Origin of the sequence: Chryseobacterium sp. JK1 (assembly GCF_050632815.1) — a bacterium.
Classification (GTDB): Bacteria; Bacteroidota; Bacteroidia; order Flavobacteriales; family Weeksellaceae; genus Chryseobacterium.
This window is the reverse complement of the sequence record NZ_JBODRU010000005.1, coordinates 1-230,686: the sequence shown is the minus strand read 5'-3', so window position 1 is coordinate 230,686 and position 230,686 is coordinate 1. Positions and strand designations below refer to the sequence as shown.

The 230,686-nt window shown below is 35.0% G+C and carries 195 protein-coding genes and 24 tRNA genes; 143 read left to right on the top strand and 76 right to left on the bottom strand.

Translation table 11 applies throughout. The annotated features are described in order from the left end of the window. Positions 1 to 8 precede the first annotated feature (8 nt). Positions 9 to 893, bottom strand: coding sequence for a Zn-dependent protease (locus ACQ76T_RS21635; protein WP_431345276.1), 885 nt, complete (start codon positions 891 to 893; stop codon positions 9 to 11). Continuing rightward, the gene (locus ACQ76T_RS21630) at positions 874 to 1,350 is read right to left on the bottom strand and encodes a SixA phosphatase family protein (RefSeq protein ID WP_422694968.1); all 477 of its coding nucleotides are present in this window, start codon (positions 1,348 to 1,350) and stop codon (positions 874 to 876) included. The genes ACQ76T_RS21635 and ACQ76T_RS21630 overlap by 20 nt, the downstream gene beginning before the upstream one ends. Positions 1,351 to 1,465: 115 nt before the next feature. On the opposite strand from ACQ76T_RS21630, the gene ruvX reads away from it, so the two are divergent. The 6 genes from ruvX to ACQ76T_RS21600 all read left to right on the top strand — a co-directional run bounded on the left by ruvX (position 1,466) and on the right by ACQ76T_RS21600 (position 5,769). Next, positions 1,466 to 1,882, top strand: coding sequence for a Holliday junction resolvase RuvX (ruvX, locus tag ACQ76T_RS21625; RefSeq protein WP_431345275.1), 417 nt, complete (start codon positions 1,466 to 1,468; stop codon positions 1,880 to 1,882). Then, complete coding sequence (gene def, locus ACQ76T_RS21620; protein WP_431345274.1) at positions 1,879 to 2,451, top strand: peptide deformylase; 573 nt, start codon at positions 1,879 to 1,881, stop codon at positions 2,449 to 2,451. Before ruvX ends, def begins: the two co-directional genes overlap by 4 nt. A 75-nt stretch (positions 2,452 to 2,526) precedes the next feature. Then, a complete protein-coding gene (locus tag ACQ76T_RS21615; RefSeq protein ID WP_431345273.1) occupies positions 2,527 to 3,090 on the top strand; it encodes a DUF5606 family protein in 564 nt (187 codons plus the stop codon). 129 nt (positions 3,091 to 3,219) lie between these two features. After that, positions 3,220 to 3,987: a nucleoside triphosphate pyrophosphohydrolase gene (gene mazG / locus ACQ76T_RS21610; RefSeq protein ID WP_431345272.1), complete on the top strand. Its 768-nt coding sequence runs from the start codon at positions 3,220 to 3,222 to the stop codon at positions 3,985 to 3,987. Positions 3,988 to 4,040: 53 nt separating this feature from the next. Then, a complete protein-coding gene (locus ACQ76T_RS21605) occupies positions 4,041 to 4,913 on the top strand; it encodes a hypothetical protein (protein ID WP_431345271.1) in 873 nt (290 codons plus the stop codon). 37 nt (positions 4,914 to 4,950) lie between these two features. Beyond that, positions 4,951 to 5,769, top strand: a complete 819-nt coding sequence (locus tag ACQ76T_RS21600; protein ID WP_431345270.1) for a hypothetical protein — start codon at positions 4,951 to 4,953, stop codon at positions 5,767 to 5,769. 88 nt (positions 5,770 to 5,857) lie between these two features. Here the strand turns inward: ACQ76T_RS21600 and ACQ76T_RS21595 are convergent, their stop codons facing one another. Then, a complete protein-coding gene (locus ACQ76T_RS21595) occupies positions 5,858 to 6,577 on the bottom strand; it encodes a hypothetical protein (RefSeq protein ID WP_431345269.1) in 720 nt (239 codons plus the stop codon). Positions 6,578 to 6,892: 315 nt separating this feature from the next. Then, positions 6,893 to 10,609, bottom strand: coding sequence for a metallophosphoesterase (locus ACQ76T_RS21590; RefSeq protein WP_431345268.1), 3,717 nt, complete (start codon positions 10,607 to 10,609; stop codon positions 6,893 to 6,895). A 26-nt stretch (positions 10,610 to 10,635) separates the two neighbouring features. On the opposite strand from ACQ76T_RS21590, the gene ACQ76T_RS21585 reads away from it, so the two are divergent. Beyond that, positions 10,636 to 11,805 carry a Pycsar system effector family protein gene (locus ACQ76T_RS21585; RefSeq protein WP_431345267.1) on the top strand — a complete coding sequence of 390 codons (1,170 nt, stop codon included), beginning with the start codon at positions 10,636 to 10,638 and terminating at the stop codon, positions 11,803 to 11,805. Positions 11,806 to 11,817: 12 nt separating this feature from the next. Here the strand turns inward: ACQ76T_RS21585 and ACQ76T_RS21580 are convergent, their stop codons facing one another. The 19 genes from ACQ76T_RS21580 to ACQ76T_RS21490 all read right to left on the bottom strand — a co-directional run bounded on the left by ACQ76T_RS21580 (position 11,818) and on the right by ACQ76T_RS21490 (position 32,480). Then, positions 11,818 to 14,136 carry a GAF domain-containing protein gene (locus ACQ76T_RS21580; RefSeq protein WP_431345266.1) on the bottom strand — a complete coding sequence of 773 codons (2,319 nt, stop codon included), beginning with the start codon at positions 14,134 to 14,136 and terminating at the stop codon, positions 11,818 to 11,820. Between the two features lie 150 nt (positions 14,137 to 14,286). Further along, positions 14,287 to 16,353 carry a S41 family peptidase gene (locus ACQ76T_RS21575; protein ID WP_431345265.1) on the bottom strand — a complete coding sequence of 689 codons (2,067 nt, stop codon included), beginning with the start codon at positions 16,351 to 16,353 and terminating at the stop codon, positions 14,287 to 14,289. Between the two features lie 187 nt (positions 16,354 to 16,540). Further along, a complete protein-coding gene (locus tag ACQ76T_RS21570) occupies positions 16,541 to 17,920 on the bottom strand; it encodes an NADH-quinone oxidoreductase subunit N (protein ID WP_431345264.1) in 1,380 nt (459 codons plus the stop codon). 16 nt (positions 17,921 to 17,936) lie between these two features. Next, complete coding sequence (locus ACQ76T_RS21565; protein ID WP_431345263.1) at positions 17,937 to 19,430, bottom strand: complex I subunit 4 family protein; 1,494 nt, start codon at positions 19,428 to 19,430, stop codon at positions 17,937 to 17,939. Positions 19,431 to 19,432: 2 nt separating this feature from the next. Beyond that, positions 19,433 to 21,346 (bottom strand): NADH-quinone oxidoreductase subunit L, encoded by a 1,914-nt coding sequence (gene nuoL / locus ACQ76T_RS21560; RefSeq protein ID WP_431345262.1) that lies wholly within the window; start codon positions 21,344 to 21,346, stop codon positions 19,433 to 19,435. A gap of 2 nt (positions 21,347 to 21,348) precedes the next feature. After that, positions 21,349 to 21,678, bottom strand: coding sequence for an NADH-quinone oxidoreductase subunit NuoK (gene nuoK, locus ACQ76T_RS21555; RefSeq protein ID WP_414847310.1), 330 nt, complete (start codon positions 21,676 to 21,678; stop codon positions 21,349 to 21,351). 4 nt (positions 21,679 to 21,682) lie between these two features. Further along, the gene (locus tag ACQ76T_RS21550; RefSeq protein WP_422694954.1) at positions 21,683 to 22,180 is read right to left on the bottom strand and encodes an NADH-quinone oxidoreductase subunit J family protein; all 498 of its coding nucleotides are present in this window, start codon (positions 22,178 to 22,180) and stop codon (positions 21,683 to 21,685) included. Further along, complete coding sequence (locus tag ACQ76T_RS21545) at positions 22,180 to 22,737, bottom strand: NuoI/complex I 23 kDa subunit family protein (protein ID WP_236857402.1); 558 nt, start codon at positions 22,735 to 22,737, stop codon at positions 22,180 to 22,182. The genes ACQ76T_RS21550 and ACQ76T_RS21545 overlap by 1 nt, the downstream gene beginning before the upstream one ends. A gap of 124 nt (positions 22,738 to 22,861) precedes the next feature. Continuing rightward, complete coding sequence (nuoH, locus tag ACQ76T_RS21540; RefSeq protein ID WP_431345261.1) at positions 22,862 to 23,926, bottom strand: NADH-quinone oxidoreductase subunit NuoH; 1,065 nt, start codon at positions 23,924 to 23,926, stop codon at positions 22,862 to 22,864. A gap of 90 nt (positions 23,927 to 24,016) precedes the next feature. Continuing rightward, positions 24,017 to 25,015: a 2Fe-2S iron-sulfur cluster-binding protein gene (locus ACQ76T_RS21535; protein ID WP_431345260.1), complete on the bottom strand. Its 999-nt coding sequence runs from the start codon at positions 25,013 to 25,015 to the stop codon at positions 24,017 to 24,019. Between the two features lie 41 nt (positions 25,016 to 25,056). After that, positions 25,057 to 25,932 carry a hypothetical protein gene (locus ACQ76T_RS21530; protein ID WP_431345259.1) on the bottom strand — a complete coding sequence of 292 codons (876 nt, stop codon included), beginning with the start codon at positions 25,930 to 25,932 and terminating at the stop codon, positions 25,057 to 25,059. Between the two features lie 5 nt (positions 25,933 to 25,937). Further along, positions 25,938 to 27,296: an NADH-quinone oxidoreductase subunit NuoF gene (gene nuoF / locus ACQ76T_RS21525; protein WP_315032890.1), complete on the bottom strand. Its 1,359-nt coding sequence runs from the start codon at positions 27,294 to 27,296 to the stop codon at positions 25,938 to 25,940. Between the two features lie 111 nt (positions 27,297 to 27,407). Next, positions 27,408 to 27,917 carry an NADH-quinone oxidoreductase subunit NuoE gene (gene nuoE / locus ACQ76T_RS21520; protein WP_422694950.1) on the bottom strand — a complete coding sequence of 170 codons (510 nt, stop codon included), beginning with the start codon at positions 27,915 to 27,917 and terminating at the stop codon, positions 27,408 to 27,410. A 104-nt stretch (positions 27,918 to 28,021) separates the two neighbouring features. Then, on the bottom strand, positions 28,022 to 29,245 hold the full coding sequence (locus ACQ76T_RS21515) for an NADH-quinone oxidoreductase subunit D (RefSeq protein WP_431345258.1): 1,224 nt from the start codon (positions 29,243 to 29,245) through the stop codon (positions 28,022 to 28,024). Between the two features lie 60 nt (positions 29,246 to 29,305). Next, positions 29,306 to 29,800: an NADH-quinone oxidoreductase subunit C gene (locus ACQ76T_RS21510; RefSeq protein WP_431345257.1), complete on the bottom strand. Its 495-nt coding sequence runs from the start codon at positions 29,798 to 29,800 to the stop codon at positions 29,306 to 29,308. A gap of 6 nt (positions 29,801 to 29,806) precedes the next feature. Then, positions 29,807 to 30,367 (bottom strand): NADH-quinone oxidoreductase subunit B, encoded by a 561-nt coding sequence (locus ACQ76T_RS21505; RefSeq protein WP_002983540.1) that lies wholly within the window; start codon positions 30,365 to 30,367, stop codon positions 29,807 to 29,809. A gap of 101 nt (positions 30,368 to 30,468) precedes the next feature. Then, positions 30,469 to 30,840 (bottom strand): NADH-quinone oxidoreductase subunit A, encoded by a 372-nt coding sequence (locus ACQ76T_RS21500; protein ID WP_034693436.1) that lies wholly within the window; start codon positions 30,838 to 30,840, stop codon positions 30,469 to 30,471. 269 nt (positions 30,841 to 31,109) lie between these two features. Beyond that, a complete protein-coding gene (locus ACQ76T_RS21495) occupies positions 31,110 to 31,286 on the bottom strand; it encodes a hypothetical protein (protein ID WP_431345256.1) in 177 nt (58 codons plus the stop codon). 60 nt (positions 31,287 to 31,346) lie between these two features. After that, on the bottom strand, positions 31,347 to 32,480 hold the full coding sequence (locus tag ACQ76T_RS21490) for a GNAT family N-acetyltransferase (RefSeq protein WP_431345255.1): 1,134 nt from the start codon (positions 32,478 to 32,480) through the stop codon (positions 31,347 to 31,349). 105 nt (positions 32,481 to 32,585) lie between these two features. Here ACQ76T_RS21490 and ACQ76T_RS21485 point away from each other — a divergent pair, with 105 nt between their 5' ends. Then, positions 32,586 to 33,296 (top strand): zinc metallopeptidase, encoded by a 711-nt coding sequence (locus ACQ76T_RS21485; RefSeq protein WP_431345254.1) that lies wholly within the window; start codon positions 32,586 to 32,588, stop codon positions 33,294 to 33,296. Here ACQ76T_RS21485 and ACQ76T_RS21480 read toward each other — a convergent pair. The 8 genes from ACQ76T_RS21480 to rbfA form a co-directional block, all read right to left on the bottom strand. Further along, positions 33,293 to 33,898 (bottom strand): IMPACT family protein, encoded by a 606-nt coding sequence (locus tag ACQ76T_RS21480; RefSeq protein ID WP_431345253.1) that lies wholly within the window; start codon positions 33,896 to 33,898, stop codon positions 33,293 to 33,295. The two genes, ACQ76T_RS21485 and ACQ76T_RS21480, sit on opposite strands and share 4 nt — an antisense overlap. A 124-nt stretch (positions 33,899 to 34,022) precedes the next feature. Continuing rightward, entirely contained in the window at positions 34,023 to 34,199 is a 177-nt protein-coding gene (locus ACQ76T_RS21475) for a bacteriocin-like protein (protein WP_431345252.1), read from the bottom strand. Positions 34,200 to 34,265: 66 nt separating this feature from the next. Then, on the bottom strand, positions 34,266 to 35,291 hold the full coding sequence (gene ribD / locus ACQ76T_RS21470; protein ID WP_431345251.1) for a bifunctional diaminohydroxyphosphoribosylaminopyrimidine deaminase/5-amino-6-(5-phosphoribosylamino)uracil reductase RibD: 1,026 nt from the start codon (positions 35,289 to 35,291) through the stop codon (positions 34,266 to 34,268). A 63-nt stretch (positions 35,292 to 35,354) separates the two neighbouring features. Next, positions 35,355 to 37,157, bottom strand: a complete 1,803-nt coding sequence (locus tag ACQ76T_RS21465) for a DUF349 domain-containing protein (protein ID WP_431345250.1) — start codon at positions 37,155 to 37,157, stop codon at positions 35,355 to 35,357. Positions 37,158 to 37,231: 74 nt separating this feature from the next. After that, on the bottom strand, positions 37,232 to 37,969 hold the full coding sequence (locus ACQ76T_RS21460) for a shikimate dehydrogenase family protein (RefSeq protein ID WP_431345249.1): 738 nt from the start codon (positions 37,967 to 37,969) through the stop codon (positions 37,232 to 37,234). A 63-nt stretch (positions 37,970 to 38,032) separates the two neighbouring features. Further along, a complete protein-coding gene (locus ACQ76T_RS21455) occupies positions 38,033 to 39,145 on the bottom strand; it encodes an endonuclease (protein WP_431345248.1) in 1,113 nt (370 codons plus the stop codon). A gap of 80 nt (positions 39,146 to 39,225) precedes the next feature. Then, a complete protein-coding gene (locus tag ACQ76T_RS21450) occupies positions 39,226 to 40,431 on the bottom strand; it encodes an ABC transporter permease (RefSeq protein WP_431345247.1) in 1,206 nt (401 codons plus the stop codon). A 3-nt stretch (positions 40,432 to 40,434) separates the two neighbouring features. Further along, positions 40,435 to 40,794, bottom strand: coding sequence for a 30S ribosome-binding factor RbfA (gene rbfA, locus ACQ76T_RS21445; RefSeq protein ID WP_431345246.1), 360 nt, complete (start codon positions 40,792 to 40,794; stop codon positions 40,435 to 40,437). A gap of 92 nt (positions 40,795 to 40,886) precedes the next feature. Here rbfA and mce point away from each other — a divergent pair, with 92 nt between their 5' ends. The 8 genes from mce (at position 40,887) to ACQ76T_RS21405 (ending at position 52,016) form a co-directional block, all read left to right on the top strand. Further along, positions 40,887 to 41,285, top strand: a complete 399-nt coding sequence (gene mce, locus ACQ76T_RS21440; RefSeq protein ID WP_431345245.1) for a methylmalonyl-CoA epimerase — start codon at positions 40,887 to 40,889, stop codon at positions 41,283 to 41,285. Between the two features lie 62 nt (positions 41,286 to 41,347). After that, positions 41,348 to 41,421: transfer RNA gene (locus tag ACQ76T_RS21435), tRNA-Ile, on the top strand. 246 nt (positions 41,422 to 41,667) lie between these two features. Next, positions 41,668 to 44,568, top strand: coding sequence for an N-6 DNA methylase (locus tag ACQ76T_RS21430; RefSeq protein WP_431345244.1), 2,901 nt, complete (start codon positions 41,668 to 41,670; stop codon positions 44,566 to 44,568). A gap of 1 nt (position 44,569) precedes the next feature. Next, on the top strand, positions 44,570 to 45,775 hold the full coding sequence (locus tag ACQ76T_RS21425; protein WP_431345243.1) for a restriction endonuclease subunit S: 1,206 nt from the start codon (positions 44,570 to 44,572) through the stop codon (positions 45,773 to 45,775). 24 nt (positions 45,776 to 45,799) lie between these two features. Further along, complete coding sequence (locus ACQ76T_RS21420) at positions 45,800 to 48,997, top strand: type I restriction endonuclease subunit R (protein WP_431345242.1); 3,198 nt, start codon at positions 45,800 to 45,802, stop codon at positions 48,995 to 48,997. After that, the gene (locus ACQ76T_RS21415; protein WP_431345241.1) at positions 48,997 to 49,671 is read left to right on the top strand and encodes a M48 family metallopeptidase; all 675 of its coding nucleotides are present in this window, start codon (positions 48,997 to 48,999) and stop codon (positions 49,669 to 49,671) included. The genes ACQ76T_RS21420 and ACQ76T_RS21415 overlap by 1 nt, the downstream gene beginning before the upstream one ends. 190 nt (positions 49,672 to 49,861) lie before the next feature. Continuing rightward, positions 49,862 to 51,139 (top strand): protein NO VEIN domain-containing protein, encoded by a 1,278-nt coding sequence (locus ACQ76T_RS21410; RefSeq protein WP_431345240.1) that lies wholly within the window; start codon positions 49,862 to 49,864, stop codon positions 51,137 to 51,139. Between the two features lie 118 nt (positions 51,140 to 51,257). Continuing rightward, positions 51,258 to 52,016: a DUF6011 domain-containing protein gene (locus ACQ76T_RS21405; RefSeq protein WP_431345239.1), complete on the top strand. Its 759-nt coding sequence runs from the start codon at positions 51,258 to 51,260 to the stop codon at positions 52,014 to 52,016. A 20-nt stretch (positions 52,017 to 52,036) separates the two neighbouring features. Here ACQ76T_RS21405 and ACQ76T_RS21400 read toward each other — a convergent pair whose 3' ends face one another. The 6 genes from ACQ76T_RS21400 to ACQ76T_RS21375 all read right to left on the bottom strand — a co-directional run bounded on the left by ACQ76T_RS21400 (position 52,037) and on the right by ACQ76T_RS21375 (position 55,926). Further along, positions 52,037 to 53,260, bottom strand: a complete 1,224-nt coding sequence (locus ACQ76T_RS21400) for a tyrosine-type recombinase/integrase (protein ID WP_431345238.1) — start codon at positions 53,258 to 53,260, stop codon at positions 52,037 to 52,039. Positions 53,261 to 53,267: 7 nt separating this feature from the next. Further along, positions 53,268 to 53,480, bottom strand: coding sequence for a helix-turn-helix transcriptional regulator (locus tag ACQ76T_RS21395; RefSeq protein WP_431345237.1), 213 nt, complete (start codon positions 53,478 to 53,480; stop codon positions 53,268 to 53,270). An 89-nt stretch (positions 53,481 to 53,569) separates the two neighbouring features. Then, positions 53,570 to 53,971, bottom strand: a complete 402-nt coding sequence (locus ACQ76T_RS21390) for a hypothetical protein (protein WP_431345236.1) — start codon at positions 53,969 to 53,971, stop codon at positions 53,570 to 53,572. Between the two features lie 217 nt (positions 53,972 to 54,188). After that, complete coding sequence (locus ACQ76T_RS21385) at positions 54,189 to 54,620, bottom strand: hypothetical protein (protein WP_431345235.1); 432 nt, start codon at positions 54,618 to 54,620, stop codon at positions 54,189 to 54,191. Positions 54,621 to 54,702: 82 nt separating this feature from the next. Continuing rightward, positions 54,703 to 55,206: a hypothetical protein gene (locus ACQ76T_RS21380; RefSeq protein WP_431345234.1), complete on the bottom strand. Its 504-nt coding sequence runs from the start codon at positions 55,204 to 55,206 to the stop codon at positions 54,703 to 54,705. A gap of 75 nt (positions 55,207 to 55,281) precedes the next feature. After that, positions 55,282 to 55,926: a hypothetical protein gene (locus ACQ76T_RS21375; protein WP_431345233.1), complete on the bottom strand. Its 645-nt coding sequence runs from the start codon at positions 55,924 to 55,926 to the stop codon at positions 55,282 to 55,284. A 209-nt stretch (positions 55,927 to 56,135) separates the two neighbouring features. Here ACQ76T_RS21375 and ACQ76T_RS21370 point away from each other — a divergent pair, with 209 nt between their 5' ends. Together ACQ76T_RS21370 and ACQ76T_RS21365 are read left to right on the top strand one after the other, a co-directional pair. Continuing rightward, the gene (locus tag ACQ76T_RS21370; RefSeq protein WP_431345232.1) at positions 56,136 to 58,493 is read left to right on the top strand and encodes a hypothetical protein; all 2,358 of its coding nucleotides are present in this window, start codon (positions 56,136 to 56,138) and stop codon (positions 58,491 to 58,493) included. Positions 58,494 to 58,919: 426 nt separating this feature from the next. Further along, complete coding sequence (locus ACQ76T_RS21365) at positions 58,920 to 59,531, top strand: recombinase family protein (RefSeq protein WP_431345231.1); 612 nt, start codon at positions 58,920 to 58,922, stop codon at positions 59,529 to 59,531. A gap of 311 nt (positions 59,532 to 59,842) precedes the next feature. Here ACQ76T_RS21365 and ACQ76T_RS21360 read toward each other — a convergent pair whose 3' ends face one another. Then, entirely contained in the window at positions 59,843 to 60,154 is a 312-nt protein-coding gene (locus ACQ76T_RS21360) for a hypothetical protein (protein WP_286487283.1), read from the bottom strand. Positions 60,155 to 60,225: 71 nt separating this feature from the next. On the opposite strand from ACQ76T_RS21360, the gene ACQ76T_RS21355 reads away from it, so the two are divergent. From ACQ76T_RS21355 to ACQ76T_RS21345, 3 genes are read left to right on the top strand one after another with little or no spacing between them, the layout of a single operon-like run. Then, positions 60,226 to 60,432 carry a hypothetical protein gene (locus ACQ76T_RS21355; RefSeq protein ID WP_047096491.1) on the top strand — a complete coding sequence of 69 codons (207 nt, stop codon included), beginning with the start codon at positions 60,226 to 60,228 and terminating at the stop codon, positions 60,430 to 60,432. 2 nt (positions 60,433 to 60,434) lie between these two features. Further along, the gene (locus tag ACQ76T_RS21350; protein ID WP_286487282.1) at positions 60,435 to 60,893 is read left to right on the top strand and encodes a hypothetical protein; all 459 of its coding nucleotides are present in this window, start codon (positions 60,435 to 60,437) and stop codon (positions 60,891 to 60,893) included. Between the two features lie 29 nt (positions 60,894 to 60,922). Next, entirely contained in the window at positions 60,923 to 61,717 is a 795-nt protein-coding gene (locus ACQ76T_RS21345) for a hypothetical protein (RefSeq protein WP_431345230.1), read from the top strand. A gap of 104 nt (positions 61,718 to 61,821) precedes the next feature. Here the strand turns inward: ACQ76T_RS21345 and ACQ76T_RS21340 are convergent, their stop codons facing one another. Further along, entirely contained in the window at positions 61,822 to 62,580 is a 759-nt protein-coding gene (locus ACQ76T_RS21340; RefSeq protein WP_431345229.1) for an HNH endonuclease, read from the bottom strand. A gap of 54 nt (positions 62,581 to 62,634) precedes the next feature. On the opposite strand from ACQ76T_RS21340, the gene ACQ76T_RS21335 reads away from it, so the two are divergent. Next, a complete protein-coding gene (locus ACQ76T_RS21335; protein ID WP_431345228.1) occupies positions 62,635 to 63,813 on the top strand; it encodes a hypothetical protein in 1,179 nt (392 codons plus the stop codon). Beyond that, a complete protein-coding gene (locus ACQ76T_RS21330) occupies positions 63,803 to 65,890 on the top strand; it encodes a hypothetical protein (protein ID WP_286487277.1) in 2,088 nt (695 codons plus the stop codon). The genes ACQ76T_RS21335 and ACQ76T_RS21330 overlap by 11 nt, the downstream gene beginning before the upstream one ends. A gap of 259 nt (positions 65,891 to 66,149) precedes the next feature. Here ACQ76T_RS21330 and ACQ76T_RS21325 read toward each other — a convergent pair whose 3' ends face one another. Together ACQ76T_RS21325 and ACQ76T_RS21320 are read right to left on the bottom strand one after the other, a co-directional pair. Next, positions 66,150 to 66,938: a GLPGLI family protein gene (locus ACQ76T_RS21325; protein ID WP_431345227.1), complete on the bottom strand. Its 789-nt coding sequence runs from the start codon at positions 66,936 to 66,938 to the stop codon at positions 66,150 to 66,152. Positions 66,939 to 66,999: 61 nt separating this feature from the next. Continuing rightward, positions 67,000 to 67,194, bottom strand: coding sequence for a hypothetical protein (locus tag ACQ76T_RS21320; RefSeq protein WP_431345226.1), 195 nt, complete (start codon positions 67,192 to 67,194; stop codon positions 67,000 to 67,002). 426 nt (positions 67,195 to 67,620) lie between these two features. Between ACQ76T_RS21320 and ACQ76T_RS21315 the strand changes: the two genes are divergently transcribed. Together ACQ76T_RS21315 and ACQ76T_RS21310 are read left to right on the top strand one after the other, a co-directional pair. Then, positions 67,621 to 69,201 carry a Na+/H+ antiporter gene (locus tag ACQ76T_RS21315; protein WP_431345225.1) on the top strand — a complete coding sequence of 527 codons (1,581 nt, stop codon included), beginning with the start codon at positions 67,621 to 67,623 and terminating at the stop codon, positions 69,199 to 69,201. A gap of 12 nt (positions 69,202 to 69,213) precedes the next feature. Beyond that, positions 69,214 to 70,260 carry an MBL fold metallo-hydrolase gene (locus ACQ76T_RS21310; RefSeq protein ID WP_431345224.1) on the top strand — a complete coding sequence of 349 codons (1,047 nt, stop codon included), beginning with the start codon at positions 69,214 to 69,216 and terminating at the stop codon, positions 70,258 to 70,260. 127 nt (positions 70,261 to 70,387) lie between these two features. Here the strand turns inward: ACQ76T_RS21310 and ACQ76T_RS21305 are convergent, their stop codons facing one another. Beyond that, entirely contained in the window at positions 70,388 to 71,224 is an 837-nt protein-coding gene (locus ACQ76T_RS21305; RefSeq protein ID WP_431345223.1) for a DUF4822 domain-containing protein, read from the bottom strand. Positions 71,225 to 71,439: 215 nt separating this feature from the next. Between ACQ76T_RS21305 and ACQ76T_RS21300 the strand changes: the two genes are divergently transcribed. The 12 genes from ACQ76T_RS21300 to ACQ76T_RS21245 all read left to right on the top strand — a co-directional run bounded on the left by ACQ76T_RS21300 (position 71,440) and on the right by ACQ76T_RS21245 (position 78,842). Next, positions 71,440 to 72,153, top strand: a complete 714-nt coding sequence (locus ACQ76T_RS21300) for a DUF434 domain-containing protein (protein WP_431345222.1) — start codon at positions 71,440 to 71,442, stop codon at positions 72,151 to 72,153. 3 nt (positions 72,154 to 72,156) lie between these two features. Then, entirely contained in the window at positions 72,157 to 72,807 is a 651-nt protein-coding gene (locus ACQ76T_RS21295; RefSeq protein WP_431345221.1) for a hypothetical protein, read from the top strand. Between the two features lie 159 nt (positions 72,808 to 72,966). Beyond that, complete coding sequence (locus ACQ76T_RS21290; protein WP_431345220.1) at positions 72,967 to 74,331, top strand: SDR family NAD(P)-dependent oxidoreductase; 1,365 nt, start codon at positions 72,967 to 72,969, stop codon at positions 74,329 to 74,331. 10 nt (positions 74,332 to 74,341) lie between these two features. Continuing rightward, positions 74,342 to 74,418 (top strand) — tRNA-OTHER (locus ACQ76T_RS21285). A 4-nt stretch (positions 74,419 to 74,422) separates the two neighbouring features. After that, positions 74,423 to 74,497: transfer RNA gene (locus ACQ76T_RS21280), tRNA-Gly, on the top strand. 1 nt (position 74,498) lies between these two features. Next, a tRNA-Asp gene (locus ACQ76T_RS21275) sits at positions 74,499 to 74,572 on the top strand. A 13-nt stretch (positions 74,573 to 74,585) separates the two neighbouring features. After that, a tRNA-Ser gene (locus ACQ76T_RS21270) sits at positions 74,586 to 74,659 on the top strand. 102 nt (positions 74,660 to 74,761) lie between these two features. Next, positions 74,762 to 75,223 (top strand): hypothetical protein, encoded by a 462-nt coding sequence (locus ACQ76T_RS21265; RefSeq protein ID WP_431345219.1) that lies wholly within the window; start codon positions 74,762 to 74,764, stop codon positions 75,221 to 75,223. Next, positions 75,210 to 77,126, top strand: a complete 1,917-nt coding sequence (locus tag ACQ76T_RS21260; protein ID WP_431345218.1) for a hypothetical protein — start codon at positions 75,210 to 75,212, stop codon at positions 77,124 to 77,126. Before ACQ76T_RS21265 ends, ACQ76T_RS21260 begins: the two co-directional genes overlap by 14 nt. Positions 77,127 to 77,137: 11 nt before the next feature. Then, positions 77,138 to 77,208 (top strand) — tRNA-OTHER (locus ACQ76T_RS21255). Positions 77,209 to 77,228: 20 nt separating this feature from the next. After that, positions 77,229 to 78,053 carry an SIR2 family NAD-dependent protein deacylase gene (locus ACQ76T_RS21250; protein WP_431345217.1) on the top strand — a complete coding sequence of 275 codons (825 nt, stop codon included), beginning with the start codon at positions 77,229 to 77,231 and terminating at the stop codon, positions 78,051 to 78,053. Between the two features lie 3 nt (positions 78,054 to 78,056). Next, positions 78,057 to 78,842, top strand: coding sequence for a TatD family hydrolase (locus tag ACQ76T_RS21245; protein ID WP_431345216.1), 786 nt, complete (start codon positions 78,057 to 78,059; stop codon positions 78,840 to 78,842). Between the two features lie 94 nt (positions 78,843 to 78,936). Here ACQ76T_RS21245 and deoD read toward each other — a convergent pair whose 3' ends face one another. Both deoD and ACQ76T_RS21235 read right to left on the bottom strand, forming a co-directional pair. Next, positions 78,937 to 79,647 carry a purine-nucleoside phosphorylase gene (deoD, locus tag ACQ76T_RS21240; protein WP_431345215.1) on the bottom strand — a complete coding sequence of 237 codons (711 nt, stop codon included), beginning with the start codon at positions 79,645 to 79,647 and terminating at the stop codon, positions 78,937 to 78,939. Positions 79,648 to 79,801: 154 nt separating this feature from the next. After that, positions 79,802 to 80,653 carry an AraC family transcriptional regulator gene (locus ACQ76T_RS21235; RefSeq protein WP_431345214.1) on the bottom strand — a complete coding sequence of 284 codons (852 nt, stop codon included), beginning with the start codon at positions 80,651 to 80,653 and terminating at the stop codon, positions 79,802 to 79,804. A 101-nt stretch (positions 80,654 to 80,754) separates the two neighbouring features. Between ACQ76T_RS21235 and ACQ76T_RS21230 the strand changes: the two genes are divergently transcribed. The 36 genes from ACQ76T_RS21230 to ACQ76T_RS21055 all read left to right on the top strand — a co-directional run bounded on the left by ACQ76T_RS21230 (position 80,755) and on the right by ACQ76T_RS21055 (position 101,277). Beyond that, positions 80,755 to 81,897 carry an acyltransferase family protein gene (locus ACQ76T_RS21230; protein WP_431345213.1) on the top strand — a complete coding sequence of 381 codons (1,143 nt, stop codon included), beginning with the start codon at positions 80,755 to 80,757 and terminating at the stop codon, positions 81,895 to 81,897. Positions 81,898 to 82,152: 255 nt separating this feature from the next. Continuing rightward, positions 82,153 to 82,776, top strand: a complete 624-nt coding sequence (locus tag ACQ76T_RS21225; RefSeq protein WP_431345212.1) for a hypothetical protein — start codon at positions 82,153 to 82,155, stop codon at positions 82,774 to 82,776. 5 nt (positions 82,777 to 82,781) lie between these two features. Further along, positions 82,782 to 83,915 carry an AAA family ATPase gene (locus ACQ76T_RS21220; protein ID WP_431345211.1) on the top strand — a complete coding sequence of 378 codons (1,134 nt, stop codon included), beginning with the start codon at positions 82,782 to 82,784 and terminating at the stop codon, positions 83,913 to 83,915. Then, positions 83,888 to 84,631 (top strand): hypothetical protein, encoded by a 744-nt coding sequence (locus tag ACQ76T_RS21215; protein WP_431345210.1) that lies wholly within the window; start codon positions 83,888 to 83,890, stop codon positions 84,629 to 84,631. Before ACQ76T_RS21220 ends, ACQ76T_RS21215 begins: the two co-directional genes overlap by 28 nt. Continuing rightward, the gene (locus ACQ76T_RS21210) at positions 84,622 to 86,997 is read left to right on the top strand and encodes a hypothetical protein (RefSeq protein WP_431345209.1); all 2,376 of its coding nucleotides are present in this window, start codon (positions 84,622 to 84,624) and stop codon (positions 86,995 to 86,997) included. Before ACQ76T_RS21215 ends, ACQ76T_RS21210 begins: the two co-directional genes overlap by 10 nt. Further along, a complete protein-coding gene (locus ACQ76T_RS21205) occupies positions 86,987 to 88,702 on the top strand; it encodes an APC family permease (RefSeq protein WP_431345208.1) in 1,716 nt (571 codons plus the stop codon). The genes ACQ76T_RS21210 and ACQ76T_RS21205 overlap by 11 nt, the downstream gene beginning before the upstream one ends. Then, positions 88,695 to 89,717: a hypothetical protein gene (locus tag ACQ76T_RS21200; protein ID WP_431345207.1), complete on the top strand. Its 1,023-nt coding sequence runs from the start codon at positions 88,695 to 88,697 to the stop codon at positions 89,715 to 89,717. Before ACQ76T_RS21205 ends, ACQ76T_RS21200 begins: the two co-directional genes overlap by 8 nt. 42 nt (positions 89,718 to 89,759) lie before the next feature. After that, complete coding sequence (locus ACQ76T_RS21195) at positions 89,760 to 90,020, top strand: hypothetical protein (RefSeq protein ID WP_431345206.1); 261 nt, start codon at positions 89,760 to 89,762, stop codon at positions 90,018 to 90,020. Between the two features lie 124 nt (positions 90,021 to 90,144). Continuing rightward, positions 90,145 to 90,273 carry a penicillin-binding protein gene (locus tag ACQ76T_RS21190; RefSeq protein WP_422694904.1) on the top strand — a complete coding sequence of 43 codons (129 nt, stop codon included), beginning with the start codon at positions 90,145 to 90,147 and terminating at the stop codon, positions 90,271 to 90,273. A gap of 570 nt (positions 90,274 to 90,843) precedes the next feature. Beyond that, positions 90,844 to 90,917, top strand: a tRNA-His gene (locus tag ACQ76T_RS21185). Positions 90,918 to 90,925: 8 nt separating this feature from the next. Continuing rightward, a tRNA-Ile gene (locus tag ACQ76T_RS21180) sits at positions 90,926 to 90,999 on the top strand. Positions 91,000 to 91,004: 5 nt separating this feature from the next. Then, positions 91,005 to 91,078, top strand: a tRNA-Arg gene (locus ACQ76T_RS21175). An 8-nt stretch (positions 91,079 to 91,086) separates the two neighbouring features. After that, positions 91,087 to 91,158, top strand: a tRNA-Asp gene (locus tag ACQ76T_RS21170). A gap of 67 nt (positions 91,159 to 91,225) precedes the next feature. Further along, positions 91,226 to 91,297 (top strand) — tRNA-Pro (locus tag ACQ76T_RS21165). Positions 91,298 to 91,303: 6 nt separating this feature from the next. After that, positions 91,304 to 91,375, top strand: a tRNA-Glu gene (locus ACQ76T_RS21160). A 5-nt stretch (positions 91,376 to 91,380) separates the two neighbouring features. Next, positions 91,381 to 91,454, top strand: a tRNA-Met gene (locus ACQ76T_RS21155). Between the two features lie 5 nt (positions 91,455 to 91,459). After that, positions 91,460 to 91,531, top strand: a tRNA-Asn gene (locus tag ACQ76T_RS21150). 298 nt (positions 91,532 to 91,829) lie between these two features. Beyond that, a tRNA-Cys gene (locus ACQ76T_RS21145) sits at positions 91,830 to 91,911 on the top strand. A gap of 138 nt (positions 91,912 to 92,049) precedes the next feature. After that, positions 92,050 to 92,136: transfer RNA gene (locus tag ACQ76T_RS21140), tRNA-Tyr, on the top strand. Positions 92,137 to 92,218: 82 nt separating this feature from the next. After that, positions 92,219 to 92,290: transfer RNA gene (locus tag ACQ76T_RS21135), tRNA-Glu, on the top strand. Positions 92,291 to 92,625: 335 nt separating this feature from the next. Further along, a tRNA-Leu gene (locus ACQ76T_RS21130) sits at positions 92,626 to 92,698 on the top strand. An 89-nt stretch (positions 92,699 to 92,787) separates the two neighbouring features. Then, positions 92,788 to 92,861 (top strand) — tRNA-Phe (locus ACQ76T_RS21125). A gap of 98 nt (positions 92,862 to 92,959) precedes the next feature. Beyond that, positions 92,960 to 93,030, top strand: a tRNA-Gln gene (locus ACQ76T_RS21120). An 8-nt stretch (positions 93,031 to 93,038) separates the two neighbouring features. Next, positions 93,039 to 93,109, top strand: a tRNA-Trp gene (locus ACQ76T_RS21115). Positions 93,110 to 93,199: 90 nt separating this feature from the next. After that, positions 93,200 to 93,685, top strand: coding sequence for a ribonuclease H-like YkuK family protein (locus ACQ76T_RS21110; protein ID WP_422694903.1), 486 nt, complete (start codon positions 93,200 to 93,202; stop codon positions 93,683 to 93,685). Between the two features lie 65 nt (positions 93,686 to 93,750). Continuing rightward, on the top strand, positions 93,751 to 94,563 hold the full coding sequence (locus ACQ76T_RS21105; RefSeq protein WP_431345205.1) for an ATP-grasp domain-containing protein: 813 nt from the start codon (positions 93,751 to 93,753) through the stop codon (positions 94,561 to 94,563). Between the two features lie 20 nt (positions 94,564 to 94,583). Beyond that, a complete protein-coding gene (locus tag ACQ76T_RS21100) occupies positions 94,584 to 95,360 on the top strand; it encodes an ATP-grasp domain-containing protein (RefSeq protein WP_431345204.1) in 777 nt (258 codons plus the stop codon). 13 nt (positions 95,361 to 95,373) lie between these two features. Next, positions 95,374 to 96,168: a hypothetical protein gene (locus ACQ76T_RS21095; protein WP_431345203.1), complete on the top strand. Its 795-nt coding sequence runs from the start codon at positions 95,374 to 95,376 to the stop codon at positions 96,166 to 96,168. Positions 96,169 to 96,251: 83 nt separating this feature from the next. Beyond that, complete coding sequence (locus ACQ76T_RS21090) at positions 96,252 to 96,620, top strand: cyclic-phosphate processing receiver domain-containing protein (protein WP_431345202.1); 369 nt, start codon at positions 96,252 to 96,254, stop codon at positions 96,618 to 96,620. Between the two features lie 10 nt (positions 96,621 to 96,630). Then, on the top strand, positions 96,631 to 97,653 hold the full coding sequence (locus ACQ76T_RS21085) for an RNA ligase, Rnl2 family (protein WP_431345201.1): 1,023 nt from the start codon (positions 96,631 to 96,633) through the stop codon (positions 97,651 to 97,653). 44 nt (positions 97,654 to 97,697) lie between these two features. Beyond that, positions 97,698 to 98,288: a DUF5565 family protein gene (locus tag ACQ76T_RS21080; RefSeq protein WP_431345200.1), complete on the top strand. Its 591-nt coding sequence runs from the start codon at positions 97,698 to 97,700 to the stop codon at positions 98,286 to 98,288. A 235-nt stretch (positions 98,289 to 98,523) separates the two neighbouring features. Next, positions 98,524 to 99,468 carry a peptidase gene (locus ACQ76T_RS21075; protein WP_431345199.1) on the top strand — a complete coding sequence of 315 codons (945 nt, stop codon included), beginning with the start codon at positions 98,524 to 98,526 and terminating at the stop codon, positions 99,466 to 99,468. 10 nt (positions 99,469 to 99,478) lie between these two features. Further along, entirely contained in the window at positions 99,479 to 99,919 is a 441-nt protein-coding gene (locus ACQ76T_RS21070) for a metallophosphoesterase (protein ID WP_431345198.1), read from the top strand. Next, positions 99,909 to 100,043: a hypothetical protein gene (locus tag ACQ76T_RS21065; RefSeq protein WP_431345197.1), complete on the top strand. Its 135-nt coding sequence runs from the start codon at positions 99,909 to 99,911 to the stop codon at positions 100,041 to 100,043. The genes ACQ76T_RS21070 and ACQ76T_RS21065 overlap by 11 nt, the downstream gene beginning before the upstream one ends. A 101-nt stretch (positions 100,044 to 100,144) precedes the next feature. After that, positions 100,145 to 100,690, top strand: a complete 546-nt coding sequence (locus tag ACQ76T_RS21060) for an exonuclease domain-containing protein (RefSeq protein WP_431345196.1) — start codon at positions 100,145 to 100,147, stop codon at positions 100,688 to 100,690. Positions 100,691 to 100,725: 35 nt separating this feature from the next. Beyond that, complete coding sequence (locus tag ACQ76T_RS21055; RefSeq protein WP_431345195.1) at positions 100,726 to 101,277, top strand: exonuclease domain-containing protein; 552 nt, start codon at positions 100,726 to 100,728, stop codon at positions 101,275 to 101,277. Between the two features lie 137 nt (positions 101,278 to 101,414). On the opposite strand, the gene ACQ76T_RS21050 is transcribed toward ACQ76T_RS21055, so the two are convergent. The 4 genes from ACQ76T_RS21050 to ACQ76T_RS21035 are packed head-to-tail and all read right to left on the bottom strand — an operon-like array spanning position 101,415 to position 103,514. Next, on the bottom strand, positions 101,415 to 102,299 hold the full coding sequence (locus ACQ76T_RS21050) for an alpha/beta fold hydrolase (protein WP_431345194.1): 885 nt from the start codon (positions 102,297 to 102,299) through the stop codon (positions 101,415 to 101,417). Between the two features lie 6 nt (positions 102,300 to 102,305). Continuing rightward, positions 102,306 to 102,737: a DUF1330 domain-containing protein gene (locus ACQ76T_RS21045; RefSeq protein ID WP_431345193.1), complete on the bottom strand. Its 432-nt coding sequence runs from the start codon at positions 102,735 to 102,737 to the stop codon at positions 102,306 to 102,308. A 5-nt stretch (positions 102,738 to 102,742) separates the two neighbouring features. Beyond that, positions 102,743 to 103,081, bottom strand: coding sequence for a GIY-YIG nuclease family protein (locus tag ACQ76T_RS21040; protein WP_431345192.1), 339 nt, complete (start codon positions 103,079 to 103,081; stop codon positions 102,743 to 102,745). Between the two features lie 7 nt (positions 103,082 to 103,088). Further along, complete coding sequence (locus ACQ76T_RS21035; RefSeq protein WP_431345191.1) at positions 103,089 to 103,514, bottom strand: MarR family winged helix-turn-helix transcriptional regulator; 426 nt, start codon at positions 103,512 to 103,514, stop codon at positions 103,089 to 103,091. 159 nt (positions 103,515 to 103,673) lie between these two features. Between ACQ76T_RS21035 and ACQ76T_RS21030 the strand changes: the two genes are divergently transcribed. The 4 genes from ACQ76T_RS21030 to ACQ76T_RS21015 all read left to right on the top strand — a co-directional run bounded on the left by ACQ76T_RS21030 (position 103,674) and on the right by ACQ76T_RS21015 (position 112,573). Then, positions 103,674 to 105,917 carry a hypothetical protein gene (locus ACQ76T_RS21030; protein ID WP_431345190.1) on the top strand — a complete coding sequence of 748 codons (2,244 nt, stop codon included), beginning with the start codon at positions 103,674 to 103,676 and terminating at the stop codon, positions 105,915 to 105,917. 84 nt (positions 105,918 to 106,001) lie between these two features. Next, positions 106,002 to 108,533, top strand: coding sequence for a DUF6493 family protein (locus ACQ76T_RS21025; RefSeq protein ID WP_431345189.1), 2,532 nt, complete (start codon positions 106,002 to 106,004; stop codon positions 108,531 to 108,533). Further along, entirely contained in the window at positions 108,530 to 111,223 is a 2,694-nt protein-coding gene (locus ACQ76T_RS21020; protein ID WP_431345188.1) for a DUF6493 family protein, read from the top strand. The genes ACQ76T_RS21025 and ACQ76T_RS21020 overlap by 4 nt, the downstream gene beginning before the upstream one ends. 3 nt (positions 111,224 to 111,226) lie before the next feature. After that, a complete protein-coding gene (locus tag ACQ76T_RS21015) occupies positions 111,227 to 112,573 on the top strand; it encodes an SWIM zinc finger family protein (protein WP_431345187.1) in 1,347 nt (448 codons plus the stop codon). Positions 112,574 to 112,682: 109 nt separating this feature from the next. Here the strand turns inward: ACQ76T_RS21015 and ACQ76T_RS21010 are convergent, their stop codons facing one another. Continuing rightward, positions 112,683 to 113,135, bottom strand: a complete 453-nt coding sequence (locus ACQ76T_RS21010; RefSeq protein ID WP_431345186.1) for a VOC family protein — start codon at positions 113,133 to 113,135, stop codon at positions 112,683 to 112,685. Positions 113,136 to 113,364: 229 nt separating this feature from the next. Here ACQ76T_RS21010 and ACQ76T_RS21005 point away from each other — a divergent pair, with 229 nt between their 5' ends. From ACQ76T_RS21005 to ACQ76T_RS20980, 6 genes are all read left to right on the top strand, one after another. Beyond that, positions 113,365 to 114,885 carry a TROVE domain-containing protein gene (locus ACQ76T_RS21005; RefSeq protein WP_431345185.1) on the top strand — a complete coding sequence of 507 codons (1,521 nt, stop codon included), beginning with the start codon at positions 113,365 to 113,367 and terminating at the stop codon, positions 114,883 to 114,885. A 160-nt stretch (positions 114,886 to 115,045) separates the two neighbouring features. Then, positions 115,046 to 115,255, top strand: coding sequence for a hypothetical protein (locus tag ACQ76T_RS21000; protein ID WP_431345184.1), 210 nt, complete (start codon positions 115,046 to 115,048; stop codon positions 115,253 to 115,255). Between the two features lie 23 nt (positions 115,256 to 115,278). Continuing rightward, positions 115,279 to 115,707: a hypothetical protein gene (locus ACQ76T_RS20995; protein WP_431345183.1), complete on the top strand. Its 429-nt coding sequence runs from the start codon at positions 115,279 to 115,281 to the stop codon at positions 115,705 to 115,707. A 229-nt stretch (positions 115,708 to 115,936) separates the two neighbouring features. Further along, positions 115,937 to 116,143 (top strand): DUF6584 family protein, encoded by a 207-nt coding sequence (locus tag ACQ76T_RS20990; protein ID WP_431345182.1) that lies wholly within the window; start codon positions 115,937 to 115,939, stop codon positions 116,141 to 116,143. Positions 116,144 to 116,793: 650 nt separating this feature from the next. Next, positions 116,794 to 117,015 carry a phosphate ABC transporter substrate-binding protein gene (locus ACQ76T_RS20985; RefSeq protein ID WP_431345181.1) on the top strand — a complete coding sequence of 74 codons (222 nt, stop codon included), beginning with the start codon at positions 116,794 to 116,796 and terminating at the stop codon, positions 117,013 to 117,015. Between the two features lie 850 nt (positions 117,016 to 117,865). Continuing rightward, positions 117,866 to 118,708 carry a hypothetical protein gene (locus tag ACQ76T_RS20980; protein WP_431345180.1) on the top strand — a complete coding sequence of 281 codons (843 nt, stop codon included), beginning with the start codon at positions 117,866 to 117,868 and terminating at the stop codon, positions 118,706 to 118,708. A gap of 343 nt (positions 118,709 to 119,051) precedes the next feature. Here ACQ76T_RS20980 and ACQ76T_RS20975 read toward each other — a convergent pair whose 3' ends face one another. Both ACQ76T_RS20975 and ACQ76T_RS20970 read right to left on the bottom strand, forming a co-directional pair. Continuing rightward, positions 119,052 to 119,390, bottom strand: coding sequence for a helix-turn-helix domain-containing protein (locus ACQ76T_RS20975; protein ID WP_431345179.1), 339 nt, complete (start codon positions 119,388 to 119,390; stop codon positions 119,052 to 119,054). Positions 119,391 to 119,401: 11 nt separating this feature from the next. Beyond that, positions 119,402 to 119,830 carry a transposase gene (locus tag ACQ76T_RS20970; RefSeq protein ID WP_431345178.1) on the bottom strand — a complete coding sequence of 143 codons (429 nt, stop codon included), beginning with the start codon at positions 119,828 to 119,830 and terminating at the stop codon, positions 119,402 to 119,404. 625 nt (positions 119,831 to 120,455) lie between these two features. Here ACQ76T_RS20970 and ACQ76T_RS20965 point away from each other — a divergent pair. Continuing rightward, positions 120,456 to 121,991, top strand: coding sequence for a SulP family inorganic anion transporter (locus ACQ76T_RS20965; RefSeq protein WP_431345177.1), 1,536 nt, complete (start codon positions 120,456 to 120,458; stop codon positions 121,989 to 121,991). A gap of 155 nt (positions 121,992 to 122,146) precedes the next feature. On the opposite strand, the gene fusA is transcribed toward ACQ76T_RS20965, so the two are convergent. After that, positions 122,147 to 124,213 (bottom strand): elongation factor G, encoded by a 2,067-nt coding sequence (gene fusA / locus ACQ76T_RS20960; RefSeq protein ID WP_431345176.1) that lies wholly within the window; start codon positions 124,211 to 124,213, stop codon positions 122,147 to 122,149. A 625-nt stretch (positions 124,214 to 124,838) separates the two neighbouring features. On the opposite strand from fusA, the gene ACQ76T_RS20955 reads away from it, so the two are divergent. The 12 genes from ACQ76T_RS20955 (at position 124,839) to ACQ76T_RS20900 (ending at position 135,959) form a co-directional block, all read left to right on the top strand. Next, a complete protein-coding gene (locus tag ACQ76T_RS20955; RefSeq protein ID WP_431345175.1) occupies positions 124,839 to 125,507 on the top strand; it encodes an HAD family hydrolase in 669 nt (222 codons plus the stop codon). 6 nt (positions 125,508 to 125,513) lie between these two features. After that, positions 125,514 to 126,341 (top strand): phosphoribosyltransferase family protein, encoded by an 828-nt coding sequence (locus ACQ76T_RS20950; protein ID WP_431345174.1) that lies wholly within the window; start codon positions 125,514 to 125,516, stop codon positions 126,339 to 126,341. Next, on the top strand, positions 126,331 to 126,888 hold the full coding sequence (locus tag ACQ76T_RS20945) for a TerD family protein (RefSeq protein ID WP_431345173.1): 558 nt from the start codon (positions 126,331 to 126,333) through the stop codon (positions 126,886 to 126,888). Before ACQ76T_RS20950 ends, ACQ76T_RS20945 begins: the two co-directional genes overlap by 11 nt. Before the next feature lie 2 nt (positions 126,889 to 126,890). Continuing rightward, positions 126,891 to 128,066: a toxic anion resistance protein gene (locus ACQ76T_RS20940; RefSeq protein ID WP_431345172.1), complete on the top strand. Its 1,176-nt coding sequence runs from the start codon at positions 126,891 to 126,893 to the stop codon at positions 128,064 to 128,066. Positions 128,067 to 128,082: 16 nt separating this feature from the next. Beyond that, complete coding sequence (locus ACQ76T_RS20935; RefSeq protein WP_431345171.1) at positions 128,083 to 129,030, top strand: hypothetical protein; 948 nt, start codon at positions 128,083 to 128,085, stop codon at positions 129,028 to 129,030. Positions 129,031 to 129,110: 80 nt separating this feature from the next. Next, on the top strand, positions 129,111 to 129,719 hold the full coding sequence (locus tag ACQ76T_RS20930; protein ID WP_431345170.1) for a TerD family protein: 609 nt from the start codon (positions 129,111 to 129,113) through the stop codon (positions 129,717 to 129,719). 85 nt (positions 129,720 to 129,804) lie between these two features. Further along, positions 129,805 to 130,848 carry a TerC/Alx family metal homeostasis membrane protein gene (locus tag ACQ76T_RS20925; protein WP_431345169.1) on the top strand — a complete coding sequence of 348 codons (1,044 nt, stop codon included), beginning with the start codon at positions 129,805 to 129,807 and terminating at the stop codon, positions 130,846 to 130,848. A 284-nt stretch (positions 130,849 to 131,132) separates the two neighbouring features. Beyond that, the gene (locus ACQ76T_RS20920; protein ID WP_431345168.1) at positions 131,133 to 133,868 is read left to right on the top strand and encodes a hypothetical protein; all 2,736 of its coding nucleotides are present in this window, start codon (positions 131,133 to 131,135) and stop codon (positions 133,866 to 133,868) included. A gap of 15 nt (positions 133,869 to 133,883) precedes the next feature. Further along, positions 133,884 to 134,270 carry a hypothetical protein gene (locus tag ACQ76T_RS20915; RefSeq protein ID WP_431345167.1) on the top strand — a complete coding sequence of 129 codons (387 nt, stop codon included), beginning with the start codon at positions 133,884 to 133,886 and terminating at the stop codon, positions 134,268 to 134,270. A gap of 158 nt (positions 134,271 to 134,428) precedes the next feature. Further along, complete coding sequence (locus tag ACQ76T_RS20910) at positions 134,429 to 134,956, top strand: TetR/AcrR family transcriptional regulator (protein WP_431345166.1); 528 nt, start codon at positions 134,429 to 134,431, stop codon at positions 134,954 to 134,956. Between the two features lie 3 nt (positions 134,957 to 134,959). Next, positions 134,960 to 135,373: a DUF1348 family protein gene (locus ACQ76T_RS20905; protein WP_431345165.1), complete on the top strand. Its 414-nt coding sequence runs from the start codon at positions 134,960 to 134,962 to the stop codon at positions 135,371 to 135,373. A gap of 52 nt (positions 135,374 to 135,425) precedes the next feature. Further along, the gene (locus tag ACQ76T_RS20900) at positions 135,426 to 135,959 is read left to right on the top strand and encodes a hypothetical protein (protein ID WP_431345164.1); all 534 of its coding nucleotides are present in this window, start codon (positions 135,426 to 135,428) and stop codon (positions 135,957 to 135,959) included. Here the strand turns inward: ACQ76T_RS20900 and ACQ76T_RS20895 are convergent. After that, positions 135,956 to 136,963: a catalase gene (locus ACQ76T_RS20895; RefSeq protein ID WP_431345163.1), complete on the bottom strand. Its 1,008-nt coding sequence runs from the start codon at positions 136,961 to 136,963 to the stop codon at positions 135,956 to 135,958. The two genes, ACQ76T_RS20900 and ACQ76T_RS20895, sit on opposite strands and share 4 nt — an antisense overlap. Before the next feature lie 295 nt (positions 136,964 to 137,258). On the opposite strand from ACQ76T_RS20895, the gene ACQ76T_RS20890 reads away from it, so the two are divergent. From ACQ76T_RS20890 to ACQ76T_RS20870, 5 genes are all read left to right on the top strand, one after another. Further along, on the top strand, positions 137,259 to 137,693 hold the full coding sequence (locus ACQ76T_RS20890; RefSeq protein WP_073300468.1) for an FKBP-type peptidyl-prolyl cis-trans isomerase: 435 nt from the start codon (positions 137,259 to 137,261) through the stop codon (positions 137,691 to 137,693). A 157-nt stretch (positions 137,694 to 137,850) separates the two neighbouring features. Further along, complete coding sequence (locus ACQ76T_RS20885) at positions 137,851 to 138,801, top strand: hypothetical protein (protein ID WP_431345162.1); 951 nt, start codon at positions 137,851 to 137,853, stop codon at positions 138,799 to 138,801. A 66-nt stretch (positions 138,802 to 138,867) separates the two neighbouring features. After that, a complete protein-coding gene (locus ACQ76T_RS20880; protein WP_431345161.1) occupies positions 138,868 to 139,278 on the top strand; it encodes an Rrf2 family transcriptional regulator in 411 nt (136 codons plus the stop codon). Positions 139,279 to 139,338: 60 nt separating this feature from the next. Continuing rightward, positions 139,339 to 139,992, top strand: a complete 654-nt coding sequence (locus tag ACQ76T_RS20875) for an NAD(P)-dependent oxidoreductase (protein ID WP_431345160.1) — start codon at positions 139,339 to 139,341, stop codon at positions 139,990 to 139,992. 15 nt (positions 139,993 to 140,007) lie between these two features. Further along, positions 140,008 to 141,183 carry a MoaF-related domain-containing protein gene (locus ACQ76T_RS20870; RefSeq protein ID WP_431345159.1) on the top strand — a complete coding sequence of 392 codons (1,176 nt, stop codon included), beginning with the start codon at positions 140,008 to 140,010 and terminating at the stop codon, positions 141,181 to 141,183. Positions 141,184 to 141,232: 49 nt separating this feature from the next. Here ACQ76T_RS20870 and ACQ76T_RS20865 read toward each other — a convergent pair whose 3' ends face one another. Continuing rightward, positions 141,233 to 142,264, bottom strand: coding sequence for a M23 family metallopeptidase (locus tag ACQ76T_RS20865; protein WP_431345158.1), 1,032 nt, complete (start codon positions 142,262 to 142,264; stop codon positions 141,233 to 141,235). Positions 142,265 to 142,966: 702 nt separating this feature from the next. Here ACQ76T_RS20865 and ACQ76T_RS20860 point away from each other — a divergent pair. After that, positions 142,967 to 144,520, top strand: a complete 1,554-nt coding sequence (locus tag ACQ76T_RS20860) for a T9SS type A sorting domain-containing protein (protein ID WP_431345157.1) — start codon at positions 142,967 to 142,969, stop codon at positions 144,518 to 144,520. A 296-nt stretch (positions 144,521 to 144,816) separates the two neighbouring features. Beyond that, the gene (locus tag ACQ76T_RS20855) at positions 144,817 to 145,857 is read left to right on the top strand and encodes an NAD(P)H-dependent glycerol-3-phosphate dehydrogenase (protein ID WP_431345156.1); all 1,041 of its coding nucleotides are present in this window, start codon (positions 144,817 to 144,819) and stop codon (positions 145,855 to 145,857) included. A gap of 97 nt (positions 145,858 to 145,954) precedes the next feature. On the opposite strand, the gene ACQ76T_RS20850 is transcribed toward ACQ76T_RS20855, so the two are convergent. The 3 genes from ACQ76T_RS20850 to ACQ76T_RS20840 are packed head-to-tail and all read right to left on the bottom strand — an operon-like array spanning position 145,955 to position 148,683. Beyond that, entirely contained in the window at positions 145,955 to 146,731 is a 777-nt protein-coding gene (locus ACQ76T_RS20850; RefSeq protein ID WP_431345155.1) for a hypothetical protein, read from the bottom strand. A gap of 11 nt (positions 146,732 to 146,742) precedes the next feature. Beyond that, positions 146,743 to 147,564, bottom strand: coding sequence for a hypothetical protein (locus ACQ76T_RS20845; protein WP_431345154.1), 822 nt, complete (start codon positions 147,562 to 147,564; stop codon positions 146,743 to 146,745). 12 nt (positions 147,565 to 147,576) lie between these two features. Continuing rightward, positions 147,577 to 148,683, bottom strand: a complete 1,107-nt coding sequence (locus tag ACQ76T_RS20840) for a hypothetical protein (RefSeq protein WP_431345153.1) — start codon at positions 148,681 to 148,683, stop codon at positions 147,577 to 147,579. 521 nt (positions 148,684 to 149,204) lie between these two features. Between ACQ76T_RS20840 and mqo the strand changes: the two genes are divergently transcribed. From mqo to ACQ76T_RS20825, 3 genes are all read left to right on the top strand, one after another. Beyond that, on the top strand, positions 149,205 to 150,710 hold the full coding sequence (mqo, locus tag ACQ76T_RS20835) for a malate dehydrogenase (quinone) (protein ID WP_431345152.1): 1,506 nt from the start codon (positions 149,205 to 149,207) through the stop codon (positions 150,708 to 150,710). A gap of 72 nt (positions 150,711 to 150,782) precedes the next feature. Then, the gene (locus ACQ76T_RS20830; protein WP_422694856.1) at positions 150,783 to 151,184 is read left to right on the top strand and encodes a hypothetical protein; all 402 of its coding nucleotides are present in this window, start codon (positions 150,783 to 150,785) and stop codon (positions 151,182 to 151,184) included. A 4-nt stretch (positions 151,185 to 151,188) separates the two neighbouring features. After that, a complete protein-coding gene (locus ACQ76T_RS20825; RefSeq protein ID WP_431345151.1) occupies positions 151,189 to 152,058 on the top strand; it encodes an AadS family aminoglycoside 6-adenylyltransferase in 870 nt (289 codons plus the stop codon). On the opposite strand, the gene ACQ76T_RS20820 is transcribed toward ACQ76T_RS20825, so the two are convergent. Further along, on the bottom strand, positions 152,055 to 153,635 hold the full coding sequence (locus tag ACQ76T_RS20820) for a GMC family oxidoreductase N-terminal domain-containing protein (RefSeq protein WP_431345150.1): 1,581 nt from the start codon (positions 153,633 to 153,635) through the stop codon (positions 152,055 to 152,057). The genes ACQ76T_RS20825 and ACQ76T_RS20820 overlap by 4 nt on opposite strands. 132 nt (positions 153,636 to 153,767) lie before the next feature. Between ACQ76T_RS20820 and ACQ76T_RS20815 the strand changes: the two genes are divergently transcribed. From ACQ76T_RS20815 to ACQ76T_RS20800, 4 genes are all read left to right on the top strand, one after another. Continuing rightward, positions 153,768 to 154,385 carry a DUF1684 domain-containing protein gene (locus tag ACQ76T_RS20815; protein ID WP_431345149.1) on the top strand — a complete coding sequence of 206 codons (618 nt, stop codon included), beginning with the start codon at positions 153,768 to 153,770 and terminating at the stop codon, positions 154,383 to 154,385. A 2-nt stretch (positions 154,386 to 154,387) separates the two neighbouring features. Further along, the gene (locus ACQ76T_RS20810) at positions 154,388 to 154,861 is read left to right on the top strand and encodes a GNAT family N-acetyltransferase (RefSeq protein ID WP_431345148.1); all 474 of its coding nucleotides are present in this window, start codon (positions 154,388 to 154,390) and stop codon (positions 154,859 to 154,861) included. 71 nt (positions 154,862 to 154,932) lie between these two features. Beyond that, complete coding sequence (locus ACQ76T_RS20805; RefSeq protein ID WP_431345147.1) at positions 154,933 to 155,742, top strand: glucose 1-dehydrogenase; 810 nt, start codon at positions 154,933 to 154,935, stop codon at positions 155,740 to 155,742. A 101-nt stretch (positions 155,743 to 155,843) separates the two neighbouring features. After that, positions 155,844 to 158,522 carry an MGH1-like glycoside hydrolase domain-containing protein gene (locus ACQ76T_RS20800; protein ID WP_431345146.1) on the top strand — a complete coding sequence of 893 codons (2,679 nt, stop codon included), beginning with the start codon at positions 155,844 to 155,846 and terminating at the stop codon, positions 158,520 to 158,522. A 17-nt stretch (positions 158,523 to 158,539) separates the two neighbouring features. Here the strand turns inward: ACQ76T_RS20800 and recO are convergent, their stop codons facing one another. The 4 genes from recO to ACQ76T_RS20780 are packed head-to-tail and all read right to left on the bottom strand — an operon-like array spanning position 158,540 to position 163,185. Further along, complete coding sequence (recO, locus tag ACQ76T_RS20795) at positions 158,540 to 159,226, bottom strand: DNA repair protein RecO (protein WP_431345145.1); 687 nt, start codon at positions 159,224 to 159,226, stop codon at positions 158,540 to 158,542. Continuing rightward, on the bottom strand, positions 159,226 to 161,475 hold the full coding sequence (locus ACQ76T_RS20790; RefSeq protein ID WP_431345144.1) for a T9SS type A sorting domain-containing protein: 2,250 nt from the start codon (positions 161,473 to 161,475) through the stop codon (positions 159,226 to 159,228). The genes recO and ACQ76T_RS20790 overlap by 1 nt, the downstream gene beginning before the upstream one ends. Before the next feature lies 1 nt (position 161,476). Further along, positions 161,477 to 162,427 carry a bifunctional metallophosphatase/5'-nucleotidase gene (locus ACQ76T_RS20785; RefSeq protein ID WP_431345143.1) on the bottom strand — a complete coding sequence of 317 codons (951 nt, stop codon included), beginning with the start codon at positions 162,425 to 162,427 and terminating at the stop codon, positions 161,477 to 161,479. Beyond that, positions 162,427 to 163,185, bottom strand: a complete 759-nt coding sequence (locus tag ACQ76T_RS20780) for a 5'-nucleotidase C-terminal domain-containing protein (protein ID WP_431345142.1) — start codon at positions 163,183 to 163,185, stop codon at positions 162,427 to 162,429. The genes ACQ76T_RS20785 and ACQ76T_RS20780 overlap by 1 nt, the downstream gene beginning before the upstream one ends. 107 nt (positions 163,186 to 163,292) lie before the next feature. Between ACQ76T_RS20780 and dapA the strand changes: the two genes are divergently transcribed. The 4 genes from dapA (at position 163,293) to ACQ76T_RS20760 (ending at position 166,083) form a co-directional block, all read left to right on the top strand. Continuing rightward, the gene (gene dapA, locus ACQ76T_RS20775; protein WP_431345141.1) at positions 163,293 to 164,165 is read left to right on the top strand and encodes a 4-hydroxy-tetrahydrodipicolinate synthase; all 873 of its coding nucleotides are present in this window, start codon (positions 163,293 to 163,295) and stop codon (positions 164,163 to 164,165) included. A gap of 100 nt (positions 164,166 to 164,265) precedes the next feature. After that, positions 164,266 to 164,769: a GNAT family N-acetyltransferase gene (locus ACQ76T_RS20770; RefSeq protein WP_431345140.1), complete on the top strand. Its 504-nt coding sequence runs from the start codon at positions 164,266 to 164,268 to the stop codon at positions 164,767 to 164,769. A 293-nt stretch (positions 164,770 to 165,062) separates the two neighbouring features. Continuing rightward, the gene (locus ACQ76T_RS20765) at positions 165,063 to 165,644 is read left to right on the top strand and encodes a helix-turn-helix domain-containing protein (RefSeq protein WP_431345139.1); all 582 of its coding nucleotides are present in this window, start codon (positions 165,063 to 165,065) and stop codon (positions 165,642 to 165,644) included. Beyond that, positions 165,637 to 166,083 (top strand): response regulator, encoded by a 447-nt coding sequence (locus ACQ76T_RS20760; protein WP_431345138.1) that lies wholly within the window; start codon positions 165,637 to 165,639, stop codon positions 166,081 to 166,083. The genes ACQ76T_RS20765 and ACQ76T_RS20760 overlap by 8 nt, the downstream gene beginning before the upstream one ends. Before the next feature lie 602 nt (positions 166,084 to 166,685). On the opposite strand, the gene recG is transcribed toward ACQ76T_RS20760, so the two are convergent. From recG to ACQ76T_RS20725, 7 genes are all read right to left on the bottom strand, one after another. Beyond that, complete coding sequence (recG, locus tag ACQ76T_RS20755) at positions 166,686 to 168,785, bottom strand: ATP-dependent DNA helicase RecG (RefSeq protein WP_431345332.1); 2,100 nt, start codon at positions 168,783 to 168,785, stop codon at positions 166,686 to 166,688. Between the two features lie 144 nt (positions 168,786 to 168,929). Further along, positions 168,930 to 169,466 carry a thioredoxin family protein gene (locus ACQ76T_RS20750; protein WP_431345137.1) on the bottom strand — a complete coding sequence of 179 codons (537 nt, stop codon included), beginning with the start codon at positions 169,464 to 169,466 and terminating at the stop codon, positions 168,930 to 168,932. Between the two features lie 41 nt (positions 169,467 to 169,507). Next, complete coding sequence (locus ACQ76T_RS20745; RefSeq protein WP_431345136.1) at positions 169,508 to 171,019, bottom strand: peptide MFS transporter; 1,512 nt, start codon at positions 171,017 to 171,019, stop codon at positions 169,508 to 169,510. A 23-nt stretch (positions 171,020 to 171,042) separates the two neighbouring features. Beyond that, positions 171,043 to 172,032 (bottom strand): PDDEXK nuclease domain-containing protein, encoded by a 990-nt coding sequence (locus tag ACQ76T_RS20740; RefSeq protein ID WP_431345135.1) that lies wholly within the window; start codon positions 172,030 to 172,032, stop codon positions 171,043 to 171,045. Between the two features lie 61 nt (positions 172,033 to 172,093). Continuing rightward, positions 172,094 to 173,806, bottom strand: a complete 1,713-nt coding sequence (locus tag ACQ76T_RS20735; RefSeq protein ID WP_431345134.1) for a peptide MFS transporter — start codon at positions 173,804 to 173,806, stop codon at positions 172,094 to 172,096. Positions 173,807 to 173,937: 131 nt separating this feature from the next. Further along, a complete protein-coding gene (locus ACQ76T_RS20730; RefSeq protein ID WP_431345133.1) occupies positions 173,938 to 175,605 on the bottom strand; it encodes a peptide MFS transporter in 1,668 nt (555 codons plus the stop codon). A gap of 146 nt (positions 175,606 to 175,751) precedes the next feature. Continuing rightward, positions 175,752 to 177,881 carry a S9 family peptidase gene (locus ACQ76T_RS20725; RefSeq protein ID WP_431345132.1) on the bottom strand — a complete coding sequence of 710 codons (2,130 nt, stop codon included), beginning with the start codon at positions 177,879 to 177,881 and terminating at the stop codon, positions 175,752 to 175,754. Positions 177,882 to 178,002: 121 nt separating this feature from the next. Here ACQ76T_RS20725 and ACQ76T_RS20720 point away from each other — a divergent pair, with 121 nt between their 5' ends. Together ACQ76T_RS20720 and ACQ76T_RS20715 are read left to right on the top strand one after the other, a co-directional pair. Next, entirely contained in the window at positions 178,003 to 178,476 is a 474-nt protein-coding gene (locus ACQ76T_RS20720; protein WP_431345131.1) for a hypothetical protein, read from the top strand. Between the two features lie 12 nt (positions 178,477 to 178,488). Beyond that, on the top strand, positions 178,489 to 178,677 hold the full coding sequence (locus ACQ76T_RS20715; RefSeq protein ID WP_431345130.1) for a DUF6496 domain-containing protein: 189 nt from the start codon (positions 178,489 to 178,491) through the stop codon (positions 178,675 to 178,677). Positions 178,678 to 178,790: 113 nt separating this feature from the next. On the opposite strand, the gene glgP is transcribed toward ACQ76T_RS20715, so the two are convergent. Next, positions 178,791 to 180,455, bottom strand: coding sequence for an alpha-glucan family phosphorylase (gene glgP, locus ACQ76T_RS20710; RefSeq protein ID WP_431345129.1), 1,665 nt, complete (start codon positions 180,453 to 180,455; stop codon positions 178,791 to 178,793). A 204-nt stretch (positions 180,456 to 180,659) separates the two neighbouring features. Between glgP and ACQ76T_RS20705 the strand changes: the two genes are divergently transcribed. From ACQ76T_RS20705 to ACQ76T_RS20685, 5 genes are all read left to right on the top strand, one after another. Continuing rightward, positions 180,660 to 181,457: a hypothetical protein gene (locus ACQ76T_RS20705; protein ID WP_431345128.1), complete on the top strand. Its 798-nt coding sequence runs from the start codon at positions 180,660 to 180,662 to the stop codon at positions 181,455 to 181,457. 158 nt (positions 181,458 to 181,615) lie between these two features. Next, positions 181,616 to 183,724, top strand: a complete 2,109-nt coding sequence (locus ACQ76T_RS20700) for a T9SS type B sorting domain-containing protein (RefSeq protein ID WP_431345127.1) — start codon at positions 181,616 to 181,618, stop codon at positions 183,722 to 183,724. Positions 183,725 to 183,813: 89 nt separating this feature from the next. Next, a complete protein-coding gene (locus ACQ76T_RS20695) occupies positions 183,814 to 184,407 on the top strand; it encodes a DUF1572 family protein (RefSeq protein ID WP_431345126.1) in 594 nt (197 codons plus the stop codon). Positions 184,408 to 184,474: 67 nt separating this feature from the next. Continuing rightward, the gene (mtaB, locus tag ACQ76T_RS20690; protein WP_431345125.1) at positions 184,475 to 185,821 is read left to right on the top strand and encodes a tRNA (N(6)-L-threonylcarbamoyladenosine(37)-C(2))-methylthiotransferase MtaB; all 1,347 of its coding nucleotides are present in this window, start codon (positions 184,475 to 184,477) and stop codon (positions 185,819 to 185,821) included. Between the two features lie 54 nt (positions 185,822 to 185,875). Continuing rightward, positions 185,876 to 187,393 (top strand): FMN-binding glutamate synthase family protein, encoded by a 1,518-nt coding sequence (locus tag ACQ76T_RS20685; RefSeq protein WP_431345124.1) that lies wholly within the window; start codon positions 185,876 to 185,878, stop codon positions 187,391 to 187,393. A gap of 67 nt (positions 187,394 to 187,460) precedes the next feature. Here ACQ76T_RS20685 and ACQ76T_RS20680 read toward each other — a convergent pair whose 3' ends face one another. Next, positions 187,461 to 188,210: a hypothetical protein gene (locus ACQ76T_RS20680; RefSeq protein WP_431345123.1), complete on the bottom strand. Its 750-nt coding sequence runs from the start codon at positions 188,208 to 188,210 to the stop codon at positions 187,461 to 187,463. Between the two features lie 55 nt (positions 188,211 to 188,265). On the opposite strand from ACQ76T_RS20680, the gene ACQ76T_RS20675 reads away from it, so the two are divergent. Next, a complete protein-coding gene (locus ACQ76T_RS20675) occupies positions 188,266 to 188,703 on the top strand; it encodes an RNA-binding S4 domain-containing protein (RefSeq protein ID WP_422694826.1) in 438 nt (145 codons plus the stop codon). A gap of 18 nt (positions 188,704 to 188,721) precedes the next feature. Here the strand turns inward: ACQ76T_RS20675 and ACQ76T_RS20670 are convergent, their stop codons facing one another. Beyond that, a complete protein-coding gene (locus ACQ76T_RS20670; RefSeq protein WP_431345122.1) occupies positions 188,722 to 189,237 on the bottom strand; it encodes a shikimate kinase in 516 nt (171 codons plus the stop codon). Between the two features lie 115 nt (positions 189,238 to 189,352). On the opposite strand from ACQ76T_RS20670, the gene ACQ76T_RS20665 reads away from it, so the two are divergent. The 3 genes from ACQ76T_RS20665 (at position 189,353) to ACQ76T_RS20655 (ending at position 189,671) form a co-directional block, all read left to right on the top strand. Further along, a tRNA-Lys gene (locus ACQ76T_RS20665) sits at positions 189,353 to 189,425 on the top strand. A gap of 34 nt (positions 189,426 to 189,459) precedes the next feature. Next, a tRNA-Leu gene (locus ACQ76T_RS20660) sits at positions 189,460 to 189,542 on the top strand. Positions 189,543 to 189,598: 56 nt separating this feature from the next. After that, positions 189,599 to 189,671, top strand: a tRNA-Lys gene (locus ACQ76T_RS20655). 235 nt (positions 189,672 to 189,906) lie between these two features. Here the strand turns inward: ACQ76T_RS20655 and ACQ76T_RS20650 are convergent. Together ACQ76T_RS20650 and panC are read right to left on the bottom strand one after the other, a co-directional pair. Next, positions 189,907 to 190,089 carry a transposase gene (locus ACQ76T_RS20650; protein WP_431345121.1) on the bottom strand — a complete coding sequence of 61 codons (183 nt, stop codon included), beginning with the start codon at positions 190,087 to 190,089 and terminating at the stop codon, positions 189,907 to 189,909. A 291-nt stretch (positions 190,090 to 190,380) separates the two neighbouring features. Beyond that, the gene (panC, locus tag ACQ76T_RS20645) at positions 190,381 to 191,229 is read right to left on the bottom strand and encodes a pantoate--beta-alanine ligase (RefSeq protein WP_431345120.1); all 849 of its coding nucleotides are present in this window, start codon (positions 191,227 to 191,229) and stop codon (positions 190,381 to 190,383) included. Positions 191,230 to 191,400: 171 nt separating this feature from the next. On the opposite strand from panC, the gene ACQ76T_RS20640 reads away from it, so the two are divergent. The 9 genes from ACQ76T_RS20640 to ACQ76T_RS20600 all read left to right on the top strand — a co-directional run bounded on the left by ACQ76T_RS20640 (position 191,401) and on the right by ACQ76T_RS20600 (position 201,982). Next, positions 191,401 to 192,171, top strand: a complete 771-nt coding sequence (locus ACQ76T_RS20640) for a glycogen/starch synthase (protein ID WP_431345119.1) — start codon at positions 191,401 to 191,403, stop codon at positions 192,169 to 192,171. Between the two features lie 13 nt (positions 192,172 to 192,184). Beyond that, on the top strand, positions 192,185 to 193,828 hold the full coding sequence (locus ACQ76T_RS20635) for a DUF4270 family protein (RefSeq protein WP_431345118.1): 1,644 nt from the start codon (positions 192,185 to 192,187) through the stop codon (positions 193,826 to 193,828). 29 nt (positions 193,829 to 193,857) lie between these two features. Beyond that, a complete protein-coding gene (glmS, locus tag ACQ76T_RS20630; RefSeq protein WP_431345117.1) occupies positions 193,858 to 195,711 on the top strand; it encodes a glutamine--fructose-6-phosphate transaminase (isomerizing) in 1,854 nt (617 codons plus the stop codon). Positions 195,712 to 195,819: 108 nt separating this feature from the next. Continuing rightward, on the top strand, positions 195,820 to 197,241 hold the full coding sequence (gldK, locus tag ACQ76T_RS20625; RefSeq protein WP_431345116.1) for a gliding motility lipoprotein GldK: 1,422 nt from the start codon (positions 195,820 to 195,822) through the stop codon (positions 197,239 to 197,241). A gap of 57 nt (positions 197,242 to 197,298) precedes the next feature. Further along, positions 197,299 to 197,991, top strand: a complete 693-nt coding sequence (gene gldL, locus ACQ76T_RS20620; protein WP_422694819.1) for a gliding motility protein GldL — start codon at positions 197,299 to 197,301, stop codon at positions 197,989 to 197,991. A 52-nt stretch (positions 197,992 to 198,043) separates the two neighbouring features. After that, positions 198,044 to 199,633, top strand: a complete 1,590-nt coding sequence (locus tag ACQ76T_RS20615) for a GldM family protein (RefSeq protein ID WP_431345115.1) — start codon at positions 198,044 to 198,046, stop codon at positions 199,631 to 199,633. A 21-nt stretch (positions 199,634 to 199,654) separates the two neighbouring features. Further along, positions 199,655 to 200,593 (top strand): gliding motility protein GldN, encoded by a 939-nt coding sequence (gene gldN, locus ACQ76T_RS20610; protein WP_431345114.1) that lies wholly within the window; start codon positions 199,655 to 199,657, stop codon positions 200,591 to 200,593. Positions 200,594 to 200,649: 56 nt separating this feature from the next. Beyond that, entirely contained in the window at positions 200,650 to 201,684 is a 1,035-nt protein-coding gene (locus ACQ76T_RS20605) for an NAD(P)/FAD-dependent oxidoreductase (protein WP_431345113.1), read from the top strand. A 40-nt stretch (positions 201,685 to 201,724) separates the two neighbouring features. Further along, on the top strand, positions 201,725 to 201,982 hold the full coding sequence (locus ACQ76T_RS20600) for a SemiSWEET transporter (protein WP_431345112.1): 258 nt from the start codon (positions 201,725 to 201,727) through the stop codon (positions 201,980 to 201,982). 66 nt (positions 201,983 to 202,048) lie between these two features. On the opposite strand, the gene ACQ76T_RS20595 is transcribed toward ACQ76T_RS20600, so the two are convergent. Then, positions 202,049 to 202,492, bottom strand: a complete 444-nt coding sequence (locus tag ACQ76T_RS20595) for an META domain-containing protein (RefSeq protein ID WP_431345111.1) — start codon at positions 202,490 to 202,492, stop codon at positions 202,049 to 202,051. Positions 202,493 to 202,531: 39 nt separating this feature from the next. After that, positions 202,532 to 202,924, bottom strand: a complete 393-nt coding sequence (locus ACQ76T_RS20590; protein WP_422694813.1) for a hypothetical protein — start codon at positions 202,922 to 202,924, stop codon at positions 202,532 to 202,534. A gap of 660 nt (positions 202,925 to 203,584) precedes the next feature. Here ACQ76T_RS20590 and ACQ76T_RS20585 point away from each other — a divergent pair. From ACQ76T_RS20585 to ACQ76T_RS20545, 9 genes are all read left to right on the top strand, one after another. Next, the gene (locus ACQ76T_RS20585; protein ID WP_431345110.1) at positions 203,585 to 203,971 is read left to right on the top strand and encodes a hypothetical protein; all 387 of its coding nucleotides are present in this window, start codon (positions 203,585 to 203,587) and stop codon (positions 203,969 to 203,971) included. 151 nt (positions 203,972 to 204,122) lie between these two features. Beyond that, on the top strand, positions 204,123 to 205,205 hold the full coding sequence (locus ACQ76T_RS20580) for an efflux RND transporter periplasmic adaptor subunit (protein WP_431345331.1): 1,083 nt from the start codon (positions 204,123 to 204,125) through the stop codon (positions 205,203 to 205,205). Between the two features lie 21 nt (positions 205,206 to 205,226). Next, on the top strand, positions 205,227 to 208,418 hold the full coding sequence (locus ACQ76T_RS20575; RefSeq protein WP_431345109.1) for an efflux RND transporter permease subunit: 3,192 nt from the start codon (positions 205,227 to 205,229) through the stop codon (positions 208,416 to 208,418). Further along, on the top strand, positions 208,390 to 209,850 hold the full coding sequence (locus tag ACQ76T_RS20570) for a TolC family protein (protein WP_431345108.1): 1,461 nt from the start codon (positions 208,390 to 208,392) through the stop codon (positions 209,848 to 209,850). Before ACQ76T_RS20575 ends, ACQ76T_RS20570 begins: the two co-directional genes overlap by 29 nt. Positions 209,851 to 210,552: 702 nt before the next feature. Beyond that, complete coding sequence (locus tag ACQ76T_RS20565; protein ID WP_431345107.1) at positions 210,553 to 214,032, top strand: hypothetical protein; 3,480 nt, start codon at positions 210,553 to 210,555, stop codon at positions 214,030 to 214,032. A 742-nt stretch (positions 214,033 to 214,774) separates the two neighbouring features. Continuing rightward, a complete protein-coding gene (locus tag ACQ76T_RS20560) occupies positions 214,775 to 221,599 on the top strand; it encodes a hypothetical protein (RefSeq protein ID WP_431345106.1) in 6,825 nt (2,274 codons plus the stop codon). Positions 221,600 to 221,604: 5 nt separating this feature from the next. Beyond that, the gene (locus ACQ76T_RS20555) at positions 221,605 to 226,227 is read left to right on the top strand and encodes a hypothetical protein (RefSeq protein WP_431345105.1); all 4,623 of its coding nucleotides are present in this window, start codon (positions 221,605 to 221,607) and stop codon (positions 226,225 to 226,227) included. A gap of 317 nt (positions 226,228 to 226,544) precedes the next feature. After that, positions 226,545 to 228,140: a T9SS type A sorting domain-containing protein gene (locus ACQ76T_RS20550; RefSeq protein ID WP_431345104.1), complete on the top strand. Its 1,596-nt coding sequence runs from the start codon at positions 226,545 to 226,547 to the stop codon at positions 228,138 to 228,140. Between the two features lie 5 nt (positions 228,141 to 228,145). Then, positions 228,146 to 230,686, top strand: a 2,541-nt coding sequence (locus ACQ76T_RS20545; protein WP_431345103.1) for a hypothetical protein, incomplete at its 3' end; no start/stop codon positions are given.

Sequence of the window (230,686 nt, the reverse complement as noted above, 5' to 3'; positions counted from 1 at the left end):
ATGTCGGTTTACTGTATAAGATTCAGATCCTGATTTGCTGCAGTAAGCTCTGTATTGAGGTGCTGTTTTTCAAAGAAGTTTTTTAGTTCAAGAAGTCTTTTTTTATCATTATAATGAATGCTTGAACTCAGTTTTCTCTGGCAAAGTGAGCAGGCTCTTGCGAGATGATAATCCGTTTCCGAAAGAGAATTGGTGCCGTTCATTACACAATTGGCATTCAGACAATGGCTGATTCCGAACATATGCCCGATTTCATGCGAACCTATTTTTATTAACCGGAGAAGACTTTCATTAAAATTGGATGCTGTTAAACCACCATTTGCAAATCTATATATAGATGTCACACCTACACCATCTTCATACGAAGCCAGTCCGAAAACATAATTCCACTCAGGTAGGGGAAAAAGATCTTTTTCTGTAATTCCCATCAGAACTACGGCGTCCTTGGGTTTTCTCTTGATTAAAATACTATCCAGTACATATCCAGCCAATATCTGTTCATGTCCCTCTTTAGAAATTCTTCTCACTGTTTTAGGAAAGACTGTATTGGGTAAAACGGGAAGTATTTTGGTTTCCAGCTGAAAATAAATTCTCAAATATTCTTGTGTGAGAGCCATTTCCTTTTTTTGAAGAGCATCAAAATTTCCTATAGGCTGAAGATAAATTGTATTTTTCCCCGGCTTAGGTATAATTTTCCTTCCTTTTTGAAAATCTTCAAAAGTCTGAAATTTTTCCTCATGATGGTATCTCCAGCTTCCGGGTTTAGGCTTAGGAAGTGGAATATCATCAATTGCTATTGTTTCAAAATACGTTTTTTCCTTTTTCTGACAGGAGAAAGGAAGAATGAATAATAGCAGATAAAAAAAGGTAAAACTATATTTTCCCAGGTTCATAAAAGAATAAAAGTTTCTTTTTGGCACCGTCAAATTCCGACCACGAGTTGCAGTCTACTTCAAAACCAGCTACTCCGCACGTTGGAAAGTGGAAAATATCCTCAGAAATAGAATTGGCAAAATTAGAAATCCCATTGTTATGAGAGAAAAGGGCAACTGAACTAAGATTATCATCCAGATCGTAGATTACAGATTCGAAACTTGTTTCCGAAGGATTATATAATTTCTGATCAGTAGAGCAGTTCAACTGATAAGCCTGATTGAAAATTTTGCACGTATTCAGCGCACGTACTGCCGGGCTGGAAACAAAATGATCAATCGTGATATTATTGTTTTTTAAGAACCGGGACATGTTCATGGCATCCTCCAAACCCTTGTCTGCCAAAGGTCTGTCAAAGTCCTCCGTTTCTTCAGGCCAGTCACTTTTTGCATGTCTTACGAGGATGAGTCTCTTCATATATATGTTTTTTGGAAGATTAAAATTATAAAAAAAATAATGGAATAAAACATGATTTATATAAAAAAACTGCGTTATGAATAAAATCAGTAAATTTTACTAAATTTGCAGACTTATGGGACAAATCCTTGCGATAGACTACGGAAAAGCCCGTTGTGGCCTTGCTGTAACGGATGATATGCAGATTATAGCCAGTGGACTGGAGACTGTAGAGAACCGATTTTTGATGGAGTTTTTGAAAAAATATTTCAGCGAAAATAAGGTAGATGAGGTAGTCATTGGACTTCCCATAGATTTGAAAGGAAATATTTCTGAGGTGGAAACCGATATCTTAAAGTTCATTGAAGAATTTAAAAAAGAATTTTCGGATATGGCTGTTCACCGCTTTGATGAAAGATTTACTTCCAAAATGGCTTCGTTTTTTATTTCACAAAGTGGAAAAAGCAAAAAAAAGAGGCAGGAAAAAGGATTAATAGATAAAGTAAGTGCAACCATCATATTGCAGAATTTTTTAGAACAAAGATTAAGATGATACTACCGATAAGAGCTTTTGGGGACCCTGTTTTGAGAAAAGTAGGAAAAGATATAGAAAAAGATTACCCCGGATTACAGGAACTGATAGATAATATGTTCGAAACCATGTACAGCGCCAACGGAATAGGTCTTGCGGCACCTCAGATTGGTTTGGATGTGCGTCTGTTTGTTATAGATGTGACGCCTCTTGCAGAAGATGAGGATTATGAGGATATTAAAGATGAGTTGGCAGCGTTTAAAAAAGTATTTATCAATGCCAGAATTCTTGAAGAATCCGGTGAAGAATGGAAGTTCAACGAAGGCTGCCTTTCTATTCCTGATGTAAGAGAAGACGTAAAAAGAAAGGGTACAATCGTTATTGAATATTATGACGAAAATTTTGTGAAACATACAGAAACTTTTTCCGATATTAGAGCCCGCGTAATTCAACATGAATATGACCACATTGAAGGGATTCTGTTTACCGACCACCTGAGTGCTTTGAAGAAAAAACTGGTGAAGGGAAAACTGTCTAAAATCTCCCAGGGTGACGTAAGCATCGGTTACAAAATGAGATTCCCAAAATAATTTAAACAAGGATAAAAAGAAATAATAAAAAGCAAAAAGCTAGTGCTGATTGCAGAATATACAAAAAATAAAATTATGCTGTTAGAAAAAATAATTTCAATTTCTGGAAAACCAGGACTTTACAAATTAGTTTCTCAATTAAGAAACGGATTCATCATTGAAGATGTTACCAACAAGAAAAAAGTTAGCATTGGAAATTCAAGCCAGGTAAGTTTATTGGATAATATTGCAATGTTTACATTTGATAAAGAAGTTCCTTTGTTCGAAGTTTTTGAAAATGTTGCAAAAAATAATGACTACAAGGAAACAATCTCTCACAAATCTTCTGATGCAGAATTGAAAGAGTTTATGTTAAGCTCTCTTCCAAACTATGATACTGAAAGAGTATATGCTTCTGATATCAAAAAATTGGCTCAGTGGTACAACATTCTTCACAAAGCGGGATACATTACTCTGGAAAGCTTTGTAAAAGCAGAACCGGAAACTTTAGAAGGTGAACCTGCTACAGAAGAAGTAAGCGTAGAAAAAGAAGCTCCTAAAAAAGCGGCTCCAAAAGCTGAAAAACCTGCTGCTCCAAAAGTAAAAGCTACTTCAGCTGCGAAATCAGCTCCAAAGAGTACACACAGAAAACAAGGATAATTCTTTTTTGAATTGAAAATACAAAATCCTGTTGAGAACTTTCTCGACAGGATTTTTTGTTGAAATGAAGTAGATGTATTTTCACAAAATAACCCTTACATTTGTATAAGATTGAATTTCCCTTTACTTATGAATACGAAACAGGAAAAGCTAGACGCTTTTGGAAGATTACTTGATATCATGGACGATCTGCGTGAGAAATGCCCATGGGATCAGAAGCAGACTTTACAATCCCTTCGCCATCTTACCCTTGAAGAAACGTATGAGCTCTCTGATGCTATTTTACAGGAAGATTTACAGGAAATAAAGAAAGAACTGGGCGATGTACTGCTTCATCTCGTTTTTTATTCTAAAATAGGCTCTGAAAAAGAAAGTTTTGATATTGCTGATGTCATCAATTCACTCAATGAAAAGCTGATCTTCCGCCATCCTCACATTTATGGAGATACAGAAGTGAAAGATGAAGAAGAAGTAAAACAGAACTGGGAAAAATTAAAATTAAAAGAAGGCAACAAATCTATTTTGGGCGGAGTTCCGAAAAGCCTTCCAAGCCTTGTAAAAGCGTACAGAATTCAAGATAAGGTAAAAGGGGTCGGATTTGAATTTCATGATGCAGAAGATGCCTGGAAAAAGGTAGACGAAGAAATTCAGGAATTTCATGCAGAAACGGATTTGGATAAAAAGGAACAGGAACTGGGTGATGTATTTTTCTCATTGATCAATTATGCCCGAATTTCAGGAATCAATCCGGATTCAGCATTGGAACGCACCAACATTAAATTTATTTCAAGATTTCAGAAAATGGAAGTTCTTGCAGAAGATCAGGGTTTACAACTTGCAGATATGTCTCTGGAAGAGATGGATGTTCTCTGGGAAAGGGCGAAACAGCTTTCATAAATCTTACTTGGAATGATTAATGCTTCTTATTTTCAGTTTAAAAAAATAAAAATATGCTACGTTTTCTTATTTTACCTGCTTTGTTTTTATTGAGCTGTAATCCAAAAGCTCAGAATTCACCTGCTAAAAGTGATGAACTAAAAGTACAGTTCGCCTTACCTAAAAAATTGAAGGAAGTATCAGGAATTACCCTTTCAAAAGACAAAAAGACGATTTGGGTAATTGAAGATAGTGGGAATAAGAATGCCATATACGGGATGAATGATAAAGGAGATCTGGTAGCCAAAGTTCCCGTTGAAAATTCTGAAAATACAGACTGGGAAGATATTATTTCAGATTCCCAAGGTAATATTTACATAGGAGATTTCGGTAATAATGATAATGACAGACAGGACCTTGTTATTTTAAAAACGGATCTGAAAGATATTACACAAACCACAACAAAAGTTGTTCAGACTACAAAATTTCATTATCAAGGACAGACAGAATTTCCACCAAAGAAATCAAAATTACTTTATGATTGCGAAGCTTTTGTTGAAATGAATGGCAGTTTCTATCTTTTTACTAAAAACAGAAGCAAAGGGTTTGATGGAACTTTTCTTGTCTTCAAAGTACCCAATAAAGAAGGAAATTTCGAAGCCAGGCTTATAGGAACTTTAAAACTTGAAGGAGGTTACAATGATGCTGCTGTTACCTCTGCCACCATCAACAATACAAAAGATAAAATTGTCTTGCTAAGTCATAAAAATATCCATGTTCTTACAGGGTTTACTGCAGACAATTTCAATACATCTAAGATTCAGAAGATCCCTTTGCATCACAATTCTCAGAAAGAAGCCATTGTTTTCTATGATAATAAAACCTTAATGATTGCCGATGAAAAGGGTAAAAATGAAGGTGGGTATGTCTATACATTTCCTTTTTAGGAAGGATATTGTTATTTTTGTGGTCGATTAAATGACTATGAAAAAAATATTTTACATTTTACTTGGCCTAAGCTTATTTTCCTGCAGTACTGATGATGATGTTATCAATGAAACTCCATCAGAAGATTTACAACCCGACAAAGCATATGTTTTTTTAATGGATTATCCGAACAGTATGGCTATTTATGACAGATATTATAAGCTTACTTATGAAAATGGACGTTTAAAGAATATAATGGGGAAATTTTATCCTTTCTCAAGTCCCATTAGTTACTTCAATCCTAATGTCCTTACACAGTTCACATACAGTAATAATAAAGTTCTGGTGAACTACTTTGAGGCACCACAAGAAACTGTAGGATATAAATCAGTATCCTACACCCTGGAAAACGGCAGACCAGCTAAGGCTGAGCATTACTATAATTATAATAATAATGCATACCCTGCCGAATTAGAATTTACTAATATCTATACGTACAGTGAGAATACAATAAAAGTATATATGAAATCTGGCGCCTGGGAATATTTTACCACCTATTATTTTGATGCAAAAAATAATCTTACCAAAAAAGAATTCCTAGAAAGGGCTGGTAATATTGATCATAAAATAACTACCACTACTTATTCTGATTTTGATAACGCAAAAAATGCATTTAAAAAGTTTTATCTCGTTAATGATGAACTTTTTGAGAAAAGCTTATCTGCTAATAATTTCAGGGGCAAAGAAACGGTTAGTCAATATTTTCCAACTGAAGCCAACGGTGGGATTGTAGGAACTCCGGGATATTCGAACAGCCACTGGACTTATAACTATGATAGCAACGGGCAGGTATTATTATATTTTCCTCTTCAATAAATACAATAAGACAAAATCCACAGAAAATTTTCTGTGGATTTTGTTTGGAAAGTATATATAATTGAAGTGATTGAATGGTAAAGATGATCTAAGGCGTCAAGTATGAAATATGAATATTACCACTTGAAAGTCTAAAGTTTTGAGTATAACGGCAACGTATTCTAAAGGTTTCCCCGGTAGAAAAAAAATTGATACTCGATAGATTATGATTCAGGCCTAAAGTACGTTCTCCATGCCCTGTAGAGATTCCGGAGAGCGTTGTAAGAGTGGGAGACACTTTCTGAATATAGGAATTGGCTGTCCCCGCAGTTTGTCCATTACCATTTAAGCTGAGGTCATAAGTAATATAGGGTACAATATTGTAAAAACCAGGTTTAACTACCGTGAATAATCCTGTGCTGGTACTGTAAGTGATATAGGTATTATCAATTTTATTGCTTACATTGAAAATATAGGTTTGTGAATAGCTTTCATGCGTGTTTACCGGAGTATTGTGCGTTCCTGTATAACTTCCACTACTGGGATTGATGTTTGTTTTGTTTCCTACAAAAACTACTTTCAGAAAGTTTTCCGATTCTATTGTTTTCCATATGGGTGCATTGCCAGTTCCGTTTGACATTAAAAATTCTCCTCTGTTACCGGAATTTCCTTTTGTCTCAGCATTGCCGCCCACATTAAGATCTTTTACGACCTGAAGAGAACCATTGACATGCAAAGAATGTTGAGGAGTGGCGGTGTGTATTCCTACTTGTGCATTTATGATTTCGGACATGACAAATAATGCCATATACAATAGCTTTTTTTTCATCTTAAAGTTGTTTTTTATCGAATAATTTTAAGCAAATATAATTTTTTTCAGATACCTTATTTTTTTGACAGATATTAAAAATATTAATCTATGGATGCTTATAGACGATAATCTTTCAACTATGACTTTTGTATAAAAGTCATATTCATCTTATGGATGAAAATATTCAAATTTCAAATGGGATTGTTAAATTTTATTTAAATTGATTTTTTTTAGTAACTGAATATAATGTTTTGTTATTGAGCCTGTTTTGATGGCTTCCCTGATACCTGAATTGTGAAATAAATGTAAGTTATGTTGAGTGATCGCAACAATTTAGAAATTCATTCCCACTCCTGCAGAAATCCTTCCTCCATCTGAACCATAGAAATAATTAAGCCTTGCAGACATCATCTCAACAATGCTCAGCCATAGCCCGGCCCCTACAGATTGATGCCATTTTCTGGAATATTCACCATCATTCCATACACGTCCCACATCATACCCAACAAGAATTCCCAGGTTAGCCGGTGCAATATTGTTTCTTATTCTTCCAAAGTCCCAACGGATCTCCGAATTATTGACAAAGTAAGACCTTCCTGAGAACCTTTCATTTCTGAATGCTCTCATTCCGTTATTTCCTCCTATAGAAGCCGCCTGATAGAACTCAAAATTGTTATTATTGATCCACATGGCATTACTGGAATTGGCGAATACAAAAATTCCTTTTTTATCAATTCTATGATCAATCGCCAGCTTACCTTTTAACGTCACAAAATTATTGTTGAAGTCAGATACGGTAGCTTTCCAGGCTGCATTCAGCATGAATTCCAAGCCAAGGGTAGGGAAGGCTGTATTATCTGCATTTTTATATCCGAATGTATAATTAGCTCCTACAAACTGCTGGCTGTTGAATACCTCAGGTTTCACATCCGGAGACTGATTGATAAAACGCCCTTCTTTATGCTGTACTTTATTATCTTCAAAGCTAAGTTGAAACTGGTGGCTCAGGTTCATCCAACTTGTTTTGGTAATAGAAGGAGAAAAATTAAACATAGAAATTCTGGCCCTGTTATATTCTCTTTCCGTATCCTCCTTATCATAAGGGCTTTCATTAGAAAGACCGAAGAAGTTTTGTGAAAATCTTGGAGTGGTATAAAAAGCATCCAGATTTAGATCCCATCCGGCAATTGCTTTTTTGAATATCCCTTTATACGTAAGACTGAATCCTGCCGTTGCCGTATAAAAATTGGCTTTTAAACTATGTTTCTGAGTAAAAGGATCACGAATGAAATTATTGACCGTATAATTAGCCAAAACCCCTACAATAACACCATCATCCGGGTTATAGTCCAGGTTCGGATAACCCGCTACTGAATTATATTTTGGATGCTTATAATTATAACTGTTAATGTCGTAATCATTGGTGATATTCTTGGTAGCATTATGAGAATTATAGGTGTTCTTTTGAGATGCAAAATCATAAATTTTTACCTTTCTTCCGTCTGCTACATTGTATACATCATGATTGTATCCTCCAATCAGCCTGATATTCATTTTAGGTCTTCCTTTGCCTACAACCTCATAAATGTCATCGTCTTCCAGGCCATAGATCCACAATTCTTTTGTTTTCGAATCATGGTAGGTTTTTTCAAAAACCAGTTCATTCTTGTCTTTATTTTTGCCTAATTTGTATTGCTGTACCAGTACTGAATGTCCATTTTTTGTAATGACAAACTTATCAGGATTTACGGTTCCTGCCAAAGGAACTTTTACCTGAAGAACATCATAATACTGAGAAGCATACGTCTGAAGTTTCGTTTTTCGTATTTTCAGTTTTCTCTGAATATCGGCAATGGTTTCGTCCTGTACCTCTTTTGGCAGATTATGAAAGGCATCATCAATATCTGCATCCGTCAGATGTTCCTGAATATATTTAGCCTGAGCTTCCCATTCTTCTGGAGTAGAGGATTTTAAAAAGACAAGATCCATCGGATAAGGTTCCATTGCGAGCCATTTTACACTGCTGATATCTTCCGTAAAGGTTTTCATATGGCGGATAGCAGGGACATTCATGATTAGTTTGAATGCAGCTCCGTCATATTTACTGAAAGCCTGATCTCTGTCTTTTGGAATTGGTTTGTAAACGACTTTATCACCCACTTCATATTCTGCCCATTTCCACTGATCAGAATGTCTGTCCCAGTCACCAATCAGCATATCAAACAAACGCGCTCTGATATAAGATTCCCGGTCAACAGAATATTTATAACTCTTCGTAAGGTTTTTTAAAACATCATCCGTAGAGACAATATCTTTAGCGTTGTCAAGATAAGCCAGTGTTTTCGGATCCGAAGAAAAACGCTCTTCAATCATATACATTTCATCCCCATAGTTTTCATTATATCTTCCCAAAGCCTGTTGTTTGGGTATGTAATAAAGTTTGGGATTACTATGCAGAATATTCAGTTTTTCTGACATGTTGCCAATCGTAAACGGAGTGAACGGGTGATTGGTCGTGTAGAAATCCAATAAGAATTTCTCAGGAAATGTATCGGCAAGTTCCTCCCCCAATGTACTTTTCTGGAAAGCCATATTATTAAGGAAACGGATCGCACTTTTTTTCACCCCACGCATTACAAATTCCTGGCCGTTCTGTGCCTTCAGTCTTAAACTGTTGGACTGGTTTCCTCCACCTTCTCTGAAAGGTTTATATCCTCCATTCAGTTCTGATAAATTAGCCGTAGGAGCTTCAATAGGAATCCCATAATATTTTCTGTAATGATCTCCCCAAAGCCATCGGTAGAATTTCCTTTTTTCTGTAAGAGCTACCGGATAAATGGTTGAAGAAATAGTTGGCGGAAAACTATTAGGAAAATTATTCACAAACACATCCGGTTTTGACATAACGGAAATATGAGTGAGCTTTTTGGTCTGATTATCTTTTGTGGAAAAGTATTCCACATCCGTACTTTGGTCTTTTCTTATATTCAATACTGCAAAGCCGCTTCCTCCATAAGAGAAATCAGTATGCTCTACAATAGTGGATGGATCTACTTTTGAACCGGCACCACTAATGATCTGTCTTAAATTTTCATCTTCATGGTACTGAAGATTATGATCATGTCCGGAAACGAATATAATATTTTCTTTATCCTGAACAATACTTTTTATCCTGTTAGCAAGATCTGCATAATGCTGATTGTTGAGATCGGCAGGACTCGCTCCTGAAGAGCTTCTCAAAATATTCACCGCACTTGCAATAACCGGTAAAGGGACTTTACTGTTGAACGGATAAAGATGTGATTTTGCAGCAGTGAACCCTGCATGAGTACCGCTGCTGATAATCGGGTGATGCAATGCTACAATAATTCGTTTCCCCTGATTCTTAATAATGAGATCTTTAAACTCAGTAAAAAAATCTTCACGGGTTTTGATATTACAGTTTTTGTTGATTCCAGGATGATTATCCCAGTTGGTAATGACCCATTCCGAATCTATAGCGATTAATTTAATATCCTTGGAAATAGTAATATCATCAATAGGACAGCCATTTTTGGGTAGAAAAGCCTTTTTATCATCAATATATTTTTTTACAAGACTTTCCTGGCTATTAAGACCTTCCAGTCCGTTATACCAATCATGATTTCCGGGAATAACTAGCGTTTTTCCTTTGAAATTTTTGGTAATGGCGAGCTGATTTTCCAGCTTTTGCTTTGCGGAAGCATAATCTTTGTCAGTTTTTTCCGGTATTCCACTAGGGTAGACATTATCGCCCAGAAAGATCAGCATAGAATTGCTGTCTGCCGAATCCAGCTTACTTTTCAGTAAATTTAGCGTTTTTTGAGCCTGAGGTTCATCTGCATTTCCGGCATCTCCAATCAGAAAAAGTTTAAAATCATTTTCAGATTTTATGTCAGAATCTTTTACTTCGTATAAGTTTTTGCCCTTTTGTACGTTATATGTAGCGCAGGAATAAAGCACTCCGGCAGACATTACTGTTCTCAGAACAATAGAAGTATTTTTTAGATGAGTTTTAAAGGATAAATTCATAAATTTACATTAACAAAAATTCAGGAATGAGCATTCTACACAAAGCTAAAAATTATGTTGAAATCTTATTCAAAGATAAGTTATCTTCAGTATATTTTTATCATAATTTTATTCATACTGCCTACACTGTCAATAAGGCAGAGGAAATCATGAAGAATACTCCTGTTTCGGAAGAGGATCAGGAGAAGGTACTGGTGGCCTTATGGTTCCATGATACCGGTTATATAGAGTGTGCGCAGAACCACGAGGAGAAAGGGGTAGAAGTAATGAGGGAATTTTTGCAAAAAGAGAATTATCCTGAAAGTTATATCCAGGATGTTGAAAAGCTTATTCTTGCGACTAAAATTACGTATGTTCCTCAGACTTTACTGGAGAAAATTGTAAAAGATGCAGATTTCAGTCATTTTGCGGGTCACGATTATAATGATATTTCTGATGCTCTGAGAAAAGAGTGGGAACTTACCAATTTCAGATGTTTTTCCAATGATGAGTGGAATGCCGGTAATCTTGATATGCTGAAAAATAAGCACACTTTTTATACCGATTACGCTAAAGAAAACTGGGAACCTCTGAAAAAGAAAAATATCAAAAAGATAGAAAAAAAGCTGAGCAAAGAAAAAGAAGAGGATAAAAAAGACAATTCTGAAGGGAAGAAAGATAAAGAAAAGTCAGACAGAAGTGTAGATACCTTATTCAGAGTTACGCTTAACAACCATACCCGATTGAGTGATATCGCAGACAGTAAAGCCAATATTCTGCTTTCTGTAAACGCAATCATTATTTCGGTTTGTCTTTCTGTGTTGGTTCCGAAGTTGGATGCACCGAAAAACTCCCATTTGATTCTTCCAAGTTTTATATTGTTGCTGTCAAGTGTTCTGACAATTATTTTTGCTATCCTTTCCACAAAACCGAATGTCACCAAAACGACTTTTACAGCACAGGATATTGCTAACAGAAAAGTAAACCTACTGTTCTTCGGGAACTTTCAACAGATGATATTTGATGATTATCATAATGCAATGAAAGATTTGATCAAAGACAGGGATTATATCTACGATTCGATGGTGAAAGACCTTTACTATCTGGGAAAAGTTCTTGAAAGAAAGTATAAGCTTTTATCTATTACCTATAAGATCTTTATGGCCGGAATTATTATTTCCGTGTTGTCTTTTGGAGTAGCTTTTCTGAGTCTTTAAACGGATAAAAAATTAACTTACAGATTCATTCTGGCAGATTGAAACTCTCAACGCTAGCAATCCTGTAATCCCTTGAAGGTCTTCTACTTTTAGGAATTCGACGTCATGCTGCAGAATTTTTTTCTTTTGCAGCTTGGAGATATAATCCAGGTATTCTTTCTGGTTTTCCATTCCAAAATAAACGATGGTAATTTTTCCCGGGGCTGTTATTCTTTCCTGAGAGTCTTTAATATGGGCTTTATCCAGACGTTTTTTGATGATCTCATAATAGGAATTGTAAGCTCCGTCTACATCAAACCTTTTTTCGTCCATTCTGAAGCGGATATCAATTTTTTCGTTATAAACGAAGATCAGTGAGGCAATATCAAGCTGAATAGGAAGATTCATTTTAAAAGACTGAAATTCTACCTCCATTTTGCAGATGGTTTTCAGCTGCCAGTATCGGAGTTTATGAACTACTTTCGCGGTGTAATGCAAATCCGGGGCAATTGACTGACCAATGTAGAGATTGTGTTCCACACCGTCAGATTTGAATCTTTCATAATAATGTGGAAAAATTTCCTGAGCTTTAATCTGGCTTTCATCCAACATATCAGCAAATTTTCTATTGAGAAGCGTGATAGAGTCATCCAGATTTTTTCTATGGCTATAAAACAAATCTGTTTGAGGCAGAAGCTGTGAGAAATATTCTTTTATCTTCGTTTTAGTTTCTCTAGAGGTTCTTACCTCCAGTTTTCCCTGCAGAAAAGGATGAATTTCTTCCCGTAAGAGTCTTTGAAAACGCTGCTCGGTATCGGCTTTAATCTCATTGTTCAGCTCGTTTTCAAAAACATCCAGAGCCAGCTGAAACTTCTCGGAATCTGAGTTGGTAAGTGTTAAAATGCTGTTCAGTGCTTCAATCTGCTGATTAAGATCTTTAAGCATCAGATTGAAACGTTTCTCTGAAGAAGAACGGATGTCTGATACCCCAAAGAGCGGAGTAAGGTTCTTAAAGGTGATTTGCTTTAAAGTGTGTATTTTTCTTCCAAGCGATGCGGTAAAATATTTTTCAGCTTCATTTCTGAACTTCCACACCACACTGTCGTGAATAGTGGTATATTCACGTTGTATAATCGCTTCAATCTGATAATTTTTTTCAAAATAAAATCTGCTGAGCGAGAAAAGAATCATGTCGGTAAAAAACTCCATTTTTTTGAGCTTTAAGCCATTGAAACTGCCTGCAATAGGAGATGTGAATTCCATAATAGCAAGAAGCTCATTATCTTTCATGATAGGAATTACCATGAAGCTGTTTACATTATTATCTTTTAAAATACTGAAAGAAGGAAGCTTTTTTACATTCTCATCAAGATTGTTCACATTGGAAACCACAATGGATTTTGAATTGTGACTCAAATTGTTGAACGTTGTCTTCCTGGTTTCCTCATCAAATGTATTGATCCAGAAATCGAGAATATGATTCGTAAGAAGACTTTCGTAAATAGGGAGCTTATCCAGTTTCTGCTCTTTTTTGTTGAACGTCATCAATCCGAAATTGAGTTCAGGAACATCAAAATAAGACTTGAAGATTTCTGTCAGATTTTCGTTCGGATTAAGATTCTCAGGATCAATCTCTATCATGCTTGATTTGAGATCAGACAGAGCGACCTCAGAAGTACAGTCTACCAGTGAAATAATGGTAAACCCTTTTAATATCCATGACTCAGAAGGGAAATATTTTTTCCACAGTTTAAAGTCATCCAGGTTTTCCAACAGCATATCCAGAACATCATTCTCCGGAATTTTGGCTTCCTCTGTAGGGAAAATTTCAGTGAAATCTGAGTTTACCGTAATTTTATAATGCTTCATGATCCCCTGTTTGTTCGGGATGTCATAATAAAGCGGAATGGTACTTTTGATATCTTTTTTAAAATAACTCTGAAGAATGATACAACAGCAGAAAACATAAAATTCGTTATCACTGATATTTCTTAATTCTATTTCAAAGTCTTTTCCGGCATCTTTCAGAATATCTTTAAACCTTTCGGTATAGTTGAACGTGAGATTGGAAAGAGGAATACTGGCTGCCTTTATTTCGTTCTTTGTAAGCCCTATTGGGAAAAGATCAGCAAGAAGAAGCCTGATGAGGTCTTCATTTTTTTCTAAAAGACTGGTATCCTGAAACCCTTCTTTAAACTCTTTGAAATTTCGGGTACTCTCTATCAAAGACTCAGCATAGCTAACTCTGTACTCCAGGCGGTCGTTGTACCGAATATGCTCCAGCACATCCAAATATTTATTGAATGATATAAAAACCTGAAAAGGAGAGTCTTTTTTATAAAGATTGGCCAAAAGCTGAAATTTAAAGTAAAGTTATGAAAAATGCAGAATATTGATATTGTAGAAATTTTATTTTATTGTATAAAATTTACAGATATTCTGAAATATTTTACAGCGTATTTTACGATTTGTTGCAGTCTTTTACCGTGAATTATTTTTGTGTTACCGATTAATAAATTCCACGGCTTTTTGAACAAGTGGATCTTCTCCTTTACGTAGTGATTCTAAAGTGGGTTGAGCCTGAATATCAATGGAAACTCCTGCTCTCTGGGAATGTTTTCCATTCGGATAACTGATCCCTAATCCACTTATAGAAGTACTCATAGAACCTGGAAGATCTATTGAGGAAACATCTCCATCGGTACCAGCAGTTTGAGAGCCAATAACGGCAGATTGGGGAGCCGTTTGTAAGGCCATCGCAAGAAATTCTGATGCACTTTGTGTATATTCATCAACTAAAATAGCGACTTTCCCCTGGTAATAATGGGTGTTCTTTTTTCCTATTCTGGCCTGTTCTGTGATTTTGAATGTCCCTGGATATTGTAATGATGTGGCCTTTATTTGTGCAAATTCTTTTGCTTCAGGGAAGAAATATTCTGAAATGACAGAAGTTGTAAATGCTTTAGGGTAGCATCGGAGATCAATGATAATTCCTTTCTTGTTCTTGAATTTTTTCATGACAGTCTGCATCTCATTTTCTGTGATGACAGCAGGATAGATATAGCCAATGTTCTGATCTATTTCTTTATAAACAGGAATTGTATTTTCTTCGAGAAAAGTCTCATTAGGAACCGTATTTATAGAAATCGTTGCGGTTGTTCCGTTAGCCTTTTTTAGAGAAAATGTAGTAAAGTCGTTGTTGGTTTTCAGGATATAATCATTTACATACCGAAGAAGTGATGAGTTGTTGGACGCTGGGATATATTTTGCTTTCTCTTTCAGAAGATCACTGATTTTTTTGTGGTCTATTTCTGTGATGATGTCTCCAATAGAAAGATTGGCTGAGGTTTTCTTGGTATCGATGTAAGTAATGGCCAGCTGCCCATCAATTAATCTTGTTGCTATAGGGGCGGTATTAAATCCATAAAATTCATCAACAATATCTCCAAATGTATAAATTCCTGCATGGGAATCATTAATCTCTTTTGTTAATTCCAATACGGCAAGTTTATAAGTGAGTTCATCATTGGTATGAATGAGCTTAGGGATATATTCTTTCAAAACATTATCCCAGTTTTTTCCGATAAGATCTTTATAAGGGAAGAAATAATTAATACAGTTCCAGTAACGGAATAAAGAAAGAAGTTTCATTCCGCCGTCATCCCACTTCATTCGTGGATATGATTCTTCATTTTTAAAAACGGGGTTCCCTTCACCAGGAACAAAATCGATATAATGATTTTCTTTATTAAACGTCTTTAGGCCGCTTCCGAAAGATGTACTCCAGCTGTACAGTAAGCAGTTAAAATTGTTTGAATTGATATTGGGAAGGAAACGGAATAGTTCATAATCCCAGTTAATTTCCCCTTTTGAAATGAATGGACTGTGATATTTTATATATCCCCATGTTTTTCCTAGTTGATACAAATTGGTGATTTGTCTATTGTTGAGACTATCGATTCTAAACTGAGAATCTACAAAGAATTCATCGGGCGATTGAGAAAGATCATTGGGAAATATTTCTTCCACATTTTTGCCATCGATATAAACCTTAAAATTGTCGAACCATACTTTTCCTTTTCCCTTAAGAAAACCTCCGATCACGATTTTTCCTGAATTGCTGTTAAATGGAAGACTGACCATATATTTTTTCCAGTCTGATGTTCCTTGCAGGGTTTGTGTTTTTACATCTTTTGACTGAAGAATATTTTCCTCACTTTCTCCGAAGGTAATAAATAAACCGGTATGATCTGTCTTCTCTGTTTTAATATAACCTTCAAGGGTTATTTCTTTTCCTTTGTATTTGTTAAAGAGTACGTAAGCGATTCCTCCTTGGGTATTCATCTCTTCCGACTGAACCAGAACTGATTTTTTTCCAGACTGAAATATTTCTGAAGATGATTGACTGGTATTGTTTCCCCAGGAAAACCAGCCATCTGATAATTTGCTGTTATGAATATTAGATTCGAAGCCGAAATTGTAATCGATATTATTTTGAGATTTGCAGTTCAAAAAGAGTAAAGCGAAAAGAAAGAAGAGAGAAATTTTTTTGAGAAGTGGAGAGGTCATTAGTTTTTTAGTTTGAAATAAGATCGGATAAGTGAAAGTTTTATTGTATTTAAATATATCAAAATTTTCTTTTGGAATTTCTTTTATTCTGCTTTTATAATCAAAGACATTGAAAAAAGGTACTTATTCATCACAAAAAAACCTTTCAGACTATCTGAAAGGTTTTAAATATCGTGTGGATCACTTTTTACAATCCGAACATTCCTGCGAATGTGTCCGGGAAAATTCCCAGGATGATAATAGCTGCAATCACAACTACACCAACAATGTTGTAAGTAAGTGTTACCTTTTCTGAAGATTTGAATGTTGATTCTTTAAAGAAGAACATCGCAATGATCAATCTTAAATAGTATGCGATAGATAGGGCAGAACCTAAAACTGCTACCAATACCAAGAAAGCCGCTCCGTTCATTGCCTGAGAGAACAAAGCAAATTTCCCCATGAACCCAGCTGTTAAAGGAACTCCTGCCATTGAAAGCATAGAGATCGCTGCTGTAGTTGCTAATAAAGGTTCTGTTTTTGCCAATCCTTTGAAGGCTCCGAAAGATGTTTCTCTCTTTAATTTCTCTACCCAGATCAGGCACATAAAAACACCTACTGTAGATAAAGAATAAGCGAATAAATAAAACGCCAGGTTATACGTTGAAAGGTTTGTCATTCCGAAGAATACCAATCCGATGTATCCTGCGTGAGATACTGAAGAGTATGCTAGCATTCTTTTTGCGTTTGTCTGAGCAAGACCCATAACGTTCGCCAAAAGTAATGTAATAATTAAGAATACTCCTAAAACATTAATCCATTCGTGAGTAACTCCAGCGAAACCGATTGTCATTAATCTGAACAATGCAAAAAATCCTGAAATTTTTACTACACTTGCCATGAAAGCAGTGATTAATGAAGGAGAACCTGCATATACATCAGGGCTCCACATATGGAAAGGTGCTAATGCTACTTTAAATGCCAATGCACAAAGGATTAATAATACTCCTAAGATGAACATTACATTCGAAGCGTTTGCCACTCCAAAATCATGGATTTTATAAAGATCGAAACTTCCTGTACTTCCATAGATGAACGCAATACCAAACAGTAAGAAACCTGTTGCGAATGCACCCATTAGAAAATATTTGATTGAAGCTTCGTTTGATCTCAAATCAGTTTTGTTAGCTCCTGCCATTACATATAAAGGAATAGAAAGGATCTCAACACCTAAGAACATGGTTACTAAGTTTTGGTATCCGAAAAGGATGATCCCTCCACATAATGCAAATAGCATCAATGCATATAATTCTGACTGGTGGCTTCTATGGTTGCTGAAAGCAAAACCTCCCAGGAAGAATAACAATAAAGTTGTTACGATTGATATTTTAGTGAATAATGCAGTATTTGCACTGTATTCGTACATATGCTTGTAATGGTCGAAGAACGCACATTCTGGCATAAAACTTACATACAATGCGATGATTAATCCCAAAATCCCAATGTATCTTGCGAATTTTCCTTGTTCAAAAACTCCCGAAAATAACGCAATAACTGCCGTTAGGAAAACAATAATTAAAACACTCATTTTTTAAAATATCAAATTAACTTACCATTGATTGGTAGATAAACTTCACTGAACTACTCACCATATCGATCACCGGTTGTGGGAAAATACCTAGTAAGATCACAAAAACCGCTAAACTTGCCAATACAGAAAATTCTACACCAGATAAATCTTTTGCTGTACTTAGAACGGCTTCATCACCTTCTCCAAACATTGCTTTTCCGTAGAATCTCAATAAATATACTGCACAAAGAATTACCGTAAGACCAGCAATTACAGCTGCTGTTCCGTTGAAGTCATATACCGATTTCAACAAAATAAATTCCCCGATGAATCCATTAGTTAATGGAACTCCCATTGAACCTAATATAATGATCAGGAACAATACAGCAAACTTAGGAGCTACTTTAGCTAAACCACCCATTTGTCTGATGTCTCTTGATTTGAATCTCTTATATAGAATATCACAACAGTAGAATAATCCTACTACGTTGATACCGTGAGCAAAAGTCTGTATCAAAGCTCCTTCAGCACCTTCTACATTGAAAGTTCCTCTTAAAGTAACTACCGCAGAAGCGAAAATACCTGCTACCATCAATCCTACGTGAGAGAAAGATGAATATGCGATAATTCTCTTCATATCTGTCTGGATGATCGCGATCAATGCACCGTGAACAATTCCTACGATAGCAAGAATGATGACGATCTGCCCGGAAATTCCTGCAATCGGAAGCGGAGTAATTGGAAGTAAATAACGCATTACACCATATACTGCCATCTTCAGCATGATCCCTGATAATAACATGGATCCCTGAGTAGGAGAGTAGGTATACGTATCAGGCTGCCATGTATGGAAAGGGAATACCGGTAATTTCACTGCAAAAGCAAAGAAAATAAACCAGAATACCACAGTCTGCTGTACTTCATTCAGCTGAGCATTATATAAATCTGTTAAAGCGAATGATGCAGAGTGGTTGTACACATAGATCAATCCGGCTAACATAAATAAAGATCCCACGAATGTATATACGAAGAATTTCGTAGTGAATTCAAACCTTTTATTCTCTTGGCCCCAAAGTCCGGCAATAAACCAAATTGGAATCAATGTTACTTCCCAGAAAATATAGAACAACAATCCGTCTAGAGAAGTAAATACTCCTACAAGACCAAACTGCATCAACAGAATTAGCCCATAGAAGGTATTTCTGTAGTTTACATTTTCGTTGAAAGAAGATAAAATGATGATTGGTGCCAGAATGTTGGTCAATATCAAAAGAAGCATACTCATTCCGTCAACGCCGAAATGAAGTGAACTTTTAATAAATTGAGACCAAGGGTAAGTGATTTCGTACTGCAGCTTACTGTCTACCGTCGGTCCAAAATTGAAATCCGAAAGCATGTAGAAGGTAAGAAGCATTTGTACCAATGCAATCCCAAGCGCCAAATATTTGCTGGAACTATTCTTCCAGGCAAAAACTAATCCCGAACCTACTAGAGGTAAAAGTAATAATGTTAATAACAAACAAGACATTATTATTGTAATAAAAAGTTAACAATTAATATAATTCCCACAGCTAAAGACATGATAAGAATATACGTCTCTACATTTCCGTTCTGTACACGCTTCATAGCTTTTCCGCTGTCTTCAGCACCATCACCTACAAAGTTTACAAAACGGTCTAAGATACCCTTATCAAACATCTTTCCTCCGCGTCCTAATCCTTCAACAGTTTTTACAATCAATGCGTTGTAAAGTTCGTCTACATATAATTTTTTAGCAGAAAGCTTTTCCCATCCGGTATAGTTTTCTTCTGCAACCGCCATTTTTTTCTTTTTCACGTAGGTATTTCTTACGATAAACCAAACAGAGAAGAACATTAAGATGGTTGCTGCTAATAAGATCATTTCAGTATTGAAAGGTACTCCTGAAAGAGTAGCTTCCATTTGGCTGAAGCTTTGTTCTGTAAGAACTGGCTTTAACCATTCCATCAGTTTAGCATAATGCCCGTGACCGATGAAGTGTGGCAGGTTGATAAGACCCCCAAGTACAGAAAGAATAGCTAATACGATTAATGGTAATGTCATATTAGACGGGCTTTCATGTAAGTGGTGTTTTTGCTCTTCAGTACCTCTGAATTCTCCGTGGAAAGTCAGATAATACAGTCTGAACATATACGTGGCAGTCATTGCCGCTAAAACAAATAAGATTACCCAATAGATTGGATTTTTAGCGAAAGCTGCTACTAAAATTTCGTCTTTAGAGATCATCCCTGAAAGTAAAGGGAAACCTGAGATTGCTAATGTTCCGATAAGGAATGTAGCGTGCGTAAGAGGAATATATTTTTTAAGACCTCCCATGAAACGCATATCCTGTTCGTTGCTCATTGCGTGGATTACAGAACCTGCTCCTAAGAATAGTAAAGCTTTGAAGAAAGCATGCGTCATTACGTGGAACATTGCTGTTGTATAAGCACCAAGACCTAAAGCGATGAACATAAATCCAAGCTGTGAAACGGTAGAGTATGCCAATACTTTTTTGATGTCGTTCTGACGTAATGCATAGAATCCTGCTAAAGCTGCCGTTAAGAATCCGATGAATAAAATTCCTCCCTGTACGGTTGGAGCTAAAGTAAATAGGAAGTTGGATCTTACTACCAAATAGATTCCCGCTGTTACCATCGTTGCCGCGTGGATTAACGCTGACACAGGAGTTGGTCCTGCCATTGCATCCGGTAACCATGTATATAAAGGAACCTGAGCAGATTTACCGGTAGCACCGATGAATAAACTCGCTGTGATAAAGATGATCACTGTTCCGTCTAATTCAAATTTTGAAGCGTTCTCTGCTACCGAAAGGTAATCTACAGCATTGGTTTGAGAAGCAATCATAAAGATACCAATCAATAATGCAAGGTCACCAATTCTGTTCATGATGAAAGCTTTTCTTGCTGCTTTACCATATTCTTCGTTGGTATACCAGAATCCGATCAATAGATAAGAACAAAGACCTACACCTTCCCATCCGATGAACAGGATCAGGTAGTTGCTTCCCATTACTAAAAGTAACATGGAGAAGATGAAAAGATTCAGGTAAGTAAAGAACTTGTAGAATCCTTTGTCATGACTCATATATCCGATAGAGTATAAGTGGATCAGTGAACCGATACCCGTGATGATCATCACCATCATTAATGAAAGCTGATCAATCTGGAATCCAAAATTAATTTGTACTCCATTTACTCTAAACCATTCAAAAGCTTTTACGATTACAGGCTGACTTTCAGAATTGAAATTCATGAAAATACTTACAGCGATACAGAATGATCCGAAAACCATTGCCGTTGCTAAAGAACCTACCAAAATTTTTGGAAGATTTTTCCCGAATAAACCGTTAATAAGAAACCCTAAAAGTGGTAAAAGTACTATTGTATATACTAAATTCTCCATTCTTATCCTCTTAATTTATTAAATATACTCACATCTACAGAACGGGTGTTTCTATATAGCATAGCAATAATTGCCAAACCTACCGCTACTTCAGCAGCAGCTACCACCATAATGAAGAAAACTAAAAGCTGTCCGTCGCCGTTGCCTTTGTACGCTGAAAAAGCTGCCAATAAAAGGTTTACAGAATTCAGCATAAGCTCTACACAGCCCAGAATCACAATAGCGTTTTTTCTAAGCAATACTCCCATTACTCCCAAGCAGAACAATACTGATGAAAGGATAACGAAGTATTCCAAAGGGACGCTTTGTATAAATGTATTTACTTCTCCCATAATTTTATAAATCTTTTTTACCGATTAATACCGCGCCTACAATACCTGCCAAAATTAGGATGGAAGCAAGCTCAAACGGTAAAACATATTCATTAAACAATAGTTTACCCAGATTTTTCGTAAGACCGATACTTCTGTCTACATTTTCAACAACAATGTGATTGTCTTGGACTCCTCTGAAAACCCCTAATACTCCTACCAAAAGAAGACCTGCTGTAAAAACTCCAATAAATTTTAAAGTATTGTTCTTCTTACTTTCGTCTCCTTTATTAAGGTTAAGCATCATTAAGATATAAAGGAAAAGTACCATGATAGCACCTGCGTACACTATAATCTGGATAATTGCAAGGAACTGTGCATTCAGAAGGATGTACATTCCGGCAATTGAAAACATCGTAACAATTAATGACAAAATAGCATATAAAGGATTTCTTGCAAATACGAAGTAAACCGCACTTGCCACTGCTAAAAACGCCACCAAGAAAAATAAAAACTGATCCATTATTTTACCGCATTTTTTTGTTTCTCGGATTGTCTTGTCGTGATATCAATCCTTTCATTTATTTTTTCAACTAGTTTATCTTTTCCGTAAATGAAAGAACCTCTGTTGGTTTCCACGTCTACCAATCTGTCGGTAAGATAGATGGCAGATTTAGGACAAGCTTCTTCACACATTCCGCAGAAAATACATCTCAGCATATTGATTTCATATACTGAAGCATACTTTTCTTCCCTGTAAAGACCTTTTTCTTCTTTAGTTCTTTCAGCAGCAGTCATCGTGATGGCTTCTGCAGGACAAGCTACCGCACAAAGTCCACAAGCGGTACATCTTTCTCTGCCTTCTTCGTCTCTTTTCAAAACGTGCTGGCCTCTCCAGATGGTAGCTCTTGGTTTCTGTACTTCCGGATACGAATATACTGCGGGAGCACCCTTTATCACGGTTCTTACAGCATGCTTAAATGTAATCCCCATCCCTGTAAAGATCGCAGGAAGGTAGATTTTTTCAGCAAGGGTCATTTCTTTGTTGGAAACAACTTTTGATCTGTTTGTAAGTTTCATTTAATTATAGATATTAGATGTTAGACACCAGATTTTAGACTAATCTTGTCTGTTATCTTAATTTTTAATGTTCAATATTCACACAAACCTAACAGGTTTTTAAAACCTGTTAGGTTTAGATAATTTAATTTCCAAACGCTAAAATTACAGCTCCTGTAATTAATAGGTTTACTAATGCCATTGGGATTAATGTTTTCCATCCTAAGTGCATTAACTGATCATATCTGAATCTTGGAAGCGTCCATCTGATCCACATGAAGATCAAAATTCCGATTACTGTTTTTGTAAGGAATGCTACAATACTTAAGATTCCTGCAGTGTTTTCACCCCAGTTCTGAGTTACCCATTCAATACCAGGATAGTTGTACCCACCAAAGAAAAGAACAACCATAAAAGCATTGGAGATAAACATGTTCACATATTCTCCGAACATATACAACCCTAACTTCATGGAAGAGTATTCTGTAGAATATCCTGTTACCAATTCAGATTCACACTCGGGTAAATCGAACGGGTGTCTGTTGGTTTCCGCCAAAGCAGCCACAAAGAAAACAAGGAATGCAATCGGCTGGTAGAAAATGTTCCAGTTCAATCCTGAAACCCAAGGAATAACTCCCCATAATTTTCCGGTAGTCTGACTTTCTGTAATTTCTTTTAGGTCTAAGCTTCCTGTCATCATAATGATAGAAAGAAGTGCTAATCCCATTGCCAATTCATAAGAAATCATCTGAGAAGAAGCACGGATAGCACCTAGTAATGAATATTTGTTGTTGGAAGCCCAACCTCCGATCATAATTCCGTATACACCAATGGAAGCCATTCCGATGATGAAAAGTACTCCAACATCAATATTGGCAACCTGAAGATCATAAGAAGTACCTGCAATATTTAAACTTTTACCCCAAGGAATAACTGCCCCTGTGATTAATGAAATAAACATTACTAATGCCGGTCCCAATACGAAAAGGAATTTTTCAGCATTGGCAGGTGTAAAGTCTTCTTTGAAGAAGAATTTTCCACCATCAGCAAGAGGCTGCAGTAGTCCGAAAGGTCCTGCTCTGTTAGGACCAATTCTGTCCTGCATGATAGAGGCAACTTTTCTTTCTGCCCAAGTAGAGTAGGCTGCAATCGTTAATGATAGCAGGAAAAGTGCTAATACAAGTATAAGTTTAAATGTAAGTAAATCCATTTTTTATTGTAAAGATTTTTAGATGTGAGATGTCAGATACGAGATTAAGTCTGATGTCTTGTGTCTGAAATCTAATTGTCTTTATTAAAATTATTTTTCGTCTTTTTCACTGATTTCCTTCGCCATCGGATTGTCTAATACTCTTAGCTCATCTTTAGGTTTCTCGTAGTGGTTCAATGAAATTACAGAGTGTCTGTCGATATGTCTAGGACCTTCGATGTTCCAGTCTGATAATGATTTTCTTTCGAAACGGCAGGTATCGCAGATAAATTCTTCTACTTCACCCCACTGATCTTTTCTTGCAGTTACTCTTACAATTTCGTCCCCTTTCATCCAAACAACAGCTTTTCCTGAACACTTATCACATTTGCAGGTAGCGTTCATTGGTTTTGTAAACCAAACTCTGCTTGCAAAACGAGCCGTTCTGTCTGTTAATGCTCCTACCGGACAAACGTCGATAACGTTTCCGATGAAGTCATTGTCTAAAGCTTTATTTAAATAGGTTGAAATTTCAGCGTGATCTCCTCTGAAAAGAATACCGTGTTCTCTTGTTTCTGTAAGCTGATTTGCAGTTAATACGCATCTTGCACAAAGAATACAACGGTTCATGTTCAATTTGATGTTCGGTCCAAGATCATCAGCTTCGTAAGTATTTCTTTCGAATTCTGTTCTTGTATTCTCCACACCATGTTCATAACCTAAGTCCTGAAGATGACATTCTCCTGCCTGGTCACAGATAGGGCAGTCTAGCGGGTGATTTACCAATAAAAATTCGGTAACCGCTTTTCTTCCTTCCTGAGCTTTGTCGGAAGTAAGGTTTTTTACTTCCATCCCGTCCATTACATTGGTTCTGCAGCTTGCTACCAATTTCGGCATAGGACGTGGATCTGCTTCGGACCCTTTAGAAACTTCTACCAGACAAGTTCTACATCTTCCTCCACTGGTTTCCAATTTGCTGTAGTAGCACATTGCAGGAGGTACAGATTTCCCACCGATTTGTCTTGCAGCTTCCAGAATAGAAGTACCAGGCAAAACTTCCGTAGTCTGTCCGTCTATAGTTATTTTGAATTTTTTAACTTCTTCGCTCATATTGTATGCTTTAAGCTTTATGCATTAAGCAATAGGCTTTGTTATTTATATTTTTTCGTATTAAATGTATATCCAATTCCTGCAAGGATCTGTCCGAAAACGAAATCCTGTTGGGCTTTGTCGGGCTTGTTATTCAATGTCGTTTTGATATCCCACATATTGATATAACCTGCTTTTCCTTCCAATCTTACCATAACATGGTCCCAAAGAACTAAGTTAAGACTGGTTCTTACATCGGTTCCCATACCTGCCACGTGGAAACGGTCGCTTCTTTCATTTCCAAAAAGTTTTACATTACTTTTCGGGAACATAAATCCAAGACCGGCTCCGTAAGACCATACCAGATCAACATTTTTTTTGTTGATGAGGCTTTGATATCTTTCAAGACCTAAGTTTTCATAGTTAAGTCCATCTGTATGTTCAAAAGTAAGGAACTTCTCATCTGCAAGGTTTACCTGTCCGTTTTGTACCATTCCGGCATATTCGGGATCTGAAATATGACCTTTGAAATTAACCGTTTGGTTTTGATCCATCACATATTTCATGTGGTCTATTCCTAAAACCAAAGCTAAATTATCTTTAATAAAATAACCTGCTCTGAAGTTGTACTGAACCACTGTAAACCATCCCGGATTGATATAAACAATACCAAATTTAGTAGGTCTGTCCTGCGCAGATACGTTATTCAGCTGAAAATCATAGCCATTTCCTGTGAAACGGATATCTGAGTTGCTGAACGCTGCTCTGTTCCATCCAAAGAAAACGAACATCTGACCTTTTTTGCTTAAAGGTTCTGGCTTTTGTTTTTTGGTAAGAACTTCTGCTTCTGTACTTCTATCTATTAAAGTATCTTTTTCTTTTTTTTGTCCGAAAACAAAACTCGACATCATTAAGCCGACAACCAACAATTTTTTCATGTTACCTATGCATTCTTTTCAACAGCTGGAATAGGATCTGCATAATGTGCCAATCCATAATTTTGGGTCTGAGATAACTCAGGGTTTTTTACGTGCCACTCAAATTCATCTCTGAAGTGACGGATTGCTGCTGCAACAGGCCAAGCTGCTGCATCTCCCAATGGACAGATCGTGTTTCCTTCGATTTTTCTCTGGATATCCCAAAGAAGATCGATATCTTCCATTTTTCCTTCTCCTTTCTCAATTTTCTTTAAGATCTTATGCATCCATCCTGTACCTTCACGGCAAGGAGTACATTGTCCACAACTTTCGTGGTGATAAAACCTCGCCAACGTCATAGTGTGATCTACAATACACTGGTCTTCATCCAAAACGATGAAACCACCTGAACCCATCATGGTTCCGGTAGCAAAACCACCATCAGCTAATGATTCATAGTTCATATATCTTGGCTCACCGTTCACCGTTCTCAACAATAGATTTGCAGGAACAATTGGAACAGAACTTCCTCCAGGAATACAAGCCTTTAATCTTTTTCCGTCTTTAATACCACCGCAGTATTCATCAGAATAAATGAATTCTTCTACAGTGATCGTCATATCGATTTCGTATACGCCTGGTTTGTTTATGTTTCCACATGCAGAAATCAATTTCGTACCGGTAGATCTTCCAACTCCTATTTTAGCATATTCAGCACCTGTAATGTCAATGATTGGAACGATTGCCGCGATAGATTCAACGTTGTTTACTACGGTTGGTCTTTCCCAAAGCCCTTTTACGGCCGGGAATGGTGGTTTTAATCTTGGGTTACCTCTTTTTCCTTCAAGGGATTCCAGCAATGCAGTTTCTTCACCGCAGATGTATGCTCCACCACCTCTCTGTACATAGATTTCAAGATCGAAACCAGTTCCTAAAATATTTTTACCTAAAAATCCTGCTGCTTTGGCTTCTTCAATTGCTTCTTCCAAAATATCCGGAATCCAAGAATATTCTCCACGGATGTAGATATAAGAAACATTTGAACCTAAACAGTAAGAAGAAATTAGCATTCCTTCAATCAATAAATGAGGAAGGAATTCCATCAGATATCTGTCCTTGAATGTTCCAGGTTCAGATTCATCCGCATTCACAACAAGGTGTCTTGGAACGCCTTCCGGTTTTGCCAAAAAGCTCCATTTCATTCCTGTTGGGAATCCAGCTCCACCACGACCTCTAAGTCCTGAAGCTTTTACTTCTTCAAGAATTTCGTCAGGAGTCATCTTCAAGGCTTTTTCAGCTGCCGTGTAACCTCCCTGCTTGCGGTAAGTTTCGAAGTAGCGAATACCTTCTATATGTGCGTCTTTAAGTAAAAGTTTTTTACTCATTGTTTATTATGCTTTTCGCTATAGGCTTTTGGCTTCTAGCTTTTTATAATTATTAAAAAAATTAACGAACTCTAAATCCAAAATGTACGATTCCGGATTCAAAATTTTTTATTAGTCTAAAGCAACCTGTCCTTCTCTGCAAAGATCAAGGATTTCGTCTACTTTTTCTATTGTTAAATTTTCATGGAAGAATTTTCCTAACTGCATCATAGGTGCATATCCGCAAGCTCCAAGGCATTCAGCTGGCTTTAGCGTGAACATACCGTCTTCAGTAGTTTCTCCATCTTTAATGTTCAGTTTTGTTCTGATGTGGTTAAGGATTTTTTCGCTTCCACAAACCATACAAGGTCCGGTTCTGCAAACTTCCAAAACATATTTACCTACCGGCTTCATATTGAACATCGTATAGAAAGTAGCCACTTCGTATACTTCGATCGGTTGGATACTTAAGAGTTCGGCAACATAATCCATCACAGGAACATCTAACCATCCTCCGAATTCTTTCTGTGCCAAGTGAAGTACAGGAAGAAGGGCAGACTTTTGTCTTCCTTCAGGATATCTTGCGATAATTTTGTGTACCTGTGCTAAACTTTCCGGTTTAAAAGCTATTGTTTCGCTCATTTTTTATCTAAGATTTCAGATGCCAGATTTCAGACATCAGATTTTAAATTTATATGTAAAGCGAAGAGTTTAACATCTGAAATCTGATGTTTCGCCTCTTCTTTTTATGCGTCTAATTCTCCCGCAATGATATTCATACTACACATCGTAACAATGGCATCTGAAATTACAGAACCTGTAATCATTTCAGGGTATGCCTGATAGTAGATGAAGCATGGTCTTCTAAAGTGAAGTCTGTAAGGGCTTCTTCCTCCGTCGCTCACAAGATAGAAACCTAATTCACCGTTTCCACCTTCTACAGCGTGGTATACTTCTCCTTTCGGTACATCTGTTTCTCCCATTACAATTTTGAAATGGTAGATCAACGCTTCCATTTTCTGATAAACATCTGCCTTTTCAGGAAGATAGAAATCAGGAACATCTGCGTGGAATGGTCCTTCCGGAAGATTGTCGTATGCTTGGTTGATAATTTTAAGTGATTCCCAGATTTCCTGTTGACGAACCATGAAACGGTCGTAAGTATCTCCTGAAGTTCCTACAGGAATAATGAAGTCGAAATCTTCGTATGATGAATAAGGCTGTGCAACTCTTACATCGTAATCTACACCTGCTGCACGTAAGTTGGGACCTGTAAAACCGTAGCTTAATGCTCTTTCTGCTGAAATTGCTCCTGCTCCAATGGTTCTGTCCATGAAAATTCTGTTTCTTTCTAGCAGTGTACAGAATTCTTTGAATCTTGGTGGAAAGGTTTTTAAGAAGTCCTTCAATAATTCATGGAACTTAGGAGTGAAATCTCTTTCAAATCCTCCAATTCTTCCCATATTGGTTGTCATTCTGGCTCCACAGATCTGCTCATACATGTCATAAATACGTTCTCTTTCGATGAACATATAGGTAAGACCTGTAATTGCTCCCGAGTCCATTCCGGTTACCCCGTTACAGATCAGGTGGTCACCGATTCTTGCCAGTTCCATCAGGATAACACGCATATAATCTACACGTTTTGGAACTTCAACGCCAATCAGCTTTTCTACTGTCATGTGCCAACCTAAGTTATTAATTGGAGCAGAACAGTAATTCATACGGTCAGTAAGAGTCGTGATTTGAGAATAGTTTCTTCTTTCAGAAATTTTCTCAAATGCTCTGTGGATGTATCCTACGGTTTGCTCCGCATGAAGGATTCTTTCTCCGTCCATCGTTAAGATATTCTGGAAAATCCCGTGGGTAGCAGGGTGGGTAGGTCCTAGATTGAGGGTATATAGCTGTCCGTCAATCTGTTCCTTACTTTCGTACTGGTTTAGTATATTAGATAATGAGTTATCTTTCATAATTTAAATGCTTTAGGCTATAGGCTATAAGCTTTAAGCTTACTGCTTATTGCATTATTTTTATCTTCCAAACATATTATCGTTCTTGTCGGTTCTTGTACCGTCTTCAAGGCGATATTCCTTCAACATTGGGTGGTATCCCAGATCTTCCATATTCAGGATAGGTCTCAGATCAGGGTGCCCTTTAAATTTAATCCCATAAAAGTCATACGTTTCTCTCTCCATCCAGTTAGCACCGGCATATAAGTCTGTAAGAGAATCTACTTCAATATTTTCTCTGGACATGAAGATTTTCAGACGCAATCTGAAATTGGCCATCATATTATGCAGGTGGTAAACAACTCCTATTTCTTTTTCTGGAAATTCAGGGTAATGGATTCCACAAACATCAGTAAGGAAATTAAATTCCAATGATGAATCTTTCAGATAGTGAATGATTTTCTTAATGTCGTCTTTCTTTACTTCAACGGTCAGCATTCCATAAGGTTCTGAGCTTGAAATAACAGATTCCGGAAATTCTCTTGTGATTGCTTCTAATACAAATTCGTTTGTCATTTCCGTTTAGTTGCTTATGTTGTAAGAATCTAATAATTTCTGGTATTCCGGCATATCTCTTCTTCTGATGCTTTCACTTTCAGCAAGAGCCTGTACCTGCATTACTCCTTCAATAATCTGCTCAGGTCTTGGAGGGCATCCCGGAACATATACGTCTACCGGAATAATTTTATCAATTCCCTGAAGTACAGAATAGGTATCAAAAATACCACCGCTGGAAGCACAAGCTCCTACGGCTACTACCCATTTCGGCTCAGCCATCTGCGTGTACACTTCCTTAAGGACTGGTCCTAATTTCTTTGATATAGTTCCGCAAACCATCAGCATATCTGCTTGTCTTGGAGAGAAAGAGTTTCTTTCCATTCCAAATCTTGAAGCATCATAAGTAGGGTTTAGGGTAGCCATAAACTCAATACCGCAACAAGAGGTTGCAAATGGTAACGGCCAAAGTGAAAACTTTCTTGCCATCCCGATTACACTGCTCAGTTTTGTTGCGAAAAACCCTTCTCCTTCATATCCTTCGGGAGCAGGTGCATCTGTTCTTATTACTGGTTTTTTATCTGACATTTTTAGTAAATATTTAAAGATCAAAAGAGTTGAATAGGTAAAAAACAGGACTTGCCGGTTTTAAAACGATTTCCCCAGATCTAATCTTTTAATGTTAAAATTTATTTGTCCCAATCTAGTGCACCACGTTTCCAAACATAGAAAAACGCTACGAAGAATATCGCAACGAATGTAAGCACAGCCAGGAATCCTTCCATACCGAATTCTCTGAAGTTTACCGCATACGGATAAAAGAATACGATTTCAATATCGAATAGTACGAACAATACCGCCGTCAGGAAATACTTGATAGAAAACGGTGTTCTCGCATTTCCTTCTACAGGAACCCCACATTCCCAGCTTTGGTTTTTTACAGAATTTCCTTTTTTCTGTTGAGGACCTAAGAAATGTGCCCCAAGCAATGAAACAGCGACAAATCCTACTGCTACACCTGCCTGGATAAGGATTGGAATATAACTTTCAGGTAAATTCATTTTTGCATTATTATCTCAATTTGCAAATTTAACGAATAAACAATAAAGCATGAAATTAATCAGGTTAAAAGTGGGGCGAAAATGCGAAGAATCGGTAATTTAGAATCAATAAAAATTAGCGATTTATGATTGTTTTTATGGTGTGTTTTTCCTCCTTTTTTTGTAGTCACTCCCCAAAAATAAACTCCATCCTATATTCTTAAAATAGTTTTAATTTTCTTTTTTTAGAAGTATTGAGATGGATGAAAGGGGTATTGCAGGCCTGGGCGCTATTTCTTCATTTTCTTAAGAAGAGAATAGGCCATAAATGAAATATATCCGAAAAGAATACTGGCTAATGCAATATTGATTATCGTATTCATTCTGTCATCTGGAGACTGAAAAAAAAGATTATAAGCAATAAAGCCGGCAATCAAGACCGCGAAGATGATCAATTGTGGTTTCATATGGTTGGAAAGTAGGTTGAAGGGATTAGTTTGTGAATATGAGCCATGAAATATTGTTCATTACTCACTGCTTATGATCATAGAATATGTTCTTCTTCGTTTATGATTAACAGGGTTGTAATCCTGCCAAAGTACCTGTACGCTTTTATTTTCTTCCAATTCAGGATTGGTTTCAGCGAAATCAATTCCCATGCTGGTAAACCGTACAAAAATTTCTTTGAAAATAATAGCCGTTACACCACGTCTCTGGTATTCGGGATGAATTCCGATAAGATAGAAATTGGCACGATCATTCTTTTTTCCGGCTTGTAAAAAGTGCCACCATCCCAATGGAAATAATTTCCCTTTTGATTTCTGAAGAGCCTTAGAATAAGAAGGCATTGTGATAGCAAAAGAAACCAACTGCTCATTTTCATCCACCACACAGATTACATAATTTTTATTGATAAAAGGAAAGTATTTTTCCCTGTACGTTTTGATCTGTTCTTCTGAAATGGGAGTGTACGTAGAAAGATGTTTATAAGTTTCATCCAAAAGCTTAAACATAGGTTCTACATAAGGAAGAATTTCTTCTTTTGATTTGAATTTGAGAACTTTAAGTTTATATTTCTGAGCAATCAGGCCACTGAATTTCTCCACTTTTTCTGGAAGTACTTTCGGGAAATTCATTTCATATTCTACCCATTCTTTTTCTTTGGTTAATCCAAGGTTTTCAAGGTGTTTGGGGTAATAGGCGTGATTGTAGATTCCAATCATCGTTGCCAGTTTATCAAATCCCATCGTCAGCATGCCTGCTTTGTCAAGATTGGTGAAACCCATAGGGCCTTCAATCATTTCAATATTGTGCTCATTGGCATAATCTATAGCGGTTTGAATTAAAGCCTTGGAAACTTCAGTATCATCAATGAAATCTATCCAGCCAAAACGTACTTTTTTGTTCCCTAATTCTTTCTCTTCTTTACGATTAATGATTACAGCAATTCTTCCCACTACTTTACCGTCTTTAGTCGCCAGAAACTGCTTAGATTCTGAATACTGTAAGGCCGGATTTTCCTTTGCATCCCAGATTTTCATTTCGTCTTTTATAAAAGATGGGACATAGTATGGGTTGTTTTTGTACAAATCCATCGGAAACTTTACGAATTGCTTGAGCTGATCAGCTGTTTTTACTTCAATAATTGAAACTGTTGACATGATTTTCGAGGGTAATTTGAGAACAAATATAAATAATAATATCTTATACTTTGGCACAGTTTTTATATGATTATGGATAAAAATTGAACACAAAATCTATATAAAATGGCGGGTTATTATATCATTATTGGTATTTCAATGCTGGTGAGCTGGTGGGTTTCATCCAGATTGAAATCAAAATTTGAATATTATTCCAACGTACATCTTCGAAATGGACTTTCGGGGAAAGAAGTAGCGGAAAAAATGTTGAGAGATAACGGGATTAATGATGTTCAGGTAATATCAGTTCCCGGACAGTTGACGGACCACTATAATCCGGCCGACAAAACAGTAAACCTTTCTGAAGGGGTTTATATGCAGAGAAATGCAGCGGCAGCGGCAGTTGCGGCTCACGAATGCGGACATGCAGTACAGCATGCAGTAGGATATTCAATGTTGAATTTACGTTCAAAGCTGGTTCCTATTGTTAACATAAGTTCCAATCTGATGCAGTTTGTTCTTATCGCGGGTATCGCGGTAATGGCTGCATCAAGAACTATTGACAATCCCAACGGGAATACTACAGTTCTGGCAATTGGTGTGGCAATGTTTGCCGTAACAACACTTTTTGCCTTTGTAACATTACCTGTAGAATATGATGCAAGTAACAGAGCAATGAAATGGCTTAAGGATACAGGAACGGTAACGGCTGAAGAGTTTGTAGGAGTTCAGGATAGTTTAAGATGGGCGGCAAGAACGTATGTGGTAGCGGCTTTAGGATCTCTGGCTCAGCTTCTGTATTGGGGATCTTTGCTTCTTGGAGGAAGAAGAGATTAATCTAAAAATTCAAACGAAACATATTGCATCTCGGAAAGTTTTTCTGAGATGTTTTCTTTTTGAACCAATTTTAAAGAAGCTGTAAGGATGCAATTTTCATTGGCGTCAAAACTCAGAACTTTAGCATCAAATTTTGATAACAAGGTGAAAATAATATTTTGCTGGTTGAAGTTGAATTGAATCTCAATTTCCGTTTCCAATTCTTTTGTTATAATGTTGGCTTCTTCCAGTGTAATTTTTGCAGATTCCTTGTAAGCTTTTACCAGTCCCGAAACGCCAAGCTTTGTTCCCCCGTAGTAACGGACCGAAATCACTAAGACATTGGTGACCTCATTAGCAAGTAATTGGTTGTAGATAGGAAGTCCGGCACTTCCTGAAGGTTCTCCATCATCATTGGCACGATAATTTTCTCCGTTCAGTCCCATTCTGAAAGCGTAGCAGTGGTGGGTTGCTTTTGGATGTTCTTCTCTTACTTTTTCCAGAGCATTTTTCAGTTCGGTTTCATTATTTACCGGATAGGCAAATCCCAGGAATTTGCTTCCTTTTTCTTTTAAAAGTGTATTTTCTATCGGTTTCTCTATGGTTTTATATTCGAACGTCATCTGTATTCCGGCTTTATTTATGCAAAAGTATTAAATGCTTTGCTAATCTGCATTATGATGATAAAAGTAAGCCGTCAAATTTTGACGGCTTACGGTATTTGATTTTCTTGATCAACTATAAATCTTACGATCCGCAGAAATCCAGAGGAAGTAAGCACATGTAGTTTGTAGGTCCACAGAAATCCTGAGGGCATTTATCTCTACATCTTGTTACTTCTCCAGTGGGCAATGTGCAATTTACAAAAGCGCCTCCCTGAATTGTTCTTAAACCGGATCTTGATACTTTTTTTAAATTTTTCATAGTAATTTTATTTTTTGATTACTCTAAAATAAAACTATTATTTCATTTGATGGTGATAAAATGCTTTTATTTTAATTCAAAATAAGAAATTGTATTATCTCTATACATTTCTGTTTTTGTGGCTGTATGGTCAAATTTAGGGGCTTTTGTACCATTTGCTAACAATAAATTTTCGTTCTTAATAACAATGGCTTCATCCCAGAGTCCGGCATCAATGAATTTTTGTAAAGTGAAACTTCCTCCTTCAATAATGACGGATTGGATTTGTTCTTTGTATAAAGCTTCCGTGAGCTTAGGAAGAAAATTCTCTTTGTTGATTTTAATAAACTGAATATTTTCCTCTGTTCCTTCTTTAACGGAATTTAAAACCAAGGTTTTTGCTTCTTTATTATAAATATTGAAGTTGTCAGGAACTTTCAGATCAAAGTCAATTAAAATTCTGACAGGGTTTGTTCCTTCTACATTTCTCACCGTTAAACTCGGATTGTCATTGAATGCAGTGTGAGTTCCTACTAAAATTGCATGTTCATCTGCTCTTAACTGATGGACCAACTGATTGACCATAGCATTGGAAATTGCAGTAGGTCTGAAATCTTTGTCTAAAAATCCGTCACCAGATTCTGCCCATTTCAAAATAATATAAGGCCTTTTCTTTTCGTGATAGGTGAAAAATCGTTTATTGAGTTGGATACATTCATTTTCAAGAATTCCTGAGATGGCTTCAATACCTGCATCCTGAATGATCTTTTTTCCCTTCCCATTTACTTTATCATGGGAATCCATAGCGCCTATTACTACTTTTTTGAATCCCAATTCTTTTATTTTTAAAGCACATGGAGGTGTTTTTCCATAGTGAGCGCAAGGCTCCAATGAAACATAGATAGTAGATTCAGGGATCAGTTCTTTGTTTTCAACCGAATTGATCGCATTGATTTCCGCATGGTTTTCTCCTGCTTTATGGTGATATCCTTCGCCAATGATTTTTCCATTATGGACAATCACACTTCCTACAAGCGGGTTAGGATAAGTATTACCTAATGCTTTTTGAGCCAGTTCAATACATCTTTTGATATATAATTCGTCGTTATTCATATTTTATAAAAGAAAAAGCGAAGACAAATTACTTTGCTCCGCCTTTATTTATTTTGTTAAGATTTATTCTCCTGCGATAATGTTGTGGAGATTTTGCTTTAAAGTTTCCAGATGAGCCTTCTTTTCATCAATTGTGTTATAAGTATCTCTTAACAGAGGATTTTCTCTTGATGGTTTGTTGAAGAAAGAAAGATTGTTTTCCAGTTTTACAATTTCTGCTTCAAGATCTGAAATCTGATTTTTGATCTTTCTTGCTTTGTCCGTAAGTTGATTTTCGGATAGACCTTCTTCTTTAAGCTCCAGCTCATTGATCTTATTGATCTTCAATTTCTCTCTTAAAGTCTTATTAAACTCTGTATTGATAGAAATTTTATCTCTCGGAACTTTACCAATATTGTTCCAGGATGTTTTGATCTGCTCGATTTTCTCAATGCTTCCTTCTTCGTTGGAAACCATTTTAAGTTCATCAAGAAGAGCTTTTTTGTTTTTATAGTTTTCTTTCCAGTTATCGGTAGAAGTGTTGCTTTTTTCTCTATAATTGTTGAAGAAAGCATTACATGCATCACGGAATTCATCCCATATTTTGTTGGTCATGCTTTTCGGAACATGGCCAATTTTTTTCCAGTCTTCCTGAAGTTTTTTGAATAGCGGAACGGAGATGTCCCATTCTTCATTATTTTGATTGTCCTGAGCCGTTTGAATAAGTTTCAGCTTTTCTTCCAGATTTGCCTGTTGAGAACCTTTTAGAGATTTGTAATAGTTATTTTTTGTAGTGTTGAACCCTCTGAGTGTCGTCTTGAAATCATTCCAGTTTTGGTTAGATAGTTTTCTTGGTACACTTCCGGTTTTTAAAAATTCAGAACGAAGGTCTTCCACCTTTTTAATCGCATTTTGCCAATAGTTATGGTTAGGTGTTTCAGATGGTTCTGAAAGTTTTTTGATTTCAGCGATAATCTGATTTTTCTTTTCAAGGCTTAGATTCTGCTCTTTTTCAATGGATGCTGAAAGTTCAGATTTTCTTTCATGAATTTTGTTGGAAATTTCTTTGAATTCTTCCCAAGTTTTTTCACGGAATTCTTCTGCTACAGGCTCAGCTTCCTCTTTCCAAAGTTTATGAAGATATTGAAGTTCGTTTAATGCTTTTTGAATGACAGGTTCATTTTCCAGTTCCTGAGCACGAGCGATGATATGTTGTCTCTTTTCCAGATTGTGGCTGTATTCCTGCTCCAGGAATTCTTTATTCAGATCCAACATCTGATAAAACTGATTCAGGTGGTGGAAATAATTGTTATTAAGAATTTTGAATTCAGATTTTGCAACCTGACCGGCTTTTGACCATTCTTCTTTAATTTCACGAATAGATTTGAAAAGATTGATTCCGGGCTCTGAACTGGTGTAAAGATTTTTAAGTCTTTCTATAATGCTTTGACGTTGCTCCAGATTTTTTTTCTGTTCTTCTTCCTGTCCTTTTTGGAAGTCATCATGCTTTTCTCTGAAAATATTAACCAAAGCTGAATATTTGGCTTGTGAAGGGTGCTCGTAGCTGAAATTTTCAGCAGGATTTCCAGCTTCTGCATATTCATGCTTTTTATCTTCCACTTCATCATGGATATAATGACTTGCTTTCTCCTTCAGTTGGTTGAATCTTTTGAAATTCTCTCCGGCATTGGGAGTGTTGATTATTTTTTCCATTTCCTTTAACGCATCAGCCAGGGAAATTTCAACCTCCTCATGCTCTTCCAGATGCTCTGTGTCATCTTCATGTGGGACTGCATCATGAGAAACTGCGTTTTCTGATGTTTCCTGAGATACTTCGTTAGGAATTTTATTTTCTTCGTTTTCAGAAAGATTGTTTTCTGTAGTCATAGCAAATCTTTTATGTGAGTGGCGTTAATATCCTTTCTATATAGCTGCAAGGCCAATTAAAGTACTAATTTATGTTATTTTTTTTGAAAATTCCAAATTTCCCAAGCTTTTTCTGCTTGCTGTTCAAGCATATAATATCCGTTGACGGTTTTGGCTCCTTTTTCAGAAGCATTGATGATAAACTGTGTGTAATTGGGGTTGTAAATCAAATCTATGACCAAATGTTCCGCAGATAAGGCATCAAAAGGAAAATTCAGACATTCTTTTACATTTGGGAAAGTACCTACCGGAGTACACTGAATAATAATCTTATGCTCTTTAACGATTTCTTCGGTAAGGGTATCGAAATTAATTTCTGTACTTCTTGAAATAGTCTGGGAAGAAATATTGTGTTTGTCCAAAATATATTTTACCGCTTTTGCAGCACCTCCATTTCCTAGAATTAAGGCTTTATCCTGTGAGGGTTTTTTATGTAAAAAAAGCGTTTTCTCAAAACCAAAGGCATCGGTATTGTATCCTGTTTTTTTTCCATTGTGAATCAGTACGCAGTTTACAGCGCCTATTTTTTCTGCTTCATCACTCAGCTCATCAAGATAATCAATGATTTTTTCTTTATAAGGAATCGTTACATTGAATCCTAAAAGTTCCGGTGAAGAAAACAGGTTTTCTACTTCATTAATTTCACTCAAATCAAAAATATCGTAGGAAAAGTCCTTTAGCATTAGCTTTTGGAATTTGTTTTCGAAGAATTTTTTAGAAAAAGAGTAGGAAATATTTCGTCCTATTAATCCTAATTTTTTATTGGAATCCATATGATCAAAAATAAAAAAAAGACCGGAGAAATCCGGTCTTTGATTTAAATTATTTTTTAATAATTAATCTACGATAAATTTAGTAGAGAAATTATCTGTTTTAAGAATATAAGTTCCTTTCACTAAACCTTTAAGGTTAATTTTGTTTGAGTTTTTGAAAGGGTTAGCAATCGTTTCAATCAGCTTTCCTGAAAGATCATAGATGTCAGCTCTTGAAATTTTGTCAAGTTTTTCTCCTTTTACAAAAAGTTCGTTGTTTTTTACCGGGTTAGGGTAGATGGTGAATTCAGGATTATTTATTGTATTGTTTTCTTTAGTAGAAAGAGTAGAACTCCAGATCATATTGATCCATTCAGGGTGATCAATGAAAGGGTTTCTATTTCCTTGTCTCAGATAAATGGCATTATTTCTGTCTATTTCTCTTTGAGAAACTGGGTCTTGAGCTGCCCATTTCAACATAAGATTAAGATACCATTGTTGCAATCCTCTATTTACAGTGCCATCTAAAGGGCTTGATGCATTCTGAAACTGTGTGAAAGAAGCAAGTTTATGCTCATACATCGTTACGAAATATAACTGCATTCTGGCAATGTCTCCTTTGAACTCATCAATAGGTTCAAAAATAACTCCGCTGTATCCTGGAAAGTTGCATGTTCCTACTTTGGATCCGTTGGTAAAGGTCAGCGTAGGTGTTGAAGTTTCTCCATAAGGGAAACTTTCTCTTTTGCTGTTTACATAATAATCTGAAGGGATTACGAAGTGAGCATCATTAGCCATTGGGGTAGCGTTTTGTCCTCCAAAATAGGTCTTAGGTAAAGAGTGCTCTCTGTTGTAGCAGAAGCCTTCATGATTCTGATTTTGGCTTCCACACTGGTTTCCTCCTGAAGTTGATGGGCCAATAACGTACTCATATGCATCTGGACCAGCTGGTTTTTCAGAATACATGTCAAGAAGAGTTCCATTATTTTCGTAATATTTGTCTACGTCTGATGTTGCATAGGTAGTCCATAATCCACTGTATCCTAAATCTGTAGCATTTTTAATGATCTGATTAAGTTTTGTTTTTAAAGCATATCCAGTCAAACCTGCTGTACCATTATAATAGTTAGCGGGTGCCTGTGCTAATGTGGTCATAAATGTGACACCTAGTAGAAAAAAAGATAAAATTCGTTTCATTTTTTTAAAATTGGGGCTCAAAGGTACAAAAAAATGAAACCGTAAAAGATTATTTTGATAAAATATGCAGTCTTAATATATTAATTTTTAGTAATATACTCTTTGCTTATTTTTGAAAAGAACCATGAAATAGTGATTCCGAATAGGGCAGCGGTAAGTGCTACGATGAAATAATTTTTCCCTACAATTTTCACTGGAAAAGGAAGTACTTCATTAGCTCTAAAGAATTCTGTGTACAGTTGGAAATAGCAAAGTGCTGTCCCAAAGAGTAATCCGGTGATAATCCCGGAAATTATGATGAGCAATCCAGTATAAAAATACGTCATTCTTAAATGGCTTAAAGGGAATCCCAGCGAAATAAGAGATTTGGCCTGTTCTTTTTTATCAAGCTGTAAAATAATGATTGCTCCTGCAAGATTAAAGGTAGTAATAAAAATAACCAACGCAAAAATCAGATAAATAAACAGCTTTTCTGTATTAATCATTTTCCAGAAAGCAGCATTTTCTTCCTCTTTGGTTTTGATTTCAATAGTTTTTCCGAGAGAAGAAAGAAGATTTTGCTTTACATTATCCGCGTTCTCCGGATTTTTTAATTTAATAACGATTTGATAAGCTGACTTTTTAGGCAAACTCAATAATTCTTCTGTCAGTTCAATGGGAGAAATGATATAATTATCTAGTTGATCTTTACCTGGAAAAACTCCTGTTACCAGAATATCTCTTTTATTATAGATATCTTCTTCCTTACTAATGATCCCGGTGCCTGGTTTAGGCATAAAGACTGTTGCATAGTGGTTGGAAGAGTCTACCGGAATAGAAAGTCTGTTATCAAGACTGTTTTCCATTAATACTTCATTGGAGTATCTGAAGCTAGGGTAGGTTCCGTAGAACACGTCTCTATTGATAGGGTTTACCTTGGTATAAGCAGAGTCTACTCCTCTTAAGTATGCAATATCTCCTTTTCCATTGAAACTGATGTATACTTTTTCTTCAATAATACGGGAGTAACTGCTGATATCTTTATTGTCTTTTAAAATTTTATTAACTGCATCAAGGTTTTTAATGGTTTTTCCCGAGGCACTTTTTAAAGTTAAATCAGCATGTAGATTAGAAATGAGATCCTTATTAAGATTCTCAAGTCCTGAAAAAACAGATATTATAACGAACATTGCAGCCACAGCAACCGTCATGGCTCCCACGGCCAGCCACGTAATAAACGTAACGGCAGTACTGCCTTTCTTAGCCAAAAGGTATCTGGATGCTATGTAAAATGCAATATTCTTCAAGATCTATAAAACAGGATTGTCGCCTTCACCTCTGAGTTCTCTGTCTAGTTTTTCAACATCATCAAGAGCAGTATCAAGATAAAAATTAAGCTGTGGTATAATACGTACCTGTTTTGCCATTTTCTGGCCGATAAAGTTTCTGTACTGAGGCTTGTTTTCTTCGATTTCCTTCATGACAGCCGTACGGAATTCCTGAGGGAAAATGCTTAAATAAATTTTAGCAATACCCAAATCTGCCGTTACTTTTACATCTGAAACGGATACCAATATACTTTGCTTGCTGTCAGCAGCCTGTCTGCGGAAAAGCTCTGCGAAATCTTCCTGAATGATCTGTGCTACTTTTCTTTGTCTGTTACTTTCCATAATTTATGCAAATTTAGTACTTTTGTTTGAATTGATACTTTGAAATTCTGCTGCAGTATCAAATTTAAGAATTAATTATATTTATTAGTATTATGAAGCTAGAACATATTGGTATTGCTGTAAAGTCTTTAGGCGTTTCTGATGATCTTTTTTCCAAATTATTGGGGAAAGAATCTTATAAAAAAGAAACTGTTGAAAGAGAAGGGGTAGTGACTTCCTTTTATGAAACAGGAGACAGTAAAATTGAACTTTTAGAAGCAAGTAATCCGGAAAGTCCGATCTCAAAATTTATCGATAAAAAGGGAGAAGGCATCCATCATCTGGCATTTGGCGTTGAAAATATCCTTGAAGAAGTAAAAAGATTAAAAAAAGAAGGATTTCAATTTATCTCCGAAGAACCTAAAGAAGGTGCTGATAATAAATTAGTTGTATTCCTTCATCCTAAGTCTACAAACGGAGTGTTGGTAGAACTTTGCCAAGAAAAGCAATAAAAAGTTTTGTAGTGAAAGAAATTTTACTATTTTTGCAAACACAAAATTTAACCAAGTTTTGAGGTCCTATAGCTCAGTTGGTTAGAGCACCTGACTCATAATCAGGTGGTCCCTGGTTCGAGCCCAGGTGGGACCACAATAAATCAGACACTTACAACATGTGAGTGTCTTTTTTTTATGTTGTTGCAAGAAATTTGCAAGTTTTTTAATTAAGAAAATTATTTACAACTAATTTTAACATAATTTTAAATAAATTCGATATTATAAAGTAAAGAAGTTTTTCTAAGATTGTGCAAACTAATTTATAAGTTAGATATCATTTGACATCTAACTTTAATTATGATTATTAGAAGTAGAATAGAAATTGTTGGATTCAAAAGTAATGAACAATAAAAACAAAATTAAACTAACTCAATTAGAGAAGTTTTTGATGGATTGTGCAGATATTTTACGTGGTAAAATGGATGCTTCCGAATACAAAGAATTAATCTTTGGTATGCTTTTCTTAAAGCGTATGTCTGATGTTTTCGATCAAAAGAGAAATAAAATTCGCAAAGAGTTTAGTCATTTACCTGATGAAATGTTAGAACAGCAAACTGAAGAACCAACGTCTTATGGTACTACATTTTTTGTGCCGAAACGTGCGAGATGGAATGAAGGGTTTGTTGATGAGAATAATGTTGAACAACCAGCTGTCAAACACCTAAAGATAAATATTGGAGCAATGCTGAACAAAGCATTAGATGCTTTAGAAGAAGCTAATTCAGGAACTTTGACAGGGATCTTTAAAGGTAGAATTAATTTCAATAAAGAGCTTGATGGCAAACAAATCGTAAAAAATGAAGATTTACGTAAATTATTGGAGAAGTTCAATGAATTCCCAGAGTTGCTCAATGAAAACTTTGAGTTTCCAGATTTATTAGGTGCAGCTTATGAATATCTTTTAAAGCATTTTGCCGATGAAGGAGGTAAAAAAGGTGGTCAATTCTACACACCTCATACGGTTGTACGATTATTAGTTCAATTATTAGATCCACAAGAGGGGATGTCTATTTACGACCCTACCTGTGGATCTTCTGGTATGTTAATCCAATCTTATCAATATGTAGAAGAGAAAGGCCAAAATGCTGATGATCTAGAGTTGTTTGGACAAGAATCTGATCCATCAGTTGTAGCAATCAGCAAAATGAATATTATTCTCCATAATATCTCAAAATATACGGTTGAGTATGGTGATACATTGGAAGAACCATTAAATCTTGAAAATGGTTTGTTAAAGAAGTTTGATAGAGTTATTGCTAATCCACCGTTTTCTCAAAATTACAATTTAGTCAATGTTAAGAAAAATGAATATAATCGTTTCCCTTATGGATATACGCCAGAAGGTGGGAAAAAAGCGGATTTTATGTTTATTCAACATATGTTAGCTTCTTGTAAGGCGGATGGTAAAGTTGTTGTCGTTATGCCTCATGGAGTATTATTTAGAAGCGGAGAAGAGCTTAAAATTCGTAAAAAGTTGTTAGATCCTACGATTGATGTTTTAGAGGGTGTGATTGGTTTACCACCTCAATTATTTTATGGTACAGGTATTCCTGCGTGTATTATGATCTTCAATAAAAATAAACCTGAAAATCTTAAAGGAAAAGTTTTTTTCATCAATGCCGATAAAGAATATTTGGAGGGCAAAAAACAAAACCATTTAAGACCTGAGGATGTCGAAAAAATACATCACGTTTTTTCAAATAAAATTGAAGAAGGGAAGTATTCAAAATTGGTTTCAATAGATGATATTGAGAACAATGAATACACACTTAATATCCGTAGATATGTGGATAATACAGCCTTACCAGAGCCTCATGATGTTAAAGCTCATTTAATTGGCGGTGTGCCATTGGTAGAGATTAATAATGTACATAGCCAATTTGCAACAAAATTTAATTTCAATTCACTTCAATTCTTTCAAGAACATATTAGTGAAGACTACACATTATTCTCAATAACGGATAATGCAGAAATAAAATCAATTATTGACAATGATGAGAATGTAAGTTCTAAAAGATTAGAATTAGGGATGTTATTAGCAGAATGGTGGGATAAAGCAAAAGATGAGTTCTCTACTCTTGCTCCTAAAATAGAGGCTTCGTCTACTACAATATCTGAGTCTGCAACTGCACACTTATTTTTATCAAACAAAAAGTTTCCAATAGTTCGTAAAGTTCTTCTAACATCAATGGTTGAAAAATTTACTGCAGTTGGTGTATTAGATAAATTCCAAACAGCGGGTGTATTTGTTAACTGGTGGGATAATATTAAATATGATCTTAAGACTATTATGCAAAACGGTTGGGATGCAACTCTTATTCCAGACGAATATCTTATTGATGTCTATTTTCAAGATATAGATAATCTTTTAGATGATAAAGATATGATGGTTGCAGATTTAGAAAATCAGTTGATTGAGAAAGTTGAAAGTATTTTGGAGAACCTAGAATACGAACCAGAGGAAGAAGAAGGAGAAGTAAAGCTAACACCTAAATTAGCAAAAGATCAACTCAAAGCGGAATTAGATTATTTGTTACAAGAGAGCACTGACAGAGAGCGAATAGCTGAACTTAAAAAGGATGAAGAAGAGCTAAAAAAGATAGAATCAGATATTAGAACCATCAAAGCTGAAATTAAAGATTTAAAAGCTGAATTGGAGGTAAAATTAATCATAAAAAGATTTGGTGTAGAGGATTTGAAAAAAGAAAAACAGTTTTTATTAGATGAAGTGCTTAAGACAGAAGCAGATTTAAATGTTTCCGTAAGTGAAATGATACAATTTGTCAAACAGGATTTAAAAAACACTTCTGATTTTGAAGTAATTAAGAAATCGGTGACTGATCTAGAAAAAAGGGTAAAAAAAGATAATCCATCAAGCTTAGAATTAAAAGCAGTAACGAAAGCGAAAGACGATTTAAAGAAAATTACCAAAGAGTACAATGCGAATATGAACGATAAAGAATTGCTTCAAATTTTTTTAGGTAAATTGGATATACAATTAGAAGAGGTTGGAGGAGTTATTACAGAACAAGAATCAAAGGATATTATTCTTAAAAAACATTTCGATTTAATCAATACCCAACTAAATCGTTATGTAGATAACGAACAACGTGCTTTAGTATTTGCTATTGAAAATTTATACAGTAAATATGCTGTATCGGCTAAAGAATTAGAAGATAGTCGTGATGTTGTTATGGAAGAACTAAACCAATTTTTAATGGATTTGAAATATTTGAATTAGTATGAGCGAAATTATAGTTGATTGGGATCAGTTAGAATTTAAAGAATGTATTTTAGAAAATAAAAAATCTTCTCTGAAAGTTTCTTTTGCTACCAATTTTGGAGATTACAATTTCTATACAAGTGGTGAATCTATATTAAAACATCATCAATCTATAATTAATGGGGCTAATATCTATTTGGCGACTGGTGGTAATGCAAATGTAAAATTTGAAGATGGTGCGGCTGCATATTCTACAGATACCTATTCTTTAAAAACTAAAGACAATGTAGATACAAAGTATTTATATTATTATTTATTAAGCAATCTCCAATATATAAATGATAATTTTTTTCAAGGTAGTGGCTTAAAACATTTGCAAAAAAAAGATTTAAAGCAATTTTTAGTTAAAATTCCCAAAGATATTAGAGAACAAAAAAAGATTGCTGAGATTCTGTCGAAAGTAGATGGAGCGATTGATAACACTGAAAAATTAATCCAAAAGTATGAACAGGTAAAAGTAGGATTAATGCAAGATTTATTAACTAAAGGAATTGATGAAAACGGAAATATTCGTTCAGAGGAAACACATCAATTTAAAGATTCTTCTTTGGATATTATTCCTATGGAATGGGATTACTCTAATTTTAAATTACTTTGCAAGTTTGATATTACATATGGAATTGTTCAAGCTGGTCCTAATATCGAAAATGGAGTTGCTTATATAAAGACAGGTGATTTGACTGGAGATAATTTTAAAATTAATAATCTTCAAAGAACTTCTGTAGAAATTGCTAAAAGATTTAAGAGATCTACAATGGAATTAGGTGAAATTGTTTTTGCTTTGAGAGGTGATATTGGTAATTCGAAAATTATAACAGAAGAATTTGTTGGTGCAAATCTAACGCAAGGTACTGCACGCATCTCTTTCGATGAAAATAAGGTTTTAAATAAATTTGCAATTTATATGTTTCAAATGCCTCTAATAAAAAAACAAATTGAGGAGGCGCAAAAAGGAACTACATTCCAAGAAATTTCACTTTCATCATTGAGGAGTTTTGAATTGTTTTATCCAAATAATATACGTGAACAAAAGGTTATAGTTAAACACCTAGATAAAATAACAGACAAAATAATAGGAGAAATTAAAATACTTAATAAATTAAAACTCCAAAAACAAGGCTTGATGCAGGACTTACTTTTGGGAAAAGTCAGAGTAAACTACTAATACCATTAACACTAAAACCAAAATATGATAATTTCTAATGATAATAAATACAGAGGGAAACAAGGCCAGGTTCTTAAATTAGACGAATACAGCAATGTTGAACTACCTTTTATTGATCAACTTAAACAATTAGGATGGAATGCTGATAATAATGAGGTTATTCAATTACAATTACAACAAAAACCCGAAGATAGTTACCGTATGTCTTTTACTCAGGTTCTTTTAGTCCCTAAGTTATCAGAAGCATTAGAAAAAATCAATCCTTTTCTTACATCACCTCAGATAGATGAAGTAATTCGTAAAATTTCGTCTTTTACTTCTTCTAATCTAATAGAAAATAACGAACGTATTTTAAATCTTTTATTAGAAAATACAACCATAGGGCATAACGAGCAAACGGGTGAATTAAGTCCTACAGTAAAGTACATCGATTTTGATAATCCACAAAACAATACATTTACTGCGATTAGTCAATTCAAGATAAATATTACAGGAACAGAAAAGCACATTTTGCCAGACATTGTGTTATTTATCAACGGGATTCCTGTAGTTGTTGCTGAGGCAAAATCTTCTAAAGTAAAAGAACCTATAGATGAAGCTATTGATCAACTACTGAGATATTCTGAACAACGTAATGCAGCAAATGAAGGATGTAAAGAGTTATTTTATTATAATCAATTCGTTATTACAACCTGTCGTACTGAAGCTCGTTTTGGTACAATTACAACACATAACAAAAAACACTTTTATCGTTGGACTGACCCTTATCCATTAACCTTAAATGATTTGGAACATGGACAATCTTCGCCAAACGATCAACAACGTTTAGTAGCAGGGATGTTAACCCCTCAAAATTTATTAGATATTATCAGAATCTTTACGGTTTTTCAAGTAAATGATAAAGGATATAAAATAAAAGTAGTAGGTCGTTATCAGCAGTTTCGTGCAGTAAAAATAGCTACAAAAAGACTGCTAGGAGGAATAAACAATAAAGAGCGTGGTGGTATTATTTGGCACACACAAGGTTCTGGTAAGTCATTAACAATGATGTTTATGGTTCGGCAGATGAAGCTAATTACAAAATTAGCCTCTTGGAAAATTGTATTTGTTACAGACCGGACACAATTAGAAAATCAATTATCAAGTACAGGTAAAAGTATTGGTTTTAATATTAAAACCGCTGAATATATTAATCCAAAAACAAATCCTAATGGGAAGAGTTTAAAAGAATTATTATCAAGCGATAATTCTGATATGATTATGGCTATGATACACAAGTTTCAAGAAAATGGTGATTTAGAAGGCTTGGGTATTTTTCCTGTACTTAATCAGAGTAGTGATATTTTGATAATGACAGATGAGGCACACCGTTCTCAATTCTCTATGTTAGCAGCTAATTTAGACCGTGCGCTACCTAACGCTACATCCATTGGTTTTACAGGTACACCAACCGATAAAACAGAACAAAAGTATAAAGATTATATAGATAAATATACTATGCGTGAAGCCATAGACGATGGAGTTACGTTGGAAATTGTATATGAAGGAATAACGCATAATGCAGAGGTAGAAGATAAAGAAGGCATGGATGCAAAATTTGAAGATGTTTTTTCAGATTACAATCTTACCGAACGTTTACAGATATTAGGTTTTGGTACAAAGGATGCTTATATGGAAAGTGAAGTAACCATTAGTGATAAAGCAAATCATATGGTAAATCATTTCTTAGAAAATATCTTTACAAATGGATTTAAGGCGCAAATAGTAACAAATTCTCGTGAAGCTGCAGTCAGCTATAAAGTTTTTATTGATAAAGCGATTCAAGAAATGATATCTGCCTTAGAGCATAATAATCCGATGTTAATAGACATTGAAATGCTAAAAAAAGTTGAGACCGCGGTAGTTATTTCTGGTAATCATAACGATAAGCCTTATATCAAAGCTTTTACGAATAATTCCTATCATGATAGGGCAATTAAACGATTTAGACTTCCCTTTGGATCAACTGACGAAGATGATAAATCAATAGATGGCAATGTTGGATTTATTATAGTAAACAATATGTTACTAACAGGTTTTGATGCTCCTATCGAGCAAGTAATGTATTTAGATAGGGTAATCGTTGAACACAATTTATTACAAACAATTGCACGCGTAAATCGTGTAGGACCTAAAGGTAAAGATGTCGGATTTATAGTAGATTATGTTGGTGTAGGTCATCACCTAAAAAGAGCATTGGATAATTATGCAGAAAAAGAGCAACAAGAAATTATTGATTGTCTTAAAGATGATAAAGAATTATTTGATGCCCTTCAATTAGTGTATGATGATATTATGGATTTTCTAAAGAAATACAGTTTAGAAGATTTACAAGATTCAGATGCATTCTTTGATACATTTTATGATGAAGATGTTCGTTATGAATACATAAAATTATTTAACAAATTGACTATTGCATTTAATAACGTATTACCAGATAAAAAAGCATTAGATTATTTCAGAGATTATAAATCATTTGCTGAAATTAATAATTTGGCACAACGTCATTTTATGGACGAACGTTTTAGTATGAAAGGGATCCCTCCAAAATTACGAAAGTTAGTGGATGAATTTTTAGTTTCGAAAGGAATAGAACAAACAATTGAACCCATATCTATTATTTCGGAAGATTTTGGAAAAGATGTAAAACCGTATAACTCACAAAAGTCTCAGGCAGCACAGGTTGAGCACGCCATAAGACACTATATAGACATCAATTTAGATGATGATCCAGAACTATTTGCATCATTTTCTAAGCAATTAGAAGATATATTAGAAGAATTCAAAGGAAATTGGAAGAAGATTTATGAAGAGCTTTTAAAGCTTAGAGAAAAAATTAAAGACAGAGAAAAAGAAGTTACCTATGGCTTAGACCGTAAGAAGCAAATGCCTTTCTTTCGCATTTTCAAAAAAGAATTATTTGATAATAGATATTTATCTGAGGATGAAATCACTCAGATGGTATCTTTAACGCAAGAGATATCAAATACTATTACAACAGAAATCAGATTGAAGGGATTTTGGAATAGTGTACCAGCACAAAATAAACTAAAAGAAGAATTAAAAAAAATCTTAATTTCTAAAGAGTATTTTCAAATACCAAATATGCTTGGTAAGCATATTGAACTTATATCAAGACTGTTAGAACATTCTAAGAAAAATCATTTTACAATCGTTGGTTAATGGAGTTTAATTACACAATTATATATTCAAAAAGAAAAACAGCTACTATTTCTGTAGAAAGGGATAGAGAGATAATTGTGCGTGTACCGGAAGGATTGTCAAAGAAAAAGATTAATGAAATAGTTTTAAGTAAAGAAAAATGGTTAATAGAAAAGTTAAATCATAATCAAAAGTATAATCCACATCCAAGCAATAAGGAATTTGTATCTGGCGAAACATTGATTTATTTAGGGCGTAATTATCAATTACAAGTTGTACAGAAACCTATCCAAAATGTAGTATTTGATAGAAGATTTATTATATCAAAAGACAATCAAGTAAATGCTAATAGATTATTTAAAGATTGGTATAAAAGTAGGGCGAGCGAGAAAATAACACCAATAACTAAGAAATACGCTAAACATCTTGGTGTAAAATATAAAGAAATTAAAATTTCTGAAATGAAATACAGATGGGGTTCATGTACACCGGAAGGTAATCTACTATTCAATTGGCGTATCATAAAAGCACCTACGTATGTAGTTGAATATGTTGTTGTACACGAATTAGCTCATTTAATTGAACATAATCATTCAGAAGACTTTTGGAATATTGTATCAATACAACTTCCAAATTTTGATAAAGCTAAAGAATGGTTAAAACAAAACGGAGAGATATTAGAGATTGATTTTTAGTGACGTTACAGGTAAGGAAAAACCTAGAATTAAGGATGCTATTTAAATGTATGTTTCTTTCTTAAACAGATCACTTCAATTGGTTTATCTATAACTATGACAAGTCACTTGTTGAAAGAAATTAATATTAATAAAAATTTCAATTAAAGATTGACTCCTATTGGATTTTATAAGAAATAAATTATAGAATATGGATATTCACGCAAGAATTTTAATCGATTATTCCGGTAGTATGGGATATATGAAAGGGAGTCAAGAATTTGAAAACAAATATTTACTATCAGACGGAACACCTCGCATAGAATTGGTTAAAAAAATTCTTATACAGGATTTGATTCCGACAATTAATCATTTCAAATTTATTAATATTATCAGATTTTCCAGTAGTGTCTATAATCATCAAAATCTAACTTCAAAGTATATATATTCGGGCGAACCCAATGATGAAGCTTTAAAAAGAATTGGAGAATTACCAGTTCCGCCTATTGGAGGGACTCCAATTTATTCAGCTTTTATGAAATATTTTGATTTTGTCAAGAGTAATACTCTCTCAAAAAAAATAATTTTTATAGTAACAGATGGAGATAGTAACGATGTGAAAGATTTTGACGAGAAGATATTAGATTTTATGCAGTCCTCTGGGTACAAGTGTCCTATTTACATTGTAGGAATTGATCAAAACTTGAGTGCGGAAACCAAAAGTAAAAATCTATGTAATAAGAGTGGTGGTAAATATGTTAATCTTAAAGCAATGGATTATGATAGGACATATATCGAATCAATGTTATTTGAATTAAAATCAAATATTTTGAACTCTTCATTAAATATTGTCACAGAGTCTCCAGAAATTAAACAGATTCAGATTATAAATAATCTTGATTTGAAAAAGGAAAATCAACAAGAAATCAATGAAAGCTTTTCTAATGATTACATCATTAAACTAGAGAAGACAATAGAGGAAAATACAAGTGCAATTACTCTTATAGGAAAACAACTCGAATTAATAGTCAATCAAATTTCAGCTTTAAAAAATATTGATTTAAATGAAGAATTAGAAATCGTAGAAGATTCTGAATTTAATTTAAAAATTGGTCGTCACGCAGAATCTGTTTTAAATTCTTATTTAAAAGGTGTTTTGAAACTAAAAAATTGTAAGTGGAATAATGAAATTCAAGAAAATTATAAACCTTACGATTTTAAAATTGAGGATGGTGTAAATTTAAAATATATTGAATGTAAAAGTTCAGTAGGACTTGAGAAGAATTTTTATCTCAGCAAGAATGAGTGGAATTTTTTTTTAGATCATAAAGATAATTATGAACTTATTTTTGTTTCGGAAGTTTTTAAAAAGGATCAAATACTCAATATGGGAAACTTATTTCAAGCAATCATTGATAAAAAAATAGTACCGTATTCGATTAAAAATAGGAAGATTAAATCTGACTTAGCTTATTTTCGAATTGTTTAGTTACTATTACACCATATTTAGAAAATAGTGATAACTTGAGTGGTAGAAGTTAATTGATTAACAAATCTATCTTTATAGTTTGAGAACTATTAATGATAATTAAAAATCAAGTAATACCATGAAACACAATTCGAAAAAATTAAGTTCATTTAATGATTTAAAGAAAATAAAAAATCAACTTAAACTAAATCCATCTATAGGAAAGAGAAAAAACTATTTCACAAATAATTATTTTAAGAAAGTAAAGTTGGAAGATGGTGACTCTGAATTTAAATCCTACTTTTTAGATAGTCACGTAATAAATATTTTACAAAAAGTTTCTCATCGAAAAATAAGAAATTTAGTAAACGAATTCAAAAATATAAGAAATGAAGAAACTTCAAGGACTCTACAATTAAGATTTATTCTCCATTCCATTTGTAATAAATTAAGATTAAAATTTGGTGCAAAAATGTTGTCCTTTGTTCATGATCTTCCAATTTTAACAAGACCAAATGAAAATTTCGAAATACACAATAATTTACAAGATGTTGATTTATCTGAAGATTATGATATTGAAAGTTATTCTATTGAAAAAGAGTATAGGAAAATTTTTATCGGATTTGAAAGACTCGAGTATAATGACCAACCATATATGATAGTTTGTGATAGAAATGGATACTTGCAGGCAAGAATAAATGATTTAGGATTTCTTGAAGAGGATTTTATTAACAGATTAAAGTTCAATTTATTTGACATGATAAAGGATGGTGAATTTTCATACGTAGGTGCTATACTAAACTGCTATTGTTCTATTTGTAGTCGCGAACTAACGGTTTCGGAATCAATATATTATGGAATTGGTCCTATATGTCGAGGAGATTATTATTTTCGATGAACCTGAAAAGAAATTAATTGCTATATCAAATTCTCATTAATATCGAATACCGTTTCCATATCTAAACTATCAAGATAATGTTTTGTCACAGTAGTGTTTGAATGTGATAACATTTCTGATATTTTATCAATGGAAACACCACTCCTTTTAAGGACAGTTGCGTACGAATCTCTGGCAGTTTTCAGTTGAACAGTAATTGACAATTCAAGTTTTTCAGATATTTCTTTAAGAGATTTATTAATAGTTTTTCTCATTTTCCGGTTCATATAATCGAAATTTTGATCGGTATATCCATCTTTTAAGAATCCGAGTAAAAATGGACTTTGCTTATCCCCAACTTTTTTAATAATTTTTTCTACCTTTTCGTTTATTGGTATTACGATTTCCTGTCTCAACTTTTTTCTTGTATTCTCAGTTTTCTTCCTGAAAAATATGTAACAATTTCCTTTTCTTTGATCCCATCGTAACCTTAAAAGATCCGCAAAGTTAATACCGTTACAACGATAGAGTAGTTCCCAAATATTCCGTGCAAATTCTTCTTCTGGGTTTTCAAATTCTTTTAGATTTACAATTTTTAAGATTTCCTCATTACTGAGTACTTGTTTCTTTGGGAAGTATTCACAAATAGAGTAACCACCTTTACCAAAAGGGTAGGAGTAGGAAGAAGGTATTATTTTATTCTTTTTCATAAAGTAATTAATTACCGTTCTGAGATCACGAAAATTTGAATTTATTGAAGATATTGAAATACCTTCATGTAATCTTTTTCTCTCATTTTGTTTCAGGAAATCCGGTGTGATATCCAAAACTGTTATTTCTGGATTATCTCGCGTAAATACATTCTTAGACTCTTTCATATGGACTTTAGTTCTAATACTTAAATGATCATTATCGGTTTTGTATTGTGTGAACAGGTCTACCAATTTTAGCGATGTTGCTGATATTTCTTTTTCAGTTTCAGTACTCTTATTGAAGAATTTTGTCTTAATGTAATTTCTGTCAAAAAAATTAATTTCCGAAATAATTTTTTCAACTTTGGCAACATGTTCTTGACATTTGTGTCGGAATTGCACAGACTTTTCTTCCATGTTCTTTTTGTCAAAAATGTAGGAAAATTGTTTTTCTGTCATTCTTGAAATATTGAGATACAATTGGTTTTTTCCATCTATTATACGAATACTAAGGTTATAATAATCATTTTTAAGTTTAATTCTTTTATCTAATATGAGAGTGCATGTTGCCATTATTTAATTATAATTTGAAAGTTGGTAAGTTTTCTTCGATGGTATTCTTCCTTCCACCTTTATCGATCCAGTTATTAATATCTTCTTTATTAAAAATTAATTTTTTACCTATTTTTCGATATGGTATTTGATTTCTTGATACCATTGAATATATAGTTGATTTAGTAAGTGGGATGTATTTCATTAGAGAATTTAAATCCCAAAATGTATCTTCTGTCATTGATTATAATTTATTTTTATATAAAACCAAAGACATGGCTATGCTATGCCTTTGGTTTGAGTTGGCCAAATTTTGCTTAAGTCAATTTTTTATTCTTCTTCTTTTTCTTCTTGGAACTCTGCCCAGCAATTAAGTTCAACATTTGGGAGAATATTAAAAGTAAAGTCGTCGTCATAACAAAAAATTGGTGCTTTGGGGTTTTCTTTATGTAGAAATTCAGCCCAGTATGTGGTTATAGAAACTGATTCATGAACATAGTCCATTAAATCATCTTCATAATCTTCCCCAAATTCTTCTTTGAGGTATTCTGCATCTTTTTTATATTCATAATTTAAAAGAGTTTGCATGTAATAAAAATTATAAACTATTCTTTCATCTTGTGTTACTCCGATAATTGCATCATTATATATTTTCTGTTGTAAAAATGTAGAATTTGCAAATTCGTTAATTAATGCTTGAGAGAAATCTCTTCTTAAAAATATTATACTCATATTGTTTGAATTTTAATTGTAAAAAATGGGCAATACTAATCCTATCCATCATTTGATGAACTTTATTTTGCGTCAAATTTTGGGATTATGCCACCTTAGAATGATGACAGGTCTGTATGCTTAAATTTATTAGGCTGGTGCCTATACTTTATTTATAATACTATTATGGAAATATTTATAACTATCCTTAACGACTTATTGTGTTAGTGTTAAAATATTATTTAAGGATTTTATTAATGATTTGATGAGTTCTTTCCTGTTCTGATATATTATCCCAGATTATCACTGAGGTGTCAAAATACTTTTCTAGAGGATACAGAGCTTTAAAAATATAATATCTCTCACTACGGAAATCTAATATGTCTGTCCCATATCGTGATGTTGCGTGTTCACCGGTCATCTTTATAAAATGATCTAAAATGTATTGTATATGATATACAATCTTTTTAGAGTCAGTTAAACCTATGACTCCATATGGGCCAAAAATTGGCTCAAAATTAGGATGTTTCTCATAAATAGTCTTATAGTCACATCGTTTGAAGCTTGGAATTATCTGCTCAGCAATTGGAAATTGACTGTTATAAATCATTCTTTCGATTATTACACAATTATCTACGTAATTTTTCAATAATTTTTCTTCTGAATGCATATGTTTTTCTGAAGTTTGTTTGTCTTTTATTTTTTTTAAACACATTTAAAATGTCTCTATTTTGTTTTTTTAGACAATAATTTTATAAATTATTTTTTACAAAATTTCCACACTCATTTCCAATTTTAACTATTCTATCAACTTGAGTTGGACTATCCCAAACTAAGACACTTTTATCATGATAGCTCTCCAATGGATAAGATTCAATAAATATATTCCAGGAAGTAGATCTTATTTTAAAAATATCTTCTTCATTTCCTAACTCTCTATTGAACTGTCGCATTGCTGTAATTCCATCGATTAAATAAGGTAGGTGATAGACAGATTTGTTATCTTCAGTAATACCAATAAAACCTTGACCAAAAAAAGGGAATACTACTTCAGGATATTCATATACTAAATTGTCTGAAAACTTTACTCTTTTAAATGTTGGTTCCTTATTAATAGTTTCTTTAAACCTCTTCTGGTATATACAAAGATCTAATTCGTCCATTCCTTTTTGGATTTCCGTTACAACTTCTTTTAATGGTTCTAGACTAGTTTTAATTCTTTTCATTTTTCTTTTTAATTTTCTATTAAATGACATAATTTAATTTTCGGACAAACACATGTTTTTTGTCTCTATTTTAATTTGGTTTAAAAAAATAATCGGTCTCTCCGATTATTCAATATTATATATTGATTTATAATGTTTCCACATGTCAACTAACGTTGACATCTTTATGATAGATTTTTTATCAGTTCCTTTAACATCAAAGTAATATCGGCCATCATCACAAATCATTATTAAATCCGCATGTTTAAGTTGTTGCATTTCTGCTCTCATTACTTTATTACCAAATCTTTTCAGTATTTTCTCCAATACTGTAACAAGATTCTCCTCTTTACCTCCAAAATTTCTAGAGAAATTTTTATTTTTCAGACCATTATCATTTATCCATACAGAAGATGATTTGTCATAAACATTTGCACCTGATTTTAGAGTAAAATCATATATAATTGGATTAGCAATAAGATTAAATCTTCTTAACCTGATTAAACGTTCGTCAATATCTTTAAATAAATCATTTATATTTTTCCTTGCGTGATATATTAAAGAAATCTCATTTGGATCATATATAAATTTATGATAATTCTGAATTAAAAACTCTTTTTCGCTCTTTATCTGCAATAAGATTGGGTTCATATATCCGATAGATTCTTTTTTTTCAGTAAGATCTTCCTCCTTGATAGCAGGTAACAAAAAGTTGTATTCAATTTCAGTTTCGGTTAATATTTCTATTTCTTTTGCAAAAGGGTTAAACATACTTATATAATTTTCTTATGCAAAGATAGATTAAATTTTTAAATAGAGACAATTAAATTGTGATTTAATTATTTTTTATTTTTAAATAGTTGATTTACAGTGTGTATTTTTTTATTCTAGTAATGATTTTTTGTAAATTCATTTTTTTATCCTATATTTTATTGAGGGTGGTTTTCCACTTCATAAACTTTCCAAAAAAAATTATAATAATGGAAGTTGCAAATTATAAATATTCAATAAGTCCTATGGTTTGGACTTCAAAACCGTCAAAAAGAAGGTTCGGACAAATAACCAACTCAATAAAACCAACAGAATCAACAATCGAAAAGTTTTCTGAACTCATATCACCACCACTATCCCAATGTTGGTCTGGTGGTATATTTGAAGGAAAAGTCAGTAACAGAAATTGGAAGGAACAATCTATTATAGGTCTTGATTTTGATTCCGGTAAACAAACTTTGAAAGAAGTTTATGAAATATTGGATAATTACAATATCAAACCTAATTTACATTATCCAACATTTTCCGATACACCTGAACATCCAAAATTTAGAGTAGTTATTTTTTTAGATACTCCAATTATAAATAAAAGGAACTATAAACTTATTATGGATACGCTTGATCTGATATTGGAACTGGATAAAAAATGTAAAGATTTATCCAGAAGATTTCTAGGAGGGAAGATGACTGTAATTACTAATACCATCCCAAACAGCCTAGAGAAATTTATGGCAAGTATTCAAAAAATCAACCTGGATAATTATGTTGAATCAAATAATTTTTCTTCAAAATTTTCGGAATCACTATTAGATATAAATAGTAATAACGATTTTTTTTCTATTAAATCTACTTCAATAATGGGGGAAGTGAGAGTCAATTGGGAAACTGAATGTAAAAAAATACAAATTCTTAACGAATTTAAAAACGGAACTTGGTTAACTCACGAACAACTATTTGGACTCGCACTAAATCTTAAATATATCAGTGGAGGACTTCTTAGAATGAAAGAGGTAATGGAGAGGTATGATCAAGAGGGTAAAACAAAATATACTGAAAATAACTATCAGATGATTGAATATGTTAGAAAAATGAATTACTTCCCGATGCCTGTAAATAAATTTTCTCCTTACCCTGAAGACAATTTAATTGAAGATATTCCTACTTTTTTAAAAAAGAAAGAGAAAATTAAAATTATCGGAATTGAAGAAAAAAAGAAGTTGAAAGAAGTTGAAAAGGAGTTTGAGAAAGAATTCAGGAATGCATTATCGTCAACGGATTTTGATACTATATATTTATTTTCTGTTCCAACTGGTATAGGTAAAACACAGATGTTAACTCACGTTGAAAAATCAATCATTGCCCTCCCAACAAATGACCTTAAGAATGAAGTATATCAAAGAATAATGGTTTCAAAAACAGTATCACCAGGCACGATTACCTTCAATGATAAATCTATTCAATCTTTGGTGGACTTGTATTATAAAATAGGATTACCACAGAAAGCAGCACATATTATCAGATCGATTGAAAAATACACAGATAATTTAGGTGATATCCTGTCAGCAACAAATTATCTGACTTTATTGGAAGAATGTAATGATAAAAACAAATCATTAATTACTACGCACAAGAGATTGCTAAATTCAGAAGATTTACCTCATGATACCGTAATCTTTGATGAAGATCCTCTTGAGAACCTAACAGAGATAAAGGAAACCTCTTTAAAAGATATTATTTTTCTTGAATTTCATTGCGAATTGGTGAAAAATTTTGTTGATTACCTTAAAGATTTGGATGACGGTATTTATGAAACGCCTGTTATGTTTGATGTCGAAGAGGTGATAAAACAATGCAACTCATTTTCAGGATTTGATTCCAATATTTTTGAATTCTTTACAAGTAAATATTTTTTCATAAACAGAAAAAATGGTAAAATTAACTACATTATTAAAAGAGACCTGCCGTCGGATAAAAAGATAATTATTATGTCTGCAACGATTCCAGTTGAACTGTATAAGAAGCTGTATCCAGACAGAAAGTTTAAGGTTTTTGATCGTCGCAATGTTGAACAGACAGGTAAGATAATACAACATACAGCAAGGTCATGTTCACGACTATCACTTGAAAAATTTAAAAATGAAATTTCTGAAAAAGTAAAAAAACTACCAGTTATCACTTTTAAGAAATTTAAGTATTCTTTTGATACATCCTGTCAGGATATGCACTTTTTCAATTGTTCCGGATCTGATTCGATGAACGGAAAGGATTTGGCAGTTGTAGGAACACCTCATGGAAGTGTTGTTCAGTATTTTCTTTTGGCAAAGATAATGGGAGTTGAGTTTGAAATTAAATCAGGAATGATGAACAACAGAATTGTACGATACCGGGGATTTGAATTCACCTTTTATTGTTTTGAAGATGAAAATTTGAGAGATATTCAATTTCATGTAATTGAGTCTAATTTAATTCAGGCGGTTGGGAGAGCCAGAACATTACGGAAAGACTGTACCGTTTTCCTTCATTCCAACTTTCCATTGTACATCGCTACAGAATTTGATCCCGAGTAATGACATTGAACTTTGAATTTCCAGACAAAAAATTGAATATTTTTTGTCTGATTTTGAATTTTTATTCTAATTTTTAGATTTTTTTCCAGAAATTTTTTTTATTGAGATTTCAGTTAAATTATTGAACCCAGGTTTTTTTTATCAAAATACCATAGGGGGAGGAGGGAGGATTTGAGGGGGGGCCTAGAGGGGGGATAATGATGATTTTTAGAATATTATAAGAAGGGAGAGATTGACTCCCTTCTTTATTATATAAAAAGTATTGATTATTATTTTGTCCCTATAATAATCTTCCATAGGCTTATAGTGTTTTCCTTTATATTACAATAAAAGGTAACGCATTCTAAAAGTGCTAAATAGTGCTAAATGCTTAGGCTTAAAGGTATTTTTGCTTTAAATTTAATCTGTGATTAAAACAACCACAAAATGAGAGTAAAATACAATAGAGTTTCTACATTACTTCAAACAGGAAATCGTTTTGAAGCAGACAAAGAAAAATATGATATGGTTTTTCTTGATAAAATATCCGGATCGGTAAGTTTTAAAGACCGTCCCAAATCTAAAGAACTCATTAAACTGATTGAAGAAGGGAAAATTTCAGAAATCGTGGTAGAAGAGTTTTCAAGACTCGGAAGAAACACTGGAGATGTAATCCAAACACTGGAATGGTTGGAAGATGAAAGAATTAATGTGGTTGTAAGAAATATAGGTCTTCAGTCCAGACCTAACGGTAAGAAAAACGCAATATGGAAAATGATTTCTTCTGTAATGTCTTCACTATATGAAATGGAACTTGAGAATATTTTGGAAAGAACTAGTGTTGGGAGAATGGTTTATCTTCAGAATGGTGGAATTTTAGGAAGACCAATTGGAACCAATGAAGGTGATTCCAACTTTATTAACAAACCAAAAAATAAGAAGGCATTAGAATATCTTAAGAAAGGAAGACCCATGAGAGAGATAGGTAAAATTCTTGAAATGTCAACAAAGACGGTTATGAAAGTAAAAAAAGTGGCAATAAAACTTGAAATGATTTAATTAAAAAATTGTATCCTAAGATATATAATACTAATTGTTTTCTCCGGCAAAATAATATTTTAAGAATTTTGAAACAAATATTACGAATTTGAAATAGATATCGATGTTTTTAAGTGTAATAAAATTAACATTTACCCTAGGTAAAGAGTGAAAAAGCTTTATTCATACCATTATAAATGGGATTTTATTTTTAGTTTAAATTTAAACCGGGGATTATAATTTCAGGCAAAAAAGGTTTAAAAAGATAGTGTAAAAGTTCTTTAAATATGAAAAATGGTTAATAAAATTACTAATAAGTATCTAAAGTATACTTATTTAGCAATTTGTTTTTTCAAAATTTCTAATAGATCTTCTTGAGATTTTATTATTTTTTTCCAATTAATCTCTGAAGAAGAAAATATTTGATCCTCAATTATCATATTCCCTTCACCTCTAAATAGCCAGTTGGCATTCAAATCAGAATACCGGTATAGTATTTTTGCTATATTTTCCTGAGATAATCCTCCTCTTTTTCTTCCCTTTCCGATTATACCTACAGAAATACCTGTCTCAACGGTAAGTTTATTATCGTTTAAACCTTTGTATTCCATGTATTTATCTAATCTCTCAAAAAAATCATTCATTATTGCTATATATTTGTTGATTTGTATTGAAATATTGATATATTTGTTTCGTATTTGAAACAAAGTAAGCAATGGATAAAAATACGCAAAAAAGACTGACATACAATACTCAAATAGTCAAAGTTCTCTCATCATCTTTTCAGGTTTCTGAATATTTCGTCCGTGAAAGTATTAAGGGAAATAAGAGTAGTTTCACTGCAGATGAAATAAAGAAAAAATACAATGAACTTAATAACCCAACTCTTGAAAAACTAGAGGAATATAAAAAAGGAAAATAACTATGAAAAAAACTCAATTAATTATCGGAATCATCATTCTGTTATCATCATGTGGAAACCACAATGATGAATCATTAGAAGAAAAGAATACAACTAATCAACTTATAGGAATCTGGCACAGATATAAAACAGTTGTTTTTAGTGGAAAAGATAATACAATCCTACAATCTTATGAACACTCAAAATGTGAAAAGGAGTCAATTCATGAGTTTAAAAACAATAATAATTATTATCTAACAACTTTTGTCATGAATTTTTCAACAAATCAATGTAAACAATCCGGTACTGTAGAACAATTACCATATAACTACAATCCCACCAATAAGTTACTTGACATTGATGGCGAAAAATACTATTTAAATAAAGTAACCACTCAAGATATGGAACTTCAGGATTATGATTATTATGATCAAAACGGAGATGGTCAAAAAGACAAAAAGATTGACTACTACAAAAAATAAACATATACTTTAAAATATAATATAAACGGATGTACTATAATGATTATCTAAAACTGCTTAACCCTGAGTCTTTAATATCTCCCAAGTTTATTATTTCATTTCTTATCTGTTTTGGATTCTTTTTGTTTCTGTCCCATTTAATTTTTGGAAAACGTTCTGGTAAAGATCATACATCTATTATTTTGAACAAATCTTTAAACATTGTTGGATATATAGTCTATTCTTTTTTACTGATTACAATCATTGATTATAATTACAATTTCGACAAAACAGAATTTTGGTTCTCTGAATTTGAACCTGTACCTGATATAATAAAACAACATATCAATGAAAAGTACTCTGATAATAATGAATCACATCAAGAAAATAATATTGAATCGACTTATACAGGCTTTAATTGGTCAGAAATAAGTATAACTCCTGAAGCAGAAAAACTTATTAATACTTCAAAAGTAATTAGTCAATATAATCTTAATGATGAACAGATATTACAATTAAAAAAAATATTGAGTGATCCCAACCCAGACCCAAAATATTTATCTGGAAAATCATGTAGTTCTGAAACAAAGAATTGTAAATGGTGTGGAAAGGAATTCATTCTTGAAAGCAAATATTATTCCTCTAAACAATTGTTGAGTAATATAGTAGAACCTGTCGAAGATCCACTTCAATTAATAGGACTTTTAATAAACATTGGTTATGTTGATCCGGTTAAATGTATTGACAGTTATGAGAATGGAAATAAATATCAGTGTATTGTCACTGAGGATAAAGAATTTTGTTCTCTAAAATGTGAAAAAGAATTTAAAAATCAAGGAAGATAAATATATTATTTACTTTTTGGTATAAAGCAATCATGTCAATTGACATGATTGCTTTTGTTAGGATTTAAAGAATTTTAGTGAAAATCAAGTCGTTGATATTATATCTAAACTTTATTCCTGTAATGTTTGGGATAAATTTGCGTTAATGGATCATTTGTTTTGAAATTTGTAATCCAGTTTGGTTTTCTATTTTGTATATTTACTATCATAGTAACTCCTCCAAAAGTAAAACGGACAAGACATACATCTTGATTTAACTGGAGATATTCTAATTTTATTTCTTTAATTCCTAATTCATATTTATAATTCATTTTAGGAATACTTTTAAATTTATGAGGTTCATAATCTGAAATAATTATTGGCCAATCTTTAGTATTATTACCCAACAGATAATCTTTAGCATCGTTTAAATTTAAACTATTATATATGCTAGGTTGAGAAGTATAAAGAGCCTCAATTCCCATTTTTAAAAGGAGTTTAGCGCTAGCTTCTTCACTTTTGTCAAAACTACTAACAATCATTTGCAATGTTCCATCTTCCTTATCATAATTTTGTACTGATTTAGAATCTAATCCTTTAACAGTTATTGTTTGTTTTTTAAACTCTTTATTACCTTCGACTTCTAAATTTTCAACTTTACCCTTAACATTTTTCCCTTTTTTAGATTTGATTCCTAATCTAGCTCTTTCGAACACGAAAATAGAGTTAGATAATGCTTTTCCTTCGAACTTTGAAAATTTTGCATTACAAGCGTCACATACCGAGCTTCTAGTCATTAAATATTTTTTATTTCCAAACGATTCAGAAATTATATGTTCTACAGAAGTCGCTTTATTTTCATTATTACAAAATATACAGTTCATTTTTTATTTTTCTCTAATTTACCTAAATTTGGTTATAACTAATAACATATATTAATGATTAGCATCAGGCAATGTGTATCTGAAGAGAAAATTCAGGAATTAAAACGATTACATAATATTTTTGTTTTTAAAGAGGTTGAAAAACGTATTAATTTTTACATACATTTATTTCAATTATTAAAAGAGATTAATGGGAAAAAAATTAGTGCAAAAGAGATAGAAATCAAAATTAAATCTCCTGGAATACTTCATTATAAACAATATGAGTCATACATAAATCTTATTTTCAAAAGTCCGCATCAATTTTCTGAAAAAAAATATAATAAATTGAAATACGATGACCGCTTAAAAGTAAAAATAAAAGATTTTGATACTATTATCAAGCTTCTAAAAGAATTAAAAAGCACGAAGGATTTTGAGTATAATTTGTTACAACTTGATTTGACAAAAAGAAAAGAATCATATAATTATTACTACCAACAACTTGTAAAGCGATATAAGCCTATAGGTTTTTTGCAAAATAAATTATTTGACTATAATTGGTTTGTGTCTCTGACTCCAGATAAAGATTGGAGTGCGTATAAACTTACTTTAGGGTTAGATATTAATGTTTGCTGTTATTGTAACAAACAATATATTTTTAGTTTAACCAGTGGTTCTAAAAAAATAACTCGGCCTCAATTAGATCATTTTTTATCTCAAAAAAAGAATCCATTATTGAGCTTAAATTTTTTCAATCTCATACCTTGTTGTAAAATATGTAACAGTGATTGTAAACATGATGGAGATTTTTCACATAAAGAAAACTTATCGCCTTATGAAGATATCCCAAGTTCACAACTATTTGCTTATAATTATAAACCCAATAGCTATTTAGGTGCGATAGGTCAAAATAAGGATCTTCAAATTGAAATTGAAAATAAAGTAGAATCTAATCCGGATTTGGAAAAACAAATAACAAATAATTTGATCGTTTTTGAAGAAGAATTACTTATTAATGAACATAAAGATTTAGCTCAAGAGATACTTAAGAAAAGGCATATTTCTAATGATGATTATATTGACATTCTTAGAAATACTTTTCCTGATGCAAAATTGACACTTAGTGAAGCTTATCAAATTGCATATGGGAATTTTTATGATGAAAAAATGTTTCACAAAAGACCTTTATCAAAGTTTACGAAAGATATAGCATTAAATACAGGGAGTTTAAAAACAAAAGATGAATTTTAAAATACTAGCAATAAGACCTAATGAAAATTGTGAAGGTCTAAAGAACCTTCGGGTAGGACATTTATATAAATTTTATAATGATTATGACTTTTCTGATAATGATGAATCTATTAAAGAAAAAATAGATGTGCCGGAAAATTTGTATAATTTAAGTGAGGATCAAAATATTACTATTAGTGCTGTAGTAGGAAAAAATGGTAGTGGTAAAAGTGCACTTGTTGAACTTTTAATAAAATCCATAATGAAAATCTCACTTATTCTAAGAAATGATTTTGTAAATCCGGATGAAATTTATAATGATACTGACAAAAAAGAGAGGTTTAATGAAAGTCTAAGAAAAGATTTATCTAATTTAAGATTGGAATTTTATTATATATCTCAGTCTGACATACCCTATATTGATTTGAATAATATACTTAGGCAGAGTGTTAATCGTAAGTTGCCAATAATCCGTAAAATAAAAATAGATGGTCATTATTTTACTTTTACGGATTATCTGAAAAAGGGAGATATCTACGAAAAGTCAAAAACAGTTCATTGTGATGTAATTAGAAAATCGAAATACACTGAAAATTTTCTGGAAGATTTTTTTTACACAATGATAGTTAATTATTCTTTTTACGGATTTAATAATTCCGAGATTGGGGAGTGGGTTCAGGGTATTTTTCACAAAAATGATGGTTATCAATTACCGGTAGTAATTAATCCATATCGGTATGATGGTAATATAGATATAAATTCTGAAAAAAGTCTTACAAAATCTAGATTTTTAGTAAACATTTTGTTTGAAAAGGAATTGAGAAAGATCACAGAAAAGAAAACCATTTTAAATGTTTTAATGAAGTTTGATTATTCTAAGTTTAAAATTAATTCTAATGGAAGATTAGAAAGTATTTTTTCAAATTCAGACTACGAAAAAGAGGAAATATTAAAAATTATAATTAAATACTTTTTTGATGAAAATCTTGTTGCTAATAAAAATAATGATTTCTATGAATATACTCTAGAATATATACTGACGAAGATCTATAAAATTACAAAGTATCCGCTTTATAAGAAATTTAGGTACTTATTTGAGAGTAAAACTTCTTCTGTTGGTAAAGAAATTCTTCTACTTCCAGATTTAATGGATTATCTTTATCTCTTGGCAGGCGATACAAGCCACAATACGTTCAAGCTTAGACAGGCATTATATTTTATTATTTCAGGTTATTTAAACAAGGAAGATTTAGATGAAATTTTTGAAATAGATTTACTATACTCTAAGTTAGTTAGTGATTTTAATTTAATAAAAGACACCATTAAGGATAAAGATGGGAAAATAATTTCTGGATATGAATTCTCTGTAAATGAGTCTCTGCCATCTTTCTTTGAAGTTGACTTCCTTTTTACGTCTGATCCAAATTCACAACATACATTTTCTAACCTGAGTTCAGGGGAAAAACAAAAAATTTTCAGCATTAATTCAGTTGTTTATCATTTACGAAATTTATTTTCTATCTCTCGAAGAACTGGTGAGGATTTGAATGAAAATATAGTAAGTTATAATAACATAAATATTGTTTTTGACGAGATTGAATTATATTTTCATCCTCAGTTTCAAAAATCATTTATAAAAGATCTTCTCCAAAGTATAAGTGTATTGAGACATTCTTATTCAAACAGAATAAATATAATGTTTTTGACTCATTCACCATTTATTTTATCTGATATTCCAAAACAGAACGTTTTATTTTTGCAAGATGGAATAAGTACAGATTTTAAGGCACGAAACACGTTTGCAGCTAATATTTCAAATTTGTTGTTAGACTCTTTTTTCGTAGATAACGGATTAATAGGAGATTTTGCTATTGAAAGAATAAACAAAACAATTAATTATCTTAATGGAAAAGAAATAACAGAAGAATTTAATTCTTCTGACTTCTTAAAGATTATAAACCTTGTTGATGAACCAATATTACAAAAAAAGTTAATTGAGATGTATTCTGAAAAGTTCAGTAACAAAGAGAAATTAAAATATTTGAGATCTGAATTAAAACGAATACAAGAAGAAATTGATAAAGAGGAAAATAGTTAAGAAGTATTTATAGTATAAAAATATTAGTCCAAGTGTGAATACAATTTAATATGTTGCAAGATTTCTTGCAAGACTTTTTTAGTAGATGGTCATAGAACATAATAAATCATCAAACAAAATAAAATATCCCCTTTTTTGTCCCCTTGATAGACAGTGAATTATGAAAATCCTGCAATGACTCATAATCAGGTGGTCCCTGGTTCGAGCCCAGGTGGGACCACACAAAATCAGCCACTTACTTTATGTGAGTGGTTTTTTATTAATATATGGATAACTCAATAGGATTATATTGCTTTGCTCTTTCTGCAGTCTTTCTTCTCAACATATTCAAAGTTTCTTTATCCTCTATATAATCATTGAATTGATTTTGATCAGCAATTTCTTTCCGTTGATAATCAAAAATTTTAGATTTTTCAACAAATTTTACACCTTCAGTATTCATATTGGCTGATTTACATAAATATTTTCTTTTTCCAAACTTATATAACGTATAATGATAGTCATTATCACCATCATATACCTCTAAAATTAATCCGGGTAATTTATTGAATTTGTAGGGGCCAAATGGAAAAGGAATATCCTTAGCAAACCATGCGATCCAATTTCTACCATATTTTTTTGTAGTAGCTTTTTGAACTTTATACTTTCCTATGGTTTTATATTCATTTATTAATTTCCACTCTATATCATTGGTTTCTTCGTATTTAAAATTTTTGTCAGCAATTGGAGCGGTAACATATATTTTTCCGTTTGTTGTTCCAATATTTTCACGGAAAAAGGTATAATATTTAAAATGATCATTTATCTCACTGTTATCATTTAGTTTTTTTTCATATCGTAAAGAATCTCCAACATATTTGTTCATGTTTTTGAAATAAGATTCTTTTTCATTGATTAATAATGCAAATGCAGCTTCTTCAAGTTTTGCATCTTGAATATTTAGCATTTTACATTGTAGTTTATAATCAGCTTCATAAACAACGTTGAAACTCGTCTGTGAAATTAATTTTGCGGAAAGAAGAATAAAAAATATTACAATTTTTTTCATAATATAAAGTGAAAAATCCACAAAATTAATTATGGATTTTTATATTTTTAAAGATTAATAATTAATGTGTATATAAAACTACATTCGCAAATGTGCCGCAAACTGCAAGGTTTATTGATTCACAAATATTTTCGATATGTGCTAAAGAACCTAACGCACCATTTACCATTACAATTTTTCCACAAGAAGTTCTAAAAGGAAATGCGCTAACTACTCCAGCGGTGAATAGAGCGCCTACTAATAATGTTTTTTTCATAATCGTGTTTTTAATTTTCCGTTGCAAACTATTTGCAGCTTCTTCTACAATGATACAAATATTGTTTTATTCGCAATAGAGAGAATGTATGTTTGCTAAAAATTTGTTATTCTGTATGATATGATTAATAAAAAAAGGATTTTAGCTTCATAAAATATTTTGTCTTATAAAAATTCGCATGAAAATATTTATTTTTTTATGTTAAGAAACAATCAAAATAGTTTTTCTACTCGACCCTTTTACTGCCATACTTATAGTTCATTAGGAATTGGTTTTAAAAATAGAAACCTTGAAGTGAAAATTATTAACCTGAAGTTGAATAGGAATTATTTTAAAATGGATATTTAATCAGGAATGATTGGTCTTCAAAATCAAAATATTTCTGAAAATTTTTTTAATTTGGTTTAGAAATTAATTTTAAAACAGATGGTGGAAAATTTTATTTATTACTTGGGACTCGTCTTGGTAATTGTTGGGGCTATTATGCTAGCCAATCGGTTAAAAGTTGCATATCCTATTATACTCGTCATTGCAGGATTATTGATCAGTTTTATTCCTGGTTTGCCGGCTATAAAAATAGATCCTGAACTTATCTTCATCATTTTCCTTCCTCCACTTTTGTATGAAGCTGCTTTTGCTGTTTCCTGGAAGGAAATCTGGAAACTACGGCGGATTATTACCAGTTTTGCCTTTATTGTAGTATTTCTTACGGCAATATCCGTAGCCTTTGTAGCCAATTCATATATTCCTGGGTTTTCACTGGCGCTAGGCTTTGTACTGGGGGGAATTGTATCACCACCAGATGCTGTAAGTGCAGGAGCTATTTTAAAATTTGTAAAAGTTCCTAAAAACGCATCTACCGTGTTGGAAGGAGAAAGCTTGTTCAATGATGCTTCTTCGCTGATCATTTTTAGATTTGCTATGGTAGCTGTAGCAACAGGGCAGTTTATATGGCAGGATGCTGCTATAAGCTTTGGTTGGATGGTGTTCGGAGGCTTAGCAATAGGTGTCGCCTTGGCATTCATTTTCCTGAAAATTGAAAAAATATTTCCTACCGATGTTAATATGGATGCGATACTGAGTCTCGTTGCTCCTTATGTAATGTATATTGCTGCAGAAGAAGTTCATGCTTCAGGGGTTCTTGCCGTAGTAAGCGGAGGTTTGTTTCTTTCCATACGAAGACATGAGATTTTCCGGACCTCAGAATCCAGGTTAAAAGGATCCAACGTATGGGAAAGCTTTGTATTTCTTATCAATGGGATTGTATTTTTGCTGATTGGTTTGGATCTTCCGGAAATTCTGGTAGGTTTACGTCAAGAAGGAATCACTCTTACAGATGCAATTTGTTATGGATTATTAATTACTGCAGTGTTAATCATTGTCAGATTTCTGTCTTCATTTGGAGCCGTTTTTGTGACCCTTATTATGAGAAATTTCATCAATGTGGCGGACAGAAATCCTGGACTGAAAGCTCCTGTACTAATGGGATGGACCGGAATGCGCGGGGTAGTTTCTTTAGCAGCAGCATTATCTATTCCGGTAACCATGGAAAATGGGCACACTTTTCCACACCGAGATCTTATTCTCTTTATTACTTTTGTAGTGATTTTAGTTACCTTGATTCTTCAGGGGCTTACCCTACCGGTTTTAATTAATAAACTTAAATTATCAGATTCAGGAGGAGGCTATATGTCTGAAGAAGAATCAGAACATTTCTTACGAAGAGAAATGCGTCGCGTAGCCTTAAGATATCTCAATGAAAATTATAAAGAGCGAAGAAGTGAAAACGAATACTTCAATAAATTGATGGACCGCTGGGAGCAGGAAGACAAAGAGGATTCTATTCATAAACTTTCTGAGACTTCTAAAGAAATTTATTTTGAAACGCTGGAGCAGCAACGCATCTGGCTTCGGGAAGAAAACAGACGCAACCCGAATATTGATGAAGAATATATAAGACATTATTTAACAAGGCTTGATCTGGAAGAAGAAAGGCTTAGAATGTAAAAAAGAAACGGAATGAATTTAGTAAAACAACTCGGGCAATTTCCCGATGAAAAAAGAAAAGAATATTTCAGTACACTTCCTAATTATCTTGACGGGAAATTTCAGAATATACTTCCCACTCCTGCATTACTGGAAGGGGAGAGTATGACAAAAGCGCTCCTTCAAAGCTTGTGTAAAGTTGAAAATACCTCTCCCAAGTCAGAACTTCCTTACGTGGTTACAGATCTGAAGAACCTCGATCCAAAAGAAAATGTGCTCATATGGTTTGGGCACAGTTCTTACTTTATACAGATTGATGGTAAAACGTTTCTTATCGATCCTGTTTTCAGTGGAAATGCCTCTCCGATGCCAGGATCTATAAAAGCTTTTCAGGGAGCAGATTACTATAAACCGGAACATATGCCTGGAATAGACTTCCTGCTTATTTCTCACGATCATTGGGATCATTTGGATTATAAAACGGTACAGGCTTTAAAGAATAAAGTAAGCAAAGTGATTTGTGGGCTCGGAACAGCACAACATTTTGAATACTGGGGCTGGGATCCTCATCAGCTGATCGAAAAAAACTGGTGGGAAAGTGTAGATATTGCAGAAGGTTTCAAAATCACGCTCACTCCGTCAAGACACTTTTCAGGAAGATTACTGAACAGAAATATCTCACTCTGGACTTCATTTGTACTTAAAACACCTTCTATGAATCTTTTTCTTGGGGGCGACAGTGGCTATGGAAATCACTTTACGGAAATTGGCCGTCAATATGGACCCTTTGATCTTGCTGTGATGGAAAGTGGTCAGTATAATGAAAAATGGCCATACATTCATACCTTGCCAGAGCAGCTAATGACGGAATTACAGGAGTTGAAAACTAAAAACTTTATCCCGGTACACAATTCGAAATTTAAACTTGCACAACATCCTTGGTATGAACCTTTAGAACTAGCAGCGCAACATGCCGAAGAGAATAATATTCCGATCACTCTTCCGAAAATGGGAGAAAAAGTAAACTTGAAACAACTGGGAAATAATACCTGGAATAAGTGGTGGAAAGAATATATATAATACAAATTGCTTGTTGTCGCTTATGAAAATTATGTTCAAAATAACATTTTTAGGACGGGACAAACCAACGAAAAAAGCTGTCCAATTATTGGGCAGCTTTTTCCTTATGGTCAAAAAAAAATCTCTACTAAGGCTCCTTATGGCTCACTTTAGTATGGATAATATCATAGAATACAGTAGGATTGGTCGCATCAGGAGTAATTCTGTACGTAAATGTCGTTTCATTCAGAATAAGAATATCCACAACACGGGTGAAGGTGGCTGTTGTAATCGTTCTCTTTTTTCCGTCCGGAGATATAGTCCATGTTCCTTCAGATCTCAAAACATCATTTAAACCGAAAATCTTAAAACTTCCATTAGCTTTGAAGTAAGAATATCCTACATATCCTGCAACGTTGCTATCAGTTAACGCAACAGTATTTCCACTTTTGTCCTTAGCCCCTGTAGTTTCCCATGGAGTAGAAGCTAAAGTCAGTTGTCCGTTGCTGGGCTCAGCATGGGAAGTTCTTGTGTGGATAATGTCATAGTAGACAGATGGATCACTGGAATTCGGGCGAATTCGATAAGTAAACTCATTTTTATCCAGGACAAGAATTTCAACATCACGGGTGAAAATTGTTGTTCCATCAGGATTTAAAGACGCAATAGTTCTTGTTTTTCCCTGCGGATCTACAGACCATGTTCCCCTTGATCTCAGAACATCGGTTAAATTGTAAATCACGAAATTCCCGTCTGTTTTGAAATAAGCAAATCCTACATATCCGGAGACGTTGGCATCTGTGAGTGCAACACTATTTCTGTTCTTGTCTTTAGATCCTGTCGTTTCCCATGGAGTAGAAGACAGTAGTTGTGAGGGAGTCTGCTGTTCCATCATAATTTCCGCATCGTCATTTGAACACGAAACGAACGATGCAGATAAAAGAACTGCTGCAGACAGATAACATAATTTTTTCAGAGTATTCATAACCGTATTTTTTAAGTCTTTGCAAACTTAGAAGTAATACATGTCATAAACTTTGTATGAAATCTCTCTTTTGTTGTAGAAAATATAACAAAAGGTCTATTGGTTTGAATAGAATGTACTGTTGATTTTTGATCATGATTAATAGAAATTGAATTTATTCGTGGCAAAAGCAGGATCCATAAGGTTTTCACTCAATAAAAATTTTATTTTTGAATATGAATAACAGGAACCGTGGAAAAAATACAGGAGATGATACTCTATTTGCCTCAAAAAAGCAGGTGGATAAGTTGAGAATGGCTGTGCAGGATATGCAATATCTGCTGACAAGAGACTATCCGGAGAAAGCAGCTTCCGAATTAGTAGGTAATCGTTATCGTTTAAAAACACGTCAAATTCAAGCTTTAAGAGGTGCTTCGGCTTCCGAAATGCAGATCAGTAATCGAAAATTGAAGCAGCTGAAAGCAGAAGATGTAAAAAAACAAACAGTTTATCTTGATGGCTTCAATGTTTTGATCCTGCTAGAAAGCTTACTGTCCGATGCCTATATTTTTGAAGGAGTAGACGGCTGTTTTCGTGATCTTTCGGGAGTTCACGGTACGTATAAAAGAGTAAATCAGACGTCGGGAGTAATTCAGGCAGTTGCAGAATTTTTTACAAAGAACGAAGTTCATAAGCTGGTCTGGGTTTTTGATCAGCCGGTTTCAAACAGTGGAAGAATAAAACAGATGATTCTCGAATTTGCAGCAGAAAACCAACTTAATTGGGAAGCTGAATTGCAATATAATCCGGATAGATTTTTGGCAGAAAGTCAGGAAATAGTCGTTTCTTCAGATGCCTGGATTTTGGATCACTGTAAAAAATGGTTCAATCTTATCGAATACCTGATCAAGGAGGAAAACCTTCCGGCTAACCTTATTAGAACACAATAAAGTATGTTTCATATTGAAAAATATATCCCGTTCCTTTCAAACACCTGGAAAGAAAAATATCAGTCTGTTATCGCAAAAGAACATTTGAATAGTTTAGAGTTGAATATCCAGTTATTTCAGAGAAATAATTGTGTGTGGGAATTGCCGTACTTTAATGAAGAAATTAAAATCAACAGAAAAGAAAGCTTCGAAAAATTTATTCATATCCTGAATAGCAATGATTCTGATGAGGTAAAAGCCCGACAAATGGAGGAAATTCCGTTTGAAGACTGGTTGAATGTTTTAGGACAAAGATTGACTTCAGCAAGTATCCGTGATGAAAATGCTATTCCTCCCTTGAAAAGTACATTGATAAAAGCCTGTGAAGAATCTTTTAACAGTGAAATTACCATCGCACAAAGAGCCTGGGAGAAACATGTTGGAAGAATGGATGATGATTTCTGGGGAAAAGTCAAGGGAAATAATCAGCAGAAGCAGGAAAAAGTAATAGCTAAAATTCATGATATTCTGGATCATAAAACCTGGTGGAACGTCTTCTTTCACTATAAACACGAACTCGTCTTTGAAGTAAGGGAAAAAGAAGGTCACGGAATCCGATGGAGCCATGGAGGAACAAAACTTATTGGATTTCTGGAAAAATTTATCAACGAATAACCAATCACAAAAAAGTATATTTTCTAATCGTTTATTTTTACGTTTTGGGAAAAATGGTTTACTTAATTTCATACCATTTCTTATTAATTTTCTTTTTTTTATCTGCGTAAAAAGATTGCGCACTATGCTTCTAGTTTTGCAGATGTAAAAACTGAAGCAATGGATTTTTCAGAACAAAAATTTTCAAAAGAAGAATGGGAAAACTGCCTCAAGGTGCTTAATGCCTTGAAAGATGACCCTTTTATTAATCCTGACAATAAAATTTTTTCGGGATTGATTACAAAAATTCACAAAAATGCTAAAAAGCAAAACCGTAATATCAGCTATGCTGGGATGAAGTCTCATGATCTTGCTGTGAATTTCGGCTCTGTATTGGCACAGAAAGCTTTGGCTGGAGTTTCAGATTTTTACGATGATGAAAAAGAAGAAACACAACTGACACAACTTCAGATTCCCAAAAACTGCTACTGCTGTAACAGAAGCTATCAGTATGCTCACTCTTTCTACACAAGATTATGCCCACAGTGTGCCGGAGAAAATTATGAAAAAAGATTTGAAACGGCAGATCTCACAGGAAGAAATGTAATTCTTACAGGAGGAAGAGTAAAAGTAGGTTTTGCCACCGCATTGAAATTGCTGAGAAACGGAGCCCATTTGGTTTTAACAACCCGATTCCCGGCATTGGCTATGGAACTCATGCAGCAGGAAGCAGATTTCGACAACTGGAAAGACAGACTTTGGATATACGGTCTGGATTTGAGAAACCTTAAAGCTATTCAGGATTTTGTAGATTTTTATAAATCCAAGTTTGAGACGTTGGATATTCTCATCAATAATGCGGCACAGACGATTAAATATCCGGATGAATACTATCTGCCTATTATAAAACGGGAGAAAAAAATGCTTCTGGAATATAAGAATAACACAAAACTCATTCCCAACCAGACTGAAATTTCGAATGAAACGGCAAAACTGGAATATGCACAGAACGAAGTTACTCAGGTGGAACTCACCCGTTTCGGTCAGCCTGTAGATAACAGAGATAAAACGAGCTGGAATTCTACTCTGGAAGAAGTTTCTATGTATGAGTTGGTAGAAGTGAACCTCATTAATCATATTGCCCCTTATTTTCTGATCAAAGAATTGAAACCTTTAATGAAAAACTCTACCCATAAAGAAAAGTTTATCATTAATGTAACATCTTCGGAAGGAATCTTCAGCTACGATAATAAAACCATATTTCATCCGCATACCAATATGACCAAGGCCGCACTCAATATGATGACGCTTACCTCGGCTAGAGAATTTGAAAAAGATCAGATTTATATGAGTGCTGTAGATGTTGGATGGATTTCTACAGGAGCCAAAGAAAGTCTCAGAAAAAAACAGTTTGAGCAGGGATATATTCCGCCATTGGATTCTGTAGATGGAGCCGCCAGAATTCTGCATCCGATTGCAGAAGGAATAAAAGAAAATTATTTCAGTGGAGTTTTATTGAAAAACTATAAAATTCATACCTGGTAATGTATAAACGGAGGTAATAGTAATAAAAATGGAAAAATACATTTATGCTAAAATGCGTTGCAGGTTCAAATCCTGCTTACCTCCCCAAACAGAAACGTTAGCTCAAAGGAAGAGCTCTGGCCCTCCAAGTCAGAGGTTACGGGTTCGAGTCCCGTACGTTTCCCCAGGAGTACATAGTTCAACAGTGAAGAATGCTGCCATATCACGGCAGAGGTTGCAGGTTCGAGTCCTGTTGTACTCCCAATATAACAACGGAGATAGTAATTTAATGGAAAAAGTATTCCCTGCTCCGGAATAAATGCGGGTTCGAATCCCGCTTATCTCCCCATTAAAACAGTAAAAGAAATAGTTTAATCTGGAAAAACTTATTCAAGGAGAATGCATTATCGGTTCGATCCCGGTTTTCTTTTACTTTTAAAAATATAATGCCATGTTAAAAGAGCTATTAATTTTTTTCAGAATTATCGATGAAATCCAGACGCCCGTTCCTTTAGAAAGAGGATCAGTGCGAAAGCCTTTACCTAAACCGGAGAAAGAAAAAGAAACAAAGGTAGAGGAGAAAAAAGCAGGTGAAGTAATCATACCTTCCGGAATTGTGCCTTTAGGAAAAATAAAGCCCATTGAAAAAGAGAAAATTAAAAACTTCAAAGAGCATACAAAAAATTATACTGAATACTGTCTTGAAAAAACGAGTAATCAGCATATGATGAAAGTATCTTCTTATAAGTTACTGAACCGTAATGACAGTACTGAGACCTTTTCCATTCAGGGAGATGCTTTCATTACTCATAACGAGCACCAGATGATTCGTATAGAAAGTTCCTATTTTGTAAAATATATTCAACAGGAATACAATCCGATAACCCAACTCAACGAAAATGCATACGATTAACCCTATAAAAAGATATAAGATATTCTCCCACGAAGATTTGCGGGAAGTTTCTACGGATGAATATGCTTCAATAGAGATCTATGCTAAAAATATGACTTTCACTTTTACAGAAATAGAAGGTAATCTTTTGGTACGGGGAGAAGGCTGCAGTTTTCCTGATCTTAAGAATATTAATGGCAATCTATCTGTAGATGCCGGAAATTGTAGTTTCCCAAATCTAAAAAATGTAGGCGGGAATGTTGCGATACATGCTTCCGCAGTCCTTGGCAGACTTGAAAAAGTAAAAGGAGACTTTAAATGCATTGTCAATGTTAGATTTAAAAATAGCATCAAAATTGGAGGCAGTATTGAATTAAAAAATGCAGAAGTATATATAGCCGATAAAAAACTGAAGGATCTAAAACGAATAATTGAAGTTCATCATCAGTATCAGGTCGATTTTTTACCCAAAGACGGTATTTTTAACGTTGATGTTAAGGGCGATGACATGACTTTCTTACATCAGCAAATCCGTGGAAAGATTACAATATATGGGCAGAATATTTCTTTTCCCAACCTCGAATACATTCAGGGACAGCTTAAAATAAAGAGTCAGAAAAAAAATGAAGTAGAGTTCGATCACGATTTTCCAGTGCTTAAGAAAATAATTGGAGTTTTGACGGTAGATAAACCTATTGCATATTTTCCGGAACTCCAGGAGGTTGTGGGCAATGTTGAAGTTAAAAATGGCGCTTATGCAGACTTTCCTGTGTTAGAAAAATCCGGAAATGTTTGGATCAGATATAACTCCAGAGCAAAATTTTCTATGTTGAGAGAAGTAAGTGGAAATCTTATAAGTGATAGCTGGGAAGAATGTCATATGGAAGAACTGAAGACTGTTAAAGGTTCATTTTCTACCAACAGCATTATTGCTAAGAATATTGAAGAAGTTGGGAATTTAATAATGCATAAATACCGTGAATTTGATCATCTGAAAAAGATCAATGGAGTGATAACCTGGGATGATCGTTTTAATTTTAAATCTTTGGAATATATTGGCTGCTTGACCACTGAAAAGCAAAAAGGCTCAAAGCTTCCTTCATTACAAAAGATCGGACATTATTTATATGATGAAAATGATGGGTTCGAAGACTTTGCGGAACAGATTTATTTTAAAGTGAAAGATAATCTTTACATTACCAAAGATACATTTTATATTTCGCCAAAACTTCCGAATGGTATTTCCGGTAACTTTCTTAATCCACTGCAAAAATTGGTTTCTATTTTAAAGTTGCGGCACAAAAGTTTTCAGAACTTTATGACGCGTGAATATGAAAGAGAATGGATCCATTATAGTTCTCCCAATTTTTCGAAAGTTCTCCATAATATAGAAAAAATATGGACTTCTGTAGAACCTATTACTTTCGAAGAATTTTTCACCCATTACGACAGAGGTTTTAGATTGTTCTGTTTCAGTTATTTCGGAGTAGGTGCTTTGATGGAAAAACTGAATGCAAAGAAAATTAATCAGAAGGAAATTCTGGTGAATTATTGTACCTATGATAAAAATGGTAATAAAAAATCTTTAAGAAGAACGAATCACTATGAAATATATGAAGTAGAGAATGAAAACTTCCGACTTTCTTTATGGGGCAGAGAAAAATATTCTTACGCAGTAAAATGCTGGTGCCCTTCAACATTAGAAGAGCATTGGCTATGGATAGAGCCAGAGTATAAAGATGATGCCTTAGCCGCAATAGCCTCTACATTCAGAATTCATGAGAATATAATTCCTCATATACAATGTCTGAAAAGACAGGGAGATCTTTTAATCTGTGAACTGAAAACGGAAGTGATACCAAAAGGAAATGTAAGACCTTTAACTGCCGAAGAATATTTTAGTCTCCTTGAAGCAGAATCATAAAACAATATACAGAAACAATAGTTTAATAGGAAAAACATTCCAATAAGTTGAAGAGTTGCCGGTTCGATCCCGGTTTGTTTCTGTTTTTTAAAAACTAAAATCATGGAAGAGTTACAATCAATTTTAAATACAATCATCAAAGAAAAGCAAGGGTATATTACCTTTCTTACCGGGGCCGGAATTTCAGCAGAAAGCGGACTTCCTACCTACCGTTCCATAGATGGAATATGGATTAAAGGAACGAAATACCATCGCCCTGAAGAATTTGGAACGTTCAAATATTTCAGTAAAGAAACCGAAGAAGTTTGGCAGTATAATCTTTTCTGGAAAAAGCTGATAGCCGAGGCTCAACCTAATGAAGGACATCTTGCATTGACTGAAATAGAAAAGCTGTTAGGTGACAGATTTAAGCTTATTACTCAGAATGTAGATGGGCTTCATCAAAGAGCAGGAACCCAAAAAGTTTATGAAATTCACGGAAACAAGCAGAAAGTACGCTGTTCAAAAGAATGCAGTGGCCCCATTGATTTCCCGGAGAGTGTAAAGCAAAAGGAATATGACGAAGATCTTACAGAAGAAGACAAAAACGGATTGAAGTGTAACCAATGTGGAAGCTGGCTAAGACCTCATACATTATGGTTTGATGAATCTTATAATGAAAAATATTATCATTTTGATACCGCTTATCATATTGCAGATCATACCGATATTCTTTTTGTAGTCGGGACCTCAGGTTCTACAGCATTACCAGTTGGCATTGTAGAAACGGTAAAAATAAGAGCTAAACATATTGTGATTATCAATCCAGAAGATGATACTTATTTTCACCATATTGTAAGAGGGATAAAAACATTAAACATCCTGAAGGAAAGCAGTTCTTCAACATTACCGGAGTTAAAGAAAATGATTGAAAAAATAATAAAATAATAAATGAATACATACATTGATATTGGCATTAATCTGACCAATAAACAGTTCTATAATGAACACGAAGAAATTATTAACCGTGCCCTGGATAATGGAGTAGAGCAGATGATTCTTACCGGAACAAGCGTCCGTGGAAGTAAAGAATCTGCTGAAATTGCTGAAGAATATCCTGATATCCTTTTCTCAACAGCTGGAATTCATCCTCATGATGCCAAATCGTTTAATCAGGAAAGTATTGCTGAGCTAAAGAAATTATTAAAACAGGATCATGTTATTTCGGTAGGAGAGTGCGGGTTGGATTTTGACCGCGATTTTTCTCCCAGACCTGTTCAGGAAAAATGTTATCAGGCACAGCTGGAATTGGCCATTGAAGTCAATAAGCCACTTTTTCTGCATGAAAGATCGGCCTTTAAAAGATTTAACGAGATTACCGATCATTATCTTTCTCAACTGCCCAAAGCGGTGGTACATTGCTTTACAGGAACGCTGAATGAAGCAAAAGTTTATCTGGATAAAGGTTTTTATCTTGGGTTTACAGGCGCAATCAGTGACGAAAAAAGATTTAAACAGCTGGAAGAAGTAATCAGGTATGTTCCTCTTGAACGCATGATGATTGAAACAGATGCTCCTTTTATGCTTCCGAAGAACATGCCCAGAACTCAGAACAGAAGAAATGAACCCTCATTTTTACCCTATGTGGCACAAACGATCGCTCATTTCAAAAAAATCAGCATTTCTGAAGTGGCAGATGAGACTATGGAAACTGCCCGAGATTTTTTCAGACTATAAAAAAGAGCTCTACTGATAAAGTAAAGCTCTTTTTTTTATGGTAAAATTGTAAAAGGCTTAGTAACGATTAAAAGATAATAAGCCTATTTACTTTTTATAAACTCTTTATTGCAGACTCCAAAGCCAGCTCCATCATTGGTTTTAAAGCTGTTTCTCTTTCGTCAGCAGAAATTTTCTCGTGAGTTGGGATAATATCTGTTACGGTAAGAATGGTTGCCGCATTTTTTCCTAAGTGCTGAGCATTTGCAAAAAGTCCGAAAGCTTCCATTTCTACTGCAGGACAGTTGTATTTTGTAGCGATAGCCGGAGTTTCAGGATCTTTTCTGTAGAAAATATCACTACTGTGAATGTTGATAGCCTTAGCGTCTAATGAAAGTTCTTTAGACGTTTCATTGATGGTGTTGAAAACATTCCCCTGGTGAGAAAGGATTTCATCTTCAATTCCCCATGCATATTTTGCGTAAGTACTTTCGCTGGCTGCATTTTCAATATTTAAAATATCAAAAAGCTTAAGATCTGTATTGTAAGCACCACAAGTTCCGATTCTGATGATGGTTTCTACTTCATACTCTGTAAATAACTCAAAAGAGTAAATACCGATGCTTGGGAAGCCCATTCCACTTGCACCCACCGTAATTTCTTTACCTTTATAAAGACCTGTATAATAAAATATTCCTCTGGTTTTGCTTACCAGTTTGGCGTTTTCTAAATAATTTTCAGCAATATACTGGGCACGAAGAGGATCTCCCGGCTGTAATACTACTTTGGCAATTTCACCTTTTTTTGCACTAATGTGAATACTCATAATGTTATTTTGAATGGACAAAGATAATAACTTTTAGATTGACTGTGCCATGAGAAGCGTCTACAGTTTACTTTTTAACATTCGTTTTTAGATAAGTCTTTTGGATTTCTAAGCTGTGAGGAGAACAAATTGAGATGAGGTTTAGGAAGAGATTCTATTCTTCAAATTGTTTCCGGTATTGTGTAGGGGTTACCTTTTTTATTCTTTTAAATACCCGGTTATAATATGGAATATCGTTAAAGCCAGATGCAATACATATTTCCGCTACAGATAGCTTTGTTTTTAACAGCATTTGGCAGGAAGATTCTATCCTGAATTCTGTGACATAGGTGAAAAAAGATTGGGCTGTCATTCTTTTGAAGAATACGCAAAATGATGATTTCTGCATTCCCACAGATTTTGAAATTTCCTGTAAGGTAATATTTCGCTGAAAATTTCCCAAAATAAAAAGATGGATAGCCTGGAGCGTTCTTTCTTCTTTGTTGTCAAAAACAGGTCTTCCTACGATATGCATTTCTTTACAATAGGAGATCAACTCTAATAAATGGATGAAGGAAGAAAGTCTTTCAACAGGATTTTGGCAGATCATAGAATGCATAAGAAGCTGAAGCTTGTCCAATAATTCGCCCTCAAAAGATACTGCATTTTCATTGCTTTGAAGTTTGGAAATAGCCGAAGATAACTCCGGGAATAGACTACTGCACTGTATCAAAAAGTCATTCTCGATAACTATTGTTACATTTTCAATTTTACCATCGTCATCAGATACAGATTCATCAAAAGCCCAACAGTGCGGAATATTGGGTGGGATAAGAATAATTTCTCCTTTTGAAAAATTCTCAACCGTGTTTCCCATAGTTCTTACTCCGCTTCCTGTAATAATATAAGATAACTCCCAGGTTTGCTGCTGGTGAAGAGGTACCTGTTGATCCCATGTGATATGAACATGATCAAAATGGAAAGTGTTGGTTTTGTTGTTGGGATAATATTTTAACTGTTGTTTCATAGCAGGATGATGAAGTAAATATAAGACAATGATAAAAAAATATAAGACAATATAGTCGAATAATATCATCTTACTTTTGTATTGTATCATTTTAAGACAATATGAATCAATCTTTCAATCTTTCTCAATCAAGACCCCATTACGAAATTCTTGATGGCCTTCGTGGTGTAGCGGCAATTATGGTCGTTTTTTTCCATGTTTTTGAAACATTTTCAAATGGAGATCACACCCAGCAAATGATCAATCATGGATATTTGGCGGTAGATTTCTTTTTTATGCTTTCGGGATATGTTATCAGTTATGCCTATGACAACCGTTGGAGCCAGATGACTTTAAAAGATTTTTTCCTCCGTCGTTTGGTAAGATTGCAACCTATGATTATTATAGGGTCCTTAGTAGGAGCTCTTTTATTTTATTTTCAATATTCTGAAGGTTTAGGTTGGAGCAGTATTGCTACAACGCCGGTCTGGAAATTACTGTTGGTCATGTTTATCGGAATGACGGTAATTCCCGTAGGTAAAAGTCTGGATATACGAGGCTGGAATGAAATGCATCCACTGAACGGACCTGCCTGGTCATTATTTTTCGAGTACATCGCCAATATAGCATATGCTCTTTTCCTAAGGAAAGCTTCAAAACTAGTATTGGGAATCTTGGTATTGATTTCCGCAGGAGTAACCATTCACTATGCTTTTACCAATCCTAATGGAGATCTCATTGGAGGATGGTCTATTGATGATGCCGTTCAGATGAGAATAGGGTTTACAAGACTCGCTTTTCCTTTCTTAATGGGGATTTTCCTTGCCAGAACAGCAACACTAAAATATACCAAAAACGCTTTTTTAATAACCAGTGCTCTCCTTATTTTCCTTTTTGCATTTCCTCGTTTAGGTGGAAATACAGCGCATTGGCAAAATGCTTTTTATGAATGCTTTACTTTGATCATAATGTTCCCGATTGTGATCCTATTGGGAGCAGGCGGAAAAGTGATCGGAGAAAAGGCTAATCGATTATGTAAATTTTTAGGTGATATTTCCTATCCTATTTATATTACCCATTTTCCTCTGGTATATGTATATATGGCTTGGGCCGTGAACGGAAAACATACGTTAAATGAACCACTAACATGGTGGGTAGGAATTGCAACCGTTATCATTTCTATAGTCTTTGCATATCTTTTCATGAAATTCTATGACATTCCGGTCAGAAGATGGTTGAATAATACATTGATCGTAAAAAAATAAAATACAGTTTAATTCTCAAAGTCCAACTCCCTGTTGGCTGATCCAGTTCACATCACAGGTGTGAACTGTTTTTTTATTAAATTCCATGGAAGTGTTCAATTATATCTCTTTAAAATTTATTGTATGATATTTTCCAACGTTTGGTAATAAAAAATAAATCAGTTACTATTTTATTGATAATCCCTTCAATTAAAAGTTTTATTCTCAACAAAATAATTTTATTTTTGTTAGATGATGGAAAACCAATCACCGTTTTTGGATACAATCTTTCTTCTCAGAAAAAATGAATGCATCACCCTTTTCTCAGACTTACAGGAGATTTCCTCAAAAGAAGAATCGGAGGTAGGGGATTATTTCGAAACCGAATTTGAAAAAGAAAGACTTGAATTTTTATCTGACCAGATTACCTGCAATAAAGAAACAGCAGTCTGGGCAGCAAAAGTTCTGTACCATAGTGCCCAACTCTATCTCATCAGAGAAAATACCACCAAAAGCATACCTACTTTAATTCCTTTGTTTAAAGGTCGCAGAGATGTTCCATCAATATTGTCGGCAGATCTTTCACTGAGATTTTTACCTCAGATCATCATTGCTTTAAATGACGTAGATCCGGAAGACGAACTCATAAAAATACTTGAAGATATTCTGTCCGTTTTTCATTATTCAGGAATTGGATATGATTTCGATTTTGATCCTGAAAAGATAAACTGGGAAGAAGAACTTAAAGACAAAACTTACCGTAAACTCTATCTGGAAAGAATTGTTCATAAAAAAGATTATAAACTGGCGGAAATTCCGTTCATCAATAAACTGCTTATTGCAGAATTCGGATTGCATAAAGATGCTTTCTGGAGAGAATTAAAAATAATAACCGAATAAAATCAATGACTCAAAATATTCATAAACTAAATACGGTTCTGACCTACGTAAAAGATACCTTCGTAGGCAAAAATGATGTAGTAGACTTATTGGGAATCTGCCTTCTGGCAAGAGAAAACGTGTTTTTGTACGGACCTCCGGGAACCGCAAAATCGGCTATCGTAAGAACACTGGCCAAAACAGTAAAAGATGGTAAAAACTTTGAATACCTGTTAACCCGTTTTACAGAACCCAACGAGATTTTCGGCCCTTTTGATATAAGAAAACTTAAAGAAGGAGAACTTCTTACCAATACCGAAGGAATGATGCCGGAAGCGTCTTTGGTATTTCTGGATGAGATTTTCAATGCGAATTCTGCCATTTTGAACTCCCTGTTGATGGCTCTCAACGAGAAAATATTTAAAAGAGGAAAAGAAACCAAGCATCTTCCCGCACTAATGTTTGTGGGAGCAAGTAACGTTCTTCCAGAAGATGAAGCTTTGAATGCTTTATTCGACCGCTTTCTGGTGAGAATCAATGTTGATTACGTAAATCCTGAACTATTGCATCAGGTTCTTCTCGCAGGAAGAAAACTAGAAAATGAAGAAGAAACCGAAATTCCGGAAATTCATGCCGGGGAAATAAAAGAACTTCAGAACTTGTGTAAAACGGTAGATCTTAAACCTATTTATGAAGTATATCTGAATACCATTATGAGTCTGAGAAATACAGGCATCGCAATCTCTGACCGTAGAGCAGTGAAGCTGCAGAATCTGATTGCAGCCAGTGCTTTAATTTGCGGAAGAAGTGAAGCGGTACTTTCAGACCTTTGGGTACTGAAGCATATCTGGGACACAGAAGAGCAGATTGAAATTCTTGAAGGAATTATCAACAGAACCATCGAAAAAGATGATCATCCAAGGTCTCATCCTCAGGCCATGCAGAACAAAACTCCCAATCCGGAAGAAGTAATGAAAGATGTGAAAATTCTTGTGGATAAATGGAATACAGGAGCGTTGAGCTTCGAGGAACAAAACGTGATCAAAGATAAACTGAGATATCTGCAAACCCGTTGTGACTGGATCAGAAACCCTGAACAGAAACAATACATTCAACAGGAAATTGAAAGCTTATGGCAGAAAATCCTTCAAAGCATATAAAAGAATTTTGGGCAGAACTTCCCCGTTCGGGAGAAGACTATCTGGGATCCATCCGGGACTGGAAAAACATTCAGATTGCTTTGGATGATGAGACAATCTGGCTGAAAGGATTTACAGAAGAACAATCGGAATCTTCGGAAATACATCAGCTTCCGGATTTTGTCCTGTATGAGCTTCGTGAAAATCTTTTATTCAGAAAGGATGCATTGGTGCCCAGCAAAAAGATGAGAACGGCATTGCTGTGGGTATCCATTGATAAGGCTTTGAAACTGACGCTCCCGATATCCAACAATAATTATTTCGGGATCCATGAAAAAGTTCAGATCAACCTTACAGAAAGTCATGAAGAGCAGCCCGTAATTGCATTATTGTCTTCAATAGCCGATATTAAAGAAAGCATGGTTGCAATACCAAAGTTTAAACTCGAAAAAATACGATGGGTGATCATTGGAGAGAAAGCTTTATTTCTGGGAACCCCATTATTAAGTCTTCCGGGAAAAACATTCTGGGCAAGCAATAAACATTTGTTACCTGCCGGACTGGATTTTGAGTTTAAGAATCTAAGTGCGCTATTACAACAAAAATATAACAGTGAATCAGACGGATGGCTTTTATGGGATGAAAATGGAAAATGTCTTTCCATAAAAAACTCAGATTTCCGACCACTTTCTATCAGTTCATTCCGTCTTACTGAAAAATCAACAGAATGGAACTAAAGGAATACTTCCAGTCTTATGAAAATTATTTCTGGGAATGGAAAACCGATGAAGATGTTCCCGGTGATGCCGGATATCATGAAAATAATCTCCTCTCCATCCCTGGAGTAGGGGCAATTGCTTATAGACCCTATGTAATAGAAATCCTTAAAGAGCTTCAGCTGCACGGATGGCCTCCATTTGGGGCCTTGATGATGGTTTTATATGCTATGCAGGACGGTTATACTGATTTTGCAGAACCCTTAAGACGCACCGCCGATTTTTACAGAACAGCCGATCTGGATTTTGATACGGAAGAAGCAATTGAATTCCTCGAGAAAATAAAAAAACTCCCTAATGTTTATAAACAAGGTCAAAACAGAATTATTCTGCTGGAGACACTATTAGGCAGAGATTCCAAAATAACTTCAGCTCAGGCAGAAACGATTTTGAACAGGTATTATAAAAGACCTTATGAGCTTGCCGAAAGCGCTGAGAAAAAAACAGCAACTTCATCCATTATATATAAGGATCTTAAAATTCTGAACAAAAATGAAGTCTTTCCCACCGTTCAGTCTATCATTGATGCGATGAAAGGTCTTGTGAAAGAACCGGAAATTGATGATGAAGTCGTGGAAGAAGAAGCGACTGCTGATACCGATAATGACTTCATCAAAGAATTGGTAGAAGAGCCCAAGACATTTCAGGTAGGAAGCCTTATCAAAAGAATATGGAGCGGACTCAAAATTCCTATGCGACATCTCTCTCCGGGAGAACAGCCTATTGGAGGAATCTCAGATATGACCAATAAAGGAGATTTCAACAGGATGCTTCTCTCTGAATTTGCCAATGAGGATGAAGTATTCATGAACAGGGTTGCCAATAATGAAGCGCTCTACATTCAAAGAGAAATACCACCGGAAGAAAATATTTTTGAAAGAATTATCCTGATCGATACTTCTCTTAGAAACTGGGGAACTCCGAAAGTGTTGGCCTTTGCATCAGCAATTGCTGTGATTAAACATCCCAAAGCCCATTCGGAATGTAAAGTCTTTGCGTTGGGCCAGACAGGAACTCCGATTTCCTTAGATAAAGTAGAAGAAGTGATCGAAAGCCTGAATCAGGTAAGTCCTGTACTGGAAGTTTCGAAAGCGCTGGAAAAGTTTTTCAACGAAGAACATTCACAAAAAGACATTGAAGTTTTTTTTATTACGAATCATGAAAATCTTGCGGAGAACAACCTTCAGAAAATTATTCATGAAAACAGAGACCGACTCAAATTTCTGATAACCACTGCTTCTGATGGAGAAATGAATTTTTATAAACATCATAAAGGAGCAAGAAAACATATTCAGAGAATAAAACTTCCACTTCAGGAGTTATGGGCCAATCCACCTAAACAGAGGAATGTGGCAGGCAATTTCAGCGGCAAGAAAACCGATTTTCCGCTCAATTACCCACTTTTATTCCCAACTCCGAAGGGTAAGATTGCTCATTTTCTATATGAAGGCGAGTTTTTTATTCTGACTTCGAAAAAGCAGCTGCTCAAGACTTACCTTTCAGATAATTATTATGACAGGTATTCCTATGAGTACTATAAAACTTATCATGGTTGTGAAGTTTTGTTTGAAAATATATCTCTGAGACGAAGCGGACAGTTTGCCCTGGCAAGAAATAAACAGCAGCATTATATACTTTGTCAGTATCAGCCTGATAAAAAATTAATATCAAAGCTTAATCTGAACACAAAAGAATATTCAGAACAGAACCTTACAGGACTGAATCTTTCCAGTTCTTACAAGCTGGTCTATTTTAGTAAGAATTTCTACCTGTATTACCTTGCCAACCCTGAGTATTATAAAATTAATATGGACGGGAATGTTTCCTTGGAATTGATTTCCGAGAGAAACAGAGGACTGGAGAAAAGCTGTGAAAAATTTGACCTGGAAGTTGCAAAACTGAACGGCAGCGGTTTGAAAATTATCAGCAATTTTTATAATATAGGAATTAATGAAAACCATAATATCGTTATTTCCGGAAATGAGCTGGAAAATACCTCTAAGAATTCATTGAACCTTTATAAGAACGAGTGGGAGATGAAAATCTTAGCAGAGCAGAGCAAAAATAAATTTACCTTTCCTGATGGAAGCGAAATTATTGCCGACAACCGTGGAATGTTGACTTTCAGAAGCAGCAATAAAGGAATTGAAGAGTTTTTTATTCCGTCCACTACATTTGGCCTCTTATCTTTGGCCACTCATAACGAATTTGGAGGAACAGAATATTATCTGCCGGAACATACTTTATTGAAAGTGAGACCTATTGAAGAAATGTATACCCGGTTTTTAGAAGCATTTATACAGCAGATTTTGGATTATGGAACTTAGAATACAACCTTTCCCCAAAAATAATTATCCCAGAAAGGGGCTTTTGATTAAAAGTTCCTCACCATGGGTATGGCTTCAGGAAATGGAAAATCTTGGGATCAGCCTGAATGCCGTGAAATCTTTTCCCATTCCCGCTAATATACCCAATGAGCTATATGGCTGTTTTCTTATTTTTGATAATCTGGCTCCTCAGGAAATTGGAAGAAATGCTTACTTCCAATGTGTAGATAACCGTTTCTTTATTCCTGAAAATACCACTTTTTATCCTAAGATCAATCCTGAAGACTGGGAACAGCTGGACTCTTCTTTCATTATTATGCATCCCGACTTTGGATTGGTAAAGCTATCAGATGAAATTGATTGGCTGGCTTTGGTAGAGGAACCCGGAAAAATAGAAGCCAATATCAGAAAACCTCTGAACGGTGTTTCTGTTCCCGAGAAAATAGAAAGCTATACTGTGGAGATGGATGATGAAAAAGTTCTTCAGGCACTACAATCTCCACAAACAGAAGAAGAATGGATGAAAAATCTTCCTTTTGACCTCAAAAAAGTAATGGCAGGCAATAAAAAAGAGATTGAAAAGTATTTAAAATATATTGAAAAATACCCTGACAGAGCTGTAGAATTGGGAGTTCCGCTAGATATTATGGGAACTTCAAGAGGAGATGGTTTTGGAAAATTTAAATTTCAGGATTCATGGCTTGGAAAATTATTCGGTGGTGATTCAGACGGTCGCTCAGATTCAACCTATTCTCAAAAATACCGTTGGATATTTTGGGTCTTTTTAATTGTTATCGGCTTAGCCAGGCTCTTTATGTATTTCAATAAAAAGGACTCTGACAAAACAATACCTTTTGAAACATCAGAACAAGTTTCGGATATAAGTAAAGATATGATAAAACCTATTGTGGCTTATCAATCGGGAGTTACGGATATTGATATGAAGGTCGATTCGATGTACGGAGCAACAAGGTATCATCTGATGAATGAACATGTGGCGGTAACAGCATTATACTATACAAAGAGTAAAGAAAATCTCTATGAACAATATCTGAAAAACGGGGGAAGACCTATTGAAAAAGTATCCAGAGACGTGGATTCCCTGGATCATAAAATGACGACGGCAAGAGATTCTTTAAGAAGAGTTTACCGCAAAAAGATTGTAAAGTATTTAGCTCAAACTGAAGAAAAATATAAGAAAAAAATTACCGATTCTCTTAATAAGATAAGCTCAGGAAAGCCTGCCGACCAGGGAGTTGTAAAAACCATTCTGAAGAGGAAACAGGTATTGGTGGAAGATTCTTTAGGAAAAATTTATGGTACAAAAGAAAATGTAGAACCTCCTGTTGATCCCAATAAAGCCCATAAAGTAAAAACATTTGGAAAAGAAAAACCTTACTCAAAACAGGATATTTCTTTTTCAGAAATTATTTGGTTAATCATTTTCATGACGGGCGTTGTAGGATTGTATTCTTTTATCGTAAAAAGAAAATCTTTAAATATTGGCGGAGCGAATGTACCCAGGGGAATTAAACTTTTTCTTATCGTTGTACTGGTTGGGATGCTATTGTATATATTCTATCCTTTGATCGAAATGTTCGGCTACAACTGGTTTGTATGGATTCTCATAATCTGCGTTATATTACTTCTTTACCGTCTTTTTAGCGAAGATAAAACCATTTTAAAAACTGATAAAGATGAATAGGCAGAAGTTTATAGATAAATTCGTGGCCGCATTTTTTATTTTGGCGGTCATAAAGGTCATCGGTATTTTAGCACAGCTTTTCCATCAGAGTTTCTGGAGTGTTATTGGAACTTTGGTGATTTTTATAATTGTGGCTTTAATCATTTTCGTGGTTCTTACCCTTTTGGAAGATAAGGAGAAAGATCAAAGTTCCGGCGGCGGAAGAAGTAGGGCCGGCGGTGGAAATTTTTATATAGAATCTTCGTTGTTTGATAAAATCAGAAGCCAATATGAAGATCTTGCCGAAAAATATATAGCTGAAAAAGATTATAAAAGAGCAGCAAAAGTATACATCAACCTTCTGAAAGATTATTACAGAGGAGCCAGAACATTGGAAGACGGCAGATTTTATAATGAAGCAGCTGTTATTTACCTAAAAAAACTAAAAAACAAATCCGACGCTGCTATCTGCTATGAAAAGGCCAGGCAATACAAAAAAGCCATCGACCTTTACAAAGAAATGGAGCAGAAAGAAAAGGTAGGCGATCTGTATAAAGAAATCAATGATCTTAAAAATGCCCATACCTATTATCAAATGGTTGTAGATGACTATACAGCCAATAATCAGATGGTAAAAGCTTCCTTAATCTATCGTAAAAAAATGGAGAAAATACCGGAAGCTCAACAAATACTTCTGAAAGGCTGGGAAGAAGATAAAGACGCATTCAACTGTCTGAATAATTATTTCGCTAATATTTTTGATATCAACGAGCTGAAAACAGAAATTCATCATTTATATGAAAAAACTCCCGACTACAAAAAGATCACCTATCTGGAAGCAATGAAATATGAATTTAAAAAAGATGTAAAACTACAGGAAGCTGCCAGAAGTATTGCTTACGAAATCATCGCCGAAAAAGTAGCGTCAAGATCAGAAATTGTGAATGAATTGAAATACTTCAATCCTGACGATGAGGTAATCCTTAAAGATATTTCCAGATTTAAAACAAGCAGGAACAAAATGTTCAGAAATTAAAAGAACTTGCGGATTGTTACAGATAGCATACAAAAGTAAAAAATGGAAATAGATAATACGAAAAAATACCTTCACTTTAAATATAATGATAAAACCCCTTTGGAGATTGTCGCTGAAATGACATCCAAAGGAGCAACTTCATTATATGTTATAAAAGAAATTAAGAATATGTTCCCAACTTTGTCCTTAACAGAAGCTAAAGAAGTGGTTGTTATTGCAACTTCAGAATATAAAAGTTTATACGATTACCAGGGAAATTTATTCAAAAACCTTGAAGATTTTGATGAAGAAACTGATGAATGATATTTTATATACGAAGCCAGAAATTCCGCTATAGAAAGGACTTAGAAACAAACCGTTTTATCTCCTCCTATTGTAGAAATAGTAAAATAATTACAAAAAAGATTTATCTTTGCACCAGAAAATTATGACAATACAAAGAGCACATATCAATGCAGAACTATTCGGAAGTCCTTCTAATAAAGGATTATTCGGGTATGAATGGACGATATGGAATGAGGCGAAATGTGCTGACTTTGGAAATTATTTACTGTAAACTTGTAAAAAATTAATCAAAATACGACAGAAACGCCTCGATTTTTCGAGGCGTTTTTTGTTTTTTAGGTCAGAAATTATTTAGAATGAAAAAAAATAACCATAAACATGAAAATTTTTTAATAAACAATGAAATTTTAATACGATAAAAAAGAGTGATAAGTAACCCGATGAGAGACAGTCATTTAGGTATTTAAGATATCCACAAAATATTGTGGACAGTAATCCTCTATTCTAAAAACATAATTTAACTTATTGATTTTCAAATAGTTGATTTAAAAATTTATTTGCGAGTTAAAAAAAATCATATTTACTTTGCAACCGAAAATTGAAAGCAACAGGTTTTCAGGATTCAATTAAAAATAATTTAGAAACAAACAAAAATAAAATGAAACAATTTCATAACATATTCAATCAATATTCAAGACTATTCGGACAAGAGCCGACAGGGATGCTGTGTATTCTTGATAGTGAAATTGTGGATGAAAGGTGCTTATATACGTGGGTCAGCTAATGATCTCTTACGTTAAAATATATGAAGCGCCTCCCAAAAAGAGGCGCTTTTTTTATGGTTTCTCTAGCTTATTTGGTAAAGCGCCGGTCTGTGGAACCGGAGAACAGGGTTCGATCCCCGGAGATACCCCAAAATATAAGATCCCATAGCTCAATTGGTTAGAGCGTCGGCCTGATACGTCGAAGGTTGAAGGTTCAAGTCCTTCTGGGATTACAAACAGTTCCGTGGCTCAATGGGATAGAGCATGGGTTTTCTAAACCCAGGGTTACAGGTTCGAATCCTGTCGGAACTACAATAAAAGGTCTATTGAGGTAATGGCTAACCTGCCCGACTGTCTCTTGGGCACTGCGAGTTCGATTCTCGCATAGACCGCAAAGATTCATAGAAAAGTAAGCTCCGGCTGTCTCCCGGAACAGAATGTTGAAGTGAATCTGCAAAACTGGAAAGATAACGGTGGTTGTTTACCTGCCTTGGACGCAGGAGGTCGCAAGTTCGAATCTTGCTTTTCAGACTATACGTTCCATTAGCATAGTGGTAAGTGCATTCGGCTTTCTACCGAACGACAAGGGTTCGACTCCCTTATGGAATACAGAAGATTTCGTAGCTCAAGTGGTTAGAGTATCGGTTTCATAAGCCGAAGGTTGAAGGTTCGAGTCCTTCCGAAATTACAAAAGATTTTGTAGCTCAATGGTAGAGCACCGGTCTGTTAAACCGGAAGTTGAAAGTTCGAATCTTTCCAGAATCGCAGGTAACTAAATGTTAATTGTTTCACGAGAAAAATAAAAGTTTGTCAAGAGCAGAAGATCTTTACACCAAACACAGAAAAACAGACAAACTTTTCTTGATCTCAATGAAAACAGTTAGAAAGTAAAACATATCATTTATAAAATTTTAGGTAAAAATAAAGTTTGTCAAGCGCAGAAGTTCTTACATCAAACTAAAAAAATAAGACAGGCTTTATTTTTTATAGGAATGACAATAAATGAAGGTTGAAATGATTACAGGTAAATCATCTGTTAATGATCATTGAAAACTAATAACCTGATGGTTCGCCGAAGTGGAAGAGTCGGGGCGGTCTGCAAAACCGTTGCATAAGCTGAGTGGGTTTGAATCCCATAACCATCTCTATAATCCTTTATTAAGAAAGAAAAAGGCTGTCGAGCGCAGAAGATCTTTAATTAAACATTCAATAAAGACAGACCTTTTCTTTTTAAAACAGGGAAATGAGTTGATAGTAAAAATTATTAATAACTCGTGAAATCCGGAAGTACGCCGAAGTTGGAGAGTCGGGGCAGACTGTAAATCTGTTGCTTCATTGCTGAGTAGGTTCGAATCCTACTACTTCCACCATACCTACTGATAATGTAATGGCAGCATGCAGGAAATGTACTCTTGTTGTTTAGGTTCGATTCCTAGTCGGTTGGTTTTTATTGCTCTATTCGTCTAACGGTCAGGACGCCTGCCTTTCGAGCAGAAAACAAGGGTTCGATTCCCTTATAGAGTACAAATGTGAATGAACTACTGGTCAATATTGAATTGATAATAATACCATGAAAGTTCAAATGTAAAAAATGAATTGGCCAGTTATCATTCACAAAAAATAAGAGAAGAGAAAAAAGGTCTGTCGAGCGCAGAAGATCTTTAGTCAATAAAAATAATGACAGCCTTTTTTTCTGAACATCAAAAAATGAATAGTAGAATTAGGCAATGAGAAAGGTTTGTCAAGAGCAGAAGATCTTTCAAACAAAAGCAGGCATAGTTTATAAATATAGACAGAGCTTTCTCAAACCTAAAATAATAAGTACTCATGAAAAACAGTAATGATTACTTATAAAAACTGCGGGAATGGTGGAATGGTAGACACTCCTGATTTAGGATCAGGCTTCTGGGGGTTCGAATCCCTCTTTCCGTACTAGAATAGAAATAATGAGTAGTGAGTAATGATACTGACAGAAGATTGTCATATTACTCATAACCAATTACTCATTACTTATAATATCAGGAAGAGTGGTGTACAAGGTGTTGCACGCTAGTCTGAAAAACTAGAGGTACAGGTTCAATTCCTGTCTGTTCCACAAAAACATGAATGATAAGTAATGTACAATGCGTATTGATCCCTGACTTGTTTAAACATTGTTCATTACGCATTACTTATTACTCATGAATTACTCTCATTCATAGTGTAATTGGTCAGCACACAAGACTTTGACTCTTGTTGTTCAGGTTCGAGTCCTGATGAATCAACCTTATTTACTCCGATATTGTAATGGTAGCATCTCAGTCTCCAAAACTGATAGTACTGGTTCGAGTCCGGTTCGGAGTGCAAAAAATGAATAGTCGATAATGAATTTAAATAACGACGATTCATCGTTTAAGAAATAATTTAAAACAAAATTTAAAACATGTAGAAAAAATGGAAACGCAACAACAAACATGGCAGAATATGAATGGAAAAATTTTCCAGGACTCTATTACACAGCTGGTAGAAAAAGCCATTATCCGCGAACAGGCAGACGGACACCGTCTTAAAGTGTGTGTGGGATCAGATTCCCATGTATACGGAGATGCCATCAACTATGCTACGGCAGTAGTGTTTATTCGTGAAGGAAAAGGAGCGTTTACCTTTATTAGAAAAGAAAGAGAAATACAGAATATCAGTATCAAAGAGCGAATGTTGAATGAGGTAAACAAATCCGTTGAAATTGCATACGCTATCTGTTCTGTGTTGGATACTTATGGTGTGGAAATGGAGGTACACGCAGACATTAATACCGACCCGGATTTCAAATCCAATGTTGCCTTGAAAGACGCAATGGGATATATTCTGGGAATGGGATATGTTTTTAAAGCTAAGCCCTTTGCCTTCGCAAGTTCCAATTGTGCTGATATGATGGTATAATAAAAAAGCAGGAAGCAGAATGAAGGAACTCTGAAAATCTGTTTCCTGCTAAAAAAAGAGATAACATGAAAACAATTTTAATCATTAACGGGGAAAAATACTGGCAAGATTATTTTGCAGGCTATGAGGTGGTTCAGAAGAAGATCCAAACCTCGGAGTTTATTGTCAAAGACTCTTCTTTGTATGTAATAGATGCAGATGGAGTCTGCAAACCGGATATTGTTTTCTGGAGATTGGGTGCGGTAAACCCTGAAGCAAAACACAGAAATGTTTTGGAACTGATTGAATATTCAGGAGTTCCATGTGTAAATTCAGCTTCAACATTATTAAAAGGATATGACAGATTGTCGATGCTGAATACATTGAAAAAATTGGGATTACCTGTTATTGAATTTAATGTAGCAACTACAACCATCCAACTGAAAAATCTGGAAATGACATTTCCTTTCGTGGTTAAAGTTGGAAATCATCATGGTGGATACGGTAAAAGTTTAGTCTCCACAGAAGAACAGTGGGAAGAATTGAAAGATTTACTGTTTATTCATCAGGATTATGTGACAGTTGAGAAATTCATTGATTACCAATGTGATATTCGATATCTGGCCATCGATGATAGAGTTTGGGCTATGAAAAGAAGAGGGAAATATTGGAAAGCCAATTCTATGACTCAGGAATACCAAATCATAGAACCGGAAGATGAATGGATTCAAAAAATAAAGCTCTTACAACAACATATAAATGCCGATATCGTAGCCATAGATTTACTGGAAACAAAAAGCGGAGAAAAAATAATTTTGGAATATAATGATATCCCAGGACTTTCAGGGTTTCCTGAAGATACAAAACTGGAACTATCTCATATTGTGAAAAGTAAGTAAAAATAAACAAACCAATAACCATGTTTTTTTTAGTTCAGGCTAATGTATATTTAGACCCCGATCATTACAAAATTTTTGAAGCTCTGGAAGAATTGAATATTGACTATAAGGTCATTAATCTTCCGCCATCTGCAGAAAAAATAGATTTCGAAACAGATCGAAAAGATGTTTTCGTATATGGTTCAGTGACGATTGCAAGGCTGGCTAAGCAAAATACACATTGGTTTCCCGGTTCTTTTTATGGAGGCAATCATCTGTATGAAGTGTATTCTCAATTTTATGGTGAAAATCTACTGAATCACAGGATTTCTGTGCTTAAGATTTCGGAAGAGCTAAGTTGGGTAGCGGATGAGAAAAAATTCATCAAACCTTACAATGAGGCGAAGATTTTTACCGGAAAAGTATTCACGGAAACAGAATGGAAAGACTTTGTTTTTGAAGCCTTGGAAAATCATTCTAACAGAATTACAGAACAATCTTTAGTTCAGGTTTCAGAAGCAAAATATACCTTAAAAGAAGCCAGGCTCTGGATTGTAGATGGACAAATTATCGATGGAGGCTATTATAAATTTAATGATAATACTCCTTTTGAAGAAAAAGTTTCAGAAGAAGGGTTGAATTTCGCTAAAGATATGATTCAGCTTTACAACCTTGAAAAAGCTTTTGTAATGGATATCTGTTTAACCGATGAAGGCTGGAAAATTGTAGAAATAAACTGTATCAACAGTTCTGGATTTTATCCTAATACTAACGTGAAAAGTGTGATCAAAGCTTTGAATATCTACTTTTCCAATTAAAAAAATTAACAACATGACTCATAATAGAATAGCTGTTATCGGCTTACACGAAAATGAATATCAATACATACGGGAACATTTTGAAGGATTGATTATCTGGCATCAGTCGATTCCGAAAATAAAGGTAACAGATGGAACATTATATGTGGAAAAAGCGCAGGGAGTAGGAATGCTTCCCGTAGATAAAGTCATTTATCACGGCATCTTTGAAGAAGATCTGGATTTTATGGCTGGATTAGCTTTATGGAATGGCCCTTGCTTTCCTGATGCTCATGGAATGCTGGATTGCAGACTCAAAATTCCTTGTCTGGTAAAAGCGATGAAATATTCCAAATTTAATTCTCCCCGAGGATTTATTTCTAAAGGAGCTTATATCAATGCTGAAAATGAAATGGTAGCAAAATGGGGAAACTGGCATTGTGGCGAAAACAAACATAAGTTTACAGGAAGTTGGGAAAGTGCAGAAAATGCAGTATTAGAACCTTATTTTAAGGGAGATGCGGTAAGAATTTTAAATATTGGTGAAAAATCCTGGCAGATAAAGCTGGAAGGAAATACCTGGCTGAAATCTATTCATCCTGATAATGCCGAATTTATGGAGATTGATTCTGATCTTTTGGAAGATACACTTACTTTAAAAGAAAAGCTGGGAATGAGCGTAATTGCCAATGATTATATTGTACAGAAAGACGGTACAAAACACTTATTGGAAATAAACCATATCCCTAATATTACAAGGTTTGAAGAAGTAAGATTACATTTCTTAGATACCGTTTTAGAATGGATTGAAGAAGATGAAGAAATATAGAATTTGAAGGAACAGCTCATAAGGGTGCAGATGATGCCATGAACACAGCAAAATTACTGTACCATGTTTTAAAAAAATAACCCATGGAACTTACAAAAAGATTATTGTTTCTGGATGATATAAGATATCCTATTGAGGCTTATCATTATACGAAACAGGACATTTTCCTCAGAAATGACTGGCATATTGTTCGGAATTTTGAACAGTTTGTCAACAGGATTTTGAAAAAAGGACTTCCAGAAATGATCTCTTTTGACCATGATCTTGCAGACGAACATTATATAAAGGCCTCCAACGAATATGTTGAAAAAACAGGTTACGATTGTGCAAAATGGCTGGTAGAATATTGTATGGAGAACTATTTAGACTTACCCAAATTCTATTGCCATTCCATGAATCCTGTAGGAAAGAAAAACATTGAAAGCCTTTTAAAGAATTTCAAAAACTATTAAAAACTAAAAAATGATTTTCAAAACATATAACGCTATAGAAAATGCTTATCAGGCCCGGGTAATCGATCAGATCAGGCAACAGGGGTTTGGGGATGAGGTTTTCATCGTACAGGAAAAAGTTCATGGAGCTAACTTCTCTTTCTTTACCAATGGAAAGGAGATTAAAATAGCAAAAAGAACAGCTTTCATCGAAAAAGATGAGAAATTTTTCAATGCCCATCAGATTTTGGAACGCTATAGAAAAAATGTAATAGAAGTATTTCAAAAAGTGAAAGCGTTGTATCCGGATGTTGAAACTGTTGTGATCTATGGTGAATTATTCGGTGGCGGCTACAAACATAAAGAAGTAGAACCTGTAGAAGGTGCTGTAAAAGTGCAAAAAGGTATCGAATATGCACCTTACAACGAATTTTATGCCTTCGATATTAAGTTGAATGGAGCTACCTATCTGGATACCGATATCATCAACCCAATTTTCGAAGAAACCGGATTTTTCTATGCGAAAACCCTATTTCAGGGAACATTAGATGAAGCTTTGAAATTTCCGAATGTTTTCAATTCTAAAATTCCAACCTGGTTAGAATTACCGGAATTGAACAATATGTGTGAGGGAACCATTATCAAGACTTTGAAAACCCGTTATTTTGGAAACGGAGCCAGAGTTATTCTTAAAAACAAGAATGAAAAATGGATCGAAAAGTCCAAAGTGGTGAGAAAACAGAATAAAACCGTTCAAAAACAGATCCACTTCAGTGAAACAGCTCAGAATACCTGGGACGAAATCCAGAAGTATGCAACTGTAAACCGTTTGAATAACGTTTTGAGCAAAATAGGTGAGTTTGAACCTAAAATGGTAGGAAAAGTGATTGGTCTGTTTGCACAGGACATTTTAGAGGATTTTGAAAAAGATTTCCCAGCTGCTTTCACCGTTATTGAGAAAGAAGAGCATAAGAGAATCAACAAAAAGTTGAATTCTTTAGTGATAGACATTGTTAAAGAAGAATTAATCTCAGCAAAAGCAGAGCAGAGGTAACAATACCGATGAATGAAGAGCTTTTGCCGCTAAAAAAAGTAAAAATGAAAAAGATAAGTACATTATTCAAAAAAGATATACATAATTTAGGAAGAGTTATTAACGAAATTAATCCTGAAAACAATTGGGTTTTTGATGGAAAAGCTATTGCTACACAAAAGTTTGATGGTTCTGCATGCGCAGTGATCAACGGTAAATTATTCAAAAGATACGATGCCAAAAAAGGGAAAACTGCTCCTGAAGGTGCAATTTCGTGTCAGGAAGCAGACCTTATTACAGGCCATCATCCGCATTGGGTAGAGTGTAGTATGTCGAAAAAAGATGATCAATACTTCTGGGAAGGTTTCAATGCTTTGGCTGCATCTGGCAAGGTAGAAGATGGTACGTACGAGCTTATCGGTGAGAAAGTACAAGGCAATCCTGAAAATATTAAAGGTCATTTACTAGTAAAACATGGCCATAATATTCTTAGTTTAGAAAGTTTGGATTTTGAGTGGATCAAAAACTTTTTGAGTAATCCTGAGAATAATATGGAAGGTATTGTTTTTCATCATACAGCAGATAACCGTATGTGTAAGATCAGGAAATCTGATTTTGGTGTACGTAGAAAAGCGATAAAAGAACCTATTGTTTAAAATAGAAATTAAGTTTCGGTAATTCATTTTATCGAAACTTTTTTATGGATAAACTCAACCACAAAAAATGAACACTTTCGTTATTTTTAGACTGTAAATAAGTTTAAAAAGTAGACTTAAGATTTTCAATAATAAATATACAATCGACGGTGCAGAAATTCCTCTCCTTTGGAGGGTTGGCAAAAAATCAAAGAATTTTTGACGGGGTGGTTAGAGTGTTTTAAAAAAAGAAAAAATGTTACAGGCAGAAATAAAAAGTCTTTTAAAAGAAGACATCAGCATATTGATCAAAGTTCCCAACTCAGGAAAGCATTATCTGTGTGATTGTGGCGAAGCAAGCTTATTAACAGTGAAAGAGACTCAGACCATATCAGCGCTGTTTATCAGTCATACTCATATTGATCATTTTTCAAATTTTGACGGAATTTTCAAACACCAGATCGGAAGTGGAGAAAAAATTGTGATTTGTGGTCCGAAAAATATTCATCATCAGGCTGAAGCCAGACTAAAATCTTACACCTGGAATTTAATAGACGAAAACGCAATCGAATATGAGATCCGGGAAATCATTTCAGAAAAAGAAATACATGTGTATAGAATTCGTCCCCCTTTTTGGAATCTCGAATCAGTGACAACTCAGGATTTCCTTTTTGAAGATGAATATGTAACCGTTGAGTGTACGATTCTGGATCATAAAACAGATTCTGTTGCCTATCTTTTCAAAGAAAAAGACTCAGTAACATTTCATGAAAATGCTTCCACATTCAAAAAAGGAAAATGGATTGGTGAACTGAAAACGGCTTTTGAAAACAATAACGCAGATAGAGAAATAGAAATTGAAGAAAAAATGCATAAAGCTGCTGATCTCTTTCATTTGCTGACGAGAAATCCAGGATATAAACTGGGAGTTATTATGGATCATGCCGCTATAGAAGACAATTATCGAAAAATAAAAACCGTTTTTGAAGGAGCCGATCTTGTCTATATCGAAACCTTCTACAAAGATACCGACCAGGAATTTGCAAATCTGAATTATCACAGCTTTGCCTCCGCCTCAGGAAAAATAATGAATGACTGTCAGGTAAAACAAGCCATCCCGATTCACTTTTCAAGAAGATATACGGAAAGTGATCAACAGGAAATAGAAACCGCTTTTTATAAAGCATTTAAAAAAAATTAATTAAAAAAAAATGAAACCTAATATATTTTTTACAGCAGACCATCATTTTGGTCATGAAAATATTATAAAATTCTCCGAAAGACCCTTTGAATCTTTGGAGCATATGAATGAAGAACTGATCAAAAGATGGAACGAAAAGGTAGGACCCGGTGATACCGTCTACCATTTAGGAGATCTCAGCTTAGGTAAACCCGATTTTACAAAGGAAATCCTTGATAGACTGAATGGTAATATCCATTTAATAAAAGGAAACCATGAAGGTGCAGCTCTTACCTATCCTAAACGATTTGCTTCCATCAGAGATTACCACGAACTGAAGATTGATGAACCGGACAATAAGAACGGTAAACAGAAAATCATTCTTTTCCATTACGCTATGCGTACCTGGAATGGCTCTCACCGCGGCATATGGCAATTATACGGCCATTCACACGGAACTTTTGCCGGATGATGAAATGGCGCTGAGTTTTGATGTAGGGGTAGACTGTCATAATTTCTACCCGATTTCTTACGAAGAAGTAAAAGAGATCATGAAGCAGAAAAAATGGACCCCGCCTTTTGGACCAAGAGAGTGATGATAAAGGTTGGAGAGTGGAAGAGGGATGGATTGGAAAAGCTTATATCATGACCTCAGCTATCTTATCATTCATACCTTTTACATGAATACAGGAAAATCATGACAACAACAAATGAAATAATAATTGTTGATCTGGAAGCTACCTGCTGGGAGAATGAGAGAATTCCCATAGGACAGAAGGTCGACATTATAGAAATAGGAATTTGCAAGTTAAACTTAACATCAAAAGCAATTTCCCAGAAACAAAGCATCTATGTAATTCCTGAAAGATCGGAAATCAACAGATTCTGTACAAAACTTACAGGAATTACTCCACAGCTGATCGAAGAAAAAGGAATCTATTTTGAAGAAGCCTGCGAAAAAATCAGGGACGAATATAATGCTCTGCCGCTGACATGGGCCGGATATGGAAATTTTGACAGGGAACAGATCATTGAACAGTGTGACTGGCTGGGAATAGAAAGTCCATTTTCAGGACAGTACCTGAATGTGATGTATGAATTTAAAGATCATTTCAGACTCTATAAATCCATAGGATTGAAAAGAGCTTTAGACTATCTGAATATGGATTTTGAAGGAAATCACCACAGTGGAGCAGACGATGCTTACAATACAGCCAAAATTTTAAATACAATATTGAGCTGATTAAAACAATTCAAATTATTAACAAATCAAAACAAGTGAAAACAACAGATAATATATTAATAGTAGACCTTGAAGCAACGTGCTGGGACAACCGGCCGCCAAGAGGTCAGGAAAGTGAGATCATTGAGATCGGTGTGTGCATTATGAATGCCAGGACCGGTAAGATCTCTAAAAATGAAGGTATTTTGGTAAAACCTCAGTATTCAAAAGTAAGCCCGTTTTGTACAGAACTTACTACTTTAACACAAAATATGCTGGATAATGAGGGCGTTTTACTGGAAGATGCTTTTGATATTCTAAGAGCCGAATATGATTCCGAAGATCTTACATGGGCAAGCTACGGAAACTATGACCTGAATATGCTTCAGAATCAAGGCGATAGATTCTACCTGGACTATCCGATGAGTGATGATCATATCAACGTAAAAACGTTATTTGGAGAACTTCATCCGGGCATCAGAAAAAGTGTGGGAATGAACAGAGCGTTAGGCGAACTGGGATTCACACTGGAAGGTACCCATCACAGAGGAGTAGATGATGCTAAAAACATAGCCAAAATTCTGCATTGGTGTCTGAATAATTATTAATATTCCCCAATCAGGTCAATGAAAAGGAGACTGTTTCAGTATTGAAATAGTCTCCTTTATATTTAAAATTGAAATGGTTCAGGGAATTAATAGTTTCGGTCATAATATACCGAATGTATGAAGTCGATATAATATTTTTACTCTTTTGGGCCGAGAATAAACTCACTAATCTCACCGAAAAGTTCCTTAGGAATAGAATGTCCCATTCCTTCAAGCAAAACAAATTCAGCATTTGGAATCGTATCGGCAATATCTTTCCCACATTCTGGATGAAAAATAGGATCATCCGTTCCATGAATCACCAGAACCGGTGCCTGTATTTTTTTCAGAACTTCCGGATTATATGAATGAGAACCTATTGCCAAAAGCTGTCTGATAATACCATTTTTAGTTTTGGAGCGACTGAGTTCTTCCTCTATTAGTGTAATTTCCAGGTTTTGATCAAATGGATACCCATTGCCCGATATTCTTTGGGCAAAAGAAATTTTTTCAGCAAAATACTTTTCTCTTTCTGTTATGGGATTGGCTGAAGGTTTCATCATCATTTCCATGACTTCTGGGTCGGCTGAAGGCAAAGCTGGATGTAAAGAGGTTGACATTATGATTGTGAGTGATAAAACCCGTTCCGGGAAGTAAGAACCTAGCAATTGAGCAATAATTCCTCCCATAGAACGCCCAACAAAATGAGCCTTTTCAATCTGCAAATGATCCAATAGTCCAATCGCATCTTTTGCCATATCCATTAGAGAATAGGGGATATCTTCAGGTTTCAGCGTAGAAAAATAGCCCTGAATATTTCCGGTAAGATGAATTTCTTCTCCAGGAATATAGACAGACGATCCGGAATCTCTGTTATCAAAACGAATTACTCTGAAGCCTTTATCCACCAACAATTGGCAGAATGGATCTTCCCAACGAATCATCTGGCTTCCCAATCCAGCAATCAAAACAATAGTCTCTGGATTTTCTTCTCCAAATATCTCGTAACAGATTTCTACATCTCCGATTCTTACTGTTTTCATTTGCTTTTATTTTTTGTATGACAGTATTTCTTCCAATGGCAAAAGCCTGGAGTCTTCAATCGCCGCAATTCTGTGGCCTACGATTTTCATGTAGGCTTCATTCTTTTCAAAACTGAAAAAATCGTTAACGCTTTTCTGTTTAATGAGCATACAGATATCCCAATATTCATTCTCGGGACCAATTAGAAACTGATCTCCTTTTCCTATAAATATAATTTCGCCGCCGCTTTCTTTTAAAAAAGGTTCAGTTTCTCTGATGTATGTAAAATAAGCATCCCAACCACTGGTTTTTTCCGATGGTTGAAGATCCGGATATTGAGAGTAATCTGCTTCTTTCTTGAGTTTGATAAGGTTCATATTAATGATGGGACCTTGTATATCTTTCAAAAAAAGATGTTTTCCTGCTTCAAAAGTTGGGGAGAGATAATGTGTTGACATAATTTTTAGTATAACTCAGTATTTACCTCAGAAGCATAGGCCTTTTCAGCCTTTTGTATTTCTTTACGATAATTGATGAACGAATTTTCCTGCTTGGGTATAATCGTTACAAATTCAAAAGTAAAAGCTTCACTTCCGGATGCTGTCCAGTCTTTTTGCAGGGCTGTATTATTGAACAGCCCACTGCTTAATTCAAATTGTATCCTGTTCACAAGAGCTTCCAGGTTCAATGAACTTTGGATGTATTGTTTTCCGTTGCTGTTATTCTTTAAAGACAGAACGCCCATGGTAACAGTATGGTTTTTTGCTTTCTCTCTTAATTGTTGTTTTAATGCATTTTTCATATCATAATCATTGTATATTTCCCCCTAACTCAAATAAGAAATCACTTACAGTACGGAGAGATTTATTCTTTTTAGGGGCTAAAATGTCTTTAGTAATATTTTCCGCACTGAGCATGGCTTCTTCAAAAATCTTTTTTCCGTTGGGAGTAATGACCACGTAACTTACTCTCGCATCCCTGTCATTGGTTTCTCTTCCTACTAACCCTATTTTTTCCAGAGGATTCAATAATCGGGTTACCCCGGAGGCCGTAATTCCTATCTTTTCTGCAAGGTCTATTCTGCGCATCTTGCTCTCAGTAGACGTATTCAGAATATAAAGAATGATAAAATCATTGAGCCCAAGCCCATGCACACTCAAAGCATCAAACTTTCTTGAGATGACAGATTGAAGCTTATTGATATTCATTAAGAGTAATAATTCAGAACTTATCATTGATTTATATTTGAGTTGTCAAGTATTTTTATTTTGCAAATATATACATTTTAATGGATTAAGTTTGATTATTGAAATAAAATTTAATCAGAAATAATAGTAAATTATTTTTTAATACCATTTGAAAATATGAATTTTCTTCACTACTTTTAAAATCTCATGAAAACAAAAGTTATATACACTAAAAGAGATAAGAAAACAGTACTGGAAGAAAATGAGCTTCATAACCATAAATCCTATTTTAAGCATATTTACGAAAATGAGGTATTGAAAAAAACAGAAGTCTGGAACAGGAATAAAGTAGATTCGATCACTTTATATCCCTCCGAAGACGAAAAAACTTCAGATGAAGAAATTCTATTTGAGAATATTTTTCTCAGAAGTGTTCAGATCATTCGTATTAAGAATAAAGGTGAATATCAATGGGTTCATGACAAAAAATATACTAATCTCCTTCTTGCAAAAGAGGAAATGTATATCAATGATTTTAACAGGAGGAAAATAGCATCATATAAAGTTGATCAGCTTAACGGAGTGCAGATGACAAAATATCTGTACCTGAAAGACGGAGACTATCGCGAAATAGATTACTTTAGAACCAGGAGACCTTATCTTGAAAAAGAGAAATTCATCAGCTATCTCGATCAGGTTTTAGCAGAAAACAACAGTTCTCTCAACCCAACATATTATTTGAAGTTTTCACCATTTTTTCCTTCGGGAGAAGATCCTGAATTTGAAACCGTACGTTATTTTTCATTTAATGAAGATGAAGAAATCAACCTGCAGCAGGCATTTTTTGAAAGAGAATTTAGCAAGAAGGTCTATACCAATAATATACTTCGCAGGACAGACAGTTTCAGACTCCTTAAAATAAAAAAAAGGACTTATTTTATGGAAGAACAGTCTTTGTTTAAAGTTCAAAAGCATGATAACGATATTTTGGTAGAGGTATATTATCTCATACAAGAAAAGAATGGTTTCAAAAAATGGAGAATAGAAACATTTAAAGAAAACATTTTGTGTGATCAGGAAATAGTGGTTACCGATGCTTTGGGAGAATGTTCTTTTAATCAGAAAATAGATCCAGTTAGCGAAAATGTTATTACAACTTCTAAATACGCTTATTTCTCAACAATCAGAGGTTCTGCTACAGCTGAATTGAAATATGATGAAACGGGAAAGCTTATCACTGAAGGAGTTACTTTGCATGATTGTTGGGATAATGAGTTCTACAGTGTGGAAGAAATGCACCAGGATGGATTTTTTGAATCGAAATATGGAAAATACTTCCTCTTTGCTTACCCCGAAATTCCGGAAGATATACCGATAACTAAAACTGTTTACAAAAATCATCTGGATGAAATTATTCCTGAAAACGAGGCAAAAGAACAGTATGAATACTCGGAAGAAACCTATCAAAATGGCCATCTGTTAAAACGAATTTCTTATAAGGCCCATTCACATAAAGCTTTAAAGAACGATGAATATCATATAAGAAGGGCAACTTATTACGATGATCTTGAAAACGTACCGGATCTGGAGAATTTTGTTGATAATTCTGATGAAATTTATTACAACAAAAGAATCGCGAACAATTATATTCTCTATGATTTTATGACCAGGAATTATTGGGATGGGAAAAAAGCTGAATTTTCAGGGACAGTGGTGTACGACAATTTTTACAGAGTAGTTTCTAAAGTAATATACAATGCTCAATCCAAAGAATTGATCTCAGGAAAAAAGACATTATATATGAATGTAACTCCTCTTTTAGGACAAAAATATATAACGGTTAATTTCAACAGTACAGGAGACGTAGAAAGCTATATCGACAACCGTTTTACTTTTCCTGAGTATTATACCAAAGGAAATTTTGAAAATAAAAAAGAAGAAAAAGGACTCGTGTCTCAAGAATATTATAAGGATATAAAAAATATTGTTCCGAATAATCCAGCCTTCCCTTTTGCGGATTTTAGCACCTATACAATATTTTATCCCATTGAATCCGGACAAGAAAGCGAAATCACAGGATTGATGGTAGATTCTAAAATTAAAATAGCCGCTGAGGAATATATCGCGATACATTTCCTGGATTCCAAAACCGCTTTGGAGGATTATATGAAAATGATTCCCACATCCGATCTTTACTTTTACCATATTGAAAATACGGGAAATATCATTGAAACAGATTTCTTTGGAATGGAAATTCATGCCCATTTTTCAATTGATCTGACTTCCAGAACTATAGAGTGTCAGGTGGTAAATTCGGAAGAGAAGGACATAACTTTTAGAAAAGAGCGCCCAAATGATGCTACAAATGTTTACTTTTTTTACGTTGGCGAACAGAAAATTTTCGTAACCTTTTATTCTGAACTGCTGATAGACCTCCTGTTAAAAGCATAAAGTTTTGTTAAAAAATTCACTTTTAAGGGATAATTTATTTCCTGTAGATCAATTTTTGTTATTTTAGCCAACAAGAATGAATCTATGCTAATTGAGGACGAGTTTAAGACCCTATATCTGAACTATAGAATCAAGGAAATTGTTCCTTTTCTTAAAAAACTAAAGCCGAAAGATAAAAAAGAAGTTGTTGCTCTTTTAAAAAAACATATTCATAAAGAATGGGGGCACAATACGATCTCTTTGTTGGCTGCTTTAGCCTGTTGTAAAACCAAGAATGAGTTCGAAAGACTAGCTCCCGGATATTTTTCAATACCCGTTGAAGCAGTCGAAGATCTTTTTGAATCTTACCAGCCAGATTGGTTGGGAGAGAGTTATCTTTTTTTAAGAGAAATTAACTATTTAAAAATCTTGGAATGGGAGCAGAAAGGTTTTCTTCAGCTCAATGATGAAATCAGTGCATTACTACTGGCATCCTCTATACTTTCCAGTGACTATTCAGACGAAATTTTATTTACTTTTCCTGTTACATTAACATCACATATCTGGTTGTTATTCAAATATGAATCAGATATTACCGCCCGTTATAAAGAACGGGACTGGAAAAAAGTATTGAAAAACCTTGTGGAAGGTAAAAAAGTAGATCGTTTGAGATTACTGAATGAAAGTCTTAAAGCAGTAAACCTTAATCTGTCAAAAGAACATAATACATGGTTTTTAGAGCTTTTTGCTTATCTGGAACCAACCGCTAAAGAAATTGTTGAACTGCAGGATGAATTGCTGATGATCTTTCACTCCACACAGCATTCGCTCTTTTTGGAAACTTTAAAATTGATAAACCAGGTTATCACAGATAGCGCATTCAAAGCAGAGGACTTTTTATATGCTGCATCATATCTGATAACACTGCCAACTAAAAACATCGTTAATGCACTCCTTCTTACAGTAGAGAAGATTGCTAAAAATAATGTCCAATATCAGGAAGAAATAGCTCTGCTTGTGATGCCTGTTTTTTTGAATAAAGATAAAGCACTTCAAGTAAAAGGAGCAAAAACTATAGCCAAATATGGCAATCCGGAATCGGAAAAGATACAACAGCATCTACTTCTTTATAAAGAATCATTGCTTTCTGATGCGCAGTTGCTTTTGGAGAAATTTTTTATTGAAAATAATGAGAGCGAAACTATAGAAGAAGACGTTTATCAGAAGATTTCATGGTATATATCAGAACCTATTGCACCTGTTGAGACTATTGATGATTTTATCTTTTTGGCTTCACAGATATTCAATAATAATGAGACCTACCATTTTGATCAGTTTCTTGAAGCCATCATACGATTCAATAGCGAATTGAAAGAAGAACATTTCAATCAGTTGGAGCCGGCTTTCAAGGCTGCGCTTAAACTGAAAGAAACCAAAGGACTTCATCATCTGCTAGCCACATTCTTTATTCATTATGGAGTATTGAAACAAGAAAAGAAATCTCAGGTTTTGCTTACAGCAGGATCAGAATTTCCCCTTCTTGAAAATTGGTGTGAAGAAAAGACTCCATTTATTTTAAAAGCGTATCATCAACTGCTTTTAGACATTTTAGAATTATTAAAACAAAATAAAAACCTTCCGCTTCTTTGCGTTCCCGATTGTACTCCTTGCTGGATCACTGTTCATCATCTTGTTGATAAGTTGAGAATCTATCAGCAGCAAAATGAAGATCCAATCTCTATGGATTGGCAAATCGCAGTACTACGCATAAAAAGAGAAAAACTGCACGAAGCTGAAAAATATGCAAAAGAAAAACTCAATAAAAAATATTTTGAATTATTAAACCCTGTTTTCGATCAGAATTATTTCAGGGAAAGGTATGAAAGTGTTTATCTGGAAGGCGATTTTAAATGGGAATTCAGTGATAGGAAAATATATAGATCGAACGGATCAGAAGAAATTCCACAGTTGCTTATCTCCCTTGAAAATAAGAGTGAAATCTCGGTAAATGCTACCTTTTTAGAGTACTTATTCAGTTCTTGTCGTAGAGTTTACAATCATGACCTGATACACATTTTATACACCGCTCCATATTTTTCGGGATGTATTTTTGCACGAAAATACAATGAAACCCTATCAAATACCGTTTACCAGTATGATATTAAAGGAAGCATAGAATTTTTTAATGCCTGGATGAAGCTGGAGCTACCTTTTCAGACAGCGCATTATTTATTTCTGTCTGCGGGGCTATTTAATAAAGATAAAACATTTTATGGTATAGCTTTTGAAGTCCTAGTAAACAAGGCGGTTTCCGAGGATTTTGAGCTTCAGAAACTAGGACAAATATTAGGACAAATGATCACTTTCGAGTGGGCTTCTGTCAAAAGATTGGCAGATGGTCTGACGGGGCTTATCAATTTGAGTACCAGCCATAATATCGCCTTAGAAAAACTGCTGACAGCCATTCTTTCAGCGGTGAAAAAACCGGTTTTTAATCTGAAAAAGCTTTTAGAGCTTTATTATGAGGTGCTTAGGCAGAATCGGTCAGTATCAGATAAAACAGTTCACGGACTGCTTAAAGAATGGGAAAAAGAGAATAACCTGAAAAAAATTATACATCAAATTAAAAGCACATGAAAGAAAGACTTTATGAGATCCTTAATGAGGAAAAAGTACATGAGATCATCCCTTTTCTGAAAGAACTTAGTGTAGAAGAAAGAAAAACACTGGTACCTTCCATAAAGAAAATGGATCGCGAGATCAGTAAAATTGTTATGACTAAAAACTCCTATCATACCGTAGGATCTGCCAGTCAGCACTCTATTATTGATATTGCTTCATTTGTCTGCATGGATAAAAAGAATTTCGGAAAAAATTACTGGAGCCTTTTCCGTAATGCAGAACAGACAGAACAAATTTTGGAGTGGGGGTGTCCAGATTGGTTTTCGGACTTTATCAATGAATCTGTAGAAGCTGAGTTTACAGCATTTAATTATCAGGATATCTTAGGATGGACAGAGAAAGGATACGTAGAACCTAGACCTGAGCTGCTTGGACATCATCTGAGCAATTATCCTTCGGATCTGGATGAATATCCCGAAACTCTTACCACCCATTTCTGGTATTTATGCGAGTTTCCTTCCAAATCCTTGCCATTCCGTAAAGAGTGGTTTCCTTTGGTACAAAAACTGGTGGCTGAAGGAAAAATAGAAAGAAAAAGATTTTTAAAAGAATGTCTATTAGCCTCCAACAGAAATTTCAATAAAAATGTTACAGGCTGGTTCATGGATGCCTTTACTGCACTGAAACCCACAGAATCAGAATTGCTTGAACTGCAGGATGAATTACTTGCAGGGCTGGCTTCGGTACAGTCCAAAGCAGTAAATACAATCCTGACCCATCTGAAGAAAATGGCGGGAGGAAATATTAAAACAGAGGAACTTTCTCACTATCTTCCCAACTTACTGAGCTCGGAAGTTAAAACAGTGGTCATCTCTGGCCTTTCATTAACGGAAAAGATCTTTCAGAGAAAAAGACTTGATCCGGAAATGCTAGGAATGGCTTTGAGTACAGCATTTGTAAGCAAAGATGACGGAATCCAGACAAAAGCCGCAAAAATCATTCTGAAATATATTCCACCTTCCGAAAATATAAAAGAGGCTCTGTCTCATTATTCAGACAATATTCTGACTAACGTACGTCCTCTTCTTGAAAAATATATCGTAGAAAAACAGCATGAGTTGGAAGCTATCTCTCCCGAAAAACTATTTCTGACAACAGAAGAAAATAAAGTAAAAGTATTAGAGAGTTTTGAAGATCTGATGTTCTTCCTGCCTTTAGCAATGGATGATCCTTACAGCCACAACTGTGATATTGCTTTAGATGGCTTTATCCGCTTTGCTAATGAAGTAGATGCAGAATCTGTAAAACTGATAGAACCTGTATTCCTCAAAGCCTGTAAAACGATTGCAAAGTGGGAAGTTCCTTATCTGAATGTTTTACTGTGTAATCTGATCATTAATTACGGATTGAGTCTACTGGAAAAGTATCCAGTTCAACTTAAAAATCTTGAGAAAATTTATCAGAAAACCAAAGAAGAAGAAGACGCAAGAGAAGCTTATTCTAATTATCAGAAGAAACTAGGATCTATGGATCAAGTAGGAGCAGAGTCTCCTGCAATGAAGGCATTCAAAGAAATTGCGATATTTATTGATCAGAAAATAAAATTAGGGGACAGTATTCCTTTATTGTTTACCATTACGCATTCCCCTTGCTGGATTTCTCCTGTGACTTTGGTGGAAAAATTGGAGATTTATCAAAATAAAAATATAGAGCCTAACCACTTGGATTTGCAGTTGGCATTGCAGCGCTGTGCTTTAGATAACACTTCAGAAGCAGTAAAGCTCGCTCAGGAAAAGTTGAAAGGAGAATACAAAGATTTATTGCTTTTCTTCTTTGGTAAAAATGCCACTCCAAAAGGAAAATTTAACCATCCGTCATGGTGGATGACTGCGGGAATTACCCGTTCATCAGAAACTGTATTTAAAGAATTCAGTGGATTTGGATATGACAGTATTCCTGAAGAATTTTTGTCTGGAGATTATAAGTGGAAAACAATCGACAACAAGAAGAATTCATATTATCCCGTAGAGCTCAATATTGTGATTCCAAAATATCACCTTGAGAAAAGAAAAGAACCTTTATTCGTGGAATATTTTGTTGCCGGTCAGAAAGAACTTTCTGAAATTCCTGCATTGATGTGGTGTTTCCCGAATACGCCTGCCAATGCATTGGCAAAGGTAATCAAGCATTGTCTTTTCTATTCCGGAATTGCCGAAGTTTATGAAAGAAATCTAGTTCTGAATACTTCACAGGCTCTTTACCAAATCAAAAAACCTTTGGATAAGATGGGAAATCTGTTTTTAGGAACAATTTTCCTTGATAGTGATAAAACAATTCGTGGAACCGCTGCCGAAATATGGTTAGAACACGTTTCCTGCCAAATGATGGATAATATGGAATTGGGAAGGGTAATTGGTCTTCACGAAAAACTGGAATGGGCGCCTGTAAAAAGATTAACGGATCTTATGCAGAATCATATGCTGAATGTGAGTAAAAATCATAATATTGCATTGGAGGAGCTTATTTCCAGCATATTGCTGCAGATGGGTGAGCCTGTTACGAATCTTAAAAAACTACTGGAAGTATATCACGAAGTAATAGCTTTAAACCAGTCTGAAGCTCATACCGATGTAATCATAAAGTTAAATGACTGGAAAGAAAACTCGAGCCTGAAAAAAATCTGCAATCTTCTTCTTAAAAAATAATTTATGGAAGATACGCTTATTTACAACTATTCAAGGTCATCATCCTTAGCTAAAAAGGACGGCCTTGAAGAGCTGTTTCTCGCCAAATACAGTGAGATACACAAAAATACCGACGTTCCCTGCTTTTTCTGGGGAAATGTAGGACAGCCTTTTATATTGGCAAGATGCCTGATTGCACTTTCCAATATTGTAAAATCAAGTTTTAACCTGTCTCCGTTCCAGATGGCGCTGCTTAAAGATCCAATTGTAACCGCCGGGAACGAGAAACTCCGTTTTGAAGGTTTTTCTCACTGTGCAGGTGTATACGCAAGAGTGGATGTATTGCCTGACGGGCTGGATGGAGAATTTTTAGAAAACGGAACAACCAATGTAGATTTTAATCAGCCGATGTTGGCTGCTTTAGGAAGTATTCGTCCTAATGAAAAAATTATGCTTTCTGTAGGGGAAAAGGAGGTCGGATTGTATCAGGAAGAAAAAAAGATTGTGGAAAGAAAAGTTCCTTTACCTATAAAATGGCTCAAAGGACTGGGTACTGTACAGGTCTTTTTATCAGAATCTGAAAAGCAGTATACCTTTAATAAAATTCAAACCCAACAACTTTTCAGAGGAATACCGAAAGGAATAGTAAAGTCAGATTACTATCTGATTGTAAGAGGAAACAAACCCATGTTCTCACCGGTGAAATCGGCAGATGCGGTGTGTATAGGCGGTCTGCACAGACTGAGATTGCTGGAACCTTTACTTCCATATATAGATTGTATGCAGGTTTTTTCACAGTCTACTATGCAGTCTACCACATGGCAGCTGCATATGGGAAATATAAGATTTATCTTTTCTTTATCCAGAGAATGCTGGAGAGGTTTTTCAGGAGAAGGAGCCCTGTTGGACAGTCTGATTTCTGATGTTTCAGATGAGTGGATCGATGCTTTAGATAAGTATGCTTACGCTAATCAGTCTTTTAACAGGACAATGCTGGCTTTGGAAGAAAATATAGATCTTCAAAAAGCAGAAAATCTTACCGGAAGACTTGCTGCGATGGGATTACTGGGATATGATCTCGATGAAAATGAATTTTTCTACCGCAGATTGCCATTTAAACTTAGCCGCATTTTAGAACTTAATCCCAGAATGAAAAATGCTGAAAAGCTAATCAATGAGGGGAAAGTAGAAATCCTCAACAACAGTAAAGAAAGAACAGAAGCCAGAGTAGCCGGAACCGGAGTTCATCATACCATCATTATCGAAGACGGAAAAGAACGTTGTACTTGCGAATGGTTCAGCAAATATCAAGGCGAAAGAGGTCCTTGTAAGCATATGCTGGCTGTAAAAAAAGTGATCAGCAGTGAGTAAAAAACTTACTTAGGATATTCAGATATTGTATTCCAACCACGAATGTTATCATAGGCTAGTGATACATTCGTGGCTGAACACAAATTGCTCTCAAAATAATAGGATATTATTAATTCTTTGATTGCTCTGTCCATTCTTCATAGGACAAAACTCCCAATTCCGGTTTTCCTTCCCCTTCCAGGATTGAAATAAACTCAAGTTGATTTCCGTCAGGGTCGTTAAAATAAATTGCCAAAGCAGGCATCCATGCAAAAACCATCGGTTCAAGGCTTCCGTTTTTCAGGAAATTATACGGTTTCAAATCTTTTTTTTGTAAAAACTCTATAGAATAGTTGAGAATATCTTCTTTACTGCTCGAAAAAGCAAAATGTCTGGTCTGTAGATTCTCTTTCTGCTCCCAAAGTCCCAACATAAATTCCTTTCCTTCACCAACCCATAAAAAGGCAATAGGGCGGGTTTCATCTCTATGGGCTAATTGCAGTCCCAATACTTCTGTATAAAATTGAATGGCTTTTTCCAAGTCACTTACCTGGACGTGGGTTTCATATAGTCCTTTAATCATAGTTCTAATTTTAATACCACAAAGCTAAAAAACAGTCTGGTAAAGACGATGAAATCATGATTTCTTTATTTAAAATGAATGATAGAAGATTTTTATAATCTCTGATAAAGGAAATTTTTTAATTAAAAATAGCTGCGCAAAATGACTGCGTAATAGTATTCTTACTTTGCAGCAGATATCAGAGAGGAAGTATAAAATCTTCCGTGTTTAACAATAAAAAACAGTAACCATGAAATTTAATTTTTTAAAAAGAGAAAATAAAAAAGTAGTTCTGAACTATGAAGGTGCAAAAGCATTTAAAATGACACCTGCAGAAGAATTATATAGTGCTGTTGTTACAACAGGACTGTCAGATGCCAACTATGAAAAAGGAACCGACAGATTAGAAAGAATCCAGTCTCTGATCAAAAAAAATGATCCTGAGTTTGTGGCAAAGCTCGCTGTATATGCAAGGAAGGATATGTACCTAAGATCTATACCATTGGTTTTGACGGCTGAATTGGCAAAGCAGACCTCCGGTACAGACCTTGTAAGCAAAACAGTAGATGGAGTGGTGAAAAGAGCAGATGAAATCACAGAATTGCTGGCATACTACCAACTTGCGAACAAAAGAACAGATACCAAGAAGCTGAACAAACTGTCAAAGCAGATTCAGAAAGGTCTGGTGAAATCCTTCAATAAATTTGATGAATATCAGTTTGCCAAATACAACAGAAAAGGAGATGTAACGCTGAAAGATGCATTATTTCTGATTCATCCGAAAGCTAAAGATGAAAATCAGCAGACAGTTTTCAACAAAATTGCCAACAATACACTGGAAGCACCCTATACATGGGAAGTTGAGCTTTCTGTTTTGGGTCAGACCAAATTTGCAGATGATGCAGCAAAAAAACTAGCCTTCAAAAACAAATGGGAAGAACTAATATTCAGTAATAAATTAGGTTACATGGCAACCATGAGAAACCTGAGAAATATTCTGGAAGCAAAGGTTTCATCTAATGCAATGAATAAAGTATGTGCCTATCTTTCTGATGAAAGAGCCGTATCCAATTCAAAACAGCTTCCATTCAGATTTCTGGCAGCTTATAGAGAATTAAAAAATATAGATTCTCCTTATTTATCCTCAGTGTTGGAAGCATTGGAGAATGCTGTTGTAGTGAGTGCCAGAAACATTAAAGGTTTTGGTTTTGACACTTCAGTAGTGATCGCTGCAGATGTGTCAGGTTCTATGCAGAAAGCGGTTTCTGCCAAAAGTAAAATTTTGCTGTATGATATCGGTTTGCTGATGTCTATGATCCTGCAGTCACAGTATAAAAACGTGGTGACAGGTATCTTTGGCGACCGCTGGCTAAGAGTTCCAATGCCGAAAAACGGTATTTTAAGGAATGTAGATGCATTCTACAAACGTGAAGGTGAAGTAGGATACTCTACCAATGGTTATCTGGTCATCGAAGACCTGATCAAAAGAAGAGAACAGCTGGATAAGGTAATGCTTTTCACGGATACCCAGATGTGGGATAGCAGAGGAAACAAAAACTCCTTTGAAGACACTTGGAAGAAGTATAAAGCCATCGCTCCTCATGCAAAACTGTATATTTTTGACCTGGCAGGTTATGGTACGCAGCCGCTTGATATCAGGAAAGATGATGTACACCTTATTGCGGGTTGGTCAGACAAAATTTTCGATGTACTGAATGCTTTGGAAGACAAAAAATCTGCAGTGAAAATGATTCAAAAAGTAGTGTTGTAACAGGCACTGCTTTTAAAATAAAGAATAGCCAGCCTAAAAGAATCAATATATTTAGAAGCTTAATCCCGCTTTCCACTGTATCTTTTTCGCCAAAGCTTTCTTCAAGCCATTAAGAAAAAGGATGCCGTTGCAATCGGGGCTGGAAATTAAACAATATACTATGAAACTCATTAATACGATTGAAATTAGTCCTTTACGATATTCCAAGGAAGAATTCGAATTGCCGGAAATTTCAGATTATCCCAATCCGGAAGAATGGTTTACCAAATGGGAAGAAGTAGTTTCTCAGCTGAATTTTAATTTTGAGACCATTGAGAAAAGATCTTATCTGGTGAATATTGAAACCATCGATGTGAAAATCTCAAGATGATTGTAAAAGCCAAAATGGAAGACATGGAATCAGACGAATCTGAAGAAGATATCTGTATTATGGCTTTTGACGGCGGAATTGTATTAAAAATGGAAGATGAAATATTGATACAACCTAACTGTTGTGGTGATATAAGTAATATTGATGATTGGAAAAATATTTTTAAGACACCAACTTCAGAATGGAGAATGCTTTGGATAGGACATCCGTGGGTGTTTTACAAAAGAAAAAATGGGCAAGTCTTTTTCTCAGAATATACAGAATTCAATGTTGAAGATGTTGAAAATATAAAAATTGTTGCAGAAGTAGAAGAATCCGAACTCAAAACTGAATTGGAAAAAGTAATCACACAACAAATCAATTTAAAAAGCAGAATATTATCTGTTTTAAAAATGATGAATTGTAAATATCCCGAGAAAATTTCAAAACAATTGGCTGGAATTAAAGAGTGACATAGGAAACGGAGGTGTTAAGAAAATAAGCTATACGAACGTTAAGAAAATTCTATTGTTTGAAGCGCTACACAGAAGCAAAACGAAGAACTCATATAACATTCGCGCAAGTTTTAGAATTTTTAGAGAGTGTAGATTATTTTTAGCCGGAGTTTCCAGGTCTTGAACTTTTGGTTCTTTTGCTTCAAGGCAAAACGAACAAATATTTAAATAACAATGTTTAAAAACAATGGGGAATTTATTTTGCAGAATTGAACATGATCTTAAAGAAGGACGAAAGAAAAAAGCATGTGACAGATTAAGAAATATGATCAATCAGTTTCCTAATGATCTTTCCCTTAGAAAAAAAATAGGACAGATTTATTTTGAAGCAGGATTTCCTGATGAAGCAGGTAAGTTGTGGATCCTGTCTACACCGGAGAATAATGAAATGTGAAATGCAGTAGAGATTTACAGAAAATCTTTAAGCAACTCAGGAAATACTATTTTAAAAGACATTATTTTCAGAGGAGATAAAAATCTGCTTGACGAATATGCAATGGAAATAATCACTGAACTTGGGAAGGATAGTCTTAAAAATACAAAAACATATTCCTGTTTTTAAGACCAAAATAAGAGAAAACAAAACAAAATTTTTAAGTAAAATCGGAATTTGTTTAATCGTAGGATTTATTATATCGCTTCCTTTATTAGGGATTTTTAAACTTTTTGAAATGATTTCATCATTATTTTCTTAATAAATTTAAACTACGTAAAAAGATTGCGTATCTACAATATAATTTTGCAGTGTTAATAAAAATCAGTGCCGTAAGAAAGGATTTCTTCGACTTTCAATTGACCAGAGCCTTTCGTAAAATTGCCTGATTTGAATAAACCAATGCCGTCTTTTAAGAGTTACATCGTCAACTTCCAATTGAATATCATTTACTCTTATCATTAATTGCTTGGTTTTTTAATAAAAAATAAAACTACGTAAAAAGAATGCGTAGTATGTCAATAAATTTGCAGAAGAAAATACTAATAACCATGAATAATAATAAACCGGATCTAAAAGAAGCTGTGTATTGAGTTTAATTCTCAATACTCATGAAAAAATCCAAAAAACTAAAACGAATCTTTGGAATCAATGAAAACGGTCTTATTGATTTCCCAAAGAAAATTTCCGGAACCAGCATTTCAAGAATCAAATACGGAAACGAATTGGGTTGCTCCCGCTGCTTTCCTCACGGATTTGAAGTAAAAAATGCAACGTACTACAAATTTCAGCGAAGCTGGAAAAAGTACAGAAAAACCCGATGGAAAAATTAAAATCAGGTGTCGTTTTGGAATCATACTTCGAGTCCCCCGTCAGATGTAGGTTCAATTCCTGCTATTCCTGTTGTAAACGGAATGTAGTTCAAAAGAAAGAATAGATGGTATAGAAAGATTCCGCCGCTTTTACCCTGATCTTTAAAAGAGTGCTGTAGAGAAGATTTATTTCGGTTTAATTTGGTTCAATTCCAGAACAGATCATGAAAGTGATCTTATAAAAGTTTTTTCGAATATAGCCTCTTTTATTTTAAATCATTTCAATGAAAAAATAGTAATAAAAAGGTCAAAGTTTCCAGGTCTTGAACTTTTGGTTCTTTTGCTTCAAGGCAAAACAAACAAAATTTAAATAAAAAAATAACTGCGTAAATATAATGCGCAGCAAGAATATAATTTTGTAAAAGTAAAACTAATAACTATGAATAAACATAGAAAGTAAGTGTCGTATAACAGAGTTACTTCTTAGGAACGGTAATATAGGTTCGAATCCTGTTCTGCATCAGCAGATAGTATAAATGGTAACACCCCGTATAAGTCTCTGCTTAATTTAATTACCTTACTGAAATAAAAATCAAGTGTCGTCTTAGAATCATACTTCGAGATTGAATAAGCATTGGGCCGCAGGTTCGAATCCTGCCTTTTCCCTCGAAAAGGAGAAGTAGCTCAGCTGGTAGAGCAAATGCACGGAAGATTCTGAAAAATATTACCTTGATTTACACAAAAAGAGTGCCGTAGAAAAGGCTTACTTCGGTAAATCTTATGATATTGGTTCAACTCCAAAACTGATCATGAAAGTGATCTGTAAAAGTCTTTTTGAACTTAGCCTCTTTTTATTTTAAAATGAATAACCATGAATATACCAAGTAATCTGACTGAATTTTTATATTGGGCCAAAGAACGCACAGAAAAATTATGGTCTGTAAATAATGAAAACTGTCCTAAAGGATTTTATGGAGCCAGATGGCAACCACTTTCTGAAGAACAGATTGCTCAGATTGAGCAGCAATATGCTGTCAGTTTTACTATAGAACACAAAGAGTTCTTAAAGATTCTACATGCTATCGACAAAAAAGAAATTGTTGAATATGAAGATGATGACGAACTTATAGCAGAAGAGTGTACCTTTTTTTATAACTGGCTTGAAAATGAAGAAGAGATTACAGATCAAATAAAATATAATTATGAGGGGATATGGAATGATGTTACCAGTGTCAATCATGTGTGGCTAAAATCTTGGGGAATCAAACCGAAATCAATCGAAAAAAGAAAAGGGATTTTTGATGAGTGGTTTTCAAAGCTTCCGCAATTACTACCGGTTAGGAATTTATCATGTGTTGTAAGTAATGAAAACTTAAAATGGAATCCTGTAATATGTATTCGCGGTTCAGATATTGTCATCTTAGGATGGGATTTTAGAAGTTATTTGCTATATGAACTGAGAAAACATCTTAATATTTATACAGACGTATATGATGAAGAGTTGGGAATGTTTTATCAGGAATTTGTTGATGAGGTGCAGAACATATTTGATGAAAACTTTAAATATGATGAAATCAAAGACATTCCTTATCTGAAAGAGATGATCCTTTACTGGTCTTCTGGATGGAAAGGGTTTGGATTGAACTATTATCCTGAAAATGTAAAAGGAATTCGTCCAATTGTTAGAACATATATAGCTGAAGAAGAAAAATAAAACCAACAAGTGCCGTAGAAACAGTGCTACTTCGCTCATCACGACGGGGTCACGGGTTCGAGTCCCGTCTCTTCCACCAATAAAAAAACACGATCAATATAGGAAGAGTAGCTCAGTTGGTTAGAGCACGACATCACTTTTCGCTTTTTGCCTTGTTGTATCAAATAAGAAGCAAAAGGTGAGACGCTGGAAGATCTCTTTGTATCATAATTTTCTATAAAGTCAGATTTTTTCGGGCTTTAATGTCTTCCTTCTTCTCACTTTTTGCTTCTTTATGCTGTTATGAAAGAGTAGTAAAAGAAAAGTTTACCTGCTTTTTTAATAACAAACAAATGCTGGTGGTTTACTTACCGGCATTTTTTGTTGTATGATCAAGTTCTTCCTCAAACATCTGTTTCCATTTTGATAAAGTAGTTCTGCTTATTTTGTATTTTCTGGACATGTAGCTGGTAGAATGACCATGCTTCTTCTGATACTGAAGAAGCTTCAGCATGGTCTTTTTATCGTAAGTCTTGAGCTTCTGGTTTTCTCTGGACTGTTTAAAAAGCCTGTCATTGAACTTAAGAACATCTTCCGTTGTATGGAGTTTTTCAAGAAGTTCTTGGATTTTCGGTTCTTTCAGTTTCTCAGGATATTCCAGACGGAGCATATCCTGATAAATTTTTTTGTAGTTAGGACGCATCTTTTTTCTGTTTATCCGTTATTCGTATCACTCTTTTGAAGCCATCTGTGGAGTGTACTTTTAGGAATCGAATATTCTTTAATTACATCACTTTGAGTCATTTCTCCGGATAGAATCCTTTTCATGATGAAATCTTTGATCTCCTGAGTATAAATATTTTTTCTGAAATAAGGAATTTTATCAGATTTCTGCTGGTTTTTATTAACTGCAGACGGCGGTGCGTACAAAATAAGGTGAGAACTGTAAAGTCTGAAGAAATCATATTCTAGTAATTTGCTCCACCTTAGAAGAAGTTCAGCATCTATAGATTTACTTTCATACATTTTTTCAACAGACTCTTCGTCTCTGCCCAGGAATTTGCAGATTCTTTCTATGGTTATTTCACTTTCATCTACTCTTTCCTTGATAAATTTTCCAATATGGATTTCTTTGTATAACATTTTATTAAATATTATCTTTTGTTTTAAAAATTATGCATCAAAAAACGAAAATTGGCGATATATATTATTATGCAATGCAGAATATAATTCACTTAAAATAGAAATTGGAAAAAATGCAAGCCATTAGCCATAAGCCTAAAAATGCTCTTTATAAAGGTAAAATCTTCGAAAATGAGTTCAGAACTGATCTGATATAATGAAAGGGTATATTTATTGTCACTTTAATGTACCTTTGGGATATATTCCTTATTTTCAATGGGTTTATTTCTCCTCTTCTTTTTTCAAACTTCTTTTTTTTGCCATTTGTGTAAATAATATATAGCCTATTAAAGTTTCTCCATACAATGCTATTTACTCTCAGTTATATATTGATATACAACTGCTTAAGTTTTGAATGTTTTGATTAGTACCTGATAATTGCTTATCTGATTCCAAATTTAAACAAAATAAAAAATAAAAATGGCGGTAAATATAGAAAAGTCTGTTTATGTTCCGATTTTAATTAAAATTAACATAATATATGTACGGAAGTGTGAATTATCATAAATAAAATTACTATTAATATTAAAAAGCATAAAAAAGAAAAATTGTATACCAACATACAACTCCATACCTTTGCCGTTCAATGAAAAATACTATTAGCATATTCGATTTTTCGAAAAAAATAAATTATAAAAACGAACTGCTGGCTGGTTTTACAGTGGCTATGACCATGATTCCGGAGTCGCTTTCATTTGCTATTCTGGCAGGTCTTTCACCACTTACGGGCTTATATGCTGCCTTTATGATGGGGCTTGTAACAGCTGTGCTGGGAGGTCGCCCGGGAATGGTTTCCGGTGGTGCAGGAGCAACAATTGTTGTTCTGATTGCTCTTATACAGTCTCATGGAGTAGAATACCTGTTTGCAACGGTAGTTTTGGCCGGAATTCTTCAGATGCTTGTTGGGATTTTTAAGCTGGGGAAGTTTGTAAGACTTATTCCGCAGCCCGTTATGTATGGTTTTCTAAACGGTTTGGCTGTCATTATTTTTATGGCGCAAGTCGAACAGTTTAAAATGACAAACAGCAATGGCTCAGTAAGCTGGCTTCAGGGAGTTCCTTTATATATAATGGCAGGTTTAACAGCTCTTACCATTGCAGTAGTCTATTTTTTTCCAAAAATTACAAAAGCTGTTCCTGCTTCATTAGCCGCTATTATAGTTGTATTTACCGTTGTTTTGGGATTTAATATTCCTACCAAAACAGTATCCGATATTGCTCACATCAGTGGAAATCTTCCCAGTTTTCATATTCCTAAAATTCCTTTTTCCCTTGAAACATTACAGATTATCTTTCCTTATGCAATGATTATGGCTGGTGTAGGCCTTATTGAGTCTCTTCTTACTTTATCCATGGTAGATGAGATCACCAATTCCAAAGGAAGCGCCAATAAAGAGTCAGTTGCACAGGGACTGGCTAATATCACCAATGGTTTCTTTGGAGGAATGGGGGGATGTGCCATGGTAGCACAGACTTTAGTAAACCTGAATGCGGGCTCGAGAGCAAGACTTTCAGGAATAATAGCTTCCATCATGATCCTGCTGATTATTCTTTTCGGGGCTCCGGTTATTGAGAAAATTCCGATGGCAGCATTGGTAGGTGTTATGATGATGGTTGCTATAAGTACTTTTCAGTGGGTTTCTATCAGAATTGTCAATAAAATGCCCAAATCTGATATATTCGTAGGAATTACAGTTGCGCTGATCACCATCGTTCTTCATAATCTGGCATTAGCCGTTCTGGTAGGAGTAATAATTTCTGCATTAGTTTTTGCGTGGGATAATGCTAAAAGAATCCGGGCAAAGAAATATATGGAAAACGGAATACAGCATTATAAGATAGAAGGCCCTTTATTTTTTGGTTCAGCCACATCATTTTCAGATAAATTTGATCCAATGAATGATTCTGATGAGGTTGTAATAGACTTTAAAGACAGCAGAATTGTCGATATGAGTGCTATAGATGCGCTAGATAAACTTTCAAGACGTTATAAACAGCAAGGCAAAACCGTATATCTCCGTCATCTCAGCGAAGACTGTCGCAAAATGCTGAAAAATGCCGAAGCTGTTGTAGAAGTTAATATTCAGGAAGATCCTACTTATAAGGTGATGCAGGAAAAATAGGAGAGGGAGAATAAGTGAATGTTGCTTCGCAAATGAATAGTCAATATCTGTAATTTTAAAATTGACAAGCTTAGTGAATTGGCGTTTCACTTTTTATAATTCAACTTCCATAAACCACACAAGGACTGTGAGAAAAATCTACAGTCCTTGTTGGTTTAGGTCATTAATGTATGAGCAATAAAATCAGGCACTAAAGCATAGTGTGATAATTTCATGCTGATGGAAGCTCTTCCACTGGTAAGAGTTCTCAAATCCGAAATATATCCGAAAGTTGATGCTAAGGGAACTTCCGCTGCAAAAATCTTTCTTCCTGATTTTTCATCAATAGATGTGATGATTCCTCTTCTTCTGTTGATATCTGCAGTAACGGCACCTGTATATTCCTCAATACTTTGAATCTCCACCTGCATAATGGGTTCCAGGAGTTTCGGACTACATCCTTTGGCTGCTGCTTTGAATCCTTCCCGTGCTGCAATTTCAAAATCAAATGCTGCCGAATCCTGGGCATGGAAAGAACCATCCAGAAGAGTAATTTTCAAATTTTCCAGAGGATAACCTTTTAAAGGTCCGTGTTCCATCGCTTCTCTGAATCCTTTTTCTACAGAAGGAATAAATTCAGAAGGAATAACTCCGCCTTTGATCGTATTAATGAATTCCAATCCTTGTTCATTATTATTCCTTGGTCCGATTTCAAAACTGATATCTGCAAACTGTCCGCTTCCTCCATTTTGTTTTGAAAGTTTTTCCCTGTGAACTTTGGTTCCTGTTAAAATCTCACGGTAAGAAACTTTAGGCTTTCCCTGATTGATCTCAATACCATGATTCAGACGGATTTTTTCTAACGTCACCTCAAGATGGAGCTCTCCCAGTCCGCTTAATAAAGTTTCTCCGGTCTGGCGGTCTTTTTCCACTACTAAAGAAGGATCTTCTTCCTGGATTTTGGCCAAAACCAAACCAAAAGACTTTTCATCACTGTTCGTTTTTGGCTCAATCGAAACTCGGATAACGGGAGAAGGAATTGTAATTGCTTCCAGTAGTACAGGATGTTCTATAGAAGATAAAGAATCTCCGGTTTTGGCATCCTTTATTCCTGCCAGCGCAACAATATCACCTGCTTTTCCTTCTTCTAGAGATAAAGTTTTGTCAGACTGCATCTGTAAGATTCTGGAAATCCTGAAACTTTCACCTGTTCGAACATTCACCACAGCATCTCCGGATTTTATCTTACCAGAATAGATCCGGAACATAGCTAGTTTTCCCATATGTTTATCGATCGCTACTTTAAAGATCAGCCCCGAAAAAGATTCCGTCTCCACTCTTTTTAATTGTATACTTTCTTCCGTTCGTGGATCTTTTCCTACAATATCAGAAATTTGATCCGGAGCGGGAAGGTAAGTAACTACCGCATCCAGCAAAGGTTGTATTCCTTTATTTTTGAAGGCAGAACCACAAAGAACAGGAACGGCAGCTCTGGATAAACCAACCCTTTGTATAGCAGCAATAATCATTTCATGAGTGATGCTCTCTTCTATATTTATGTAAACGTTGAAGAAAACTTCATCATTTTCAGCCAGAGTTTCCAGAAGTTGTGCTCTGTATTCATTAGCTTCAGTTTGATAATCCGCGGGGATTTCCTTTTCGATCATTGTTTCTCCATTTTCATCAGCCCAATATATTGCTTTCATTCTGATCAGATCAATGACGCCTTCAAAACTCGCTTCTGCTCCTATCGGAATTTGTAGGGCAAGAGGAACTGCATTCAATTTTGTTTTTATCTCGTTCAAAACTGCAAAAAAGTCGGCCCCGATTCTATCCATTTTATTGATGAAGCAAATCTTTGAAGCACCATGTTTTTCCGCCTGAAACCATACATTTTCCGTTTGTGGCTGAACTCCTGAAGAAGCACAGAAAACTGCAACGACACTGTCCAGAACTCTTAGAGAACGTTCTACCTCCACAGCAAAATCAATATGGCCCGGTGTATCGATAATATTGATGTTATAAACCGTATTGTCTTTTTTCCATTGGGTAGAAACAGCAGCCGACGAAATGGTTATTCCTCTGTTTCTTTCCTGAATGTCTTTATCCATAGTGGTGTTTCCGTCATCCACATTACCTATTTTATGAATCAGTCCGGTATAATAAAGAAGCCTTTCTGATAAAGTTGTTTTTCCTGCATCTACGTGTGCTATTATCCCTATATTTCTTGTGTTGTTTTTCATTTTGTTTGATTTTAATTGTTGATTTTTAGGATTCTGTCTTGAAAAGATTCCGAAAATAACAGGCGCAGAGAATACTTCGGCTTATGATGTAAAGCCAGCAGAATTGTTAATGTTTTGCGGTAATGAAATTTTCAGAGCAGATTTTAACAGAGAACAGAATTTCTTGAATTGTTAAAGTCTGAAAATAGGGCAGCAAAAAAGACCTATCCAAATAGACAGGTCTTTTATATATTTTTTGTAAAAAGATCTCTAGAACTATTCAGATAAATATTGATTGCTGCCAAAGAACACAGCTCTGACAGGGTTACTTAAAGTTATAATATTTATCATTTTTGTTGACATTGTTGATTGTTAATCGGTTGCGAAATTATAATTTTTTTTTCATTTTCAAATAATTTTTGGATTTTTTTTTCAAAATCCTATCTGAATGTTTCTTGAATAGGGTTAAAAAAATACTGCTGTATTTGCTGAAATTCATAAAAATATCTTAAAACAGAGTAGTATAGTGATGCTTTTATGATAAAAATTTTATCTTTGGGAAGAATAGTCTTATAAATACTTTTTGATGAATGAAGATCGTAAATCTTTTTCAAGAAGCTGAATAAAACTTTTAACTTAAAACCTATTGAAAACAGATATCGACATTCACAACCACTGTCATTTTTCTTTCGACTTGTGGCTTACTTTAATCAAATCTCATCCTGAATTTAAAACAAAAAGAGTTGAGCTGTTCTCCTCATTTTTTAATGTAGAAAAGCCAATAGAAGTGGTTGCGAAAACTGTAAAATATTATGATGATATTTGCAATACAATCAATGAGGTTACAGGAGGAAATATTGATACATTTGAGATTTATTTGATGATTTTAGGCTCATTAGAGGTTGATATTAAGCTTTTGAATAGAGAAAAACTTAGTCACTTTTATATCAAGAGTGAAGAACTGTTTTTAGAATATAAGCCGGTTGTGATTTTCGAAAATATTCACGATTTTTTTGAAGAAATAAAAAATCAGGGTAAAACAATCAATATTCTTAGTAATACAGGATTTATAAAAGGAACCACTATGAGAAAGTTTCTTATTCAGGAAAATCTGGATCAGTATATTGATTTTCATATCTATTCGGACGAAATCAATTGTTCAAAACCGAACCCCCTTATTTTTCAGGAGGTGAAGAATAATATTCAGGATCAGGATTTACCCCTGTCTAAGATTCTGCACGTTGGAGACAATCCCGTAGCAGATTACCAGGGAGCAAAAGACTTTGGTTTCAGTGCACATCTACTTAAACACTAAATAAACATGAATACAAGATACAGCTTACATCACATTCATTCGGCGGATGAGTTTACTTTCTCACCCGCGGAATACAGCTATTTCAAGTATGGCGATAAGTCGTATGCAGAGAAATTTGCAAAAGAACTATTCGACGGATTTCTGTCCGAAAATGAAAACCTTTTATTAGGTACCGATAAAGAAATTGTCGTGTTGCCAAGCCCTTATATGGCGATTCCTACAGCATCCAACTTTTTATGTTTTTACTTTAAAAAGCATCTGGATTTTTATCTGTTTCAAAAAGGAAAAAAATCCAGTATTTTATCCAAAATCAATAGAAATCATACTTACATCACAGATTACGGGAATCTTAATTTTGAAGATCGTAAAAATCTGATTGCGAATGATACTTATTACATTGATAAGGATTTTTTAAAAGGAAAACTTTGTATTTTTATAGACGATATAAAAATTACCGGAAGTCATGAATATACAGTGAACAGAATATTGGATGAACATAGCGTTGAAGCAGATTTTATGTTCCTGTATTATGCAGAACTGATGAACTTTGAGCTTGACCCGAAGATTGAAAACTTTTTCAACTATTATGCAGTTAAAAATGTAAACCATGTTGCAGAAGTGATGAATAAAGAGAGTTTTCAGTTCAATACAAGGATTGTAAAGTATATTTTAGGCTTGGATTCAAGTAATTTTGATTATCTTACGTCTAAAGTAAAAAGAGAACAGATGGATTTGCTTTTGGAGCTGGCTATCAGTAACAATTATCATTTAATAAAAGAATACGAAAACAACATCAATACTTTAACACAAACGGAATTATATTATGGCTATTAACTTACAGAAAGGACAAAGAGAAAACATCAACGCACCTAAATTTACGGTGGGTTTAGGATGGGATACCAATAATACTTCTACAGGAACAGCATTCGACCTTGACGCCTCTTTATTTTTGCTTGGGGACGACAAAAAACTAGTTTCAGATAATCACTTTATTTTCTATAATAACCTTGAATCTCCGGACAAATCTGTAATCCACACAGGAGATAATCTTACAGGAGAAGGAGCAGGAGATGATGAGCAGATCAAGATTGATCTTACTAAAATTGACAGTGCTATCAAAGAAATAACGGTTGTAGTAACAATCCACGAGGCAGATTCAAGAAAACAGAATTTTGGACAGGTAAGAAATTCTTTCATTAGAATTTTCAATACAGAGACGAATGAGGAAATCTTAAAATATGAATTAGACGAAGATTTCTCAATCGAAACCGCAGTAGAATTTGGAAGAATCTACAACAGAAACGGAGAATGGAAATTTGAGGCTGTAGGAGCAGGACAGAGAGAGGGCCTTGAGAAATTTGTATCAATTTATCAGAAGTAATTATGGACAATCAGGACAATCAGTCATTAGATCCGCTTGGATCAATAGAGCCTTTAAAAACATTTGAACCTACTCCAATGGTTCCGCCAACTCCAGCACAGCCTGTACAGAATGCAGCACCGGCCGTTTTGGTAGATAGAGAAGGAAATGTGAATCTGACTCAGTTACAGTCGGAAGAGCGCCAGAAATATGAAGTACTAGCCAATTCAATTGATGAAGCCAATCCAGGTTCTATCGTGAATTTCGGTGCAGAGCTTCAAAAAACATTAACCAATCAGAGTGACAGCTTCTTAGGAAATGTAAGAAGATCAAACTCAGGAGAAGTAGGAGGATTGATTAACGATCTTTTGGTAGAACTTAACTATGTTGATGTAGAAGAACTTCACGGAAATAAAGTGAAAAGCTTCCTGAGCAAATTGCCATTTATGAAAAAGGTAATGACTCAGGTGGAAAATCTATTCGCGAAATACGATAAAATCATCAACAATATCGAGCAGATCTCTTACAAAGTAAACGCAGGAATTATCACATCTACAAAAGATAATGCTGTATTACAGACGATCTTTGAAAGTAACGTAAACTCCATTAAGCAGATTGAAGATCTTGTGATCGCAGGAAATATCAGAATGGAAAGAGCTGCCGTTGAGCTTGCTCAGATGGAAACTGCCCCTCAGAATTTTCAGGACTATCAGATTGCAGATAAAAGAGATTTTATCGCAAGACTGGACCGAAGAATGGCTGATCTTAAAGTGGTACGTGTCATCATGATGCAGTCGCTTCCACAGATCAGGCTGGTACAGAACAACAACGTTTCTATTGCGGAAAAGGCACAGACTATTCTTACCACTACGCTTCCTGTATGGAAAAACCAGCTTTCACTGGCTGTAGCGATGTACAGACAGCAGCAGAATATTGAAATTCAGCAGAAAGTATCTGCTACTACAGAAGAAATATTAAGAAAGAATGCAGAGCGTCTTGGTCAGAACTCAGTGAATGTTGCCAGAGCGAACGAGCAGACTATCGTATCTGTAGAAACATTGAGAGAAACAACATCAATGCTTATCAATACATTGAATGAAGTGAAACAGATTCAGAAGCAGGGGGCCGATAACAGAAGAAAACTGGATCAGGATCTTCAGACATTGGAGCATGAGCTTAAAGCAAATGTCAGAGGTTAATTTTTAGGATACCAAGGTGGGGGATGATGCAGCAACCATATTGTCGCAAAGCAAAAGAAGATTAACCAAGCTTAAACTTCTTGCGAATTTTTTTGAACATATTGACATAATATCGATTTACATTAAAACTGATATTATCCACAATCTGTTCCAGGAAAATACGGCTTTAGATTACAATAAACTGGAACTTTTCCACCTGCAGTATACCGACAGTCTCATTGAACTTCTGACTAAAATTAAAAGGCAGAAAGAAAATGATATGCTGACTGTCATCAATGAAATTGACATCAATAATAAATATATTTCCGGTTTTGAAGAAAGACGGGTAGACAGCTTTCAGACAGACAGGAAAATGTACAGCGGCGTATTTTCCCAACATCTGAAAACTCTGTATAAAGATCTTACGGAAGATATTTTTACAGCGAACTGGGACAATGTGCTTTATTTTCACAAAAAATATGCTCAGGAATTTTACAGGACAGAAGCAGACGAAAACTTGCTGAAATCCGGAACTTTTCCAGCATATCAGTATAGAGATTATTCCATAGAAAGGAAACTTTTGGGAAGATTGAATATACAGGGATTTAAAGTTCGCTTTGTCTGCGGTTACCTTATTGGAACTCATGAATATGAACTTTTCAAAATCTTTCAGTCTGATGACCACTTTATCTTCAGTGTAGATGAGAAAAAGCTGTATCTTTTTGACAAAGAATTGGATAAGCTTGATATCTCAGAAAATCAGTCTAACCAGGGAACGATCATAGATCAGCTGAAAAGGAAGAATGAACAGCTGGAAAACACTATGAACGAAAGAAAACGTACTCTGCCTGTTGAAGTGGAAGGTGTTCTGAAAGACTACATCAGAAACCTGGAAAATATAGATATTATGAGCAAAATATTTGACTTTGATGAGGAAACGAATATTCTGCGTGCAATGCTTAATTTGAATTTGAATAATAACTAAGACGAAATTTGAAAAGTGCAAATAAGCGATCAGTGAATTTGCCTTATCAGAAATTTTAAATAACAACTAAACATAAAAAGATGGCTATCAACTTACAAAAAGGTCAGAGAATCAACCTTAAAAAAGAAAACGGAGCTGAGCTTTCCCAAGCCTGTGTAGGAATCAACTGGGGAGCAATTGAAAAAAAAGGATTTTTCGGAACTAAAAAAGAGGCAGTAGACTTAGATGGAAGCTGTATTTTATATGATTCAAACAAGAATGTTACTGAAGTAATCTATTTTGGAAATCTTAAATCCAAAAATGGTTCTGTAAGACACAGTGGTGACGACCTTACAGGAGATGTAGATGGAGATGACGGATTGGATAACGAAGTAATCACAGTAGATTTCAGCAAACTGGAATCCAATGTGGAGCACGTTGCTATGGTGCTGAACAGCTACAGAGGGCAGGACTTCGGAACGATTCCTTTTGCTTCTATTCGTATCTATGAAGGATCACCTACTAACGTTCGAGAGGTTTTCGCTAAGTATGATATTGCCAATGATGCTTCTTTCAAAGGGCACGTTGCCATGGTAATGGGAGTTTTCTATAAGAGAAACGGAGAGTGGAAATTCAACGCAATCGGAGATCCTACTGCAGATAAAAAGCTGGAGCAGACGATTCAGACGGTACAGATGAATTATTTATAATCTATTGTAAATCAAACGATCAATAAAATAGCAATATTTGTACTTTGTGCACTTATTGCTTTTATCATATAATAACTTTACTCAAGTGGAAAAACATCAAAGTATTTTAGATCTTCACCCAGGCTTGGTGTGGGGATTTGCGGTAACAGTCGTTATCATGCTGCTCCTCGATTTAGGAATTTTCAATAAAAAAAGTCACGAAGTATCTTCCAAAGAAGCTACCATTTGGACAGTGGTGTGGATTTCACTTTCCATGATCTTCTCGGGAGTGGTGTATTGGGTTTTCAATACAGACGGATCACCTGAAAGTCATGCACTGGCCGTTGAAAAATTTACACAATATCAGGCAGCTTATTGGATTGAAAAAGCACTTTCTGTAGATAACTTATTCGTATTCATTCTTGTTTTTGGATTCTTTAAGGTCCCGAAATTCCTTCATCATAAGGTTCTTTTTTGGGGAATTATAGGAGCTTTGATCTTTAGGGCGATATTTATTTTTGCAGGTGTGGGCTTAATTAATCTTACTTACTTACCTGAAATGAATATTTTCGGAGAAGCTGTGAAAATCAACATTGTAATGACGTTGTTCGGATTATTCCTGGTATATGCGGGAATTAAATCATGGGGCGACGGAGATGATGACGATGACGAAGATTACAGCAATACTGCAGGAGCAAAACTGATCAAGAGCTTCTGGAAAGTTTCCGATAATTATGATGGTGATAAGTTCTTTACCATTCAGAACGGGATTAAAATGGCTACGCCGCTTTTAGTGGTAGTAGGGGTTATCGAATTTACAGACGTTCTTTTCGCGGTAGATTCTATTCCGGCAATTTTTGCTATTTCAGATGATCCGTTTATCCTTTATACTTCCAATATATTTGCGATTTTAGGATTAAGATCATTGTATTTCCTGTTAGCCAACTTTATTCATATGTTCAGCAAACTTCCGTATGGATTGGCTATTATCCTTTCATTTATCGGAGTTAAAATGTTGATTGCACCTTGGTATCATATCTCGTCTCCGATTTCATTAGGAATTGTAGGCGGTGTATTGGTGATCTCGGTAATTCTATCTATCATTTTCCCGGACAAAGAGGAAGAAAAGAAAGAATTAGAAGACAAATAATTATATTTTAAATATATAATTGGCCTCTGGATTTATTTCTGGAGGCTTTTTTTATCAGAAAATGAAGGCGTATGTTGATGATTACAGTTGGCGGATTGAATTTTTTCACTCACTATTTAAGAGTGAAAATAAAATTAAGACGTCAACTTTTGTCGTTACAGCAATTGATATTTGCCTAAAGAAAAAATTAAAATATTAAGTGATTCATAAATTTTGTATAGAATATGAACTCCCCAAAAAAAACTTTTAAATATAATAGAGCATTGTAAATAATAATACCAAACATGATGAGTAATTTTGAAAAAGTAATAGAATTTCTTCGTTTGAATCGAAGGTCCGAAGAGGCAGAAAAAGATATGCCGCTGCAAACAGAGGTTAGTTTAACCCCTTTAGATGATAATCAGATTTATAGTGTAAACAAAAAAGTATTTGAAGAGAATTTTACTAAATATAAACGGATTTTTAATCTACTGGATGAACATAATGCAGAAGTAATATATTTGATGAAAATAGGTTCGGAAAGGAAATATTTTGTAAAAATATCTGATGGGAAATATCGCAACCTTTTGGATGAAAGTATTGGGTTTTTATTAGAGACTGGACTTATTGAGTTTCCTATAAGAGTTGATAATACTGCTTATATTTATGATACTGAAAAAAATCAGGTGGTAATTTTTACTATTTTACTAAAAGAAGTAGTTCTTTTTTCAGACTATATATATTATGATCCCAATGGAAAATATATGGGAAGTATGGAAAATGAAGTCTATACCTATGAGTATACAGATCATATAACTACTTTCGGAAAAATAATAAAAATACTTTACGACGATGCAAGATATCTATGGAATAATACTGAAAAGAAAGTCCAGGTTTTGAAATCAGAGATGAGTGGACAAATCAGTTTGATCCCTTTTTTACAAGTGGAATATGGGTTCAATAATTTTATTCTTAAGTACAGATATGATAAAAAAGGTGATACAACAAAATTATTTCTGTCTGATGATCAGTGTGCAATAGTATTAAAGTTTACTGGTATAGGCGGACTTCTTACTTTTTTAGATCAAACATTATTTAGTCAAGGATTTTCTTTAATAAAAGGAGACAATAAAGATGTGTTTAGAAACTATTTTCGTGATCAATTTATGCAGCAAGTGATCAACAAAATAGAAGGAAATCTTAAAAGCAAAAGTAGTTTTGGTTACTATGATGCTATGAAAACCTTATTTTATCTGCCAGAATCTATAGCAACATCTTTTAGTGATAGCTTTTTGTGGATGCTTCTTGAAACAGCTATAGAAAATGATGATTTGAGTAACAAAAAGAATTTAGCAGAAGAAAATATTTTTGTTAAACTAATCAGGGTTATTCTGAAAAAAGAAGGAGAAGAAGCCAAGCTTATGAATTGGTTTCTGGAAAAAGTAAAAGTAGGGGATAAAAATATAACCAACTTTGAATTTATTTATAACAGAATCAATGGAGATAATTTCTTAGAGTTCGCAAAATTGATTAATCAAACTTGGAAAAAATCCAGATTTATTTATCCCGATAAAGAAGAAAATCCTGAGTTTGCAACTTCCGATGGCCTTTTATTCCTGCCTTATACATCAGAAAAGTTTTTAGGTATTTATTTTAGTAATGTCAATATGTCTTTTGAAACTCATCCTCAAAAAGAAAGACTGTTGAAAACATTGTATGAAACTAAGGATTTTGAATATGAAATGAGACCAAGTCTTAAAACAGATAATCTTGTATCTACAAAAATACAGATTGTTGATCAGTTTTGGTATCATCCTTTCTATCCTATTTACCTTAAAGATATCGAAAATCAGGAAACAGAATTGAAGTTGGATTCCGTCGTTCCTGCATTTATGTTGAAAGCCAATCAAGATAAACAGTTTTGGAGCAATGTAATCGCATCGGGAGAATATGTATTAGATATATTAACTACAATTTCAGGAGCAGGTAATCTTGCAAAATTTAGATATCTCGCAAAATTTGCGACCAAAGCTGGTAAACTTCGTTTTGTTAGCAAGGCTGGAAGAGCAGTAGTTACAGCAAGAAAGGCTGTAGCCGCTACTACAGCTGTAATAGAAATTACGAGCGGTACAGTGAACGCTTTACTCAAACTTACGAATGTAAGAGATACAGCCGTGGGGAGTGCATTATCTGAATATCTATTTTGGATGGAATTGTTATCTTTATCAGGTGAACTTACGGTTGCTATACATAATGGGCTGAGAAAAAGTGCAAAAAAACTTGTAGAAAAAGAAAGAGATTTGGCTAAATTGGAAGAACAATTAGATAATATTATAATAGAAGAAAATGGTACTCAAAGAAAGTTAACTCAACAAGAAAGAAAAGAAATACTTGATGAAATAGGGGAAATAGCAGAACTTAAAAAGAATGTTGAACCAGAAGGACCCGGAAAATCTAAAAGAACTAGACGATCAAAAAGGAATAAAGATAATATAATAGATAAAGATCCAATCAATAAAGAAAATATAAAACGCTATGAAGATTTTCTTGGAAAATGGTCTTTAACATCTATAAATAAGATTTCTAAAGATGTAATTCTCGCTGCAATCAAAGGATATACAAAGCATATGGACGAAGTAGCCCAGCTTTTGAAAGAAAATAAAATTCGTATTTATATTGAAAGTGAAGAGGATTTTATTGAAATATTTGAATTATATGCTACTGAGAAACAAATTGAACAGGGACTAGAAGGACTAACTGCATTTGCATATAAAAATAAAATGTATTTTAGGGAAGATTATTTTCCTGATGAACTGTTAGATTTCTTATCTCATGAAGCATCCCATACAAAAGATTATCTTTTGAAAAAAGAATTAAAAGCACAAGGAAAATCACAGAAAGAAATAGAACGAATTATTGGTAATAACTGGGACCAAGAAGAAAGAGCATATAGCCATCAAGTCGATTGGCAAAAAGCTATAGGTCAAGAGCCAATGTTTGGAACAAGAAGCGAGCAAACAAAACATATCAGAGACTTATAACCTAAAAATTAATATATGAATACTATAGAAATTATAAACAAGATTATTGAATTTGGAAATGATGATTCAAATATTCCTGTTTTTTTAAAAGTAAAAGATAAAAAGAATTATTTAGAAATTCATGATGCCATAACAGATTTATTATTTTGGCAAAAGACCGTTCATAGAGCTTTACAAAAAGGTAAGACATTGAAAAATTTCAGTATGTTTAATCTGGAACAATTTAACATTCAGGAAAATAAAAATATTTACGATGATTTATTTAAGAATATTAAAGAGTTAAAACACTTATTTATTATTAAAGGTAATGTTATTGTTCTAAATCCATCTCTTGTAAAAGATGAAGTAAAAGAATTAAGGCAAATAATTGAAGATAAATTTAAGGTAGATCTTCATACTTAGAATATATCCAATATTTAATTTTTTAGATTTAAGCCACCTTTGGGTGGTTTTTTGTTATTCAATGATGAAATATTATAATTTTTATTTATCAAAATAAAACAGACAGATCAGTCTGTTCATTGTTTTTTTTCATACATTTGTTTCATCAAAAAGACAGTATGAAATCTCCAAGAGAAAGAATCTTAGAAACAACCTTTCAATTGTTTGCCAGACAAGGCTACAATTCTACCGGAATTAACCAGATTATTTCCGAAGCCAATGTTGCCCGAGCAAGCTTTTACCAATATTTCAAGTCGAAAGAAGATCTCTGTGTAGAATTTTTGAACGTAAGACACGAATATTGGTTTGGTGAGCTCAATAGCTTTTTATCAAAAGAAAAAGATTCAAAATCTAAGATTATCAGTGCTTTCGATTTTTTGGTTTACATGAATGAAAAAGAAAATTTCAGAGGCTGTAGTTTCCTGAATATTCTATCGGAAATTCAACTGGATAATATCAAAATATTAAGTGTAATTCAGTCACACAAAGCAGATCTCCGAAATTATTTTTTTGAACTGATAGGAGATGATATCCTTTCAGACCATATTTACATGCTTTTTGAGAGCAGCATTATTGAAAGCCAGGTTTTTAAATCAAACGAACTGATTGAAAAATCAAAAAAAATAGTCACCAATTTAGTACAATAACTTATGGAACAGAAACATCCGCTTCCGCCTTTCACATTAGAAACGGCCAAGGAAAAGATTCAAATAGCAGAAGATGCATGGAACAGTCAGGATCCTGAGAAGGTTTCCAAAGCATATACCATCAACAGCGAATGGAGAAATAGAGATACATTCGTTAATGGAAGAGAAAATATTGTTGCTTTTTTACAGAAGAAGTGGGAAAAAGAACTCAATTATAAACTCAAAAAAGAATATTGGGCACACACAGACAACCGAATTGCTGTTCGTTTCGAATACGAATACCAGACAAAAGAAGGCAATTGGTTCAGAGCTTACGGAAATGAAAACTGGGAGTTTGATGAAAACGGATTAATGGCCAAAAGATATGCAAGCATCAACGATTTAGCCATAAAAGAAGAAGATTGTAAATTCAAATAAATTTTAAAAAAGACTGTTATCTTAGCAGTCTTTTACTTTTAGATATTAATTGATGAACAAAGAAAGCTTGAATTTTGAACCCTTTTACGAGGTAGAACCTATGAGGATTATAGATGATCCTGTACAAAGTTTCAATGAATTAATGAAATATGACAAAGAAAAAACAGAAATAGAAATGTTTTTAAAAGATTGCTCTATCAAAGATTTGATATGGGTCATCATCACTCTTTTTAAAGATAAATATGCCAATGCGTCCTTATTGGGAGCGCTTGTTTCTACTGCAGGGCAAAAAGAAGAAAAAGCAGATGGAGTATTATTTCACAAAAAGTTTCAATATAGAAATGATCTTACCTCACTTCAATTTAAATATGATAAGAACGATCATTTTGAATATTTAGAGTTTGAAATAATAGAACAATTTGAGAACATTCATTCTATAATAGAAGAGGCTTTGAGTGGAAAAACATATGTGAAAAAGGCAAACAGCTATATATTAAACTCCAACAGCGGAATAGAATATATTGAAGCAACCTCAACTTTTTTCAGACTCAATGCGAACATGAAAATGTCTCAAAAGTTCCACTAAGCTCCCTTTCCATGGAGCAGTTTATTAATTTTCCTCCTGGTCTGTATAGAAACCTTATAGGCTTCATCACGTAGCTTCTGAATCTTTCCAACAGGCTGAAAAAATATTTTACTGTCGAACGGGTTGAAGGACAACAGCTCAGTATTACAATTTCGAGCGTCGAGCAGGGAATCTTTATCTATTTTTACTTCACCAATTTTAAGGAAAGGGGAATTTTTCCATTCCACATTCAGGGTATTGATGGGTTGATTTTTGAGGTCATAACAAATCTGGATCAAAACATCCGCAGTAAAATCATTAGACTGGAAGTAACTTTTTAAAGAATCTTTAATCTTTTGTTTTCTGCCAATACTTTTATCCACGGATTGGGGACGAAGTTTTATTTTGATCATTTGATCTCCAAGGCGATAAGCTCCTACAGAATGATAATCGAAAGAGAGGATAAAATCATTTCTTTTACCCATAAGTTTTATCACATTCCTGATCATATCACCGGTGAAAACAGAAGGAATCATCTTAATGAACTGAATCATCATAGGCATTAAGCTGCTCCATTTTTTGATATAAAACTTATTCACCGCCGTAAACAGCTTCAAAAAAGTAGAAACTGAATTCACCGGAAACAATGGAAAATTCACCAACGGATAATTGGCAAGTAAACCCCCGTTTTCATCTTTGATCTGTACCGCAAATCCGTAGGCTGGAATATCTTTTTTAGAATTCTTTATTTTCAACTGTGCATTGGAAAATCGTATGGTAAGATCAAATTTTTCTTTATCAAAAAACGGATGTAAAGATTCAGGGATATTGGGATCAATCCAGAAAGTGCCTTTGGCCACCGCATAGGTTTTGGCATGAGCATTCCGGGTTGCATAGTTGACATCGCTGATGGAAGAAGATTGTTCAACAAAATCTGCAATGGTCTTTTTATTTATTTGCAGAAGTTTTTTTTCCTCTTCATTCAGTTCATCAAACTTCTTATTATATTTTAATGGATCTGGCATTTAGTTTTTAAATCCAATTATAACGCCAAGTTTCGGAATTTGTGTTAAGCAAGTATTACAATTATTTGAATTTTCAGTAAGTAAACCACCGAAAATAGAAAAAGAAATGAATTGTAGTATGGGTTTTTAATTTAACTTGTTGATTTTTAGTATTGATCTGTTATTTTGTTAAATAAATTGAGAAAGTATTTATTAGTGGGATTTTTGGGGATTTAAGGATTTCAATTTTAAAATTCCGGCTTTTTGCTTCTCTCTTTCAACCCTAAAAAGCCTTATCTTTGTAAAAAATTATAATATGGGAGTAGCAGATTTGTTATTTAAGCGTAAAAAAGAATTGGCAGAAAAGAACCTGAAAGATGGTAAAGAATATATGGAAGAGTATGGTAAAAGAGAAAGCGTTGTGCAGTTACCAAGCGGCTTACAATATGAGATCATCACAGAAGGAGATGGGGCAAAACCAGGACCTAAGTCTACCGTAAAATGCCACTATCATGGTACTACCATTTCTGGTAAAGTTTTTGACAGCTCCGTAAAAAGAGGAACGCCTGCATCTTTTCCACTGAACAGAGTAATTTCAGGATGGACAGAAGCTCTTCAGCTAATGCCTGTAGGAAGTAAATGGAGACTGATTATTCCTCCGCACTTAGCTTATGGAGATCAGGAAATTAGCAAAGAAATCGGGCCAAACAGTACATTGGTTTTCGAAGTAGAATTGCTGGGTATTAAATAAATTGCCTTAAAAATAGATTAAAAATTTACCTGAATCCAGGTAAATTTTTTTTATTTGTTTTATATTCGTGTAGATGAATTGTAGAACTGAGCCATTGGTTTTGATGAAGGAAGTAGGAATGTCATAATAGATTCCATTTAACACAAACTTTGACTGAATGAAAAAACTTTTTTACCTTTTAGCTTTTATCAGCTTGTTGATTTCTTGTGTTTCCAAGAAAAATCAGGCTATCCAGCAAAATATACTTACCCTTAAAGACAGTTACTGTAAAGCTCCTTTTCAGTATAATTATAACAATAAACTCCCTTCGCATAATTCGGATTCTATTCTTACAGCCAACAAAGATCTGAAGGGCATATTCTCTGATCAGAGTATTTTAATTCTGAACGCATTAGAGAACCTGGATGAGGTACATGATATTATGGAGCTTAAGAAAGATTCATCATTAGCTTCACAGGTTAAAATTTTACAGCTTAAAACGAAAATTAACAGCCGGGTTACTATCGCCTTAACAGAACTTGATGCCGTAGCTGCAGAATTTGATTGTGAGGGTGAAAGAGTCGCTCAGATCGGAAATTATGTAGATAACCTCAACTCATCCCGAAATAATAAACTGATTCTATATTCCATTATTGCAGGCGCAGCGTCATCTATTGCCGGAGGAATTGTAAAAAGTGACGGCTGGGATAATGCAATTGGTATCGGCGGAGGTATTTTAGGGGCAGGTTTCGGATTGGCAACCCTTAACCCGAAAGGTAAAAAGGTTGAATTTATTCATCAGAGAAACCTCTTGAGAGATATCTGGAAAGAAAAGCTGGAATCACCCAACTTCCCACCTTTTATCTGGTATATGTATACCGAGAAAAAATTTTCCAATAGGGAAGAGCATTCCATCATCGGAAATATGAAAACACGATGGCTTCATTATCAGTTTGATGATAATAAGGCGGCTGCAGACCAATCTGTCATTTTCAGTGATGGCGGATTTTATCGGGCTGACGATCTTCATAACCGCGCTGCAATGCTCAATCAGATGCAGTCTGCTACAAGAACGATCAATCAGAATATCAATTATTTATTGTTAGATCTAGACAAATTGATTCTTTAAGAAAAAATTAATTGTAATAAAATTTGTTACATTTGAAAAAATGTTTACCTTTGCAATGTAATTACAATGAATAATACAAGATTTGCTACGGCAGTACATATAATGACATTATTGGCGAAAAGCCCGCAGGATTGGCTCACTTCAGAGTGGGTAGCCGGTAGTATCAATGTAAACCCGGTGATTGTACGAAAGGAGATCAGCGTGTTGAGAGAAGCAGGCCTTATCATCAGCAGACAGGGAAAAGAAGGAGGAAGTCATCTTGCAAAAGATGCTGAAATGATCACAATATCTGAGATCTATAAAGCTGTGAAAAATACGGAAGTATTAGGCAAAAAGAACCAAAATCCTAATCCTGCATGTAGTGTTGGTAAAGAAATCAATATTCATTTAAATACATTATTTGAAGAAACAGATCAATTGGTAGTTAACTTTTTAGGAGATAAGTCGTTGAAAGAATTCGTCGATCAGTTCGAATAAAATTTTTTAGCTATAATTGTAACAAAACTTATTACAATTTAATTTTAAAAATAAAATATTATGAAAAAAGTAGCAGTAATTGGCGCAACAGGATTTGTAGGAGTACACATCGTAAACGAATTAAAAGAAAGAGGATATGCAGTAGAAGCTTTGGTAAGAGATGCTTCAAAGGTAGAAACACAGGACAACGTAACGGCTAAAAGTGTTGATGTAAATAATGTGAATGAATTAGCAGAAGCATTAAAAGGAAGTGATGCGGTTATCAGTGCATTCAACGCTGGATGGACGAACCCAAATCTTTACAATGATTTCCTTAATGGATCTGAAAACATCGAGAAAGCGACAGAAGAAGCAGGCGTAAAAAGACTGATTGTAGTAGGTGGAGCAGGAAGCCTTTATACACCGGACAACGTACAGATCGTAGATACACCGGATTTCCCTGAAGCTTACAAACCAGGTGCAACAGCAGCAAGAGATTATCTGAACAAAATCAAAGAAAATAACACATTGGATTGGACTTTCTTCAGCCCTGCTATTGAAATGAACCAGGCTAATGTAGGAGAAAGAACAGGAAAATACAGAACATCATTAGAAACTCCTGTATTTGACGAAAACGGAAGAAGTCGCCTATCTGTAGAAGATGTAGCGGTAGCTTTAGTGGACGAATTGGAACAAAACAACCACATCCGCGAACGTTTTACAGCAGCTTACTAATTTAAAAGAGCAAAGATGTTAAAAAAGAAATTATTATCATTGGCTTCCCTGTTGGGATTCATGAGTCTTTTATGGGCGGGAAACCTTACCGTAAAAGTTTATAATCCTGGTTCGAAAGCTATATTTTCGGTCACTTCAACCATTATTTACGGGGATAAAGATGCGATACTTGTCGACGCTCAATTTCAGAAACAATATGCAGAACAGCTGGTTAAAGAAATAAAAGCTACAGGTAAAAATCTTACAACCGTTTTTATTTCCCACAGCGATCCTGATTTTTATTTTGGACTGGATGTCATCAAAAAAGCGTTTCCAAAGGCTAGAATTATTTCAACGGCTCAAACGGCCTATCTTATCGCTGCATCAAAAGATGACAAATTAGGAGTTTGGAAACCACAACTGAAAGATGATGCTCCTTCGGAAGTCATTATCCCGGAAGCTACAACTACAATCCCTAGCCTTGAAGGAAACACCATAGAAATAAAACAGAATATGGATGATCCGGCTCACAGTTTTCTTTGGATTCCTTCCATCAAGACCATTGTAGGAGGAATTTCAGTGTCTACAGATTCACATCTTTGGATGGCCGACACTCAGAATTTGAAAGCAATTGATCAATGGATAGGACAGATTGATCGTATGAAGTCTTTAAAACCGCAACAGGTGATTCCTTCCCATTTTGCAAAGCAGTCACTGTCTCCTCAATCTCTGGATTTTGTTAAAAATTATCTTGAAGATTACAAAAAGGCAGTAACAGAAAACAAAGCAACTTCTTCTATAGTAGAATCTATGGTTAAGAAATATCCTGATATTCCGGGAAAAGAAGAACTTGAAATGGGAGTGAAAGTATTTCTTGGAGAAATGGATTGGGATTTAAGATCACCGTATCCGGCAATTGGAAGAAAAGTGGAGGTTGAGTTTGGTTCGGTAAAATTTATTTTAGATTTTAAAGATAACAAAACAATGACTTTCATTGGAGCGGCCGGAAGTTCTAAGAATACAACCGATACAGTAGAATATACTGCTGTAGAAGTAGCTAAAAATGTTTTTATGGTATATTGGCATGAACCTCATCTGGGTTTCAATGTCTCTCAAATCCAGGATTACAACAAAAATATAGTGTATTCTAATATTGCAGACTCAAAAGGAACATTCACCCACCGAAAAGGGACTCTCACCATTGTAAAATAGAATTTCTTTTCAAAAATAAAAAGGCCACCTGATTGAGGTGGCCTTTGTTTTATAGATTCATAAACAATCTCGGATTTACCGGTGTATTGTTTTTATGTACTTCATAATGAAGGTGAGGTCCTGTAGAACGTCCGGAGTTTCCGGATTTTGCAATAACCTGTCCTACCTTTACTTTATCATTCATTTTCGAAACAAGCTGAGATAAATGTCCGTAAAGAGTAGCTAAGCCATTACCGTGAGATACAATTACGCAATTTCCATAACCGCCTTTCTGTCCTGAAAAGATAACCGTTCCTGCTGCTGCGGCTCTTACATCAGAACCGAAAGCAACTGCGATATCCAGTCCTTTATGAAACTGCATTTGATCTGCTTCGGCAGGGGGATTATTTTTCTCAACCGGAGCTGTTTTGGCTGTGCTGTTTACAGCAACTGTTTTCGACGAAGTATTGGCAGCCGGTGCTGAAGCTACTGGTGCTGCTTTTGGAGTTACCATTACTTTTACTTCTCTTTTATTTCCATAGCTGTCAGTAAGTTCAATTATTTTTTCAACAGGCTCTGCTTTTACTTCAGGTTTTGGAGACGCTGCCGCCACAGATTTGGATTCGGTTGCCGTATTTGTTTTTACCGAAGCATACACTGTTTTAAACGGAATAGGATTTTTTCTAATTCCAAAATTAGAAGAAATATAACCGTCGGTAGGCATTCCCAATGGAACCTGCATCAGTTTTTTCTGAAGATCCATCAGGTATTGGCTGTATCGGTTGGCTTGTTTGGAAAGATAAATAGAATTGGAAATGCTGTCCTGATCAAGCATCATCAGTTTTTCATTGGTAATATCCTTAGATTTAAGGAAAGAATTCAGCTGACCTACAGTCTGATCTACCAATGTGAGGTCTGTTTTCATTTTTAAATAATCTACACTGTCTTTCTCAGTGTTTATTTTTACAAGGTTTACTTCATATGTTTTGTCATCTCTTTCAGAAAAGAGTTTGGCAATCAATACACCCTGTGCAAAAACTACTAGTAAAAGCCCTCCGAGGAGAATGTTTACGTTCTTCTTGCTGTTTAGAAATTTTTTCATATTTCTTTTTTTAGTATTAAACAAAACGGTATAAGTCTGCAAAATTAAATAAAAAAATAATTTTAGTGTTATTTTGATAACATTTCTAATGTTATCTACTCATTTTACTTAATTTTCTTTACAGATATTGAATGTTATTTAATTCATTGAGTATTTCTTATGATTAACGGCTAATATTCATTTTTAGTCTTCATAAACAAATTTTTCAGAGCTTTTTTCTGATCTTCAGTTTGAATAAAACTGACAAATCATTTATATACCTTCAGACAACATATTTTCTAGCATTATGAAAAAGTATGCTGATTTTTCATTCCGGCTGGATAGATTTGCGGGCTATTAAGAAAAGATACTGATACGTGAATCTTGTGGACGGCAGGCATTACAAACTTTTTTACAAAATGAGGACGTAAAAACATATTTGCTTTGAAGGATTCGGATAGGTTCTATCCAATTGTATTCATTTCTGGAGTTTATATTATAACATAAAAGGTATTGAAATTTTCTATGTATAAATACAAAAATATAAAAAGCAAGATTTAAAGGATATTTTTATAAAATTTGTATTTATGATAGTTGTGTTTTTATTGAATGAATTATACAACAGTATTTTATTTTTCTATGTTTTTACACTGTGAATAGCATTCGCCTTTATTTATTTTTATTTATTCTAAATATAACTAAATTTACAATTAAAATGAATCAATGAAAAAAAATTTTATAACCTTTATAATGAGCATAATGCTTGTTGGTTTTTTTAAAGCTCAGCCAAATTCCTGTAGTGCAGTGAATGTTCCTTACGTTGTACCTCTTGACTCAGCCATACCTCCACTTTTACCAGAATGTACTTCTGTAATTAATTATGGAAGCGGAAATATTTGGAAAACAGTAAGTTTTAATGGCAATGGTTTTTCGGGCAATATCTTAAGGTATCAGTATAATCCGGCAAACCCTGCCAATACATGGTTTTTTTCCCGAGGAATCAATCTTGCAGGAGGTACTAAGTATAGAATCAAGTATAAGTTTGGAAATTCCGGAATTTCCTATCCTGAAAAATTAAAAGTAGCTTATGGTATTTCGGCCTCTGAATCCGGAATGCTTTATACGCTGGCAGACCATCCTAATATAACGAATAGTATAGCGGTTACTAATTCTGTAGATTTTACTCCTGTAAGCAATGGAATTTATTATTTAGGATTTAAAGCCTATTCCGACGCAAATATGAACAGACTGGAACTGGATGATATCAGTATTACCGTAGCGCCATTATGTGATGAACCTTTGAATGTACTTGTCAGCAATATAGGTAGTACTACAGCCTCCATACAATGGGCAGCTCCGGTTTCGTCCCCCGTAAATGGTTATGAATATTATGTTTCTGACAATAATACTTCTCCTGGTACTGCAACAATACCTACAGGTGCTGTTAATCAGTCTTCGGCTAATTTATCAAATTTAAATCCAGGAGTGAAATATTATGTATGGGTAAGGTCAGTATGTTCAACAACAGAAAAAAGTATATGGACTCCGGTTACGAATTTCCTTACTGAGTGTACAGAAGTTTCGTTTTTTAAGGAGAATTTTGACTCCACTCCGATGTATAGTTTACCTGGTTGCTGGAAGAATCTGGGAGCGAGTAACTATGCTGGAGTACTGCCGCAATCAGTGGGGACTTCTCCAAATTCTTTGTATATCAGTACATTTCTTCCATCTACAGGGTTTATATCCTTACCTCCTGTAAATACTTTACAGTTGGGAACACATCGTTTAAAATTTAAGGTAAGAGCTGATGTAACTTCTGGAGGAACTATAGAGATCGGGTATTTGGATAGTTCTAATCATTTTAATGTACTTACGACCTATACGTCTTCAAGTACCACTGTTATTAATGATTTTTTGTTCGCGATACCAGTGTTGCCTACAGGAGTAAATAAACTTGCAATAAAACATACTGGAAACCCATCATATAGTATTCTTATTGACGATATAATTTATGAAGAATCAACTTCGTTAGCGGTCAAAGATGCTGAAACAAAACAGTTCAGTATATATCCTAATCCGTTTAAAAATGTATTGAATATTGATCATAATAAAAATATAAGGTCTATTCATATCTATGATGTATCAGGAAAGGTAGTAAAAATTCTCAAAAATCCATCTTCAGTTTTGAATTTGGAAGAACTGAGCGCAGGGAAGTATATTTTTGTTATAGAAAATGATAAAGAGCAAAAGATTATAAATATGATTAAGCAACAATAATAGTTTTCTTTTATATGGATTGAGACTGCCTGAAAAGCAGTCTTTTTTTTGCAGTTCACTCTGATGAAATAACGGTGAATTACCATTTAGCTGCTGAAAAATAATTTTACATTTTATAGAAGATATCCATTATACACGAAATAATTGTAATCAATAGTTTTTTTAACTTTATTATTTTCTTATTGAATATTTAGTTGTCTGAAAATGTTAATTTTATCTAAAATTTAGTTTTATCATATCGGTAAAGGACCTTCCCCAATCTTTGTTTTAATATCTTTGCAGTTCACATTCCAATTATGGCTAAAAAGAAAACAATTTCAGAATCTTCAAATCCCAAAAAGACTAAAAAGGATGTTTCTGTAGGAGTAGTAGGAAGCGGAAGTTTTGCAACCGCTATTGTAAAAATGCTTGTTGAAAACTGTAAAGTAGTACACTGGTGTGTAAGAAGTGAGTTTGTAAAGGGAGCTATTGAGCTTCGCGGACATAATCCTAATTATCTTACAGCCGCACATTTTAATCTTAAAAGCTTAAAGCTTACCACAGATATTAATGAACTGGTTACTGCCTGTGACGTAATTGTTTTAGCAACTCCTTCCATCTACCTTTCTGACACGCTGGATAAAATGATCTGCAATTACTCAGATAAGATTTTTGTTTCTGCAATTAAAGGAATTATTCCTAGAGTGAACGATGTGGTCGCTCATTATCTGCGCGATGAATTTAAAATCGGTTTCAGAAATCAGGCCGTTATAGCCGGCCCATGCCACGCTGAAGAAGTAGCAATGGAGAGACTTTCTTATCTTACTATTGCAACGGTGGAAGATGAAACAGCAGAAAAACTGGAAGGAATCTTCAGTTCAGATTTTATTAAGGTTCAGACAAGTAAAGATATTCTGGGTAATGAATACAGTGCAATACTTAAAAATATTTTTGCCATTGGAGCAGGAATCGCAAGTGGATTAGGGTATGGAGATAACTTTACCGCAGTTTTTGTATCCAATGCTATCCGAGAAATGGAAGCCTTTCTGGAAGCTATTTATGAAGCACCGAGAGACGTAAATGAAAGTGCTTATCTGGGAGACCTTTTGGTAACCGCTTATTCTCTTTTCTCAAGAAACAGAAACCTGGGGAATCTTATTGGAAAAGGATATACTGTAAAATCTGCAATTCAGTCTATGAACATGGTAGCTGAAGGATATTATGCGGCAGATTCTATCTATAAAACAGCGAAACAGAAAAACCTTAAATTACCAATTATAGATACGGTATATGCCATTCTGTATGAAGGAAAAAATGCGGAGAAACAGTTTAAAAAGCTAACCGCAAAATTGAATTAAAAAGCAAAAATATCAGTGGCTTGCTACGCCATACTCTTATCAATAAGGCTATCCCGAATATGAGATAGCCTTTATTTTTATGTTTTTGTTTACATGTTTATTGCCCCATTTTAGTAATCACAAGTGCTAATGAAGATCTTACATTCAGGTTACTGGCAGTAAATCCGTTTCCTGTGTCAAACTCAAATTTCTGACGAATGGTTGTAGGAGCTGTCAATGTAATAAAATATGTCCCTTGGAAAAAGGTAAAAGAACTTGATAACTGACACATGCTGTTGGTTTCACTAATCGTTGTATTGCTTGACGCATTGATCAGATAAGATCTTGTACATGTGAAGTTTTGAGAAAGGTATTGGGTATTAGCAGTTCCGGTATTGTTACTGCCACCGGTGCTGTCCACAGAATATCTCACAATATAAGTTCCTGCAGGTAATGTAATTGTTGATTTATCTGATCCTAATGATGCACCTGTAATTTTATTAGAAGCAACAACAAAATTGGTTAAAGTATTATTCGTACTTCCTGTAGGGATCAGTATATTAGGGCCAATAGTCAGCGACATAGCCTGAGGCTCGTCTCCGGAAAGAATAGCACGTTGCCATTGATCACGTATCCATACATAATATCCCTTAGGAAATGTGGAAGCTCCTCCTTTGTTGTAGATCATCAATCCGTCTGCAGGATTAGCAATAGGAGTTGAAGTACTGTTCAGGACAGTAAGGTCATACTGAGGGAAAAGGACTCCTTTATTAGAAGAGTTAATATCAAGAACACTGCTTGTATTGGGGGTATTTGTATTAATACCAACTTGGGCTTTAATTTTGGAGCCAAACAAGAAAGTAATCATACAAACAATATAAATAGACGTTTTCATTGTAATACGGATTATTGGTTAAGGGCTGATCTCTGGATGTCGACTTTTGCATTGGTAACAATTATTTCTCCATTGTTAGGACTCGTACCTCCGGAGTTGAGCTGATAAGTTCCTCCTGCATCATGCGCAATAGACGGAACCAGCGTAATAGGAGTAGATGATGTCGCAACAAAAGAAAAACTCAGGTTTAAAGTATGGGTCTTATTACTTGCTATAGACTGCGCATTGATACTGATGGTTTTGCCATACTGCGTTCCGCTTACAGGATCTACAAGTCTTACAAGGTATTGGTGAAGATGAAGAGGAGTTCCTCCAATTCCTGCAGATGTACTTTCAAGAGTTGTTTTAATATTCAGACATACATTTATCAGATAACCGCTGTTTCCCGGAAGTGTAATTCCTCCCGTACCACTGTTGTATGAAGCTCCAATATCGTTAGACAGAACAGTAAATGCGGCGTCCGTAAAGTTTTTATAGGTTCCGTTCGCCAGATTACCCAGAACAGCATAATCTGTTGTTCGTTGTAAGATCATATAGCTTACCAAATTGTAGGTATCTGCCACTTGAGTCCATCGATTGTTTTTCCAAATATACACACCAGGGCTGATTGAATTTCCTTTATTATAAACTACAAGGCCTTCTGTAGGATTATTTACCGGAGAAGTATTGTTGAGTATATCTATAATATCTACTCTAGGAAGAAGAACCCCTTTATTGTTAGATCCGGATACTTCTAAAACGGCAGATGGAGTTACCGTTGTTTTTCCAATTGCTACCTGTGCATATGTTATCTGAGCTATAATTAATAATAGCAAGATATAACTTCTTTTCATATGTTGTTGTTTTTAAAGTTGGGATATTTTTATATAAGATCCTGTTGGGATTACATTCACAAGATCGTAGAAAGTACTGTTTTGCATTCTGCCTAACCGCAATCTTAATCCGCCAATAATATTAGCGTTAGCGTCAGGAGGTACAGTGTAGTAATATGACCATGTTGCCAGGTGGTTGGTATTTACCTTGGATATAATAGGAACCTCTTTTCTGGTATTGGCACCTCCTGTAAAAGTATTGGTAGAGTTATTATAAATATCATTTGTGAAATCTATGAAATACCCCATCAGGTAATAGGTACTTCCTGTAAGAGGTGCTGTACCTCCCTGTCCTGGAGGATTTTCCTGTGGAGAATTTAAATTGAGATTCACTTCTACCAGATAATTTCCCTGTGGTAAAACCAAAGAATAACCTCCTAAAGACGTATTCTGAACTACCTTGAAACCATTAATGTTAGAGACACCGGAAATTGCCGGAGGATTAACAAGTAAAAGAGTATTGGCTCCTGCCACTGCATTATCCAGCGCAGACAGAGAACCGGTAAAATCCAGATACGCTACTTTGGGCGTATTTTCAGCATCAATAGAACTTTGCCATTGGTTGGTTGTTGAATTGAAGAAATATAATGTTTTGTTATTACTGTTGGCACCTCCATTAAAGCCAATTAAACCATTGGCAGGTGAAACTACCGGTGTGGTTGTACTGTTTACATTGGCGATATTAAGATTGGGAAATAAAAGGCCCTTATTACCCCCTGAAATTGTAATGGTAGGTGCTGTTGTATAGCCACTTCCCCCATTATTGATGGTAATTCCGGTTACAACACCATTGGTTAATGTTGCCGTGGCACGGGCTTTTATGCCTCCATTGACAATAGATCCGCCTCCGTAAAAGTTGATTGTCGGAACAGTTTTATAACCACTTCCTCCATTATTAATGATGATTCCGGTTACAGCACCTCCCGATATGCTGGCTGTAGCAGTAGCAGGAACTCCATTGAAGTTTTCGATGTGCAGAATAGCACTCTGGTCCGGTGTGGACGTGTTTATTCCTACACTTCCGCTTTGGGCAAAGGCCAATGTAGCGAAAAGTGTACTAACGAAGTTAATAATTTTCATCTGTAATATGTTTATGAAATAATTTTAATTAAATTTCTGTGTTATATGTAATATTTTAATTGAAAGTTACGTAAAAAAAACATTTATTTTGTGGTTTTTTATCTAGAAATATATCTATAAAGTTGGTTTTTTATCAATGAAAAGTGAATTTAAATGATTATTATTTATTTTTTTTCACTGTGTATTGATTAATAATGTAGGCATAAATACTTATAGTTAAAGCAATCTGATTCGTAAACTTAAATTAACTTAAAAATTCATAAAATATAAAGGCTAAACATTGCTTTGATTACTTCTCACTTGGTGAATTAAAATTTAAGGTAATTTTAATATTTTGTTCACTTTTTTGTAATTAATCTTTCAATTATCAATCGTTTCAATGAAAAACCATTGATATTTTCCATTGCTTTTTGTTGCCAGCTAAAGAAGTGCTTTTTCATCAAAAATTAACGTGTTAAAATCGGTAAACGCACTCTGATTTTTAAAACTTTTCCCGAAATTTGAGGTAAAATTTTAAAATTATGTCACAATCGCTTACAAGCAGAACACCGAAACCCAAATATGACGTTGTACTGATAGGAGGCGGAATCATGAGCGCTACTTTAGCAACACTGCTTCATGAATTTGATCCCAATCTAGAAATCGCAATCTTTGAGAGACTTGGAAGATTTGCCAAAGAAAGTACAGCAGCATGGAACAATGCCGGAACAGGCCACTCCGCTTTTTGTGAGCTAAACTATACGCCTGAAAAACCAGATGGAACAATTGATATCAAAAAAGCAGAAAGCATTGCTGAGCAGTTTGAGGTTTCAAAACAGTTCTGGTCTTACCTTGTCTCTAAAGGGTATATTCAGGATCCTAAAGATTTTATCAATTCATGCCCGCATATGAGCCTTGTATTCGGAGAAAAAGATGCCGAATATCTTAAAAAGCGCCATGATAAAATGACAGAATCTGCTCTTTTCGAGGGAATGGAATTTTCTACAGACCACGAGAAGTTGAAAGAATGGATTCCATTGGTAATGAGCAAGAGAAATAAAAGCGAAGTAATGGCGGCAACGAAGATGGATATGGGGACAGATGTGAACTTCGGAACATTAACCAGAAAAATGGGAAGACACCTGCTTGAAGATTCTAATGTAGATGTGTTTTTATATCATGAAGTAAAAGATATCAACCCGAGAAGCAACGGGAAGTGGGAGATGAAAGTGAAAGACAGAATCCACAGCCACAAACAGCAAGTAGTTGCGGACTTTGTATTCATTGGAGCAGGAGGATATGCACTTCCGTTATTAGACAGTTCAGATATTAAAGAAAGTGCGGGATATGGAGGTTTCCCTGTTTCCGGACAGTGGTTGGTAACCCATAATCAGGAATTGGTAGAAAAACACCAGGCTAAAGTCTATACACAGGCTACTGTAGATGCGCCGCCTATGTCTGTTCCTCACCTGGATCTTAGAATTATCGATGGGGAAAAAGCACTTCTTTTTGGTCCTTTTGCAGGATTCTCTACAAAATTTCTGAAAGAAGGAAGCTATCTTGATCTTCCTGAAAGTGTAAATACGAAAAACCTGAAATCATTATTTGGTGCATGGTGGCATAACCTTCCATTAACAAAATATCTTATTCAGCAGGTTGCTATGACGAAATCTCAGAGAATGCAGCATTTGAGAGAGTTCATAAAAGATGCTAAAGAAGAAGACTGGGAACTTAAAGTAGCAGGCCAGAGGGTTCAGATCATTAAAAAAGATGAAAAAGAAGGAGGTAAGCTGGAATTTGGAACCGAAGTAGTGGTAAACAAAGCAGGAACAATAGCTTCATTATTGGGAGCATCACCTGGAGCATCTACCGCGGTATACGCAATGCTGAACGTTCTTGAAAAATGTTTCCCTGAAAAACTGGAAGGAGAATGGAAAGCGAAACTTCTTGAAATGGTTCCTTCTTACGGAAAGAAACTGGCAGAACATCCTGAACTTACGAAAGAAGTAAGAAGTTATACCAAAGAAAAATTAGAATTAGAATATTAAAACCAATCATGAGCAATGGATAATAGCAGTACAAAAGCAGTATCCATTGCTCATTCTTATTACTTATAGAACGTGGAAGAAGTAGTTGTAAAACCAGTTATCGCAAAAGAACTCCTGGAATCTCTGCAGACTAAAATAGATGAAGAGAAACAGGTGATTGTGCACTGTTGTTTTCCGGCATCCCCATTTTTAGGAAACCTCATCAGAATCTGGCATTCAACATATTTGTTTGATAATCAGTCTGAACATCGAAGCAAGATGATTCATGCTGAGAATATTTCAATTTCACCGTATTGGACGCCGGTTCCTTTTATGAAGGACTTTTGGTTTACTCTTATATTTTCAGGATTGCCAAAAGACTGTAAAAGTTTTGACCTGAAAGAAGTGATTCCCGAAGAAGGAGGCTTCTTTGTAGAATCTATTAAAAGAAATTCCTCCGATGTTTATCGGGTAAAAATATCAGAATCTTATTAATACCATGAAGGTAAGAGAAGAAAAATTACAACACATTATTCGCTGGGCGGAAAGCAATCCGGATATTCGTGCTGTTCTTCTCACCAGTTCATTGGTTAATCCTTATGCTCCTGTAGATGATTTCAGTGATCTTGATATAGAGCTGGTTTTTGAACACAGGAAAGCGTACGAGGATAATAACCAATGGGTAAAATTTTTTGGAGTTCCTATTTCCATGATCGAAGAAAAGGATGAGGTTTTTGAGGGAAAACATGCGATGAAGATGGTGCTGTATAAAGATCATGTGAAGATTGATTTTAAACTTTACAGCGTTACGGAATTTGTTAAAGAAACAAAAGCTGATCCACTGCCTGGGGATTGGGATGTGGGGTATCAGGTTTTGCTGGATAAAGATGACCTTACAAAGGACATGAAGCTTCCTACCTATGAATCGGTCATGATTCAGAAACCTACAGAAAAACAATTTCACCAGCTTATTAATGATTTCTGGTGGGATACTACCTATGTTGCCAAATGCCTCAAACGGGGTGATATTTTTTATGCAAAATTTATGTCTGAAAACATACTTCGGACAGATTACCTGGTTCCTTTAATAGAATGGTATATTGCAAATTCTCATGATTGGAGTAATATAACGACCAATAAACACGGAAGACTCTTTAAAAAACATCTTTCTGCAGAACTATGGAGTAGAGTAGAAGCTACATTTTCCGGAAGTGATATTGAAGAAAACTGGACTGCATTGTTAGCTTTTGGTGATCTTGTTCATGAACTGGGAACTGTTTTAACCCAAAAACTGAATTTTGAATATCCTTTTCAGCTGGAAACAGACATTCGTCATTACCTTACAGAAGTAAAGGACTGCCTTAATTAAGCAAATTCATTCTGATGGATCAGGTTTTCAATACAATATTCTGCAATAGCTGTAATCGTTAGAAACGGATTCACTCCAATAGTTCCGGGAATTAAAGATCCATCCAGTACATAAAGGTTTTCATGATCCTTTAACTTTCCAAATTCATTCGTTGCTTCTCCCAATACACATCCTCCAAGGGGATGATAACAGATATCTGCTCCAAAACCATTATTGAACAGAAAATGACTTCTGGTTCCTCCGTTTGCTTTATTCATTTTCCGGATAAAATATTTGGCATTTTCTTTCATTTTGGAGGTGTGGCTTTCATCCCAGTTCAACCTGATTTTTTGAGTGATTGTGTCATAGCCAACTTCTCCTTTTTTATCCACTCGGTTGATGAGCAGATATAATGCAGTGGCCACATCCATTCCCATTGGTAAAGGAGCAATTTCTGTGAAGAAAGGATGTTCTTTATCTTCCCAGTTGTCAATACCACCCACCGGAATTGTTGATTGTTTTGCTCCCGTTCCGCCTGATAAGGGTTTTACCCAGTTTCTTCCGGTCATAAAATTTCCATTATTCCCCCAATTCTTACCGATTTGTTCATGAACAGGAAAATTGTTAACCGCATTGGAATGCAGCAGCAGTTGTAAAGTTCCCATAGTTCCAGCCGAAAGGATCAGTTTTTTACATGTAAAAACTTTGTCTGCAACAATATGTCCGGAGGTGTCAATGTGTTGAACATTGAGCGTATAACTCTTATCATCATTGAGTTTAATATGATCCACACAATGAAGATCCAGGATTTCAAGATTCCCGGTTTTCATAGCTTTTTTCAGATACGTTTTATCTAAACTGTTTTTACCATAGTTATTTCCATAGATCACTTCAGTATTGAGTGCGGAGCGGGGAACTTCATTCCTGAATTCCTTTTCCATATATTTAAAGTCATATACATTGGGAACCCGCATTGTTTTGAAGCCGGCTTTATGAGCTTCTTCTTCACCAACTCTGGTAAATTTATAATAAGGACATTCTTTTAAAAACTGTTCATCAATAACATTTACTTTAAGTTCTTCCTGTACCAACGGAAAGTAATGGCTGTAAAATTTGTCAGCATCCAGATTTGGGAAAATCTCCCTGAAATAGCTTTCTTTGGGAACCACGGCCATTCCACCATTAACAAGTGAGCCTCCGCCTACTCCTCTTCCTACCCAAATACTGAGATGTTTAAAATCAAGGCGGTCCAGTGTTCCGGTAAAAGGAGTGAGAGAAAATAAATTCATGAAGGGAGCAATACTTTTCTTCCTCAGCCATGCCGCACTTTTCCCTGGTTTCAGAAGGTTAGAGAAGGGAATCCCTGATTTTTCCCAGTTAAGACCCATTTCCAGCATCACCACTTTCTTTCCGGCTTCACAAAGTCGTAAAGCAGAAACGGCACCCCCATATCCACTCCCAATAATAATAACAGGAGCATCTGCAAATTCCTTTTTCCTGTTGACTCTTCGCTCAGAAGCCTGAAAAAGATCTGATTGTAGAAAATAGAAACCTGAGATAGCCAGTACGCTCGTTTTGATGAATTTCTTTCTGTCCATGGGCTTTTATGGTCAAAAAGTATGCTAGAACAATGATAACGTATTGTGTTTACAGCAGATTATGCTTTTTTAGTATAGTTTTAACTTTTCATACGCCAAAAAATTCATAGTTTTACTTATAATTTTAAATTCATGAAAAGATATATTGTGTTGTTTTTAGTTCTTCCCCTGTTTGCTTTTTCTCAGAAGGGGATTTCAAAAGAAGAAAAAGAAGTTCAGAAATTTCAAAAAGAGCTCAATGCAGAATATTTGAATCCAAAGGAAACTCCGTTGAGAGGAGACAATTTTAAAAACTTCAAAAAACATCCCTTCTTTCCTATAGATATGAAATATCGTGTAACGGCCAAATTTGTAAGATCAACCGATACAAAACCCTTTGAGCTTCCAACATCTTCTGGGAAATCAAAAACTTATCAGGAATATGGTAAAGCAACATTCACTTTAGATGGAAAACCTTATACGGTAACTTTATACCAAAGCCTGGCTTTAATTCAGCAGGAAAAGTACAAAGATTATCTTTTTCTTCCGTTTCGCGATGCAACCAATGAAAAAGAAACCTACGGTGGCGGAAAATATATGGATCTGAAAATACCAAAAGGAAATACAATTGTGCTGGATTTTAATAAGTCTTATCATCCTTTTTGCGCCTATAATGCTTACGATTATAATTGCCCTATTGTTCCGGAAGAAAACAAACTTCCTGTGGAAATTCGTGCAGGGGTAATGTATGAAGATGTTTATCACCATTAATAATGGTCAGCCTGGAATTCTTTAAGGCAGAAGATTTTGCCGGTGTGAACTATATTTTAGATGAAACTCAATTGCGCTTCACTGCCAGTGCAGAACAGGCGCTGCGCAATATTCAAAATAGAGACGATACCGATGCTTTTCCAGTGACTATTTTTGAGGATGATAAACCTGCTGGTTTTTTCGTCCTTGACTTTGGACAGGATAAATTGGAACTTACCAAAAATAAAGACGCAGTTTTACTACGCTCACTTTCTGTTAATCCTCAGATGCAGGGCAAAGGAATCGGTAAAAAAGCAATGCAGAAAGTAGATGATTTTGTAAAAGAGAATTTCAAAAACTGTACTGAAATTGTACTAGCCGTGAATCAAAAAAACAATTCTGCTTATCGTATTTATCTTCAGACCGGATATATTGATGAAGGTAAAACCAGAATAGGAAGAAGCGGACCCCAGCATCTCATGTACAAAAAACTTTAATAAAATTTTAAAAGTATAATTTTCTCCGGCTGATTTCTTTCCATAACTTTGAGTAACATCAAATTCAAAATATGGAAATATCACTTCATAATCAGGTAGCTGTCGTTACGGGAGCATCTAGCGGAATAGGCTCAGGAATAGCAAAATCTCTGGCTGCAGCAGGAGCAACAGTTATTGTTAATCATTCCTCAGAACGATCAACAGAAGAAGCAAAAGCTGTACTGAAGGAAATTACAGATGCAGGCGGTAATGGAATAACCTATCAATGTGATGTTTCTAAAGAAGATCAGGTCATCAGAATGTTTCAGGATGTGGTTTCTGAATTTCAGACCGTAGATATTCTTATCAACAACGCTGGAATTCAAAAAGATGCTAAATTTACTGAAATGACACTCGATCAGTGGAATGCTGTAATCGGAGTCAATCTTACAGGGCAGTTTCTCTGTGCCAGAGAAGCAATTAAAGAGTTTCTTCGCCGCGGAATAGATCCTTCACGCTCTATAGCATGTGGAAAGATTATTCATATCAGTTCAGTACACGAGATTATCCCTTGGGCCGGGCATGCCAATTATGCGGCCAGTAAAGGAGCCATAAGAATGCTGATGCAGACCCTTGCACAGGAATATGGAGCAGATAAAATCCGTGTCAACTCCATTTGTCCGGGGGCGATTCAAACTCCCATTAATAAAGATGCATGGAGTACTCCACAAGCCCTCAGTTCTCTTCTCAATCTGATTCCTTACAACAGAATCGGACAACCTCAGGACATCGGAAATATGGCTGCATTTCTGGCCAGTGATCTTGCTGATTATATCAGCGGAACGAGTATTTTCGTTGATGGCGGAATGACTACGTTTGAAAGTTTTTCTACAGGAGGATAAAAGTTTTTAAAATCAAAAGTTTGCGTATTTGAAGGTTAAAATTTTAAAATTTTAGCGTCCAATATACTTTACATTATACAACCATGTAATACGATCTGCTTATGTCAGAAAAAGAAAGAATTTCAGATGTCTCATGGAAAAAATGGGGCCCATATGTAAGTAACCGTGAATGGGGGCTTGTCCGTGAAGATTACAGTGAAAATGGAGATGCCTGGAATTACACCAACCATGATACTGCAGAAGCCAAAACCTATCGCTGGGGCGAAGAAGGAATTGGAGGTATTTGCGATGACTTTCAAAAGCTTGTATTTTCTTTAGGTTTCTGGAACAAAAAGGATAAAATGGTAAAAGAACGTTTCTTTGGGCTTACCAACGGACAGGGAAATCATGGTGAAGATGTAAAGGAATATTTCTATTACCTGGATTCTACGCCTACACATTCTTATATGAAGATGCTGTACAAATATCCTCAAAACTATTTTCCCTATGAAGATCTGATTAAAACGAACGCTGAACGAAATAAAAATGAAGCCGAATATGAGTTGATTGATACCGGAATTTTTGATCAGAACGAATACTTTGATATCTTCATAGAATACAGTAAAGCCGACCAACATGACCTGCTTGTTCGTTTAACGATCGTTAATAAATCCGAAAAAGAAACCTCACTTATTGTTTTACCTACTGTTTGGTTCCGGAATACCTGGAACTGGGGTTATGATGATTATAAACCTAAACTTTTCGCTGAAAAAGAAGACCAGATCATGATACATCACAAAGATCTGGAAATAAAAAATATCTACGCAAAACAGTCTTCAAAAGTTTTGTTCTGCGATAATGAAACCAATAATGAACGGCTTTATCGATCTTCGAATTCATCCATATATTGTAAGGACGGAATTAATCAGCATGTAACTACCGGTAATTCTCAATCTGTAAACCCTGAAAACAAAGGAACAAAAGCTGCTTTTCTTATCGATGAAAACTTTAAAGGAAAAGAATCTAAAGTTTTTGAATTCAGAATTTCAGATAAAGATCTCAAAGAGCCATTTTCTGATTTTGATGATATTTTTAAGCTGAGACATCAGGAAGCTGATGAATTTTATGCTGAGGTTCAGAAAGGAATTGCTTCTGAAGATGAAAAGCTGATACAAAGGCAGGCATTTGCCGGAATGCTTTGGAATAAAATGTATTATCACTACAATGTTGAAAAATGGCTGAAAGGAGATCCCGCAGAGCTGCGACCTCCAAAATCCCGTGAGAAAATAAGGAACTACGACTGGAAGCATCTCAATAACGAGCATATTATTTCTATGCCTGATAAATGGGAATATCCCTGGTATGCGACATGGGATCTTGCATTTCACACCATTAGTTTTTCTCTTATCGATCCCGATTTTGCAAAGCATCAACTTAAGCTTTTCCTCTTTGAATGGTATATGCATCCCAATGGGCAACTCCCTGCCTATGAATGGAATTTGAGCGATGTAAATCCTCCCGTTCATGCCTGGGCAGTTTTCAGAGTTTTCAAAATTGATGAATACTTAAAAGATAAACCCGACCTGGAATTTTTGGAAAGTGCTTTTCAGAAGTTACTTATGAATTTTACCTGGTGGGTCAACAAAAAGGACCTTAATGGAAATAATATTTTTGAAGGTGGTTTTTTAGGACTTGATAATATTGGGGTTTTCGATAGAAATACTCCACTTCCCAACGGCGAACAATTGGAACAATCCGATGGAACAAGCTGGATGGCTATGTTTGCCCTGAATATGATGAGAATTGCTTTAGAATTGGCTCTTTACAATAATGTATACGAAGAAATGGCAATGAAGTTTTTTGAACATTTCCTGGCCATAGCTCATTCCCTGGATAATATGGGAGACGAAAATTTCAGTCTTTGGGATGAAGAAGACGAATTTTTTTACGATGCCATAGCTTCCAGTGACGGAACTCATATGTATCTGAAATTAAGAACAATTGTTGGTTTGATTCCCATGTTTGCCGTGGAGGTCATTGATGATGAAATGATTGAAAACCTTCCCAACTTTAAGAAAAGAATGAAATGGGTATTGGATAATAAGCCTGAATTGGCATCCCTTGTTTCAAGATGGGAAGATAAAGGGCAGGATTCCAAACACCTCTTATCATTACTTCGTGGACACCGCTTAAAAAGATTATTGAGCAGAATGCTGAATCCTGGAGAATTTCTAAGTGAATATGGAGTAAGAGCACTCTCTAAAGAATATGAAAATAAACCTTATACCCTAAACCTTAATGAAACAGACTATTGCGTAAAGTATACGCCTGCCGAAAGTGATAGTGGTCTTTTCGGAGGAAACAGCAATTGGAGAGGGCCGATCTGGTTTCCTATCAATTTCCTGATTGTAGACAGTCTTCAGCGGTTTTTCTTTTATTACAGTCCTGATTTTTTAGTTGAGTACCCTACCGGAAGTGGAAATTACTCCAACCTGGATCAGATTGCTGATTCTTTGAATAAAAGATTAACGAAAATATTCCTGAAAGATGAAAACGGGAAACGTCCCGTGAACGGTCAATATGAAAGATTTCAAACCGATCCGGATTTTAAAGATTATATCCTCTTTTATGAGTATTTCCACGGAGATAATGGGCGTGGAGTAGGAGCTTCACATCAGACAGGATGGACTGGGCTTATTGCAAAAATCTTACAGCCAAGATTTCCCAAAAAAGAAATTGCAGAATCTGAAACTGAAATGCCGGAAAAAGCCAATACAAAAGAAAATAAAAAAAGAAGCTAAAATGTATTCTTCGTTTCTTATTCAAATATTTGTTGGATGATCTCCAATGACGGAGGCGTTTTGAAGTCTGTAATATGGTAATGATAATAAATCAGGATACTGTCCAGAAAATCTTTTCTTAAAGAGCTGTGAATTTTGGTTGCATACAGATTTTCTGCACAGAGAGCATTCTTCCACAAGGATGAGATCTCTTCACTGAACAGCTGATGGCTAGAATGATAAGAGAAAGTTCCTGTTTCCGGATCTAAAAAATTGCCGTCTCCCAATAGTGGGGCAACACCCTGAATTTTTAAAACAGCAAGAAGAAAAAGAAGGTGTGCCTGATAATTTCTGTTGATCAACTCGTTGATCAATTCATCAATACTGTAATAAATTGGGGTATTTTTATTTTCATATTTCAAAATCTGACTTAGAAAATCTGAGATAAAAAATATGACGGTATTAATTTTTATGTCCGTATAGATATCGGTGTTTTTTACCAGCTCAAATTTGGATACTGAAGCAATTCCATTTCCTCTAAGAGGGCTGATGGAAAAATTGAGTTTGTTCAACGGCTGTAGCAGGGCTTTCTTTTTGTTCTTTTTCGAATAAATTCCTTTTAAAAAATAACTCTGAAAACCCTCTTCTTCTGTAAAACAATGCAGAACTGCATCATTTTCTCCATATTTGATAAATGAAAGTAAAAAACCGTTTTGTGAATTCATTAATTAACGACTCCTATTTTGGCAGTAGCTTTATCAGAACCATCTTCATTGGTCATTAGAACAAAGTAAATTCCTGAAGCTACTCGTGTCCCTTTCTGATTGTTAAGATCCCATTCATAATATCCTCCTCTTGCTACTGCAGAATGTACAACATTTCCTGCGGCATCCACAATTCTGATATTGGTTTTTTCCGCCAGCCCTTTGATGGTCACCTTTCCTTTGAAATTTGAGTAAACAACCGGGTTAGGATATACCAGAACATCTCCAAAGTTAGAGGTTACATCTGCAACATCTCCCTGGTAAGTTACAATACCATTATAGGTAACAAAGTATACTTTACCTGTCTTTTTATCTATTTTGATATCTGTAACAGTATTGGTTGGAAGCGGAGAATCTTCTTTTGTAAAATGTCTGATTGTTTTTTGCCCGTCAGAAGAAAGATAATACACTCCACCACCATCTACAGATACCCATTTGTGATCTCCCTGGTCTACAGCAATAGAAAGAATGGCAGCATCTCTGAAAAGTTCTTCTCCCAAACCGTTTTGTTCAATAATAATAGGTTCCGGTTTAGGATGAGTGGTTTTTATTTCACTCGCAGCATTGGGTAATACTTTTAACCCTGCGTATGATCCGATCCAGGCATCTCCTGATTTATCAAAAGCTACCGATAGGGTTCCGTCTATAAAACCGTTGGAATCTCCCATGATGTAATCTGCATCATCAGAAAGATTGGTGGCATTTTTGTAATCATAAGTCCAGAAGTTATTGGAACGTGGTAACGGAATCCATAACATGTTTTCATAGAAGACTGGCTTTTGTGTAGTTTCACTGGAAAGAACCAGTTTTTTTATAATAAAATTATCAGAAGGTTTATCATAGATTGCTATGGATGGGTTTCCTCCTTCAATAAATCCGAAGGAAACAAAAATATTGTTTTGAGGATCTGTAGCAAAACCTACCGGACGCCTTAAATAAGGTTGAGCTTGCAGGTCATAATATTTCACCAGATCAAAATCTTTGTTGGTTGCATTATATTTCATCCTGTAGATTCCCTGATCATGCATTGCATAATTGGTGAAAAGTACCTCATTATTATCAAGGGGATTGAGAATAGCATCCAATACGTTAATAGACCTTACATTGTTCTTAAAAAACGAAGGATAAATCCATTCATTACCGTTAAAATAATAAAAACCGGGTTTTAAAGGGTTTACAATAGCACCATTATAGTTATCGATTCTTCCTCCACTCGAAACCAGAAGCTGATTATTATCAAACAGGTTTACATTATAAGCAAAATTGAACTGCGGCCCAGAAGGTTTGTAACTATTACTGCTTTCATCTTTTATTCCTGATAAAACAGTTCCTCCCAGTATCTTTCCGCCAGCACTTATCGCAGTATTGCATTCTTCACCAAGATCTACTTGATTTTGAGATATTCCATTAATACTGTAAGTATATATTTTACTGTCCGTTACTACAATATTATTAGTGGATATCACAATATCTCGGATATTTCCGAAGGTGTTGGGAAGTTGTATCGGCGTACCGTTATTATAAACATATGCGGCAGTAGCAGTGGAGAAAATCAATTCAGATTTTGAATCAATATGTTTGTATGCTCCAGGCATTTCCGTAGTCCAAGTTGAATATACCGGGAAGGTTGTATTCATTTCATGACTTTTTAAACCATTGTTGGTGACAGAATATACCTTGTTACCGAATATAGTAGCCTCATTACTTGGCTGATAAACACCACCTGTTATAAAGAATGAAGAATCTCCAAATTCTTTCTTTTTTAAATCAAATATAGAGAGTCCGTAACCAACAGAAATAACTGCCTTATCTCCGTTGATCGAGATATGGTTGATCTTTTTGTCACCATTATATCCCGCTGCTATGGGGATGTCAACAACATATTTTATTTCCTGCGGTGTAATAACATCCAGAGAACCATTGCTATATCCAATGAGACCTGTTTTGGTCTGTGGATTATAGTCGAAAGCTGTGATTCCGATGTTATGCAATCCGTTGGCTTTAGATAACTTCGTAATTTCTCCAGTTGATATTGTATAGTAGAATATCCCGTTTTCTGTGGCAGCGATTATCTTTCCATTGTCTTCTCTCATAGCGATGACGTTGTTGTAGGAAAAAAGATCCGCCCATTTTTTTGATGAAATGACCTGTGCTTTAGTAAACTGCAGAGATGCTAAAATACCAAGAGAAATTAAAGAGAGTTTTTTCATATTATGCTGTTATGCTGCTGTCTATTACCTGGTTATTCCAGGAGATATGCTGTACGTTTTTGTTGATGTCAAAATAAAAATCTATTCTTCCTAAAAGCAAACCTGCCCATCCCACCTGGTTCACAAGGACATTTTTGCCCTGTCTATTGGTGAAAGATTCAGGTTCCGGAAGAAATGTATGAGTATGGCCTCCCAAGATAATGTCAATGTTTTCTGTATGGGCTGCCAGCATCTTATCACATATTTTATTAGGTTCTTCTTTGTAAGCATACCCTATATGTGAAAGACAAATGACAAGATCACATTTCTGATCTTTTTTCAAAAAGTTTGAATAATGCTGTGCTACGTCAATAGGATTGGAATAAACGGTTTCAGCATACTGCTTTTTACCGACAAGACCATCCAGCTCAATTCCGACACCAAAAATTCCCACTTTTATACCATTCTTGTTAAAGATCTTATAAGGGGAAGTTTTCCCGTCCAGAATGGTGTTCTTAAAATCATAATTGGAACAGATAAAAGGAAATTTTGCATTGGGAAGAACCTTTAGAAAACCCTCCAGTCCGTTATCAAAATCATGATTTCCCATAGTAGAAGCATCATACTTCATCATGGACATTAGTTTGAACTCCAGTTCTCCTCCGAAAAAATTAAAATACGGGGTTCCCTGGAAAATATCTCCTGAATCAAGTAGCAATACATTGCTTTCCTGACTTCTGATTTGTTGTATTAAGTTTGCTCTTCTGGCAAAACCTCCCTGATTAGGGTTTTTTGTGTAGCTGGCATCAAAAGGCTCAATTCTGCTATGCTGATCATTGGTATGAAGAATAGTCAGTTTGTTTGCAGACTTTGAATTAAATATTTTTAACTCTTCTGCCATCATCATATTGGGAGCTAAAGCTGCTGCTAAAGTTCCGCCACCTATTGTTTTTAAAAAACTTTTTCTATCCATTACTTCTTACCGATAAAATTTAAACGAACATCTGTTGGGGCAACTATTTCAGGATTCTTTTTGAAGATTTCAATATACAGATCTCTCAGTTTTACTCCTGTAGGAATAGACTCACCTTTTGAAAAGAATTTCATATCATCACCTCCAAGAGCCAGATAATCTGACGTGGCAATATAATAGTCTTTGTTGGGATCTATTGCTTTTCCGTTAATTAAAGATTGGGATAGTTGTCCTTTTTTTGTTTCAATGTATAAATGAGAAACCGGGTTATTAACTTCTTTTTTTGCATAATAGTCAAAAAGTGCCGGTAAATCTGTTCCTTTCATTTTCACAATGATCAGTTCATTTTCAAAAGGCATTACCTCAAATATATTTTTCAACATAATATCGCCTTTTCCGATCGTAGTACGAATTCCTCCTATGTTGATCAGAGCTGCATCCACGTTTTGTTTAAGATGGTTCTTGAGCCACTGGTCTCCTCCTTCGAATGTATAATCAGCTAAAAGATTTCCCAGATTGCTGTTATCGCCCTGCTTTGTTAGATCTACACTGGTGTGAGAGATCTTCTGGTTCATTTCTTTATCCAGTTTCTGCTTATAAGGTTCAATAAATTTTACAAACTCCTCATCATTCTTTAGCTCATTATTAATAGAGATATTTTTCTGGGTCTTTACATTCACAATTTGCGGTTTGGAAGCCGTTTTGCAAGCTGTAAGAGATGCCAGAGCAATTCCTATTAACAAGAATTTATTTTTCATAATATCTTTTAGTATATGCAAATATAACTATATGTATAATAAAACATTATTATTTATTACAAATTCTTACTGTAAATGATTAAATTTGGCAAAAATAATTCGAACAGATGAGCATTTTAAAAGGAGTAGGTGTTGCATTGGTAACGCCCTTTAATGAAGATTTATCCGTTGACTTCGATAGTTTAACAAAACTGGTGGAGTATAATATTGAAAACGGAACCAATTATTTGGTAGTGTTGGGAACTACGGCAGAAGCCGCAACGCTTTCTGCTGAGGAGAAGAAACAGGTAATTGAGCATATCATTAAGGTAAATAATAAACGTCTTCCATTAGTATTAGGAATTGGCGGCAACAATACTCTTGAAGTCAAGAAACAGATTGAAGAAGAAGACCTTTCAGCATTTGAAGCAGTACTTTCCGTTTCTCCATATTACAATAAACCTAATCAGGAAGGGCTTTATCAGCATTATAAGGCATTAGCTTCTACAGGTAAAAATATTATTATTTATAATGTACCTTCAAGAACAGGTCAGAATATAGAGGCAGATACTACAATTCGTCTTGCTGAAGAATTTCCGAACCTTTTCATGATTAAAGAAGCAGCACCAAGTATTTTACAGTACTTTGATATTCTTAGAAAAAAATCTGAAGGATTTTCTTTAGTTTCCGGAGATGATGAATACACTCTTCCCGTAACATTAGCAGGTGGAAACGGAGTAATTTCCGTAATAGGGCAGGCCTATCCAAAAGAATTCTCTGCAATGGTACAGCTTGCTTTTGATGGCAAAGTGAAAGAAGCTTATGAGATCCACAACAAACTGGTTGAAATTACCCGTCTGATATTTGCAGAAGGTAATCCTTGTGGTATCAAAGTTATTCTGGCTGAAAAAGGAATTGTCAAAAACTATTTGAGACTTCCTTTAGTAAAAGCTTCAGAAGGTCTTCACGCTAAAATTAAAGCTGAAATGGCGAACATCTAATAATAGAAGGTCAAATAACATTGACATTTTAGTTATTTAAAATACCGAAAGTGAAAAGTTTAGGCTTTTCACTTTTTTTTAATCATAATCACATACAAAAATGAAATTAGTAAAAGCCACAGAAAAGTATATCCCTTTAATTCAGAATCTGGCAAGAAGATCCTGGGAAAAAGCATACGCAGAAATACTTTCTGCAGAACAGATGGAGTATATGCTTTCAGAAATGTATTCTGAAAAAGAAATTATGACTCATTTTCAAAATCCGGATTATCATTATTACCTGATCCAGGACGAAAATAATAATTCTTACGAAGGGTTTATGGGTTTTGAACTTAATTACGAAGAAAAAACGGCCAAGCTGCATCGTATCTATCTTGTGCCGGAAAGCAAAGGAAAAGGGTTTGGAAAAAACGCCCTTCAGTTTTTGAATACTTTCGTCTCTGAAAATGAGAACAGGAGAATTATCCTGAATGTGAATAAATATAATGATGCCAGAAACTTCTACAAGTCCCAAGGATACAAGGTTTATGACGAAGGTGTCTTCGATATTGGAGGAGGATTTGTGATGGATGACTACCTTATGGAATTTCTAATTCACATATAATTGACTTAAAATTTTGTAACTTTATCCTGTAATTCTATAACAAGTGATTTCTTTTTTTGATCCATCTTTGCTTCAGAACCAAATCACTTATAATAATACATTCATATGCTTGGTTTTGAGCTGATTCAGCTTTTTATCAGTATATTTTTTTCATCCTTAGTGTTTAAATTCCTGTATTCTTCAATACAGGAGTTTTTTTGTATTAAAGAAATGTTAAAAAAAAAGATCCTATTTCACTTTTAAATGAAATAAATCGTTATATTTACTAAATAATTTGGCTTATTTATACTAGGATGAAAATGTATGTTAAATTTGATTTCAATGCTCTTTGTAAGAAAGTATTGGACGAAAAGCTTAAAGAGCACGGGTTAAAATACCGGTTGCTCAATTTTGGCGAAGTGGAATTCTATGAACCTTTTACCCAAGAACAGCATAAACTTTTCAAGAAAAATCTTGGGGATTATGGGATCGAAATCATAGAAAGCCAGAAAACCGCTTTGGTACAGAAAATAAAAGATGCCATTATAGAACTTGTCTTTTCCGATGAGATTATTCCTGTAAAAGCATCTATTTATATTTCTGAAAAACTGAACCACAGCTACGGATATCTTTCCAATCTGTTTTCAGAAGTTGCTTATACCTCTATTGAGAATTTTATTATTCTTCAGAAAATAGAGCATGCGAAAGCATTAATTATAAGAAACAAGCAGAGCCTTACTGAAATTGCCCATAAACTAAATTATTCCAGTGTAGCCCATCTGAGCACACAATTTAAAAATACCACAGGAGTCACTCCCTCCCAGTTTCAAAAAATCATAGGAAGAAGAAGAAAAGCTCAAAGCGCGGTCATAAACCCTACAATGCAGTATGAATAAAGAATTTTTGAACGTAATAGTAGCGGATAACGATGAAAACACCTTGATTTTTTTTAAAAATATATTAAAAGAGCTTAAAATCTCTATCAAAGTTCAATGTTTTAGCAACGGAAAAGATCTTATGGAATATCTGAACAATGATGATGCAGTAATTCCTGAACTTGTTTTTATCCGATACACTATTCCCGGAAAGAATAGCATGGAATGTCTGGACGAAATACAGTCTAATTTAAAATTCAGCAGAATGGTAACGGCTATTTTTTCCGACCCTATTCCTGAAAGTGAAATTGAAGATATTTTTGTGAGAGGTGCAAATATTTACATGAGAAAAGCCGAATCTTTTGAGACCCTGAAAAAGGTGGTTACAGAAATTATTACAATAAACTGGCAGTATTATACCTCGGGGTTGAATAAAGAGAATTTTATCTTGAAAATGTGATGAATAAAGACTTCTTTTGTTTGTAATGAACAAAAGAAAAGTTCTATTTGTAACATACTATTCACAAATGGGTGAAAATTTTATAACTAATAATAGAAATAATATAAAATAGGTTTCAATTAATATTCTGACATTTGTAAAAGTAAAATCAATGACACAAATTTGACCATATAGAAAAGATACAGAAGAATGAAAAGTATTATTTCTAAAGAATAAAATATTATATAAATCACGATGTTAGTTAACAAAATGAATTATACTATTTCCAATTATAAAGCATAGAAGATCTTTAAACAAAACGGTACAATCATGAAAACTCAAAGCAGTTGGAGGTATTTTTATTCGTTTCATTCCCTCACCTCCACCTGAACACAGTTAGTTTTTATAATAAGCAAGTTGGAAAAATAATTCATTTTGTTTTTTATAATTTATTTTAATAGTTAGGGTTTAGCTTATTCAAATAATAGATAAATATTTTCACACCACATCACAAAATATTAAGCCTGAACTATTAAAATAAATTTTTTAAACAGACCAAAAGTAATTTCTTCTAAATAACAGTTTTATAAGGGGGCCGCAGGAAATTTTTTTCTGCGGTTTTTTTATGAAATTTTACTCCACTTATTTTTTCCTTTATAGTATCGTATATAGTAATTTTTGATCACCATATTATCTGGTCTTGATAACATAGGATCGGCTTCCAGAATTTTTTCAACCGTATTTTTGGTTGTTTTAATAATGGCTGAATCATTCACGAGATCCAACCTTTTAAAATCTACAACACCGCTTTGCTGTGTTCCCAGAATATCACCTGGACCACGGAGCTGCATATCAACTTCAGAAATTTTAAAACCGTCATTGGTTTCCGTCATGGTTTTGATACGGGTTCTGCTTTCTTTGGATAGCTTATCTGAAGTCATCAGAATACAGTAACTTTGTTCAGCACCTCTTCCTACACGCCCTCTAAGCTGGTGAAGCTGTGAGAGACCAAATCTTTCGGAACTTTCGATAACCATTACAGAAGCATTGGGCACATTTACTCCCACTTCAATTACTGTTGTAGCAACCATGATTTCTGCTTTCCCTGAAGCGAAATATGCCATTGCAGCATCTTTTTCGTCCGGCTTCATCTTTCCGTGCAGCATAGTCACGTTATAATCAGAAAAATAATCCATCACGTGTTCCAGTCCTTCCACAAGATTTTTGTAATCTAATGTTTCGGATTCTTCAATAAGTGGGTATACAAAATAAATCTGCCTTCCTTTCTTTATTTCGTCCCGGCAGAAATTGTAAACATCTGCTCTGTCTTTTTCACGTCTGTGAGCAGTGATGATAGGTTTTCTTCCTACAGGCATTTCATCAATCACAGAAACATCAAGGTCTGAGTAAAAGCTCATTGCCAGCGTTCTTGGGATAGGAGTTGCCGTCATAACCAGAATATGAGGAGGTATTTTATTCTTAGCCCAAAGCTTGGCTCGCTGTGCTACCCCAAAACGATGCTGCTCATCAATGATGGCTAGCCCCAGGTTCTTAAATTTTACTTTATCCTCCAATACAGCATGGGTTCCTACCAGAAAAGAAAGGGTGCCGTTTTCGAGCTCTTCGTGGATAATACGCCTTTCTGCAGCTTTTGTAGACCCTGTCAGCAGGCGGATATTAATCCCGGTTTTTTCCAGTAACTCTTTAATTCCATTATAATGTTGCTGAGCGAGAATTTCTGTAGGAGCCATCAGGCAGCTTTGAAAACCATTGTCCATGGCAATAAGCATGGTAAGTAAGGCAACCATTGTTTTTCCGGAACCTACATCTCCCTGTAGAAGTCTGTTCATCTGAATAGGCCTTTTCATATCCATCCGGATTTCCTTTAAAACTCTTTTCTGAGCATTGGTAAGATCAAAGGGAAGGTGATTTTCATAAAAATCATTGAAATGATCTCCGATAATAGGGAAAGGATTGCCGTAAGACTGCGTTTTATGATGGAGTTTTTTTAAGCCATATCCCAATTGAAAAAAGAATGATTCTTCAAATTTTAAACGGAAATCTGCTTTATCAAAATGTTCCGTATCTTTTGGAAAGTGTACATTCAGAAAGGCATGCTGTCTGGACATAAACTGGAATGTCTTCATCAAATACTCCGGAAAATTTTCTTCTATAAGGTTAGGAATCTCCCTGCAGATATTTCGTAATGCATTTTGAAAAAAACGTTGCCCAAGACCTCTTTTAGTAAGCTTTTCAGAACTTGGATAAATAGGTTTCAGACGGGTGTCGCCTTCTTTTTTTTCCTCCGCTTCAATTTCAGGATGAGGCATTGAAAATTTCTGGTTGAAAACATTGATTTTACCAAAAATATAAACCTCTTTATTGATAGGAAGCTGTTCTTTCAGCCATTTAGAATATTGAAACCATACAAGCTCCATGCTTCCGGTTTCATCATTGAATTTGGCTGACAATCTCTTGGTTTTTCCGGTCTGTATTTCCTGTACCTGGGTAATTCGTCCTTTTAACTGTATTTCCTGGCTGCTTTCTTCTGTAAGCTGAGAAACGGTATAAATTTTACTCTTATCCAGATAGCGGAGAGGGTAGAAGTTCAACATATCTTCTACAGTAGACAAGCCTAGCACACTTTTAATGAGTTTGGCTCTTTCCGGACCTATTCCTTTTACGTATTCTATGGAGGTTTCTAAAGTCATTTTTGGTGTAATCTCCCGGGTTTTGCAAATCCGGGTTTTGAATGAAAAAACAAAGGTTCGAATTTCGGTAAAATAAAAAAGACTTCCAAAAAAATTGGAAGTCTGTATGGTAAAATTTCAGAATCATATCCGTAAACCGGGATTTTGAAACTTTGATTACTCTTTAATTTTAGATTTGAATTTTTTCTGATAATCTTCCCACTGTTCTCTGGTCTTAATCTTTTTAAACAAATCTTTTGAGATCAGTTCCAGATAAGGCTCCAGTTCTTTTGCGGAAAGTTCACCTTGTAAAATAGTGATTGGACCTCCGTTTTCATCCAGAAAAACAGTACTGGGTACTGCACCTACATTCATATATTGAGTGAATTCATGTAATGAGTTTTTCCCTTTTTTATGTTCTGTATTAGGATTGGAAAAGGTTCTTCCAAAAATTTCAATATCTTTTTTTTCTTCGGCATTAAATTTTACAGGATAGTAATTCTCATTTAAAATCTGTGCAATTACAGCATGTCCATAGGTTTTTTTCTCCATGATTTTGCAGGGCCCACACCAATCCGCATAAAAATCGATAAGAATTTTCTTTGGACTTTCTTTCTGAGCTTTTAAAGCTTCTTCAATAGTCATCCATTTTACCTGGGCAAAACTGAAATTGAATAATGATAATAAGAATACTATGCTTAAAATTTTTTTCATATTGTGATATTTATGTAAAAATAAGCATAATTGCTTATTTTCTATTTTACATCCTGCATTAATTTTTTCACGAAAGGAGATATCAAAATTAATACAACTCCGGCAATTACCGCATATAAACCTAATTGTTTATATCCATCGGTGTAAGTGATCAAAGCATCATAGTTGGTAGAACCTTCTTTTGAGGTGGCAAGACTCGCTCCAATGATCCCAGCTACATATTGTCCGTAGGCTGAAGCAAGGAACCACATTCCCATCATCATTCCCTGAAGATTTTTAGTAGAAAGCTTGGTCATGATCGATAATCCGATGGGAGAGAGGCATAGCTCTCCTAGAGTAATGATCAAAAGTGCTAGAGTGAAAAAGTTCAATGAAGTAATTCCTTGAAGATCTGCAAACAAACGGGTAGCAAATAAAACATAATATCCTAGCCCTAAGAAAATAAATCCTAAACCAAATTTGATAATGGTATTTGGTTCAATTTTTCTTTTATTCAACCAAATCCAAAGAAGCCCGATAAGCGGTGCAAGGAAAATAATGAAGAAAGCTCCACCTGAGTTATTTACTCCATTCGGGTCTAATCCTAAAAGATCTTTGTTAAGATTCTTGGCCGCAAAAATACTCAAGGAGCCTCCACTTTGTTCATAGATTCCCCAGAATATGATTGAAAATATAATAAAAACCAAAGCTGCCCAAAGTTTTTTACGTTCTGAAGCTGTTACTTTAGACATTTCATAGAATAAATAGATCAGGGTTAATGGCCCGATTGTCCACATAAAATAATCAGTGTATTCTGTCTTGGCAACCATGGTCATAATGATAGGTACAAAGACTAATGATAAAACGTACACTCCATATTCTTTCCACTTTGGAATTGGAGCTGTTTTTACTTCTGCTAAGGGATGCCCTGGCTGTAAACCAATGGTTCCGAGCGTTCTTTGGGTAAATACGAAATTGATCAAACTGACTACCATTACAATGGATGCAAGTCCAAAGGCGATATGCCACCTCATCTCTTCTGCAATGATGTTGCCTAAGAATTCACCTTTACCAATTGCAATACAAAGGTAACCACCTAATAAAGCTCCTAGGTTAATTCCCGCGTAGAAAAGTGAAAACCCAGCATCAGCTCTTGAATCGTTAGGTTTGTAAAGCTGCCCTACCATTGATGAAATATTGGGTTTAAAAAAACCGGTACCCACGACGGTGAAGGCTATTCCTAAGAAAAAGAATTTATGAGGATCTGTTGCAAGAATCAAACTTCCTACAATCATCAGAAGCCCTCCCCAAAACAGGGATTTTCTGAATCCTAAGATTTTGTCAGCAAAAAGTCCACCTATAAAAGTGAAGGCATATACAAAAGCTTGAGTAGCTCCGTACTGAAGGTTAGCTTCTTTTTCATGGAAATTGAGCTGTGAGATCATAAAGAAAACCAGCATTCCACGCATTCCGTAGAAACAGAAACGTTCCCACATTTCAGAGAAAAAAAGGCTCCAGATCTGCCTAGGGTATTTTCCTTTGAAATCTTGTATTTCATCTAAAGTTAAGCTCATAATGATATATGATTAAATTTTAATTAAGGGGTTTTATTTTCCTGATCAAGTTCAAAACGCATTCTGTCCTGATCAATGATTTGTTTTAATTCTTCTTCTTTTGGGAGATACAGTAAGTATTTGCTTGCAAATAAGTTATTTTGATCATTAAGAACCGAATACTTTACGATCGTTTCGTCCTTTTCCGAACATAATAAAATTCCGATGGTAGGGTTATCTCCTTCACCTCGCTTCAGATCATCATACATTCGTACATACATATCAATCTGGCCGATGTCCTGATGAGAAAGCTCTCCGGTTTTTAAGTCAATAATGACAAAACATTTTAAAATATAATTATAGAAAACCAGATCAATGTAAAAATCTGAGGTATCGGTAGAAATATGTTGCTGTCTGGAGACAAAGGCAAATCCTTTCCCGAACTCTAGTAAAAATTTCTGAATATGGTCAATAATGGCAGTTTCAATTTCCTTTTCTGAAAACTGTTCGTTTGCTTTTAAACCAAGGAATTCAAAGATATAAGGATCTTTTAAAACACTGTGAATATTTTCAGTAGAAGATTTTTTATGTTTTAAAACTCGTTCGTAGGCGAGGGAGCTGATCTGTCTTTTAAGATCTCTGTAATTCCAATTATTTTGTATAGATTCATTGATGTAATAATTTATTTTTTCAGAATTATCAAGTCTTATCAGGATTCTGTAATGAGTCCAGCTCAATTCGTGACGCAATGCGTCACATATTGGAAACACATGATAGAAAGAGCGCATATTTCTAAGATTACTTTCATCAAAGCCTTTCCCGAATTCTAAGGTAAGCTTTTGCGAGAGGTTTCTTAATGTGTATTTTCCATATTCTGCACGTTCTTTTCCTTGCTGTTCATTTTCTACAATCAGTTTTCCAATCTGCCAGTAGGTAAGCAGTAGAGTAGAATTCGCTATCCGAAACACTTTTTCGCGCGACTGTCTAATGATTTCCTTTACGGATTGGAACAAAGAATCTTCAGAGATTTCCATCGTACGAAAATAAAAAAAACCTCTGACTTAGCAGAGGTTTTATTATATTTTGTTGATACAATTAGTTTACACCGTGCATCATTTTCTTTAAGATTGGAGAAATTAAAGCTAAAATTACAGAAGCAATTCCACAAAGTACAACGAATACCATAAAGAATTCGAATAGGTTGTGGATTTCAAATCCTGCAAAAGTAGGATTGTGTAACGGTAGCTGAGCCTTTTCGAAAGCTGTAACCTGATCTGCTGTCAACGTTACTTTTTTATCTAAAACATCCTGAAGACTTACACCTATTTTTTGTGCTGCTTCAAACTTATCACCTGTTGCCGGTAAGATGGAACCAAGTGTTCCTGCCAATGCATAACCAGCCGCGTTAGCAATAAAGAATACTCCATATAATAATGAAGCGAATCTTTTTGGAGCTAGTTTACCTACCAGAGAAAGTCCGATTGGAGAAAGACAAAGCTCACCACAAGTTTGGATGAAATATAGTAAAATTAACCATTTAACAGCTAGAAGTCCATGGCTGCCAAGATCTTTTACGTTGTGTGCAATAATGAAATAAGAAAGAGCAATTAAAGCCAATCCCATCGCTTGTTTGAATGGAGATACAGGTTCTTTTCCTCTGCTTCTCAATTTATCCCAAAGGATACTGAATGGTACTGCTAATGCAACAACGAAAATTCCGTTGAAGATCTGTACCATAGATGGTGGCATATTCCATCCGAAGAAATGTCTGTCTGTCTGGTTATCAGCAATGAAAGTTAATGATGAACCTGCCTGCTCAAATGCAGCCCAGAAGAAAATAACGAAGAATGAAACGATATAAATTACCCAGATTCTGTCTCTTTCAATTTTAGTAAGAGAAGAATCGGACATGATTAGAAATGCTAATGCAATACCACTCGCGTATACCAGAGAGTAGATGATGTTCTGTCCTGCAGCAAAGTGGAAAAGAGCTCCTAATACTGCGAAGATAACAACAGAAATTCCCACTGATTTTCCTGAGAATTTAGCAGACTGTGCTTCTCCTTCTTCAAAGTCTTCAGCGGTATTGTTTTTTGGAAGTCCTCCGATAGGTCTTCCGCTAGGCGTTACTACATATTTATTTTTAAGGAATAAGAACGTAAGTGTTCCTACCATCATAGCAATAGAAGCTGCTAAGAATCCCCATTTGAATGCATGGATATCTCTTATCCCATCAACAGATTTTACATCTCCGATGATTGGGCAGATCAGCTGTCCTAAGAAAGCTCCCAGGTTGATCCCCATATAGAAAATCGTAAATGCAGAGTCTAATTTTGATTTTTCCTGTTTTGGATAAAGACTTCCCACCATTGAAGAAATGTTGGGTTTGAAGAAACCATTACCGAAAATGATCACTCCTAATGCCACCCACATAATCATGGTTGCACTTCCTAAGCTTGCACCAAAAGTACTGGCACTGATGAAAAGTAAGAACTGACCAATAGCCATTAAAGTACCTCCAACAAGGATACAGTATCTGTTTCCTAAGAATCTGTCAGCGATAAAACCTCCTAACATTGGAGTAAGATAACAAAGAGCAAGGAAACCTCCATAAATAATTGACGCATCTGCCTCCTTCATCAAGAGCGAGTTTACCATAAATAAGGTAAGCAATGCTCTCATCCCATAAAAGTTGAAACGTTCCCACATTTCAGTTCCGAATAGAACCCATAATCCCTTTGGATGTCTGGAACCCTTATTCTCTACAAATTCATCCGGCTTCGGACTTAATGCTTCAATATTATCCATTCTATTGTTAATTTTTGTTAAGACTGACAAATATAGTTTATTTTAGGTTTTTGGCAAGGTTTTAATTTTATTTTTAAACAAAAAAGCTGCGGAACTATTCCGCAGCTTGCTAATCGTTATAATATCAGGGATTAATGCCCTTTTTCTTTCATGATTTTGTTCAGTCTTTTCAACATAGAAAGCCCCAAAAGTGTTGCAAATATTAACAAAGCAAAGTTCACTAAGAAGTAGTTGGTTTTGTTTTCATAGCTATACCATGTACTTGCCAGGATCCCCGAAAGTTTGTTTCCTACAGAGTTGGCAAGGAAGAAACCTCCCATCATCAATGCCGTAATTCTTGCAGGAGAAAGCTTGGAAACGAAAGAAAGTCCCATTGGAGATAAGCAAAGTTCCCCCACAGTAATAACTCCATAGCTGGCTACCAGCCATAGCGGAGAAACTTTTACCGCTCCATTGTCTCCGGCCATCACAGCCAGAACCATTACCAGACAGGATAAACCTGAAATGAATAATCCCAATACAATTTTTGTAGGAGTTAAAGGTTCTTTCCCTTTTCTTCTCAACAAAGCCCAGAATCCTACAACAATAGGCGTTAAAGCAATAACCCAGAATGGATTAATAGACTGGAATAGCTCAGTATTATATAAATAGACTTTATTTTCTGGATTCTTTTCTAAAGCAGCACGCTGTTCAGGAGAAATATTTTTAAAATAAACATCTTTACCCGTTTCTTTTTGGGTATCTCCTTTGGCATCCTTTTGAGATCTGAACTGATTATCATAAACAGGTACTTCTTTATCTTCATAGCTCTTTCCGTCTACCATATAGATTCCTTCTAAAGGTTTTTCTAAAGAAGCAGGAACACTTCGGTCTGTATAATAGTTGGCCCATCTTGTCAATGCGGTTCCGTTCTGCTTAAATACCGCCCAGAAAAACATACTGATCAAAAACACAGAAAGTAATGCTCCAATAGAAGCTTTCTCTTCCGGTTTTGCTTTAAAGTAAAGTGAGGCATAGAAATAAATAACAGGAACACAGGCAAAAATAAAGGCATCTGTACTGGCACTTCCAAAAAGACTGCTTCCAAAAATATCCCCCATGAACCAACCAATGGCACCGGCACCTATTGCTGGAAGGAATACTTTAAGCATAATCTCAGAAAGTTTGGTATCGCCTTCCTGTACAGGTTTCATCTGTGCTGCATGGATGTAATGCTTTCTTCCGATAGTAAAAATAACCATCCCAATCAACATCCCAACACCAGCCGTGATGAAGGCTTCACCCCAACCGAATTTATTACGCATAAAGGCTGCAATAATGTTACAGATAAATGCCCCGATATTGATCCCCATATAGAAGATATTATATCCGGAATCCTTATTGGCTTTATAAGGTTCCTCAGAATAAAGATTCCCCAATAATGTTGAAATAGTAGGTTTGAAGAAACCATTTCCGATAATAATTAAAGCCAGGGAAGTATAGAATAGAGGTAAGTCTTTGAAAACACCCATTCCTATATATCCTGCAGCCATTAGAAAACCTCCAATATAAATAGATTTAATATATCCTAAAACTCTGTCTGCCAAAAAACCACCAATGAAAGGAGTTAAATAAGTCAATGCTATGTAGGTTCCGAAAATATCATCAGCTTTTTTGTCAGCCAGTCCGAGTCCGCCTTTCATGCCCGTAGGCTCAATAACATACAGTACAAAGATTCCGAGAATCAGGTAGTACCCGAAACGCTCCCACATTTCTGTAAAAAAGAGAAAGGGCAGCCCTTTAGGATGTTTAGTCTTCATATATTCAATTTTCAAATTTCCCAAAAATAAGTTTTTAATTTCAATTGATAAAATAAATAATACATCCCGAAACGATTAATGAAATAAATATAAAAGCCTTTCAAATAACTGAAAGGCTTTTATTATATTATAATAGAATCGAACTTTTATAAATTTTCTACAATGAAGTCCGTCATTTTCTGATACAGTTGTGGTCTTGTTTGTCCACCATAAATTCCATGGTTTTTGTCCGGATAAGCCATGAAATCAAACTGTTTTTTGTTTTGAATCAAAGCTTCAGAGAATTCCATAGAGTTTTGGAAATGAACATTGTCATCAGCTGTTCCGTGGATTAATAAGAATTTCCCTTTCAACAGGTTCGCATATTCTGTAGGAGAATTTTTGTCGTATCCGTCAGGATTTTCCTGTGGAGTTCTCATAAATCTTTCTGTGTATACAGAATCATAATATCTCCAGTTGGTTACTGGTGCTACAGCAATTCCCACTTTGAAAACATCTGCTCCTTTTGTCATCGCCAGGCTGGTCATATAACCACCGAAGCTCCAACCGAACATTCCGATTCTGCTTTTATCAATATAAGATTGGTTTCCTAACCACTTGGCTGCAGTGATCTGATCTTCAATCTCATATTTCCCTAAATTCATATAGGTCACTTTTTTGTATTTCGCTCCTTTGTAACCCGTACCACGACCATCTACACAAGCAACGATATATCCTTTCTGTACAAGATGGTTGAACCACATTGCATTTCCGTTATCCCATGAATTGGCAACCTGTTGAGATCCCGGCCCGGAATATTGGAACATAAATAATGGATATTTTTTATTAGGATCAAAATTTTTAGGCTTCATAATCCATGCATTCATCTGATCTCCCACTGCATTAGGGATGGTAATGAATTCTTTTTCAGCAAAATTGTCAGCTTTTAGTTTTTGAAGCTGTTCATTATTGTTCTGAAGTTCTTTAACTGTTTTTCCGTTTCCGTCTTTCAGTACATAAGTGTATGGTTTTACAGCAGATGAAGAGGTTTCAATGAAATAATTATAGTTTTTACTGAAGTTCGCCGAGTTGTTTCCTTCCGCATTAGAGATCAGCTGAGATTTTCCGTTTTCAATATTCACTTTGGAAACAACCTTGTAGATACTTCCTTTTTCAGTCGTCTGAACGTAAATTTCTTTTGATTTTGGATTGAAACCATAATAATCGGTTACTTCCCAGTTTCCTTTTGTGATCTGTTTTTTCAGTTTCCCATCTTTATCATACCAATAAAGGTGGCGGTTTCCGTCTCTTTCAGAAGCCCAAAGGAAAGAATCATCTTCAAGGAATTCTAAAGTAGGACTGTCTGTATCGATCCACTTGTCATCTGTTTCTGTAAATAATTTCTGAACGGCTCCTGTTTTAGTGTTTACTTTTAAGATATCCGAAGCATTCTGAACTCTCTCAGAAGTAATCAGGACAATTTCGTCCGCTTTTGCAGTCTGGAATACATTTGGAATATAATAATTCTTGAAAGAACCCAGGTTCAGCTGCATTATTTTTCCTGTATCAAGACGATATAACTGTGCCGAAACTACCGAGTTTTTCTCACCGGCTTTCGGGTATTTGTAACGCATTTCAACAGGATAAAGATTTTTCCCGTAGATCGGAATGTAGATTTCCGGAACCTGACTTTCATCTGATTTTACAAATACAATAGCGTCGGAATTCTTGGTCCATTCATACTGTTTGGCATGTCCAAATTCTTCTTCGTATACCCAATCTGCCAAACCATTAAGAATGAAATTCTTTTTCCCGTCATTGGTAATCTGGGTAATTTTTCCAGAGGTAAGGTCCTGGTAGAATAGATTGTTGTCTGAAATAAAGGCTACTTTGGTAGCATCAGGGGAGAAGGATGGTTCCTGAACTGTTTTTCCTTCATTAAGACTGATCGTCTTTCCGGATTTTAAATCTTTTACATCAAACTTACCTAAGAAAGAATGTCTGTAAATAGGCTGGCTTCCGGTTTGTAAAAGAATTTTGGATTCGTCATCGGAAAATATATAGCTTTCAAATCTTCCGTCAACAATATTTCCTTCTTTTTGGGAGGTTTTATAAGAATATTTTGCAATTCCTGTGGGTTCTATTACAAGATAGTTTTCTCCGTTTTTCATGGAAGAGATTCCTGCAATGCCCTTTCCGCGGTAATATCCTGAATATATTTTATCTAAAGTGATTTCCTGTGCTGACAGATTTTGGAATACTGCGGCTACAGTAAGAGTTAAGAGTAGTTTTTTCATTTCTAACATTAATGGAATTCAAAGATAATAATTTTATTAAAATGTATTAAAAAGCTTTTCAAATACGATTTTTGGCAAAAAAATTGAATGACATAAAGTATAATCAAACCAAATAATAATTATGGAAACGAATGCATTCAACCAGAAACTGAACCGTTATGTACTGAACGATAGGATTGTTTATACAGGTTTTTCCAGTTTTAAAGATGCGGATGAATGTGCTCATAAAAAAGGTGGCACATTGGTAGAAGTAGGTTTTAAGGATGGAAACGATAATCCCGAAGTTACTGACGAGGCTGGCTTAATAGAAAAAAAGCTTCATTACTATGTATCTGCGGGTGATGAATATAAATTTATCCATTCTTCTGATCCGGGATTTAGAAAATATGCTGAAGAACTGCAGAAAATAAAAGCAAGAAATGATAAAACCAGTCCGGATGAACGGTATTTTGCCAATTTCGAGATTGAAAATATTGAAGACCCGATTATAGTGATTAAAAATGATCACCTGGAATCGGTAACTTCAAGAGAGCGCTCAAAATATTTGAAGCATGCCTGCGTATATGAACTAGGGGTATCCCTGCCAAAACCTTAAAAAAATCTTATCATGAGCAAAACTAAATATTCAGATAAAGCTCAGGACAAAGTAGGAAAAGTGATGCATGAATTCAAGGAAGGAAAACTGAAATCTTCTTCCGGAAAGAAAGTGACAAGCAGAAAACAAGCGATTGCTATCGGAATTTCTGAAGCAAGAGAAAAAGGCTTGAAGGTATCAACAAATAAAAAAAGTAAATAACTCAACATAGCAAAGCCCGGAAATTTCCGGGCTTTGCTATGTTGAAAAAAAAATCAAATAATGGTAATGAATTTTAGGGTTCATTCACGATTATTTGGAGTTTTTTTTAGTTGTTAATTCTTCCCATTATAAAGTACTCTGTAGTACTCATCCGCCATCCTATCACTGTTAAACTGATGTTTTACATCGTCCATTGCTGTATACTGGATTTTTCTCCATTGGTCCGGACGGTCATAGTACATCGGGAGAATTTCATTTTCAAGAAGCTCGTATAGCTTATTCAGGTCATAATTATCCTGTTCGTAGATGCTCATATTCATATAATCAGCTTTGGGAACTACGAAAGAATTTTCTCCGGATTTTGCAAACTCAGGAATCCATCCATCATCTGTGGATAAATTTACCGAACCGTTCATTGCTGCAGTCATTCCGGAAGTTCCAGAAGCTTCTCTTGGAACTCTTGGATTGTTCAGCCATACATCCGAGCCTTGTTTTAAAGATTTACTTAATGAAAGCTCGTAGCCTGTAAGAACGGCCATATTTTTATTGTTCTTGCTTTCTTCAACTAGAGTATTGAAAGTAGAAATGGCAGAATAATCCATTGGATAAGGCTTTCCTGCCCAGATAATCTGTACCGGATATTTTGGATTGTTCAGAAGTCTGTAGAATCTTTCTTTATCGTGTAAAAGCAGATCTGCACGTTTGTATCCAGCAAACCTTCTTGCCCATACAATTGTGAAAACATTAGGATTGAAAAGATTTCCAGTCTGGTCTGCTACAATGCTGAACAGTTTTTTCTTCAAATGCTTTTTACGATAGTCGAAAACGGTTTCATTATTTTCGTCTTTAGCATTGTATAAAGGTTTGTCTGCCCAATATTTAAATTCCTGAGCGTTGGTAATAGAAGTGATTTCGCAGATTCCCGGATATTTGTTCCACATTGTTCTGGAAACTACACCATGCAGCTGGGAAACTCCGTTGGCTATTCTTGCCATTTTCAGAGCGCAAAGTGAGTGATTGAAGCGGTCATCGTTTGTTCCTTCAATGCTTTTCACGTCTTCCATGCTATAGCCAGAGAAGTAAGACATATCGTAGCATAATCTGAAACTATGTTTTTCATTTCCTGCTTCTTCTGGAGTATGGGTCGTGAAAACCAGTTTTTCTCTTACTTTATTCAGGTCGCCATTGTATTTTTTCAACAGATAAAATGCTGCGGGAAGTCCATGAGCTTCATTAAGATGGTAAACATCTCTTTCGATGTTCATTTCATCCAGCAATTTTGCCCCTCCTTTTCCTAATAAGATATATTGGGCAAGCTTTGTAGATTCGTTGGCATCATACAGTTTGTGACAGATGGTTTTTGAGACGTGATCATTTTCTGGCACGTCTGTCGAAAGAAAGAACATTGGGGCTGTATTGAAAATTTCAGGATCAAGATACCATACTTTTACCCATACTGGAGCACTGTGGATTTCGATTTGAAATTTTATTCCTGTATCTTCAAGAAAGCTGTATAACTTTCTGGTCCATACTGGTTGTAGAGTCTGGTCATGATTTCTTGCTTGGTCATAGTAACCGAACTTCCATAAAATACCAATTCCGATAAGGTCCTGCTTCAGATTGTAAGCGCTTCTCATATGAGAGCCTGCCAGAAAGCCGAGACCGCCTGAGTATATTTTAAGTACCTGCTCAAGGGCAAATTCCATCGAAAAATAGGCAGTTTTTTTAGAATATTGGGGATTGATGTTGTAGGGTATTTTGAAATTCCTAAAATCCATAGATGCTAATTTGTGTTAGAAGGAACAAAGGTATTAATAATGAAAATAAACTTTACATTAATTAATCAATAAATTAATTTTAAAAGTAGGTGTTGAATAGTTTTTTTACTTATCTTTAAGTATGTAAATTTTTGATTATCAAAAACTTTTAACGATGAAAGCCCTAGGCTGCATGTGTTCTTTAATCCCATAAAAAAATCACACATGAAAAAGACGTTTTCGGATGAAGATCTGATTAAAAATCTGAGTTTATACTACCTCAACAGGCATTTGAAAAAAAAGCCCATAGAAAAATATCACCGTACCATAGATGAATCTCCCCTTCATGACCGTGAAAAGTATAGAAAGAAATCGGAAATCTTACTTCTCAATTCTTTTATGCATCACTTCCCTGAAGTGAAATTCGAAAACCTTACCTGCGAAAGTCCCGACTTTATCGCAAAGCTGAACGACAAAAAAATCGGAATAGAACTGACCGAGGTGATCAACCATCTGGAAATGAAAAAAGTAGAAAGTACTTTGAATAAAATGTTCCGTCAGGCAGAAATATTATTAGAACAGGAAGACACTACGAAATATCGTGGTGTTTATTTTTTAGAATTCTATCCGGATACCAAGTTTGATACAATAGAAGTACAGCAGGAAAATATCATCAGTATTTATAAAAGTATCAAAAAAAATAAGGCAACCGGTTGTGTAAAGAGTATAAGGAAATCTTTCCATCGAAGAAATGTCTTTATCACCCATGAATACAGTATGAATCTATTTGATGAACTTTGTTCGGAGAAAATTCTGGAACTTATTGAAAAGAAAAACGAGAAATTTCCTTATTATGATACTTCTGTTGATGAATGCTGGCTGGTGATCGTTTCAGACATGAATTCTATTGCCTCGAGATATACTTTTATTCAGGATAAAGAACATCTGAAGGAAGTGAAAAGTCCTTTCCATAAAATATTTCACCTCGAAAATCTCTGCGGAAACATCACAAGTATAAAATAGTGTTAATTGTTGTTATATTCTGAATCATTTTGTTATTTAATTTAAAATAATTTAAAATTATATAGATTTTGTTATTTGTAATTAAAATATAGGTATATTTGATGTATGTTGATTATCAACAGATTTATAACTGATATAACCATCAAAACATATGATCTATGAGAAAACTTTTACTACTATTTCTTGTGTGCATATATCATACCTATTATTCTCAGGCAGACTGCGCTACAGCTCTTGCAGTATGTGGAAATTCAAATATTACCTATAATCCTATCGGATATGGAGATATTAAAGAAATGGTGAACTCGGGAAGCTGTATAGACTCGAGTGGTGAGCATAATTCAATTTGGTATAAAATTACAATTGCTACAGGTGGAACCCTTACCTTTGATCTTCTCCCAAACAACCCTGATGCGGATTACGACTGGGCTATTTTTGGCCCTAATGTCAATTGCGGAAGTTTAGGAGCTCCAATTCGTTGTAATGCGGCGACAGTTATTGGTCCAGGGCCAGCAACTGGGCTGAACATGACGAGTACGATTCTAAGTGCTGCAGGAGGTTCAAGTACTCCATATTGCCGATATTTGGATGTATTACCGGGACAAACATACTATTTATTTATAGATAACTGGGTGAGCAGTACCAGCAGTACTACAGCTCCGTTTTCTCTGACTTGGGGTGGAACAGCAACATTAGCTTCTCCATTTACAGATCCTACTATTCAGATTTACCCTTTCATTGCTCCGGGAGTGCCCGCTGCCAATCCTGCAGATCCAAGAGAAGTGGTGATCTGTTCTCCTACAGTTTTGTTTGATTTTTCTACTTTATCAGCAGGAATTCTTAATGGAAACCAGAATTTCAGTGTAAGCTATCACCTTAGTCAAAATGATGCTTTGGCGGGGAGTAATCCTATTACTATTCCTAGAACTGTAAATACAACTACCACTTACTATTACAGCATCAATTATACGGATCCTACCAATGCAACCAATCCTCTTAATAAATGTAAACAGGTTGGCAAATTCAAATTTAAAGACGGTTCTATTACGGTAAAAAATGCAACGTTAACACAATGTAACAACAATAATGCAGGTACAGCATTGTTTGATCTTACGACAGCAGATGTCTTTGTCGGGACAAATGTAACGAAGAGGTACTATCAAACAATGTCTGATTTGAATGCCGGAATCAACGAAATTACAACTCCGCTTTCATTTGTGTCTGCAGAAGGGGTTATTTATGTAAAAGTTATTTCTGAATTTGGATGCAGTGCAATAGCTCAGATTACGTTAAAGTTCCATCCTGTGGTGCCCGTCAATGAAGCAACTTTGAGATCTTGCTTTATTGAAACTAATCCATCTACAGCACTGTTCAACCTTGCAAATGCTGCTGTTTATCCACAACAGACACCACTTCCGACAAAAAAATATTATCCTTCTGTGACAGATGCCATTAGCCAGACTAATGAAATTTTAAATGCAACCAACTATATAGCGCCTAATGGAGTTGTATATGTTAGAGTTTCCAATGCTCAGGGATGCTACAGTATCACTAAGATTACTTTAATAGTGATTCAGCCTGTGTACTCAAGTATCCTTAAAGATCAGACCATCTGTGCTGAAGATCAGACTATATTAGACGCCGGACCAGGATTTAAAAGCTATGAGTGGAGCACTGGGGCAACCACCCAAACCATCAAAGCAGGAATCGGGATGTACTGGGTGAAGCTGAAAACCGGAGAATGTATTACAACACAGACCGTAAAAGTTCTTCCTTCTGAGCAGCCGGTTGTTTCCGGAATAGATATTGCCAGCAATACGGTTACAGTATCAGTAATAGGAGGAACCCCGCCTTATAAATATTCCATGGATAATATTATCTGGCAGGATTCTAATGTTTTCAAGAATCTTGCAAGAGGAGATCATAAAGTATTGGTAAAAGATGCTTATGACTGTGATCCTATTGAAGTTGTAATTGTGGTTCCTAATCTGGTTAACGTGATTACACCAAATGCAGACGGCATTAATGATGTGATTGATTATTCCGCATTAGGAAACAAACAAAATCTGATCATGAATATCTACGACAGGTACGGAAGTAAAATTTTCCAGGCAGATAAGCTTAATGGGTACAAATGGGACGGAACTCAGTCCGGAAGAAGAGTGCCTACCGGAACCTATTGGTATTCTGTAACATGGAATGAGAATGATAAAAAAAATACTCCAATCAAATTTACAGGTTGGGTATTAGTGAAAAACAGAGAATAATACCTAAATATAACACATAGATAAAACCACTTCAAACGAAGTGGTTTTGTTTTGAAAATTTTTTACATTAGTTATCAAAATAGAAAAAAATGAAAAATCTCTTCGTAAAACGTTTTGAATATTATAAATCTCTGGGAGATAAGACTTTCAGTCAGCTGACAGACGAGCAGGTTTTCTGGCAGTATAATGAAGAAAGTAACTCTATCGCCATTATTATAAAGCATGTCGCTGGAAATATGCTTTCCAGATGGACGAATTTTCTAACAGAAGACGGAGAAAAATCGTGGCGTAATCGCGATGAGGAATTTGTCAATACTTTTAAGACCAAAGAAGAAGTCGTTGATTATTGGGAGAAAGGCTGGAAATGTCTTTTCGAAGCTCTTGATCAGATCAATGATGAGAATTTGCATGCTACCATTTATATTAGAGGAGAGGCTCATTCTGTGATTGATGCGGTTTTCAGACAATTGGCTCATTATCCATATCATGTTGGTCAAATTATTTATATCGCTAAGATGATGAAAAATGAAGATTGGAACACGCTTTCTATTGCCAGAAATAAATCTCAGGAATTCAACAGTGAAATGAAAAATAAATTCCCTGGTTTAGAAGAATCTGAGGAGCCTTCATCACCGGTTTGCTTTCAAAATAGTTCTGAAATTAAGGATGAATATAAACAATAGATTGAATCAATATTGAGTTGTTATTAAAATTACTATCTTTGCACCCATAAAATTCAGGAGTAACTACATGTCTACTTTTCATAGAACTGCCGCGTTTCATACCCTTGGCTGCAAATTAAATTTTGCGGAAACATCTACTATTGCCCGTCAATTGACAGATGCAGGTTATGATAAGGTAAGCTTTGATGAAAAGGCTAATGTCTATGTTATTAATACATGTTCAGTTACTGAAAATGCTGACCGTGAATGTAAACTTCACGTGAAAAGAGCAATGAAAGCCAATCCGGAAGGACTGGTAGTTATCGTAGGATGCTATGCTCAGCTGAAACCTGAAGAAATTTCACAGATTGAGGGTGTAGATCTTGTTTTGGGAGCTAAAGAAAAATTCAATATTCTTAGCTATCTGGACGATTTGGAGAAATCTGAGAGCGAAGGAATCGTTCATTCTTGTGAAATTGAAGAAACAGATTTCTTTATTGGAAGTTATTCCATCGGAGACAGAACCCGAGCTTTCCTGAAAGTGCAGGATGGATGTGATTATAAATGTACTTACTGTACCATTCCATTGGCAAGAGGAATCTCCCGTTCGGATACTATTGAGAATGTTCTTAGAAACGCCACCGAAATTGCTGCTAGAGATATCAAAGAAATTGTCCTTACTGGGGTTAATATCGGCGATTATGGAAAAGGCGAATTCGGAAATAAAAGACACGAACATACTTTTCTGGATCTGATCTCAGAACTTGATAAAGTAGAGGGTATCGAAAGAATCCGTATCTCTTCTATTGAGCCCAACCTTCTTAAAGACGAAAGTATTGAACTGGTTTCTAAAAGCAGAAGCTTTGTTCCGCATTTCCATATCCCTTTACAGTCTGGATGCGATGATTTGTTGAAAAAAATGAAACGTCGTTATCTGACAAAACTGTACAATGACAGGGTGAACAAGATCCGCAAGGTGATGCCTGATGCGGCTATTGGTGTAGACGTTATTGTAGGATTTCCAGGAGAAACAGAAGAAAAGTTCATGGAAACCTATAATTTCCTTAACGAGCTTCCTATCACTTATCTGCACGTATTTACTTATTCTGAAAGAGAAAATACAGAAGCTGTCGGTATGGAAGGAATCGTTCCTGTAGCGGAAAGAAAGAAAAGAAATAAAATGTTGAGAATTCTTTCTGAAAAGAAGAAAATGGCATTTTATCAGACCCAGCTTGGGAAAACGCTTCCTGTTCTTTGGGAGCACGAAAATAAAGACGGAAAAATGTTCGGTTTCACAGAAAACTATGTGAGAGTTCAAAAGGACTTTGATGCGGCATCCGTTAACCAGATAGAATTTCTAAATTTAGAAAAAATCCTGTCAGATGGCACGGTTTCAGTGCAATCTTCTTACCAAAATTTTTTAGCAAAAGCATAGGCTCTTTGCAAAATTTCCACTAATTTTATTTTTAAACTTTTAAATACTACATTCATGAGAGATAAGTTTTTATCTTGGGGAATTGTATTAGTAGCTGCTACGTGGATTGTAGCACTGCTGATCAGAGCGCATTACTGGATACCTACGCTGTTATCCGCAATTTATGCATTGGGTGTGTACAATGCTTACCAATCGAAACATGCTATTTTGAGGAACTTCCCGGTGTTGGGATACTTCAGGTACTTTTTCGAAAGTATTTCACCGGAAATGCAGCAATATTTCATCGAAAGGGAAACCGATGGGAAGCCATTTCCCAGAAATCAGCGTTCTGCAGTGTATAGAAGAGCCAAAAACCTAAGTGATACGGTAGCATTTGGAACACAGCTTGAAGTGAATCATAGAAAATATGAGGGAATAAAGCATTCCATTTACGCAAAATCACCTTCAGAAGAACTTCCAAGAGTATGGGTAGGAGGAGAACAGTGTACTCAGCCTTATCATGCTTCATTGTTTAATATCTCAGCAATGAGTTTTGGAGCATTAAGTGACCGAGCTCAGATTTCATTGAACAGAGGAGCCAAAAAAGGAAATTTTTATCATAATACAGGAGAAGGAGGAATTTCACCTCACCACATGGAAGGTGGAGACCTTTGCTGGCAGATCGGAACAGGTTATTTTGGATGCCGTGATGAAGAAGGAAAATTCAATCCTGAATTATTTACAAAATATTCAAATCTTCCGAATGTGAAGATGGTAGAGATCAAGTTGTCTCAAGGAGCAAAACCGGGCCATGGTGGAGTATTACCGGGAGTGAAAAATACACCGGAAATTGCGGCTATTCGTCACGTCACACCAGGAATGACGGTTATTTCTCCGCCATCACATACTTCTTTCTCTGATGCAGCAGGTTTGCTGAGGTTTGTACAGCAGTTAAGGGAACTTTCAGGAGGAAAGCCTATAGGATTTAAACTTTGTATAGGAGATACCAAAGAATTTGAAGATATCTGCGTACAGATGAATGTACTGAAAATCTACCCGGATTTTATTACCATTGATGGAGCAGAAGGGGGAACAGGAGCTGCACCACCAGAATTCTCAGATGGAGTAGGGATGCCATTAGAGCCCGCTTTGATATTCGTAAACAGAACTCTGAATAATTATAATGTAAGAAACAAATTAAGAGTAATTGCGAGTGGAAAAGTTCTTACCAGCCTTGATATCCTCAGAGCAATTTCAATGGGAGCTGATATGTGTAACAATGCACGAGGATTTATGTTCTCTTTAGGATGTATTCAGGCATTGAGATGTAATACAAACAATTGTCCTACAGGAGTAGCTACACAGGATAAAATGCTTATCAAAGGGCTTGATGTAACAGATAAGGCAGAAAGAGTATATCATTTCCATAAAAACACACTTCATACCTGTAACGAGCTGATTGCAGCTGCAGGAAGAAGTTCTTATGAAGAAGTAGATGCTACCATGTTTATGAGAGGAGATGAATTTGATCATCTGGCAGACCTTTATTTCCCGGATATTTTAGGAAATGTAAAACAGAAAGCAAGATCTTAATAAAGTCATTTGAAAACAATAAAACCGCCTTATATAAGGCGGTTTTATTGTTTTATGGTATTTTTTCTTATTGTTGTACTTCAGTACTAGGTCTGTCTGATCTTCCATAGATCTGGAAGTTGAAGATGAACGTTCTGTTTCTGTAAGAAACATTAAAGTAAGGATAATGTGGATTTCTTGCAAAAGCAGCTCTTGAAGGAACAATAATCACTCCCTGAAGATTATAAGGTGTTGAATTGTCAATGTTATCAAAAGCCTGAAACTTTTGAAGAGCTTCTCTGAAACCTGGTATTTGATAGTAGCTTGCCTGTTTCGCAGCGTCCGTTGTAGCCGCGGTTAGGATAGACTGTTTTACATAATAATAGGTAGGATCATTAAGTGGAACTCCATTCCCGCTAATTGTATTTAAAAAAGTAAAGGTATCAATGAATGATATCGTTCCGTTATTATCACCAGCAAGGCAAGCATAGCTTCTTCCCATGATTTTAATAACATCCGATGGACCAATAGTTTTTGGGTTAGTCGTTGGTTGTGCTCCATCTCTAATGATATAGATTGTACCGGAAGGCAACGTTTTATAATCCAGTTGAGATAATTTTTTTTCATTATCATCAGAAGTATCCGTAGAGCTGAAAGCTTTTATATTCCCCTGTGCATCCAGATAATTCTCATCCATATACTTCTTAATTGCCTGATCATCATAGGAATTCTGCGTCGCAATATCGTCAGGCTCCTTGTACGTTTGTGTATCATCATCTTTTTTACATGCAGAAAACGACAAAGATCCTACAAGGATATATAAAAATATTTTTTTCATTTCAAAAAACTTTAATTACTTTACAAATAATATAACGGCAAAAGTATAAAAAAATATGAGAATAGATAAATTTTTATGGAGCATTCGTTTTTATAAGACAAGAAATATTGCAGCAGAGGAAATTAAAAAGAATAGAGTTTCTATAGGAACGTCTGCCGTAAAGTCATCTAAGGAGGTAAAAGAAGGAGATGTTATTAAAATCCGCAAGAATCAGATTGATTATAAAATAAAGGTCATTCAGATCCCCAAAAGCAGAATAGGAGCCAAACTCGTCTCACTTCATATACAGGATGTGACAGATAAAGAGCAGTACGAATTGCTGAAACTTCGCAAAATGTCACAAGATTACTATAGAAATAAAGGAGAAGGAAGACCAACCAAAAAAGACAGAAGAGAAATGGATGAATATGTCGGAAACGATGTGGATGCCGATTTTACAGATTGGGATGATTTCTTTGGAGAAACAGAAGGTGAAGAGGAAAACGAAGATTAAAATGAAAATAAAAAAGCTCTAGAGATAGAGCTTTTCTATTATTTCGTTCACAATGTCTTCCGGTTCTCTAGAATCTGTCCCCACACTGAACTGTGCTTTGCTGTAGAATTGATTTCTTTCAAACAGATGCTTCGCAATGAATTCCGGCAGATCCTCCTCCGATATATTGGCAATCAAAGGTCTTTTTTCTTTCTGTTTAGAAAGTCTTTCCGCCAAAGTACCTACAGAAGCTCTAAGAAAAATACTTCTTGAACTATGATTGATAATCTCCATATTATTATAATACACTGGAGTACCACCACCAAGACTTAAAACTACATTCTCTTTAGAAGCTAATATTTCTTCCAATGCTTCTCTTTCCAGCTTTCTAAAGTAAATTTCTCCCTTTTTTTCGAAAATTTCAGGAATTGTTAATTTATTTCGTCTGGAAATCTCTTTATCAAGATCAATAAGGTTGAAATTGATTTTTTCGCTTAATATTTTGGAAATGTGAGATTTGCCACTTCCCATGTATCCGATCAATGAAATTACCATGAATTTTTTTTAAACAAATTTGCGAAAAAGTTTTGAGATAAAGAAAAAAGTCATATCTTTGCACCACTTAAAACAAGGGACATTACTTAAATGAAAACTTGTTGTGTAAGTGGCCGACTCGGTAGCTCAGCTGGTAGAGCAATACACTTTTAATGTATGGGTCCTGGGTTCGAATCCCAGCCGGGTCACTAGCAATAAAAATTACGATAATGTAGTTTTATTGCCTGCGTGGTGAAATTGGTAGACACGCCATCTTGAGGGGGTGGTTTCCTAAGGATGTGCTGGTTCGAGTCCAGTCGCAGGCACTGCAAAGAAAAATTTTATAATTAATATTGAAATTTATTTCATTTTAATTGTGGCCGACTCGGTAGCTCAGCTGGTAGAGCAATACACTTTTAATGTATGGGTCCTGGGTTCGAATCCCAGCCGGGTCACAAGTTTACTGAAAAGTAAATTTTTTTCATATTAATATTTTGTGATTTGGTGTTTCAAAGGCTTCCTTCAGGAGGCCTTTGATTTTTTATATCATCTGAGATTATTTGGTTTTCATGGATCAGGTTTAAAAGTTGGTGGCTAAGCAAAAAGCTGAGTTAATCTGAAAATAAAAAATGTTCTATCCTTTATTCCTCTAAGTTGCATTCTTAAGTTTTTGATTTTAGTATTAAAAGATTATGCAGCCGAATTTGTACTTCTTTTGTCAAAATAGTTTAGAATATCTTTGTAATGATGTATTATAGTCTTCTTTAAAATGGAAAATGATTCAAAATCTGCTTCTTCCATATTTCTTAACCAATGCGCCAGCTTGGTCATCGCTACAGATTTTATTCCCCACAACTTTTGCGATTGATCCATTTTTTAGTCGCAAAGAAGATGATTCAAATGTTTTATTTTAGGAAGCAAAGAAATGCGACCTTGTCGCTGAAGAAGCTAAGTGGATATGTATTTGCTTAGAAAGGATCAATCTCATTGATTCCATGCTTTGCTCCTTTGAAAATATGAGATAAGAGGCTAAAAACTTTGCGTTAAATTAAATTCCATAAATACAATATTTTTCCCCAGCTTTTGAGACTGATCCGTTTTCATACAAGATGAAAAAAACTCTGACGTTGCCATCAGAGTTTGTATAAGGATATATTTTTATTTTTAGTCTAAGTGCATATTGTCAATTAATCTCACACCATCTACAACAACTACAATAAAGGCTCTGAAATTTCTGTCTTTGTAGAAGAAATCTGTTTCCTGTAATGTGTTTTCATCAGCAATTAAGAAATATTCAAGCTGCATTCCCGGCTGATCATCAAAAATATCAGTCACTCTATCTTTAATTTCCGGAATAGTAACGGTACGAAACCAATCGTTTACTTTTTGTAATGTTTCAAAAATAATTTTAGAAGCTTCTTTTCGGTCTTCATGAAGTCTTTGGTTTCTTGAGCTTAGCGCAAGTCCGTTTTCAGCTCTGTAAATAGGAACTCCTATTACTTTTACCGGAAGGTGCTTTTTATCAACCATTTTTCTGATAATAGCAAGCTGTTGGAAATCTTTTTCACCAAAATAAGCATGATCGGGCTGCACTTGCCTGAAAAGTTCTTCTACCACAGTTCCCACTCCATCAAAATGTCCAGGTCTTGATTTTCCCTCCATTTCATTTTCCAATCCTTCAAAATCATAGACTTTACTTTCTGCTTTTTCAGGGTAAATATCTGCAACCTCAGGAATATAAACAGCATCTACCAATCCCGAATTTTCTAAGATCATAATGTCCCTATTGATGTCTCTGGGGTATTTTTCGAGATCTTCAGCATTATTGAACTGAGTAGGATTTACAAAAATTGAAGAAATAACAAGGTCATTCTCCTTTTTTGCTTCTTCGTACAGAGAAAGATGGCCTTTGTGTAAAGCGCCCATGGTAGGGGCGAAACCGATTCTTTTCCCCATTTCTTTCTGTCTTTCAATGAAATCCTGAAGGACTTTCCTGTTTCTTATAACTTCCATAGTTTATTTTAATACTATTTCAAAAATACTAAAAATATCACACAATAATATGTGTTTTTAATAATTTGGAAAAGGGAATTTTCGTAAAAAAATGTTAATTAAAATAATGTTGGATGTTTTTTTGTAATTTTGCACATTAAAGCATTTTTACAAAAATTAGATAGAAAGTTTATGCCGAATCAAAAAATACTGTACATTACTACAGAGATGTATCCATATCAGGAAGATACAAATATGGCTGCAGTGGTAAACAAAATGGCACTTAAGATGCACAATGAAGGCAATGATGTAAGAGTTTTTATGCCAAGATTTGGACAAATAAGTGAGAGAAAGTTCCAGCTTCATGAGGTAATTCGCCTTTCAGGAATGAATATTATCATCAATGATCTGGATCAGCCTCTAATCATTAAAGTAGCGTCGCTTCCGGGGGAAAGACTTCAGGTTTACTTTATAGACAACGAAGAATACTTCAAAAGAAAACAATATTATTTCGACGATGAAGGAACACCTTTCGATGACAATGACGAAAGAGCAATTTTCTTTGCCAGAGGAGTAATTGAGACTATCAAGAAGTTGAATTGGGTTCCGGATGTGATCCACTTAAACGGATGGATGTCTTCTTTCGTTCCAATTTACCTTAAAACATATTACGAATCAGATACTTATTTCAAAGACGCTAAAATTGTACTTTCTCTATACAATGAGAAAGACGCTGATCTGGATAAAAAGATTGATGAAAAGCTGCAGTTTGATAATATTTCAGGATTAAAAGCGTTAGATAACCCTACAATCAAAAGTTTTGTTATCGAAAGTATGAACTATGTAGATACAGTAGTAAAAGGAGATGAGTTCCTGGATGAAGATCTGGATAAAGCCTTCAATGAAACAGCTACCCAAAAATCAGAATATCTGGACATAGATTCTATAAATCAACTTTATTAAAAACACATTTTTAATGACTCATACTCTTAAAAGGACCTTCGCCATGCTTTTATTGGCGATTTTCGGAAGTACACTCCTTTATAACTGTGAACCTGATGCAGATTCTCTGGGACAGCAGCTATTTGATAATGATGCTGCGCAGGGCACTATGATTTCTTACCCTATTATTGCTTATAACTACAATAATAATGACTCAATCAGAAGTGATGCATCAAGACTTATTAGCGGATATGATGCTAGTGGAGGAATTTTATCAACAGGTGTTCTTGGGGCTTTTACTGAAACCCAGTTTGGAATGCAGAGAGCATCTTACATTACGCAGCTAAGAATGCCGACGGATAACTATGATTTTAACGGAGCTAATCCAAAAGTGGATTCTGTTGTTTTGGTACTGAGACCACCTGCAAATACTACTACGAATACTTACTTTTTTGAACAGGATTCATTAAAAACGAGTACGTATGAGAAAAGTGATTTTCCAGTAAACGGTGAAAACATTGCTGTTTCTATTGAAAAGAAAACGTACCCGGTTCGTAAATATGGTAAAATTGGAGGAATCTCCAAAGCCATGAAGATCAACGTTCAGGAGGTTACTACTTTCATAGACCCAACTGATGATAAATTCAATCGTTCTAATGCAGATATAAGTACTGGTGAATTATTAGGATCAGGAGTATTCAACGGAGACGTTAGTGCTTTAAATATTACAAAAAAATCAGACGGATCAAGCGTTTTCACAGGAAATCTTGGATTTAGAATACCATTAAGCAATAAAGATTTCTTCCAGACTCATATTTTGGATAAAAAAGGAAAGCCTGAACTTCAGGATGCTTCCAACTTTATCAGATATTTCAAAGGAATCAAAATTTCCGTGGACGAAACAGACCGTTACCTTTTCCAGTTCTCTCCTAATGATCTGGAGCTGATTATGTATTATAAATATGATAAAGATGATAACGGCACGATAACAAGGCCACAAACAACGCTTAAGTTCAACTTAGGATCTGCTAATGCTCACATCGGAAAATATGAATATAACAGAGCCGGAAGTCCAGCGGAAAAAGCTGTTTCAATGAGTAACAAGGACGGTGGTGATGCGAGAATTTTTGTTCAGGGAATGGGTGGACCTTCTGCAGGTGTTAGAATTCCGGATGAAATTATTGGAAAACTTAAAACTGAATTCCAAAATAATAAAATAGGAATTCTTTCTGCTACGATCAGGTTATTTGTAGATCCTGCTTTAAGCTGGGTAAATAAAAACTCAACAGAAGACCGCAGATTTACCATTGTACCGATTAAGACGAAAACAGGTAGTACATTACTTGACTTCTCTTCTTTCTCAGACGATACAAAAGCTGGTCTTTCCCTGTATTATTATAACAAAACTCCTGAATACTACGATTTTGTAGTGACCAAAACAGTTAAGGATATTGTTGAAGGTAAAACAGAAAAAGACGCTAATAATAATGATGTACCAGTAGTGAACAGACCTTTCTATATCAGTTTAGGATCTTTTGTAGGAAATGCATCTGGAACTCCGCTTGGAGCTCTTAGAACTACAAGAGCTTTTGATATGAACAGAGTTGTTCTTATCGGAACAGAGAGCTCGAACGCTAATAATGTTCAGCTGAAGGTAACTTACGCTACAAAAAAATAAAACACGATAAACACAAGACAAAATACAATATGTGCGGAATAGTAGGATATACAGGTTTTCAAGACGCTTACGAAATAGTAATCAATGGTCTTAGAAGACTGGAATATAGAGGATATGACAGTGCCGGAATTGTTTTAGAAGGTTCAGAAAATAAATTTGAAGTAGAAAAAACAAAAGGAAAAGTAGAGGATTTGGTGAATATCTCTAAAAACTTGAAAGGAACAGCCAAAATAGGAATGGGCCACACACGTTGGGCTACTCATGGGGTTCCAAGTGATAGAAATTCACACCCGCATTTGTCAAATAATGGAAAAATAGCAATCGTTCATAATGGTATCATAGAAAACTATGATACCATTAAGACCATGCTTAAAGAAAAAGGATTTACTTTCAAATCAGAAACCGATACTGAAGTACTGGTAAACCTTATTCAATATTTTATGGATCTTAATCCTGAGATTGATTTCCCTACAGCAGTAAGATACGCTTTGAATGAAGTATACGGAGCATATGCTATTACTGTGCTTCACGAAGATTATCCTGGAGTATTGGTGGTAGGAAGATTAGGATCTCCTTTAGCAATAGGAATTGGTGATAAAGAATACTTTATCGCTTCCGATGCTTCTCCATTCGTAGAATTTACAAAAGAAGCCATCTATCTTGAAGAAGGACATATGGCAACCATTTCTCTTGAAAATGGAGTAGATATCAGAACGATCAACGAAAATTCTAAGATTGAGCCGGAAATTCAACAGCTTAAACTTAGCCTGGAGCAAATAGAAAAAGGAGGTTTTGAGCATTTCATGCTTAAAGAAATTTTCGAACAGCCAAAATCTGTGCACGATACCATGAGAGGTAGACTTCTTGTAGACGAAGGTGTCATTAAGATGGCCGGAATCTGGGATCATGTTGAAAAATTCAAAAATGCTAACAGGATTATCATTATTGCTTGTGGTACATCATGGCACGCAGGTCTTATCGGAGAATATCTGATTGAAGAATATGCAAGAATTCCTGTAGAAGTAGAATATGCTTCCGAATTCAGATACAGAAACCCAATTATCACAGATAAAGATGTTGTTATTGCAATTTCTCAGTCAGGAGAAACAGCGGATACAATGGCTGCCTTAAAGTTGGCAAAAGAAAAAGGTGCATTTATATATGGTATATGTAATGTAGTGGATTCTTCCATTGCCAGAATTACAGATGCGGGTTCATATACTCACGCAGGTCCTGAGATTGGGGTGGCTTCAACAAAAGCATTTACAGCACAGCTTACCATTCTTACCTTGATCGCTTTCAAATTAGGAAAACATAACGGTAATCTGGGGAATGCTGAATTCATGTGTTTAATTTCCGAGCTTGATGCAATTCCTAAAAAAATTGAAGAAGTTCTTAATGCAACTCACGAGCTGACTCAGAATATTGCCAAAGATTTCGTAAAAGCAACCAATTTCCTTTATTTAGGAAGAGGATACAATTATCCTGCAGCTTTGGAAGGTGCTCTTAAATTAAAAGAAATTTCCTATATCCATGCAGAAGGATATCCGGCAGCAGAAATGAAGCATGGCCCTATTGCTTTGATTGATGAAAATATGCCTATCGTAATTATAGCTCCGAAGAAAGGACACTATGATAAGATTGTGAGTAACGTTCAGGAAATTAAAGCAAGAAAAGGTAAAATTATTGCTGTCGTTAATAAAGGTGACCGTCAGGTAAGTGAAATGGCAGATTATGTTATTGAAATTCCTGAAACGTCAGAATGTTTCTCTCCAATCGTTGCTTCCGTACCTCTACAACTGCTTGCTTACTACATTGCAGTATATAGAGGAGCCAACGTAGACCAACCGAGAAACCTTGCAAAATCTGTAACCGTGGAATAAAAAGTTGTTGTAAATAAAATAAATTTAGATTTCTTCCGTTATTTCAAAAAAAATCTTAAAAGTTTCTTAAAAAAATTATATATTTACGGCTTAATTATAAAAATTAACATGAAAAGGATATTTCTTTTATTATTGTCTGCGTCAGTAGCATCGGTATCTTGTTCAGGTGGTGGCAGCTCTTCTGTAGGGAAGCCTGGAACAAAAGGAGAATTGATACCAAGAGAAAAAACGAAATCATTTGTTGCGGAAAGACCATACGGAATGGTCGCAATTCCTGCAGGTTCATTTGTAGCTGGTCTGGCAGATCAGGATCCTACAAATACTCCTGAAAAAGCATCATTGAAGACCGTGACTGTTTCTTCTTTCTTCATGGATGAAGCAGAAACTACCAATGCAGAATACAGATTATTTATCAACTATGTAAGAGATTCTATCGCTAGAACTTTACTCGCTGAAGCTGCTGGAGAAGGTGGTGACGAAGGCGGCCGTAAAGGAGCAGCTATAGGTGACTATGCATACCTTGCTAAAAAAGAAGAAAACTTAACACCTTATCAAGAATATATGGAAGGCCAGGGTGGCCGAGAAGACGGAGGATATGATGCAAGCAAAAAATTAGATTGGAAAATTCCTTTACACTGGAGTACGACGAAATATCCAGATGTAGAATACGCAGAAGTTTTAGAATCTATGTATCTGCCTTCTTCTTCAAGAATTGGAAACGAAAGAATTTTAGACGTAAGTAAGCTGAAATATACGTACCGTTGGGGAGATATGGATGCTGCTGTAGCAGATAACGAAAGGGGAGCTAACTACCTGAAAAGCGAAAGTATCGCGATTTATCCTGATACAACTGTTTGGGTGAAAGATTTCCACTTTGCTTACAATGAGCCATTGTTTGAACAGTATTTCTGGCACAAAGCTTACAAGAACTATCCTGTAGTAGGTGTTACCTGGGATCAGGCAAGGGCTTATTGTAACTTCAGATCTAAATTGAAAACAGATTACAACGAAAGTTTAAAAAGAAAAAAACAAAAACCATTAGTGTTCCGTCTTCCAACAGAAACTGAATGGGAATATGCTGCAAGAGGAGGTATGCAAAATGCTACTTACCCTTGGGGTGGTCCATATTTAATGGATGACAGAGGTTGCTACTTAGCGAATTTCAAGCCTAAGAGAGGTAACTATATGGAAGACGAGAAAAAAGGTACTTATACATATACAGCTCCAGTTAAGAAATTTAAGAAAAATGGATATGGGTTATTTGATATGGCTGGAAACGTTTCTGAATGGACATTATCTTCATATAACAACTCTTCATACGGATTCTCTTCTACATTAAATCCTTCTACTAAAGATAAAAAGGATACGAAGAAATCAGTGAGAGGTGGATCTTGGAAAGACATAGGATATGCCCTAATGACAGGTGCTAGAGACTGGGAAAGAAAAGATTCAGCAAGAAGCTATATCGGATTCAGAACTGTACAGGATATTCCTGAAGCAGCAGTTAAGCCAAGAAGAGTTAACAGATAATCTCGAACAATTATTTTTCAATACAATTTTATTTAACATTAAAAAAACTAACTCAATATGTTTAAGACTAAAGACGCTTGGATGAATTTCTTCTATTCATTCGGGGCTGCAATTGTAATTCTTGGAGCTTGGCTTAAAATTACTCACATTACCTTGGGACCCATTAACGGTAACATTGCTCTTACCGTAGGACTTATTACTGAGGCGATTATCTTTATCATTTTCGCATTCGACCCTCCAAAAACTGAAGAGTCTTATGCTTGGGAAAATGTTTATCCTGAACTATTGGATAAGCACGCTCATCCAAACCCATTACATTCTAATGTAACAACTAAAAATACAAACGCTCAGTTTGCTGAATTAGAAAACTCTCTTTCTAACAAATTGGACAAAATGCTTCAGGATGCTAAATTAGACGTTCAGTTATTCGACAGATTAAGAACAGGAATTGATAAATTCTCAAATTCTGTAGATCAAATCAACCAAACTGTTGACGTTTCTGCTTCTACACACAAATATAACGATCAGCTAAACAAAGCTGCTCAGCATATGGAAAGTATGAATGCTTTATATGCAATGCAACTTGAAAATGGTAAAAAACAATCTGAATTTGCTAATAAGTATGTAGCTGATATGCAGAAATCTGCAGAACAGTCTGAAAAATTCAACCAAGAACTACAAGGTTTAACATCTAATCTGAATAACTTAAATAGAGTTTATGGTGGTATGCTAACTGCTATGAAGTCTTAATTCCTAACCATTTCTAAATTTAACTACTTAATCAAAAAACAAAGAACAGAGAATGGCACAAGGAAAACAGACCCCTCGTCAAAAGATGATCAACCTAATGTATTTGGTGTTCATCGCGATGATGGCCCTAAATATTGATGCAGAGATCATCAGATCATATTATGATTCTACAAGAGCGTTAAATGAAACAAGAACTTTAACAGAAAAGAAGAACGAAAAGATTTTTGAAAGAACACTGGAAGCTAAAGCTCAACAGGTTCCGGATACATATGCTCAGCCTTGGGAACAGTACAAAGTATTGAAAACCAAAATTGATGCATTGGTAAAATCTGCTCAGGACATCAAAGATCTGTTAAAGAAACAATCTGAGTTTCATGATAAAGACAAAGATGGTAAAGATATTGACGTAAGTGAAAATTTTGCTGCACTTAACAATAACGAAGCTACCACTGAGTATTTCTTCAAAGAAGGCGATGAAAATACTCCTTCAAAAAATGCGCTTGATCTAAAAGCTAAAATTGATGATGTTAGAAACTATATCAATGCTACTTTTGGTTCAAACGAACAACTTAAAGATTTAGTTGAAAGAGCTAATAAGTCTCTTATTGCAGAATATCCTAAAGGAAAATCTCCAAATGAAAAGACTTGGTTCCAAAATAAATTTTATCATCAGCCACTTATTGCTGCGATCTCTAACTTAGAGATTATCCAAAATGATGCCAGAAATGTACAATCTGATGCATTGGCATTGTTACTTCAGGAAAAAGTGGATGCAAGTATCAAATTTACAAGCTATGAGCCAATTGTTTCTGGACCTACAGATATTCAGGTTGGTAAGCAGGCTGAAATAAAAGTAATGTTGGGTACTTACTCTAACAGTAATAAAATTAATATTTCTGGAGTAAGCAAGCAGGAAAATGGTAAAGGTATCATTGCAATTTCTGGTGCTGGTATCGGAGAGCATAAGCTGGGAGGTACTATTACATTAACAGATGCTACAGGCAAATCTCAACCTTTCCCTTGGACGCACACTTATAATGTAATTGCAGGACCTAGAGAAGTAAAACTTGAAAAAGGATTATTACTTTCTGCTGATAAGATGAATGTAATGTATAGAGGACTTGAGAACCCTGTATCAGGATCTATCCTGGGTGCAGATAACTCTAAGCTGTCTCTATCCGCTCCTGGAGCTTCTGTAAAGAGTCTTGGTGGAGGAAAATGGAGTGTAAAACCTACAACAGGTTCAACAGTTAAATTGACATTATCTGGAATCGATCCTTATGGAAAATCAGTATCTCAGGTATTTGAATATAGAATCAAGAATGTTCCGCCACCACAAGGTCAGATGAGAGGACAGAATGTATTGTCGATGCCGGCAACTTCTATTCCTAACCAGACTGTACAGGCAGCTATCCCTGATTTCGACTTCCCGGTATCATTTACTGTAACTCAGTTCATGGTAAGAGTTCCTGGTAGAGCAGCATTGCTTATCCACGGTAGTTCACTGGATGACGCAGCAGGATTAGTGAAAAATCTTAGAACAGGTGATGTAGTTTCTATCTTTGATATTAAAGCTACAGCTCAGGGTCTGGAAGGACAAACACTGAAAAACATTACTCCTATAATTATTAATGTTCAATAGGACTAAAAATTGTAAGTTATTATGAAAAAATATATTAGCACCCTTTTAGTATTAGTTTCGGGATTTGCCTTTTCCCAGACTATTCTAAACGCTTCTTCTCCGGAAGAGTTTAGACAGATGAGAGCGGACAACAAACAAAAAGTTGGTGATACTATTATAGATAAAACAGTAAAGCCTCTTGAATACGGATTTGTTGAAGATAAAGACATCCTTAAGAGTATGTTTGTTTGGGAAATCATTGATATGAATGATAAGATCAACCAGCCATTCTATTATGACAACCCGGATGGTCTTCTTTCTAGTCCTACAAGATCTCTATATCAATTATTATTAGATGCTGCTTTGACTGGTAAGATAGAGCAGGTGTATGATGATGAAAACTTTACCGTAAAGCTTTCTCCTGAAGGAATTCAGAAGAGATTGGAAAAAGTGATCATCAATGATGCTGCTATTGATATCTTAAACTCAGGAAGACAGCTTACTGATGCTGAAAAGAAACAATATACCGACGTATTTAAGACCACTACTGATAAAGTAAAAGTTCTTAAAATAATGGGTATGTGGTTCATTGATAAGAGAGATGGACAGATGAAATACAGACCTCTTGGTCTTGCTGCTATGGGACCAGATCCTGCAGTACAAGGTGTTATCGGTCCAGATGGAAAACCTATCGCCAGTAATGATGAACTTATCGATCTATTCTGGATTTTCTATCCGAATGCGAGAGATATTTTAGCGAATAATTATGTTTTCAATAGAAAAAACTCTTCTGCTGATTTATCTTTTGATGATGTCATCAATGCGAGAAGATTCTCTTCTGTTATCTATAAATCTTCAAGCGGTTTAGGAGACGGGACCATCAAAGATTATGTTCCTAAAGATGCTGATGATCAGTTAGAAGAAAGCAACAGAATCAAAGGATTAATTCTTGAAATGGAAAATGATATGTGGAATTACTAAATTTCACTTGATATTTATACAAAACCTGAGTATTTTTACTCAGGTTTTTTTTTATTATGAAAAATGTAGATTATATAATTGTAGGAGACGGATATGCAGGGCTTTTTCTTGCCCACCAGCTCATTAAAAATAATAAATCGTTTGTGGTTTTTTCTGAAGGAAGAAAAAGTGCTTCGCAGATTTCTGCCGGTATCATCAACCCGGTTGTGCTTAAAAAATTTACCACATTTTGGAAAGCACAGGAACAAATTGATTTCCTGAAAGAGAGTCTGAAGCAGATAGAATCTTACACAGGAGAGAATTATTTGATCAATGCGCCTATCCACAGGATTTTCCACGACGAAAATGAGCAGAATCTTTGGCTGAAAAAATCAGAAAAGGATGATTTATTCAACTTTCTTGATAAAAATTTTGATCATTTAAATATAGTAAAAAACGATTATTTCACGGGAAAGGTGAATCAGTCTGCCAGACTTGATGTTAATGGATTTTTTGCAGGTCTATTCGATTTTTTTGAAAAAAATGATCATTTGGTAAAAGAAAGATTTGATTATACCCAATTGAACCCGTCAGAATTATCTTACAGAGATTTTATATTCAAAAATATTATTTTCTGTGAAGGGATGGCAGTGAAAAATAATCCTTATTTTTCCGAAGTAATGGTAAATCCCAACAAAGGTCATCATATCAAAGTAAGGCTTTCGGAACCGATTCCTGAAAATATAACTATTAAAAAGAAACACTTCTTATTTCCAACCGGAAACGGACTTTATTTCTATGGAGGAACCTATGATAGAGAGCAGCTTCATCACCAGGTTGATGAATCGGCAGTAGCGCAACTGGTTAAAGGACTTTCTGAATTCTATCCCTACGACTTTGAGGTGGAAGAAGTGCATTTTGGTTTCAGACCAACCGTAAAAGACAGAAGGCCTATCATTGGAAGACACCAGGAATTTGAAAATCTATATATTTTTAACGGAATGGGGGCCCGCGGGATTCTTAATGGCTGCTATTTTGCAAGAGATTTATACAGATTTATAGAAGACGGACTTCCGCTGCACGAAGAAGTTTCTTTGAGCAGATTTCAGTGATAGTGTACTTAGACATTCAATTTTAAAAAATGTATAATGTATGGATGTGAATATTTTGGGAATTATAGCCGGAATTCTTACTTCTGTTTCTATGATCCCACAACTTGTAAAGGTAATTAGAGAAAAAGATGTGAAGGATATTTCACTATTAATGCTTCTTGTTCTTATTTCAGGATTATCACTTTGGGTGTGGTATGGCTTAGAAAAAGATGAACTTCCCATTATATTGTCGAACGCATTTGCCGTTCTTGTCAACCTTAGTTTACTGACGTGCTATATGATTTACCATAAAAAATGATCAGCATCAGATAAAAAAAAGACGCCTTATTTACAAGGCGTCTTTATATTTTTAGGGTAATAAATATTATTCAAGAACAAATTTAGCTAAAGGAGCCATTCTTGCTTTATTTAAAGTTAATGTATTCCCATTTACAGAATAATTATCTGCGGCAAGAATTGCTTTGGTAAACTGGTTTTCAATGTCCAGATCCTCACATGCCATCATCGTAGACATTCCCTGATTGAATTTAATTCTCATCACTTCAGGTTTAATCTCAAAAGTTCCTCCTAAACCATTGCATCCCGCATTCCCTTGATATCTCATTTCTTTCATATCTAATTTAAAATAAGGATTGCCTTTAGGATTTTTTGCATGGACAGGTTTTCCATAAAGCTCAGTGAGTTTCCAGGTTTTTCCTGTAATATCTGTATCTGTTGTTGCTTTCGGTGCCGTAGCTTGAGGTTTACAAGAAACTACAAGAAATGTAGCGAGAACAAGTGCTGATAAATAATAATAAAAGCTTTTCATAATTGTTATTTTAAAAAATGAATATTGACGTACGGTATGCTAATATGATGCCATTTTAGCGGGGCCAGACTCTTTTTTTGCCTGTTTAAGATGGAAGAGCACCATGTCGACATTTTTCTTTAAGAAGGAGATATTTCCCTTAATTTCAGAGTATTGATATTCTTCATTTGAGGCTGTATATTCAGGTAAAGCGTCACTTTTTTTGAGGTCATAAGTTTTGCCGTTTAAATGTACCGTTGCCGTGTTTTTAGTATTGTTGATGATAACTTCTATTTTTTCTCCATAGCTATCTACATAGATGTTTTTAGAAATGTCATCAGTGTTTTCCGGAGCAGCTGCTGTAATTACTTCTGCTTCTTTTCCCGGATGTTTACACGCTGTTAAGGAAAGAATGGTAAGCCCCAAAAGAACTGGTGTTAATAATTTTTTCATAGTGATAAGTGATTTTAAAGTGTTTCATGAAATGTGGTGTTAATACTATATAAATTTACGAATATTTTTAATAAATATATGTTAATTTTGCATAAAATAATAGTGTTTCGGCTAAAACTGGCTGTGGCAGGTCATTTTTAGAAACCATTTTTCAAGAAAACAAAAAGTATAATTAAAGTAAGGGATTTGTGATAGAGAAAGCTAATGGTGTTTTTTTAACCTTCTTATTATCAATAGAATCAATGGTATTTTTTTCTTTTTTCATGTGTTGTGTATTTTCTCTGCAAAAATAATTTTAAAATAGGAGAATAACAATACGCCTATGTTAATAATGTGAAATCATGATAAAGTTTAATTGTTATACTTTAAATTTTCCCATAAAGTAGAATTATTTCCAAATAAAATTTCGAAAATAGGCATGGAGAATGTCGAAAAAAGCAACACGGTCTTAAGTTTCATGTCCCGTGACCTCTGAATTTGAGTCCGTTTTTTTATATTTTGTAAAATTCCAACATTACCGGATTTGAGCTTAAGTCCTTTTAACACAGGGAAATTTCAACATCCGCAATATTTCTTTATTCAGGTAATTTAAAGGATAGTTAAATTTTGTTAATCTACTATGATAATATCATAAACTGGGCGTACATTTGCGACTTCAAAATGAGAAACTTTATAGTATACTTTTTAACGGGTCTTTTTCTGCTGTTTGTAGTAGAAAGCAGACTCAACGTTAAAACCCTTCGTAATGACTATAATGGTCATGTTTCTCACAATATGCCCAAAAGAGCGAACCGTCTGAATCAGACTTTTGAAAAACTTTCGGTTCAGCAGATAGCAGATAATGTAGACAATTCCACTTTAGAACTTGCAGAAAATGATTTTCAGTTGTCTGAACTTATTCAGACGGTTGCTGTTTTCGCTGTAGTTTTCAGTCTTGTCTATATTTTTGGACTAAAAAATAATAAACGTTTCAGACCCGATATCCGAGGTTTTGTTTTAGGCTATGTAGCCAAAAGATTTATTCTGATCCGTTCCATTAGAATTTAATAATTTACTTTTTCATTGATTGTCTGTCTGATCTTTTCAGGTGGAAATACCCTGCGTTGTGTATGTTGGTAATCTTCACACTGCAAAACCTCTTCATTACCAAATATTCCTATTCAAAACATTAACGATTTATAAAAACTCTAGAATTATGATAAAGAGAGTTATTTCGGGAATTGCACTGAGTGCCCTTTTATTGGCAGTTAGTTGTAACCAGAAAAAAGAAGAAAAAGAGGAAGTTACCGTGTACCCGGTGACGTCTCCTGTAGTGATGGATACCGTCATCAACAAAGAATATGTTGCTCAGATTCAATCTGTAAAAAACATTGAACTAAGAGCCCAGGAAAAAGGGTTCCTGGAAAAAATCTTTGTAGATGAAGGTCAGTATGTACATGCAGGTCAGACTTTATTCAGAATTATGCCTAAACTGTATCAGGCAGAATTATTAAAAGCAAAAGCTGAAGTAGAGCAGGCCTCTATCGAGCTTAGAAATGCCAGTACATTGGCAGGAAACAATATCGTTTCTAAAAATGAAAGAGCGATGGCAAAAGCTAAGCTGGATGCTGCCAATGCAGAAATGAAACTGGCGCAGATTCACTTATCTTTTACAGATATTAAAGCCCCTTTTTCAGGAATTATCAATAGAATTCCTTTGAAACTGGGAAGTCTTATTGACGAAGGTGATCTACTTACTTCATTGTCGGATAACACAAGTATCTATACATACTTCAATGTTTCTGAACCTGAATATCTAAGCTATCAGACTCATGTGGCAGACAGAGGAAGCAATCAGGTTTCCCTGATCACCGCTAATGCTGAAATGTATAATCAGAAAGGTGAAGTGCAGACAATTGAAGGAGAATTTGACAATGAAACAGGAAACATTGCTTTCCGTGCTAAATTCCCGAATCCTGATAAAATTCTTAGAAACGGAGAAACGGGAAAAGTACAGATGGCAATACCAGTGCATAATGCATTGATTATCCCACAAAAAGCAACATATGAAATCCAGGATCAGAAATATGTGTTTGTTGTTGATAAATCCGGAAAAACGAAGTCAAGAAACATTAAAGTAGCTTATGAACTTCCCGATCTATACGTGGTAGGATCAGGAATCACAAAAGGAGATCAGATTCTTCTGGAAGGGGTTCAGAAAGTGAAAGACGATCAGACGATCAAAACAAAATTCCAGGACCCTAAAAAAGTTCTTCAATCATTGAAATTAAAAGCAGAGTAGTGGCCTCTAAAGTGAAGAAATATGTTTAAAAAATTCATTCGCAGACCAGTTCTGTCCATAGTAATCTCATTGATTATTGTGTTTATGGGAATATTGTCATTGGTAAAACTTCCGGTGACGCAGTTCCCATCCATTTCTCCGCCTAAAGTAAATATTACTGCAGAATATCCGGGAGCCAACAACGAGCTGTTAATCAAATCTGTGGTCATTCCATTAGAAAGAGGGCTTAATGGAGTTCCGGGGATGAAATATATGACCTCCAACGCAGGTAACGACGGAGAAGCCGCTATTCAGGTAGTATTTGACCTTGGTACGGATCCTAACGTTGCTGCCGTAAACGTTCAGAACCGTGTATCTTCGGTAGTGAATAAACTTCCGCCACTGGTTGTACGTGAAGGGGTGAAAATTACCCGTGAGGAACCTAACATGTTGATGTATATTAACTTATACAGTGATGATCCTAAAGCCGATCAGAAATTCCTTTTCAACTATGCAGATATCAACGTAATGTCTGAATTGAGAAGGGTAAGTGGAGTAGGTTTTGCCGATATCCTGGGAACCAGAGAATATGCTATGCGTATCTGGCTTAAACCGGACCGACTTACTGCTTACAGTATTTCAGCTGATGAAGTAATGGAAGCTCTTAACGAGCAGAGTTTGGAAGCTTCACCGGGTAAAACAGGAGAAAGTTCCGGAAAAAGAGCACAGTCATTTGAATATGTATTAAAATATCCGGGACGTTATAATAATGAAAAAGATTACGGAAACATTATCCTGAAAGCAAAGCCTAATGGAGAATCCGTAAGGCTGAAAGATGTTGCAGATATAGAATTCGGAAGTTCAATGTATGATATCTATTCTACTTTGAATGGAAAACCATCTGCCGCAATTACCGTAAAACAATCCTATGGTTCCAATGCAAGTGATGTTATTAAGAACGTAAAAACCTTAATGTCAACTCTTGAGAAAAATAACTTCCCTAAAGGAATGCATTACGAGATCAGCTATGACGTTTCCCGATTCCTGGATGCGTCTATGGAAAAAGTAATACATACCCTATTTGAGGCATTTGTATTGGTAGCAATCGTGGTATTCCTTTTCCTTGGAGACTGGCGTTCTACCTTGATTCCTGCATTAGCGGTTCCCGTATCATTAGTCGGTACTTTTGCCGTAATGTCCGCATTTGGAATTACCCTGAACATGATCTCGCTTTTTGCGCTTGTGATGGCGATCGGGGTGGTCGTAGATGACGCGATTGTAGTGATCGAAGCCGTTCACGCCAAGATGGAGGAAAAACATCTTTCCCCACTTAAAGCAACGGAAGAAGCAATGCATGAGATCAGTGGAGCAATTATCGCAATTACTTTGGTAATGGCCTCTGTATTTATTCCGATTGCCTTTATGTCGGGTCCTGTTGGGGTTTTCTACCGTCAGTTCTCTATTACAATGGCTTCGTCCATTATCCTTTCAGGGGTTGTGGCACTTACATTAACGCCGGCATTATGTGCTTTAATCCTAAAAAATAATCACGGAAAAGCTAAAAAGAAAACTCCGGTTACTATTTTCCTTGATAAATTCAACAATATATTTACAAAAGGAGCAGGGAAGTATGAGAAAATGTTGAATAAAACGGTTACTAAAAAGACAATTACGTTACCGTTACTATTAGCTTTCTGTGCATGTACCTACTTCCTGAGTAACTCTCTTCCATCAGGATTTATCCCTGCAGAAGACCAGGGGATGATATACGCGATCATTCAGACTCCACCGGGGTCTACCCTTGAAAGAACCAACCAGATTGCCAGAGAACTTTTAAGAGAATCGGAAGGAATTGATGGAGTACAGTCCGTTTCCTCACTGGCAGGATATGAAATTCTGACAGAAGGTACAGGATCCAACTCAGGAACCTGTCTGATCAACCTTAAAAGCTGGGATGAACGTAAAGAATCTGCAGGAGAAATCATTGAAAAACTGGAAGATAAAGCGAAGAATATTCCGGGAGCTAATATTGAATTCTTCCAGCCACCTTCCGTTCCGGGATATGGAGCTGCCGGTGGTTTCGAACTTCGTTTGCTGGATAAAGCAGGGAGTGGTGATTATCACAAAATGGAAAAAGTAAGTAACGATTTTGTGAAGGAACTGAAAAAACGTCCGGAACTGGGGTCTGCATTTACCTTTTACTCTGCGAGTTTCCCACAATATATGCTTAGAATCGATAATGACCTTGCAGAACAGAAAGGAGTAACCATTGAAAAAGCAATGGATAACCTTTCAACATTAATTGGTTCCAACTATGAGACGAGTTTTATCCGTTTCGACAGACCTTATAAAGTAATCGTTCAGGCTGGTCCTCAATACCGTGCACTCCCAAGCGATCTGTTGAAACTATATGTTAAAAATGATAAAGATCAGATGGTTCCGTATTCAGACTTCATGAGACTTGAAAAAGTATACGGTTTATCCGAGATGACGAGACATAATATGTACAACTCCGCCCAGGTGAGTGGAACTCCGGCACCGGGTTACAGTAGTGGACAGGCCATTAAAGCTATTCAGGAAGTGGCAGATAAAACCCTTCCAAGAGGATTCGGTATCGACTGGGCAGGTATTTCCAAAGATGAAGTAAGCCGTGGAAATGAAGCTGTATTTATTTTCCTGGTATGTTTAGGATTTGTATATCTGATTCTTTCCGCACAATATGAAAGTTTCATCCTTCCGCTTCCGGTTATTTTATCACTTCCGGTAGGTATTTTTGGAGCATTCTTATGCCTGAAACTTCTAGGATTGGAAAACAACATTTACGCGCAGGTTGCCATGGTAATGCTTATTGGGCTTTTAGGTAAAAATGCCGTATTGATCGTAGAATTTGCTGTTCAGAAGAAAGCTGAAGAAGGTATCCCTGTAAGACAGGCAGCTATTGAAGGAGCGGCAATCCGTTTCCGACCGATTTTGATGACTTCTTTCGCATTCATCGCCGGGTTGATTCCTTTAGTTATAGCTACAGGACCGGGAGCTGTAGGAAACAGAACCATCGGAACAGCAGCAGCTGGAGGAATGCTTGTAGGAACAATCTTCGGGTTGATGATTATCCCAGGACTGTATTATATCTTCGGAACTATTGCTGACAAATCCAAATTGGCAAAATATGAAGAAGAAAATCCTTTAACAGAACAAACTGAACCTTATGAACACGATGGAAAATTCGAAGACTAAAAATATAATCACAGCCATTGCCTTATCGCTTGTTCTCGCAAGCTGTAAGGCGCCAATGGCGACCGTCATAAAAGACGAGGTAAAAGAAAATATACCTCAAAACTTCAATCAGGAAGAACAGCAGCAGGACGCTAACAATAATAGCGGAACAACTCCCTGGAGACAGTTTTTTACTGATCCAAATCTGGTAAGCCTTATTGAAACTGCTTTAAAGAATAATCAGGAACTTTTAATCACTCTTCAGGAGATTGAAATTGCCAAAAGTGGCGTTTTAGCTAAAAAAGGAAGACTGACACCTACTGTTTCTGCGGGAGTTGGAGCAGGTCTTAGAAAAGCAGGCCGTTATACCAGTGAAGGTGCAGGTGATGCCACTACAGAAATAGAACCGGGAAAAGCAATGCCCGATCCACTTGGGAATTTTGAAGCAGGGTTAAATGCCAGCTGGGAAATTGATATCTGGAAAAAACTCAGAACCGAAAAAGAATCTGCAGTAGCTCATTATTTATCAACAGTGGAAGGGAAAAACTTTGTACTGTCTAACCTTATTGAAGAAGTTGCAGATAATTACTATGAACTACTAGCTTTGGATAATCAGTTGGATATCATACAGCAGTACATTAAGCTTCAGCAAAAGGCATTGGAAATTTCCAAAATCCAGAAAGAAGCTGCTGCTGCTACAGAATTAGCTGTAAAAAAGTTTGAAGCAGAACTGGCAAAATCTAAAGCATCAGAATACACGATCCGTCAGCAGATTACTGAAAAGGAAAACGAAATTAATGCTTTACTGGGAAGATATCCTCAACCTATTATCAGAGCAAAGGAAAATTTTATGTCAACAATTCCGCAAACGGTATATACAGGAATTCCTTCACAATTGTTGGCTAACCGCCCTGATATCAAACAGGCGGAACTGGAATTAAAATCTTCAAAACTTGATGTAGAAGCAGCAAGAAAAGAATTTTATCCTTCTCTTGAAATTTCTGCAACGTTGGGGTTGGAAGCTTTTAAGCCTTCATACCTGGTGAAAATGCCTGAATCTATTGCTTATAACCTGGCAGGAGAGTTAGCTGGGCCGCTAATCAATAAAAGTGCCATAAAAGCTAATTTTCAAACGGCAGACGCGAAGCAGATTCAAGCATTATACGAGTATGATAAAACAATTTTGAATGCTTATCTGGACGTTGCGAACCTGATGTCTAAAGTGAAGAATATAGATCAGTATTATCAATTGAAATCTCAGGAAACGAAAGCTTTGGATCAGTCAATTGATATTGCCAATCAATTGTTCCGAAACTCCAGAGCTGATTATCTTGAAGTTCTTTTAAACCAGAGAGATGCATTGGATGCTAAACTGGAACTGATAGAAGCAAAGCAGAAACAGCTGAGTACAGTAGTCGATATCTATAAGAGTTTAGGCGGCGGCTGGAAATAAAGAAATATCATAATTCAATCAATAAACAGTTAATGTTTTGAGGGTTGGCTCTTCGGAGTTGGCCCTTTTTTATTGTGTCATGTTTTGGCGCTGTATTGTGGCAACTTTGTTGAGAAATGATTAATTCATAAAAATCCCAGATGAATGGATTTAAAAGCGCTTTTCTTCGTATTGATTTCTTATCAAAATTATTTTAGAAATTTTTTATTATGAAATAACACTGTGTGTTAATTATTTACATTTTATCTCTCAATTATTCTGATTTTTTTCAATCATATTTTATAATACGACGAGTTTTGGCGTTGTCCGAAAATACTTTTGTGATGTAATAAAAATACAAACATCATGACAACATTCATTCAAACACTCGATTGCTTCATTAAGAAGAAAAAAACACAATTTACTAAGATCAATAAACTAATTTTTAACCATTTTTTTAAATCACGTTCATGAACTAAAGTGATTCTATTCACTAGATGAATACCTGTGTATTTAAAATAACCAAACAATCAAAAAAAATATGAAACAACACAAAAACACCCAATTTTTAACCTTACAATGTACCTGCCTTTCTTGCAGAGATTACATGTAAATTTTGATAATAACATAATGAAGTTATTACAAAAACACACTTCAATGAATTTCGGAATTGGGAATTTATTGAATATAAATAATTTTTTTTAATTTAAAAGTCTAGAACAAATGTCAGAAAATACAAAGAAACCATATTCTTATTTTTTTACAGACTTATCATTATTTAATCAAATTTCCACTGATAAAGCCTTTGGACCGGTAGACACTAATACATTTCAGGTTACTACAAAATTTAAAGGAGCTTCACCTGCTTATGCCGTTACTGATGGCCTTTTATTCTTTGCAAAATGTGGAAATTCTGATCCTAATAAGATTAATATTTTACTAAAGCCAACCAAAGATGTAGGTTTAGGCTTTAAAATCAAATACTTCGTTTATAGAGGAATCGATAAAAGAGACTTCTTTTCTAAAGTATCAGGAGCTGATGTAGTGAACCCTTCAAGCCCATTACCATTTGTTAGCAGTGCATGGGATACTTATGTTGAATTTTATGGATCATCAGATGACTTTAAAGCAAGTAAGCTTGGTCTTGATGTTTCAGGAGTCCCTATACAAGATATTCTAAAGATGTTTTATCCTAAAGACAGCTATAACTTATTATATATCGATGGCGGAAAACAAATCGGGAAATTTTTAACAGATGCAGGTGGCTTTGAAATCGTTTTGGATGAAGGAGATTTTATTCAGGCAAATCCGGATACAGGACTTGTTTTTGATAAGGATTTTGCTGAGGCAGAAGAATGTATTTTAAAAGCAGATGGTCCCAACGCTACAAGCTATATTTTTGGAGGGAACATTGGGGGAGCCGGTAAAGCAAAAGTCTTTAAAGAAAATGTTTATAAGTTTATTGATCCTGCTGCTTTTTATGGAATACATTCTAAAGATATTTACTATGATGATAGCTCTTCTGTTGAAACTGGGATTAGAACGAGTACAGGAAATAAATTCAGCCTTAGTACCGAGATATATTCAAATATAATCAGCAAATTTACTAATAAGGATAAAATATATTTTTATATAAAAAATAGCCTTAATAGAAATATTCAGTTTTATAATGGTAATAATGAAATTAGGATAAATGCGGTAGCAGAAAGTTTGATAACTCCTACTTCAGAAAATAAATCAAAAGGATGGCCGATTATAATTTATGAAGATAAAATGAGTATTACTTTACAAATCAGATACGGTCTTAAAAGTAATATGCATAGCAATCTTACATTTAAGTCGAATAATCCTAGAATTAATAGTAATATTATATCTGATTCGGTATCGGTTTATAATATGGTTTTGCCTAAAAAAGATACTACTACGAACAAAATCTTCACAAGTCTAATTTATATAACTCAGGATAGCAATGATTATGATCTGGATCGTGTTTTTGGACCGGTAACATTAGATACAATATTTGAAGAAGCCGATTTTAGTGATGGTAAATATAAATTTGGATGGGTAAATCATCTTAGAAACTTACTGATAAGAAAAGGCAGCGAACTAGCAGTATATAATACAAAAGTTATTTTAGATTCTACAAGTGGTATAGCTGCTGATAAGAAATTAAGAACATTTCTTGTAGCGCCTGTTGATTCTTCTATTCAAAACAATGCTTCATTTACTGAGAAAATAGATGCGAAATATATGACCTCAGGATATCTAAAGGAGGCTGTAGGAAGCTCTTCAGATTTTTGTAAAAAAGTATTGGGACAGGAGAATGCAGAAATATGGAGGGGAGAAATAAAAGATGGAACTGCTTCGCCTATTAACTCTCTAGTTTTTAGAAAAGAGGAAAATATTGATAATCACCCTGTATTTATGTTAGGATTAACAGATCAGGATTTTGCTACTTTGAAAGTTTCTTTACCTGCTGATGCTACTAATGTTTTTATAAAACTAGGACCAAATGTGGCAGGAGCTAATGAAAGCTTACAGTTTGCTAAATATAATGCTGTGTTATCATATGATGATTCGTCAGGAATCAGAACAGATAATTCTGGAACTGTAGTATTTTACTCTGTTGATAATCAGTCTTTTTTTACTAAACTGTATTCAACTAATTTTCCAAATGAATTTTGTAATGAATTTGCTGACATTACAGTAGATTTCAGGCCACAAAATAGATGGATGCAATATTTCAATTATCCTTTGCAGTCTACTAAAACAGTACTAGGATTACCCTCAGTATTCTATGGTTTAGATTGGCTAAGAAAAGGAGATAGCGAAAGAAAAGGAAAATCAGGAGATACGGTGGATCCTGCAACTAATAATTTACGTTATAGAGTAGCAGAAGAGTTTAAAGTGGATGCTTCTCCATCTCCCATATACAATCAGACAGTTAATAATTTCTTTGAAACTGTTTCTTATAATGCTTCGGGAGAGGGACCTTATACAGCTGTTCCGAAGAAAGATTTATACGTGAATGTAAAAGGAATGTATAGAGTGATTCCGGTAAAATGGAAACTGAAAGAAGGTGCATTATTTTCAGGATTTAATACAACTCAAACAGAGCCTGGTAATAATTATGATAAAGATTATGCACCAAGTTGGTTGAACATTCCCAGAGAAGGAAGTACTAATCCGAGTATAACACTTAGACTCAAGGTAAGATTAAAGAGTTCTCGTCCAAAAACAGATTTAAAGTTATGCTTTGATCAAAAATTTTTTAAAATTAAAGCCTTAGGAAGTTTAACAGGAACAGCGCTTGCTGCAAATACTTCTAGAGAGAAGCTAAGTTTGGTAAATGTAGGGCGGGGAAGATCTATGGATGACGAAATAGGAGTGGTGAAATTTAAACCTAATGATTTACCTACAGGAACTACAACATCACCATCTAATATGACCTGGATGGATCTCGAATTAGAAAATATAGCTCCCATAACACAGTTGAGTATTATAAGTGTTTGGTCCAATGATAAACTAGCTGGAAAAATGTATGTGGTACCTAATCAAAACCTAACTAAAAAGAGAGTACTTATCATAAAAGTAAAAGATGTCAGTGAAACGGTTAAAGGGACTTATGATAATAATGAAATAGAGATTATGAAGAAGTTTGCTTTACAATCGAATATTCTGCTTGAAACAAATATTCATACTGATGAATTGAAATTCTATAATAACTCTACATTTAATAAGTTCAAAGATTCAACTGGGTCCATGATTGACTATAAAAATAAACAAGATAACCAGACATTTTCTGAATTCTTAAAGAAACAAATTCCTGCTGGATATGAAAATGATGTTGTTGCATTTTATTTTAGTCTTAAGGCGATCGAAAGTGGAGTATTGGGACACACTTATGTAGATAATGGAATAATTTGTATGTTTAACAATAATAATAAATATACATCATCTTATACAACAAATTATTTTTATGCATTAGCACATGAATATCTGCATAGCCAAGGAGTATCACATTCTTTTTCTGGTTTGGAGCCAGGAACACCTGATGCTTTACTGACGTTTGCAGGAGGAACCACCAATAATGTAATGGATTATAATAATGATGAATCCGATGCTGTAACATTTAAATTTATACAGAATTCATTCTTCTGGCAGTGGGCTATTGCCAATAAATATTCCAAAAAAAATACATAAAAAAATGTAATATAAAAAAATTATAAGCAATACTATTATTAAGAAGTAAATAAACATAGCCAGTACTTTCATTGTAGAGTAAAAATAGGAAGGAAGACTATTACTTAGATCAAAAAGTATATTTCTCTGGTATTATTAAAATAGTACTATTTCTAGTAAAGCGGATAAAGGATTTTATATTATAAGCTATAACATTGATTTAAAAACAGAATATTTCATTCATAATAAGAACAAGATAATACCATAGGAAATTCATAATGATATTTATAATGAAACATATTATAAATCTTAACCTCTGGAAGTTGTTATTTTGGAAAAGAACATTATTCTTTTTTATATCAACATGAAAAATTCAATAAAAATACCTTCAATTCTTTTATAGATTTAACTGATAAAAAGTTATATCTCAAAATAAAAACATCAAAATTTTCAATTTTAAAAAGATTTCACTCTATCAGATAAAGTTTTTTAGAAAGACCCTCATAAACCTTTCGTTAATAATCGTTTAAATTATTAAAAACTAATTTCTCTATAAAGATTATAGAAATATTGACGTGGGCACAAGCTCTCTATAAAATCGCATGGATATTACAATATCCAATTGAAAGATAGAAATAAATCCCCAAAACAAAAAAAAGAACTTTTAGATGTTGATTTATCAAGGATATGATTAGGGTATTTTAAATAATCATTTTTTGATTATTTAATAATAAAATCAACACATCAAATTTTTTAAGATATTATGCCAAATACACAATTATTACCATATTATCCTAAGCTATCCAACTTAATTACTCTAAATAACATACCATCTTCTCTAGGATTTGTAAAGAATATTTCCCAACAAGTTTTTAGTCGAGTTTACTATAAGGACTTTCAGGCAAGTGTAAGCTCTTCAGGAGATAGTGCGTTCTATAGTTTAAGCGTTGTAGCTAAAGAAAAGATAAATTTTGACCTCGTTTATGGTCTTAAATTTGTCCTTAATAGAGATGCTCAAAACGGGCAAATCTCTTCTTTCCCAATAACAGTTCAATATAACTGGCCAATTATTGGATATATATCTAAATTCAACATAGATAATTTTTCTTTCTCTGTTGAAGAAATTTTTAACGTAGCTTTGGCTACTTTAAACCTTAGTCAGACTACCATAATTAATGAGTTTATTAATGTATTCGTTAATACAACAGGAGATCCAATTAATAAGTTTGTAGATGATATAAATACTGAATTGGGGTATTCATTTCCATCACCAATTCCATATCCGAGTTCTGGAAATAGAATTGGAGAACTCATTGATTCCATTAGTTCTGCATACGGACGAGGTGCGGTTTTAGCAGCTTTTGCAACATATATTGCAAGTAATCTAAATCCCTCCAACCCAAAGGAAAAACTAAAATTATTTTTCCAAAATATTTTACCTCAGGATATTGATGAATATATTAAAGGTATTATTACTCCTAATGCTAAGATAACCTTAGAAACCTCAGCATCCATTGAGTTTCCTAGAAATATTCTAAAACCTTGGATTACCAATTCTAGCGGTGAGCTAATGCCAGATCCAAGCCCCGATGCAAAAACCTATTTCGATTTTGCTAAAGCAGTACTATATGCAGATACCGTTTCAGGAATTGGATATGATCTGGATATTGCAGGAACTTTAAATCCTACCTATTCAGAAATTGGAAATACAGGACTCCTAGTTCAGCTCGACAGATTGAAACTGGATCTAAGTAAAACAAAAAATATTCCTGAAGCAGATGCCTATGGGTATTCACCAGATTTTACCGGAGTGTATGCAAGAGCAATCTCCGTAACATTGCCGCCAAAATGGTTTAAAGATGAAACAAACCCACCAAGTGGTGCAAGTACAACACTGAGGTTAGGAGGTTATGATATGCTGGTAGGAACCGGAGGGGTTTCCGGAACCATTATGCTGGAATCTGTACCTGTAGCGAACCAGGGAGGCGGTTTTGAATATTATAATGACAAATTTGCATTCAATTACCCGGTATCATTATATAAAAAGAATCCAACTACAGGAGAAATAGGACTTGTAACTGCTAATAATTATGCAGAACTGAAAACTATTTTGCAAGGTCTAAAAGCAGTTTCAGATGCTCCATTTGCATTTAAGTTTCCGCTTTCTCTAACTCCTGTTGGGCAGACAGATTCTATTGTTTTTGAAAAAGCGGGCAACTACCAGAACTATTTATCTACAGTGAATGGCAATAATGCCATGATGTGGAAAAAACTTGGAGGCGATAATGGTTTCAAAGTAGGATTCAAATCATTTGATGTTACCTTGAACAAAAACTCAGTTGTTTCTTCCAATATAAAAGGAGGGTTGATTATTCCTAAATTCACCTATCCAACAGATATGCCAGTTGTCGGTGGGCAGCCCGTTCAGCTTGACGTTGCAGGTCATCTCGAAGCCAATGGAGATTTCCGTCTAACCGCCGCTGCAGCTCCGCCTTTTCCTGTTCAGCTAGGGAATATTATGAAACTGCATCTGAGTTCTGTTGAACTAGGAAAAGAAGACAATAAATTCTACATTGGTGCCGCTGCAGATATTGAATTCCTGGGTACTTTCGGTGAACTGCTGAAAGGACAGAAACTAAGTATCTCTGCATTAAGAATCTATAGCGACGGTCATATCGATTTCCGTGTAAACGGAGGAAACATGGTTCTTCCAAAACCAATTAAAATTCCACTGGGTCCAACTGAGATTTCAGTTACGGCGATCCACTTCGGTTCTCATGAAAGAGAAAGAAAAGGAATTATGCGTAAGTACAACTACTTCGGTTTCGACGGAGGAGTGAGCATCGGAGTTGCAGGAATTGATGCCCGTGGAGACGGTATTAAATATTACTACTCCGTTGATGATGACGGGGGCGAAAGAGATCCGGATTCATATCTGCATATTCAGACGATCCATATCGATATGGTTATTCCTGCAAATTCAAGTGACCCGAATGTCTCAATTAAAGGATGGCTATCCATTCCAGAACCGGGAGCATTCCAGGAATATAAAGGGGGAGTAAGCCTTAAAGTTAAAAACCCTAGAATTGCAGGGGGAGTAAATATGCGTTTAGCTCCAAAATATCCTGCGTTCCTTATTGATGCGAATATTGAGCTTCCGAATCCGATTGCTTTAGGACCGGTATCTATTTACGGATTCCGAGGACTATTAGGATATCGCTACGTGGCCGAAAAAGAAGCTATTAATATGACGTCCCAAAATACCTGGTACGAATATTATACCGCTCCGGACAGAGGAGTAGGCGTAGATAAATTCAGTGGCCCGGATAAAACGGAGAAATACAATTTCCCATTCTCTTTAGGAGTAGGAGCATTGCTTGGAGATACAATGGCGAACGGAAATATTATTTCAGCCAATGCCATGTTACTATTATCTCTTCCATCTATGGTGATGGTAGATGCGAGAATGAAACTTCTGGCAAAAAGAGTGAATTTCCAGGATGATCCACCATTCTTCGCGTTCTTTATTTTTGGAGACAGTTCATTAGAATTTGGATTTGGGGCAGATTATAAATTCCCTGAAAGTTCAGGTGATATTATCAAACTGTATGCAGAGATCCAGGCAGGTTTCTTCTTTAATAATCCATCAGCGTGGTATATTAATTTCGGAACACAGCAGAAACCAATTCAGGCCAAGCTCTTAAAAGACCTGTTTACTCTAAAGGCATTCCTGATGATTTCCGGAAAAGGAATTCAGGCCGGAGCAAGAGGAGAATTCAGATTTGACCGAAAATTCGGCCCGGTAAGTATTTTTGTACTTGCATATCTTGAATTAGGCGGAAAAATCAGTTTCCAGAAACCTCAGATGGGAGCCTACTTTGAAGCTGGATTAGTGATTGATATTAACGTGAAGATCTTCCGTATTTATGCTGCAGTATCCATCCTTCTTGCGGTAGAATCTCCGAAACCGTTCCTTATCTATGGAGCATTTACAGTAGCGTTTAAGTTGAAAATCTTATTCTTTAAGATCAGCTTCTCTGCAAAACTGGAATTGAAATGGGAATTTAATAAAGAAGTGGACCGAACCCCTGTAAATCCGTTTACAGAAATTCCAGATCAGGAAAACAGTCTTGTAAAAGGGATCAGTATGTTGACCAACGAAACATTCGATCTTGAGAGGGCAGAAACATCAGGATATCCAAGTATTGACTCCATTCACAAAGTGGTACCTCTTGATACCTATATTGATATCAAAACAACCAAAGGATTGCTTCCTGGAGCAAGTGTGAGTTCTGTTATCGGTGGATATACCAGTGGAGCTGCCAATTCTACAGATATGATTCCGCCGGATAAGATCATGAAAGGACTTGAGCTGAGACAGGTAAAACACCAATACTCATTAGAGTCCATTGAAATTATGGCCAACGATGGAACTTCCGGTTGGAAGAAATATGATCCATACAAAGCAATGGAACCTGGGAATCAACTCTTAAACAATCTGAAAGTAGGGCAGTGGCAGAAAAAAGATAATCAGTACAATGCAATCAGATTATTAGGGATGACACCATTCTCTTATACAGAGCAGGGAAATCCAGGATGGTTTACTCCTGAGCAGTATGGGGTGTTACCGTCAACATTATTCTGTGAAGAACAAAAAATCAAGAATTCTGTTTCAGACTTCCTGGATAAAGCACTGAATACCCAGTATTATGCTTCATCTTCTACCTTCTTCCAGAGTAAAGAAGCTTCCTATCAGGTTGAGGGAGATGTACAATATACTGTAGATACAAATGGAAATCCTGTAATGCAGGGAGATTATGCAATGGTTTCAGATGAAGCGAATGCTCATGGTTTTGCAAAATCTTTATTGTTTAAAAATCACTCTCCGCTTACCATTGTGTTACCTGATCCGGCGGCCAATATCAAGCTGAAATTAAGTACATACAGCACAGGAGTTACAGTACGTTATTTCAGTCCGCTTATTGACCTTACCAATACCCAAACCTTTGTACAATATGATGTTCAGGATGAGTATTATTCTAAGCAGGATCTTGAAAATGTAATTTCTCCGTCAAATGTGCCAAAAGGTGGAATTACGAAGATGGTGATTATTCCTGATACTGTAGACAGTACGGAAGTAAATATTATCTTACAGCAGATGGCAGATCTTATGGATCAGGGTTATCAGGATGCTTTACAACATGGAGGATCAGTTGGCCAAATAACGCCTAGCAATCCGGAGTTGTATGCACAATTGGAAAAACAATTGGCAAGATTACAGACCAAAGGCTGTGAAGGAACAAGGAAGGAAAAATATGAAGAGGTTTGTAAGCTTTATCCGCAAATCGTTAGTTTATATAATAATAATTTCTTCCCACTATTCGATTTTAGAGGAGGAGCAGGAACTATAAACGTAGGTTTTATCCGAAGAAATTTAGAGCAGGGTATTTACCAGTCAATATTACAGATATTAAGAGATAGCTGGATCCCGAATCTTGTGTACGAACTGAATGTTGAACAATATGGTGCACTGTTAGAAGAGCTTATAGCGAGCAATAGTGTAAGCAACCCTAATCAGCAGGAGATTATTGCCCGTTTCGAGCTTTTGAAAAACAAACTGAAGCAGATTAATGACCTGTTGTTACAAATGAACTTGTGCAAAGATCCTGTATTATGTGATCTGAGTTCATATCTGTCCCAGAAGGAGTTTGGATTATTTAATGACAAACCACCTCGTGCAGAAACTCCTTTATTGGATGCTTATGATGAGTTTATCAGTAATAATCCGTCTTATGAATATCTAAATGAAATTTTAGCCAGACAGATCAATACAATTACAACTATTATGTTTATGGGATGGACAGGGCATTCAATGTATTATGAAGAGTTTAATAATGCTTGTAAGGATATCATTTCCATTCTGAAGAATTTAGGAAACTGTTCAAGTCAGAAAAAATGCTTTACCCTGTTCCATGAAGTAGAGTGGCTCTCTGTAGAAGATAATTATTATAATGTGAGTATTCCTGGTCAGCAGGCGGTGTACGAAGAAACGCTTGCTGCTGTTAATGCGATGACAAGATCTATTCAGCCAATCTGGAGACCGGATACCGCTTATTATGTGAAATTTACATTAAAAGATACGGTAGATAATGGTCAGGCTCCTTCAGGAACAAAAAGTTATGCTTACAAATTCCGTACGGCAGGGCCTTTAGGATTCTTCCACCTGGATAAAGATGCGACTTATGGAGAAATTGCCATTAAAGACTCTACGAATATCATAGAAGATACCATCGGAAGAATCCGTGATAAAAACGGAAACCTTCTTCCTGTAGTACCTGGTCAGGAGCTTACTCCGCATCCGGATTTATATCCTCATACTTCATTGAGAGCGTACATTGATTATCAGCGTTCGTATCCAAATGCAGATGGAAACATTGTGAATGCCAAACCTCTATTTTACAATGATAAAACAACGGAAATATCCATGTACTTTACATCAAGCTATGCTTCCAAGTTAATGGACGGATGGGATGAGTACAATGGGATGAAAAAACTTGGTGGTTCTATGAAGATTCTTATCAAAGATCCTGTAGAAGATATCACCATTGTAAATCCTCCAAGATTGTTCTCTAATGAAACCACTGTAGTTACAGGTCCTGTACAGATGGCTCAAACCATTGAAGACTGGAAGACAGATCCAAACCCGGCCATTCCACCGGTGATGCAGCAGTATTTCAATATGCTGAACAATGGAAAGAACTGTACAGGTATTGTGACTTTAGAAAAACCAAAATCTGTTTATCGTACCATTCAATTTAAAGGGTTGAAACCTCAGAAGCTTTACACCGCTCAGGTCATGAACTTCTATTGGGGAGCGCATAATAATGTGGATGTTACCCAAATGACAGAGCAAATTAAGAACGACTATGCTAAAGAGGTTCATAAGTTTGTCTTCCAGACTTCCCGTTATGCAGATTTTGCAGAGCAGGTGAATAGCTGTTTCATCAATTATAATGATGAAAATGGTGCTGTTCAAACCAAGCAGGCTGTATATACTATTCAAAAAGCATTTACGCCAGAGGTTATTCAGGCTGCATGGAAGGTAATCTCTACAGATCCTAAAAAAGAGTGTGATCATCCTTTAAGTAAGGCAATTGCAATGCAGTATCAGCATCCTTTTGATAGAGTTGTTCATGGATTGTTCGGAATTATTCCACAGGAAGATGCTCCTACTACTGAATTCAATAAAATTATTGATACCACAACAGGAAATGTAGTCGCTATCCTTGTTAGAAATCCGGAACCATTCAACCATCCAAGAATTCCTATTGAGGCGGTTATCAGAAATACAGCTATTAGCCAGGATGGAATGATTGAAGTTCTTAAAGATAATGGAATCTTAAAACCAAGACCGAATTTGAATTATTCAGTGTTGTATTCAAAAGATTATTCGCAGGCTCTTATTATGAATAAAGATCTAATGATTGGAGAAGTGAATATGAAGTTCCAGTTTACCTATGTAACATGGAATGGTGCTGACTATAAAGTGTCAGATAGAATTAAAGTAGAAAATATCAAAATAAACTAATAGAAATGTCTTTTAATATAAATAATAATGCGAAAGCATCTTCAGGACTTATTCCTGTGACTAATCCTCTATTACAATCCAACTGCCTGTATTTACAGGCGGCTGGATCTAAAGGAAAAGAAAGTACTCCGGGTATTCATTTGAGATGGACTTTAAAGGGACCACTTGCTGAGCATTTACCCAAAGGAAAAAACTATGGCGGTCAACCCAAAGGATTTAATAAAGAAAATGACTTTATCTCCATCTACAGAACCCGATATGAACCCATCGTTCGAAGCCTTTATCTTATGGATCCTCCAACCACCGTTGTAGATTCAGAAGGATTATGGTTGTACGGAAATGTGGAACAGGGAATGTTCCGTGTATATTTCAGAAATAAAAATAAATACAATGAAATAGTAAAGCAATTGGGGAGTTCTGCGGATCCTAAGCAGTTTTTTGAAATGTATGGTAACAACCTTATTGAGGTAGAATCCAGCCAAAAACTGTTTTTTGCGGCAAAGCTTTTGGTAAAAGGTACCGGATCTGCAAAAACAGAAGTTCTTTCAGTAGAAACCAATCTGGCAGGACTTCCTAAAAATGTAACTTTCAGAAGACAACTCTCAAATTTTTCACAGAAAATCTTTGCTGAAAACGGAAGAAGTATTCGTTTCATTCCTACCGGAATGGTGGTTACTCAAATTGAGTTTGAATTTTACGAAGATGTTGCTTACAAGAGAAACTGGGAATTTATCGGAGATTTTGGTCTTTCCACCGATGATGATGAGGTACTGTATCGCAGATTGGATCCTAGACCGGATAAACCGGTTCATGCAAAGTGGGCAAGATACAATGATGATGAGTTTGTAAATATCAAAAACTATGTAAGAAAATGGAGTGATATGCCGCAGGATGAAAATACCATCAGGCATTCCGTTAAATCTTATTTAAACTTTAGTGATGATCCGTCCAACCCACTGGCGATAGAGAATTATTACCTTAATGATGATACCAACGATGCCAACCCATTGGAGTTTTCACACTTCAACAACCTTCAGATGGCTGCTATTGATTATCATGTAGCAAGAATGCTTGGTCTGGGACATCTTGACTTGACAGATGAGGTTGATGATGGCAGCCAATATATGTATGCTGCTCATTATGTTACTCTGGTAGATTTAAAAAATCAAAAGCCGGGAAGTAAGGTAGATCACCTTTCTATATCGCTGCCGACTTCTCTGGAAGATGAGCGTTTATCCCTTCCAGTAAAATTGAAAAAGATTGTTCCCGGGATGGTTTCGGCCGATCCAACAGCACAAACTACCATGAGTGGTATTACCAATGCTGATGGATATACTCATGATGGTACAGGAAGATATTTAAGCTTAATGATTGAGGAAATAACGCCGGATGAACCTGCTAACAGTCCATTCTATTATACCTCTCAGGAATTTGATATGTCCAAGTTTACGTATCCTGTTTCTGTGGGTATTGAATATAAAACCAAAGGAGATACCGAGTGGACCTTACCGGAATTACCTAACGATCCTGGTTTCCTGAATGTACTTTCAGATGGCAGCGAGTCTCATAACGAAACCGTATCGATTGCTATTCCTGATTATGGAAATCCTGCGTTTGTACATAAAGAAACAAGATCGGGGATTCATATCTACGGTTCTTATGGAGTCAACTGGTTCTCAAGAGCAACTTCTACACCTATTACCCTGCAGATTGAATCAACCATCAAGCCAGCCAATACTTTATTGCCGCCATCAAGTGTCAGTGCATTTTTAGTTCAGCAGGAGAAACCATTGTTGCTGACTTCAGACAACGAACAGAAAATGTATAGCGATAATACCAATACAGATAAAACGTTGGTAAGGCTTACTATGGAGTATGATGCATCGCAGGATATGATTTCCTACCAGAAGGCTATCAATGGAGAAGAGCTATCTACTTTTAAACCTTTGCCGGATAATGAAGAATTATTTGCCGATAAAATAGAGGTCTTCTACCGCCCTGAAACTATAAAACAAGTCTTTGGAATGATTGATACCGTTTCAGACTTACCTGGGAATCCTCTGATATCCGTTATTACAACAAAAGCTTTGCCATTAAGCAGTAACGGGGCAAATCAGAATATGACGCCAACAATCCCGCCGGCATCTTTTCCTAATTATATTGGAGGCATCTTTACAGTAGGAGCGGATGATTATATTATTCATAATATTGTTCCGGCAACCAATCCTAACTTTCCGATTTTCCATATTATGAAAATACAGACCGGAAATGCTTTTGGACAAAATACTCCAGTCCCTTTTGATCCTGCAAACTTTTCAGTTCCGGCTGTTAATGCATCTTTCATGGTAAGTGAGAATTTACAAAACCCGATTTCATGGGGATCTGTAAACCCACATTCATTTAAAGTTCAGATTGGTAATAACTGGCCAATTCATACAGAAGAGGTCACCATAGAATCAGGGCAGGCACCGGATGTCACTTATAATACTTATTTTAGAAAATACAGAGGGATTAATAAGAGTGCCAGCATTAAGAGAGTCAATGAGTCGGGTGTTCCTTTCACCGGATTGTACGAAATTAATTTTCCAGGATATACTTTGGGCAATCATCCTCAATTTACGAATGTTCCCGGAAAAGACAGTGTACAATGGTACAGAGGAAGTGTACGTGTATCAGTTGCAGGGCAGCAGGGCGCTGAGAAAAGGATATTAAAAGTGATCCGTATCGACAATATCGGGACAGGTAATTTAAAAGTGTATGCGTTGGATGAGTCCCATACCGATACAAACCCTCTTCAGTTAGATGTTACAAGAACAGAAGAAGTGAATTTCTATCCAGGATATAGAGTCTATCTTTTCCAGAATGCACCTTCTCGTTTGACGAACACCTATGTCGTTCCACAAGATCCTGATGTTTTAGAGAAATACAGTATTTTCGGAACAAGAAGTATCAGTAATACGTATGCCGGCTTCAGCTCAAGAATTTCTATTCCTACAATGATGTTTGGAAGAAGAATTGAAGCTCCTCAGACTCCGCAACAGCCTTCAGGTTCAAAGTATGCAACAAGACCAGATTCTTTTGGACGTTCTTCGTATGCATTTACCACAGAGTTTAACCATAGGCCATTCAGTGTGATGTATCTGCGTAGTAATGACGATATTTTGTTAAGTTCACTGTATAACTATACGAAAAATAACGAACAGCCTGCTGCTACTTCGATAGAATCTATCAGAGAAGCCAATAGTGATGAATTTTTTAATACAAGGTTATTGGAGCTGGCCAATGCAAAATACAACCAGTCTACAAAACTTTTTACAGAAGATAACGGATTTGGACTTCCGCTTCCGGATAATAAAGATTTGTTTAAGAATATTAATCTCTTTATTCAGGATCATAATACGCACTTCCAGGAGAATATCAATCCTGTAATTCCGTCTCAGATGACTCATTTGGAACATGAGATCATTCCAAAACATCCGAACGGAAAATATAATAAGGTGACATTCTATGATTTTATCAGACAAACTATTCAGAATTCATTTGTGCCATTAACGGAAATTCCTATCCTTTATCAGCATATTAAAGGTGGAGATTATCAGCCTGTTCCAAAAGCACAGGTCATCAGAGGCAAAGACGGGGCATACCTGAATCCTGCTTCTCCTGAATTTGATATGGCTCCTATGATGAAAGTTGTAGGAAATAATAAAACAACCTTTGTAGATTTTACATTGGATGGGGCTTCCACAAGTGTGTATTTTTATGCTGTAAAAGAAATCAATGCACAGCTTGTGCAGGGAGATATGAGTACAGCGGTAGGTCCGGTTGCCATGGTGAATTCGTTCCCGTTAAAAACTCCGGAAATCAAGAGTGTAATTCCTGTGTTACAGGATGATGAATTAGGTATTGTTCCGAAAATGCAGGTAACAATTAATTCTTACAAGAAAATTTATAATGTTAAGAAAGCAAAATTATACCGTGCTTTAAATATGCAGGATGCTGTTTCTGTAAGAACCATGGAGCTCGTTAAAGAAATTAATCTTGAAACCAAAGGTGTTTTAAATGATAAGACCTGGACCTTAGAGGATGATTTTGCTGATCTTATTCAGGTGCCATTTAGTGATCCTTTGTATTATCGTGTAACCGTTGAAGCGGAAGTAGAATTTGCCGAAGCTAATTATTCAGGGAATAACCAGCCTGATGTTATCTTAACAGAATATGCACCATCGGAAGCTTCCAAGATCATGATTACAACAATCACAGAAAATGTATTGCCAGAATCACCTCAAATGATGTTTAACGGAAGTTATGGAAAATTAGGATGGACAAAGGTAACCTTCTCCTGGCCTAAAATGGCTTATAAAGCAAAGTACCACGTTTATAAAATGTCAACACAAGGAAACTGGACAAAAATTAAAACCGTGGAAAATGTGAGTCCGTCACTTAAAGCATTGGTTAAATTACCATTGACGGATACCGATTGGGGATCAGGAACTCTTCTCTTTAAAGATAGTACGGGAAATCCAATGTCTCACCATTTTAAAGTAGTTACCGAGAATACTGCCGGAATGTTCAGTACAGATGAGAAAATTATGACAGTCAATGGAATTCTTACTGTAGGTCCGATTTAAAAAGTATGAGTTTCTATTAATTGTGAAAACAATATTTTGATAACTAATATTTATAACAAGGAGTGCCCGTTGGTACTCCTTGTTTATTTCTAATAGTAATAAGAATCATCGGGTTATTCCGAGACCTTAGTAAAAAAAAAGGATTCGTACTTGTTACGACAGATTCTGTCGTTTTGCAGTTATAGTTTTGCATAAAGAAATAATATTAATATATCATTTAAAATGATTGTATTAAGTCTCTAAAGAATGATTTTTCAGTATAAAAAGATTAAATTTGCAGCGCAAAAACTAATTATAAACTCAAATATATAGCGTGAATGAAAAAACTCTATCTCAGTGCATTGACCTTATGCACGGTCTTAGGTATTTCTGCTCAGGAAGTCATATGGCAGAAAGATATCAAATCCTCAACGCAGGATTTCTTAAGCCAGGTGACTACTACAATTGACCAGCAGTACCTTATTACAGGAAGCTCTATTCAAAGCGCTAAGCAGCAAGCTTCTGGCAGTAAGCAAAACAATGGGTACGATTTCCATCTTATTAAATTGAATCAACAGGGACAGGAAGTCTGGGAAAAATACTTCTCAGGAAATAATCATGACTATTTATCAGCTACCGTTACTACTCAGGATGGTGGTTTTCTATTAGCCGGAACTTCCTATTCCGGAAAAGGGTTGGATAAAAAAGATGATTCTAAAGGCGGTTCAGACATCTGGCTGATCAGAATCAATGAATTTGGAGATGAGTTGTGGCAGAAAACACTCGGAACCTCTTCTGATGAAGAAGCAAGATCTGTTATTCAAACAACAGATTTAGGATTTTTTGTAGCCGGAAATGTTCAGAATGCTTCAAAAGGATACGGTTCCAAAGATGTCTGGATCAGTAGAATTGATAAAGATGGCAAAGAACTTTCTCAACTTATCTTAGGCGGAAAAGGCTTAGATGAAGTAGAGAAAATGATTCCCACGAAGGATGGAGGCGCTTTACTGGGAATGTATTCAAGAAGTTCCGAAGTTCGTGTTTCGGGATCCGAACAACGATCAGCTAGTTCAACAGCCAGTAGCCAGATGCCAAAAGCCAGTAGCAACTTTGGAGAAGGTGACTACTGGATTGTCAAATTAGACAAAAACGGAAAAGTTGAATGGGAAAAGAACTTTGGAGGAAAAGGAGACGATCACATCAGAACCTTGGCTTTATCTTCTAATGGATTTATTATCGGAGGAGAATCGAGATCAGAAAGATCCGGAAACAAAACGGTAGGCATCGAAGAAGGAACCGATCTATGGCTGATTTCTTTGAATGAAAGAGGCGAAGAGCAATGGCAAAAATCTTACAATTTCAAAAACAGAGATCTTCTGATGAGTATGAGTGTGCTTCATTCAGCAGATGATAAATCTTCCAAAGGAATTTTATTGGGCGGTTATACCCAGGCCGAAGGAAGAATAGAAAAGGATGATGAAACCTTCTGGATGCTTTATTTAGATGAGAATGGTAATGAACAGTGGAGAAAACACATCACGGGAGAATCTAGGAAAAGAGAAGAAAGACTTTCAGATCTGAAACTGAACAGAGATGGTTCCATTATCCTTGCAGGAACGAGTGCTGAAGAATTGGGAAAAGAAAACTGGAAGATTGTAAAGTTAGGAGACAAACAGGTTGATAAGCTGATCGAGAAACAAGACATTAAGATTTATCCTAACCCAGTCTCCGACTATGCTTATGTAGAAATTGGTTTTGATTTCAAGGAAGCAGATATTTTACTGTATGATATGGGAGGCAGACAGCTTCAGAATATAAAAACGAAGAATACAGTCACCAAGATTAATACCCCGGCATTGGTACAGGGAGCTTATCTGGTGGTTATCAAAACGGATACGAATAAAACAGCAAATGCGAAGCTGATTAAAAAATAAACCACATGAAAAAAAATAAATTTAAAGTTATTCTTTTATTATCATTTTTTAATTTTTCAGAATACCGATCACAAACAAACATATCAGAGAAACAAATATATAATATTGCGACCCCAGAAGTTGCAACCATGATGAGATATGCTGATTTCCCAGAACCTGATTTTATAGGCAAGACAAATATTTCAGTTCCAATTTATGATATTAATTTTGGAAATCTTAAGATTCCTATAGGGCTTTCTTATAATACAAAAGGTAACAAAGCTTCTGATATAGCAACTTCTGTAGGACTAGGCTGGAATTTAAATGCTGGTGGAAACTTAACGGTGAAAATCAATGATATGAACGATCTTACAGAAAATTATGCGTTTTATAGTCTTGGTGGGTTTGAGCCAGAACAGAGTTATGCTTGGCATCGCCAGACAAAGGGGTACTTATCTACAGATTATCCACAAGCCCTTAGTGACACACAAATATCCAGTTCTCAGTTATGTTTTAACAATAGAATATGGAATAATGATGATCACCTAATAGATTCAGCTCCTGATTTCTACTATATCAATGCCCCAGGTTTGAATGACAAATTTTATCTTACAAGAATTAACGATTCACAGGTAAAAGCTAATTTTTTCACCTCAAATGCTAAACTTAATAATAATCTAAATTTTACTATCAAAAGATCATGTGCTGGAATTGAGAGTGATCCTTTTGGTAATTCAGGATTAGGAACTGTATTTTATCAACCTGATAAATTTGAAATTACTGGAGAAAATGGATATATCTATACTTTTAATGACTATGATTTCTCAAATGTTAGAGAATATCCTTTAGATCTTTATAGTCACGACACCCAACAAGTTAATAACTGGTATCTTACTAAAATTAAAGATCCATTTTCAGGAAAAGAAATTAATTTTGAGTATGAAGATTTTACTAATAACTATGAACATTTATCTTTATTATCGACATATAAAATAGATTATAATAATAATTTATTAAATTATTATGATTTTGGTGGATATAATGTTAATTCATCTTTTGAATTGATAAGTACTCCTAATAATGCGGCACCAGTAACAGTTTTTAATAAATTGACATCATCAAGATTGGTTCCTAAAAGATTAAAAAGAATCACAACGGATAAAGAGGTCTTAGATTTTAATTATGATATCATAAGGCTTGATTATGGAGGGAATGCATTGAGTGGTATCTTAGTAAAAAACAAAAATGGTAATATTGTTAAGCAATATAATTTTACGTACTCATATTTTGATAACGGGACTTGTTCAGCAGGAGCTTATGAATGCAAAAGGCTGAGACTTGAAACCATGAATGATTCTTCATCGGGAAAATATTCTTTTTATTATGACAACAATGTATTTCCCCCACGAAATACCTCTAAGGTAGATTTTTTAGGTTATTTTAATAATAATAGTTCTAATATTGTTTTTTCCAAAGATGATTTCCATCCATATCAAAATGGGTATTACCCTATTTCTAAAAGTTATTTTTATCCTGATTTAGTTAAAGATAATATATTTCCATTCCAACTAAGGAATAAAACGGCATATAAAATTTCTAGGGAAATAGACCGAACTCCTTCTACAGGATCTCAACTAGGATTGTTAAAAAGAATGGTATATCCGACTGGAGGTTTTTTAGAAGTGAATTATGAGAATGATGATTTTATGTATGAAGGAGAAAAGTATATATTAGGGAGTACAAGGGTCAACTCTATGAAATTATACGATTCTCAGAATATTGTAAGTAAAGAAATAAAATACAAGTATATCAATGCAGATAATACTTCTTCAGGACAAATCAATTTTATTACAGCTCCATTAGAATCATCAATATCAGAAATTTCTTCAGGTATTGGGTTTAATACAGGTGCTGTAATTGGATATTCCAGAGTTATTGAAGAAACTATAGGAAAAGGATATGTTGAAAAGAAATATACTAATTTTAATGACTACCCTGATCAATTTATGCAACCTGATCAAACTCTTTCCAGTCAAGCAGACAAAAACTTTATTAAATTTATGAAGTTTCCAAGTTCCTATGTACAATCATTTGATGACAGAAGAGGAAAATTACTATCAGTAAATTATTATAAAGAAGGACAAAATACGCCATTAAAAAAAGAAGAATACACTTATGATTATCAAATCAAAAATTCTTTGAAAGTAAAAAAATCATTTAATATACATAATGGTAGCCTTACTGAGTATAGTTCATCCAACTATTTATTAACCTATTTTAATACTATTAAAAATAGTACAAAGGAGGAGCTTTTTTCAGGAAGTTCAGTAAAAGAAGAAAATAATTTTAGTTACGATGGAGCAAGATTAATTTCTAAAAAAACGATAAGTGGGGGAGATACTACAGAAGAATTTTACAGAAATGCAAAAGATAAAAGTATCCAAAAACTTATTAATGCTAATATTTTAGATATTCCTGTAGAGGTTGAGAAAAGAAAAAATGGTAAAGTATTAAGTAAGCAGGAAACCAAATATGAAAATTCCTCCAATATTTTACCTAGTTCTATA

What these genes read in the sequence shown, in the direction of transcription:
- ACQ76T_RS21465 (WP_431345250.1), bottom strand. Translation starts at nt 37,157, where the DNA reads ATGACTACAGAAAACAATCTTTCTGAAAACGAAGAAAATAAAATTCCT.
- ACQ76T_RS20980 (WP_431345180.1), top strand. Translation starts at nt 117,866, where the DNA reads ATGAATATACCAAGTAATCTGACTGAATTTTTATATTGGGCCAAAGAA.
- ACQ76T_RS20730 (WP_431345133.1), bottom strand. Translation starts at nt 175,605, where the DNA reads ATGAAGACTAAACATCCTAAAGGGCTGCCCTTTCTCTTTTTTACAGAA.
- glmS (WP_431345117.1), top strand. Translation starts at nt 193,858, where the DNA reads ATGTGCGGAATAGTAGGATATACAGGTTTTCAAGACGCTTACGAAATA.
- ACQ76T_RS20550 (WP_431345104.1), top strand. Translation starts at nt 226,545, where the DNA reads ATGAAAAAACTCTATCTCAGTGCATTGACCTTATGCACGGTCTTAGGT.
- ACQ76T_RS21105 (WP_431345205.1), top strand. Translation starts at nt 93,751, where the DNA reads ATGAAAACAATTTTAATCATTAACGGGGAAAAATACTGGCAAGATTAT.
- ACQ76T_RS21505 (WP_002983540.1), bottom strand. Translation starts at nt 30,367, where the DNA reads ATGTCAGATAAAAAACCAGTAATAAGAACAGATGCACCTGCTCCCGAA.
- def (WP_431345274.1), top strand. Translation starts at nt 1,879, where the DNA reads ATGATACTACCGATAAGAGCTTTTGGGGACCCTGTTTTGAGAAAAGTA.
- ACQ76T_RS21315 (WP_431345225.1), top strand. Translation starts at nt 67,621, where the DNA reads ATGGTGGAAAATTTTATTTATTACTTGGGACTCGTCTTGGTAATTGTT.
- rbfA (WP_431345246.1), bottom strand. Translation starts at nt 40,794, where the DNA reads ATGGAAAGTAACAGACAAAGAAAAGTAGCACAGATCATTCAGGAAGAT.
- ACQ76T_RS20945 (WP_431345173.1), top strand. Translation starts at nt 126,331, where the DNA reads ATGGCTATTAACTTACAGAAAGGACAAAGAGAAAACATCAACGCACCT.
- ACQ76T_RS21360 (WP_286487283.1), bottom strand. Translation starts at nt 60,154, where the DNA reads ATGAATGATTTTTTTGAGAGATTAGATAAATACATGGAATACAAAGGT.
- ACQ76T_RS21045 (WP_431345193.1), bottom strand. Translation starts at nt 102,737, where the DNA reads ATGTCAACACATTATCTCTCCCCAACTTTTGAAGCAGGAAAACATCTT.
- ACQ76T_RS20870 (WP_431345159.1), top strand. Translation starts at nt 140,008, where the DNA reads ATGTTAAAAAAGAAATTATTATCATTGGCTTCCCTGTTGGGATTCATG.
- ACQ76T_RS21490 (WP_431345255.1), bottom strand. Translation starts at nt 32,480, where the DNA reads ATGTCAACAGTTTCAATTATTGAAGTAAAAACAGCTGATCAGCTCAAG.
- ACQ76T_RS20745 (WP_431345136.1), bottom strand. Translation starts at nt 171,019, where the DNA reads ATGAGCTTAACTTTAGATGAAATACAAGATTTCAAAGGAAAATACCCT.
- gldK (WP_431345116.1), top strand. Translation starts at nt 195,820, where the DNA reads ATGAAAAGGATATTTCTTTTATTATTGTCTGCGTCAGTAGCATCGGTA.
- ACQ76T_RS21420 (WP_431345242.1), top strand. Translation starts at nt 45,800, where the DNA reads ATGATAATTTCTAATGATAATAAATACAGAGGGAAACAAGGCCAGGTT.
- ACQ76T_RS20890 (WP_073300468.1), top strand. Translation starts at nt 137,259, where the DNA reads ATGGGAGTAGCAGATTTGTTATTTAAGCGTAAAAAAGAATTGGCAGAA.
- ACQ76T_RS21365 (WP_431345231.1), top strand. Translation starts at nt 58,920, where the DNA reads ATGAGAGTAAAATACAATAGAGTTTCTACATTACTTCAAACAGGAAAT.
- ACQ76T_RS20850 (WP_431345155.1), bottom strand. Translation starts at nt 146,731, where the DNA reads ATGAAAACGTCTATTTATATTGTTTGTATGATTACTTTCTTGTTTGGC.
- ACQ76T_RS21050 (WP_431345194.1), bottom strand. Translation starts at nt 102,299, where the DNA reads ATGAAAACAGTAAGAATCGGAGATGTAGAAATCTGTTACGAGATATTT.
- ACQ76T_RS21495 (WP_431345256.1), bottom strand. Translation starts at nt 31,286, where the DNA reads ATGAAACCACAATTGATCATCTTCGCGGTCTTGATTGCCGGCTTTATT.
- ACQ76T_RS21400 (WP_431345238.1), bottom strand. Translation starts at nt 53,260, where the DNA reads ATGGCAACATGCACTCTCATATTAGATAAAAGAATTAAACTTAAAAAT.
- ACQ76T_RS21605 (WP_431345271.1), top strand. Translation starts at nt 4,041, where the DNA reads ATGCTACGTTTTCTTATTTTACCTGCTTTGTTTTTATTGAGCTGTAAT.
- ACQ76T_RS21485 (WP_431345254.1), top strand. Translation starts at nt 32,586, where the DNA reads ATGGCGGGTTATTATATCATTATTGGTATTTCAATGCTGGTGAGCTGG.
- nuoF (WP_315032890.1), bottom strand. Translation starts at nt 27,296, where the DNA reads ATGAGTAAAAAACTTTTACTTAAAGACGCACATATAGAAGGTATTCGC.
- ACQ76T_RS20995 (WP_431345183.1), top strand. Translation starts at nt 115,279, where the DNA reads ATGGAATCAGACGAATCTGAAGAAGATATCTGTATTATGGCTTTTGAC.
- ACQ76T_RS21460 (WP_431345249.1), bottom strand. Translation starts at nt 37,969, where the DNA reads ATGGATTCCAATAAAAAATTAGGATTAATAGGACGAAATATTTCCTAC.
- ACQ76T_RS21345 (WP_431345230.1), top strand. Translation starts at nt 60,923, where the DNA reads ATGTACTATAATGATTATCTAAAACTGCTTAACCCTGAGTCTTTAATA.
- ACQ76T_RS21455 (WP_431345248.1), bottom strand. Translation starts at nt 39,145, where the DNA reads ATGAAACGAATTTTATCTTTTTTTCTACTAGGTGTCACATTTATGACC.
- ACQ76T_RS20940 (WP_431345172.1), top strand. Translation starts at nt 126,891, where the DNA reads ATGGACAATCAGGACAATCAGTCATTAGATCCGCTTGGATCAATAGAG.
- ACQ76T_RS20770 (WP_431345140.1), top strand. Translation starts at nt 164,266, where the DNA reads ATGAAATTAGTAAAAGCCACAGAAAAGTATATCCCTTTAATTCAGAAT.
- ACQ76T_RS21515 (WP_431345258.1), bottom strand. Translation starts at nt 29,245, where the DNA reads ATGAAAGATAACTCATTATCTAATATACTAAACCAGTACGAAAGTAAG.
- ACQ76T_RS21015 (WP_431345187.1), top strand. Translation starts at nt 111,227, where the DNA reads ATGGAAGATACGCTTATTTACAACTATTCAAGGTCATCATCCTTAGCT.
- mce (WP_431345245.1), top strand. Translation starts at nt 40,887, where the DNA reads ATGAAGCTAGAACATATTGGTATTGCTGTAAAGTCTTTAGGCGTTTCT.
- ACQ76T_RS21415 (WP_431345241.1), top strand. Translation starts at nt 48,997, where the DNA reads ATGGAGTTTAATTACACAATTATATATTCAAAAAGAAAAACAGCTACT.
- ACQ76T_RS21310 (WP_431345224.1), top strand. Translation starts at nt 69,214, where the DNA reads ATGAATTTAGTAAAACAACTCGGGCAATTTCCCGATGAAAAAAGAAAA.
- ACQ76T_RS20845 (WP_431345154.1), bottom strand. Translation starts at nt 147,564, where the DNA reads ATGAAAAGAAGTTATATCTTGCTATTATTAATTATAGCTCAGATAACA.
- ACQ76T_RS21085 (WP_431345201.1), top strand. Translation starts at nt 96,631, where the DNA reads ATGATTTTCAAAACATATAACGCTATAGAAAATGCTTATCAGGCCCGG.
- ACQ76T_RS20615 (WP_431345115.1), top strand. Translation starts at nt 198,044, where the DNA reads ATGGCACAAGGAAAACAGACCCCTCGTCAAAAGATGATCAACCTAATG.
- ACQ76T_RS20865 (WP_431345158.1), bottom strand. Translation starts at nt 142,264, where the DNA reads ATGAAAAAATTTCTAAACAGCAAGAAGAACGTAAACATTCTCCTCGGA.
- ACQ76T_RS21335 (WP_431345228.1), top strand. Translation starts at nt 62,635, where the DNA reads ATGATTAGCATCAGGCAATGTGTATCTGAAGAGAAAATTCAGGAATTA.
- ribD (WP_431345251.1), bottom strand. Translation starts at nt 35,291, where the DNA reads ATGAATAACGACGAATTATATATCAAAAGATGTATTGAACTGGCTCAA.
- ACQ76T_RS21355 (WP_047096491.1), top strand. Translation starts at nt 60,226, where the DNA reads ATGGATAAAAATACGCAAAAAAGACTGACATACAATACTCAAATAGTC.
- ACQ76T_RS20575 (WP_431345109.1), top strand. Translation starts at nt 205,227, where the DNA reads ATGTTTAAAAAATTCATTCGCAGACCAGTTCTGTCCATAGTAATCTCA.
- ACQ76T_RS20785 (WP_431345143.1), bottom strand. Translation starts at nt 162,427, where the DNA reads ATGGATAGAAAAAGTTTTTTAAAAACAATAGGTGGCGGAACTTTAGCA.
- ACQ76T_RS20965 (WP_431345177.1), top strand. Translation starts at nt 120,456, where the DNA reads ATGAAAAATACTATTAGCATATTCGATTTTTCGAAAAAAATAAATTAT.
- dapA (WP_431345141.1), top strand. Translation starts at nt 163,293, where the DNA reads ATGAGCATTTTAAAAGGAGTAGGTGTTGCATTGGTAACGCCCTTTAAT.
- ACQ76T_RS21245 (WP_431345216.1), top strand. Translation starts at nt 78,057, where the DNA reads ATGAATACATACATTGATATTGGCATTAATCTGACCAATAAACAGTTC.
- ACQ76T_RS21535 (WP_431345260.1), bottom strand. Translation starts at nt 25,015, where the DNA reads ATGAGCGAAGAAGTTAAAAAATTCAAAATAACTATAGACGGACAGACT.
- ACQ76T_RS20895 (WP_431345163.1), bottom strand. Translation starts at nt 136,963, where the DNA reads ATGCCAGATCCATTAAAATATAATAAGAAGTTTGATGAACTGAATGAA.
- ACQ76T_RS21550 (WP_422694954.1), bottom strand. Translation starts at nt 22,180, where the DNA reads ATGGATCAGTTTTTATTTTTCTTGGTGGCGTTTTTAGCAGTGGCAAGT.
- ACQ76T_RS21385 (WP_431345235.1), bottom strand. Translation starts at nt 54,620, where the DNA reads ATGCATTCAGAAGAAAAATTATTGAAAAATTACGTAGATAATTGTGTA.
- ACQ76T_RS21005 (WP_431345185.1), top strand. Translation starts at nt 113,365, where the DNA reads ATGAAATTTAATTTTTTAAAAAGAGAAAATAAAAAAGTAGTTCTGAAC.
- ACQ76T_RS20990 (WP_431345182.1), top strand. Translation starts at nt 115,937, where the DNA reads ATGGGGAATTTATTTTGCAGAATTGAACATGATCTTAAAGAAGGACGA.
- ACQ76T_RS21545 (WP_236857402.1), bottom strand. Translation starts at nt 22,737, where the DNA reads ATGAAACTTACAAACAGATCAAAAGTTGTTTCCAACAAAGAAATGACC.
- ACQ76T_RS20805 (WP_431345147.1), top strand. Translation starts at nt 154,933, where the DNA reads ATGGAAATATCACTTCATAATCAGGTAGCTGTCGTTACGGGAGCATCT.
- ACQ76T_RS21595 (WP_431345269.1), bottom strand. Translation starts at nt 6,577, where the DNA reads ATGAAAAAAAAGCTATTGTATATGGCATTATTTGTCATGTCCGAAATC.
- ACQ76T_RS20875 (WP_431345160.1), top strand. Translation starts at nt 139,339, where the DNA reads ATGAAAAAAGTAGCAGTAATTGGCGCAACAGGATTTGTAGGAGTACAC.
- gldL (WP_422694819.1), top strand. Translation starts at nt 197,299, where the DNA reads ATGTTTAAGACTAAAGACGCTTGGATGAATTTCTTCTATTCATTCGGG.
- ACQ76T_RS20695 (WP_431345126.1), top strand. Translation starts at nt 183,814, where the DNA reads ATGAAAAATCTCTTCGTAAAACGTTTTGAATATTATAAATCTCTGGGA.
- ACQ76T_RS21090 (WP_431345202.1), top strand. Translation starts at nt 96,252, where the DNA reads ATGGAACTTACAAAAAGATTATTGTTTCTGGATGATATAAGATATCCT.
- panC (WP_431345120.1), bottom strand. Translation starts at nt 191,229, where the DNA reads ATGGAAGTTATAAGAAACAGGAAAGTCCTTCAGGATTTCATTGAAAGA.
- ACQ76T_RS21390 (WP_431345236.1), bottom strand. Translation starts at nt 53,971, where the DNA reads ATGAGTATAATATTTTTAAGAAGAGATTTCTCTCAAGCATTAATTAAC.
- nuoE (WP_422694950.1), bottom strand. Translation starts at nt 27,917, where the DNA reads ATGAGCGAAACAATAGCTTTTAAACCGGAAAGTTTAGCACAGGTACAC.
- ACQ76T_RS21190 (WP_422694904.1), top strand. Translation starts at nt 90,145, where the DNA reads ATGACAATACAAAGAGCACATATCAATGCAGAACTATTCGGAAGTCCT.
- ACQ76T_RS21480 (WP_431345253.1), bottom strand. Translation starts at nt 33,898, where the DNA reads ATGACGTTCGAATATAAAACCATAGAGAAACCGATAGAAAATACACTT.
- ACQ76T_RS21475 (WP_431345252.1), bottom strand. Translation starts at nt 34,199, where the DNA reads ATGAAAAATTTAAAAAAAGTATCAAGATCCGGTTTAAGAACAATTCAG.
- gldN (WP_431345114.1), top strand. Translation starts at nt 199,655, where the DNA reads ATGAAAAAATATATTAGCACCCTTTTAGTATTAGTTTCGGGATTTGCC.
- ACQ76T_RS20950 (WP_431345174.1), top strand. Translation starts at nt 125,514, where the DNA reads ATGAATACAAGATACAGCTTACATCACATTCATTCGGCGGATGAGTTT.
- ACQ76T_RS20570 (WP_431345108.1), top strand. Translation starts at nt 208,390, where the DNA reads ATGAACACGATGGAAAATTCGAAGACTAAAAATATAATCACAGCCATT.
- ACQ76T_RS21025 (WP_431345189.1), top strand. Translation starts at nt 106,002, where the DNA reads ATGCTAATTGAGGACGAGTTTAAGACCCTATATCTGAACTATAGAATC.
- ACQ76T_RS20740 (WP_431345135.1), bottom strand. Translation starts at nt 172,032, where the DNA reads ATGGAAATCTCTGAAGATTCTTTGTTCCAATCCGTAAAGGAAATCATT.
- ACQ76T_RS20715 (WP_431345130.1), top strand. Translation starts at nt 178,489, where the DNA reads ATGAGCAAAACTAAATATTCAGATAAAGCTCAGGACAAAGTAGGAAAA.
- ACQ76T_RS20975 (WP_431345179.1), bottom strand. Translation starts at nt 119,390, where the DNA reads ATGCGTCCTAACTACAAAAAAATTTATCAGGATATGCTCCGTCTGGAA.
- ACQ76T_RS20635 (WP_431345118.1), top strand. Translation starts at nt 192,185, where the DNA reads ATGACTCATACTCTTAAAAGGACCTTCGCCATGCTTTTATTGGCGATT.
- ACQ76T_RS20555 (WP_431345105.1), top strand. Translation starts at nt 221,605, where the DNA reads ATGTCTTTTAATATAAATAATAATGCGAAAGCATCTTCAGGACTTATT.
- ACQ76T_RS21425 (WP_431345243.1), top strand. Translation starts at nt 44,570, where the DNA reads ATGAGCGAAATTATAGTTGATTGGGATCAGTTAGAATTTAAAGAATGT.
- ACQ76T_RS20565 (WP_431345107.1), top strand. Translation starts at nt 210,553, where the DNA reads ATGTCAGAAAATACAAAGAAACCATATTCTTATTTTTTTACAGACTTA.
- deoD (WP_431345215.1), bottom strand. Translation starts at nt 79,647, where the DNA reads ATGAGTATTCACATTAGTGCAAAAAAAGGTGAAATTGCCAAAGTAGTA.
- ACQ76T_RS21295 (WP_431345221.1), top strand. Translation starts at nt 72,157, where the DNA reads ATGTTTCATATTGAAAAATATATCCCGTTCCTTTCAAACACCTGGAAA.
- ACQ76T_RS21500 (WP_034693436.1), bottom strand. Translation starts at nt 30,840, where the DNA reads ATGAATTTACCTGAAAGTTATATTCCAATCCTTATCCAGGCAGGTGTA.
- ACQ76T_RS20920 (WP_431345168.1), top strand. Translation starts at nt 131,133, where the DNA reads ATGATGAGTAATTTTGAAAAAGTAATAGAATTTCTTCGTTTGAATCGA.
- ACQ76T_RS20680 (WP_431345123.1), bottom strand. Translation starts at nt 188,210, where the DNA reads ATGAAAAAAATATTTTTATATATCCTTGTAGGATCTTTGTCGTTTTCT.
- ACQ76T_RS21260 (WP_431345218.1), top strand. Translation starts at nt 75,210, where the DNA reads ATGCATACGATTAACCCTATAAAAAGATATAAGATATTCTCCCACGAA.
- ACQ76T_RS20685 (WP_431345124.1), top strand. Translation starts at nt 185,876, where the DNA reads ATGAGAGATAAGTTTTTATCTTGGGGAATTGTATTAGTAGCTGCTACG.
- ACQ76T_RS20885 (WP_431345162.1), top strand. Translation starts at nt 137,851, where the DNA reads ATGAAAAAACTTTTTTACCTTTTAGCTTTTATCAGCTTGTTGATTTCT.
- ACQ76T_RS21265 (WP_431345219.1), top strand. Translation starts at nt 74,762, where the DNA reads ATGTTAAAAGAGCTATTAATTTTTTTCAGAATTATCGATGAAATCCAG.
- ACQ76T_RS21110 (WP_422694903.1), top strand. Translation starts at nt 93,200, where the DNA reads ATGGAAACGCAACAACAAACATGGCAGAATATGAATGGAAAAATTTTC.
- ACQ76T_RS21040 (WP_431345192.1), bottom strand. Translation starts at nt 103,081, where the DNA reads ATGAAAAATGCATTAAAACAACAATTAAGAGAGAAAGCAAAAAACCAT.
- glgP (WP_431345129.1), bottom strand. Translation starts at nt 180,455, where the DNA reads ATGGATTTTAGGAATTTCAAAATACCCTACAACATCAATCCCCAATAT.
- fusA (WP_431345176.1), bottom strand. Translation starts at nt 124,213, where the DNA reads ATGAAAAACAACACAAGAAATATAGGGATAATAGCACACGTAGATGCA.
- ACQ76T_RS21250 (WP_431345217.1), top strand. Translation starts at nt 77,229, where the DNA reads ATGGAAGAGTTACAATCAATTTTAAATACAATCATCAAAGAAAAGCAA.
- mazG (WP_431345272.1), top strand. Translation starts at nt 3,220, where the DNA reads ATGAATACGAAACAGGAAAAGCTAGACGCTTTTGGAAGATTACTTGAT.
- ACQ76T_RS20760 (WP_431345138.1), top strand. Translation starts at nt 165,637, where the DNA reads ATGAATAAAGAATTTTTGAACGTAATAGTAGCGGATAACGATGAAAAC.
- ACQ76T_RS20800 (WP_431345146.1), top strand. Translation starts at nt 155,844, where the DNA reads ATGTCAGAAAAAGAAAGAATTTCAGATGTCTCATGGAAAAAATGGGGC.
- ACQ76T_RS20750 (WP_431345137.1), bottom strand. Translation starts at nt 169,466, where the DNA reads ATGAAAAAAATTTTAAGCATAGTATTCTTATTATCATTATTCAATTTC.
- ACQ76T_RS21395 (WP_431345237.1), bottom strand. Translation starts at nt 53,480, where the DNA reads ATGACAGAAGATACATTTTGGGATTTAAATTCTCTAATGAAATACATC.
- ACQ76T_RS20790 (WP_431345144.1), bottom strand. Translation starts at nt 161,475, where the DNA reads ATGAAAAAACTCTCTTTAATTTCTCTTGGTATTTTAGCATCTCTGCAG.
- ACQ76T_RS21635 (WP_431345276.1), bottom strand. Translation starts at nt 893, where the DNA reads ATGAACCTGGGAAAATATAGTTTTACCTTTTTTTATCTGCTATTATTC.
- ACQ76T_RS21380 (WP_431345234.1), bottom strand. Translation starts at nt 55,206, where the DNA reads ATGTCATTTAATAGAAAATTAAAAAGAAAAATGAAAAGAATTAAAACT.
- ACQ76T_RS21370 (WP_431345232.1), top strand. Translation starts at nt 56,136, where the DNA reads ATGGAAGTTGCAAATTATAAATATTCAATAAGTCCTATGGTTTGGACT.
- ACQ76T_RS20560 (WP_431345106.1), top strand. Translation starts at nt 214,775, where the DNA reads ATGCCAAATACACAATTATTACCATATTATCCTAAGCTATCCAACTTA.
- ACQ76T_RS20910 (WP_431345166.1), top strand. Translation starts at nt 134,429, where the DNA reads ATGAAATCTCCAAGAGAAAGAATCTTAGAAACAACCTTTCAATTGTTT.
- ACQ76T_RS21630 (WP_422694968.1), bottom strand. Translation starts at nt 1,350, where the DNA reads ATGAAGAGACTCATCCTCGTAAGACATGCAAAAAGTGACTGGCCTGAA.
- ACQ76T_RS21020 (WP_431345188.1), top strand. Translation starts at nt 108,530, where the DNA reads ATGAAAGAAAGACTTTATGAGATCCTTAATGAGGAAAAAGTACATGAG.
- ACQ76T_RS21230 (WP_431345213.1), top strand. Translation starts at nt 80,755, where the DNA reads ATGAATCAATCTTTCAATCTTTCTCAATCAAGACCCCATTACGAAATT.
- ACQ76T_RS21565 (WP_431345263.1), bottom strand. Translation starts at nt 19,430, where the DNA reads ATGTCTTGTTTGTTATTAACATTATTACTTTTACCTCTAGTAGGTTCG.
- ACQ76T_RS20650 (WP_431345121.1), bottom strand. Translation starts at nt 190,089, where the DNA reads ATGGATCAATCGCAAAAGTTGTGGGGAATAAAATCTGTAGCGATGACC.
- ACQ76T_RS20930 (WP_431345170.1), top strand. Translation starts at nt 129,111, where the DNA reads ATGGCTATCAACTTACAAAAAGGTCAGAGAATCAACCTTAAAAAAGAA.
- ACQ76T_RS20820 (WP_431345150.1), bottom strand. Translation starts at nt 153,635, where the DNA reads ATGGACAGAAAGAAATTCATCAAAACGAGCGTACTGGCTATCTCAGGT.
- ACQ76T_RS20670 (WP_431345122.1), bottom strand. Translation starts at nt 189,237, where the DNA reads ATGGTAATTTCATTGATCGGATACATGGGAAGTGGCAAATCTCACATT.
- ACQ76T_RS20905 (WP_431345165.1), top strand. Translation starts at nt 134,960, where the DNA reads ATGGAACAGAAACATCCGCTTCCGCCTTTCACATTAGAAACGGCCAAG.
- recO (WP_431345145.1), bottom strand. Translation starts at nt 159,226, where the DNA reads ATGAATTCACAAAACGGTTTTTTACTTTCATTTATCAAATATGGAGAA.
- ACQ76T_RS20970 (WP_431345178.1), bottom strand. Translation starts at nt 119,830, where the DNA reads ATGTTATACAAAGAAATCCATATTGGAAAATTTATCAAGGAAAGAGTA.
- ACQ76T_RS20855 (WP_431345156.1), top strand. Translation starts at nt 144,817, where the DNA reads ATGGCTAAAAAGAAAACAATTTCAGAATCTTCAAATCCCAAAAAGACT.
- ACQ76T_RS20840 (WP_431345153.1), bottom strand. Translation starts at nt 148,683, where the DNA reads ATGAAAATTATTAACTTCGTTAGTACACTTTTCGCTACATTGGCCTTT.
- mqo (WP_431345152.1), top strand. Translation starts at nt 149,205, where the DNA reads ATGTCACAATCGCTTACAAGCAGAACACCGAAACCCAAATATGACGTT.
- ACQ76T_RS21070 (WP_431345198.1), top strand. Translation starts at nt 99,479, where the DNA reads ATGAAACCTAATATATTTTTTACAGCAGACCATCATTTTGGTCATGAA.
- ACQ76T_RS21410 (WP_431345240.1), top strand. Translation starts at nt 49,862, where the DNA reads ATGGATATTCACGCAAGAATTTTAATCGATTATTCCGGTAGTATGGGA.
- ACQ76T_RS21035 (WP_431345191.1), bottom strand. Translation starts at nt 103,514, where the DNA reads ATGATAAGTTCTGAATTATTACTCTTAATGAATATCAATAAGCTTCAA.
- ACQ76T_RS21330 (WP_286487277.1), top strand. Translation starts at nt 63,803, where the DNA reads ATGAATTTTAAAATACTAGCAATAAGACCTAATGAAAATTGTGAAGGT.
- ACQ76T_RS21235 (WP_431345214.1), bottom strand. Translation starts at nt 80,653, where the DNA reads ATGAAACAACAGTTAAAATATTATCCCAACAACAAAACCAACACTTTC.
- ACQ76T_RS21305 (WP_431345223.1), bottom strand. Translation starts at nt 71,224, where the DNA reads ATGAATACTCTGAAAAAATTATGTTATCTGTCTGCAGCAGTTCTTTTA.
- ACQ76T_RS20600 (WP_431345112.1), top strand. Translation starts at nt 201,725, where the DNA reads ATGGATGTGAATATTTTGGGAATTATAGCCGGAATTCTTACTTCTGTT.
- ACQ76T_RS21600 (WP_431345270.1), top strand. Translation starts at nt 4,951, where the DNA reads ATGAAAAAAATATTTTACATTTTACTTGGCCTAAGCTTATTTTCCTGC.
- ACQ76T_RS20880 (WP_431345161.1), top strand. Translation starts at nt 138,868, where the DNA reads ATGAATAATACAAGATTTGCTACGGCAGTACATATAATGACATTATTG.
- ACQ76T_RS20640 (WP_431345119.1), top strand. Translation starts at nt 191,401, where the DNA reads ATGCCGAATCAAAAAATACTGTACATTACTACAGAGATGTATCCATAT.
- ACQ76T_RS21375 (WP_431345233.1), bottom strand. Translation starts at nt 55,926, where the DNA reads ATGTTTAACCCTTTTGCAAAAGAAATAGAAATATTAACCGAAACTGAA.
- ACQ76T_RS21195 (WP_431345206.1), top strand. Translation starts at nt 89,760, where the DNA reads ATGGAAATAGATAATACGAAAAAATACCTTCACTTTAAATATAATGAT.
- ACQ76T_RS21615 (WP_431345273.1), top strand. Translation starts at nt 2,527, where the DNA reads ATGCTGTTAGAAAAAATAATTTCAATTTCTGGAAAACCAGGACTTTAC.
- nuoH (WP_431345261.1), bottom strand. Translation starts at nt 23,926, where the DNA reads ATGGATTTACTTACATTTAAACTTATACTTGTATTAGCACTTTTCCTG.
- ACQ76T_RS21200 (WP_431345207.1), top strand. Translation starts at nt 88,695, where the DNA reads ATGAATAGGCAGAAGTTTATAGATAAATTCGTGGCCGCATTTTTTATT.
- ACQ76T_RS21075 (WP_431345199.1), top strand. Translation starts at nt 98,524, where the DNA reads ATGTTACAGGCAGAAATAAAAAGTCTTTTAAAAGAAGACATCAGCATA.
- ACQ76T_RS21590 (WP_431345268.1), bottom strand. Translation starts at nt 10,609, where the DNA reads ATGAATTTATCCTTTAAAACTCATCTAAAAAATACTTCTATTGTTCTG.
- ACQ76T_RS21510 (WP_431345257.1), bottom strand. Translation starts at nt 29,800, where the DNA reads ATGACAAACGAATTTGTATTAGAAGCAATCACAAGAGAATTTCCGGAA.
- ACQ76T_RS21100 (WP_431345204.1), top strand. Translation starts at nt 94,584, where the DNA reads ATGTTTTTTTTAGTTCAGGCTAATGTATATTTAGACCCCGATCATTAC.
- ACQ76T_RS21405 (WP_431345239.1), top strand. Translation starts at nt 51,258, where the DNA reads ATGAAACACAATTCGAAAAAATTAAGTTCATTTAATGATTTAAAGAAA.
- ACQ76T_RS21430 (WP_431345244.1), top strand. Translation starts at nt 41,668, where the DNA reads ATGAACAATAAAAACAAAATTAAACTAACTCAATTAGAGAAGTTTTTG.
- ACQ76T_RS21290 (WP_431345220.1), top strand. Translation starts at nt 72,967, where the DNA reads ATGGATTTTTCAGAACAAAAATTTTCAAAAGAAGAATGGGAAAACTGC.
- ACQ76T_RS21000 (WP_431345184.1), top strand. Translation starts at nt 115,046, where the DNA reads ATGAAACTCATTAATACGATTGAAATTAGTCCTTTACGATATTCCAAG.
- ACQ76T_RS21220 (WP_431345211.1), top strand. Translation starts at nt 82,782, where the DNA reads ATGACTCAAAATATTCATAAACTAAATACGGTTCTGACCTACGTAAAA.
- ACQ76T_RS21300 (WP_431345222.1), top strand. Translation starts at nt 71,440, where the DNA reads ATGAATAACAGGAACCGTGGAAAAAATACAGGAGATGATACTCTATTT.
- ACQ76T_RS20585 (WP_431345110.1), top strand. Translation starts at nt 203,585, where the DNA reads ATGAGAAACTTTATAGTATACTTTTTAACGGGTCTTTTTCTGCTGTTT.
- ACQ76T_RS20780 (WP_431345142.1), bottom strand. Translation starts at nt 163,185, where the DNA reads ATGAAAAATAAATTCTTGTTAATAGGAATTGCTCTGGCATCTCTTACA.
- ACQ76T_RS20900 (WP_431345164.1), top strand. Translation starts at nt 135,426, where the DNA reads ATGAACAAAGAAAGCTTGAATTTTGAACCCTTTTACGAGGTAGAACCT.
- ACQ76T_RS20860 (WP_431345157.1), top strand. Translation starts at nt 142,967, where the DNA reads ATGAAAAAAAATTTTATAACCTTTATAATGAGCATAATGCTTGTTGGT.
- ACQ76T_RS21215 (WP_431345210.1), top strand. Translation starts at nt 83,888, where the DNA reads ATGGCAGAAAATCCTTCAAAGCATATAAAAGAATTTTGGGCAGAACTT.
- ACQ76T_RS21320 (WP_431345226.1), bottom strand. Translation starts at nt 67,194, where the DNA reads ATGAAAAAAACATTATTAGTAGGCGCTCTATTCACCGCTGGAGTAGTT.
- ACQ76T_RS20675 (WP_422694826.1), top strand. Translation starts at nt 188,266, where the DNA reads ATGAGAATAGATAAATTTTTATGGAGCATTCGTTTTTATAAGACAAGA.
- ACQ76T_RS20815 (WP_431345149.1), top strand. Translation starts at nt 153,768, where the DNA reads ATGAAAAGATATATTGTGTTGTTTTTAGTTCTTCCCCTGTTTGCTTTT.
- ACQ76T_RS20825 (WP_431345151.1), top strand. Translation starts at nt 151,189, where the DNA reads ATGAAGGTAAGAGAAGAAAAATTACAACACATTATTCGCTGGGCGGAA.
- ACQ76T_RS21585 (WP_431345267.1), top strand. Translation starts at nt 10,636, where the DNA reads ATGAGCATTCTACACAAAGCTAAAAATTATGTTGAAATCTTATTCAAA.
- ACQ76T_RS20725 (WP_431345132.1), bottom strand. Translation starts at nt 177,881, where the DNA reads ATGAAAAAACTACTCTTAACTCTTACTGTAGCCGCAGTATTCCAAAAT.
- ACQ76T_RS20915 (WP_431345167.1), top strand. Translation starts at nt 133,884, where the DNA reads ATGAATACTATAGAAATTATAAACAAGATTATTGAATTTGGAAATGAT.
- ACQ76T_RS20700 (WP_431345127.1), top strand. Translation starts at nt 181,616, where the DNA reads ATGAGAAAACTTTTACTACTATTTCTTGTGTGCATATATCATACCTAT.
- ACQ76T_RS21530 (WP_431345259.1), bottom strand. Translation starts at nt 25,932, where the DNA reads ATGAAAAAATTGTTGGTTGTCGGCTTAATGATGTCGAGTTTTGTTTTC.
- ACQ76T_RS20985 (WP_431345181.1), top strand. Translation starts at nt 116,794, where the DNA reads ATGAAAAAATCCAAAAAACTAAAACGAATCTTTGGAATCAATGAAAAC.
- mtaB (WP_431345125.1), top strand. Translation starts at nt 184,475, where the DNA reads ATGTCTACTTTTCATAGAACTGCCGCGTTTCATACCCTTGGCTGCAAA.
- ACQ76T_RS21570 (WP_431345264.1), bottom strand. Translation starts at nt 17,920, where the DNA reads ATGAGTGTTTTAATTATTGTTTTCCTAACGGCAGTTATTGCGTTATTT.
- ACQ76T_RS21210 (WP_431345209.1), top strand. Translation starts at nt 84,622, where the DNA reads ATGGAACTAAAGGAATACTTCCAGTCTTATGAAAATTATTTCTGGGAA.
- ACQ76T_RS20735 (WP_431345134.1), bottom strand. Translation starts at nt 173,806, where the DNA reads ATGGATAATATTGAAGCATTAAGTCCGAAGCCGGATGAATTTGTAGAG.
- ACQ76T_RS21340 (WP_431345229.1), bottom strand. Translation starts at nt 62,580, where the DNA reads ATGAACTGTATATTTTGTAATAATGAAAATAAAGCGACTTCTGTAGAA.
- ACQ76T_RS21325 (WP_431345227.1), bottom strand. Translation starts at nt 66,938, where the DNA reads ATGAAAAAAATTGTAATATTTTTTATTCTTCTTTCCGCAAAATTAATT.
- nuoL (WP_431345262.1), bottom strand. Translation starts at nt 21,346, where the DNA reads ATGGAGAATTTAGTATATACAATAGTACTTTTACCACTTTTAGGGTTT.
- ACQ76T_RS20590 (WP_422694813.1), bottom strand. Translation starts at nt 202,924, where the DNA reads ATGAAAAAATTATTAACACCAGTTCTTTTGGGGCTTACCATTCTTTCC.
- nuoK (WP_414847310.1), bottom strand. Translation starts at nt 21,678, where the DNA reads ATGGGAGAAGTAAATACATTTATACAAAGCGTCCCTTTGGAATACTTC.
- ruvX (WP_431345275.1), top strand. Translation starts at nt 1,466, where the DNA reads ATGGGACAAATCCTTGCGATAGACTACGGAAAAGCCCGTTGTGGCCTT.
- ACQ76T_RS21575 (WP_431345265.1), bottom strand. Translation starts at nt 16,353, where the DNA reads ATGACCTCTCCACTTCTCAAAAAAATTTCTCTCTTCTTTCTTTTCGCT.
- ACQ76T_RS20595 (WP_431345111.1), bottom strand. Translation starts at nt 202,492, where the DNA reads ATGAAAAGCTTTTATTATTATTTATCAGCACTTGTTCTCGCTACATTT.
- ACQ76T_RS20720 (WP_431345131.1), top strand. Translation starts at nt 178,003, where the DNA reads ATGGAAACGAATGCATTCAACCAGAAACTGAACCGTTATGTACTGAAC.
- ACQ76T_RS21205 (WP_431345208.1), top strand. Translation starts at nt 86,987, where the DNA reads ATGGAACTTAGAATACAACCTTTCCCCAAAAATAATTATCCCAGAAAG.
- ACQ76T_RS21060 (WP_431345196.1), top strand. Translation starts at nt 100,145, where the DNA reads ATGACAACAACAAATGAAATAATAATTGTTGATCTGGAAGCTACCTGC.
- ACQ76T_RS21350 (WP_286487282.1), top strand. Translation starts at nt 60,435, where the DNA reads ATGAAAAAAACTCAATTAATTATCGGAATCATCATTCTGTTATCATCA.
- ACQ76T_RS21010 (WP_431345186.1), bottom strand. Translation starts at nt 113,135, where the DNA reads ATGATTAAAGGACTATATGAAACCCACGTCCAGGTAAGTGACTTGGAA.
- ACQ76T_RS20705 (WP_431345128.1), top strand. Translation starts at nt 180,660, where the DNA reads ATGAAAAAGACGTTTTCGGATGAAGATCTGATTAAAAATCTGAGTTTA.
- ACQ76T_RS20765 (WP_431345139.1), top strand. Translation starts at nt 165,063, where the DNA reads ATGAAAATGTATGTTAAATTTGATTTCAATGCTCTTTGTAAGAAAGTA.
- ACQ76T_RS21095 (WP_431345203.1), top strand. Translation starts at nt 95,374, where the DNA reads ATGACTCATAATAGAATAGCTGTTATCGGCTTACACGAAAATGAATAT.
- ACQ76T_RS20605 (WP_431345113.1), top strand. Translation starts at nt 200,650, where the DNA reads ATGAAAAATGTAGATTATATAATTGTAGGAGACGGATATGCAGGGCTT.
- ACQ76T_RS20810 (WP_431345148.1), top strand. Translation starts at nt 154,388, where the DNA reads ATGGTCAGCCTGGAATTCTTTAAGGCAGAAGATTTTGCCGGTGTGAAC.
- ACQ76T_RS21080 (WP_431345200.1), top strand. Translation starts at nt 97,698, where the DNA reads ATGAAAAAGATAAGTACATTATTCAAAAAAGATATACATAATTTAGGA.
- ACQ76T_RS21030 (WP_431345190.1), top strand. Translation starts at nt 103,674, where the DNA reads ATGAAAACAAAAGTTATATACACTAAAAGAGATAAGAAAACAGTACTG.